The sequence below is a fragment of the Thermomicrobium sp. CFH 73360 genome (assembly GCF_023806465.1).
In the GTDB taxonomy this organism is placed as follows: domain Bacteria; phylum Chloroflexota; class Chloroflexia; order Thermomicrobiales; family Thermomicrobiaceae; genus Thermomicrobium.
In genome coordinates, this window is the sequence record NZ_JAMSLS010000002.1 from 403,701 (window position 1) to 634,386 (window position 230,686).

205 protein-coding genes, 2 tRNA genes and 3 pseudogenes (2 of these 210 only partly in view) are annotated in these 230,686 nt (G+C 61.8%); 96 read left to right on the forward strand and 114 right to left on the reverse strand.

Features of this window, described 5'->3' with window-relative positions:
- On the forward strand, positions 1-585 hold the end of the coding sequence (locus tag NET03_RS05125) for a peptide ABC transporter substrate-binding protein (RefSeq protein ID WP_252127823.1). Its footprint begins 1,260 nt before the window's first position; 585 of the gene's 1,845 nt are visible here — the last part of the coding sequence; its start codon lies beyond the left edge, outside the window; its stop codon occupies positions 583-585.
- A gap of 361 nt (positions 586-946) precedes the next feature.
- On the opposite strand, the gene NET03_RS05130 is transcribed toward NET03_RS05125, so the two are convergent.
- On the reverse strand, positions 947-1,717 hold the full coding sequence (locus NET03_RS05130; RefSeq protein WP_252127824.1) for an anti-sigma factor: 771 nt from the start codon (positions 1,715-1,717) through the stop codon (positions 947-949).
- On the reverse strand, positions 1,714-2,286 hold the full coding sequence (locus NET03_RS05135; protein ID WP_252127825.1) for a sigma-70 family RNA polymerase sigma factor: 573 nt from the start codon (positions 2,284-2,286) through the stop codon (positions 1,714-1,716). The genes NET03_RS05130 and NET03_RS05135 overlap by 4 nt, the downstream gene beginning before the upstream one ends.
- A 124-nt stretch (positions 2,287-2,410) precedes the next feature.
- On the opposite strand from NET03_RS05135, the gene NET03_RS05140 reads away from it, so the two are divergent.
- The 5 genes from NET03_RS05140 to NET03_RS05160 all read left to right on the forward strand — a co-directional run bounded on the left by NET03_RS05140 (position 2,411) and on the right by NET03_RS05160 (position 7,629).
- A complete protein-coding gene (locus NET03_RS05140) occupies positions 2,411-3,565 on the forward strand; it encodes a S1C family serine protease (RefSeq protein WP_252127826.1) in 1,155 nt (384 codons plus the stop codon).
- A 16-nt stretch (positions 3,566-3,581) separates the two neighbouring features.
- Positions 3,582-4,364: a class I SAM-dependent methyltransferase gene (locus NET03_RS05145; RefSeq protein WP_252127827.1), complete on the forward strand. Its 783-nt coding sequence runs from the start codon at positions 3,582-3,584 to the stop codon at positions 4,362-4,364.
- A gap of 13 nt (positions 4,365-4,377) precedes the next feature.
- Positions 4,378-5,238 carry an oxygenase MpaB family protein gene (locus NET03_RS05150; RefSeq protein WP_252127828.1) on the forward strand — a complete coding sequence of 287 codons (861 nt, stop codon included), beginning with the start codon at positions 4,378-4,380 and terminating at the stop codon, positions 5,236-5,238.
- Positions 5,235-6,206 carry a D-alanyl-D-alanine carboxypeptidase family protein gene (locus NET03_RS05155; protein WP_252127829.1) on the forward strand — a complete coding sequence of 324 codons (972 nt, stop codon included), beginning with the start codon at positions 5,235-5,237 and terminating at the stop codon, positions 6,204-6,206. Before NET03_RS05150 ends, NET03_RS05155 begins: the two co-directional genes overlap by 4 nt.
- A 157-nt stretch (positions 6,207-6,363) precedes the next feature.
- Positions 6,364-7,629, forward strand: a complete 1,266-nt coding sequence (locus NET03_RS05160) for an MFS transporter (protein ID WP_252127830.1) — start codon at positions 6,364-6,366, stop codon at positions 7,627-7,629.
- Here NET03_RS05160 and NET03_RS05165 read toward each other — a convergent pair.
- From NET03_RS05165 to NET03_RS05205, 9 genes are all read right to left on the reverse strand, one after another.
- Positions 7,626-8,672, reverse strand: coding sequence for a S1C family serine protease (locus tag NET03_RS05165; protein WP_252127831.1), 1,047 nt, complete (start codon positions 8,670-8,672; stop codon positions 7,626-7,628). The genes NET03_RS05160 and NET03_RS05165 overlap by 4 nt on opposite strands.
- A 22-nt stretch (positions 8,673-8,694) precedes the next feature.
- Positions 8,695-9,237 carry an ATP-binding transcription factor AbmR gene (abmR, locus tag NET03_RS05170; RefSeq protein WP_252127832.1) on the reverse strand — a complete coding sequence of 181 codons (543 nt, stop codon included), beginning with the start codon at positions 9,235-9,237 and terminating at the stop codon, positions 8,695-8,697.
- 1,089 nt (positions 9,238-10,326) lie between these two features.
- Entirely contained in the window at positions 10,327-11,760 is a 1,434-nt protein-coding gene (locus tag NET03_RS05175; RefSeq protein WP_252127833.1) for a methyl-accepting chemotaxis protein, read from the reverse strand.
- A gap of 93 nt (positions 11,761-11,853) precedes the next feature.
- Positions 11,854-13,587: a methyl-accepting chemotaxis protein gene (locus tag NET03_RS05180; RefSeq protein WP_286207146.1), complete on the reverse strand. Its 1,734-nt coding sequence runs from the start codon at positions 13,585-13,587 to the stop codon at positions 11,854-11,856.
- A 1,670-nt stretch (positions 13,588-15,257) separates the two neighbouring features.
- The gene (locus tag NET03_RS05185) at positions 15,258-16,535 is read right to left on the reverse strand and encodes an aspartate aminotransferase family protein (protein WP_252127834.1); all 1,278 of its coding nucleotides are present in this window, start codon (positions 16,533-16,535) and stop codon (positions 15,258-15,260) included.
- 45 nt (positions 16,536-16,580) lie between these two features.
- Positions 16,581-17,717 carry a M20 family metallopeptidase gene (locus NET03_RS05190; protein WP_252127835.1) on the reverse strand — a complete coding sequence of 379 codons (1,137 nt, stop codon included), beginning with the start codon at positions 17,715-17,717 and terminating at the stop codon, positions 16,581-16,583.
- Entirely contained in the window at positions 17,698-18,330 is a 633-nt protein-coding gene (locus NET03_RS05195; protein ID WP_252127836.1) for a LabA-like NYN domain-containing protein, read from the reverse strand. Before NET03_RS05195 ends, NET03_RS05190 begins: the two co-directional genes overlap by 20 nt.
- 36 nt (positions 18,331-18,366) lie before the next feature.
- Positions 18,367-19,371, reverse strand: coding sequence for an NAD(P)H-dependent amine dehydrogenase family protein (locus tag NET03_RS13775; RefSeq protein ID WP_252127837.1), 1,005 nt, complete (start codon positions 19,369-19,371; stop codon positions 18,367-18,369).
- A 36-nt stretch (positions 19,372-19,407) separates the two neighbouring features.
- Positions 19,408-19,761, reverse strand: coding sequence for a hypothetical protein (locus NET03_RS05205; protein WP_252127838.1), 354 nt, complete (start codon positions 19,759-19,761; stop codon positions 19,408-19,410).
- 460 nt (positions 19,762-20,221) lie between these two features.
- On the opposite strand from NET03_RS05205, the gene NET03_RS05210 reads away from it, so the two are divergent.
- Positions 20,222-21,229 carry an ADP-ribosylglycohydrolase family protein gene (locus NET03_RS05210; protein ID WP_252127839.1) on the forward strand — a complete coding sequence of 336 codons (1,008 nt, stop codon included), beginning with the start codon at positions 20,222-20,224 and terminating at the stop codon, positions 21,227-21,229.
- 4 nt (positions 21,230-21,233) lie between these two features.
- On the forward strand, positions 21,234-21,908 hold the full coding sequence (locus tag NET03_RS05215; RefSeq protein ID WP_252127840.1) for an HAD family hydrolase: 675 nt from the start codon (positions 21,234-21,236) through the stop codon (positions 21,906-21,908).
- A gap of 365 nt (positions 21,909-22,273) precedes the next feature.
- Here the strand turns inward: NET03_RS05215 and NET03_RS05220 are convergent, their stop codons facing one another.
- The 4 genes from NET03_RS05220 to NET03_RS05235 all read right to left on the reverse strand — a co-directional run bounded on the left by NET03_RS05220 (position 22,274) and on the right by NET03_RS05235 (position 28,183).
- The gene (locus NET03_RS05220; protein ID WP_252127841.1) at positions 22,274-23,710 is read right to left on the reverse strand and encodes an aldehyde dehydrogenase family protein; all 1,437 of its coding nucleotides are present in this window, start codon (positions 23,708-23,710) and stop codon (positions 22,274-22,276) included.
- 114 nt (positions 23,711-23,824) lie between these two features.
- A complete protein-coding gene (locus tag NET03_RS05225; RefSeq protein ID WP_252127842.1) occupies positions 23,825-25,240 on the reverse strand; it encodes an aspartate ammonia-lyase in 1,416 nt (471 codons plus the stop codon).
- A gap of 24 nt (positions 25,241-25,264) precedes the next feature.
- Positions 25,265-25,720: a NuoI/complex I 23 kDa subunit family protein gene (locus NET03_RS05230; RefSeq protein WP_252127843.1), complete on the reverse strand. Its 456-nt coding sequence runs from the start codon at positions 25,718-25,720 to the stop codon at positions 25,265-25,267.
- Positions 25,721-25,744: 24 nt separating this feature from the next.
- Positions 25,745-28,183 carry a molybdopterin-dependent oxidoreductase gene (locus NET03_RS05235; RefSeq protein WP_252127844.1) on the reverse strand — a complete coding sequence of 813 codons (2,439 nt, stop codon included), beginning with the start codon at positions 28,181-28,183 and terminating at the stop codon, positions 25,745-25,747.
- A 152-nt stretch (positions 28,184-28,335) separates the two neighbouring features.
- Here NET03_RS05235 and gatB point away from each other — a divergent pair, with 152 nt between their 5' ends.
- Positions 28,336-29,787, forward strand: coding sequence for an Asp-tRNA(Asn)/Glu-tRNA(Gln) amidotransferase subunit GatB (gatB, locus tag NET03_RS05240; protein WP_252127845.1), 1,452 nt, complete (start codon positions 28,336-28,338; stop codon positions 29,785-29,787).
- A gap of 119 nt (positions 29,788-29,906) precedes the next feature.
- Complete coding sequence (locus NET03_RS05245; protein WP_252127846.1) at positions 29,907-31,172, forward strand: Glu/Leu/Phe/Val family dehydrogenase; 1,266 nt, start codon at positions 29,907-29,909, stop codon at positions 31,170-31,172.
- 745 nt (positions 31,173-31,917) lie between these two features.
- On the opposite strand, the gene NET03_RS05250 is transcribed toward NET03_RS05245, so the two are convergent.
- Genes NET03_RS05250 through NET03_RS05265 form a run of 4 tightly spaced genes read right to left on the reverse strand, consistent with a single transcriptional unit; the run spans position 31,918 to position 34,251 of the window.
- The gene (locus NET03_RS05250; RefSeq protein WP_252127847.1) at positions 31,918-32,586 is read right to left on the reverse strand and encodes a potassium channel family protein; all 669 of its coding nucleotides are present in this window, start codon (positions 32,584-32,586) and stop codon (positions 31,918-31,920) included.
- A gap of 33 nt (positions 32,587-32,619) precedes the next feature.
- The gene (locus NET03_RS05255) at positions 32,620-33,042 is read right to left on the reverse strand and encodes a potassium channel family protein (protein ID WP_252127848.1); all 423 of its coding nucleotides are present in this window, start codon (positions 33,040-33,042) and stop codon (positions 32,620-32,622) included.
- The gene (locus NET03_RS05260; RefSeq protein ID WP_252127849.1) at positions 33,039-33,497 is read right to left on the reverse strand and encodes a universal stress protein; all 459 of its coding nucleotides are present in this window, start codon (positions 33,495-33,497) and stop codon (positions 33,039-33,041) included. Before NET03_RS05260 ends, NET03_RS05255 begins: the two co-directional genes overlap by 4 nt.
- Before the next feature lie 22 nt (positions 33,498-33,519).
- A complete protein-coding gene (locus tag NET03_RS05265) occupies positions 33,520-34,251 on the reverse strand; it encodes a metallophosphoesterase family protein (RefSeq protein ID WP_252127850.1) in 732 nt (243 codons plus the stop codon).
- Positions 34,252-34,368: 117 nt separating this feature from the next.
- Here NET03_RS05265 and NET03_RS05270 point away from each other — a divergent pair, with 117 nt between their 5' ends.
- From NET03_RS05270 to NET03_RS05290, 5 genes are all read left to right on the forward strand, one after another.
- Complete coding sequence (locus NET03_RS05270; protein ID WP_252127851.1) at positions 34,369-35,058, forward strand: hypothetical protein; 690 nt, start codon at positions 34,369-34,371, stop codon at positions 35,056-35,058.
- Between the two features lie 149 nt (positions 35,059-35,207).
- On the forward strand, positions 35,208-35,642 hold the full coding sequence (locus NET03_RS05275) for an ArsR/SmtB family transcription factor (protein ID WP_252127852.1): 435 nt from the start codon (positions 35,208-35,210) through the stop codon (positions 35,640-35,642).
- Between the two features lie 2 nt (positions 35,643-35,644).
- Positions 35,645-35,857: a hypothetical protein gene (locus tag NET03_RS05280; RefSeq protein WP_252127853.1), complete on the forward strand. Its 213-nt coding sequence runs from the start codon at positions 35,645-35,647 to the stop codon at positions 35,855-35,857.
- Positions 35,850-36,584 carry a cytochrome c biogenesis CcdA family protein gene (locus tag NET03_RS05285; RefSeq protein WP_252127854.1) on the forward strand — a complete coding sequence of 245 codons (735 nt, stop codon included), beginning with the start codon at positions 35,850-35,852 and terminating at the stop codon, positions 36,582-36,584. The genes NET03_RS05280 and NET03_RS05285 overlap by 8 nt, the downstream gene beginning before the upstream one ends.
- Before the next feature lie 15 nt (positions 36,585-36,599).
- Positions 36,600-37,460, forward strand: a complete 861-nt coding sequence (locus tag NET03_RS05290; RefSeq protein ID WP_252127855.1) for a type 1 glutamine amidotransferase family protein — start codon at positions 36,600-36,602, stop codon at positions 37,458-37,460.
- Here NET03_RS05290 and NET03_RS05295 read toward each other — a convergent pair.
- Positions 37,455-38,717 carry an MFS transporter gene (locus tag NET03_RS05295; protein ID WP_252127856.1) on the reverse strand — a complete coding sequence of 421 codons (1,263 nt, stop codon included), beginning with the start codon at positions 38,715-38,717 and terminating at the stop codon, positions 37,455-37,457. The genes NET03_RS05290 and NET03_RS05295 overlap by 6 nt on opposite strands.
- A 71-nt stretch (positions 38,718-38,788) precedes the next feature.
- Between NET03_RS05295 and NET03_RS05300 the strand changes: the two genes are divergently transcribed.
- The gene (locus tag NET03_RS05300) at positions 38,789-39,112 is read left to right on the forward strand and encodes a cupin domain-containing protein (RefSeq protein ID WP_252127857.1); all 324 of its coding nucleotides are present in this window, start codon (positions 38,789-38,791) and stop codon (positions 39,110-39,112) included.
- Here NET03_RS05300 and NET03_RS05305 read toward each other — a convergent pair.
- On the reverse strand, positions 39,104-40,330 hold the full coding sequence (locus tag NET03_RS05305) for an MFS transporter (RefSeq protein WP_252127858.1): 1,227 nt from the start codon (positions 40,328-40,330) through the stop codon (positions 39,104-39,106). The genes NET03_RS05300 and NET03_RS05305 overlap by 9 nt on opposite strands.
- A gap of 319 nt (positions 40,331-40,649) precedes the next feature.
- Between NET03_RS05305 and NET03_RS05310 the strand changes: the two genes are divergently transcribed.
- From NET03_RS05310 to NET03_RS05325, 4 genes are read left to right on the forward strand one after another with little or no spacing between them, the layout of a single operon-like run.
- The gene (locus NET03_RS05310) at positions 40,650-42,062 is read left to right on the forward strand and encodes an alpha/beta fold hydrolase (protein WP_252127859.1); all 1,413 of its coding nucleotides are present in this window, start codon (positions 40,650-40,652) and stop codon (positions 42,060-42,062) included.
- 10 nt (positions 42,063-42,072) lie between these two features.
- Positions 42,073-43,065, forward strand: coding sequence for a thiamine pyrophosphate-dependent dehydrogenase E1 component subunit alpha (locus NET03_RS05315; protein WP_252127860.1), 993 nt, complete (start codon positions 42,073-42,075; stop codon positions 43,063-43,065).
- A gap of 19 nt (positions 43,066-43,084) precedes the next feature.
- Positions 43,085-44,104, forward strand: a complete 1,020-nt coding sequence (locus NET03_RS05320; RefSeq protein ID WP_252127861.1) for an alpha-ketoacid dehydrogenase subunit beta — start codon at positions 43,085-43,087, stop codon at positions 44,102-44,104.
- The gene (locus NET03_RS05325; RefSeq protein ID WP_252127862.1) at positions 44,101-45,123 is read left to right on the forward strand and encodes an NAD(+)/NADH kinase; all 1,023 of its coding nucleotides are present in this window, start codon (positions 44,101-44,103) and stop codon (positions 45,121-45,123) included. Before NET03_RS05320 ends, NET03_RS05325 begins: the two co-directional genes overlap by 4 nt.
- On the opposite strand, the gene NET03_RS05330 is transcribed toward NET03_RS05325, so the two are convergent.
- From NET03_RS05330 to NET03_RS05355, 6 genes are all read right to left on the reverse strand, one after another.
- Positions 45,028-45,468, reverse strand: a complete 441-nt coding sequence (locus NET03_RS05330) for a DUF488 domain-containing protein (RefSeq protein WP_252127863.1) — start codon at positions 45,466-45,468, stop codon at positions 45,028-45,030. The two genes, NET03_RS05325 and NET03_RS05330, sit on opposite strands and share 96 nt — an antisense overlap.
- A gap of 4 nt (positions 45,469-45,472) precedes the next feature.
- The gene (locus NET03_RS05335) at positions 45,473-45,955 is read right to left on the reverse strand and encodes an MgtC/SapB family protein (RefSeq protein WP_252127864.1); all 483 of its coding nucleotides are present in this window, start codon (positions 45,953-45,955) and stop codon (positions 45,473-45,475) included.
- Between the two features lie 518 nt (positions 45,956-46,473).
- Entirely contained in the window at positions 46,474-46,848 is a 375-nt protein-coding gene (locus NET03_RS05340) for a hypothetical protein (protein WP_252127865.1), read from the reverse strand.
- Between the two features lie 54 nt (positions 46,849-46,902).
- A complete protein-coding gene (locus tag NET03_RS05345; RefSeq protein ID WP_252127866.1) occupies positions 46,903-47,190 on the reverse strand; it encodes a hypothetical protein in 288 nt (95 codons plus the stop codon).
- A gap of 9 nt (positions 47,191-47,199) precedes the next feature.
- Complete coding sequence (locus tag NET03_RS05350) at positions 47,200-47,850, reverse strand: hypothetical protein (protein WP_252127867.1); 651 nt, start codon at positions 47,848-47,850, stop codon at positions 47,200-47,202.
- Between the two features lie 71 nt (positions 47,851-47,921).
- Positions 47,922-48,365, reverse strand: a complete 444-nt coding sequence (locus tag NET03_RS05355) for a hypothetical protein (RefSeq protein WP_252127868.1) — start codon at positions 48,363-48,365, stop codon at positions 47,922-47,924.
- Between the two features lie 153 nt (positions 48,366-48,518).
- Here NET03_RS05355 and NET03_RS05360 point away from each other — a divergent pair, with 153 nt between their 5' ends.
- From NET03_RS05360 to NET03_RS05380, 5 genes are all read left to right on the forward strand, one after another.
- Positions 48,519-49,085: an RNA polymerase sigma factor gene (locus NET03_RS05360; protein ID WP_252127869.1), complete on the forward strand. Its 567-nt coding sequence runs from the start codon at positions 48,519-48,521 to the stop codon at positions 49,083-49,085.
- A gap of 249 nt (positions 49,086-49,334) precedes the next feature.
- Positions 49,335-50,216, forward strand: a complete 882-nt coding sequence (locus NET03_RS05365; RefSeq protein ID WP_252127870.1) for a hypothetical protein — start codon at positions 49,335-49,337, stop codon at positions 50,214-50,216.
- A 79-nt stretch (positions 50,217-50,295) separates the two neighbouring features.
- Positions 50,296-51,252 (forward strand): ABC transporter ATP-binding protein, encoded by a 957-nt coding sequence (locus tag NET03_RS05370; RefSeq protein ID WP_252127871.1) that lies wholly within the window; start codon positions 50,296-50,298, stop codon positions 51,250-51,252.
- Entirely contained in the window at positions 51,249-52,106 is an 858-nt protein-coding gene (locus NET03_RS05375; RefSeq protein ID WP_252127872.1) for an ABC transporter permease, read from the forward strand. Before NET03_RS05370 ends, NET03_RS05375 begins: the two co-directional genes overlap by 4 nt.
- A gap of 66 nt (positions 52,107-52,172) precedes the next feature.
- Positions 52,173-52,808: an MBL fold metallo-hydrolase gene (locus NET03_RS05380; protein WP_252127873.1), complete on the forward strand. Its 636-nt coding sequence runs from the start codon at positions 52,173-52,175 to the stop codon at positions 52,806-52,808.
- On the opposite strand, the gene NET03_RS05385 is transcribed toward NET03_RS05380, so the two are convergent.
- The 16 genes from NET03_RS05385 to lysW all read right to left on the reverse strand — a co-directional run bounded on the left by NET03_RS05385 (position 52,805) and on the right by lysW (position 69,498).
- Positions 52,805-54,076 (reverse strand): M16 family metallopeptidase, encoded by a 1,272-nt coding sequence (locus NET03_RS05385; RefSeq protein WP_252127874.1) that lies wholly within the window; start codon positions 54,074-54,076, stop codon positions 52,805-52,807. The two genes, NET03_RS05380 and NET03_RS05385, sit on opposite strands and share 4 nt — an antisense overlap.
- A gap of 26 nt (positions 54,077-54,102) precedes the next feature.
- The gene (locus NET03_RS05390; protein WP_252127875.1) at positions 54,103-54,582 is read right to left on the reverse strand and encodes a CinA family protein; all 480 of its coding nucleotides are present in this window, start codon (positions 54,580-54,582) and stop codon (positions 54,103-54,105) included.
- Positions 54,583-54,618: 36 nt separating this feature from the next.
- Positions 54,619-55,884 (reverse strand): MFS transporter, encoded by a 1,266-nt coding sequence (locus tag NET03_RS05395; RefSeq protein WP_252127876.1) that lies wholly within the window; start codon positions 55,882-55,884, stop codon positions 54,619-54,621.
- A gap of 93 nt (positions 55,885-55,977) precedes the next feature.
- A complete protein-coding gene (locus NET03_RS05400) occupies positions 55,978-56,829 on the reverse strand; it encodes a hypothetical protein (RefSeq protein ID WP_252127877.1) in 852 nt (283 codons plus the stop codon).
- A gap of 5 nt (positions 56,830-56,834) precedes the next feature.
- Positions 56,835-57,812, reverse strand: a complete 978-nt coding sequence (locus NET03_RS05405) for a hypothetical protein (RefSeq protein WP_252127878.1) — start codon at positions 57,810-57,812, stop codon at positions 56,835-56,837.
- Between the two features lie 38 nt (positions 57,813-57,850).
- Positions 57,851-58,594 carry a DNA-3-methyladenine glycosylase gene (locus NET03_RS05410; RefSeq protein WP_252127879.1) on the reverse strand — a complete coding sequence of 248 codons (744 nt, stop codon included), beginning with the start codon at positions 58,592-58,594 and terminating at the stop codon, positions 57,851-57,853.
- A 258-nt stretch (positions 58,595-58,852) separates the two neighbouring features.
- Positions 58,853-61,531: a valine--tRNA ligase gene (locus NET03_RS05415; protein WP_252127880.1), complete on the reverse strand. Its 2,679-nt coding sequence runs from the start codon at positions 61,529-61,531 to the stop codon at positions 58,853-58,855.
- A 904-nt stretch (positions 61,532-62,435) separates the two neighbouring features.
- Positions 62,436-62,732, reverse strand: a complete 297-nt coding sequence (locus NET03_RS05420) for a hypothetical protein (protein WP_252127881.1) — start codon at positions 62,730-62,732, stop codon at positions 62,436-62,438.
- The gene (locus NET03_RS05425) at positions 62,725-63,936 is read right to left on the reverse strand and encodes an aspartate aminotransferase family protein (RefSeq protein WP_252127882.1); all 1,212 of its coding nucleotides are present in this window, start codon (positions 63,934-63,936) and stop codon (positions 62,725-62,727) included. The genes NET03_RS05420 and NET03_RS05425 overlap by 8 nt, the downstream gene beginning before the upstream one ends.
- Complete coding sequence (locus NET03_RS05430; RefSeq protein ID WP_252128140.1) at positions 63,933-64,769, reverse strand: [LysW]-aminoadipate kinase; 837 nt, start codon at positions 64,767-64,769, stop codon at positions 63,933-63,935. The genes NET03_RS05425 and NET03_RS05430 overlap by 4 nt, the downstream gene beginning before the upstream one ends.
- Positions 64,770-64,774: 5 nt before the next feature.
- Entirely contained in the window at positions 64,775-65,428 is a 654-nt protein-coding gene (locus tag NET03_RS05435; protein ID WP_252127883.1) for a class I SAM-dependent methyltransferase, read from the reverse strand.
- 11 nt (positions 65,429-65,439) lie between these two features.
- Complete coding sequence (argC, locus tag NET03_RS05440) at positions 65,440-66,498, reverse strand: N-acetyl-gamma-glutamyl-phosphate reductase (RefSeq protein ID WP_252127884.1); 1,059 nt, start codon at positions 66,496-66,498, stop codon at positions 65,440-65,442.
- A gap of 34 nt (positions 66,499-66,532) precedes the next feature.
- Positions 66,533-67,417, reverse strand: a complete 885-nt coding sequence (gene lysX / locus NET03_RS05445; RefSeq protein WP_252127885.1) for a lysine biosynthesis protein LysX — start codon at positions 67,415-67,417, stop codon at positions 66,533-66,535.
- On the reverse strand, positions 67,414-68,508 hold the full coding sequence (locus NET03_RS05450) for a [LysW]-lysine hydrolase (RefSeq protein ID WP_252127886.1): 1,095 nt from the start codon (positions 68,506-68,508) through the stop codon (positions 67,414-67,416). The genes lysX and NET03_RS05450 overlap by 4 nt, the downstream gene beginning before the upstream one ends.
- A 1-nt stretch (position 68,509) precedes the next feature.
- Positions 68,510-69,340: an ATP-grasp domain-containing protein gene (locus NET03_RS05455; protein ID WP_503008059.1), complete on the reverse strand. Its 831-nt coding sequence runs from the start codon at positions 69,338-69,340 to the stop codon at positions 68,510-68,512.
- A gap of 2 nt (positions 69,341-69,342) precedes the next feature.
- Positions 69,343-69,498, reverse strand: coding sequence for a lysine biosynthesis protein LysW (gene lysW / locus NET03_RS05460; protein WP_252127888.1), 156 nt, complete (start codon positions 69,496-69,498; stop codon positions 69,343-69,345).
- A gap of 1,186 nt (positions 69,499-70,684) precedes the next feature.
- Here lysW and NET03_RS05465 point away from each other — a divergent pair.
- The gene (locus NET03_RS05465; RefSeq protein WP_252127889.1) at positions 70,685-71,353 is read left to right on the forward strand and encodes a helix-turn-helix transcriptional regulator; all 669 of its coding nucleotides are present in this window, start codon (positions 70,685-70,687) and stop codon (positions 71,351-71,353) included.
- A 132-nt stretch (positions 71,354-71,485) separates the two neighbouring features.
- Here the strand turns inward: NET03_RS05465 and NET03_RS05470 are convergent, their stop codons facing one another.
- Together NET03_RS05470 and NET03_RS05475 are read right to left on the reverse strand one after the other, a co-directional pair.
- Complete coding sequence (locus NET03_RS05470; protein ID WP_252127890.1) at positions 71,486-73,597, reverse strand: heavy metal translocating P-type ATPase; 2,112 nt, start codon at positions 73,595-73,597, stop codon at positions 71,486-71,488.
- Positions 73,572-73,952: an ArsR/SmtB family transcription factor gene (locus NET03_RS05475; protein WP_252127891.1), complete on the reverse strand. Its 381-nt coding sequence runs from the start codon at positions 73,950-73,952 to the stop codon at positions 73,572-73,574. Before NET03_RS05475 ends, NET03_RS05470 begins: the two co-directional genes overlap by 26 nt.
- A gap of 304 nt (positions 73,953-74,256) precedes the next feature.
- Here NET03_RS05475 and metG point away from each other — a divergent pair, with 304 nt between their 5' ends.
- Positions 74,257-76,011, forward strand: coding sequence for a methionine--tRNA ligase (gene metG / locus NET03_RS05480; RefSeq protein WP_252127892.1), 1,755 nt, complete (start codon positions 74,257-74,259; stop codon positions 76,009-76,011).
- A 334-nt stretch (positions 76,012-76,345) separates the two neighbouring features.
- Here the strand turns inward: metG and NET03_RS05485 are convergent, their stop codons facing one another.
- Complete coding sequence (locus tag NET03_RS05485) at positions 76,346-78,601, reverse strand: transglycosylase SLT domain-containing protein (protein ID WP_252127893.1); 2,256 nt, start codon at positions 78,599-78,601, stop codon at positions 76,346-76,348.
- Positions 78,602-79,018: 417 nt separating this feature from the next.
- Here NET03_RS05485 and NET03_RS05490 point away from each other — a divergent pair, with 417 nt between their 5' ends.
- The 5 genes from NET03_RS05490 (at position 79,019) to NET03_RS05510 (ending at position 82,065) form a co-directional block, all read left to right on the forward strand.
- A complete protein-coding gene (locus tag NET03_RS05490) occupies positions 79,019-79,291 on the forward strand; it encodes an SHOCT domain-containing protein (RefSeq protein WP_252127894.1) in 273 nt (90 codons plus the stop codon).
- An 84-nt stretch (positions 79,292-79,375) separates the two neighbouring features.
- Positions 79,376-79,657, forward strand: a complete 282-nt coding sequence (locus tag NET03_RS05495) for an SHOCT domain-containing protein (RefSeq protein WP_252127895.1) — start codon at positions 79,376-79,378, stop codon at positions 79,655-79,657.
- Positions 79,654-80,130, forward strand: coding sequence for a c-type cytochrome (locus NET03_RS05500; protein ID WP_252127896.1), 477 nt, complete (start codon positions 79,654-79,656; stop codon positions 80,128-80,130). The genes NET03_RS05495 and NET03_RS05500 overlap by 4 nt, the downstream gene beginning before the upstream one ends.
- A gap of 75 nt (positions 80,131-80,205) precedes the next feature.
- Positions 80,206-80,997 (forward strand): dolichyl-phosphate beta-glucosyltransferase, encoded by a 792-nt coding sequence (locus NET03_RS05505; protein ID WP_252127897.1) that lies wholly within the window; start codon positions 80,206-80,208, stop codon positions 80,995-80,997.
- Between the two features lie 39 nt (positions 80,998-81,036).
- Positions 81,037-82,065, forward strand: a complete 1,029-nt coding sequence (locus NET03_RS05510) for a WD40/YVTN/BNR-like repeat-containing protein (protein WP_252127898.1) — start codon at positions 81,037-81,039, stop codon at positions 82,063-82,065.
- A gap of 295 nt (positions 82,066-82,360) precedes the next feature.
- Here NET03_RS05510 and NET03_RS05515 read toward each other — a convergent pair whose 3' ends face one another.
- On the reverse strand, positions 82,361-83,557 hold the full coding sequence (locus NET03_RS05515) for a multidrug effflux MFS transporter (protein WP_252127899.1): 1,197 nt from the start codon (positions 83,555-83,557) through the stop codon (positions 82,361-82,363).
- A gap of 516 nt (positions 83,558-84,073) precedes the next feature.
- On the opposite strand from NET03_RS05515, the gene NET03_RS05520 reads away from it, so the two are divergent.
- The 3 genes from NET03_RS05520 to NET03_RS05530 all read left to right on the forward strand — a co-directional run bounded on the left by NET03_RS05520 (position 84,074) and on the right by NET03_RS05530 (position 85,935).
- Positions 84,074-85,282: a DUF4352 domain-containing protein gene (locus NET03_RS05520; RefSeq protein WP_252127900.1), complete on the forward strand. Its 1,209-nt coding sequence runs from the start codon at positions 84,074-84,076 to the stop codon at positions 85,280-85,282.
- 62 nt (positions 85,283-85,344) lie between these two features.
- Positions 85,345-85,689 (forward strand): hypothetical protein, encoded by a 345-nt coding sequence (locus tag NET03_RS05525; protein ID WP_252127901.1) that lies wholly within the window; start codon positions 85,345-85,347, stop codon positions 85,687-85,689.
- Positions 85,690-85,731: 42 nt separating this feature from the next.
- A complete protein-coding gene (locus NET03_RS05530; RefSeq protein ID WP_252127902.1) occupies positions 85,732-85,935 on the forward strand; it encodes a hypothetical protein in 204 nt (67 codons plus the stop codon).
- Here NET03_RS05530 and NET03_RS05535 read toward each other — a convergent pair.
- On the reverse strand, positions 85,932-86,969 hold the full coding sequence (locus NET03_RS05535) for a helix-turn-helix transcriptional regulator (protein WP_252127903.1): 1,038 nt from the start codon (positions 86,967-86,969) through the stop codon (positions 85,932-85,934). The genes NET03_RS05530 and NET03_RS05535 overlap by 4 nt on opposite strands.
- A 137-nt stretch (positions 86,970-87,106) precedes the next feature.
- On the opposite strand from NET03_RS05535, the gene NET03_RS05540 reads away from it, so the two are divergent.
- From NET03_RS05540 to NET03_RS05550, 3 genes are read left to right on the forward strand one after another with little or no spacing between them, the layout of a single operon-like run.
- Entirely contained in the window at positions 87,107-87,865 is a 759-nt protein-coding gene (locus NET03_RS05540; RefSeq protein ID WP_252127904.1) for a WecB/TagA/CpsF family glycosyltransferase, read from the forward strand.
- A gap of 10 nt (positions 87,866-87,875) precedes the next feature.
- Positions 87,876-88,427, forward strand: coding sequence for a B-box zinc finger protein (locus tag NET03_RS05545; RefSeq protein ID WP_252127905.1), 552 nt, complete (start codon positions 87,876-87,878; stop codon positions 88,425-88,427).
- Positions 88,424-89,431 carry a bifunctional heptose 7-phosphate kinase/heptose 1-phosphate adenyltransferase gene (locus NET03_RS05550; protein WP_252127906.1) on the forward strand — a complete coding sequence of 336 codons (1,008 nt, stop codon included), beginning with the start codon at positions 88,424-88,426 and terminating at the stop codon, positions 89,429-89,431. The genes NET03_RS05545 and NET03_RS05550 overlap by 4 nt, the downstream gene beginning before the upstream one ends.
- A gap of 25 nt (positions 89,432-89,456) precedes the next feature.
- Here NET03_RS05550 and NET03_RS05555 read toward each other — a convergent pair whose 3' ends face one another.
- From NET03_RS05555 to NET03_RS05565, 3 genes are all read right to left on the reverse strand, one after another.
- Entirely contained in the window at positions 89,457-91,277 is a 1,821-nt protein-coding gene (locus tag NET03_RS05555) for an ABC transporter ATP-binding protein (RefSeq protein ID WP_252127907.1), read from the reverse strand.
- A gap of 164 nt (positions 91,278-91,441) precedes the next feature.
- The gene (locus NET03_RS05560; RefSeq protein WP_252127908.1) at positions 91,442-91,627 is read right to left on the reverse strand and encodes a hypothetical protein; all 186 of its coding nucleotides are present in this window, start codon (positions 91,625-91,627) and stop codon (positions 91,442-91,444) included.
- A 67-nt stretch (positions 91,628-91,694) separates the two neighbouring features.
- Positions 91,695-92,657, reverse strand: coding sequence for an LLM class flavin-dependent oxidoreductase (locus tag NET03_RS05565; RefSeq protein ID WP_252127909.1), 963 nt, complete (start codon positions 92,655-92,657; stop codon positions 91,695-91,697).
- A 172-nt stretch (positions 92,658-92,829) separates the two neighbouring features.
- Here NET03_RS05565 and NET03_RS05570 point away from each other — a divergent pair, with 172 nt between their 5' ends.
- Together NET03_RS05570 and uvrB are read left to right on the forward strand one after the other, a co-directional pair.
- Positions 92,830-93,936 carry a class II histone deacetylase gene (locus NET03_RS05570; RefSeq protein WP_252127910.1) on the forward strand — a complete coding sequence of 369 codons (1,107 nt, stop codon included), beginning with the start codon at positions 92,830-92,832 and terminating at the stop codon, positions 93,934-93,936.
- A gap of 107 nt (positions 93,937-94,043) precedes the next feature.
- Complete coding sequence (uvrB, locus tag NET03_RS05575) at positions 94,044-96,050, forward strand: excinuclease ABC subunit UvrB (RefSeq protein ID WP_252127911.1); 2,007 nt, start codon at positions 94,044-94,046, stop codon at positions 96,048-96,050.
- A gap of 372 nt (positions 96,051-96,422) precedes the next feature.
- Here uvrB and NET03_RS05580 read toward each other — a convergent pair whose 3' ends face one another.
- Both NET03_RS05580 and NET03_RS05585 read right to left on the reverse strand, forming a co-directional pair.
- Positions 96,423-97,106 (reverse strand): response regulator, encoded by a 684-nt coding sequence (locus NET03_RS05580; protein ID WP_252127912.1) that lies wholly within the window; start codon positions 97,104-97,106, stop codon positions 96,423-96,425.
- Positions 97,084-98,505 (reverse strand): GAF domain-containing sensor histidine kinase, encoded by a 1,422-nt coding sequence (locus NET03_RS05585; protein ID WP_252127913.1) that lies wholly within the window; start codon positions 98,503-98,505, stop codon positions 97,084-97,086. Before NET03_RS05585 ends, NET03_RS05580 begins: the two co-directional genes overlap by 23 nt.
- A gap of 344 nt (positions 98,506-98,849) precedes the next feature.
- Between NET03_RS05585 and erpA the strand changes: the two genes are divergently transcribed.
- On the forward strand, positions 98,850-99,233 hold the full coding sequence (erpA, locus tag NET03_RS05590; RefSeq protein WP_252127914.1) for an iron-sulfur cluster insertion protein ErpA: 384 nt from the start codon (positions 98,850-98,852) through the stop codon (positions 99,231-99,233).
- An 87-nt stretch (positions 99,234-99,320) separates the two neighbouring features.
- Positions 99,321-99,406: transfer RNA gene (locus tag NET03_RS05595), tRNA-Leu, on the forward strand.
- 534 nt (positions 99,407-99,940) lie between these two features.
- Here the strand turns inward: NET03_RS05595 and dnaK are convergent.
- From dnaK to prfB, 5 genes are all read right to left on the reverse strand, one after another.
- The gene (dnaK, locus tag NET03_RS05600) at positions 99,941-101,845 is read right to left on the reverse strand and encodes a molecular chaperone DnaK (RefSeq protein WP_252127915.1); all 1,905 of its coding nucleotides are present in this window, start codon (positions 101,843-101,845) and stop codon (positions 99,941-99,943) included.
- Between the two features lie 2 nt (positions 101,846-101,847).
- Complete coding sequence (locus NET03_RS05605) at positions 101,848-102,492, reverse strand: nucleotide exchange factor GrpE (RefSeq protein ID WP_252127916.1); 645 nt, start codon at positions 102,490-102,492, stop codon at positions 101,848-101,850.
- Positions 102,489-103,538, reverse strand: a complete 1,050-nt coding sequence (hrcA, locus tag NET03_RS05610) for a heat-inducible transcriptional repressor HrcA (RefSeq protein WP_252127917.1) — start codon at positions 103,536-103,538, stop codon at positions 102,489-102,491. The genes NET03_RS05605 and hrcA overlap by 4 nt, the downstream gene beginning before the upstream one ends.
- Positions 103,539-104,048: 510 nt before the next feature.
- Positions 104,049-105,218, reverse strand: coding sequence for a peptidase MA family metallohydrolase (locus NET03_RS05615; RefSeq protein WP_252127918.1), 1,170 nt, complete (start codon positions 105,216-105,218; stop codon positions 104,049-104,051).
- Between the two features lie 4 nt (positions 105,219-105,222).
- Positions 105,223-106,348, reverse strand: a protein-coding gene (prfB, locus tag NET03_RS05620; protein WP_252127919.1) for a peptide chain release factor 2 whose coding sequence is annotated in 2 segments (ribosomal slippage) — positions 105,223-106,278 and positions 106,280-106,348 — 1,125 coding nt in all. Because the reading frame shifts where the segments join, the coding sequence is not laid out codon by codon here.
- A 188-nt stretch (positions 106,349-106,536) separates the two neighbouring features.
- Between prfB and NET03_RS05625 the strand changes: the two genes are divergently transcribed.
- On the forward strand, positions 106,537-106,977 hold the full coding sequence (locus tag NET03_RS05625) for an RrF2 family transcriptional regulator (protein WP_252127920.1): 441 nt from the start codon (positions 106,537-106,539) through the stop codon (positions 106,975-106,977).
- Between the two features lie 37 nt (positions 106,978-107,014).
- Positions 107,015-108,187, forward strand: coding sequence for a cysteine desulfurase family protein (locus NET03_RS05630; protein WP_252127921.1), 1,173 nt, complete (start codon positions 107,015-107,017; stop codon positions 108,185-108,187).
- On the opposite strand, the gene scpB is transcribed toward NET03_RS05630, so the two are convergent.
- The 8 genes from scpB to NET03_RS05670 form a co-directional block, all read right to left on the reverse strand.
- Positions 108,184-108,723: an SMC-Scp complex subunit ScpB gene (gene scpB, locus NET03_RS05635; protein WP_252127922.1), complete on the reverse strand. Its 540-nt coding sequence runs from the start codon at positions 108,721-108,723 to the stop codon at positions 108,184-108,186. The two genes, NET03_RS05630 and scpB, sit on opposite strands and share 4 nt — an antisense overlap.
- Positions 108,716-109,384 carry a segregation and condensation protein A gene (locus tag NET03_RS05640; RefSeq protein ID WP_252127923.1) on the reverse strand — a complete coding sequence of 223 codons (669 nt, stop codon included), beginning with the start codon at positions 109,382-109,384 and terminating at the stop codon, positions 108,716-108,718. The genes scpB and NET03_RS05640 overlap by 8 nt, the downstream gene beginning before the upstream one ends.
- Before the next feature lie 57 nt (positions 109,385-109,441).
- On the reverse strand, positions 109,442-110,086 hold the full coding sequence (locus tag NET03_RS05645) for a site-2 protease family protein (RefSeq protein WP_252127924.1): 645 nt from the start codon (positions 110,084-110,086) through the stop codon (positions 109,442-109,444).
- A 6-nt stretch (positions 110,087-110,092) separates the two neighbouring features.
- Positions 110,093-111,127, reverse strand: coding sequence for an ABC transporter ATP-binding protein (locus tag NET03_RS05650; protein WP_286207153.1), 1,035 nt, complete (start codon positions 111,125-111,127; stop codon positions 110,093-110,095).
- On the reverse strand, positions 111,117-112,142 hold the full coding sequence (locus NET03_RS05655) for an ABC transporter ATP-binding protein (RefSeq protein ID WP_252127925.1): 1,026 nt from the start codon (positions 112,140-112,142) through the stop codon (positions 111,117-111,119). The genes NET03_RS05650 and NET03_RS05655 overlap by 11 nt, the downstream gene beginning before the upstream one ends.
- 298 nt (positions 112,143-112,440) lie before the next feature.
- Complete coding sequence (locus NET03_RS05660) at positions 112,441-114,183, reverse strand: ABC transporter substrate-binding protein (protein WP_252127926.1); 1,743 nt, start codon at positions 114,181-114,183, stop codon at positions 112,441-112,443.
- 76 nt (positions 114,184-114,259) lie between these two features.
- Positions 114,260-115,210 (reverse strand): branched-chain amino acid transaminase, encoded by a 951-nt coding sequence (locus NET03_RS05665; RefSeq protein ID WP_252127927.1) that lies wholly within the window; start codon positions 115,208-115,210, stop codon positions 114,260-114,262.
- A 36-nt stretch (positions 115,211-115,246) separates the two neighbouring features.
- Positions 115,247-116,014 (reverse strand): HpcH/HpaI aldolase family protein, encoded by a 768-nt coding sequence (locus NET03_RS05670; protein ID WP_252127928.1) that lies wholly within the window; start codon positions 116,012-116,014, stop codon positions 115,247-115,249.
- Between the two features lie 147 nt (positions 116,015-116,161).
- On the opposite strand from NET03_RS05670, the gene NET03_RS05675 reads away from it, so the two are divergent.
- From NET03_RS05675 to tatC, 9 genes are all read left to right on the forward strand, one after another.
- Positions 116,162-116,686, forward strand: coding sequence for a YceD family protein (locus NET03_RS05675; protein ID WP_252127929.1), 525 nt, complete (start codon positions 116,162-116,164; stop codon positions 116,684-116,686).
- Between the two features lie 97 nt (positions 116,687-116,783).
- On the forward strand, positions 116,784-116,993 hold the full coding sequence (rpmF, locus tag NET03_RS05680; RefSeq protein ID WP_252127930.1) for a 50S ribosomal protein L32: 210 nt from the start codon (positions 116,784-116,786) through the stop codon (positions 116,991-116,993).
- A gap of 30 nt (positions 116,994-117,023) precedes the next feature.
- Positions 117,024-118,031, forward strand: a complete 1,008-nt coding sequence (locus NET03_RS05685) for a beta-ketoacyl-ACP synthase III (protein ID WP_252127931.1) — start codon at positions 117,024-117,026, stop codon at positions 118,029-118,031.
- 3 nt (positions 118,032-118,034) lie between these two features.
- On the forward strand, positions 118,035-118,967 hold the full coding sequence (fabD, locus tag NET03_RS05690; RefSeq protein ID WP_252127932.1) for an ACP S-malonyltransferase: 933 nt from the start codon (positions 118,035-118,037) through the stop codon (positions 118,965-118,967).
- Positions 118,967-119,722 (forward strand): 3-oxoacyl-[acyl-carrier-protein] reductase, encoded by a 756-nt coding sequence (gene fabG / locus NET03_RS05695; RefSeq protein WP_252127933.1) that lies wholly within the window; start codon positions 118,967-118,969, stop codon positions 119,720-119,722. The genes fabD and fabG overlap by 1 nt, the downstream gene beginning before the upstream one ends.
- A 6-nt stretch (positions 119,723-119,728) precedes the next feature.
- The gene (gene accC / locus NET03_RS05700; protein WP_252127934.1) at positions 119,729-121,081 is read left to right on the forward strand and encodes an acetyl-CoA carboxylase biotin carboxylase subunit; all 1,353 of its coding nucleotides are present in this window, start codon (positions 119,729-119,731) and stop codon (positions 121,079-121,081) included.
- A gap of 165 nt (positions 121,082-121,246) precedes the next feature.
- A complete protein-coding gene (gene nusB, locus NET03_RS05705; RefSeq protein ID WP_252127935.1) occupies positions 121,247-121,672 on the forward strand; it encodes a transcription antitermination factor NusB in 426 nt (141 codons plus the stop codon).
- Between the two features lie 990 nt (positions 121,673-122,662).
- Entirely contained in the window at positions 122,663-122,941 is a 279-nt protein-coding gene (acpP, locus tag NET03_RS05710; protein WP_252127936.1) for an acyl carrier protein, read from the forward strand.
- A gap of 111 nt (positions 122,942-123,052) precedes the next feature.
- The gene (gene tatC / locus NET03_RS05715) at positions 123,053-123,829 is read left to right on the forward strand and encodes a twin-arginine translocase subunit TatC (RefSeq protein WP_252127937.1); all 777 of its coding nucleotides are present in this window, start codon (positions 123,053-123,055) and stop codon (positions 123,827-123,829) included.
- A gap of 4 nt (positions 123,830-123,833) precedes the next feature.
- Here tatC and NET03_RS05720 read toward each other — a convergent pair whose 3' ends face one another.
- Positions 123,834-125,600, reverse strand: coding sequence for an Rqc2 family fibronectin-binding protein (locus tag NET03_RS05720; RefSeq protein WP_252127938.1), 1,767 nt, complete (start codon positions 125,598-125,600; stop codon positions 123,834-123,836).
- Positions 125,601-125,667: 67 nt separating this feature from the next.
- Here NET03_RS05720 and NET03_RS05725 point away from each other — a divergent pair, with 67 nt between their 5' ends.
- Positions 125,668-126,366, forward strand: coding sequence for a guanylate kinase (locus tag NET03_RS05725; protein ID WP_252127939.1), 699 nt, complete (start codon positions 125,668-125,670; stop codon positions 126,364-126,366).
- 4 nt (positions 126,367-126,370) lie between these two features.
- Here NET03_RS05725 and def read toward each other — a convergent pair whose 3' ends face one another.
- From def to NET03_RS05740, 3 genes are read right to left on the reverse strand one after another with little or no spacing between them, the layout of a single operon-like run.
- Complete coding sequence (gene def / locus NET03_RS05730) at positions 126,371-126,901, reverse strand: peptide deformylase (protein ID WP_252127940.1); 531 nt, start codon at positions 126,899-126,901, stop codon at positions 126,371-126,373.
- Positions 126,902-126,946: 45 nt separating this feature from the next.
- A complete protein-coding gene (gene priA, locus NET03_RS05735; protein ID WP_252127941.1) occupies positions 126,947-129,382 on the reverse strand; it encodes a replication restart helicase PriA in 2,436 nt (811 codons plus the stop codon).
- Complete coding sequence (locus NET03_RS05740; protein WP_252127942.1) at positions 129,379-130,398, reverse strand: D-cysteine desulfhydrase family protein; 1,020 nt, start codon at positions 130,396-130,398, stop codon at positions 129,379-129,381. The genes priA and NET03_RS05740 overlap by 4 nt, the downstream gene beginning before the upstream one ends.
- A 103-nt stretch (positions 130,399-130,501) precedes the next feature.
- On the opposite strand from NET03_RS05740, the gene NET03_RS05745 reads away from it, so the two are divergent.
- Positions 130,502-131,881: an aspartate aminotransferase family protein gene (locus NET03_RS05745; RefSeq protein WP_252127943.1), complete on the forward strand. Its 1,380-nt coding sequence runs from the start codon at positions 130,502-130,504 to the stop codon at positions 131,879-131,881.
- A gap of 12 nt (positions 131,882-131,893) precedes the next feature.
- On the opposite strand, the gene NET03_RS05750 is transcribed toward NET03_RS05745, so the two are convergent.
- The 9 genes from NET03_RS05750 to dprA all read right to left on the reverse strand — a co-directional run bounded on the left by NET03_RS05750 (position 131,894) and on the right by dprA (position 143,741).
- Complete coding sequence (locus NET03_RS05750; RefSeq protein WP_252127944.1) at positions 131,894-132,856, reverse strand: branched-chain amino acid transaminase; 963 nt, start codon at positions 132,854-132,856, stop codon at positions 131,894-131,896.
- 861 nt (positions 132,857-133,717) lie between these two features.
- On the reverse strand, positions 133,718-135,496 hold the full coding sequence (locus NET03_RS05755) for a peptide ABC transporter substrate-binding protein (protein WP_252127945.1): 1,779 nt from the start codon (positions 135,494-135,496) through the stop codon (positions 133,718-133,720).
- Between the two features lie 21 nt (positions 135,497-135,517).
- Positions 135,518-136,495 (reverse strand): ROK family protein, encoded by a 978-nt coding sequence (locus NET03_RS05760; protein ID WP_252127946.1) that lies wholly within the window; start codon positions 136,493-136,495, stop codon positions 135,518-135,520.
- 20 nt (positions 136,496-136,515) lie between these two features.
- On the reverse strand, positions 136,516-137,226 hold the full coding sequence (locus NET03_RS05765; RefSeq protein WP_252127947.1) for a glycosyltransferase family 2 protein: 711 nt from the start codon (positions 137,224-137,226) through the stop codon (positions 136,516-136,518).
- A gap of 16 nt (positions 137,227-137,242) precedes the next feature.
- Positions 137,243-138,667: an ATP-dependent protease ATPase subunit HslU gene (gene hslU, locus NET03_RS05770; RefSeq protein WP_252127948.1), complete on the reverse strand. Its 1,425-nt coding sequence runs from the start codon at positions 138,665-138,667 to the stop codon at positions 137,243-137,245.
- Positions 138,645-139,238, reverse strand: coding sequence for an ATP-dependent protease subunit HslV (gene hslV, locus NET03_RS05775; protein ID WP_252127949.1), 594 nt, complete (start codon positions 139,236-139,238; stop codon positions 138,645-138,647). The genes hslU and hslV overlap by 23 nt, the downstream gene beginning before the upstream one ends.
- Positions 139,239-139,292: 54 nt before the next feature.
- Positions 139,293-141,521 carry a type I DNA topoisomerase gene (topA, locus tag NET03_RS05780; protein ID WP_252127950.1) on the reverse strand — a complete coding sequence of 743 codons (2,229 nt, stop codon included), beginning with the start codon at positions 141,519-141,521 and terminating at the stop codon, positions 139,293-139,295.
- Positions 141,522-141,567: 46 nt separating this feature from the next.
- Complete coding sequence (locus NET03_RS05785; protein ID WP_252127951.1) at positions 141,568-142,641, reverse strand: mannose-1-phosphate guanylyltransferase; 1,074 nt, start codon at positions 142,639-142,641, stop codon at positions 141,568-141,570.
- Complete coding sequence (gene dprA / locus NET03_RS05790) at positions 142,638-143,741, reverse strand: DNA-processing protein DprA (protein ID WP_252127952.1); 1,104 nt, start codon at positions 143,739-143,741, stop codon at positions 142,638-142,640. Before dprA ends, NET03_RS05785 begins: the two co-directional genes overlap by 4 nt.
- Positions 143,742-143,845: 104 nt before the next feature.
- Here dprA and NET03_RS05795 point away from each other — a divergent pair, with 104 nt between their 5' ends.
- From NET03_RS05795 to NET03_RS05810, 4 genes are all read left to right on the forward strand, one after another.
- Positions 143,846-144,568 (forward strand): response regulator transcription factor, encoded by a 723-nt coding sequence (locus NET03_RS05795; protein ID WP_252127953.1) that lies wholly within the window; start codon positions 143,846-143,848, stop codon positions 144,566-144,568.
- Between the two features lie 66 nt (positions 144,569-144,634).
- Positions 144,635-145,900: a sensor histidine kinase gene (locus NET03_RS05800; protein ID WP_252127954.1), complete on the forward strand. Its 1,266-nt coding sequence runs from the start codon at positions 144,635-144,637 to the stop codon at positions 145,898-145,900.
- Between the two features lie 353 nt (positions 145,901-146,253).
- Positions 146,254-148,749: a hypothetical protein gene (locus NET03_RS05805; protein ID WP_252127955.1), complete on the forward strand. Its 2,496-nt coding sequence runs from the start codon at positions 146,254-146,256 to the stop codon at positions 148,747-148,749.
- A 152-nt stretch (positions 148,750-148,901) separates the two neighbouring features.
- Positions 148,902-149,264 carry an SPW repeat domain-containing protein gene (locus NET03_RS05810; RefSeq protein WP_252127956.1) on the forward strand — a complete coding sequence of 121 codons (363 nt, stop codon included), beginning with the start codon at positions 148,902-148,904 and terminating at the stop codon, positions 149,262-149,264.
- Positions 149,265-149,449: 185 nt separating this feature from the next.
- Here the strand turns inward: NET03_RS05810 and NET03_RS05815 are convergent, their stop codons facing one another.
- Together NET03_RS05815 and NET03_RS05820 are read right to left on the reverse strand one after the other, a co-directional pair.
- Positions 149,450-150,748, reverse strand: coding sequence for a DUF1015 family protein (locus tag NET03_RS05815; RefSeq protein ID WP_252127957.1), 1,299 nt, complete (start codon positions 150,746-150,748; stop codon positions 149,450-149,452).
- 20 nt (positions 150,749-150,768) lie between these two features.
- Positions 150,769-151,161 carry a hypothetical protein gene (locus NET03_RS05820; protein ID WP_252127958.1) on the reverse strand — a complete coding sequence of 131 codons (393 nt, stop codon included), beginning with the start codon at positions 151,159-151,161 and terminating at the stop codon, positions 150,769-150,771.
- A 177-nt stretch (positions 151,162-151,338) separates the two neighbouring features.
- On the opposite strand from NET03_RS05820, the gene NET03_RS05825 reads away from it, so the two are divergent.
- Positions 151,339-151,896 carry an RNA polymerase sigma factor gene (locus NET03_RS05825; RefSeq protein ID WP_252127959.1) on the forward strand — a complete coding sequence of 186 codons (558 nt, stop codon included), beginning with the start codon at positions 151,339-151,341 and terminating at the stop codon, positions 151,894-151,896.
- Positions 151,877-153,505 (forward strand): TolB-like translocation protein, encoded by a 1,629-nt coding sequence (locus NET03_RS05830; protein WP_252127960.1) that lies wholly within the window; start codon positions 151,877-151,879, stop codon positions 153,503-153,505. The genes NET03_RS05825 and NET03_RS05830 overlap by 20 nt, the downstream gene beginning before the upstream one ends.
- Here NET03_RS05830 and NET03_RS05835 read toward each other — a convergent pair.
- The 4 genes from NET03_RS05835 to NET03_RS05850 form a co-directional block, all read right to left on the reverse strand.
- Positions 153,502-154,638, reverse strand: coding sequence for a glycosyltransferase (locus NET03_RS05835; protein ID WP_252127961.1), 1,137 nt, complete (start codon positions 154,636-154,638; stop codon positions 153,502-153,504). The two genes, NET03_RS05830 and NET03_RS05835, sit on opposite strands and share 4 nt — an antisense overlap.
- A gap of 10 nt (positions 154,639-154,648) precedes the next feature.
- Positions 154,649-156,427: a glycosyltransferase gene (locus NET03_RS05840; protein WP_252127962.1), complete on the reverse strand. Its 1,779-nt coding sequence runs from the start codon at positions 156,425-156,427 to the stop codon at positions 154,649-154,651.
- Positions 156,414-157,352, reverse strand: a complete 939-nt coding sequence (locus tag NET03_RS05845) for a glycosyltransferase family 2 protein (protein WP_252127963.1) — start codon at positions 157,350-157,352, stop codon at positions 156,414-156,416. Before NET03_RS05845 ends, NET03_RS05840 begins: the two co-directional genes overlap by 14 nt.
- A 159-nt stretch (positions 157,353-157,511) precedes the next feature.
- Positions 157,512-161,345, reverse strand: a complete 3,834-nt coding sequence (locus tag NET03_RS05850; protein WP_252127964.1) for a PAS domain-containing protein — start codon at positions 161,343-161,345, stop codon at positions 157,512-157,514.
- A gap of 864 nt (positions 161,346-162,209) precedes the next feature.
- Between NET03_RS05850 and NET03_RS05855 the strand changes: the two genes are divergently transcribed.
- Together NET03_RS05855 and NET03_RS05860 are read left to right on the forward strand one after the other, a co-directional pair.
- Positions 162,210-162,890, forward strand: coding sequence for an endonuclease III domain-containing protein (locus NET03_RS05855; protein WP_252127965.1), 681 nt, complete (start codon positions 162,210-162,212; stop codon positions 162,888-162,890).
- An 84-nt stretch (positions 162,891-162,974) separates the two neighbouring features.
- Positions 162,975-163,541: a nitroreductase family protein gene (locus NET03_RS05860; RefSeq protein ID WP_252127966.1), complete on the forward strand. Its 567-nt coding sequence runs from the start codon at positions 162,975-162,977 to the stop codon at positions 163,539-163,541.
- A gap of 162 nt (positions 163,542-163,703) precedes the next feature.
- Here the strand turns inward: NET03_RS05860 and NET03_RS05865 are convergent, their stop codons facing one another.
- A complete protein-coding gene (locus NET03_RS05865; RefSeq protein ID WP_252127967.1) occupies positions 163,704-164,906 on the reverse strand; it encodes a class I SAM-dependent methyltransferase in 1,203 nt (400 codons plus the stop codon).
- 125 nt (positions 164,907-165,031) lie between these two features.
- On the opposite strand from NET03_RS05865, the gene NET03_RS05870 reads away from it, so the two are divergent.
- From NET03_RS05870 to NET03_RS05890, 5 genes are all read left to right on the forward strand, one after another.
- Positions 165,032-165,682, forward strand: a complete 651-nt coding sequence (locus NET03_RS05870) for a TrmH family RNA methyltransferase (protein WP_252127968.1) — start codon at positions 165,032-165,034, stop codon at positions 165,680-165,682.
- Positions 165,683-166,254: 572 nt separating this feature from the next.
- Positions 166,255-166,806, forward strand: coding sequence for a hypothetical protein (locus NET03_RS05875; RefSeq protein ID WP_252127969.1), 552 nt, complete (start codon positions 166,255-166,257; stop codon positions 166,804-166,806).
- Positions 166,803-167,735, forward strand: a complete 933-nt coding sequence (locus tag NET03_RS05880) for an ABC transporter ATP-binding protein (protein WP_252127970.1) — start codon at positions 166,803-166,805, stop codon at positions 167,733-167,735. The genes NET03_RS05875 and NET03_RS05880 overlap by 4 nt, the downstream gene beginning before the upstream one ends.
- Positions 167,732-168,541: an ABC transporter permease subunit gene (locus tag NET03_RS05885; protein WP_252127971.1), complete on the forward strand. Its 810-nt coding sequence runs from the start codon at positions 167,732-167,734 to the stop codon at positions 168,539-168,541. Before NET03_RS05880 ends, NET03_RS05885 begins: the two co-directional genes overlap by 4 nt.
- A 63-nt stretch (positions 168,542-168,604) precedes the next feature.
- The gene (locus NET03_RS05890) at positions 168,605-169,144 is read left to right on the forward strand and encodes a type 1 glutamine amidotransferase domain-containing protein (protein WP_252127972.1); all 540 of its coding nucleotides are present in this window, start codon (positions 168,605-168,607) and stop codon (positions 169,142-169,144) included.
- 42 nt (positions 169,145-169,186) lie between these two features.
- Here NET03_RS05890 and pyrF read toward each other — a convergent pair whose 3' ends face one another.
- Positions 169,187-170,035 carry an orotidine-5'-phosphate decarboxylase gene (pyrF, locus tag NET03_RS05895; RefSeq protein ID WP_252127973.1) on the reverse strand — a complete coding sequence of 283 codons (849 nt, stop codon included), beginning with the start codon at positions 170,033-170,035 and terminating at the stop codon, positions 169,187-169,189.
- Positions 170,036-170,112: 77 nt separating this feature from the next.
- On the opposite strand from pyrF, the gene NET03_RS05900 reads away from it, so the two are divergent.
- Positions 170,113-172,782, forward strand: a complete 2,670-nt coding sequence (locus tag NET03_RS05900) for a WD40 repeat domain-containing protein (protein ID WP_252127974.1) — start codon at positions 170,113-170,115, stop codon at positions 172,780-172,782.
- Here NET03_RS05900 and NET03_RS13780 read toward each other — a convergent pair.
- From NET03_RS13780 to NET03_RS05920, 4 genes are read right to left on the reverse strand one after another with little or no spacing between them, the layout of a single operon-like run.
- Positions 172,766-174,382: a sensor histidine kinase gene (locus tag NET03_RS13780; RefSeq protein WP_252127975.1), complete on the reverse strand. Its 1,617-nt coding sequence runs from the start codon at positions 174,380-174,382 to the stop codon at positions 172,766-172,768. The two genes, NET03_RS05900 and NET03_RS13780, sit on opposite strands and share 17 nt — an antisense overlap.
- On the reverse strand, positions 174,379-175,089 hold the full coding sequence (locus NET03_RS05910; RefSeq protein WP_252127976.1) for a response regulator transcription factor: 711 nt from the start codon (positions 175,087-175,089) through the stop codon (positions 174,379-174,381). Before NET03_RS05910 ends, NET03_RS13780 begins: the two co-directional genes overlap by 4 nt.
- A 43-nt stretch (positions 175,090-175,132) precedes the next feature.
- Positions 175,133-175,972: a DUF2705 family protein gene (locus NET03_RS05915; protein WP_252127977.1), complete on the reverse strand. Its 840-nt coding sequence runs from the start codon at positions 175,970-175,972 to the stop codon at positions 175,133-175,135.
- Complete coding sequence (locus tag NET03_RS05920; protein ID WP_252127978.1) at positions 175,969-176,985, reverse strand: ABC transporter ATP-binding protein; 1,017 nt, start codon at positions 176,983-176,985, stop codon at positions 175,969-175,971. The genes NET03_RS05915 and NET03_RS05920 overlap by 4 nt, the downstream gene beginning before the upstream one ends.
- 420 nt (positions 176,986-177,405) lie before the next feature.
- Between NET03_RS05920 and NET03_RS05925 the strand changes: the two genes are divergently transcribed.
- The 3 genes from NET03_RS05925 to NET03_RS05935 all read left to right on the forward strand — a co-directional run bounded on the left by NET03_RS05925 (position 177,406) and on the right by NET03_RS05935 (position 183,040).
- Complete coding sequence (locus NET03_RS05925; RefSeq protein WP_252127979.1) at positions 177,406-178,422, forward strand: threonine ammonia-lyase; 1,017 nt, start codon at positions 177,406-177,408, stop codon at positions 178,420-178,422.
- The gene (locus tag NET03_RS05930; protein WP_252127980.1) at positions 178,419-180,536 is read left to right on the forward strand and encodes a tetratricopeptide repeat protein; all 2,118 of its coding nucleotides are present in this window, start codon (positions 178,419-178,421) and stop codon (positions 180,534-180,536) included. The genes NET03_RS05925 and NET03_RS05930 overlap by 4 nt, the downstream gene beginning before the upstream one ends.
- A 179-nt stretch (positions 180,537-180,715) precedes the next feature.
- On the forward strand, positions 180,716-183,040 hold the full coding sequence (locus tag NET03_RS05935; protein WP_252127981.1) for a hypothetical protein: 2,325 nt from the start codon (positions 180,716-180,718) through the stop codon (positions 183,038-183,040).
- Here the strand turns inward: NET03_RS05935 and NET03_RS05940 are convergent, their stop codons facing one another.
- From NET03_RS05940 to NET03_RS05960, 5 genes are read right to left on the reverse strand one after another with little or no spacing between them, the layout of a single operon-like run.
- Positions 183,041-183,697 carry a hypothetical protein gene (locus NET03_RS05940; RefSeq protein WP_252127982.1) on the reverse strand — a complete coding sequence of 219 codons (657 nt, stop codon included), beginning with the start codon at positions 183,695-183,697 and terminating at the stop codon, positions 183,041-183,043.
- A complete protein-coding gene (holB, locus tag NET03_RS05945) occupies positions 183,694-184,740 on the reverse strand; it encodes a DNA polymerase III subunit delta' (RefSeq protein ID WP_252127983.1) in 1,047 nt (348 codons plus the stop codon). Before holB ends, NET03_RS05940 begins: the two co-directional genes overlap by 4 nt.
- Entirely contained in the window at positions 184,737-185,495 is a 759-nt protein-coding gene (locus NET03_RS05950; protein WP_252127984.1) for a nuclease-related domain-containing protein, read from the reverse strand. Before NET03_RS05950 ends, holB begins: the two co-directional genes overlap by 4 nt.
- Positions 185,496-185,542: 47 nt before the next feature.
- Complete coding sequence (locus NET03_RS05955; RefSeq protein ID WP_252127985.1) at positions 185,543-186,409, reverse strand: mechanosensitive ion channel family protein; 867 nt, start codon at positions 186,407-186,409, stop codon at positions 185,543-185,545.
- A 49-nt stretch (positions 186,410-186,458) separates the two neighbouring features.
- Positions 186,459-187,283 (reverse strand): hypothetical protein, encoded by an 825-nt coding sequence (locus tag NET03_RS05960; RefSeq protein WP_252127986.1) that lies wholly within the window; start codon positions 187,281-187,283, stop codon positions 186,459-186,461.
- A gap of 572 nt (positions 187,284-187,855) precedes the next feature.
- On the opposite strand from NET03_RS05960, the gene NET03_RS05965 reads away from it, so the two are divergent.
- From NET03_RS05965 to moaD, 9 genes are all read left to right on the forward strand, one after another.
- Positions 187,856-188,443, forward strand: coding sequence for a protoglobin domain-containing protein (locus tag NET03_RS05965; RefSeq protein WP_252127987.1), 588 nt, complete (start codon positions 187,856-187,858; stop codon positions 188,441-188,443).
- Between the two features lie 1,044 nt (positions 188,444-189,487).
- Positions 189,488-190,891, forward strand: coding sequence for an ROK family transcriptional regulator (locus NET03_RS05970; protein WP_252127988.1), 1,404 nt, complete (start codon positions 189,488-189,490; stop codon positions 190,889-190,891).
- A 67-nt stretch (positions 190,892-190,958) separates the two neighbouring features.
- Entirely contained in the window at positions 190,959-192,290 is a 1,332-nt protein-coding gene (locus NET03_RS05975) for an ABC transporter substrate-binding protein (protein ID WP_503008061.1), read from the forward strand.
- A gap of 44 nt (positions 192,291-192,334) precedes the next feature.
- Entirely contained in the window at positions 192,335-193,354 is a 1,020-nt protein-coding gene (locus tag NET03_RS05980; protein WP_252127990.1) for a carbohydrate ABC transporter permease, read from the forward strand.
- A complete protein-coding gene (locus NET03_RS05985) occupies positions 193,351-194,196 on the forward strand; it encodes a carbohydrate ABC transporter permease (protein ID WP_252127991.1) in 846 nt (281 codons plus the stop codon). The genes NET03_RS05980 and NET03_RS05985 overlap by 4 nt, the downstream gene beginning before the upstream one ends.
- A gap of 390 nt (positions 194,197-194,586) precedes the next feature.
- The gene (locus tag NET03_RS05990) at positions 194,587-195,231 is read left to right on the forward strand and encodes a MarR family winged helix-turn-helix transcriptional regulator (protein WP_252127992.1); all 645 of its coding nucleotides are present in this window, start codon (positions 194,587-194,589) and stop codon (positions 195,229-195,231) included.
- Positions 195,232-195,605: 374 nt separating this feature from the next.
- Positions 195,606-195,681: transfer RNA gene (locus NET03_RS05995), tRNA-Arg, on the forward strand.
- 90 nt (positions 195,682-195,771) lie between these two features.
- Complete coding sequence (locus NET03_RS06000) at positions 195,772-195,981, forward strand: hypothetical protein (RefSeq protein WP_252127993.1); 210 nt, start codon at positions 195,772-195,774, stop codon at positions 195,979-195,981.
- A gap of 8 nt (positions 195,982-195,989) precedes the next feature.
- A complete protein-coding gene (gene moaD / locus NET03_RS06005; protein WP_252127994.1) occupies positions 195,990-196,703 on the forward strand; it encodes a molybdopterin converting factor subunit 1 in 714 nt (237 codons plus the stop codon).
- A gap of 6 nt (positions 196,704-196,709) precedes the next feature.
- On the opposite strand, the gene NET03_RS06010 is transcribed toward moaD, so the two are convergent.
- Positions 196,710-197,936: a molybdopterin molybdotransferase MoeA gene (locus NET03_RS06010; protein ID WP_252127995.1), complete on the reverse strand. Its 1,227-nt coding sequence runs from the start codon at positions 197,934-197,936 to the stop codon at positions 196,710-196,712.
- A 1,046-nt stretch (positions 197,937-198,982) separates the two neighbouring features.
- Between NET03_RS06010 and NET03_RS06015 the strand changes: the two genes are divergently transcribed.
- The gene (locus NET03_RS06015) at positions 198,983-201,151 is read left to right on the forward strand and encodes a RelA/SpoT family protein (protein WP_353655786.1); all 2,169 of its coding nucleotides are present in this window, start codon (positions 198,983-198,985) and stop codon (positions 201,149-201,151) included.
- Positions 201,152-201,158: 7 nt separating this feature from the next.
- Here the strand turns inward: NET03_RS06015 and obgE are convergent, their stop codons facing one another.
- The 4 genes and pseudogenes from obgE to lysA all read right to left on the reverse strand — a co-directional run bounded on the left by obgE (position 201,159) and on the right by lysA (position 205,583).
- On the reverse strand, positions 201,159-202,562 hold the full coding sequence (obgE, locus tag NET03_RS06020; protein ID WP_353655787.1) for a GTPase ObgE: 1,404 nt from the start codon (positions 202,560-202,562) through the stop codon (positions 201,159-201,161).
- A 61-nt stretch (positions 202,563-202,623) separates the two neighbouring features.
- Positions 202,624-203,349 (reverse strand): annotated as a pseudogene (gene rpoD, locus NET03_RS13785) (RNA polymerase sigma factor RpoD); the annotation flags it as partial.
- A 405-nt stretch (positions 203,350-203,754) separates the two neighbouring features.
- Positions 203,755-204,105, reverse strand: a pseudogene (locus tag NET03_RS13790) (sigma-70 factor domain-containing protein); the annotation flags it as partial.
- Positions 204,106-204,215: 110 nt separating this feature from the next.
- Complete coding sequence (gene lysA, locus NET03_RS06030; RefSeq protein ID WP_252127998.1) at positions 204,216-205,583, reverse strand: diaminopimelate decarboxylase; 1,368 nt, start codon at positions 205,581-205,583, stop codon at positions 204,216-204,218.
- A gap of 103 nt (positions 205,584-205,686) precedes the next feature.
- On the opposite strand from lysA, the gene NET03_RS06035 reads away from it, so the two are divergent.
- The 4 genes from NET03_RS06035 (at position 205,687) to NET03_RS06050 (ending at position 210,771) form a co-directional block, all read left to right on the forward strand.
- The gene (locus NET03_RS06035; RefSeq protein WP_252127999.1) at positions 205,687-207,594 is read left to right on the forward strand and encodes an ABC-F family ATP-binding cassette domain-containing protein; all 1,908 of its coding nucleotides are present in this window, start codon (positions 205,687-205,689) and stop codon (positions 207,592-207,594) included.
- A gap of 2 nt (positions 207,595-207,596) precedes the next feature.
- Positions 207,597-208,343 carry a dephospho-CoA kinase gene (gene coaE, locus NET03_RS06040; RefSeq protein ID WP_252128000.1) on the forward strand — a complete coding sequence of 249 codons (747 nt, stop codon included), beginning with the start codon at positions 207,597-207,599 and terminating at the stop codon, positions 208,341-208,343.
- The gene (locus NET03_RS06045; RefSeq protein ID WP_252128001.1) at positions 208,288-209,478 is read left to right on the forward strand and encodes a dipeptidase; all 1,191 of its coding nucleotides are present in this window, start codon (positions 208,288-208,290) and stop codon (positions 209,476-209,478) included. Before coaE ends, NET03_RS06045 begins: the two co-directional genes overlap by 56 nt.
- 123 nt (positions 209,479-209,601) lie before the next feature.
- Positions 209,602-210,771, forward strand: a complete 1,170-nt coding sequence (locus NET03_RS06050; protein WP_252128002.1) for a M50 family metallopeptidase — start codon at positions 209,602-209,604, stop codon at positions 210,769-210,771.
- A gap of 1 nt (position 210,772) precedes the next feature.
- On the opposite strand, the gene NET03_RS06055 is transcribed toward NET03_RS06050, so the two are convergent.
- From NET03_RS06055 to rny, 10 genes are all read right to left on the reverse strand, one after another.
- Positions 210,773-211,876: a hypothetical protein gene (locus NET03_RS06055; protein WP_252128003.1), complete on the reverse strand. Its 1,104-nt coding sequence runs from the start codon at positions 211,874-211,876 to the stop codon at positions 210,773-210,775.
- Entirely contained in the window at positions 211,873-213,540 is a 1,668-nt protein-coding gene (locus NET03_RS06060; RefSeq protein ID WP_252128004.1) for a hypothetical protein, read from the reverse strand. The genes NET03_RS06055 and NET03_RS06060 overlap by 4 nt, the downstream gene beginning before the upstream one ends.
- Before the next feature lie 18 nt (positions 213,541-213,558).
- The gene (locus NET03_RS06065) at positions 213,559-214,224 is read right to left on the reverse strand and encodes a zinc ribbon domain-containing protein (protein WP_252128005.1); all 666 of its coding nucleotides are present in this window, start codon (positions 214,222-214,224) and stop codon (positions 213,559-213,561) included.
- A 31-nt stretch (positions 214,225-214,255) separates the two neighbouring features.
- On the reverse strand, positions 214,256-214,720 hold the full coding sequence (gene dtd, locus NET03_RS06070) for a D-aminoacyl-tRNA deacylase (RefSeq protein ID WP_252128142.1): 465 nt from the start codon (positions 214,718-214,720) through the stop codon (positions 214,256-214,258).
- Positions 214,721-214,736: 16 nt separating this feature from the next.
- Entirely contained in the window at positions 214,737-215,237 is a 501-nt protein-coding gene (ispF, locus tag NET03_RS06075; protein ID WP_252128006.1) for a 2-C-methyl-D-erythritol 2,4-cyclodiphosphate synthase, read from the reverse strand.
- Positions 215,234-215,923 carry a 2-C-methyl-D-erythritol 4-phosphate cytidylyltransferase gene (gene ispD / locus NET03_RS06080; RefSeq protein ID WP_252128007.1) on the reverse strand — a complete coding sequence of 230 codons (690 nt, stop codon included), beginning with the start codon at positions 215,921-215,923 and terminating at the stop codon, positions 215,234-215,236. The genes ispF and ispD overlap by 4 nt, the downstream gene beginning before the upstream one ends.
- Positions 215,920-217,056 (reverse strand): PIN/TRAM domain-containing protein, encoded by a 1,137-nt coding sequence (locus NET03_RS06085; RefSeq protein ID WP_252128008.1) that lies wholly within the window; start codon positions 217,054-217,056, stop codon positions 215,920-215,922. The genes ispD and NET03_RS06085 overlap by 4 nt, the downstream gene beginning before the upstream one ends.
- A gap of 38 nt (positions 217,057-217,094) precedes the next feature.
- Positions 217,095-217,949 (reverse strand): PHP domain-containing protein, encoded by an 855-nt coding sequence (locus NET03_RS06090; RefSeq protein WP_286207157.1) that lies wholly within the window; start codon positions 217,947-217,949, stop codon positions 217,095-217,097.
- A gap of 51 nt (positions 217,950-218,000) precedes the next feature.
- The gene (locus tag NET03_RS06095) at positions 218,001-218,390 is read right to left on the reverse strand and encodes a stage V sporulation protein S (protein WP_286207158.1); all 390 of its coding nucleotides are present in this window, start codon (positions 218,388-218,390) and stop codon (positions 218,001-218,003) included.
- 525 nt (positions 218,391-218,915) lie between these two features.
- Positions 218,916-220,448: a ribonuclease Y gene (gene rny, locus NET03_RS06100; protein WP_252128010.1), complete on the reverse strand. Its 1,533-nt coding sequence runs from the start codon at positions 220,446-220,448 to the stop codon at positions 218,916-218,918.
- 446 nt (positions 220,449-220,894) lie between these two features.
- Here rny and NET03_RS06105 point away from each other — a divergent pair, with 446 nt between their 5' ends.
- The 6 genes and pseudogenes from NET03_RS06105 (at position 220,895) to NET03_RS06135 (ending at position 225,185) form a co-directional block, all read left to right on the forward strand.
- Positions 220,895-221,362 (forward strand): hypothetical protein, encoded by a 468-nt coding sequence (locus tag NET03_RS06105; RefSeq protein ID WP_252128011.1) that lies wholly within the window; start codon positions 220,895-220,897, stop codon positions 221,360-221,362.
- Complete coding sequence (locus tag NET03_RS06110; protein ID WP_252128012.1) at positions 221,349-222,200, forward strand: ABC transporter substrate-binding protein; 852 nt, start codon at positions 221,349-221,351, stop codon at positions 222,198-222,200. The genes NET03_RS06105 and NET03_RS06110 overlap by 14 nt, the downstream gene beginning before the upstream one ends.
- A gap of 82 nt (positions 222,201-222,282) precedes the next feature.
- Complete coding sequence (locus NET03_RS06115) at positions 222,283-222,609, forward strand: periplasmic substrate-binding domain-containing protein (RefSeq protein ID WP_252128013.1); 327 nt, start codon at positions 222,283-222,285, stop codon at positions 222,607-222,609.
- 37 nt (positions 222,610-222,646) lie between these two features.
- Complete coding sequence (locus NET03_RS06120; RefSeq protein ID WP_252128014.1) at positions 222,647-223,663, forward strand: ABC transporter permease; 1,017 nt, start codon at positions 222,647-222,649, stop codon at positions 223,661-223,663.
- A gap of 42 nt (positions 223,664-223,705) precedes the next feature.
- Positions 223,706-224,568 (forward strand): annotated as a pseudogene (locus NET03_RS13895) (ABC transporter permease).
- A 284-nt stretch (positions 224,569-224,852) separates the two neighbouring features.
- Complete coding sequence (locus tag NET03_RS06135; protein ID WP_252128016.1) at positions 224,853-225,185, forward strand: DUF5808 domain-containing protein; 333 nt, start codon at positions 224,853-224,855, stop codon at positions 225,183-225,185.
- Here the strand turns inward: NET03_RS06135 and NET03_RS06140 are convergent.
- Together NET03_RS06140 and NET03_RS06145 are read right to left on the reverse strand one after the other, a co-directional pair.
- A complete protein-coding gene (locus NET03_RS06140) occupies positions 225,142-226,452 on the reverse strand; it encodes an MFS transporter (protein WP_252128017.1) in 1,311 nt (436 codons plus the stop codon). The two genes, NET03_RS06135 and NET03_RS06140, sit on opposite strands and share 44 nt — an antisense overlap.
- Positions 226,449-226,676, reverse strand: a complete 228-nt coding sequence (locus NET03_RS06145) for a DUF951 domain-containing protein (protein WP_252128018.1) — start codon at positions 226,674-226,676, stop codon at positions 226,449-226,451. The genes NET03_RS06140 and NET03_RS06145 overlap by 4 nt, the downstream gene beginning before the upstream one ends.
- A 72-nt stretch (positions 226,677-226,748) precedes the next feature.
- On the opposite strand from NET03_RS06145, the gene NET03_RS06150 reads away from it, so the two are divergent.
- The 3 genes from NET03_RS06150 to NET03_RS06160 are packed head-to-tail and all read left to right on the forward strand — an operon-like array spanning position 226,749 to position 230,015.
- Positions 226,749-227,405 (forward strand): hypothetical protein, encoded by a 657-nt coding sequence (locus NET03_RS06150; RefSeq protein WP_252128019.1) that lies wholly within the window; start codon positions 226,749-226,751, stop codon positions 227,403-227,405.
- Entirely contained in the window at positions 227,341-228,885 is a 1,545-nt protein-coding gene (locus NET03_RS13795) for a hydantoinase/oxoprolinase N-terminal domain-containing protein (RefSeq protein ID WP_252128020.1), read from the forward strand. Before NET03_RS06150 ends, NET03_RS13795 begins: the two co-directional genes overlap by 65 nt.
- Positions 228,886-228,887: 2 nt before the next feature.
- Complete coding sequence (locus NET03_RS06160; RefSeq protein ID WP_252128021.1) at positions 228,888-230,015, forward strand: S-methyl thiohydantoin desulfurase family protein; 1,128 nt, start codon at positions 228,888-228,890, stop codon at positions 230,013-230,015.
- Here the strand turns inward: NET03_RS06160 and NET03_RS06165 are convergent.
- Positions 230,009-230,263: a YggT family protein gene (locus NET03_RS06165; protein ID WP_252128022.1), complete on the reverse strand. Its 255-nt coding sequence runs from the start codon at positions 230,261-230,263 to the stop codon at positions 230,009-230,011. The two genes, NET03_RS06160 and NET03_RS06165, sit on opposite strands and share 7 nt — an antisense overlap.
- 191 nt (positions 230,264-230,454) lie before the next feature.
- Here NET03_RS06165 and NET03_RS06170 point away from each other — a divergent pair, with 191 nt between their 5' ends.
- Positions 230,455-230,686, forward strand: partial view of a phosphoglycerate dehydrogenase gene (locus NET03_RS06170; protein ID WP_252128023.1) — the beginning only. Its footprint extends 743 nt past the window's final position; only the first 232 of its 975 coding nucleotides appear in the window; it begins with the start codon at positions 230,455-230,457; its stop codon lies beyond the right edge, outside the window.

The following is a 230,686-nucleotide window of genomic DNA, read 5'->3' on the forward strand; positions in this document are numbered from 1 at the left end:
ACAGAGTACAACCCCGATAAGGCACGCCAGTGGCTCAAAGGAACGCCCTACGAGGGCGGGAAGAACTGGCCGAAGGGCCTGACACTTACTCACCGCGAAGAGGGCGACGCTCCGAAAGCTGCTGCGGCTGCCATCATCCAAATGCTCAAGGAAGTGCTCGGCATGGAACTCGAGCACATCGTCGGTGAACCACGCGAGACCTACGAACGGATGTGGAAGCACGAGATCCCGCTCATGTGGGTCCGTTGGTACATTGACTACCCTGATCCCGCCAACACCCTCTTCCAGGTCTGGTACTCCAAAGCCCCGACCGGTCACCGCCACAGCTGGGCGAACGACGAGTTCGACCGGCTCGTGCTCCAAGCCAACGGAGAACAAGATCCTCAGAAGCGGTACCAGCTCTATTACCAGGCCCAACTGATCCAGCTTGAGGACGCCGCGGCAATCTATGTGTACAATCCTTGGAACTACGGACTCATGAAGCCTTGGGTCACAAACCTTCCGCGTAATCGGAACGGTGACTTTACCCCGGAGTGGAACATCTTCATCCGGCATTACGATTACTACAAGATCCTCAAGCACTAAGCACGCTGCATCAGAACGAGGTTGTCCCCTTATCCCGTGATTGGGATAAGGGGACAGTCGTCTTCTTCCGAGCCACACATCTGTCTCGTACTGCAGCACGGGAGTAGTGAGAAACGAGGCAGCATGCCAGAGCCCCCTCAGCAATTCACGACAGACCGACAACTTAACGAGGGAAGATGAGACGCTCACGACAAGCTCCGTCGATACCGCGTGGCGTTCTTCCTGCGAAACGACCACCAGGCGACTCCCCAAAGAGCGAAGTGACAGCGCCAGCAGTGCGATCCGCAGTGCTAGTCTACCAAATCAATCTCAGGAAAACCGAGGGAGAAAGCTGGCTCAAGAAGGCTTCTCCACCTCGCAGTCAGCCCTGCCCAGCCTCCAGCCGCGGGCGAGCGATCCCGTCATAAATCGCCCACGCCTCCCAGTCCCATGCGCATCCCGCGATTCGTTCGCCAGTCGGTTGCCCGCTCCCTTCTGGTCCTGGCTCGACAGTGATCCCCATCCCTTGGTATGTCGTCCAGGGATCCCGCGCGTGGATCACAAGGAGCGCTCTCCCTTGAAAGTCTGGAAGGAATACCCCCGCACTATCTCGCCCGCCATCGGACCGGATGAGCCATACCTGGTAGACGTGCCCCTTATCGGGACGTGGGAGTTCCTCAAGCACCACCAAGCCGGTTCGCCCCTCCCGATCCAAGTACACGCGCCCCACCCGGGCTGGCATGTCGGCTCGTTCGCCCTCCATCGCTGTCGACCAGTCCGCAGCTGCCAAGACCGCCGCGATACTTGCTTGTCGTGCTGCGAGCTCGTTGACCTGCCGGTCAGCTCGAGTGATCGCGAGCAGGAGTGCGAAGACAAGCAACACTGCCGCCGCTGCAAGCAGTCCACGCGCCCATGCCAACCGCCAGCGCTGGCGCCCCTCAAACGCAGCGGCGGCGAGGACGCGGGCACGCAGCGCCGGAGAGGGCTCGACTTGTGGCACCGCCGTCCCAAGCCAACCGAGTGCCTCTTCAATCCGAAGGAGCTCTGCCCGGCAGCGTTCACATCCTTCAAGATGTCGGGCAACACGTGCTGCCGTCTCGGGATCGAGTTCCCCGAGGGCATACTCCACGAGTTCCTGCTCATGTTCCGTCACCGCGTGTCCGTCCATAGCTCCCGGTCCCCCGCCAATGCTGCCGCGAGACGCTGCAGTGCCGTCCGAACCCGCGTCTTCACTGTTCCGAGCGGCACCCCCAATCGCTCGGCGATCTCCCGCTGCGTTAACCCTTCAAAGTACGCAAGCTCAATCACTTGTCGCAGACCGCTGTCCAGCTCAGCGAGCACCTGCCGAACACGGGCTACTGCCTCGTTCTGGAGCGCAGTGTCGTCGGGATCATTCTGGTTGGTGACATGCGTCGTCATCTCAAGGCGCCAGCTGAGTTGCCGCTCGCGAGTCCGCCGGCGTAGGACATCGATGGCACGATTCCGAGCCGAGCGAAGCAACCACGGACCAAATGGACCGCGTGCCGCATCATACAGCTGCGGGTACTGCCACACGTGGAAGAACAACTCTTGCGTCACCTCTTCGGCTGCTCCCGGATCGTGGAGGATACTCAACGCAAGTGAGTAGACCGACCGCGCATATCGGTCGTAGAGCACTTCCAACGCCGCTCGGTCCCGACTACGAACGCGCGCGACCAGTTCTGCGTCGCTCGCTTCACTCACGTCGGTGTCCATCCAGCCTGCCCGTTCGCCGTATCCGGCTCGACGTCTCTATCATACGCACTGCTCGGGGCGTAGGATTGACCTGCGAACCGGCCCGTGGTGCTGGGGGAGGGAGGACGAACCGATGCGTCGCAGCATGATCGGAGCGATTGCGGTGATCGCATTCCTCGCTGGCTGGATCGCCGGGAGCGGGTGTCTTCGTGTCCGGATCGCTGCGAGCCCCACACAGTCAGCCCGCATCATAGCGACAGCGGCACCCACTCCGAGCACTGCACCGATCACCCTCGGCTCCACACCATCGCGCAGTCCGTCAGTGATCCCTCCCGCGCCAGCTCCAGGCAGTGACTTCGCAACTGCGATCGAAAGTGTCGCGGCTCAGGTGACGCCAGCTGTCGTCTACGTCGCTACCCGAGCCATCGTGCCCAGCCTGTTTGGCTTCGGCCAGATCCAACAAGGTGTAGGATCCGGCGTCATCTTCGATCCACGTGGCTACATCCTCACCAATGACCACGTCATCGCCGGAGCACAAGAAATCCTCGTCGTGCTTGGTGATGGGCGCCAGTTTACCGGCCATGTGATCGGCCGCTCGCCCGTCAACGACATCGCAGTGGTGAAGATCGACGGGGACAATCTCCCCGTCGCATCACTGGGCGACAGCGACCAGCTTCGAGTCGGCCAGTGGGTTGTCGCGATTGGCAACGCGCTCGGCCTCGAGGGCGGACCAACAGTGACTGCAGGTGTCGTCAGTGCGCTGAGCCGTACCATCACACCCGGTCCAGGGGAGCCCGCGATCGGGCCACTCATTCAGACTGACGCCGCCATTAATCCGGGGAACTCAGGCGGACCTCTTGTGAATCTTGCAGGAGAAGTCGTCGGCATCAATAGCGCCAAGATTCAGACAGCGGAAGGAATTGGATTCGCCATCCCAATCAACAAGGCCAAGGAGATCGTGCAACAGCTGCTCGAAGCCCGTCCGCGAGCCTATCTCGGTATCACCTCTGTCTCCGTGACCCCGGCACTCGCCGCTGCCTACGGACTCCCCGTCAGTCGCGGTGTCCTCGTGGTCGACGTGGAAGCAGGTGGACCAGCAGATCAGGCCGGCATCCAGCCAGGGGACATCATCGTCGGCTTCGACAACCGGACAATCACGAACGCCAACGATCTGCAAGCAGCCCTTGGTACGCACCAGCCGGGCGACCAGGTCACAGTGACTGTTCATCGTGGGGGCCGTGAAGAGCGCCTCACCGTCACGCTCGGGGTTGCTCCAGTTGTCCAATAAGGGAAGGGACACCGCCATGGCGAGCCAGAGCGATCTTCTCTTCCACCGCCTTGTGCGTGACTTCGGACGTCCTGCCCCAACTGATCTAGCGCGCCGCCAGCTTCTGGATTCGCTTGCCCAGCGGAAGCTTCTCACAACTGGAACCAGCGTCCTCACCCTCCTTGCCTCCCCGGAAATCATCGCTGAGCTCGCAGCGCGCGGTGCGAGCGTGACTGCTGTCGAGCCGCACGAAGAGTTGCTCGAGCAGGCACGCCGTCGCTTAACGGGGACGACCGCGACCGTGCATTGGGTACGCCGCGATCCGCATCGCCTCCCATTTCGCCGGGCCTTTGATCTCATCCTCAGCATAGGCCTCGTCCTTGGAACCAGCGGGAACGAGGTCGAGGATCAGGAGTTCCTCCGTTCACTGGCTGCTGCGCTACGTCCTGGTGGGACGCTCGTTCTCGAACTTCCCAATCGTGACCTTCTGGTGCGCGAGTTCGTGGAGCGGTTTTGGGCCGAACTGGACGGGCTGCGCGTCCTCATTCGTCAAGACTGGGATGTTCCCATGGGAACAGTACGTCTGGATTGGCATTTCGTGTGGCCACACGGCACTGTTGAAACGCGCCAGGTTGCCCTGCGTCTCTATTGTGCCGCCGAACTTGCTGCCCGTTGCCGCGACGCCGGCTTGACGATGCTCGAATGGTGGGGAGACGACAATGCGACTCCATACGGGCTCTGGGCACCGCGCTTGTTGCTCGTCGCACGCCTTGGCAGCGAGCCTACCGAGCCACTTGTCGTCGGCAGCGAACGAGGCTAGGGAGCTCCTGAGCATGCGATCCACCACTCGACCGCTCGTCCAGATCGTCAACGCTGAGCGGATCGTTGTCCTCGGGTGGGGTCGAGCGATCCTTGCACAGTTGGCTCATCCCCTTGTCGCAGCTGGTGTCGCCGACCACTCGACCTTCGCTCGAGACACGTGGTCTGCATTCCGGCGATTCCAGGCCACTGTACGAGCGATGCGCGCATTCACCTTCGGCCCACCTGAAGCAGCACGTGAAGCAGCCCGGCGCATCGCGCGGAAACATGATCAGGTGCAGGGCATGCTCCGCGAGCCCCTCGCTCGATTTCCGGCCGGTACTCGTTACTCGGCTCACGATCCCGAACTGCTAACCTGGGTTCATGTGACAACGATCGAGGCAACGCTCGTCGCCTACGAGCGTTTCGTCGCACCACTCACACCTGCACAGCGCGATCAGTACTGCCAGGAAGCAACAGCAATGGCACAGTGGCTCGGTATCCCGCCCGACACTTTTCCCGACTCCTGGCAAGCACTGCAGGAAATCATGACCCAAGCACGGCAGGACGGCATCGTTACCGTGACCCCGCTTGCAAAAGCGTTGGCGGACCGTGTCCTCGACCCACCACGTCCGTGGTGGCTCACCCCAGCGGCTCGTTCCTGGCGCTGGTTGACGGTCGGCTTGCTGCCCGACTGGCTCCGCCAGGCATACGGGCTGTCCTGGTCAGCAGGCGACGAGCATTGCTTCAACCGCTTCTGCGCCTTCCTCCGGCGCCTGTGGCGCCATCTGCCGAACCTCATTCGCCAGTGGCCAGAAGCCCGTGCTGGTTTGCCGCTCCCCACACCTCCTGAATATCGCTCAGAGTCGACAGCGAACGCGAGGGTCAGCTCGTGACGGCAGTGTTTGGGCTCCTGCGTCGGTTTGGTCTCGCCTTTCTGCTCCTGACACTTAGTGTCACGATCGCCGGGCTCACGCTTACCCGTTACGCTTCATTGGGGACAACCCTCCCCACACCCACAGTTGGCAGGACACCGTCACCGGTACCCACACCGACACCATCACCGACGCCCACCCCGTTTCCACCCCCGCTTACTGCGCGTGTCACCCTCGTCATCGATCTCACTGGCGACCGTGTCTTACTCGACCAGCAGAGTGAGCTCCCGCTCCCACCGGCGAGCACACTCAAGCTCCTCACCGCCCTCACCGTGCGGGAGCTCTTGCATCCTGAGGAGATCGTGACGGTTCAGTCGGAGGATGAGGTCGACCCGACGATGGAATCAACCATGGGGCTTGCCGCAGGCGATACCATCACTGTCCACGACCTGCTCATCGGCCTTCTCTTGCCATCTGGGAACGACGCGGCGCGTGCCCTCGCCCGTGTTGCCGGTGAGCGCCTGGCAACCCCCAGCGAGCTCCCACCACGCGAGCGTTTTCTTGCCAGGATGCAAGCGAAGGCAGCGGAACTTGGGCTCGAACAGACAATTGTGCGAACGCCGGACGGGGACGACGTACCGGGACAGGTGGCAAGCGCACGGGATTTGGCCCGGCTCGCACATGCCGTGTTGGCTGATTCCGAGCTTGCCACCATTGTCGCGATGCGCGAAGCGCACGTTCGCGTGGGTGGCCCCAACGCCCGCATTCTCAAACTCACCAACACCAACGAACTCCTTGGGCATCTCGGGGTGATCGGGGTCAAGACGGGCACCTCGCCCGCTGCAGGCCAATGCCTCGTTGCCGCCTGGCGGACGTTCGATGAGCGGCTTTATCTTGCCGTCATCCTTGGTAGTCAGGATCGCTATAGCGATCTACGCGCACTCATCGCCTGGGTGACTGCTGCGACTGGCAGCGCGCCTAACCCTTGAAGAGACCCCACCGCCACTCCCAGACCTCACGACTCGAGAGGATCAACTGCGTTGGCGAGAGCACTCCCCCTGGTGTCTGTTACCATTGTGCGCCGGCACGAGTGGCTCGCCCGCTGAGCCTCTTTTTCCTCAAGAGACGTCAGTGTAGGAGTGCCCTGTGTCACGCAATATCCCTACAATACCCACTACCCAGCGAACGTTTTTGACTCGTCTGCGTGACTCGCTGAACGAGAGTGCATTAGCTGTCCCGGCTTATCGCCGCTTCTGGCTCAGTATGCTCATTTCGAATGTCGGCAGTTGGCTTCAGCTCGTCGCCCAAGGGTGGCTGATCCTTGCACTGACGAATTCCCCGCTCTATCTCGGGTTCTATGGGCTCCTCCGTTCCGTTCCAACGCTGACCATCACCCTCATCGGCGGCGCGATTGCCGACCGCATTGATCGGCGCAAGATCCTGCTCGTCACGCAGTCGTCTGCAGCAGCACTCGCGTTCCTCCTCGGTTTTCTCGATCTCACCGGATTGGTTCGCCCCTGGCAGATCCTCGCTATTGCCTTCGCCACTGCGACAGTCATGGCGTTCGATAACCCAGCCCGACAAGCGATGGTGCCAGGCCTTGTTGGGCATGAACGCGTTCCCTCCGCAGTCGGTCTGAATTCGGCTGGGTGGAATGCAGCTGCTGTTCTCGGGCCCTCGCTTGCTGGCATGCTCGTTGCCGCTGCGGGTACTGGCTGGGCCTTTGTGTTGAACGGGCTGAGCTACCTCCCAGTCATTTGGGCAGTCTGGACCTTGCAACCAGCACGCCCGAGCGGGACAACGAGCACACCTCTGCTTGCCCATGTGGCAATCGGCATCCACGCAGCGCAGCGAGACCGTCGTCTGCTCGGACTGCTGACGCTCCTTGCAGTCCCCACGTTCCTCGGCCGCCCGTACTTGCAGCTGATGCCAGTCTTCGCAAGTGATGTCCTCCACACCAGTGCAGCTGGCTACGGGGCGCTGATGGGAATCAACGGGGCAGGAGCATTAGCCGGTGCATTACTCGTCGGGCGAGTAAGCAAGTATCCAAAACGCGGGCAGCTCCTCTTCTTCGTGAATATTGCCTTCGCCACAACGCTGATTGCCTTTGCGGCTTCGCACCAACCCGTCCTCTCCGCCGTGCTCCTCTTCGCGGTTGGCGCCAGCCAGACGCTCCTCATGGCACTCACGAACACACTCCTCCAGCTGATCGTGCCAGACGAGTTCCGTGGACGTGTCATGGCGCTCTACACGCTGATCCCGATGGGCTTCATGCCGCTCGGTACGATGGCACTGGGCAGTATCGGGGACGTGCTCGGTGTTCCCTTTACGGTCGCAGTGGCGGCCGGTCTTGCACTCGGCTTCACGTTCGCCGGTCGCCGCCTTTTCCCCGAAGTCTATCGGCTCCCTTAAACCTCCCGGTTCGGCTCAGCGGCGAGTTCTGCACGCAGCGTCAACAGACGTCCCTGACGGATCACCCCGAGCACCACCGAACTCCCAAGCGGTGTACGACTCAGCATCCGCTGCAGATCAGCTGGGGAACGCAGCGGCACACCGTCCAGGCTGACAATCATGTCGCCCGGCCGCAAGCCAGCTCGCTCCGCCGGGCTACCGGCAATCACCTGGAGCACGGCGACGCCAGCCGCCTGGGACGCTCCTCGTTCCGGAACAAAACGGCCCGGCACAGTGCGCAGTTCACCGACGATGCCTAACCAGGCACGCTGCACGCGTCCTCCGCGCAAGAGTTGCCCAACCACCCACTGCGCCGTGTTGGCCGGAACCGCGAAGCTCAACCCCTGCGCCCCTGCCACAATCGCAGTATTGACACCAATCACCTTCCCACGCGTATCGACCAGTGGGCCACCAGAGTTCCCCGGGTTGAGCGGCGCATCAGTCTGAATGACGTTCTCAATGACACGCCCATCCGGACCACGCAACGAACGCCCCAGCGCTGAGACCACTCCGGTGACGACGCTCGCCTGCAACCCCAATGGGTTACCGATGGCGATGACGAGCTGACCAACCTGTAGGCGATCAGAGTCGCCGAGCTCAGCCACCGGCAAATCATTGGCGTGGACACGCACCACGGCAAGATCCGTAGCAGGGTCTTCGCCGACCAGTTGCGCAGGGAGTTCACTCCCATCCGCGAGCGTCACCGCGATGCGACGTGCACGGTGGACGACATGGCTGTTGGTGACAATATACCCGTCCGGCGCAATCACGAACCCCGAGCCCGCACCAGGCACCTCTGCCGAGCGGCGAGGAGCGCCGAAGGTGCGCATGACCTGCACACCAACAACTGCTGGTGCTACCCGTTGTACGACGCGGACGACAGCCTGCGAGAAAGCATCGAGCAACGTCTCTGGCTCAGCTGCCTCGACGCGGTTCGTCGCGTTCGCAATTGGCTCGTGCTCGTCACCACGGATGGGATAGATTGTGAACGGCTGTCGCAGCATGATCTGTTTCCTCCTGTTTGAATCACGGCTCTCGTTTGGTTGATTCCGCCCCTGGGCCAGATTGGCGAAGTTCCTGCACCCGTATCAGTGCCTGCCGGAGCTCCTCCAGCCAGTCCGCCTCGTGTCTCCCGACCAACCGAACACACCAGGCCAGCGCCTCGCTACGGCTCCGCGCCACGCCTGCTTCGACGAGCGTGTCCAACACCTGCCGCTCGGCAAGCCGCAGTCGCGTCATCACCGGGACACTGAGGACCGTGAAGAGTTGCTGGACAGGTCCACACGTCGCTCCCCAGGAGACTTTCCGGCCAAACCGATACTCGGCCTCGCTGGCGATACGCATACGCTGCCCACGTGTCTCTTCGCGGAAGCGCTGGATACGCGCGACGCAGGCTGCATGACGCTCTTCCTGGCTTGCTCCCTCAGGAAGGACCGGCTCAGGAAGTCGACCGATAACGAGAATCTCGTCACGGTCGTACGTAATCTCTGGTGGCTCGACAAACCAGCCCTCAGGCAAGCGACCCACAAACCAGGCCAGAAGTTCTGCGGCAAACGGATCCCTTTTCATCAGAAAGCTCCCTTCTGTCGATTGCGACAATTACAGTATTACACAAGCCAAGCCGATCAACAACCCTAAGACACCAGCCGCCGATCACGCAGCCGTTGATACGGTTCTGCACTCGGCGTGTGGTATTCCCGCACGACGGAACTCTTCTGCTGAGCAGCGTGGGTGGTCAGACCTTCAGAGCGTTGTCGATCTCCGTTCAGCTGGGACACGTTCACGAGAGCGCTCGTCACTGCAGCAGACCGCTGACCAGTCTGCTCACGGAGTCGGAATGTCATCAGAAGGTACCGCTGACGGTCTCGTAGCCTGCCCGTAGCGTCACCTCTTGTACCACCACCCGGCTCCCAGCCTCCGTGAGGCCATCTTGGTATCCACGCTGAGCGTCGCCAGAGCTCGAGACTTGCCTGACGGATACCACGGGTTCGCGCTGTACCGTGCGCAGGATCAGACGGCCTCAGAGACTCTGCACAACGCAGATCCCAAGCAGGGGGTAGATCAGTCCTGCCTCAGGCAATCTCCTCTAGCAACTGGCCGTGTTCGCTCGGTAGGATGCTGCCGTGGGTACTGCACGTGCCACCCCGATCCCAGACCGCCCGCTGCCCACCCCCGCAACAGGAACAAAAGGAAGTAGAAGCGACGAGCGAGCGTGCACCGCCGTGAATGTGCACTCGGCACCCTAAACCGAGCTCCTCACTGTCCAAGCGGAGCAGCCGATCCGCATGCCATGCCGTGTATCAGTTCACGAAGAAAATATCCCACGAGGCAAACGACCGATGGAGGAGCGCAATGTCTTGTGTCTGCAGACTCCTGAGACAGCATGTCCCGCGCCTGTACGCGCCATCGGATGTAGTGGGACCACTGTTACGTACTGCCGGGCCGAACTCTCGAGCCAGCTGGTGCGATACATTTCCCCTACACAGAACTGCCGGATGCAAGACCTCGACCCGCGAGCGCATCTCCGCTGACGACCCCAGGCATCTGGTTGCATTACCGACTTGTGACGCCGGTGGACGTGATAAATCGTGCCCCGACGAAAGACATGCCGCTTACAAGTGGCCGATACCGGAGCTTCCAAAATCCCGCGAAACTCGTTCACACGGTCCGCAAAGAGTCCAGGAGTTGCACGATTTCGCCCGAGATGCGACGAACCTCTTCCACAAGTTCGCGCGCCCGCTCGCGGTCACCTCGATTCCAGGCACGTACTGCCTCGGCAGCTGTCTGGTGCAAACGCTGGTGCGGCGCTTCCAGCGAACGGAAAATGTTCGACGTGCCGTACCGCTCGCGACCACGTCCGTAGTACCAGCGCCCAAGCCGGCAGGCTGTCCAGTCTGCGACTTGCTCAGGCTGCAGTTGCTCGCGCCCGTGCAGCATCGCCAACAGGCGCTGGACCCAGAGCAAGTGATCAGCCTTTGCCACCAGCACCAGCTGCGTATCGGTCAGCGGCAGCATCGTCTGCGCCACCAGTTCCCGCATCGTCCGGAGGCGCTGCATCTGGTCAAGGACACCCACCGTGAGTTCACCTGCCCGATCCCCCACACGTTCAGCAACGGCAGCCACCTGCGCTACATTCCGCGCTAGTTGCCCGACCGCCTGCGCCTGTTCCTCCGCTGCGGAGGCAATCTCCTGCAGCGGCGCCACGATTGCATCGACGGCCTTACGAATCGCTGTCAATGCCTCTTGTCCACCGGCCGCAACTGCCGCCCCGCTTTCAACTTGATCAGCCACGATGCCCATCGCCTCACCAACGCGTTGCATCCCCTCAGAGAGGGCCTGCACCTGGTTACGGATGCCGGAGACCGCCTCTTGTGTCGAAACTGCAAGTCGCCGAACCTCCTCGGCGACAACCGCGAACCCGCGGCCATGCTCTCCTGCTCGTGCTGCCTCGATTGCCGCGTTGAGCGCGAGAAGATTCGTCTGCTTGGCAATCGTGGCAATAGTCCCGAGAACCTGCGTGATGGGGCCAACTGCTTTCGACAAGTCCTCGATCCGCTGCTGGAGCTCCGAGACAGAGCGAGTCACACTTGCAAGTGACTGCAGAGCTTCGGTGACTCGCGCGATTCCGGCCTCGGCACGCTCCGCTGCACCACGCGCCGCCTCCGAGACCTGGCCGACGCTCCCCGAGACGACCTCCACCGAGGTCGCAAGTTCCCGCGCTACCTGAGCTGCCTCTACCGCTTGCTCTTGCTGTTCCCGGAAGGCACGGAGAAACTCGTCGGCTGCTCGGACCGGCACGAGCCCCTCCGCCACCGCACCTGAGGCAGCAAGCAGGAGGTCGATAATCCGCTCTCGCCAAGTCGCGACCACCGGTTCCCACACTGGACGGATCTCTGGAGGCAGTTGTCGAACCACCTGCTCTGCCTCAACAAGGTCGCCACGCGCCAGGGCATCGGCGAGCGCACGAAGTGCACCGAGCCAGGTCGGCTGTGAGTCCTGGTCGGCGATCTCCAGAGCCACCCCTTCCCTGACTGCACGACCGCTTCCTTTCGTCACACGCAAGTCCGCCTCAAGTGTGCTTCGCTCCGTCATCGTACCCTCCCGGTCGTCACAGTCACCGATCCCCGGACCGTCCTACTCGGGAATCTTCGGCGCGGTGACCAGAAAACTTGAGACGGCGTTGCCTTACGCCTCTTCCTTCCATCCAACGAGAGCTGCTCCCCAGCGCTGTCCCTTCACAAAGAGCGGAACGGTAATGACCGTCATCACCTCGCCCGTATCGCGAGCATAGGTCTGGACGAGGAACTGTTCGCGTTGGCGCGGTGATTCGCGAAGATCGCACCCAGCCTCGAGAAACTGCCGTCTCGTGGCCATGTTGGGGAGGCGCTCCGCAGTTGCCCCGAGCCCGACCCGTGCTCCCCGAACGAGTACTCGTTGATCCCAGAAGAATCGCTTAACACGGTTTCCCACAAGATCACGCTCTGGTATGCCGGTCCAGTCCTTGCAAAACGCCCGGTTATGCATCGGCGCATAGGTGTTGAGATCGATCGGCAACGCGAAGACAAGTCGCGGCTCTTTTCGCAGCACCGCCTCCATCTCCTCAGAAAGCGCAAGATCCACCACCGCGTCATAGGCAGTCGCGTACTTTGGTGGCTGAAACCCCTCCGGCGGCACGCGACTCACGTCGAAAAGTCGTGCCAGCGAGCGGATCGCAGGGCCTTTGATTTCCGTATACCGGAGTTCGAGGACATCTTCCAAACTCACGCGCCCCTCGTCGATCGCTCGTTCGAAGACACGCTGACACCGCTCGGCAAGCTCGCGGCACAACGCAAGCGCACGATGGAAGGTCGCGCCGGTATCAACTTTGGCGAGATGCTCATACGCTGCTTGTGTCCCTTGCGAAAGGACAAACGTCTCCTCAGCGACGTGCCGTGTTTCGCGCTCGATTGCGCCGACACTCCCTGTCGCCTGCTCGAGTGCACGCGTTGCGCTCTCTAACGCAGCCGTCTGTTGTTGGACTGCCGAGGCAATTGCGTCGATCGCCTGAGCCGCCTCGCTAGCGAGGACACTTGTCTCACGGAGGACACCCGCCAGTTCGGCAGTCACCCGATCTGCGCCCTCGACCAGTTCCAGGCTCCGTGCCAACGCGATCCGGGCCGGATCCAGCTGCGCTGCAACCGCATCGGTCAGCGTGCGAATCTCTCGCGTCTGGGTCGCCGTATGTTCAGCCAGCTTACGCACCTCCTCCGCAACGACCGCGAAGCCACGCCCGTGTTCCCCCGCTCGTGCCGCCTCAATTGCCGCGTTGAGTGCCAGAAGATTCGTCTGCTTTGCAATACCAGCAATAAGCTCGCTGACATGCGTGATCGCTGCCACCTGCTCCAACAGCACCTGAAGACGATCGGCAACCTCCTGCATCTGCTGACGAAGCGCTGCGACGTGGGCCTCCGCGTCTTTGCTTGCCCGCAGACCCTTTGCTGTTCGCTGATCGACTTCGCGCGCAGCAGCAGTGGCCTGCCCGGCCGCATGCGCGATCTCCTCTACACCACTGTGCACGTCGCGGAGTGCTCGCGTCACTGACTCCATACTCTGCCGCGCCTGATCGATCTCTCGTGTCACCTGCTGGACACGGAGCGCGCTCCGCGCCACACCGACCGCGGAGCGTCGCACGACCGTTTCAAGTGCCCCCATAGTCGCCCGCAGGTCAGCACGAAGGTGCTCGAGCGCACGCTCCATGTGACGCGCTTCTGGTTCATCCGATGTGAAGGAGATCGGTCGCGCCACTGCGGCAATTCCAGCCTCGAAGATTGCTCGCAGAGTTTCCAAAACTGAGCGAGATGCCTGCTGCCGCGCGGGCCGATCTCCGAGGGCCAGCACCTCGCGATCATCGGTCAGTCGATGTCGCACTTCTTGCTCCATCCTCTCAATCCTCCGTGTCCTTCATCCCAGCTACACAGATCTAGTGATGCATATCGGTTACATCGGCACAGTCCGAGAGAGTGACAAGGTCCTCAGGTGATTTCGTAACAGATACACGATAACCCTGTCCGTCCCACGAGCTGCCCACCAAGTCTTGGTACTGCGGCCATCATCTGGAACGTTGGGCGAGAGGAGTGATCAAAATACTCCCAAATCGGTCATGCGCTATATGAGCAACTCTCAAAGAATGAACAACCTAAGTTCACAACCAACAAGTGTCCAATATTCTTGGATTTATCACAGTAGCTCGTTCCACCAAGTACGTAGACCTAGAGTATTCTCTACCGCGGATCGGCATATGCAGTCGCAGAGACAAAGTGACACCTGGTCGGGAGACCTCTTGCACGCAGTGCTCGAAAGACGCCCCGGATAGTGTGACTCGACTGTGGAAAGTGAGACACACCGCAGCGAAGGCCAAACGACCACGTCCCCGTGTATCGACGACCCCCTAGTTCAGGGGAGAGGGAGCGGAGGGTGTTGGGTGAGCACGTAAGTGTGGCTCGGGATCCTCTTCCTCGCACTCGTTGTCATTTGGATTGTGGAACTCTACCGGGTCGCCCGCGCAGGACCCACACGGTCCTTGAGCGAGGTGTGAGCGACCCCGACGAGGGGTCACGCGCCACTGCACGCCAGTGTGCTCACTCCGGTGCTGGTCAGAGGCGCTTGGAGTGAGCGCCGCAGACAGGCTCTCTCGACACTAGTCGCACCGGTGACTCCCAGTATCCGCATTGACCGATCCAACCGAACCAGATGCGTCTGCACGTCCCGACTCTGCCAGGCCACCAGGATATATCCTGCAGGAAACGCCATCGTAAGACATACCGTCAGCAGCGTTACCCGGCGCTTCAGAATAGTCCGTACATCCTGACTGCACCACCGGTGCCAGTTCTGTGACGTTCCAGCTATTCGTAAACATCGCAGGAGGCACCTGCTCCAGACTCAGGCAGGTCAGTCACTGCTGGGAGTTCTCACGCGCCAGTCGCTCCACCATCTCTTCCCGGGTCGTCGAACACAAACCCGAAACGAGAAGGGAACCTCTTCCCACTTGAGCCGCCCAGTTACGCGCATTGATCGCTTCCCCATTGGGGTGTCCTGAGGCGCCCACGCCCGGCACGTCGACGCCAAATGTTCCGCGACGTTGTACGGAGTGGAAGGAGCTACTTTTCTCATGACCATGCCGGTTTGCACTCGACAGAACAAGAGTGGTATACTGTCTGCTGGCGGGCGGGGAGCACCCCCGCTGCCCGACCCGCACCCCAATCCCTTCCCTTCCCTTGGCGCGCGGAGCGCTCCGTCCCCCGGTGCTCCGCGCGTTTTTTCGCCCGAGTCTACTCGCGTCATGTGGGGCTGAACTGGAGCGGTTCCGCGCCACCTGGTGGACCAGTCAGCACACTGCTGTGGACAGCCGCCGACCAAAGTGCTTCTGACTGTGCTTCTCCCAGGACTCTCCGGAATCCACACAAGCAAATCGATCACATTATTGTTCAGGATAGTTAGCGACTCAACAGAGGCTATGAACTCAGAGGGGCCGACAGCACTGAGCCGTCAGCCCCTTGGATAACTCGACACAGAAATGTGCCGAACCCTCACTGCTACGCCAGCCGTTCTGTTTATTCCGCTGCTTTCAGTGCCTCGGCAAAGACATCTAAGAAAGCGTCCGCCTGCTCTTGGGTGATGATCAATGGCGGAATGACGCGGATCACCTGGTCGTGCTCGCCAGCGGTAATGAGTAACGTCCGGAGTTCTTGCGCCCGCTGCACGACGCGCTTGACTGCCTCGCCGTTGGGGGAACGATCTGGTTTGACCAGTTCCACACCGATCATCAGCCCCAGGCCACGAACCTCCCCGATGACTGGGAACTCCTGCTGCATCTCGCGCAGCTGTGCCATGAGGTAACTCCCGATACGGGCGGCGTTCTCTGGCAGCTTTTCGTCGCGCATCACTTCGAAGGTTGCCACGCCAGCTGCACATGCCACCGCGTTCCCCCCGTAAGTCCCGCCGTGCGCACCCGGCTCCCAACGATCCATCAGCTCACGGTTCGCCACCACCGCAGCGAGCGGTAACCCTGAGGCAATCCCCTTGGCCAACGTGACAATGTCCGGCACGATCTCAAAGTGCTCGAAGGCCCACATCCGGCCAGTACGGCCGACCCCGGTCTGAATCTCGTCCACGATGAGCAGGATGCCGTAGCGGTCGCAGATGGCGCGCAAGTTCTGGAGGAATCGTTTGGGCGGCAGGATGTAACCACCTTCGCCGAGCATCGGCTCGACGATGATCGCGGCAACGTCGTCCGGCATGACCATCGTCTGGAAAAGCCGCTCTAGCTCGGCAATGCAGACAAGATCAACGTCCTCTGGCGGCACATTGTAGGGATTCCGAAACGGATACGGATACGGTGCGTAGTAGATCGAGGGGACGAGTGGCTCATAGTGACCACGCACCTTGACCCGCGAACTCGTCAGCGCCATGGCGAGATGCGTGCGCCCATGGAAGGCACCGCGGAAGGCGATGACTGCTGGACGGCCGGTTGCGACCTTTGCCAGCTTGACCGCCCCCTCCACAGCTTCCGCGCCTGAGTTGGTGAAGAAGACCTGGTTGAGTTTCGGCGGAAGCGTCGCAGTGATAAGTTGGGAGAGGCGAAGCATCGGCTCGTGAATGAGGATATTCGCCTGGGCGTGGATGATCTTTCCCGCCTGCTCACGGATTGCCGCCACAACGCGCGGATGACAGTGCCCGGTATTGACGACAGCGATGCCAGAGGTGAAGTCCATCCAGCGCTCGCCATTCACGTCCCACACATAGAGCCCCTCGGCCCGATCCACGACGACCGAGGAGTACCGAGCGAGCACCCTCGGGAGAATCTGCAGTGGATCAACGTGCAGCTGCATGGTCACCTGTCCTTCCTGTTGTACCCCATCCGTCCCATGCCCTACTCAGAGGTGATGCAGGAGCGCTGTGAGGAGCGCGGTGCGTTCAATCAACCCTGAAAGGCTGATCTGTTCGTGCTCAGCGTGCGCCCCGTCACCCGGACAACCCAGTCCATCCAGGGTCGAAATGCCGAGCGCCGCGGTGAAGTTCCCGTCACTTGCTCCACCGGTTGCCGCTTCGGTCAACTCGAGTCCGACCTGACGACCGATCGCCCGGGCCCTCTCGAAGGCGGCGACAATTACCGGCGTCCTCTCCATCGGTGGTCGATTCATGCCACCCTCGACCGTGACGCTCGTTCCTGGAAGCCATGGACGTGCACCAAGCACAGCCGCACAGACCCGGTCGGCCTCGTCTTGCGTCGTCACACGTACGTCAACGTACGCCCAAGCCTCTGCGGCCACCACATTGCTCCGTGTTCCACCACCAACTACCCCGACATTCACCGTGGTGCCGCGTGCCAGATCATTCAAGCTATGCAAAGAGTGGATTTGATTCGCCAACTCCTGAATCGCACTGATCCCGCGCTCGGGATCCGCTCCCGCATGTGCCGCCCGACCGGTGATCCGGAGCGTAAAGATGCCAACCCCCTTGCGTGCTGTCTTGAGTGCACCACCTGGCGCCGGTGGCTCCAGACAGAGAACGAACGCGCTTCGTTGCGCTTCCGCCTCGATCAGCGGCCGTGACACCGGACTCCCGACCTCTTCCTCGGTATTGATGAGCCACCGGATCGGACGGTGCGCCAGACCACGCTCTCGCAGCCAACGCATTGCCTCGAGGAACATCGCAACGCTCGCCTTCATGTCGTAAATGCCTGGACCGAAGGCGAGATCTCCTTCAATGCGAAATGGCCGTCTGGCCAGTGTCCCCACCGGCCAGACGGTATCGACGTGCGTCAGGACAAGCAACGGTTCGGCCGCTGCATCGCTCGTGCCCTGCCAGCTCGCAATCGTCAGGTCACCGTAGTCTCGTTGCGGATACGCTTCAATCGTCGCCTCAAGTCCGCGCGCCCGCTCGCGCACGTAACCAACGAGTCGATCGACAGCGGCTTTATCGGTACTCGGCGACTCCAGCTCGACCAAGGAGCGGAGGTCGGCCAGCAACGCGTCGCGGCGCGTGGCGAACTCAGCGATCGAGATCGTCATCAGCGAACTCCCGCTCCTCCCAGGCCGCCTCCGAGTCCGACTCCGGCCGAGTGCGCCACTGTTCACCCACGCGATTCGTTCCGCCACTCTCCGGTCGTCCTTGAGTCGGCGGGCGCGGCTGGCTGAAGTGGCGCAGATTTGCCTCCAGGTCGACGTAGTAGTCAGCGAGCTCCATCAGTTCTACCGCCGTGTTCCGCGGGGCAGAAGCGATCTCCACCCGCCGACCGAGCCGCTGCACCGTCTCCACCAGGTAGCAGTAGTCACCGTCTCCGGTCACCAGCACAACGACATCGACATGCGGTGTCTGGAGCAGGACATCAACCGCAAGCTCCAAGTCAAGATCCCCGCGCAGGGTGCCATCGCCGGCCCGCCGCAACGTCCGGGTCACGACGCGGAAGCCGTTCCGGCGCAGCCAGGTGAGGAAGGGAACGGCACTCGACTCCTCACTGGCGAGGGTCACATAGGCGTAGGCGCAGGCCAAGCGCCGTCCCGCAACCAGGAACTCGAGCAGACGCGAGTAGTCAATGCGCACGCCGAGGTCTCGCGCGACGAAGTAGAGGTTCGACATATCGAAAAAGACCGCTACTCGATCCGTCTGGTTCGGCAAGATCATACAAACCTCCTCGCTACTACCGAAAGACCGCCAACATCAATCCCGAGCCGTGATAAGAGGGAGATCAGCCATGGTGACCAGGCCAGGGGCATGCTCCACCACGCGAGGCACTGCGTTGAGTGCAATCGCGGTCGTCGCCCGATCACCCTGAAGACCCCCAGGAATTACGAGTTCCAGCGGCGTCGGTCCCTCCAGCCGCACGCGATCGTAAGCCGGATCGGCATCAAGGTACATGCGCAGGTGCAGCGTGATGCGTTCCTCGCCAGCAACGAAACCCCGGCCGAGCTGATCGACACCACACACGCGTCCCGGTTCCACCGTGAAGTACTGTGTCACGATCCGCCGCTCAGCCAGCACCGGTTCTATCCGCTCCTCGTAGTGCTCGATTGTCCAGCCCAGACCAGCTGCGAGGAGATATGCCGACTCCCGCAAGCCAACGTGCCGCACCGTCCCCGCGGCCACGAGTTCCTGGAACTCCTCAACCGTCTTGCCAGAGCCGATTTTCTCCTGGAGTGGTCTTCGGCGCGTCGAGGCGTTTTGAATCCGCTCGACGCGAACAGCCGTCACTGCCTGCGCGACACCGCTCAAGAAGAGCGGAAGGGTATCCATGACATAGCCAGGATTGACGCCCGTTCCGAGGACTGTCACCCCATGCTCCCGGGCGAGCGCATCAAGCCGAGCCGCAAGTTCAGGATGGCCCGCGGTGGGAAACGCGAGTTCTTCGCACGTCGAGACAACATTGCAGCCCAGACGCACCGCCAGCTCCAACTGGGGAAACACGCGGTCGAGGTACGACCCTGTCGCGTGGAGAACACAGTCTGGACGCGTCTCTGCCAGGACTGCTTCGGCATCCTCCCGGACGACCACGCCAACTGGCTGCCCCAGCCCGATCAGCTCCCCCGCATCACGTCCGACCAAGGTCGGATCAATATCGATGACCCCGACCAACTCGCATGAGCGACGCTCGAGCACGAGCCGTACCAATTCCTGTCCAATGGGCCCCAGCCCAAACTGCACAACGCGATACACGCGCCCGCTCACGCTCCTCTCTCCCTTCCGGCTCCCCGGGCCGGCGTCTCAGGACTGTCCCGGCTTGCGGCGCTCGCGTTCCTTGAGCTCGCGGTAGTACTTCTTTGGCTTCGGTAACGGTCGCTCTTCTTGCTGGGCTCGTGCTGCGGCCGCCTGTGCCGCCTGCTGCGTCAGTTGCTCCTCCAGGACTGCCAGGTCGTCATAAATCACGACGTTGCTGTTCGCCTCGGGAGTCCGCATCAGCCGCCGCACGAGCTCCAGTAACGACCGCACCTGAGCCTGCTCACCGCCTGCTCGCTCCGCCGTCGCCAGCACGCGATCCACGAGCGCGAGTGTTTCCGGTCGTGCGCGGTTCTCCACCAGTCGCTGGCGGATGCGTTGGAGCGCATCAGTCAAATACATCCGCCACTCCTTCCTTCTCTCGGGCACACTGCGAGCCCGATCCGCATTCAGCGTACATCGGCAACTCCGCCGCGGCCACAGCGTCACACCCGCGCCGCCCCGAGTATCCGGCAACGGCCGCACGAACGCAAGAGTTGCTCCGCTCGAAACGACTGTACGGGATGAGGATGCCGAACCCGCCCATCTCTACAAACGGCTCTCCCGAGAAGACTCGCGCCTGCCCTTCGGAGTGAGCGCTAACTCTGCTCATTCGAGCAAGATGCTCGTCTGGGGGAGAGCAAAGCGTTCCTCTGCCCGCATGTGAGCGTGAGTCGTCACATTGTTGTGAGAGACCACGCGTCTGACTGCTACTCTGCTTACGGCAGGACGATCACTCCACGCGAACGCGCTGATTCTCGGCACACAGTCCTCGTCACGTGTTTCACTTATAAAGGGGAAGGATACGAAGGAGACGTGCACAGTGCAGGAACGTGAGCGAGCCGACCTTCTCGACCAGTTCACTGGATGCTTACTTGGACTAGCAATCGGCGACGCACTTGGCGCGCCGGTAAGCGGCTGGACACGCGAGGCGATTGCAGCACGCTACCATTGGCTGGATCAGTTCGTCCCACTTCTCACAGAGGATGGCACGATCATTATTCGAGCCGGCGAGTTCACCGACGAGACGGAGCTCGCACTTTGCCTTGTTGAGAGTGTCATTAGTGCACGTGGCTATCTTGATGTTGCTGCAGCGGGCTACCGCTTTCTGCGTCTGCTCGATGGGCCAACAGCCCGTTTCCTCGACGAGCCGACACGACGGGCCCTTACTGCAGCCGCGGAGCACGGGGACTTCCAGCGTGGTGTCGCTGGCCCGGGTACTGCGACCGGCAGTGCTGCTGCTCGGGTCGCGCCGATTGGCCTTCTGCACGCCCTCTCTCGCTTCAACCCCGACCTCCTTGTCCGCGATGTGCTCCGGTCCACGCTTATTACCCATGCTGAGCCAGAAGTCATCAACGGCGCACTAGCCGTGGCCTATGCCATCCTCTTGCTCGTCCAAGGCACGACACCTCCCGATGTCCTCCTCGACGAAGTGGCCCGCTTCATCGACGAGGACGCCGTGGCCCAACGGCTCCGCCAGGCTGCGTTACATCCTGTACCAGCAGATGATGACGAGCTTATCCGTACACTTGCGGCGCTGGGAACATCTGCTGCTGTCGATGAGGTCGTCGCGACCGCCTTTGCCTCGTTCGCCGCCGCACACGATGATTTCGCCCGTGCAGTGACACTCGCGATCAACATTGGCGGGGCGACCGACACACGCGGTGCAATCACTGGCGCGTTGGCTGGCGCGTACCTCGGTGCTTCCCGACTCCCATCCGCACTCGTCGAAGAGCTTGAGGGCCGTCCTTCTCTCCTTCTGGCCGCCCGTGGTCTCTTCCAGGCCGCCCAGCAGCGTGCCGGACGCTTCGTCCGGCTGCTCGTCCGGTGAACCAATGCGGCAAGACCAGCGACTCGCGGCCATCATTTTCGATCTTGACGGTGTTCTGGTCGACTCAGAATCCCTTCAACTTGCCGCCTGGGAGCGGTACGTTGCTCGTTTCGGCCGCACGCTTCCCACCGACCTCCTCCCTCGGCTTTTTGGCCGACGTCTGATCGATACGGCCCGGATCATCGTCGAGACATTGGGATTACCGGTCGACTCGCTGCAAGCCGCTCGGGAGCGCGATGAACTCTTCCTCATGAGCGTTCACGGAAACGTCCAGCCAATGCCGGGAGCGCTCGAGCTGATCGCAGAACTCCATGCCCGCGCCGTTCCATTGGGCTTGGCGACAAGCGGTCATCGGCAGTACGTCACCCTCGTGCTCGGTGAACTCGGACTCGCTGACGTGTTTGCAGCTGTTGCGACCGGCGACGATGTCATCCACGGCAAGCCGGCTCCCGACTGTTACCGGCTGGCTGCCTCGCGACTCGCATGTCCACCGGAACGCTGTTTTGCGATCGAGGATGCGCCGCTTGGTGTCATGGCCGCACGGGCGGCTGGCCTCCGCTGCATTGCCGTACCCAACGCTCACACCCGCGAACTCGGCGGCTTCGACGCTGCCGACGCACTCCTGCCCAGCCTTGGCGCTGTGTTGCCGTGGTTGGAACGTAACGGGTGGCTGGGGTGAGCTTAAGTCGTGCGAGCGTCCCACGAGACTGGTTTTGCCGGCTGCAGCCCCGGACGCTGACCAATCCGACTTTCACACTGGCGGGACAGTGTGCACCGGTACCCCCTGTCAGCGTCACACCGCGTGACCAGGCTGCCCAGACATGCCTGAGTGACTCCGACGAGCACTGGACCGACGCGTGGCAGTGCACAGAGTCACGGATCCTCCAACGAGGCTCGGCATCAGGTGACCCACATGACCGATCTGGCAAAGACGCGCATTTCGTTCAGCACCATGAATGAAACAACAGGCCCCATACCGCCTGCGACAATACGGGTATGGGGCCCAACCGCAAAGGCATTGCAGCCCGACGGAAACCTGGGTCTTTACGACAACTCCGGGACTCGATTGAATACCACAAGGCGCAACTCTGTCATATCTTCAATCGCATACCGGAGACCTTCACGGCTGAGGCCAGAATCCTTGACGCCACCATACGGCATATGGTCGATGCGGAACGTCGGGATGTCGTTGATGATCACCCCACCGACTTCCAGAACCTCGAAGGCCCGCAGCGCGTGTTCAAGGCTGCCGGTGAAGACACCCGCCTGGAGGCCGTACACCGAATCGTTCACCGCCGCGAGCGCCTGCTCGAAGTCGTCAAAGGGGAAGAGGACGACAAGCGGTGCGAATGCCTCTCGACTGCAGACCGGATGCCACGGTGGTGCATCGACGAGTACCGTTGGCTGGAAGAATCGCCCTTCGGCCTTTCCCCCCACCAGCACCTTCGCTCCCTCGGCGACCGCCGAGTCGACCCAGTCCTGGGTTCGGCGCGCAGCCTTCTCGTCGATCATTGGGCCAAGGTCGGTCGTCTCATCCAATGGGTCGCCCAACTTGATCTTCCTCACTTCTTCGACGAAACGCTCGACGAACTCGTCCCACCGTGATCGGTGAACGAAGACGCGCTGCACCGAAATGCAGACCTGGCCAGCGTAGGCAAAGGCGCCGACGCGGATACGGGGAATCGCCACATCCATATTGGCCGTGCGGTCAACGATGACACCCGCATTTCCGCCGAGCTCGAGGACGACCTTCTTCTTCCCGGCTCGCGCCTTCAGATCCCAGCCCACGTCTGGCGACCCCGTGAAAGTCAGCAACTTGAAACGCTCGTCAGTCACCAGCCGGTCGCCGACGACGCGATCCATTGGCATGATGCTGACTGCTCCCTTGGGGACGCCGGCTTCGTCCAGAAGTTCGGCGAAAGTGAGCATCGTGAGCGGGTCACGGCTGGGCGGCTTCAGGACGATTGTGTTTCCAGAGGCAAGCGCTGGAGCAATCTTGTGCAGCGCCAGATTGAGCGGGAAATTGAAGGGCGAGATGCCAGCGATCGGGCCAATCGGGAAGCGCCGCGTGAAGCCGAATCGTCCTTGGCTGTACGCCATCAGGTCGAGCGGGATCACCTCTCCACCGATCCGCTTCGCTTCCTCCGCCGCGGTCGTCAGCGTGAAAATCCCACGCTGCACTTCTACTCGCGCATCGCGGATCGGTTTCCCAGCCTCCTGGGCAATCAAGCGGGCGAACTCCTCCTGCCGCCGGCGGAGCCCATCGGCGAGGCGCAAGAGGATTTCGGCCCGCTCGTAGCTCTGGAGCCGCCGTGTGACCTCGAAGGCTCGCTGCGCTGCCGTTACCGCGTCCTCGAAGTCCTGGTTGGTCGCGGTAGAGGTCACGCCCACAAGCTCATCGTTGTACGGATTGCGGATTTCCACCCGGTTCGGTGAAGTCCGCCACTCACCAGCGCAGTAAAACGGGTATTCGCGTGCCATTGCAGTACTCCTCCCATGCCGAGACGACTACAGTCAGCCGATCCGGACACGACGCAAACGTACGGCGAGCCTCGATCGGCCGGACGACGCTCACTGTACCCGACATCCACCCGTTCAGCACTGGTTCGCGTCCGGATCCAGCGGGAGCGCCATCTTGACCGGATCCAAGATCTCCTCGGCCTCCTCCGGTGAAAGCACACCCTCTTCGACGACCACCTCGCGGACAGTCCTCCCTGTCTGCCAAGCCTTCTTGGCAATCTCGGCTGCCTTCAGGTAGCCAATCCGCGGCGTCAGGATCGTCGCCAGCGCAATGCTGCCGTGGGCCAGCTCCGCTAACCGCGCTTCGTTCGCCTGGATCCCTTCGATGCAGCGTGTGCGGAAGACCTCGAGCGCGTTGGTCAAAATATCGGTCGCCCAGAGCAAGTTATAGACGATCAGCGGTGTCCAGACGTTGAGGTCGAGCTGTCCGGAGAGGACGCCCAGCGAGACCGCATGGTCATAGCCCACCACCTGGAAGGCAACCATATTGACCATCTCGGCGATTGACGGGTTCACCTTACCCGGCATGATCGATGATCCTGGTTGCACTGGCGGGAGGATGATCTCGCCCAGCCCTGCCCGCGGCCCCGAGCCGAGCAGCCGGATATCGCTGGCAATGCGAATCACTTCCAGCGCCGCATTGCGGAGAGCACCCGAGAGATGCGCGAAGTCAGCATGGCTCTGAGTGATCTCGAACGTGTTGCGCGCTGGCCGGAGCGGAAACCCCGTAATTCGACTTAGCTCCTCCGCGACCTGCATCCGGTATCCGGGGAAAGCGTTGATTCCCGTCCCAAGCGCAGTCGCTCCAAGGTTGATCTCTGTCAGCGCCAGTCGCGCTTCTGCGATCCGATCGGCCGCCCGGCGCAGCGCCGCACCATAGCCAGTGAACTCGTCACCGAGCCGGATCGGTACGGCGTCCTGAAGATGGGTACGCCCCGTTTTCGTCAGATTGCCGAATTCCTGCGCTTTCTGGCAGAAGGCGTCGGCAAGTCGGTGAAACGCCTCGATCAGCTTGGGAGTGGCACGCAGCAGTGCCAGCCGTCCCGCGGTCGGAATAACGTCGTTCGATGACTGTCCGAGGTTGACGTGGTCGTTCGGATGCACCGGCCGGTACTCACCACGCCGCCCGCCGAGAATCTCGTTCGCACGATTGGCAATGACCTCGTTGGTGTTCATGTTGTGCGACGTGCCGGCACCAGCCTGATAGGGATCGACGACGAAGTGCTCATGCCACAACCCGTCAATGATCTCCTGCGCCGCCTGTTCGATTGCCCGCGCTTGCTCATCGGTGAGCCGCCCGGCTCGGTGATTGACGCGTGCGGCCGCGAGCTTCACCTGTGCCGTCGCGACGATCAAGTCAGGATGCGGACGAAGGCCGCTAATTGGAAAGTTGCGGACCGCTCGCGCCGTCTGGGCTCCATAGAGCGCGTCCGCCGGGACCTCCACCTCACCGAGTGAATCGCGTTCGAGACGCACCGTTCCCACGACCATCGTTCCTGCCCCCTGTCCAGGTCCTCACCGTGCCTCACCGAGCCCGCCATCTGCTTCCCACCAACTCGGCCGCTGTGAGCCGATTGCGGCGAGCTCCGTCTTCACGTAGATCAATCCCTCGCGATCGAGCACCGACTGCTCGTATTCACCGCTCATGGTGATGGCATCGACCGGACAGACCTGCGCACAGAGCCCACAGAACATGCAACGACCTGCACGCAGGATGAATTCCCCAAGTTCACGATCACCCTCTTCTGAGGGCACAACGTGCATTTCCAAGCAACTCGTCGGGCAGATCCGCGCACAGAGCCCGCAGGCGACGCAAAGCGCCTCCCCAGTCTCCGGGTCAGAGCGCAAAGCCGGGAGCCCCCGGAAGCGCGGTGCCTGCTCCCGCTTCTGCTCCGGATACTGGATCGTCACCGGCCGCTGGAAGAAGTGTCGCAGAGTCACCAGAAAACCGCGAATGTCCTGTAAGACCATCGGTGCCTCCTTGCACGCGCATTGTTAGAGCGCGTGGAACCGAAGCCGGCCTGCGAGCGGTGGAGCATCAACACGCAGCCAGGCCTCACTTACGGCAAGACCTTGCCCAAGCCAGACCGCCCAGCCGCCGCCCGGCACGTTCTGACCAAGTCGGAGCACTTGGCGCGAGGGCACACCGCTCGGCATAACCGGCCAGGCGAGTGGTCCACGCTCTAGCCGTGGGAAGGTCATGCCTCGGTACAGGGGAACCGCTCGGACCAGCTCTTGGAAGACGTGCACGGCGTGCCGCCCCTGCCACCGGTAACCGAGTCGGCGTGCCAGTTCCTGAACCAACTGCCAACTCGGTCGCGCGTCGCCCGGCGGATCAACCGCCCGGCGCAAGCGCTGCACCGCTCGTTCGGCGTTCGTCATGGTCCCGTCTTGCTCCATGAACATCGCCACTGGCAGCACCACCTGCGCTCGCTCGACCAACGGGCTCCGGAAGCAGTCTTCGACGATCAGGACATCGAGCCGTTCGAGCGCCGCCAGGAGTCGCTCATCGATCGGCTGGGCAAACGGGTGGCTTCCTCCCGCGACGTAGAGTGCACGCACGGTTCCACGCTCGATCGCCTCGACGAGTTCGTCGAACGTAAGCCCCGGTTCACTGGGAAGTTCGGCTTTTCCGGTGCCGTTGCCACCTGTGTCGGCCCAGAGCGCTGCGAGTTCCGCTCGCGCGTCCGCGTCAGTCACCAGACGATAACCCGGCAGCCAGTTCGGGTGGCAACCAACGTCCAGCGCCCCCTGGGCGTTCGCGGGCCCACGGAAAGCGACAACACCACTCCCGGCACGTCCGAGGTTCCCGGTCAGGAGCGCCAAGTCGTTGGCCCGTAGCGCCGCGGAGAAGACATCGCCCTGTACGGCGTGGGCAAGCGTCTGCTGGATCTGGCTCGGCGGATACGGCGATGGCCCAGTACCTCGGCCGCCAGTCGCATAGAGCACTGCGGCCCGCTCGAGCGCCGCGAGGCTCACGCCAGCTCTCTCCGCTGCGGCAGCAGGATCGACGGTATCGAGCGAGGCCAGGAACCCCGCAAGCCCTTCAGCCTGCTCGATCGGCGAAGCAAGACCCCGGTCACGGATGACACGCGCCATTGCAGCAAGGACGAGCGCCTCCGTCCCAGGATGAATGCGCAGCCAGACATCTGCGCGATGGAAGAGCGGGAACTCGTCTGAGCTCACCACCACCAGTGCCGTCTCGCGGTACTGCTTGGCCCAGGAATGCCAATAACTGGCGACCGGTGCAGTCCGGCCGATGTTTGGCCCGACGATGAGAAGACAACCGGTATCGGTGAAGACCTCCTGCACCGAGTTTGTACTGGCGGGGAGGCCGAACGACGCAGCAAGTGCCGCATCCACGGCCCGCTGGGCCGGGGTCGCGAGCCGCTCGACGTTCGGAGAACCCATCACTTGCCGGGCGAAACGCTGAAGAAGATAGAGTTCCTCGTTTGTCCGATCAGGTGCAGCCAGTAAGGCGAACGCCGCGCCACGATATGGCCGCAGGAGCTCAGCAGCGCGATCGAGTGCATCCTCCAACGCAACCGGCACCAACTCATCATCCTGGCGGACGAAGGCAGTCTCCAGCCGAGCCGGATGCTGCACCTGCTCGTAGCTCCACTTGCCACGAACACAGGTATAGCCGTAGTTCACCCCGCGTTCCCAGAGGTGGGTGATCCGTCGCACCAGTCCACGGTTATGCTCGACATTCAGCGTGCAACCAACGTCGCAGAAACCACAGATCGTCTCTGTCGCATCGAGCTCCCAAGGGTGATGTGCGAAGCGCCGGTCGGTGAGTGCCCCAACCGGGCAAACTGCGATGCACATCCCGCATGAGGTACACGTCGTCTGCTCGAGATCGACGTCCCAGGCACTACCGATCTCGCCCTCCAGGCCACGCCGTAACACCTCGATTGCCGTCACACCGATCATCTCGTCGCAGACGCGCGTACAGCGGGCGCAGAGGATGCAGCGCTCCCATTTGTAGTCGATATACTGGCTAAGATGCTTGTACGGACGTGCCAGTTTGGGACGACGAAATGGGTTCTCGTACACATTGTGCGAGTAGGTGTTGTCCTGGAGGTAGCATTCCCCTGACTTATCACAGGTTGGGCAGTCCAGTGCGTGATCGATGAGGTACAGCTGAAGCACGAATCGCCGTGCCGCCTCACAGGCCGGTGATTTGGTCGCAACCTCCATGCCGTCTCGCACTTGTGCGGCACACGACTCGACAAGCCCTCCCCGCCGACCCAAGATCTCAACGGTGCAGATGCGGCAAGACCCCCAGGGCCGGAGCAGCGGCTGATAACAGAGATTTGGCACCTCGATGCCGACCATGCGGCAGGCCTCGAGGATCGTCAGGCCTTCGGGGACCGTATACTGCTGGCCATCAATGGTGACTGTAACGAGGCGCGTTTCCGTCGTTGCCGTCATTCAGTACGTCCCCTTTCGGGAACCGGAACACGGACACGCGTGGTCCGTTCCAGACCACACCTGGCCTGATCTTACCACGTGTTCTCCAAGCTACAGCTGAGCGGCGAGCGTGGGATGCTATACTCGCCACCGAGAGCGGGACGGAGGTTCCTGTGGAGCTGGAAACGGTCATCGGGCTGGAGGTGCACGCCCAGCTCTTGACCCGGTCGAAGATGTTCTGCGGCTGCTCAGCAGACTACGCTGGAGCTCCGCCGAATACCCACGTCTGTCCGGTCTGCCTCGGTTTACCTGGCTCACTTCCGGTTATCAACCGGCGTGCCGTGGAGATGACTGTGATGACCGGACTCGCCTTGGGGTGCCGCATCCCACCATACAGCAAGTTCGACCGCAAGAACTACATGTATCCGGATCTTCCCAAGGGCTATCAGATTTCCCAGTACGACCTCCCGCTCTGTGTTGACGGGATGCTGGAGTTCCTGGTCAATGGCGAACGCCGCCGCGTGCGGATCCGGCGGGTCCATCTTGAGGAGGACACCGCGCGCCTGGTCCATCGCACTGTCGCTGGTGAGAGCTACAGCCTGATCGATATGAACCGCTCCGGTGTTCCGCTCATCGAGATTGTGACGGAGCCGGACTTGCGCTCGCCAGAGGAGGCACGGCTCTTCCTGATGGCGCTGCGCCAGGTGCTCCGCTACCTCGGCGTCTCTACGGGGAATATGGAAGAGGGAGCGTTCCGTTGCGACGCCAACATCTCACAGCGGACGCGCGACGGTGGGCAACAGTGGCCAAAGAGCGAAATCAAGAACCTCAATAGCTTCCGTTCGGTCGAACGCGCGCTGGCCTATGAGGAAGAGCGCCAGCGTGCCGCGATCCGCCGCGGCGAGCAGCTCGTGCAGGAGACACGCGGCTGGCTGGAAGACCAAGAGATGACCATCACCCAACGAGCCAAGGAATACCCAGACGACTACCGGTACTTTCCCGAACCAGACCTTCCGCCGATCTTCTTGACTGAGGACGATCTGGCGCGCATTCGGGCAGCCATGCCCGAGCTCCCGGTGGCTCGCTGGGAGCGCTTCCAGACCGAATACGGACTTGGGCCACAAGAGGCGGCGCTCCTCACCGAAGAGCGAGCGATCGCTGACTACTTTGAGGCGTGCGTCGCCGGCGACCGCACGCGAGCGCGCGAGATCGCGAATTGGATCACCGGCGAGCTGTTCGCGCTGCTGCGCGAGCGTGGCCGCAGCATCTCCGAGGTCGGAGTGCAACCACGTCAGCTGCGACAGCTCATCGACCTGGTTCGGCGCGGAACCATCAGCATGCTCACCGCCAAGGAACTCCTGGTGGCGGTCAGCGAGACGGGAATCGACCCGGAGGTGCTCGTTGCCGAGCGCGGGCTCGCCCAAATCAGCGACGAAGCACAACTTCGCCAAGTGGTCGAGCGCGTGTTGGCCGAGAACCCAAAGGCGGTCGCCGATTATCGCAAGGGGAAGACGGCTGCAATCGGCTTCCTCCTCGGCCAGGTCAATCGCGCACTCGGGGGACGCGCCAACCCGGCTGTCGCTCGCCAAATCTTGGAGGAAGCGCTCCGGCAACCGGTCGAGTGACCCCGCTCGCCCCGCACCCCAATCGGCGGTGACGCAAACCGTGTGGCCGCAATTCGTGCAAGGCCGCACGGCATCAGGAACGCTTGAACGCTGGATGCCGATGATTCTGGGGGCGAAGGATGGCGATTGCAGCACCACAGCAGAGCTTGTACGACATTGCGGTCGAGCAGTTTGAACAGGCTGCTGATCTCATTGGCCTCGAAGACGAACTCCGCCAGATTCTGAGAACCTGCAAACGCGAACTGATCGTCAATTTTCCCGTCGAGATGGATGACGGATCGGTCAAGGTCTTCACAGGTTACCGCGTTCACCACAACCTGGCCGCTGGACCAGCCAAGGGCGGTATCCGCTACCACCCGAACGTGACGCTCGACGAGGTCAAAGCCCTCGCCATGTGGATGACCTGGAAATGCGCCATTATGGGGCTCCCCTTCGGTGGGGGCAAAGGCGGTGTGCGCGTTGATCCAAAACTTCTTTCGCCTGGCGAACTCCAAAATCTCACCCGGCGCTATACCACCGAGATCTCAATCCTCCTCGGACCGCACCAGGATATTCCGGCCCCAGACGTGAACACGAATCCCCAGATCATGGCTTGGATCATGGATACCTACAGTATGCATCGACATAGCGGAGTTGGTGTCCCCGCCGTCGTCACCGGTAAACCCACGTTACTCGGTGGCTCCGCCGGTCGCCTCGAGGCAACCGGTCGTGGTGTCGTCTTCGCGATCGAAGAGGCGGCCAAGACTTCTAACATCGACCTGACAGAGGCCCGCGTGGTCATCCAGGGATTCGGCAACGCTGGATCGACTGCCGCCCGGTTGCTCGACGAACTTGGGAGCCGGGTGGTCGCGGTCTCTGATTCCCGTGGGGGAATCTACAATCCGCGAGGTCTCGATATCCCCGCTGTCATCGCCTATAAGCAGCAGACCGGTTCTGTCGTCGGCTTTCCGGAAGCCGAGATGATTACGAACGAGCAACTCCTGGAACTCCCCTGCGACATCCTCATTCCTGCTGCGCTCGAAGAGCAGATCACCGAGCACAACGCGCCGCGCATCCAGGCCCGACTCATCGCGGAAGCGGCAAACGGACCGACGACACCAGAAGCAGATCGCATCTTGTTCGACCGTGGGGTGATTGTTCTCCCCGATATCTATGCCAATGCCGGAGGTGTCACGGTTTCCTACTTCGAGTGGGTCCAAGGTCTCCAGCACTTCTATTGGACCGAGGAGGAGGTAAACAGCCGTCTGCGCACCATCATGACACGCGCCTTCCAGGCAATCCATGCCACAGCTGAGCGTTACCGCGTGCAACTGCGCACCGCAGCACTGGTACTCGCTGTTCAGCGGGTCGCGGAGATCACACGGCTGCGCGGCATCTACCCGTAAACCGAGGACCTCAGGTGGGAACGTGAATGGAGGCCGGTTCTCCCTTGCACTCCGCTGAGCCGGCCTCCGTTTGCGTTTCGCTGGCTCCTAAGCTGTGGTGGCGGAAAAACGATCGCCTGTGCCATTAAGGTAAACCGACGAGCGGCTCGGAGTAACAACATCTGACCTGAACGAGACGGGCGCTCCCTGAAAAGTACCCGACCGTTCGATCCGGAACGGCTCCGCCACAACACCAGCGAGAAGGCTGCTATGCAACGCGCCTGTGCTCTCCGCGGAGACTCGTGAGGCCCTGCAGATCGCGCCTCGCGATCCCGGCCGGTAAAACGGACGAAAACTTGGTCCGCAACACCTTGCCCCCTACACAGTGCACTGTCCCTCGTTGCGCCCACTGTTACGCCATACCTCTTCGGTCCATCCTACCGGGGAGACGACAGCACCACTGATGAAAAGGTGATCCACGTTGAGGAGGTGGTAAGGAACTCCATCACTCACGTCTCCCACTGTACCAGTATTGCATCTTGCCAAAACCGGAGAATCACGCCTCCTTACAAGTGACAGTGTAAGCTCAGGGTGACACCAACAAAATGCCAATGTGGTCGGGCAAAGCGTCTGTCCTTCGTTCTCTACAAAGGAGGCGCACAGGCAACATGCCGCGCGGAGAAAAAAATGCTCACGCTTTGTCGAGGCACCAAGGATCGTCCTGAGTCACGAGGCCTGCGTTCAATCGGGGCCCGAGCGGATCCACCTACCGCGTTGCCGGAACGCACAGGAGTTCGCGGAGCTCCGCCTCACGCTGTTGCTTGGTGACAATGATCAGTTCGTCACCCGGCTCAATCATCGTCTGCCCCGTGGGGATAATAAGTTCACCCCGGCGGAGAATCGCGGTGATGATCGACTCCGGCGGAAGCGGCAGCTGCCAGATCGGCTGATGCACAACCGGCGACTCGGCAGCAACCTTGGCCTCGACGATGGCGAGATCCGCGTGGCGTAAAGCCAAGAGATGCACGAAGGGTCGCTCGGGGATCTGTTGCTCGATCAGACTCAGGATGACGTTCGTCTGGCTCACCGTGACGTCGATCCCTAACCGGCGGAACAGCTCTTCGTTCTTCGGATTGTTCACCCGCGCGATCGTCCGTCGGACACCAAAACGCTCCCGAGCGACCTGACAGATAACGAGGTTATCCTCGTCGTCTCCGGTGACGGCAATGACCACGTCGGCCCGCCCGGCACCAGCCGCTGCGAGCGTCGCTACCTCGGCCCCGTCCCCCTGCATGACGATGGCACCGAACCGGTCACGGTAGAGCTGTACTTTCACTGGGTTCTTCTCGATAAGGAAGACTTCATACCCTTCATTCACCAGAGTCTTCGTCAAGTAGTAACCGACTTTGCCTCCGCCGACGACGATGATGTACATGTGTTCTGCTCCTCACTCGGCTGCCCGGCGGACTCAACTCGGCTCGGTGGGAACCACGTGATCGCGTACCGCGTGCTCAATCATCTCCGCGACCGTACGGGTCGGACAGATCACGGTGAGGCCGAGCTCGCGGTAGATCTCCGCCCGGTCCGGGTCATAAATGCGGAGAATCACCTTCGGAACGCGATAGATCACTTGAGCAATCTGGGCAGCCATAATATTCGTATTGTCATTCTCCGTTACGGCAATGAAGACATCCGCCTGCTGGATCCCCGCGTTGCGGAGCACATCCTCGTCAATCCCAGTACCGAGGACAAGCTGACCACGGAACCCTGACGGAAGGCGCCGGAAAGCGGTCTGCCGCTGGTCAACGACCGACACGTGATGCCCCTCCTCGGCGAAGTCGTTGGCAAGCTTGGCACCAACACGACCGCAACCAATGATGATGATCTTCACGACGGTGCCCCACCCTGGTCAGCGACGCGGACGACGACCACGTCGCACGGTGCATTGTCAAGGATATACGGAAGCGTCTCTCCTTGTGTGAGCACTCCCAGGTTCCAACGGCTCCGCGTCGCCATGATAATCGCATCGGCCGCTCGCTCGATCGCCTCGTCGACGATTGCCGCACCAGCCACCCGCGCTTGGAGGAGTTCGGTCATCACCCGCTTCCACTTGCCACGCGCGACGCGCTGCGCATACTCCGCTGCACGCTCCAAGATCGCGGTGCCACGCTCAATCTGTTCGGGGAGCTCCACATCGAGGGCAAAGCGCTGTGGTACCTCGACGACGTAGACCAGAATCAGCGTGGTATCACTACCAGCGCAGATGGCTGCTGCGAGGTCGATCGCCCGCTCATCATCGAGCGATCCACTCACTGGGACGACCACGCGGCGATAGGACCGCGCCACACTCTTCCTCCGAACGCTCGAGTCAGTATCCGAGCGCCAGGCGTTCGATCAGCAGCTGGGGAAGTCCGGCAGCCGCCATCTCGGCCTGTACCGCTGCGATATTGTACGGTACACGCCGGAAGGTCAGCTGCCCCCGCCCTGGCTCCCAAATCATGAACGCCGCCCGCGGATCACCATCACGCGGCTGCCCCACAGAACCTGGATTGACAAGAAACCGCCCTGCGTGAACAGTGACCACATCCCCGTCACCCGGACGAGACGGCGGCTCACCCTTGCGTGCTGCTTCTTCGCTGAGTACGAACGGAATGTGCGTGTGTCCAAAGAAGCAGAGACGCGTCCGGAGGAGATCGAAGTTCGCCCGTGCTTGCTCACTCGTGAAGACGTATTCCCAAACTGGTGCGCGCAGACTCCCGTGTACGAGCGTTACCTCATCGAGCACGAGCTTCTCGGGTAGGCTCTCGAGAAACGCTCGGTGCTCCGGTGCCAACTGGAGCATCGTCCAGCGCAAGGCGTAGCGCGCAACCGGGTTAAATCCCTCGAGCGGTACCCGTCCCAGACACGCTGCATCGTGGTTTCCGAGTACCGTGGTCGGACCAGCCCGCTCACGTATCCACTCGACGCACTCACGCGGCCGTGGCCCGTACCCCACCACGTCGCCCAAGCACCAGATACGGTCGACCGGTCCTGCCGCCGCGAAGACCGCCTCCAGCGCAGCCATATTGCCATGGATATCCGCAATCACGAGGATCCGCATCGCCTGCCTCCTGTCGAGCGTAACCAATTCCGCTGCATCCGGCGAACGGCTTCTGTCACGTTCGCTCCGAGTGGTACTATGGAACTCGTCGGGGCCGCCGGGGAAGGAGGGACATCGATGGTTCAGGCAGGAAACGACTGGAAGCTGTGGGGAGCGCTCGCCGGCGGAACAGCGCTGGGACTCGGGGCATGGCTCATCGTCCGCCGTCGCCAGCGCCGGACACTCCGCCAGCGGCTGGCTGAGGAATTCGACCTCGAATCCGCGCTCGGATCACTCCGGGAAGCAGTCCAGGACGTGCGCGAGCGACTTCCGATCCACGACGGGGAGATCGCCCGCTCCTTTTGGCGCAAGCGATTGCGACCACTGGTGCGGCAAACAGCGCGAACACTTCCGGAACAAGCTCGCCGCGCCCAGGCTGTCTTGCAAGCTGAGCGAGCGGCTGTCGAAAAGCTCCAGCGGAACGTCCTACCGGCGACCGAACAAGCCGCCCGGGAAGCGCTCCGCACTGCCGAGCACGCCATCGAACAAGCGGCAGCGCGCGCCCGTGCGATGCCTGAGCGGCTCGCCGCCAAGCGTCCACGCCCGGCTCGTCCAAGCCTCTTCGCGCGCCTGCGTCGTGCCGCACAAGAGAGCGCAGCGCTCGGCTTCTGGCTTGGCGCAGCTGGAGCACTTGTCTATTTCGGGCTGCTCCGCCCGGATCAGCGGGAGCAAGTTCGGCGCGGCTTGAGTTCGCTCGCGACGCAGCTCCGCGAGCTCTGGGCCGACTTCTCGTTCAGCCAGGAGCCGCTGGCCGAGTTCACGGAGTGACTCGCGCGTCTGATCGCCACTCATTGCTGTAGGATGGAGGGCTCGACGGGCAGCCACCACACGGTGACTGTCCGTTTCTCCTCTCTACCATTGTGCAATGGAGATCTTCTTCGCGTGGAACCAGTACACTTCTTCGGGGGTGAGCGAGCATGGCAGACCAGGTCGAAGCACTGCGGCTGGCTGACCGAAAGCATCCGCGGACTCTGCCCGTCCGCAGCCGTCGGATGGACGCGCCTTCTGAGCCAGGAGAGGTCCCCCCGACGATTCTCGCCCGTTTTCTCCACGCGCTTTCCGATCCGACTCGCCTCCGCATCCTCGATCTCCTGATACGTGAGCGAGAACTGCACGTCAGCGCGTTAGTCGAACGACTCGCGCAGCCACAAGGACGCGTCTCTGCGCACTTGACCTGTTTGCGCACTTGTGGGCTGGTACGCGTCCGCCGTGAGGGGAAGTTTCGCTTCTACGCCATCACCGACCAACGTATCCCTGCTCTGCTCGCCCTGGCGCGTGAACTCGCGCGCCCACGTGAAGCGGCAATCGCCAATTGTGCATACGCGGAACATCATGATCTCATGGGGGGTTGAGCGTGCGCGAGTTCTTCCTGGCTCCATGCCGTATCGGTTGGTTACTTGTTACGGTCGTGTTGGTAGCTTATGGCATCACTACCGGCCAGTGGACGGTACTCCTCGCCGCTGCGGCACCAGCTGCTGGTGCCTTCATCGCCTGGTTCGCTGGGCGGCGAATGCCTGCCTGTTCTCTCCCGGACACACCACAGGGTAAGGGAACGAGCCGTGACTGAGTTCCAGGTATGGGTCGCAAGCTGGCTCTCAGCAATCGCAAGTTGGTTACCGTTTGGTTATGCCTTCGGTGCTGGGATGCTGGCTGCCGTGAACCCTTGTGGGTTTGCGATGCTCCCTGCCTACCTGGCACTTTACCTTGGTACAGGAGAGGACAACTCCACCCGCATCGTGCCACGGCTGGCGCGAGCGGCGTTGGTCGGGAGCAGTGTGTCGTTCGGCTTCACGACGCTCTTTGTCCTGGCGGGACTCATCGTGTCGCTCGGCGGCACATTTCTCTTTCCGATCATGCCATGGGTCGGCATCAGTATTGGCATCCTTCTCGTCGCTCTTGGAGCTGCGCTGTTCCTTGGTCGCGTGACAACTCCAATGTTCTTTGAGCGCCTCGCGGACCGCATCGGACATCGCGACGAGCGGTCAGTGCGGAGTTTCTATTTGTTTGGGCTCGCCTACGGATTGGCCTCGCTGAGCTGTACGCTCCCCGTCTTCATGGTTGCGGCCGGGAGCGCACTGCTCAGCGGGAACGTCCTCCGAGGTACGCTTCAACTTGCCAGCTACAGCCTCGGTATGGCAAGTGTGATTGTCGCATTGACCTTTGCGCTCGCCTTTCTCCGCCTTGGTCTTCTCCGCGGACTGCGCCGCGTTGTTCCTTATGTCCAAACGGCTACTGCCGCCTTGCTCGTGTTCGCCGGGACGACCATTGTCCTCTACTGGTGGTCATATCGCTAAGTGGCGGAAGGCAGGATGGACCAAGCAGGGGCCTTATCTGGGAGAGAAATCGTATCACCGGGCACCCTGGCGTTGATTGGTTCTGGGGAGACCTCTCGCTCTGGCCGACAGGCTTTCGCAGCACTGTTCGCTTCCCTCTCCCCTCCCGTCCACGTCGCGATCCTCGAGACCCCCGCAGGATTCCAGCCAAATGCCGCACTGGTTGCTCGGAAGCTGGGCGACTTCCTGCGCGAGCATTTGCCGGAATACCGCACCGACGTTCGCTTCGTACCGGCGCGCCGTCGTGGCAGTGTCTACGACCCTGATGCACCGCTCGTCGCCGAACCGCTCGCATGGGCGGACTGTATCGTCGCTGGTCCTGGCAGTCCCACCTATATGATTCGCCAACTTGCCGGGACACTCACCTGGCAACTCATCGTCACACGTTGGCGAACCGGTGCACGGCTCGCCTTCGCAAGTGCCGCCGCGATTGCTGTAAGCCGCTTCGCTCTCCCGGTGTACGAAATCTACAAAGCCGGCGCTGACCTCCACTGGAGCGAGGGGCTCGATTTGCTCGGCCCCCTTGGGTATCAGCTGGCGATCGTCCCGCACTGGAATAACCGCGAGGGAGGCGAAGAGCTGGACACGAGTCGATGCTTCATGGGGCAAGAGCGCTTCGCTGCTTTGTGGCGTCTCCTCCCACCTGAGGTGGCCGTGCTCGGCCTTGACGAGCACACCACGTGTCTCCTCGACTTCGCGTCCGGGAGCGCCCGCGTTCTCGGTGTGGGCTCCGTGACGATCCTCGCCCAGGGTACTGAGCGACGGATCGAGCGTGGCCAGTCCTTCCCACTCGCGTGGCTGAAGACAGAGTCACTCATCCGATCCGCCGACTCATGAACTTCGTGGAGTGGCACCTCTCCGGCCCCGATAGGTCTCCGGAGCGGCAAGCCAAAAAAGAAACCCAAGACTCACGATTCCCACGGCCGTCGCAACCAGCGTTACGCGGATTCCAACCAACCCTGCCGCCACCCCAAGCAGTGTCGGACCGATGACATACCCGAGCTCGGAAAGCATTCGGTAGGCGCTCATCGCTGCTGCGGTCATGCCCGGAGGCACAACATCAGCCGCATATGCAGCCGGAGCTCCACCCCCAATCCCACTGGCCATTGCCCAGACGACACAGGCGACGAGGAACCAGAGATAACTCGGCGCGAAAGCGAAACCGACCAACCCGAAACCGCTGAAGAGCGTGGCGGGAGCAATGACGACCTTCCGCCCAAACAGATCAACGAGGACGCCGGCCGGATAGGCCATCAGCAACGACACAACACTCACCGCGGCAAGCCCGAGACCAATTTGGGCTGGTGCAAGCCCAATTTCACGCTCGGCATGTAACGGTACCAGCGTGAAGAGCGCTCCCGTCCGGGCGAAGAAGGTCCCGAAGGTGACGACACCAATCAGCAACAATGGACGATGGCGCAGCACTGCGACGAATTGCCGTCCAAAGACGAACTCCCCCTCTCGCCCCGTTGACTTGGCTCCTGCTTGCCGGGTTTCTGGCAGCCGCCAGAATGCCAAGACCCCCACTACCACGCCGACGATCGCATAGACCCAGAATGGCAGACGAAGTCCCCCGTACTGCGCCAGGATTCCACCCGGTATTGGACCGAATCCGACGCCGAAGAGGAAGACTGCTTGATAGATTGCCATTGTCCGGCCACGCGTTGCCGGCTCCGTGATATCGGCGAGCACGATCTGTCCACTGGTCAGGACCATCGAGGCGCCGCTCCCAGCGACGAACCGGCCAGCGAGGAATACTGGGTAGTTTGGTGCGATCGCGCAGATCGCGTTCCCGAGGGCCGTCAGCATCCCGCCGAAAAACAGCGACCAGCGTCGTCCCGAACGGTCCGCCACCCAACCTGCTGGCGCAGAGGAGGTAAAGCGAGCGAGCCCATAGACGGCAATGGCAAGTCCAATGAGTGCCTCCGGAACGCCATACGCCTGAGCGTAGAGAGGGACGATGGGCACAATACTCCCAAAACCAAGTTGGTTGATCCCAACAATCGCAGAAATCCAGACAAGCACGCGCTGTCTTCGGTACCATGAGGAAACGAAGCGGAGCGTGGCAGGGGTGCGACGCGTGATCACACCCATCATGCGCTCCCTTTCGCCATCCGTTGGTGCGCAGTATCTCGGCAGCACTTCTGTGATTTGGGAGATGTGGGATGAGTGAAAACGTCCGTGTGACACGCTGGCAGGGGAAGACGCCCCCAAGCGAGGCTGAACTGCTCGCTGCCCTCGCCGCCGAGGGACTCACCGCCTACCGCTGGTCGAATGGTCCTGGTGATCGCTATGCACCGCACATCCATAACTATCACAAGGTCCTCTATGTCGTCTCGGGTTCCGTTACCTTCCAACTCCATCCTGGCGAGTCGATCACACTTGACCCAGGCGACCGCCTCGACCTTCCTGCTGGGACAGTCCACAGCGCCGTCGTCGGTCCAGAGGGTGTGGTTTGCCTTGAGGGTCATCGCCCGGCCTTATCCTGATACCGGACGAGTTCGCCCAATGTGTGCCGGTACCAGCAATGCGAACGGTACGCCAGCCAGTGAGGCACCGACGGTTAGCCAGAATGCCCGCTCGATCCCAATCGCGTCCGCGACCGCCCCGAAGGCGAGTGCGAGCACGCTCTGTGCGACGAAACTTGTCGCCAGCGTGAAGCCTGAAAGTGGGCCGCGCGCCTCTGGAGCAATGTCATTCGCGAGCGCCAGGGTCACCGATCGAGGTGGGGTGGCAAATACCCCGATGATGACGAGCAACGGGAGCATCAGCCAGCTCCCGTCCTCGATTGCAAGATACAGCGCCAATAAGGGTGCAGTACCAAGCGAGGAGAGGAGCAAGGCCCCCCGCCGTCCGACCCAGTCGGAAAGCGAGCCACCCACCAGCCCACCGATGATTCCGCTCGCGTAAAACGCCGAAAGCGCGAGCCCTCCATACCACTCACTCCGTCCGCGCTGCAGCAGGTATTCGACCAGGAAGAAGCTCGGCGGTGTCACTGCTGCGGTATTCGCTACGACCGAACCTAAAAGACCGATGAACGGTCGTCGCCGATCGCGTAGCAAGGCACGCAGCCGGACGCTTCCGGCATATCGCCGCGCAATGGCGTCGCTTGCTTCGGTGCGGAGCCGCAGGTAAAGCGTGAGCGATGCTGCAAGCCCGACAACCATGACGATCGGCATTCCGTCAAGCGTGAAGTGGGCTATGACAGCGGTGAGGATCAGCGGCGCAACCGTACGGGCGAGCTCGCCACCAGCCATAAAGATGGCCATGGCCCGGCCGAGTCGCTGCCCACCAAACTCACCGACCAGCGCCACCGCCGGGGCATGGAACGCCGCTGAGGCGAGTCCCGAGACGAGCAGCAGGAGCAGAACGAGGGAGAAGTGCGGTGCAATGCCGACTGATGAGAGCGCGAGCGCGGCAACTCCCGGAGTGAGCACCACAAACCACCGGCGGCTCGTTCGATCCGCGACATAGCCAAGAAACGGCTGGATAATCGAGGGCAACTGCTGAGCAGGAACCATCGCGCTCGCCCAGAAGAGCGAGACACCGAGCTTGGCCTGGATCGCAGGGACAAGAACGCCAAGAAAGGAAGGGTACAGATCGTGAGCAAAGTGCGCCCACGACATTAACGCGACCCCGCCCGCATCCCAGAAGGTGCGCTTTTCTGCCGCCTGCGCCCGAGCGACCGCTGCTGGCTCTCCTGCCATTGCCTTACTCCCGTATCCTCGTTCGTCCGGTGCCGGACGACCCCCGCCAGTATAGTCCTCGACTTCCGAGACAGGGCAGTCTCGTCCGACTCTCTGCAACAGCTTGCCGCTGACCGTGTGTCGCTGTTGCGTCCCGCGATCTCCCCGAGGAGGCCGAGTTCGCCGCAATCCGCTTCCCGCTGTCGCCTCACTCTGTCTCCACCCTCTGCTACTCCTGTTTCGCGGCGAGCCTCATCGTCTCCCCTTGATACCGTCTAGTGGATCCTCTACACTGTCGATAGGGTTTCCTGGTGACCAGTGCACCGAACGGATAGTCTGAATGGCTACTGTGCTCGTCATTCCGAAGCTCGGTTTGACGATGACAGAGGGACGAGTCGGCCGGTGGCTCAAACAACCTGGTGAGCCGGTTCAGGCAGGCGAGCCAGTACTTGAGGTGGAGACCGAGAAACTGACTGTGGAAGTCGAAGCACCTGCCTCTGGTATTCTCGCCCACATCCTTGCCGAAGAGGGCGTTGTCCTGCCTGTCACCACACCCGTCGCGGTGATTGCCGAGCCGGGAGAAGCAGTCGACCTCGCATCGCTTTTGCCGGCCACCTCCGGAGCGGCCGTGACACCAGTGATGGCCGCTGGCTCGACTATGCAGAAACAAGCTCGTGCGCAGGGCCCCACACCAACTGGAGAAATCCGGGCAACGCCGGCTGCACGAAAACTGGCACGCGATCACGGCATCGACCTTGCTCGCGTCCGCGGCACGGGCCCGGGTGGGCGCATCACGGCCGAGGACGTCGAGCACTATTTGGCCTCACAGAGCACCGCCTGGCCACGCGGTGAACCGGTGCACTTCTGGAGCGATGGCCTGACGCTGGCAGGAGAGCTGTTCGTGCCGCTCGGTGCAGATGCTGCCCTGCCGGGCGTCGTCCTCTGCACCGGAATCCAGGGGATCAAGGAACTCGGCATGCCACTCCTGGCCCAGGCGCTCGCTGATGCTGGGTATGCTGCACTCATTTTCGACTACCGCGGCTTTGGTGCGAGCGAGGGACCACGGGGGCGGTTGTTACCACAGGAACGGATTCGGGACGCCCGCGCTGCGCTTACCTTTCTTGAGACCCATCCGATAATCGATCGCACGCGGCTTGCCATCCTCGGCCTGAGCCTCGGCGGCGCTCACGCCCTCTCGCTTGCCGCCATCGATGACCGTGTGCAGGCCTGCATCGCAATCGCTCCAGTGACGAATGGATGGCGCTGGCTGCGGAGTCTCCGCGCAGAGTGGCAGTGGCGCGTCTTCTTGGAAGAACTTGCAACCGATCGTCGCGAACGCGTGCGGAGTGGAACTTCCCGCCGCGTTCGGCTTTCGATCGTCATGCCTCCTGATCCGGAGACAGATGTGACACTGCGTGAACTCGGCAAGCGTTATCCGGAGTTCGCTATCGATCCGGAGATCACACTCGAGTCGGCTGAAGCGCTCCTTGAGTACGCGCCCGAACGCGAAATCGCTGAGATCGCACCGCGCCCCGTCCTCCTCATTCACGGTGTCCAAGATGTCTTGGTAGCCCCTGACGAGTCGCGCGCAGCGTACGCGCGGGCTGGCGATCCGAAACGCCTGACCCTAGTGGAGGGAATGGGGCATTTCAACTGGCTGAACCCGCAGCATGCGGTGTTCTGCCGCGTCATTAACGAAGTGACAGGGTGGCTCCGCCAGTGGCTCCTTGGAGACGGGTCGCGAGTAGGGTAGGAGGTGCCTTATGGAGATCCCGCGTGAACGGCTGCGTTGGATCTACGAGCGAATGGCGCTCATCCGCGCCTTCGAGGATCGGGTTGCTCAGGAGTTTGCAGCTGGGAAACTCCCGGGCTTCGTCCATCTCTACGCAGGCGAGGAGGCGATCGCTGTTGGGGTCTGCGCCCACCTGACGGACCGGGACTACATCACGAGCACGCATCGTGGTCATGGGCACTGCATTGCTAAAGGGGTGGACGTGAAGGCGATGATGGCCGAACTCTTCGGCAAGGCGACCGGCGTCTGCAAGGGGAAGGGCGGCTCGATGCACATCGCCGACGTCGACAAGGGGATGCTTGGTGCGAACGGCATTGTCGGGGGTGGACCACCAATCGCCTGTGGTGCGGGGCTCATGGCGAAGACGCTGGGTACTGACCAAGTCGCGGTCTGCTTCTTCGGCGACGGCGCAGCGGAACAGGGAACGACGCACGAGGCGATGAACCTGGCCGCGATCTGGAAGCTTCCCGTCGTCTTTGTCTGCGAGAATAACCTCTACGCCGAATCCACCCCCTGGACATACCACTGTGCTGCGCCGGACATCGCCTCACGAGCTGCCGCATACGACATGCCGGGTATCTTGGTCGACGGCACGGATGTCTTTGCAGTCTATGAAGCAGCAGGAGAAGCGATCGCCCGTGCTCGGCGCGGAGAGGGACCGACACTGCTGGAGTGCCGGGCGTTCCGCTACTACGGGCACTTCCAAGGAGATGCGGTCTCGTATCGCACGCCTGAGGAGGAGGCAGCCTACCGGCAACGTGATCCGATCCAGCGCTTCCGACAAACCGTACTGAGCCAAGGGCTGCTCAGTGAGGACGAACTCGATGCAATCGACACCACGGTGCAGCACGAGATCAACGAGGCGGTACGATTCGCCGAGTCAAGTCCCTTGCCACCGCCTGAGGACTGTCTGACAGACGTCTACGTCAGCTATCCAGTCGAGCAGCTCGCTTTCCGGCACTGACGAGAGGAGGAACTCGACCATGGTCGTGGCAACACGCGTCCTCAGTTATCGTCAGGCGATCAACGAAGCGTTGCGGCTCGAAATGCGCCGCGATCCGACCGTCATCCTGATGGGCGAGGACGTCGCCGGTGGGGCAACCGTCCAGCATATCGAACAGGAAGGAGCCTGGGGTGGCCCCCTCGGCGTCACGAAGAGTCTCGTGAGCGAGTTCGGTCGACAGCGCGTCCTTGATACCCCGATCAGCGAGGCCGCCTTCATCGGGGCGGCGGTGGGCGCAGCAGTGACAGGCCTGCGGCCAGTCGCCGAGCTGATGTTCGTCGACTTTTTCGGTGTCTGCATGGATCAGATCTTCAATCAGGGCGCAAAGTTGCGCTACATGTTTGGCGGGAAGGCCAAGGTACCTATGGTCATCCGCACCATGATCGGCGCAGGTTTCGGTGCTGCTGGACAGCACTCGGGATGCCACTATTCAGTCTTTGCCCACATGCCTGGTCTCAAGGCAGTTGCACCCGCCACACCCTATGACGCAAAGGGGCTCCTCATTGCCGCCATCCGCGACGATGATCCGGTCATGTTTTTCGAGCACAAGATGCTGTACGACATGACGGGTGAGGTACCCGAGGGCGACTACGTGATTCCGATCGGTAAGGCAGATATCAAGCGCCAGGGGAATGACGTCACGATCGTCGCGATCTCCCGGATGGTGCATATCGCACTCGAGGCTGCCAAGCGGCTCAGCGCCGACGGGATCGAAGCTGAAGTCGTCGATCTCCGCTCGCTCTCACCGCTCGACGAGGACGCTGTGCTCAGTTCACTTGCCAAGACCCGACGCTTGGTCGTCGTCGACGAGGATAATCCTCGCTGCTCAGTCGCTGCGGACATCGCCGCGCTTGCAGTCGACAAGGGCTTCGATTATCTCGACGCCCCGGTGAAACTCGTCACGGCGCCACATACGCCGGTTCCCTTTAGCCCCAGTCTGGAGCAGTACTACATCCCCACTCCGGAACGGGTGATTGCGGCCGTACGGGAGATCGTGTGAGCGGGAACCACCGAGCAGCTGATGATGCCCCGGGGGTGGTCGGCATCATCGCCAATCCTGCAGCCGGCAAGGACGTCCGGCGGCTCGTCGCACTTGCCTCGACGTTCGACAACCAAGAGAAGGTCCGGATTGCCCGCCGGGCGCTTGCCGGCCTGGCCGCCACAGGTGTGCGCCGTGTCTATTACCTTCCGGACTCGTTTGGAATCGTCACGCGAGCGGCTGAGAGTAACCGCTTCAACCTCGACCTGGAGCCGATTCCCGTGCCATGCACCTTCACGGCAAGCGACTCTGAGCAAGCAGCAAGGTGGCTCGCCGAGCACGGTGCGGCTTGCATTCTGACGCTTGGTGGTGACGGAACGAACCGCGTGGTCGCACGCGGCTGCCGGGAAGTCCCGCTCGTACCGATCGCCACCGGCACGAACAATGTCTTTCCCTATCTGGTGGATGGCACAATCGCAGGTCTCGCGGCAGGACTGCTCGCGACAGGGCAGCTGGACGATACGTGCCTAGAGCAACGACCACGCCTCGAGGTTTGGATCGATGGGACATTGGTGGACATCGCGCTCATCGATGTGGCCGTGTCGCGTGAGCGCTTTCTCGGCACACGCGCGATCTGGGATCCCAACACCATCGATCAAATCATCGTCTCGCGTGTGATCCCCGGCGTCATCGGCTTGGCGGCCGTGGCAGCGGCACTCTCTCCAAACCCTGCGCCAACTGGAGCATTTGTGGAGCTCGGACAAGGTTCCATTTGCGTGACCGTCCCGCTGGCTCCTGGTCTGGTGACAAGAGTGCCAATCCGCGCCTGGTCCCCGCTGGAACTTGGTGCCGAGATCATCCTCGGGCAACGCCCCTGCACACTGGCCCTGGACGGCGAGCGGGAGCTCCGTATCGAGCACAGCCACCACGTCGTGGTGCGCCTGTCAGGGAGTGGTCCGCTCGTCCTCGACCCACGCCTCGCGTTGCGTGAAGCCGCCCGACGTGGCTGTTTCCTCAGTCCTTTCACCAGCGCTGTGTAAGTGTTTCTCAAGGAACGCACGGAGCACAACCGCACTGTTGTGTACCCGATCCCGCGCGCTGTAGAGCAGCGTGATCGGTCCACGCTGTGCAGCGGCCAGCAAGGGTTCCCAGGCCTGCGGATGGGCGAGAAGCTCCTCCCGATAACGCTGTTGGAACTCTGGCCACTTGGCCAAATCGTGGCCAAACCACCGCCGCAAGGCATCGCTCGGGGCTACCTCGCGCAGCCAAGCGGTGATCACTACGTCCTCCCGGCGCATCCCACGCGGCCACAGTTGTTCAACGAGATACCGTTCGCCGTCACTCGGCTTGACAGGATCGTAGACTCGCTTGAGCTGGATAGTCACGGCACTACTCCTCCGAGAGCTCGTCAATCGGCCGCTCACGAAGACGCTCGGGAATCCGCAGGTACCGCTCCAGCCGACGCACCAGAACAATCGTCGCGACGGCAAGAAGCGTACCCAGGATACCAATCAAGTAATAGCCGGCCCCGACCAGCATGCCAATCGCTGCTGCAACCCAGATCCCAGCAGCGGTCGTCAGCCCGTAGACACGATCACGCGAACGCAGGATCATCCCACCCCCGAGAAACCCCACCCCGGTCACGATCGTCGACCCAATGCGACTCGGATCGATGAGGATTCCTACAGTCGGCTGGGAGAACTGCTGCATGAGGAGCATGGCGCAGACCATGAAGAGCGCCGAGCCCTCAGCAACAAGCATGTGCGTCCGGATTCCGGCCGGTTTGGCACTCAGCTCCCGTTCAAAGCCGAGCAAGCCACCAAGCAGGAGTGCGATGATGAGGCGAACAGTCGCTTCGGTCTCGCTAAGCATCCATCTCTCCTGTCTGATGCGAGCGTCGCTCCGCGTCTCTGAGCCAGCGCCCGCCGGAACACGCTGTCACCAACCCGTGGTGCAGGAGTCTACTCCTCCCATGAGAAGGCGACCAACCCGGAAAACCCGGCCGATGTCGATGGCCTCGGTGCATTGCCCGTCCGCTCCGAGCGCACATGAGCAACCGGGGAAGAACTTCCATCCGAGCGTTGGGAGAATTCCCCGTCTTCTCGGCTGAGAACTGGAGGGCCAGGAGTAAGAGACCGACTTTCACTACCCACTGCCCAATTTTGCGCCGAGGTAAGTGCCAGGAAAGACGCGTGGGCCGAAAGTCCTGGTCAGACGTTCCTACCCCCTTGAGAAAGGGCGCGCCCTTGGAAATCTCTCGCGCTTCGTCGATTGTGATCACGCGTGCAGCGTTCCACTGCGCTGCCCAGGGCTTTGCGTGCACCCCGCAGTGCAGTGGCAGCGTCGACTAGGTACCCAGTCAACACTGGACGCCAAAGACAAGGACAATGCTAACGGTGCGTCAACGTGCGGAGAAGCGCGCGCAACGCCGCAACACGGCCATAGGTTCGGATGATCGGCCGCGCTACCGTTTCCCCGACAAACTCGACCGTCCCTTTCGCCTTCGTCATCGTCTCGGTCGCTGCTGCCAGGAGCGGGATGAGGTGATCGCGAATGAGGAGGCCGAGCCAAATCGCTACCCCCACGAGCACTCCAAGCAACAGGACAACAAGCACCGTCGTCAACGCGAGGAAGATCACCGCAATGTCACGGACACGTTCAAGCGGCGACTGCTCCGGGCCTCCCAGGAGATACAGGACGACGAAAAGAAGGATAAAAAGCGCGAGTAACCCGCCGACGATAAGCCATATCCAGCCGCGCCGCATCCTCTACCCCTTCCCTTCCGGTCGCTCCGGCTCTTGCGTGCCGCGACCATCACTTCACCGTTGCGGTCGCTCCGTTGGCGTCGTAAACAGCCACAAGAGCGTGAGGACGAACAACGCACTGAGTGCGCCCTCCACCAGAGGGATAGTACCGAGTCGGTAGAACGCTCGGCCGAGAAGCCCGCTCGCGATGACACCTCCAAGAAAGCCGATCACGCCGCCGAGCCAATAGACCGGCAGCTGCCAGAGCCGCCGACCAAACAGCGCGTGCCAGCCTAACCCCAGCATGCTACCGAGCAAGCTCGCAATGAGCAAGCCTGCTGGTATCCCCTCACTCTCCAGCATTGGCCCCGCTCATGAAGTGATCTGCACCCAGAACAGATACACAGCTCTCGGTGTCTTATCCGGTCGCGGATTCTTGGGATGCTGAGGCCACTCCACCTCGACCTGGACAAAGTACGCACCGGAAGCGAGGTCAGGGACTGTCCAGTCGAAGGCCGCACCGTGCTGCGTTGGCTCTGCCGTCAGAGCCGGATCAGTCTTCAGCACGAACCCCTTCGGCGCATCTGGGTCAGGAGCAATTTTGTCGTAGTTCCCCTCCTGGGGATACACGGCAAGCTTCACGCTTTGCGGTGGCCGGTCCTCACCGAAGGTGAAGTGGAGTTCCTCACCCACCTTCACAGCTAAAGGCTGCTCACTTGGTAAGACAAGGCCTGGTGCAGTGGTCTCACCAGCAAAACCGGAATCGAGAACCCAGAAGAACGGCCCAAGCGTTGCCGTTTGCTCACCGTTCGCCGCACGCACCCTGAGATCCGGTGGCTTGAGAACAATCCGCCCAGGAGTCACCGTCACTACAGCGGTTGGCACAGGGGTGGCTTCCTCCGTGGCCACCTGCGTCGGGACGATACTTGCCGGAGTCGACGTCGGTGTCCCGCCACTCGGTCGACACGCAATGGCAACGAACGAGACCAGCGTGAGTCCAATCAACAGTCTTCGCAACCGCATTGTTCCCGTCCCCTTCACCGTTACGACGGCAGAGCAACCTGTGTCCACCGCCAGCGCCGACTCTACCACAGTCAACAGGCACCTCTCGCTGTCACACCAGCCCATCCAACCGGTGTTCTCAGGAGATGGAGCAGGGTCAGTTGACCCTGCTCCGAGGGACGGCCGGAGGTGAAGGCATTCGCATGAGTCGGAGCTGCAAAGGAAGGAGGTGCCGCCAGAATGAAGAGGTCAATGCATCGGACGATAGTGATCACGATTGTGCTCCTGACTTTGGCGTTCGTCACCACTGCTGCCTGCCGCGGTGGCGGCGCGGCTACTCCAACACCAACCCACGCAGCGACCCCGGCTGCAGCGCCACGCACACCTGCAGCCTCGCCCGCTACGACTCCGCACACCACACCAGCCGTCACACCAGCCAGGACACCGACAACACCGGCACGCACACCAACCGCGACGCCAGCGCGGACACCAGCGGCAACTCCAGCTGCCTCACCTGCCGGGACGCCGCGTGCCACACCGAGCCCGGCTCGTCCTCCACTTGCTACTCCGACGCCATGAGGTAGGGAAAAATTCCCGAGCGACCTCCGGTCCGTTCTGGCCGCTGGGGTAAGGTGTCACACAAAGAGCCCCAGCGGTGTTTTTCTCTAGATGTGCCCAGTGGGGTGTTGATGGCGGTGCCACGCGTGACGAGTCTGCACGATGAAGATCTCCTCGAGGCAATCCGCCGAGGACAGGAGGAGGCTTTCACTGCCCTCTACGAGCGCTATCGGCCCCTCGTTTTGCGCATCGCACTTCGTATCGTCGGAAACGCCGAAGACGCAGAAGATATCTGCCAAGAGGTCTTTGTTCGCCTGTTCCAGCAACCGCCAGCATTGGAGGGACCACAGGCACTTCGGCTCTGGCTGGCCCGCGTGACGACGAATACCGCACTCAACGTTCTCCGAAGTCGACGCCGTGCGCAGTTCCACTGGGCCCGCTGGCTCCGCCTGGAGTGGCTGCACCGACAACGGCGGGACGAAGGGTACGAGCGCGCCGAAACCGCAGCGCTCGTGCGAGCTGTACTCGACCAGCTTTCGGATCGCGATCGTGCACTCCTCGCACTGCGCGCAAGCGGCCTCAACTACGAGGAAATCGCCACAACGCTCGGGATTCGTCCAAGTTCGCTCGGCACCTTGCTGGCACGCGCCGAACGCCGCTTCCGGGAGAGGTACGAGGCACTCACGCGTATGGACTAGCATTCGAGAGGAGGTGAGGCAGTGCGACTATGGCGAAGGCAGTGCCCGTCCGAAGGGCGGTTGCGTCGTTACCTTGATGTTCCGGATGATCCATTCATCCACACGCACTTGGAGAACTGCGCCACCTGCCAGAGCCGGCTTGCCCGCCTGCGGGCAAATGCCGACTTCGCTGCGCGGGCCCTCATTGCGCTGGAGAGCGCAGCCAGCACCCCGCGTGTGTTATCGTCACAACCGCGAAAGGAGATCCCTATGCGTCGCCTGCGTGCCCCGGCTCTCGCGCTCGCCGTCACAACGACCATCGCCCTCGTTGTCTGGCTCGCCCCTGTCGGTGCTTTAGCCGACCAACTCGTCCAACGCTTCCGGGTCCAACAGTTCGCTGCAATCACCATTCCAGCCGACACGGTGCAAGTCCTGGCTACTCAGCTCGAGGCAATTCCCGAAGAAAACCGCGCGACTTTCCGGGAACAGTTCGCCCAAGCATTGCAGGTCACACCACAGGAGCATATCGAAGGCGTTCGTGAAGTGAGTTCTCTTGAGGACGTAGCTCTCCATCTCGGCCGGAGACCACTTCTGCCAAGTGAGCTCCCATCCACGTTCTCCGAGATTCAGCCACGCTATCTCATCGGTGATCCGCGCCGGACGGAGACGACCATCGACGTGGCGCGCGTCCAGCAGGCACTGGGAGCGATCGGGCTCCGCTTTGCGAGCCTCCCCGATCCCTCTGTGACACCAACGGTCACCGTCGCCGTTGATATTCCCGCAAGTGCTGCCCAGGTGTGGCAGACCAGCGACGAGCATGCACTCGTTGTGGCGGAGCTCGAGAGCCCGGTGCTTGAACTTCCAGCCGAAATTGACCCGGAGCTCCTTCGCGAAGACCTGCTGATGCTCCCCGGACTTCCGCCTGACGTCGTCGCCCAGATCCGCTCCGTGCGCGACTGGCGACAGACGCTCATCATCCCCCTCCCGGAGGGCGCAACCTCGCGGTCAATCTCGCTACGCGGCTCGACTGGGCTCCTGATCGAATCACCGGATGGGGCAGCGGTCCTCTGGCAAGAACGTGGCATCCTTCATGTTGTTGGAGGGCATGTGAGTGCGAATGAGGCGGTCACAGTGGCACGCTCACTCCGCTAAGCCAACGATCGCTCGAGGGAGACGGGGCGAGCAGTGACTGCTGCTCGCCCCGCGCGGCTGTAGCACGGGAAGCGAAGCCGTGAGCAACAACACTGTTCCACAACACGGCGACTGGGCAATCGAGACGAATGGTCTACGGAAAGTTTTTGGTGACCGTGTCGCTGTCGCAGACCTCTCGCTTACCGTCGGGTATGGTGAGGTCTTTGGGTTCCTCGGTCCGAATGGCGCAGGCAAGACAACCGCCGTCAAGATGTTGGTCGGGCTGATCCGGCCCACTGCCGGCAGCGGCCTGGTACTCGGGCGACCACTCGGTGATCATCATGCCCGTCGGCAGATCGGTTACTTACCGGAACTCTTCCGTTTCCATGATTGGCTGACCGGTGAGGAGCTGCTTGATCTCCACGGCCAGCTCTACGGACTCAGTCGTGCTGAGCGCCGACGCCGCATTCCTGAAGTTTTGGAACTCGTTGGACTGGCTGAGGCAGCGCGCCGTCGGGTACGCACCTACTCCAAAGGGATGCAGCAACGGATCGGGATTGCCCAAGCGCTGCTTGGCTCACCCCGGCTAGTCATTCTGGATGAGCCAACATCGGCACTCGACCCACTTGGGCGCCGCGACGTGCGTGACCTGATTCGCCGCCTGCGGGCTGACGGTGTGACCGTCTTCCTGAATTCGCACCTTTTGAGCGAGGTAGAGGCCATCTGCGACCGGATTGCCATTGTCAACCGCGGTCGTGTCATTGCTCTCGGGCCGATGTCCTCACTTTTAGCCGGCGAACTGGTCGTCGAGTTCCGACTTGGTGCTCTACCAGATGGCACACTCGCTGCACTGGAGCGCGTCATCCAAATCGATGCCGTGCAGCACGGTGAACGCCCTGTGCTCGTCGCCCGAGCCACCGACGAGACAGCAGTTGCACAGGCGGTTGATCTCTTGGTCCGTGCTGGCGTTCCGGTCTATGGGGTCATACCAGAGCGTCGCTCTCTCGAGGATCTCTTCGTCCAACTCGTGAACGAGGAACGGTCGGAGCCACAATGAAAGCCCTCGTCATCGCGCAGCTGACATTCCGGGAGGGACTGCGAAAGAAGCTTGTCCTTGGTGTCGTCCTCTTGAGCCTCGTCTTCGCGGCGCTCTACGTTTGGGGCTTCCACCTCTTTGTGCAAGACTGGCGTGCGATGGAAGCCCACCGACAGGCACAAGGTGCAACCACCATACTTCCCTATGAGGTCTTCGCCAGCGCGATGGTGCTCCTCGGACTCTGGACCGTCAACTTTCTCGCCGGTGTCATGACCATCTTCGCCGCGGTTGGCACGATTGCGAGCGAGATCGAACAGGGAACACTCCATGCGATTGTCCCGAAGCCGATCCGCCGCTGGGAAATTGTGCTCGGCAAGTGGCTTGGCTATGCCGGGATGCTGGCAATGTACATCGGTGTCATGGTCGCAATTGTCACCACGACAGCTCACTTCATTGGTGACTACCAGCCACCAAACATCCTCCAGGCCTATGGCCTTATCCTGCTCGTTGCGTTGATGTTGTTAAGCCTCACGATGCTCGGCAGCACCCTCTTTTCGACCGTTGCCAACGGTGTCATTGTCTTCATGCTGTATGGCATGGCCATCACTGGAGGACTCGTGGAACAGATCGGCACTGCGCTTGATAACGACGTCCTCGTACGCATCGGCGTGATCGTCTCGATCCTCGTCCCCAGCGACAGCATGTGGCGGCTCGCGAGTTATCTTGTCCAGCCACGCATTGCGGTCAATTTCTTGGGGCCGAACCCGTTCGGGACGACGGTACCACCGAGCTCGCTCGCTGTCTGGTACAGCGTCGGATACATGGTCGTTCTCTTGCTGCTCGCCATGGCTCGCTTCCAGCGACGCGATCTTTAGTCCTATGTCTGCGGCATACTGACGAACGTCGACGCGGGATGTAGCGCCGCGCGAACGGGAGGGGATATGGACATCGAGATTGTCACGCTTCCTTGTGGACCGTTGGAGACGAATGCCTACCTCATTGTGGATGGGGACCGTGCGCTCCTCATCGACGCGCCGCCCGAGTCGTTCCTGGCTGTACTTGATGAACTCGAGCGACGACACGCCCGGCTGGAGCGGATCGTCATTACGCACACGCACTGGGATCACATCGTGGATGCTGCCAAACTGCGACGTGAGACCGGTGCGCCAATCGCTGCGCACCCAGAAGCCGTCCCGCGCCTCGAACAGCCCCGCTCGCTCCTGACGCCCTTACCGTTCGCCATCGAGCCAGCACCGCCAGATGAACTCCTGGACGACGGAGACACGCTTTCCTTTGGCCCCCTGCACTTCCAGATCATCCACACACCAGGGCACACACCAGAACAAATTTCTCTCTACGAGTCCACTCGTCGCTGGTTTTTCGGGGGTGACACACTCTTCCCTGGCGGGTACGGACGGGTTGACCTGCCGGGTTCAAGCATGGAGCAAACTGTCCAAACCTTACGCCGTCTGCTTCAGCTTCCGGACGAGGTGATTGTCTTCCCCGGCCACGGTCCGACGACGACGATCGGCCATGAACGACCGTGGATCGAGCAACTGGTCAGCCAGTGGCGCTAATCGCCACGTGCTGCCGTGAGGAGCGGCTCAGGATCGTCAAACGGGCCGATGACCGCGAGCGCGAACCGGTCAGGACGGAAGAGTTCCTGCGCCAGTGCCTGGATTTCTTCGCTTGTCACCGCACGGATACGCGCAATGACCTCTTCTGGCGTCAGCACCTCGCCAAAGACGAGCTCCTGCCCGCCGATCCAGCTTGCCACCGCGCGGCTATCTTCAAGACCCATGACAATCCGACCGACACGCAGCTCCTTCATCCGCTCAAGTTCCTCTGTCGGCACCGGCTCACGCACCAGCTTTTCCAACTCGTTACGCACCGCCCGAAGTGCTCGCTCCGCCCGCTCCACGTCTGTGCCGGTATACACCACACCCTGTCCCACGTCAGCGTACTCGCGCAGATACCCGTAGACTTCATAGGCTAGGCCCTGCCGTTCACGGATCTCCTTGAAGAGCCGGGAACTCATGCCTGAACTCAAGACCGCATCGAGCATTCCCTGAACAAAGCGTCGCTCGTCGGTGTAAGGCAACGCTGGCCAGGCTACGCAGAGATGTGCCTGCTCGGTCGGCCGATCGAGTAGCTGGACGCAGGGGCGTGCATCCGCAAGCCGCGCCGGATGTGAGTCAGCAGGTGGCCCAGGCTTAAGGTCACCAAAATACTGCTCGACCAGCTCGACAACCTGCTCGTGGACGAGGTCACCAGCTGCCGCAACGACCAGCCGATCCGCACGGTAATGCTCGTGGAGATAAGCGATCAATTCATCACGCGTGATCGCCTCGACTGTCTCCTCCGAACCAATGATTGGCCGCCCCAACGGGTGGCCGTTCCAGAGCGCCTGGTCGACGAGATCGTGGATGTAATCGTCCGGTGTATCACGGATCCCGTGGATTTCTTCGACGATAACGTGCCGCTCCTTCTCGAGTTCGACCGGATCGAAGAGTGAGTGTCGCAGCATATCGGCGAGAACATCGAATGCCAGCCCTACGTGGGCGCTCGGCACCTTCACCCAGTAATCAGTCGATTCGCGACCAGTCGAGGCGTTCATGATACCGCCGACCCCTTCGATCGCCTCACTAATCAGAACTGGATCGGGGCGGCGCTCCGTTCCTTTGAAGAGCATGTGCTCCAAGAAGTGCGAGATCCCCGCAAGATAAGCACTCTCGTACCGTGAGCCAACACGCACATAAATGATGATCGTCGCCGAACGGACGTGAGGCATTCGGCTCGTGACGATGCGGATCCCGTTCGCAAGTTGTGTCTTCTCGTGCTCCATTCTTCACACTCGTTTCCTGGCTTTGGTCACTCACCGGTAACGCGGAGCAGGAGGTGCAGTGCTGCCTCAGCCGCCTGCGCGATATTCTCCCAGCGGTCTCCCGTAAACCGGTACTCTTCTACCACTATTCCGTCTGGGCCATCGCAGGCAATGTAGACTAGTCCGACCGGCTTCGTCGGCGTGCCCCCACCTGGTCCGGCGATCCCCGTCGTCGCCACAGCATACTCGGTCTTGAGGAGTGCACGCACACCGCGCGCCATCGCCTCAGCGCATTCGGAGCTCACCGCGCCCACGGTACGAAGGATCTCCTCAGGAACACCCAGTACGTCCCGTTTCACGGCATTGCTGTAGGCGATGATTCCACCAATGTAGTACTCGCTGCTGCCGGGAACAGAGGTTACCAGATGGCCGATCAGACCACCCGTACAAGATTCCGCCGTCGCAAGCGTGTGTCCCCGCCGGGTGAATACCTCGTAAACTCTCCGTGCGAGCAGATGTTCCGGCACGTCTCCCCTCCAGAGCGCGAAAAGCAAGTATACCGCTCAACTCGACGGCTCGAGGGTCAGTTCATCAAGCCGATTAGCGAGCCAGATCGACGGCAACAGCATCGCCATGATCGTTGCGAGGACAAGTGCACTCCCAACCAAGGAAAAGGCTCGAGCAGCGCCCACCCAGTCTCCGATCCAACCGCCGATACCGTTCGCTGCAATCAGCACGGTGAAGAGCACCGTCGAGCGTAGCGCGAAGATCCGGCCCATAAGGTGCGCCGGCGTCGCCCGCTGCACGATCGTCACGCTCGGTATAAGAAACAGCATGTTGCCGAGGCCCGTCAAAGCAGTCAAGCCGACCCCGAGCCAAAGGGGCGGCTCCAGTCCGAGGCCAAAGAGACCAACACCCATGACCACGAGTCCGCCCAGCACCAGTGAGCCAAGGCGGCGCGCATTCAGCGCCCCCATGAGCATCGCCCCCGCGACACTCCCGACGCCGATTCCGAAGTTCAACATGCTGTACGCCACTTCGCCACGCTCGGGGCGGGCATAGGCATACCCCACGAGGAGGGGCATCGCCATCCCAATCGCTACCGCGCCCAGCGTGACGATTGCCGTATTTGCCCGGACAAGTCTGTTGCCGACCAAAAAGCGAATCCCCTGGAAGAGATCACTCCAGACTGTTTGCACGCTCGCCGCCTCCAACCGCTCGTGACGGGGAAGGCGGAGCGGCCAAAGTACGGCAGCCGAGCAGAGGTATCCCAGCGCTGCAACGGCAAACGCCCCAATCAGCCCCTGTTCCGCCCCGAACGCCGCTACAAGTCCCCCGACGAGCAGTCCAGCGAGCGGATACCCTCCGATATCGCCAAGACTCTCCGCAAGCGAAGACAGCGAGTTCGCTGTCGTCAACTGCCCACCTCGAACCACGGAGGGAATCGCCGCCATCTTCGCCGGACGGTGCAGGATTGCTGCCGCATTGATGAGGAAAAGCAATGGATAGATGCTGAGAACCCAGGTCCAACTCGCAAGTGGCAACGCGAGGACAAGCGGGACACGCAGCAGATCGGAGGCAATCATCACCACGCGCCGGTCAAACCGATCAACAATCACCCCAGCCAGCGGCCCTAGCAGGAGATCAGGCAGTCCTGAGGCTAAAAAAGCCAAACCAGCAACCGTCATTGAACCGGTCAGCTGGTAGACCAGTGCAGCCAGCGCGACCCGATGAATCCGGTCACCAATGGTCGCAAAGAGATCGGAGCTCCAAAGCGCTGCGAAGCGCCGGTTCCCTACCAGCAACCGCAGCGGCTCCCGCCACTGCACCCCATCCCCTCCCTTGGTGACAGCACCGCGTCATCCTATAGGAAAGTCGTACTGGAGTATAACCGGCCAAACATGACTTGTGGCGATCCGCCGTCAGGATTCGTCCGGAGGTCGGACGCCTTTGAGCTCCAGCGCACGAATATCCGCCTCAACCTCCGCCAGCTGCCGCTGGACGACCGGAAGCCGGTCACGTGTCCGCTGCCAGTCGCGGTAGACTTCGTCGCGCTCTTGTCGAAAACGGTTCCGCTCAAGGAGGAGCTGCTGTCTCTGCCAGTCACGTGCAGTGCAGGTCGGACAGCGTCCACGCACGTCGCGCCAGCCCCCACATCGCTCACACGGGCGCGCAAGATCGGCGAGTGTCAGCGGCACCCAGACCACACCCTCGCGGCGTGCGGCCGCGAGCGCATCCATCGCCAGCAGTTCCAAGCTCGCGGCGAGGGTCTCGAGGAGTTCCTCACACGGACGACCGTACCCGACTTCCGCCAGGAGCGCTGCCACATCCCCTTCCACCCGTCGGAGCCGCGCTGGTGCAATCTGATGTCCACGCTCTGCCCAATCAACTTCCTCCACCCAACGGAAGGTCATCCCATTGATCTCAAGCAGAACGGTCGCTGGTTGCGCGTCGGCATCGACTGTCACCGTCACAGCAACTGCTGGCAGTGCTGGTTCTGGAGCTTGCGCAGAGTTCACTTCAAGCTGCCTGAGTTCTGCCTCTACCTCAGCCAGCGCAGCTTCCAGCTCGCGGATCCGCTGTGCCCAACGGTTTTCTGGTAAGAGGGCTTGCTCCGCCTGCGCCAGGTCATACTGGAGTGCCGCGCGGCGCTCCAAGAGGCGCACGAGCCGCCGGCGCTCCGCTTCGCGCACGTAGGACGAGGCTGAGTCCACTGCCTCTCCTGCCTCACCCGTGTTTTCCGGCTTCCGCTGCAAGAAACGTTTCCAGGACATCGTGATCACCTGCCATCGAGTTCGAGCGCATCGGTCGCGGTCTGAAGCCGTCGTAGAAGCTCAACCAACGGCGACGGACGAACAAACAGCGTGTCTTCTCTGAGAACTGCGCGCCAGGTCGCCCGTGGGGTTGGTGGCTCGCCAGTCAAGGCAACAGCCTTCACCACATTGGCACGCTCGTCGACCCAAGCCCGCAACAACCGCTGTCTACCATCACGCTGCCAGCGCAGTTCGAGGAGAGGCTTCCCGTCAGCCACCTCGCACCGGACGATGAGCGGTGAGTCCTCTGCGCCAAGATGTTCCGCTGCCTCGGCGAGTTGCCGCCATGCCAGGCCTCGCTGGTCGGCCTCATCGAGTCGCCAAGGGATGCCAATGCGCTCGGAAACACGCCAGCGCAACCAGCGACTTCGCCAGAGGGCTACACCGGTCAGAAGCAGTCCCCCATGCACGATGCCAAGCCATAGCGGATAGGGCCACTGTGCGCTATAGAGCTGCATCCAGTCACCGTACAATCCACTCACCAGGTCGAGCGCAGGATAAAAGACAAGAGTCGTCGCCACGATCAACCCACCACTCGCGAGGCAAACAACACTGACCGGCCGATGCACCCTCACGAACAGCCCGATCGCGAGCATTGCGAGGGCGAGCACCAGACTAACCACGTTCCCACTCAGCGCGATCCAGAAGTGGCCGGCCGGACTTGTTACATCGCTATACTCTACCCAACCAAGGAACAGAAGATAGCCAAATCCGGTCACCCGACCGCCCGCCAGCCAGACCGCGACCATGTGTCCGACCTCGTGGAGTAGCACTCCAAGCGGAACAACCAGAAACAGCGCAATTTCGACAAGGAGTGAGCGTTGTGCCGAGCTGAGCGGTTCAGCAAAGAGAAATTGCCGCCCACGCCAGGCCCGCACGAGTGCCCGCAGCGAGAGTGCGGCCATTGCCAGACTGACGAGCTGCAGCGTCGAAAACGTTGGCATCGGGTGATCCACCTTACCGGAGGATACTCTGCATCACCTCAGTCTACTGTACAGCCACGGTCACTGCGCGACCCTGAGACACAGGGATGACCAGGAATGAGGAAGCGCCACAGCAACGACGTCCCGCGGCGAATGCCGATACGCGTCGTACAGGTGACCTCGGCAACCTGCCGGCCCGGTTGGATCCAGAGAGGTGGCCCATCAAGCGGAAGACCGTTGTGCGCCAGTGTGATCCCAAAAGCGATCGCCAGCGCACCAGGACCACTTGCCAGGCGCACCGGAGCGAGCTCCCGAGCGGTGCGACGCTGACGCAGCCGTCGTGCTCGCATTGTCTCGAGTCCGACGAGCGGTGCAGCCGCGCGGAGCAGCACGGCACCAGCTTGGCTCTCCGGTTCCGTCACGACGTTGCAGCAGGGATACATGCCGTAAGCGCGGTACACGTAGGCATGTCCCGGTGGTCCCCACATCACCCGTACCGGCCCGTTCCGATAGCGCGCCGCATGCGACGCCGGATCCTCTGGCCCACCGTAGGCCTCAACTTCTACCAATTCCCCCGCCACAAGTTCCCCTTCAACAACGCTGACCAGGATCGCCCCAAGGAGTTCCCGAGCAACCTCGACCGCCGGCCGCGCGTACCACTCCCGCGGTAAGGCGAGCGCAGGGTCGAGCTGAAGCGACGCGAGTATATTGGTTCGCTGGCTCATGATAGCCCCCAGTGCCTTCGACTCCGGCTCCGCGGGCGAGCGAGCCTCGCCACCTCGTTCCCGGAGGATAGTCTCCATCACTGTCCCCGCGCCCCCGGAGTACCGCTCAATTCGTCTTCCTCGTGGTAGAGCAGCGACGGTCAGACTTCGGCGAACCGATGAAGCGGACGGCTGGCGGCAGCCGACCGGTGCACCCAGAACGGACAGGCCGCCAGAGTGCACGTCAAGCGAGAGCACGCTCAGCTGACCACCAGTCCTGGAGCAGGCGCACTGGCGACCGCCGGTGGAGAGGGGACGATGACAAAGCCCCGCAACCGTTGCGTTCTCGCTGGCGGCTCAGGCCAACTCCTCAAGCCGCGCCTGGAGAAGGCGTACACGCTCCTCGTTCTCGGCAAGTTTGGCACGATGCCGTTCCACGACGTGCGCCGGAGCGCGGGTCACGAACTGCTCATTCGCCAGAAGCGTGCGCGTCCGTTCGAATTCAGCGAGGAGCTCTTCCAGTTCGCGCTGCAGCCGTTGTCGCTCCGCCTCAATGTCCAGCATACCGCGCAACGGCAGGTAGATCACTGCATCGTCCACAATCAGCGAGACGACTTGACGCGGTGCCTCGAGAAGTTCGTCGACATATTCGAGTCCATCGCTGGCAATCCGCGCCAAGAAGCGGAACACGCCTTCGCTGTCCTGGAACGTCCGCCGGTGCGAGCCAGGGAAGATGATTGCCTGGATCCAGCGGGCCGGCTCCACCCCAGCCTCGGCCCGCGCATTGCGCACCGCCCGGATTGCTTCCATCAGGAAGGCAAACTCCTGCTCTGCCTCGTCGTCCATCTGCGTCGTATCTGGCTGGGGCCAGGGAGCGACCATAATGCTCTCGCCAGCGTGCGGTAGTCGTTGCCACAGTTCCTCGGTGAGAAACGGCATGAACGGGTGGAGCAATCGCAGTGCCCGCTCCAGGACAAAGGCCAGGGTCTGCCGCGCGGCCTGCGCGCTTGTACCGCCCACGTTGATCGCCACTTTGCTCGCCTCAATGTACCAGTCACAGAACTCGGACCAGAGGAAGTCGTAGAGCGTATGGCCGGCCTCGTGGAACTGATACCGCTCCATGAGGTCAGTCACCGTTTCAGTGACACGTTGCAGTCGGCTCAGGATCCAGCGGTCGGCCAAGCTGGCCGACTCTCGCGCCGGAGGCAGCACACTCCCGTCTTGCGCGCAGTCGATCGTCCCGCCGGCAAGTGCACGTAGCGTGTAGCGGGTGGCATTCCAGATCTTATTCGCGAAGTTGCGGCTCGCCTCGACCCGGCTTAGGCTAAGCTTCATATCGGTACCGGGGCCAGCCATCGTCACCAGCGTAAAGCGCAACGCATCCGCGCCGTACTGCTGCGTCACCTCAGTCGGGTCGATCACGTTCCCTTTCGTCTTGCTCATCCGCTGACCGCGCTCGTCGCGCACCGTGCCATGCAAATAGACGGTATAGAACGGCACCTCACCCATGAATTCAAGGCCAAGGAAGACCATGCGCGCGACCCAGAAGAACAGGATGTCGTACCCCGTCTCCATCACCGAGCCGGGATAGAAGTACTGCAGATCCTCGGTCTCGTCCGGCCACCCGAGCGTGCTAAACGGCCACAGTCCGCTTGAGAACCAGGTATCCAGCACATCTGGATCTTGCTCGATGCGCGTACTCCCGCAGTGCTCACAGCGATCGATCGTCTCCTCGGCCGTCACGGTCAACTGCTCGCAGTCCTGGCAGTACCAGACCGGTATGCGGTGTCCCCACCAGAGCTGCCGCGAGATACACCAGTCGCGCACGTTTTCCAGCCAGTGAAGATAGACGGCACGGAAGCGCTCGGGGATAAACTGGAGCGTTCCATTGCGGGCCACCTCGATTGCGGGCTGGGCAAGCGGAGCCATGCGCACGAACCATTGCTTGCTGATTAGTGGCTCGACCACTGTTCCACAACGCTGACAGTGGCCGAGGCTGTAACGATGTGGCTCCGTCCGCACGAGGTAGCCTTGTCGATCGAGTTCCTCGACAACGCGACGCCGTGCTTCCTGGATGGTCAGCCCCGCAAACGGCCCAGCCGCCTCGTTCAAGGTGCCGTCCGGATTCAGGATGTTGACCGGCGGCAGTTTGTGCCGCTGGGCGATCTCAAAGTCGGTGAAATCGTGGGCTGGTGTCACCTTCACCGCCCCGGTGCCAAAAGCCGGATCAACCGCTTCGTCAGCGACGATTTGCAGTCGCCGCCCCAGCAGGGGCAAGATCGCGGTCTTCCCCACAAGGTGCCGGTAGCGCTCGTCGTCCGGGTGGACAGCCACACCAGTATCGCCGAGCATCGTCTCCGGTCGTGTCGTCGCCACGACCAGTGACTCGTCACTTCCTTCCACCGGGTACCGCAGGTAATAGAGCGTCCCTTCCAACTCCTCGTGGTCAACCTCAAGGTCTGACAGCGCAGTCATACAGCGCGGGCACCAGTTGATGAGGCGCTCACCACGATAAATCAGCCCTTTGTCATAAAGCCGCTTGAAGGCCGTCCGCACTGCCCGTGACGGGCCAGGATCCATCGTGAAGCGGAAGCGTGTCCAATCGCAGGAGGCACCAAGGATCCGCAGCTGCTCGCGAATGCGGCCGCGGTAGCGGTTCATCCAATCCCAGACACGCTCCAGGAACTTCTCCCGCCCCAGATCGTGCCGAGTCAGCCTCTCCTTGAGGAGCTCCCGTTCAACGACCCACTGCCCAGCGATCCCCGCATGATCCGCCCCGGGCAGCCAGAGCGTCGGGTAGCCCTGCATGCGCCGCCAACGGATCATTAAGTCCTCGATCGCGACGAAGAGCGCGTGTCCCATATGGAGCTCGCCGGTGACGTTCGGCGGCGGCATGATGATGACGAACGGCTTGCGACTCCAGTCGATCGTCGGCGTGAAGTACCCCTGTCGCTCCCACCAGTCGTACCAGCGCGCCTCCACCGCCTGCGGCTGGTAGGTCGGGGCAAGTTCGTCGGAGCGCGCCACGTGCGTCATCGAGTCCCACCTCCACGTCGAGTGTCGCGATCGAGAACCAGATTACCCTCAAGCAGCACTCACTACTCACGAGCGGCCAATCGACGCGTGCCGTACTCGTCGGAAGGAGCACCCTTCCATCGGACGGCCTCTCCCGGCAAGCGTACCGACCGCCAGCGCACAACGTCAACGAGCCACGCGACACAGCGCATGGGCGCCTTTCCAAACCGTTCCCGATGCCCAGGCTCACCCTGGCGTGAAAACCGGCCACACCCACGACGCGATGGCCGACTCTTGAACACTGCGTCCTCTCGCCCCCATCTCGTTCCCGGTCTATTGTCGCGCCTCCGGCATCCTGACAAGGCAGCGAGCACCAGGACCCGGGAGCCAAGCGCTGCCCGGCGATTGACTGCCCACACTATCGAAACAGGAAAGGGAGCTTGAGCGTTGACCCCTCCCTGGCCTCTTCCTCCTCGCACCACGCTCGCTCACCAGCTCTTCAGCCGCTCGACGCGGCGATCGCTCGGCCGGCTCTCAAGCATGCAGCCAATGTGGGGCAGGGGGCATCTCCGCGCATAGGCTCCGTGTGACATCACCGATGCGCTCGAGTGCGATGCGTGGCGCCTCTCAGGGTACGCCTCACGTCCGCGTCCCGCTATCCAGCCACATTGTCGGAGATATTACGTCCGGCTCAACTCCTGCACCCTGGCGGGAAAAGCGAGGAACGCTGGTTCTTCGGCGGTAACGCCTCCCGTTGTCCCTCGTTTCCTACCCTTGAGGGAACCCGGCCAATTCAGCCCAGGTCGGCGATCCGTACCCGGGTTCACCCAGCGTTCATTCTCCACCCTCGCCACTTTTCCGCACGCTGCCACGATTGCACGCTGGCTCGGACGAGCAGGGCAGCTCCTGTCCCGGAGCACGCCCTTCACTCCTCCAGCTCGACCGATGCCGCGGGGACACGCTGGGCCAGCTGTTCTTGGAGGGCACTGAGCAATCGCTGCTCGGTCTCCAGGACGTGATCAGTGACCTCACGGAGGCGGCGTGTCAAGCGCGCCGAAAGGGTTAGTGCCCTCGCCGCAAGACGCAGCGCCTCGCCGGTCGTCAGATCCTCGCGTGCCGCTTGCGCGAGCAGCTCGGCCATTCGTTCTTCGTAGGTCGTCACCATCACACCGAAACTGCGCAGGATGACGCGCGTCGTCTCGCTCGATCGCTGCTCAGTCACGCTCGCCTCCTCCACCTGATCCGGCGCGCAGCGCCTCCAGCGCCTCGCTGATCCGTACCACTGCAAAATCAATGTCTTCACGGGTCAGGATCAAGGGCGGCAGGAGCCGCACCACCGTCGTGCCAGCAGGGAGCGCTAGCACTCCGCGCTCTTGCATCGCCTTGAGAACGGGCGTCGCACGCGTCTTCAGATCAACACCGAGCATCAGTCCGAGTCCGCGCACCTCGCGCACGAGTGGGTGACGCAAGGCGAGCAGCTGCTGACGGAAATAGGCACCAAGCTCCTTGGCAGCAGGGATCAGGTGGTCATCTTCGAGGGTCTGAAGCGTTGCCAGTCCAGCCGCACAGGCAAGCGGGTTCCCTCCGAAGGTGCTCCCATGGACACCAGGAGGCAACGCCAGCGCCACATCTTCTGTCAGGAGTGTCGCGCCAATCGGGACACCATTGGCCAACCCTTTGGCCACACAGAGGAGGTCCGGTGAAACTCCTGCGTGCTGGCAAGCAAACCAGGCACCGGTGCGGAACGCCGTCTGCACCTCGTCAAAAATAAGGAGTGCACCGCGATCTCGCGTGATCCGCCGCGCCGCCTCCAGGAAACTCGGATCAGCTGGATAAATTCCTGCCTCGCCTTGCACCGGCTCGAGAATCACCGCTGCCGTCTCCTGGTCGACGGCGGTCTCCAGCGCCACGGCGTCGCCGTAGGGGACATGCGTCACTTCCGGCAATACAGCGAGGAACGGTTGGCGATATTTCGGCTCCCCTGTCGCCGCTAGCGCTCCGAGCGTCCGACCGTGGTAGCCGCGCCGTGCCGCCACGATCTTGCGGCGCCCGGTTACTGCCCAGGCGAACTTCAGCGCTGCCTCCACTGCCTCCGCGCCGGAGTTACTCAAGAACACGCGCACTAATCCATGAGGGGCGAGAGACAATAGCTTTTCCAGGAATGCCGCCCGCACGTCCGAGGCGAATGACTGGTGACAGCTCAAGAGTCTCCCCGCCTGCGCGACGATCGCAGCAGTGACACGAGGATGGGCATGCCCCAGGAGATTGACCCCGTAGTTGCTCATCAGGTCGAGATACCGCTGCCCGTCACTATCATAGAGCCACACCCCTTCGCCACGCACTAACGCGATACCGCGCTTGGCATACAGCGGTGGCTGGAGCATCTCGTCGAGCTGGACGATCGTTGCCGTCGATCGCGCCGTCATGGTCGCACCTCGACCCGGCTCCCGGCGATCAGCACTGTCCCCGCGCCGGCAAGTGCCCGCTGGATAGGCTGTGGCACACGTGCATCAGCAAACACCACTCGGCCGATCCCGGCCTGCACCGCCTTGCACCCTGCCTCCACCTTCTTCTTCATTCGCCCCTGTGCCGCCGTCATCGCCGCCTCGACACTCGCCGGATCGTCTACATCAATGGCGGAAATCAGCGAGTCCGGATCACGCACGTCCCGCAGGAGGCCAGGTGTATTCGAGAGGATGACCAGCGCATCAGCCCGCAGTGCAATCGCAAGCTGCATTGCCAGCTTGTCGCCGTCCACATTGATCGCCTCGCCCTGGTCGCTCACCGCCGGGGGTGTGAGTACAGGCAGATACCCATGGTCGAGCAGGAGCTCCAAGAGCTGCGTATCAACTCGTTCGATACTTCCCGCATAGTCTCCCCGCAGCACCTTCGGTTTCCCATTTTCGATCGCCCGCAGCGTGTCTTTGCGTGGACCGCTGGCGATGCGTCCGTCCATCGCTGTCAACCCGACTGCGTTAACGCCACGCTGCAGCAGTCCCTCGACGAGCCGCTTATTGACCAGACCGGCATAGACCATCAACATCAGATCCATCGTCTCGCGGTCGGTAAACCGGCTGACCTGACCAGTCGAGGACATCACGAGGCGTGGCTCCCGTCCAAGCCGTCGCGTCCACTCGTCAAGTGTCGCGTTTGCCCCGTGGATGAAGATGATCTGTGTCTCATGCCAGAGCGCTGCCAGATCGTCCAGCGTCAGTGCCGGATCGATTCCTGCGCTCCCTCCCAGCTTCACGACCAACATCTTTGTCACGTCGCTCCTTTCTCCCTCGTCCTCCCACTCGGCTTTTCCCAGACTGTGGTATGCCCCAAGAGCCAGCGCCGCTGAGCGATGAGTCGGAGACCCACCCGCTCAGCTAGTTCGCGCACCCGCCGATACCGCACGTAGTGCGGGTCCCCCATTGTCTCGACGATTGCGAGGCGCCCACCCGGTCGCAGCACCGTCGCCAACTCTTGTACTGTCGCCGCCGGGTCGGCTGTTTCGCCAAGCACATGGACAAGGAGCGCCCGGTCGTACGTATCCTGCTCCAGCGCTGCCAACGTGCCCCGCCCGAGTTCCACCAGCAGCGGCAGCACGTTGGTCAGTCCGCGCTTTTCCGCCTGTTGCTGCACCAATTCGAGCATCCGCGGCTGCATGTCAAGTGCGGTGATTGAACCGCTTGGTCCGACACGCTCGGCCAAGGGGATCGTCAGTCGCCCCGGCCCCGCGCCAGCGTCGAGTACCCGCATGCCCGGCTGCAACTCCAGCAAGGCAGTCAGCTCCGCTGCCTGGGCAAACGAGCGCACCCCCGGCAGTGTCAAGAACCAGGCGAGCCGCGCGGAAAAGGGCCGTCGGCGAGCAAGCTTCCAGCCGAGCGCGAGACCTACCGCGAGCAGAGGGGAAATGACCCAGCGACGTCGCACCACGCGACTCCTCACAACGGGTGCAGCCCCGGAAACTCGAGGGCCAATGTCTCGGGAAAGCCAAGCCGGATGTTCATCGCCTGGACCGCTTGTCCTGCTGCGCCCTTCATAAGGTTGTCAATTGCCGACATCACCACGAGCCGCTGCCGGCCACCCGGGAGTTCGTCCAGTTCCCAGCCGATATCACAGTAGTTCGAGCCAGCCAGGATCTTCGGTTCCGGATACCGGTGGATTCCGCTTGCCTCCTTGACCAGACGGATGAATGGTTCCTGGCCGTAGGCTGCGCGATAGACCTGCCAGAGATCACGGTCGGTGAGTGGTCGATTGGGGAAGACATGGGCCGTCGCCAAGATCCCCCGCACCGCTTCAACGCTCGTGACCGAGAGGCCAAGCGACGGCGTCCGTCCACAGACCGTGAGTTCCTGCAGAACCTCAGCGGTGTGCCGGTGGCCGCCCGGCTTAAAGGGACGGATCACCCCACTCCGCTCTGGGTGGTGGCTTGCTGGCCCAGCCTCACCACCAGCCCCGGAGGAGCCCACCTTACACTCAACGGTCACTGGCATGTCCAGGTCGACGAATCCCGCGCGGAAGAGCGGGGCAAGCCCAAGAATCACTGCCGTTGAGTTGCAGCCTGGGGAGGCGATGTACCGCGCTGTCCTGATTTCCTCACGGTGGAGCTCTGGAAGTCCATAGACAACCTGGCCAAGCAACTCCGGCCGAGGATGCGACCAGTGGTACCATGTCTCATAAGCAGCCGGGTCCCGTAAGCGAAAATCTGCAGAAAGGTCGATAACAACCGGCGCAAGTTCGAGCAGCCGGTCCACAATCGGAGCCGTCTCCCCGTGCGGCAAGCAGGCGAAGAGCACCTCGACCGGCTCGAGCGCCTCGGGCGGGACAAATTTCAAGGTTGTGCGCTTGCGGAGGTTCGGGTGCACCGTATGCACGAACTTTCCGGCTCGCGACCGCGAGGTGACGTGCTTTACCTCGACTTCCGGATGATGAAGCAACAAGCGCAAGAGCTCCCCACCCGTGTAGCCTGAGCCTCCGAGGATCGCGACGGTCACTGCCATCCAGGTACCACCTCTCCCTCCCGTGGTCTTTCCATCAGTGGCTCAACGCCATCGCGGGCGACGCTCCCTGCGTCGCCCGCGCCAGCACATAATCGGCGATGAGTCCCGCCACGTCGACATGGGTCGTGCGCATCAACCCCTTAAACTCAACACCGCCGTTGACTTCCAGGACTTCGAGCCCATCCGCCGTCTCGACGAGATCGACACCCGCGATCTCCAACCCGATTGTGTGTACAGCCCGCAATGCGAGTTCGGCTAGCTGCGGTGTCACTGGACAGGGATGAGAGACTGCCCCACGTGCCACATTCGTCACCCAGTGCTCAGCAACACGGTATGATGCCGCAACCACCTGGTTGCCGACGACGAAGACACGCACGTCGCGCCCCGGCTTATCGACATATTCCTGGAGATAGAAGACGCCATGGTGGAAGGAGCCGAGCACCCGCTTGTGCTGCAACACCTCACGCGCTGCGGCAGGAGAATTGACACGGGCAAGCAGTCGTCCCCAAGAGCCAGTCACCGGCTTAATGACCGCTGGATATCCCAGCTGCTCGAGGGCCGCAAGAGCACTCTCCACATCGAAGGCGACGAGCGTGCGGAGCGTGGGCACACCAGCTGCTGCCAGGAGCCGCGTCGTCAGCACCTTATCATCGGCGATGGCAGTCGCCTGGCTCCGGTTGACCGTGGGGATTCCGGCAGACTCGAAGAGGCGCAGGGCTACCTGCCCACGGCTGTGCGCCATGCACCGGTCAAGGACAAGATCGACCTGCGGCCAGCTGTGTTGGTTCGTAAGATCAAACACGAGCTGGCGGTCATAAAGCCGCACGACCTCTGCGCCTCGCTCAGCCAATGCACGCAGGAGGAGTTTCTCCTCTTCTCGGACATGCGAGAGTAGCACCCCGATCCGCGGCGTACTCACGACTCGTCCCCCCATCGCCCACCCACGATTTGTGCCGCGATCCGCTCAATCGCCCGCTGGAGCACGGCGATACCGCGCAAGAACTCGTCGATCGCGATGTGCTCGTTCGGCGTATGGTCCAGCCGGGAGTCGCCCGGACCATAGGCGACGATTGGACAGCCCCAAGCCGGACCGACGATATTCATGTCTGACGTTCCCGTTTTTACCTTCAGTTTCGGCTCACCTCCGAGCTCACGGATCGCTGAGAGAAACGCTGAGACCAATGGTGAGCGCTTATCGACTCGAAAGCCTGCCGCGTTGACTGTCACCACGACCTCCCCAGCACCGGCAAGTCGCTGCGCCACTGCGACCGCCCGTTCTGGCGGGAAGTCCGGCGGCAAGCGGAGGTTGGCCCGCAACCAGGCCTGTTCGGTCAGTCCGTCTCCATTGGTGACGATGCTGAGCAAGGTCGGTGTGACGCAATCGAAGGCACGCGTCCGTCCAGCATTCTGCTCGTCACACCAGCTGACGAGAGCATTCCAAAAGGCAACCGCGTCTTCCGCTGCCGTCGTGCTTGGTCCGGCAGCATGCGCTGACGGTCGAACGATCCGATACTCAATCGCTACTGACCCTTTGTAACCGAGTACAACGCCGTCCCAGCCGCTCGGCTCACCGATGATCACCGCATCCGGACGCGAGTGATGTTCGACGAGCCAATTCGCACCACGCGAACTCATCACTTCTTCCTCCACCGCCCCAACGACAGTAAGGCGGATCCCCGGAGGAAGCGCCGCTCGGGCACCGGCCAGCACAAACGCCGCAAGCGGTCCCTTGGCATCGACTGCGCCACGGCCATAGAGCAACCCGTCCATCTGCCGCACCGGAATCCGACCTGGCACAGTATCGATGTGCCCAAGCAACATCAGCTCACGTGAACCAGATCCACGGACCCCGACCGCGTTCCCCGCTTCGTCCGGTGCTGCCTGGTAGCCGAGCTCCGTCATGCGAGTGCACAACCACTCGACGGCCGCCGCTTCTTGGCCCGAAAGACTCGGGATACGGAGGAACGCTTCGAGGAAGGCAGCAGCTTCGACGGCGAGCTCGGTCGTCATCTCATTCCCTCGTCCCTGGAGTTGCTTGCTGAACCTGTTCCATCACGAACGCGACAATCCGCTCCGCGATCGGCACTCCTTGCTCGGCCAGCTCGCGGAACTGCAAAAGATTTTCGGCAGAGAGGACGATCGGCTGACCGTCCCGTTCCACGACGTCAAGAACGTAAACGCCGCTGCCGAGTCGTCCAACAAGCGCACTCGCCAGCGGCTCCCAACGTTCTCGCTCCTCGAGCGTTAGCGGCATGTCGCCGCCCCGTCCTTGCAGAATCGCAAGGAGCTCTGTCCCAACGATCACCATCCGCCGTACTGCACCCGGCTCAGCGACCGCCTGCTGGACCAGCACTGCTCGCTCCTCGCCGAGCACCCGGCGATGCTCAACCAGCGCCTCAGCAGCATCCGGATCCTCGACAAACGCGATCGGCATCATCGGGTCCACCGTCAGCGATTTCAGGTACACCGGATATCCCAGTGACGCGATCGCGCGGAAGGTTGCCGCCTCACCGAAGGCAACGATTGTTGGTGGCGTTGGGATCCCAGCCACGACAAGATGCCGGAGGAACGCCAGGCGATCCGCCAACAGCCGCGTCGTCGCCGGGCGGTTTACGACTACCGCGCCACGCGCTGCCAGCAGCGCAGCAAGCGCAGCCGACTCCGGGGTTGCCTGTTCTCGGTCAAGTGCGATGGCCGGCAACTCCACCCCATCGTCCTGCAAGGGAATGGCGACTTCATTGGGATCGTACAACCGGGCCTCCCAGCCCACGGCCGCAAACGCCTGCTGGAGCAGGCGCTCCTCAACCCGCAGTCGCTCGGCGAGCAGCGCGAGCGTGGCCATCGTCACTCGCCCCAGTCCTCTTCCTCAGCCGGTGCAAGGCCTAGCTCGAGTGGATCGACCGAGAGGACTTCGAGATCGGCTCCGCACTCCGGGCAGGAGACAATTTCCCCCACCTCGACGTCCGTCAGACCGAGATTGGCACCACACTCTGGGCACATCGTGGGTCACTCCCTCCACTCCAGACAACGTTCCGACAAAACGAATCGGCGGTGAGCTTGTGGGCTCACCGCCGCTCCGGCTCTACGCTAACGCGTCAGGTCAACAGGACCGTCCGCGGGCGCTTCCGGTTGCGGCAGGAGCCCCCAGGCACCTGGGGGCGGGGATAGGTGCGGGGGTAGCCAGGACAGCATAGCCCCTGGCGCTCACTGCCCCAGGTTTCTCTGCCGTCCGGTTCATTCTCTCAATACCCCGTCCCATCGTCCGTCCCCGGCCTCCTGCCGCAACGGGACTTGCAGGTAGACTCTAGCACATCGGGTATGGTGAGCGCAAGAGGGATTTGTAGCGAGCAAATTTCTTCCTGCTAAGGCCGACGCGCTGCACAGCAATGGAAGACCGAGCTTTGCCTTGATCCGGTCGACGGAACCCCTCCTGAACTCGCAACGCCTGGCGCAGTGAAAGAAGGAACACTCGCCTTCATTTGGACTCGAACTATCCGCTGTCTCTCCTGTGCATTTCCTAACGCGGGCCAATGCCATGCACAGATACCCCTACTCCGCCACCAGCATTCTGCTCGCTGCTGGCTCCCCAGCCGGATAGGTAAACCTCAGAGGCGACAACAACTCATGCCCATTGCCTTGACCCTGTTTGGGGAACCCCTCCGTGCGGCCGACCACAATCTGGCCAGCCGCGTTGAGGGCGCTCATGGAACGCCGCGAAAAGCCCGGCGAGATTCCTTGGATGATCCACTCCGTGTTACTGAACTTGGTCGCAGAGGCGCGATTGACACCACCGGGATGAAAGGCGGAGACCATTGCGCCATAATACCCCCGTTGGGCCTCCGCGCAATGGCTGACACCACGGATACGTTTCGTCATTTCCTTCAGCGAAGATATCCCGTTGTGAATAGCCATGGCAAGCAGCGTATGAGCTTCTGCTGAATCGCGCACTTGTCATCGATCTCGTGCGAACAGATCTCCGCGAATGATCATCCAGCTTCCCGCGTTGGAACACCTCACCTCGAGCCTTCTCCCCTTTCACTCGCTCAATCTGCCGTTAGAGCTCTTCCTGCGCACGAAGCGAGAAGTGACACAACGATACCTAGGCCCAACACCAATAGAGTCAGAGATTTTCTCATTTCCATTCCTTTCCTGTTCTGCTATCCTAGGAAACAAAGGAGGTAGAGCGATGCGCCAAGCAACAATCACCCCCGACCGACCCTCGACCCGGGAGCAACTGCTTACACTGCTGAAAAAGAGCGAGGGTCTCACCGCTGATCAGCTCGCCCGGATGCTCGGGATTACCTCCATGGCCGTCCGCAAGCACCTCACCGCGCTCGAGCGTGACGGGCTTGTCACGACTTCCCTCCAGCGACGCAAGATCGGTCGGCCAGCTCGTCTCTACCGCTTGAGTCCCCAGGCCGATGCGCTGTTCCCGCAACAATACGACGCGATGCTCACCGAAGTCTTGCGTGACCTGGCAGCGCTGGATGGCCCCGCCAAGGTCGACCTTCTGCTGCGCCGTCGCGTTGAGCGTGTTGGTCAGACGCTCGCTCGGGAACTCGAGGGCACGCCCACGCTCCGTGAGCGCGTCCGCAAGCTCGCCGAAACGCTCGATGGGTTTGGCTACTATACGACCTGGGAGCAGCTCGACAGCGAGACGTTCCGGCTTTGCCAGTATCACTGCCCGATCCGCCAGGTCGCAGCCAATTTCCCAACCACCTGTGACGCCGAGGTCGAACTCTATCGGGCGCTCCTGCGCGCTGACATTGAGCGACGCTGCCATCTTGCCTCTGGCGATCCCTGCTGTTCCTATCTGATCCGCGCTCCGCAGACAGCAGCCGTCGGAGCATCTTGAGTCGTCTACGACAGTGGGATCGTTCCGAGGAGCGCGAGGCTCAGCGCCAAGACTGCACAACTCAGAAGACCAAAGAGGATCCCCAGCAGTGCCGCGGTACGAAACCGTGGTTGCTGGCCTTTCCTTTCCTCGCTACCGCTTCGGCTCATTCGCTCCCCCGAAACCTAATCGCGCACTGTTGCCAAGGATGAAAACATCCGGCACCACTTGCGCTGTCGCCGCCAAGGTCGGCGGCAGGATACCCAAGGCTGCCAGGCTGAGTCCGGCCAGATTGTAGAATGCCGTACCTGCAAGATTTACCCAGGCTGTGCTCAGCGCGCGCCGCGCCCAACGGATCACTTCTGGCACGAGCATCCAGTCCTCACGCAGTAACACCACGTTTGCCGTTTCGGCTGCCAGCGCCGTACCAAGCCGTCCCATCGCAATACCCACGTCGGCCTGGGCTAGCGCCGGCGCATCATTGATTCCGTCACCAATCATCGCGACAATCCGACCAGCCTCCTGGTATGCCCGCACGACCGCCAGCTTGTCCTCGGGTAGCAATCGCGCCCGCCAACGAATGCCAAGCGGACCGGCGAGTGCCGCAGCCGCCTGCTCATGGTCACCGGTGATCAGCTCGATGTCCCGTATGCCGAGTCGCCGCAGTTCGGCAATCGACTCGGCTACACCCGGTCGGAGTTCGTCAGCGAATGCCAGCACACCGAGGCGCTCCCCCTCCCATTCGACCACCACGACCGTCTTGCCCTGCGCCCGAAGCTGCGCGACCGGCTGCCAGTCCGCCTCGTCGGGCGAAGGCGCGCGAACACGCACCGTTGCACCGCTGATCCGCGCTGTCACACCGACGCCGGGATCAAAGGAGAACGATTCTGGTGCAGCGAGCCCAAGCCCTCGCTCGCGCGCGGCCGCGCGGATCGCCTCAGCAAGGGGATGTTCGGCGTAGCGCTCGGCCGTCGCAGCAAGTCTCAGGAATTCGTTCTCGCCGACACGCCCGTCCGCCACAACGACGTCGGTCACCACTGGACGACCCAGTGTGAGTGTCCCTGTCTTGTCCAAGAGCACCACGTCAACCCGCGCGAGTCGTTCAATCACCGCACCACCCTTGATCAGTACCCCCCGGCGTGCTGCACGTCCAATCGTTGCGACCAGTGCCATCGGCGTCGCGAGTGCGAACGCACACGAGCACGCGACAACAAGCACCGCCGCCACCGCCAGTGGATCGCGGCGGAGGAGCAACGTCAGCACCGCAACACCAGCGACAACCGGGAGATACCATCCAGAGAAACGATCGGCAACGCGCTGCAGACGCCCCGGATTTGCTTCTGCCGCCTCGACGAGCCGCACAATCCGCGCGAACGCCGAGTCCGATGCTGGCGCTGTCGCCTGCAATCGCAGATACCCACTCCGGACAACGGTCGCAGCGTAGACGTGCTCTCCCGCACCGACTGCGCGCGGGAGCGGCTCGCCCGTCAACGCCGCCTCGTCGACCAGCGCTGTTCCTTCGATCACCGTTCCGTCCACAGGCACCGCCTCACCGGAACGGACGACGACAACGTCCCCCGGCACGACACTTCCAGCCGGAATTTCCATCTCCTGGCCGTTCCGCTCGACACGGGCACGCTGGGGTGCCAAAGCCGCGAGTTCACGTAGTGCTCGTCCTGCCTCACTTCCAGTACTCTCCTCCAAAACAGCACCAAGGCGCATGAATACCACGACAATCGCCGCTGCCGCCCATGCACCGACCGCTATCGCGGCAAGCGCGCCAAGGGTCATCAGCGTGTGCGCAGTCACCCGTCGTTGCAGCACGGCACGTGCTACGTCACGGAAGACCGGCCAACCACCAGCGACAATGCCGGCGAGCCAGAGCGGCCAGGGAATCCACGAGTTTAAGCGATCCACAAAACCGGCTAACTCCGCCGCCACGACTGCGAGCACTACCGCAACAGCCACTGCGCTTATGACGAGCACGCGCCGCCAGGCACGATCCACCACTCCCGTCTCCTCGCCGACCGGGTAACCAGTCTCAGCCAGAACCCGCTCGACGGTCGCACGATCGACGCGTGATGGATCGACCACGACCGCAACCTTCCGTGCCAGCGGGAACGCTTCGACCTCGAGCACTCCCGGAACCCTCTGCAACGCTTGCTCCACGTGTCGCGCGCACTCGGCGCAGTCAACCCCCTCCACCGGCAGGACGAGCGTCGTCCCGTCGGCACGTTTCTCAGTCGATAGACGTTGCTCGTCCATCGTCCACCCCCACTGCGTCGCTTTGCCAGACAGCGGGCTCATAGCGCGGACATGCCGCAACGCCCCAGGCCGTTTCCGCGAGTACGTCTTCAGCAAGTCCCAGCAGGACGGCAATCCGCTCATCACTCAGGCTGTAGCGGACAAACTGTGCCGCCCGCTCCCGACTCACCAGCCCACAGTCCCGAAGACACCGCAAGTGATTCGACACGTTGGTCAGCGTCAGTCCGGTGCGTTCGGCGAGCTCGCCAACGGTACATGGCCCACGGCGCAGCACTTCCAGGATGGCCAAGCGACTCGGATCGGCAAAGCCACGGAATAACTTGGCTTTCAGCTCGAGAGCTCGACGGTCTACCATGCTGCCTCCAGCACTTCAGCAAATTGTGAAGTACAGACTACCGTTTGTAAGCGATGCCCGTCAAGTAGTCAGGTCGATGAGATGCTCGCGGGCCAGACAGGAACCGCCGTTGTAGACGGTACGTTCTGTGTTCAAGGACCGGGCCACTTCTCGCCGCCGCGGCTCAGTCGCAGACCTGGGGGAGAGTCCGGGTCAGTCGGCCACAAGCGCAGTCAGATTCAACGCAGCAATCCAGCGGAGGCCGATTTGTTTTAATCGGAAGGTGAGATGAGCGGTCCGGACGAGCGAGCAGGAGCAACAGACGATGTCTGAAACGATCGGTGTCTTTGTCGCGTGGCCGTACGCGAATGGTGATCTCCATCTCGGTCATGTGGCTGGCGTCTATATTCCCGCCGATACCTTTGCCCGCTATCATCGCCTTCGCGGCAATCGCGTACTCATGGTCAGCGGGAGCGATGCCCACGGGACACCGATCACCGTGGCCGCTGAGCGCGAAGGCGTCACCCCAGAGGACATCTTCAAGCGCTATCACCGACGCTTTCTTGAGACCTATCAACAACTCGGAATCTCTTTCGATCTCTTCACCCATACGCATACACAGAACCACTTCCGCGTCTCCCAGGACATCTTCCGCACACTCTATGAGCGTGGATACATCTTTACCCAGACGCAGATCCAGCTCTACTGCGAATACGACCGCCGCTTCCTTCCTGACCGCTATGTGGAGGGTACCTGTCCCTACTGTGGGTACCCGAACGCCCGCGGCGACCAGTGCGACAACTGCGGGCGCACTCTCGATGCTATTGAACTCATCGACCCACGGTGTCGCCTCTGCGGCCGGCGTCCCGTCCCTCGGGAGACGGAGCACTTCTTCTTCGACCTACCGGCGTTCACTGATCGCCTGCTCGCCTATCTCGACCGGCAGACACACTGGCGCCCCAACGTCCAGCACTTTGTCCGGAACTTCATCCAGGACGGCCTCAAGCCGCGGCCAGTCTCCCGCGACCTCGAGTGGGGGATCCCTCTCCCAATTCCCGGATACGAGCAGAAGGTGATGTACGTCTGGTTCGAGGCGGTGATCGGCTACCTCTCGGCCAGTATTGAGTGGGCGCTCGCCGAAAATCGACCAGGGGCCTGGGAGACGTGGTGGCGTGATCCAGCCGCTCGCGGGTACTACTTCATTGGGAAGGACAACATTCCTTTCCATGCCATCATCTGGCCTGCCGAGCTCATGGGCTACGATGAGACCCTCAACGTGCCGTACGATATTCCTGCCAATGAATTCCTCAACCTCGAGGGTCAGCAATTCTCGACCAGCCGCAACTGGGCAATCTGGGTACCTGATTTCCTCTCTCGCTACGCGCCTGATCCGCTCCGCGACTACCTCACCAGCATTGCCCCTGAGTCGCGTGACAGCGAGTTCACCTGGCAAGGTTTCCTGGAGCGAAACAACAACGAGCTTCTCGCAACGTGGGGGAACTTGGTTCACCGTATCCTGACCTTCGTCCACACCCGTTTCGCGGGACGTGTGCCGGAGCCACGTGAGTTCGACGGTCGTGATCGTCTCCTGCTCGACCAGATCGCGACCGGCTTTCAGCGTGTCGGGGAACTCTACGAACGAGTAGAACTGAAGGCAGCCCAGCGTGAGGCGATGGCGCTGGCGAGGGAAGTGAATCGCTACCTCGACGAGAAAGCGCCGTGGTTCCAGATCCGCGAGGATCGGCAGGCTGCCGCCACAACGCTCTTCGTCGCCTTGCGAGCCATCGACTCTCTCAAGCTGCTTCTGGCTCCGATCCTTCCCTTCTCAAGCGAGCAACTCCACCACATGCTCGGCTACACTGAACCGCTCTTCGGCGAATTGGTCATCGAACCAGGACCAGAGACCGGCGGACATGAAGTGCTCCGCTATCGACCAGCCCCCAGTGAGGGACGTAACCGCTGGGTGCCGAGCACCTTAGAAACGGGGCGACCATTACCGCCTCCCCAGCCGCTCTATCAGAAGCTGGACGAAGGAATTGTCGAGCAGGAGCGACAACGCCTTCTTGCGCAGTCTCGCTAGCACAACACTGCTCCTTGTACCTCGCTACGGGAGCAGGTGTCACGGGCCCTGCGGAGCGCGGCTTGCTTGAGCAAGCGCGTCGCTGGCTCCTGATGGCTGGGTTCACCGTGAGTCTCTGTAAGCCCTCTGGGGCTGAAATGTGCGGACCACAGGGCGGTGGACTTTCCATCAGTGACGATGGGGTCGAGGAGGGCAGTTTGTGACCCCATGACATGGACAGATTTCATGGCCAACGCGTTGCAGGCTGGCCCACCTCGATCTCTCGGCGAAGGTGGTGCCCCGCTGCCCAACAGTGATCGGATCTTCCGGTTCCAGAGAAGCCGCCGATCCCCCGTCATTCCATACGGTAGAGCTCTTGGTAGGCACGGTACCCGGCGTAGACTCGCTGGACGTAGGCGTACGTCTCGCGATAAGGGATCCGCTCGGCAAAGAGATCAGGGTCGTTTGTCGGCCGTTCGCGCAGCCACTGTTGCACTGCACCAGCTCCTGCGTTGTAGCTGGCGAGCGCAAGAAAGAGTTGCCCTTGGAACTGCTCGAGACGACGTGCAAGTTCGGCAGCCCCCAACAAGATGCTTGTCGCCGGATGGAACAAGTCGTCTGGAGTCCAGCGCATCAGACCGAGTTCCCGGGCAAGTGTTGCACCGGTATCCGGCATCACTTGCGTAAGTCCACGTGCCCCGACCGGTGAAACCGCCGTTGGTTCGAACGCGCTCTCTTGACGGATCAAGGCAGCCAGCAACAGGGGATCGACGCCGAATCGGGCCGTTATCGGAACAAGCAACTCAGGATACGGTACCGGAGCGAGTAGTGGAGCGACGACAGTCTGTGGCACCTCCCTGACAGTGGCAAGACGCAGCCCAATCCGATACGCATACGCCGCCTCGCCGCGCCGCAAGAGTTCCCATCCGAAGACCGCGAGCGCAATGGGATCGGCACGGAGCTCATCGGCGGCGACATCAACCTCCCAGCCGGCCGCCTCGCGCTCACCGAGATCGAACAGAAGCAACGCGCGTCGCGCCGCACCGCTTGCCTGGACACGCTGCGCTGCGGTTTCGGTCGTCGCGTCGAGGCTCGCCAGCCACGTGGTTAATGAGCGATCGTCCGGCACCAGGGAACCGACCTGCCCTGGTGCCTTTGCGACCGGTAACTCACCACGCAGGAGCTCGCGTGCTCGCTGACCGTAGAAGTTTTGAGGTTCGCTCAGCAGCACCTGCTGCCATGCCTGTTGCGCGCCGGCAAGGTCACCGCGCGCTGCAAGTGCCTTGCCGTACCAGAAACTGGCACGCACATCGCCACCTGCGGCAAGCCCCTCCCAGAGTGCGCCGGCGCCCGCCGTGTCGCCACGTCCGTAGGCCAGGAGACCGAGTCTGAACTGGGCCTCGCGTGCAGCCGAACTTCCCGGATACTGCGCAAGCACGCGTCGGTAAAGTTCCTCAGCACCAGCCTCGTTGTTCCACTCGACAAGCGTTCCCGCTGTGACAAGCGCATCGGGTGTGCGGCCATCCTGCGGATATCGCTCGCCCATCGCCACCAACTCCTGAACACCAGTCACGAGGTCTCCGCTCCGCACCCGCGCGATGGCCCGCTGGTACCAGGCATCGGCACGCGTCGGGTCAGTATCGAGAATGGCTGAATAGGCAGCGATTGCATTCCCGTAGCGTCCGGTGGCGAATGCAATCGCGGCACGGCGCTCAGCGGAGACAGTGCTGCCCGCTCCCAGGGCATCCAGTTCATCGAGTGCTTGCGCGGCTGCAGTACTCTCCGGTGCTGTTTCAATGGCCATGAGGAGATCGGTCTGTGCTGCCGGCACGTCCCCAAGTTCGCGCGCCGCGCGGGCGCGTTGGAGAAGAAGCGTCGCGCGGTAACTCGGAATCGTCGCAAGCTCCAAGAGGCGGGTTACCGCCTCACGGACAGCGAGAAAGTCACCGCGTTGCTCTGCACGCGCCTTCCGCCACTCCAGCGCAGCCACAGCCAGTCGCCTGATCGGTGCGGTTGTCACAATCTGGTCAACCAGCTGTTCTGCTTCCGCCTCTCGTCCGGTACCAGCTAAGAGATCCAGTGTACGGTACTCAAGATACGGCGCAAGTTCCGGAAGGAGGTGAGCCGCGACGCGGAGTTGCTCGGACGCCTGCTCGCGCTCCCCAAGCGTGGCTAAGGCGCGGGCAGCGATGACCGCTGCTATTCCTGCTGGGCGCTGATCCGGTGCCCGCTGTGCTGCTTCAACAGCAAGTTCCAGTGCCACCTGTGCGTCCCCACGCTCGAGTGTCGCCCGCGCCAGGAGGAGCCGTGCTTCCAGCCGTTGCGCCGGATCAGGAGCTCCGAGAGCACCGGCCAAGAGTTGAGCCGCTTCGGCCGGTGAACCAGATGCCAGCAGTCGCCGTGCCTGCTCGAGCGCCAGAGCTGGGTCGGTCGGTACGGGCAGGGCTTGGGCTGCTGGCGTTCGCACCAGGTCTGCGGCGGCGTGTTCGCCAGGAGGTGTTGCACCGGGAACCACCGCAGGAACCGGCGCCTGCCAGCTCGCAGTGAATGCGACAAGGAGCACAGCCAGTAGGAGCGAGGCATGCAGGAGTCCGCGCCCTTGACCTGTCACACTCCCTCCCGCCGAGTACTGCGAACCGCCACTGTGAGGATACCGCTGGCAACCCTCATCCCCGGGAATTGAGCGTGGGACTTCACCCCGGCGAGCACGAATCAGGTTTTCTTCCAAAGTCCCCGTTGCAGGGGGCGTACACGAGAGCAACAGTCCAGCGTGCTTCAGCCAGGCGCCATTCCGCCAAAAGTGTTGTTGGCGAACCAAGAACAGGACATGAGACGTGGTGCTCGGCGCTGTTCGACCACCCTTACCTGGTGTGGTGCAATGTACCCCCCTTGCAGTGCAGGAGAACCGAGCCGTCCCCCCCGCCGCCGCACATATCGTCGACAATCATGGTCTTACGTGAGCCAAGGAGAATCTGTTTACACAGTGTTTACGCAGCCGATCCTATTCTCATTTCGGGAGGAGGATACTATGGAATGGCGAGTATGTTGGCATGGTCCGTTTCATGCAGGTGCACTCCGCGATTTGGTTTGGATTCTCGATTTGATTGGGATCCTGTCCTGGCTTGCTCTTCTCATAGCGGTCGTATTGCTGGTAGTGTGGTTAGCACGCCGGATCGGTAGCGAGCCCATCGGCACACCAAGCAAGAGAGCTCGCGACATACTCGACGAGCGCTACGCCCGTGGTGAAATTACCCGTGAGCAATATCTCGAGATGCGCCGTGATCTGGAACACAGCGGATAAGAGCAAAAAATTTCCGAAATTGTAACGCCTTTGAGATACCCGGATGGGGTATACTCGACAATAGGTGACGAGAGGAGGGAGACGATGATGCCCTGTCCATGGTGTGGCCCGTGGGGTAGCGGCATGATGTGGGGTTGGGGCAACTGGTGGTGGGGGCTCATCATGATGATCTTCTGGTTGCTCATCCTCATTGGTATTGTGCTCTTGGTCGTCTGGGCGATCCGACAAATCGTCCATCGGGAGGGAACGCCTGCGGGCACGAGCCGGGCACTCGAAATCTTGCAGGAGCGATATGCGCGAGGGGAGATCACCCGCGAGCAGTACGAGCAGATACGGCGTGACCTTCTCGGTGGAGCAAGCGGATGAGCCGAAATCTGCTTGTGCTGGCCATTTTATTGCTTCTGGTCGGCACGCTCGGTCTCGGGATCATTGGCGCTCTCGCAAGCCGACAAATCAGCCGCGGTTTCAGTCCCGAGGAACGTGGACGCTGGATCTACTCGACGGCCACTGATCCAGATTCCGGAGCGCCGATTCCCTATAGCGGCGGCATGATGATGCCCATGGCGTGCGCAGACTGCCACGGCATCGATGGCCGCGGCCTCCGCACACCGATGTTTGTGAGCCCGGATATCCGCTACCGCAACTTGACCGATCCCCAGGGTATGATCGAGCCCAACGGCAGTCGTGGACGCACGTACCACTCCGATGAGGAGATTCGCCGGGCAATCACTGAGGGGATCGGTCCTGATGGCGAGCCTTTGTCCTGGCCGATGCCGCGCTGGCAGCTGACTGATCAGCAGTTCCGTGATCTCTTGGCGTATTTGAAGGCACTGCCGTAATCCGTTCTCATGCCGACACGAGCGACGTATGCTGGCTTGCTACAATGCAGCCGACGAGCCAGCGCGGAGTCTGCGATGACCGTTGAACTCAGCGTGATTATCCCAGCCTACAACGAGGAACTGCGTTTGCCGCAGACACTTGCGGCAGCGCAGGCCTATCTCAGCCAACAACCATGGAGCTGGGAGCTTCTCGTCGCTGATGATGGAAGCGATGACGCAACGCCGGAACTCGTCCGCCTCTGGAGCCAACAGGATCCGCGCATCCGACTTCTGCGCCTCCCGCACCGCGGCAAGGCTGCCGCCGTGCGGAGCGGCGTTCTCTCCTCGGTAGGCACCTATGTTCTCTTTATGGATGCTGACCTTTCGACCCCCATTGAGTACGTCGAGCAAGCCTTAGCGTTGCTCCGCGAGGGCTGGGACGTGGTGATCGGGTCCCGCGAAGGCGCACTCGCCCGCCGCATCGGTGAACCCTGGCATCGCCACGCAATGGGTCGCGTGTACAACTGGCTTGTGCAGCTCCTGCTCCTGCCAGGTATCGATGACACTCAGTGCGGCTTCAAGGGGTTCCGCCGAGAGGTCGCGGTGGACTTGTTCCACCGGTCCTTGCTCTATCGAGACACTCGACATCCCCCGCGCGGACCGCGCGTCACCGGCTTCGACGTGGAACTCCTCTTTATTGCCCGGAGGCGCGGATATCGCATAGCCGTGCTGCCAGTCACCTGGCGACACGTGGAGGGCTCCAAAGTCCGTCCAGCCATCGATGCCCTCCTCATGCTCCGCGACGTCATCGCCGTGCGCCTGCACGCATGGCGCGGTGCCTACGACGGTGTGGCATTCCCGGTCGAGGAGCGGATTCCTGGTGACTGATTCCGCGCGCCGACGGTGAGTGTCCAGGGGAGACCAAACATGCAAACGCTCTACGCGACGACCGGTGACAATGTCATTCTGCTCCGGGAGACTACGCGCGGCTGGACAGTCGAACCACTCCTCCATGGGGTGGGCGCTCAGTGCCTTGCAGTCGATCCGATCGATCCCCAGTACCTTCTCGTTGGTACCTTCGATGAGGGAGCTTTCCTCTCTGCAGACGGCGGACAATCCTGGAGACGCGCCGAAGGTCTTCCGGCGAGCCGCGTCCTCTCGGTGGCAATCAGTCCATCATGGCGTGTAGGCGGGCGCGGCGTGCTCTTCGCTGGATGCGAGCCAAGCGCACTCTACTGGAGCGAAGACGGTGGGCGACATTGGCATGAAGCGAGCGCGCTACGGCAACTACCCAGCGCACCGACCTGGTCGTTCCCACCACGCCCCTGGACCTCACACGTCCGCTCGATCGCGCTTTCTCCATGCGATCCTGGTTTGGTTCTGGTCGGGATCGAGCTCGGTGGCGTCCTGCGCAGTACCGATGGCGGCATAACGTGGGCTGACCAGCGTCCAGGTTGTTATCTCGACTGCCATGCACTTCTCCTCCATCCCGCCATGCCGGGGCTTGTCTTCGAGGCAGCCGGCGGTGGCGTGGCACGGAGCGAGAATGCCGGAGACACCTGGCATACGGTGGACGAGGGGCTCGATTGCCGCTACGTCTGGGCAGTGGCAAGTCCGCCGGACGATCCAACGACTTGGTTCGTCTCCGCCGCACCAGGACCGCGAGAAGCGCACGGTCCTGGACCTCACCGAGGAGCGATGCCCAACCGAGGTGGGGCTGCGCAGGCACGGATCTACCGGCGCCAGGAGACAAACCCATGGGAACCGATCGCAGGTTATCCCGAGCCACTTTCTTCGATGCCCTATGCGCTGGTTATCCCACCGACCGAGCCACGTACGCTCTACGCCGGTTTCCGCGACGGTCAGCTCTGGCGCGGGACTGAGCTTGGAAGTGCGTGGCAAAAGCTGGACATCCAGCTCGACACCATTTTCACCCTCGTTCCTGTTCCTGCATGAAGAACTCACACCCCAAAACATAGGATCTTTGAGCAAGTATGAGATCGTTCACTTGTGGATCAAGTCGAGGATTGCCACCACCGTTCCATTGTTTCTCTCAGGGGGCCGCGGCGCACCAAACTGCCTCGCCCTTTGGCGCCCTCTCACACGGCAACCAGGGACAGGCTCTCCGGACAAGCTGACACGCAGTCACGAGACAGGGAGGCACTTGCCCCTCATCCTGTTCTCCTCACTCGGCAGACGATCGGCGTGGGCGCCGGACCGACAGCTCGCAGGCGGATCGGGTAGGCACATTTCAGGCTCTTGGCACACGGCTGCGGGTCCAACCGAGTCGCCAGACCCACGCCAGGACGAGAAGATTGGTTCCGCTCAGCAACCATAAGCCAAGAGCAAAGCGTTGCGGATCCCCGGCACTGAGCTGGCCGATTGTCGTGCCGAAAAGGAAGGCAAGTGCAGTGCTCCCAAAGCCAACCAGACTGCTGGCAAATCCGGCGATGCCCCCGAGCGGTTCGAGCGCCGCGCTGTTTGCATTGGGGAAGATAAGGGCGATGGAGAAGAACATCAAGAGCACCCCCAGCCAGAAGAGTAAAAAGGAGCTCTTGAGAAGACTGACGGAGAGGAGATAGGTTGTCGCGGCGCAGAGCAGTCCGAGAGCAGCGGGAAGCACACGCCGCAACCCCAGGCGAGTAATCAGCGACCCATTTAGCAGCGTGCCCACCACCTGTGCCGCGCCACCAGCCGCAAAGGCCACTGCAAACGCCTCGTTGGAGAGGCCGAAGTGCGTCTTGACGATTTGGGCAGCACTCGCCAAGTAGGCTTGCAAGACACCATAGCTGAGCCCCAGGATGAGCGTGAAGGCGACACTCGTGCGGGTCGTCCAGAAAGCCCTTGCTGCCCGCCACAGATGAGCCGGATTTTGCACAGTACGCCGCTCTGGGGGCAAGGTATCCGGGAGTCGAAGGAGCAACCAAGTGAGTAAGACCCCCGCTAAGATCCCCATGAAGCCAAATGGTGCGTGCCATCCCCACCGCAACAGCGCCACGCCGATCGCCGGAGCAAAAAGTGGAGAAGCTAAGAGCACCATGAAGGCAAAGGAGAGGATTCGAGCCATCGCCTCTCCATGAAGCGTGTCGCGCACCAATGCTGTGCCGGTCGCTCGCAACCCTGAAGCAAAGGCTCCTTGCACGAAGCGCAAGACGAGTAAGAGACCGAAACTTGGGACAAAGAGCATCAGCAACACTGCCAAACCATATCCCAGAGCAGAGACAAGCAGTGGCACACGACGCCCGATCTGGTCACTCAGCGGGCCAAAGAAGAGTTGCCCTACGGCAAAGCCCAAGAAGTACATGTTGATGACCAGTTCGGTCCGGGTGTCCGAGATACCAAACCATGTCGCCATGTCGTGCAATGCAGGAAGCATAATGTCGATGGCGAAGGCACTCATAGCCATCATAAGGCCGAGCAGCGCGGTCAGCTCCCAGGTAGCGAGCACTCTGGTCTCCGTACGAGTCGTTGCCGACGCGGCCGCCTTTTCGCTGTTTCCCACCCGCTCCCCCTCTCTCATTCGGCCGAGTATTCGATTCGATATCACCCGGCCGATCATCCGAGTTTAGTACGAAATATCACATGTCGGCGAACAGCCTGTTCCGCACTCCCTTGGTTGCCAATCCTGCTACGGTGCGAGAAGGATTGTCACGCAGTCGTGCATCTCCCTCGCAGGAGGAGTGAGCGCCCGAGTGCCGCTCCGCGCCCTCCGCGCCACACGGCACGCGTCAGCCTCTGCAACCGACGAAGATCATGGAATCCCTAAGTACCAACGGACAGGATTGTCAGACCTGGGGGAGCACTCAACCCGCTACCGCAGACGAGACACAAGAAGGTCCTGAACCACCGTGCCAAATCGTCACGAAAGCCCGAGACCACGGGAACCCCTCTATTCCCGTCCTGTGCTCACACTGGAACACGAAGGGCCCTTCGAATCTGACACAAGATTGAGGAGGTGTCTATCATGCGACGCTTCATGAAGGTACTTCTCATCGGAGCCGGTGGGCTTCTTGCGGTCTGCATCCTGCTTGCGGTCCTGATCCAAGGCGGGGGGAGTGAGAAGCCCACACCGGCGCAGGTGGCCGGTGCTACGACACCGACAGCAGCACCGGCAGCTGGGACTGTAACGCCGCAACTGCACGAGCTGACAGCGACTACTCCACCGCAAGCCGCTCAGGAGCCGACCGCTGCACCACAAGCAACGCCGACGCTGCCCTGGGGTACAAGCAAGGAAGATGTCCACGCAACGCTGGTTGAAGGCCAGACGGCTGAACTCACCGATGGGAAGGAGGTGTACCGTCTTACCCTCGAAAAGATCGTCGATGGTGCTGCTTCAACAAATCCGTTCCAGCAACCAAAGGAGGGAAACCGGTACCTCTTGTTCTCAATTCTCATCGAGAATGCCGGAACGCGCTCCCATCTCATCTCAGCGAGCAACTTCCAACTCCGCACGGTAGCTGGTTTCGACTATGAACCGGTTTTCGCGCCGGTTGGCTTCACTGAAGGAGACGCCCTCTCCCAGGAAATTGGCCCAGGCGGGAAGGCACGCGGGATTGTTGTCTTCGAGCTCCCCACGGATCAGCAGCCGCTTTTCCTGAAGTTCGACCCGAACCCAATTACCTCGGCCGAGCTCTATTTCGATGCGCCGAACGCGCTGGAACTCGTCCAGTCTGGAGCCACAAGCCAACCAGTCGCCGCGGCACCAGAGGGTACTCCAGGCGATCAGGCCGGCAAGAGTTGGGGAACGAGTAAGAACGATCGGCACGTCCCGCTCGTCGCTGGACAGAGCGGCGCGATCGCCGATGGGAAACAGGTCTACCGTATCACACTTTTAGCCATTGTTGATGGTGCTACGTCCAGCAATATGTTCGTTCAGCCAAAGGAGGGACACAAGTTCTGGCTCGTCCAGGTGCAGTTCGAGAACGCGGGAACGAGCTCGACCATCCTCACATCCACAGAGTGGGCACTCCGGACACAAGATGGGTTCGACTACGAGCCAGAGATCATGGCAACGGGCTTCGCAGAGGGAGAAATCCTGAGTGGTGAGGTGGGGCCTGGGGGCAGAAAGCAAGGAATCGTCGTCTTCCAGATCCCACAAGATGCCCAGCCACTCTTCCTGAAATTCGACCCGAACCCGTTTACGAGTGCCGAACTGTACTTCGACGCGCAGTGACGACGTCTGTGGGGTGGGAGTTGACTCCCACCCCTTGAAATGGTGGGAAAGGACAAAACATCATGCGGATCGCAGCGCTCGTCTTTGGGATTCTCGGCGGTGTCGTCGGGCTCGTCGCAGCTATTTTCGCACTAGGCATTGGGGGCTTTGCTGCGGCGTTTGGCGCAGAGGGAGCTGGCACGGTTGTCGGTGGAGGATTGGCAGCTGTCGTGCTTGCTGCGCTCGGCATTGTTGGGGGTGCGCTTGCCCTCGGCCGCCCAGGTGCCGGTGCCGTACTTCAGCTCATCGCCGGCCTGGCCGGTCTATTGGCGGTTGGGCTCTTCTGGATTCCTTCCGCGATCCTCTTTGGGATCGGCGCACTGACTGCTGCACTCGGGAGACGGAGCGGTCGCGCTCGTACTACGTGACACACAACCCTCGACAAGGAATCAGAGAATGGAGGAACCACGATGCGACGCCGAAGGAAACGCTCGTATCCCGCTCACCGCGTGTTCGTGACACGGCGCTCTCGTTCCTCGAGCGTACCGGAGGAGCAGCAAAACGAACGCCAGTGCAAGGGCAAGGCGAAGGAAAGCTGGCTAGAGGAGGCAGGTGACGAGTATCCGAACCGGATCATCCGTGAGCGTTGCGACGAACTCCGCGCAGCGGACTAACGTGCTACCTCCGCCACTCCGGGTTGCACAGCCTCACGCACGCCATACTTCCGCAGGATACCGCGTGCGTGTGCAAGGACCTGCTCACGGAGCGACTCTGGACGAATCACCGTGACCTCGACGCCATAGTACAGCACCCAGCGAACGAAGTCCGGTGTGATGGGCAGACGGACACGGAAGCGTACGCGTCCATCGGGAAGTTGCTCGACCTGCTGCGTCGGATGCCACTCTTCCTCGGCAACCCACGGTGCTGCCGTCTCCGAGAACTCGAGTTCGACTTCTTCGGCCGGAACGTCACGTGCCTCGAACATCCCCCAACTCGCCGCCAAGAAGTCTTGGAGTGAAAACTCGGGGCGAATCTGAAACGGAACCCGCGTCATCCACAGGTTCTCGATCCGATCGACCTTCAGCGTGCGGATCGCACGACGGAGATGACACCACCCAATGACATACCAGGAGCGTCCAAAGGGGACAACACAGTACGGATCGAACCGTCGCTCCACCCGCTCCCCACCACGGGACGCGGTGCGATAGCTGATCTCGACCGTATACTGGAGTGCCATCGCCTCAAAGAGCAGACGCAGACGAGTCGCTCGACGCTCGTCCGTCTTGCTCGGCTGACGCACGCGCGCCGTCTTCCCCAGGAGTTCACGCACCCGATCCGGGAGGATCGCACGCAACCGAGCGAGTGCCGCACTGAGCTCCTGCCCAGAGACCCCAGGAACAAAGTGCCCTGCCTCGGCAGCCAACAGCAACGCCAGTGCCTGTGCCAGGTCAAGCTGGAGTGAGGGGAGCCGCGGCACCGATGCCAGGTAATAGCCTTGACCGCTCGGATCACGCTCAATTGCGAGCTCTAAACGCTCACGGAGGAGCTGCAGATCCTTCGTAACCTGACGTTCTGTCACTCCATACCGCTCGGCTAACGCTGCCCGGTTATACTGACGCGGGTACTGGCCAAGTAAGAGCACCATGTCAACCAGCCGAGCAACTCGGTCGCCTTCTCCGTGGCGTTCTAACCGTGCCCCGCGTGGCATTGTTCCTCCATCCTTTCGGTCGATGCCCACAGTATAGCGATTGACCAGTCATCAGCACTATCCCATCAACGGTATCCTTCCTGTGGAACAGGAGTGATGCCGCACGCTGCAGGAGACACCATCCAGCGAGGGTAGCGGTGACCTCATCACGACCACACCGTATCCGGATTCTTGGGCTCCCCCTCGACGATGTGACACTCGCCGAGGCTGTCATTCTGGTCAAAAGCTGGTGCGCTGTCGCCGACACACTCCAGCAGATTGTGACGCTCAACCCGGAAATGGTCATGGCAGCGCGCCGCAACACTGCCTTCCGAGCCGTCATCGAGGGCGCCGCGCTGGTAACCGCCGATGGCGTGGGCCTGATCGCCGCCGCCAGGTTGCGTGGGACACCACTCCGCGGCCGGGTGACCGGTGTCGATCTCGTCGAGGCGCTGGCCACCGCCGGGCTGCGCCTTTTTCTCTTGGGTGCGGCTCCGGGAGTAGCTGAGCGGGCCGCATGCGTTCTTGAGCAGCGCTTCGGAGCGACTGTCGTCGGCACCTGGGCTGGATCACCGCGTCCGGAAGACGCTTCTCATGCACTCGCGCGGATCGCGGCAGCCCGTCCCCAGGTGCTTTGCGTCGCCTATGGCGCCCCGGCGCAAGACCTTTGGATTGCGCGCTATCAAAACGAGCTCACGCGCGCAGGCGTGCGTGTCGCGCTCGGTGTGGGAGGGACGTTCGACTACCTAGCTGGTGTCGTTCCACGCCCCCCAGAGGTGATTCGCCGTCTCGGGCTCGAGTGGTTGTATCGTTTGATCCGGCAGCCGTGGCGCTGGCGTCGCCAGCTGGTGCTCCCCTACTTCGCCGCGCTGGCCTCGCTGGAGGCGATCCGTGCTCGGCTTGGCCCGGTAACGTGAAGGAGGAGCAGTGTTCGCAGCGCTCGACGAGCAGCAGTGCCCACGCCACCCGACGATCTCGACGCGACTCCGCTGCAGCAAGTGCGGTACCCCAATCTGTCCTCGCTGCATGGTTGAAACACCGGTTGGCTTTCGCTGCCCCTCCTGCGCCGGACTCTCCGGCCTCGCCTGGAGCGACGTGCCGACGAGGCTCCTTCTCCGCGCGGGACTCGCCGGACTTCTCGTCGCTGTCACGGTGGGCTGGCTGTGGAGCCGTGCACCAGCCTGGCAATTCTATCTCGCTTTGCTTCTTGGGTTCGGTGTGGCCGAGGCAATAGCCTGGGCAGCTCGAGCCCAGCGCGGGGTCGCCCTGCAAATACTGGGGATGATCTGCGTTGCCCTTGGGCTTCTTCTCTCGCGTCTCTTCCTCCTTGGGCGAGCTGGCCTGAGCCTCGCTGAACTCGTGACGCATCTCGGTGAGACCCGTCTGTGGGCGCTTCTTCAGCTCCGGCCACTTCCTGACCTTTTGTTCGTGGCTCTTGCGTTGCTGATTCCGTTCGTGCGCTTCCGGGTGCGACGATGATGACACCGCAGCACGACTATCGGCGGATCCTCGACACAATTCCGCAGAAGCGCTTCCTGGTGATCGGTGATTTGTATCTGGATCGCTACATCTTCGGTGAGCCTGTCCGCATCTCGCGGGAAGCGCCGGTGCTCGTCCTGGAAGAACGCAACATTGAGCACCGTCCCGGTGGTGGAGCAGCGCCCGGTCTTGCCCTCGCCGCACTTGGCGCACATGTCCAACAACTCGGTATCATCGGTGACGATCCGGAAGGTGCTCTCCTCCGCCAGCTGCTGACCGAGCGCGGAGTCGAGACGAACGGCATTCTGGTTGATCCGAGCCGACCGACGACGGTAAAGACGCGCGTCGTTGCTATCGGCCCCTACAATGTGCTGCCGCAACAGCTCGTCCGCGTCGATCGGCAAGTTCGTCATCCACTCGACGGTCACTTAGAGGCGCAACTTGCTGACCTCATCGGACAAAGAGCGGCGAACGTGGACGCCATTGTGCTTTCCGACTACCAGAGCGGTGCACTCACCCCACGCGTCATTGCTGCGGCGCTCGCCAGCGGGAAACTCTCAGCCGTCGACTCGCAAGGTCGGCTCGACGCCTTCCGCGGAGCGACAGTCGTGAAGTGCAACCGTGCCGAGGCGGAGCGCTTCCTCGGCCGCTCGCTTGCCTCGCGTGCTGCGCGAGCGACCGAACTCACCGCGCTCTGGCAAGCGCTCCAGTGTCGTGCCCTCGTGGTTACCCTTGGTGGCGAGGGTGCTGCACTGGTGACTGCAGCCGGCTATTGGGAACTCCCGCCGCCAGCAGTCCGTGCCGTCTTTGACGTCACCGGAGCGGGGGACACCGTTCTTGCTGTCCTCGCAGCCGCTTTGTCCGTCGGAGCCGATGCGGTGGCTGCGCTTACGCTGGCACAGCTGGCGGCAAGCATCGTCATCGGCAAGTTCGGCAACGCACAAGCGAATCGTGAGGAACTCCAGGCAACACTCGATGCCTATGCGCCACTGACCGATCAGTGACCGGCGCGCGACTCACCTCCCCAGCTCATGCCGCTGGCTCGACGGCAAACTGCAATCGGTACAAGCGTGCGTAGAGTCCTCCCTGTGCCAAGAGTTCCTGGTGTGTTCCCTGCTCGACGATCCGGCCCCCATCCAACACCAGGATCCGATCGGCGGCAAGCACGGTCGAGAGCCGGTGCGCAATGACGAGCGTCGTGCGCCCGCGCATGAGCGTGGCCAGCGCCTCTTGGACAAGGCGTTCCGAGGCCGAGTCGAGCGAAGACGTCGCCTCGTCGAGCACCAGCACGGGTGGATCAACGAGCAGGAGCCGAGCGAGGGCCAGCCGCTGCTTTTCCCCGCCCGAAAGCCGGTAACCACGCTCACCGACCACCGTCTGGTATCCCTCTGGAAGTTCCAAGATCCGGTCATGGATCTGCGCGGCACGTGCCGCAGCCTGGAGCTCCGTGTCAGTCGCCTCCGGCCGTGCATAGCGAAGATTGGCCGCCACTGTGTCGTGGAAAAGGTACGGATCCTGTGTCACCATCCCGATCGTCCGCGCGAGCGTCTCCAATGAGAGATCACGCACGTCATAGCCATCGAGTGTGATCCGACCCCGTGTCGGATCGAAGAGTCGGGCGATGAGATACGTGATCGTCGTCTTCCCTGCGCCACTCGGGCCGACGAGCGCGACGAGTTCTCCTGGTTCGATGCGGAAGGAAACACCAGCAAGTGCCCAGTAGCGGATCGTTGCTCGCTCGCTCGGCTCCGGTATCCCAAGCAATCCATCATTGGGGGGTAACTCGGTGAGGTAGGTGAACCAGACGTCCTCAAAGGCAATTGAGCCGCGTGGTCGCTCGAGACGGACGGCATCTGGACGCTCCACTATCTCGATCGGACGATCGAGCAGCTGGTAGACACGCTCGAAGCTTACGAGGGAGGTCGCCAGGTCAACGTGCGTGTTCAAGAGGGCAGTCACCGGGCCGTACAACCGCACCAGATAGACAGTGAAGGCGACAAGCTCACCGGTGCTCATACTTCCTTGGATCGCGAGGAAGCCTCCCGCGCCAAAGACAAGCGCTGTGCCCACCGCCGCGCCAAGACCGTACAGCAGCATAAGCCAGCGCCCGGCAACCGCCAACTGCACCCCGATGTCCCGAACCGCCGCTGCGCGAGCCCGAAACCGTTCTAGCTCGTCCTGCTGGCGGCCGAACAGCTTCACCAAGAGGACTCCGCTCACCCCAAGCGTCTCCGTGAGCTGGGCCGTCATCGCGGCATTCCGCTCCATTTGTGCGCGCGTGAGTTGGCGCAGCATCCGCCCGAATCGACGCAAGGGCACGAGGAGCAGGGGAAACACGAGGAACGCAAGCAGCGTGAGCCGCCAGTCCATCGCCAGCATGGCCACAAGTGACACGATCACCAGTGCGACATTGCTGACAAGCGTTGTCACTGTATTCGTCACCGCACGCTGTGCTCCCACAACGTCATTCGTCAGACGGGACACAAGTTCGCCCGCCTTGACACTCGTGAAGAAGCGAAAACCTTGGCGCAAAAGGTGCTCATACAGTGCACTGCGCAGGTCGTAAATGATTCCCTCGCCGACACGTGCACTCAGTTGCCGCTGCCCAACACCGATGAGCCCAGAGAGGAGCGGCAGAAGGATCATGCCGAGACTTAACAGCACGAGGAGCTGCACATTCCCGGCATGACTCGCCGTGGGGAGCGCCTGGTCGATTGCGAACCGAAGAAGCTGAATTTGGAGCGCATCGAGGATGGCACTAACCAGGATCGCCGCAACCATCACGATGATCGGCCAACGGTACGGCAGCGCCGAGCGGAGGACACGCCCGAGGACGGCACGATCGATCACTGGACGCCCGTCTAACTCAGCACTGCGCCAATGACTAGACCAGATGGGGGGAGGAAGACCAAGCATGACCCACCCCGCGTTCGGTCACGGCATCGCTGGAAAACGACGAAAGCCGGCTGAGGTCCCCCAGCCGGCCAACACGCCAGACGCGTGCACCCGTGCTGTCACCCGAAGAGGCCGACGAGGATCATCACCACCGCCATGACGACGATCACCGCAATCGCGACCCACCCGATCATCGCCAGACGCGGCAGCCCCAAACGACGTGCTCGCACCGCCCCAGGAACGCTCCAGAGCGCTGCGAACAGCGCCAGAATCCCCATCGACACCATTGCTGGGTTGTCCGCCATGACCGTGCTCCCCTCCCGTCCGCGGCCACAACGCTACGCTTATCGTACCGCAGCGTGTGCATGCGCGTCACTCGCTCCAGCCGAAGCGCCGGTCGAGTGCAGCAAGCACACTGGCGAGGGCTGCCTCTTCCGCCAAATGGTCGTTCACCGGAATCAGCATAGTCAGGAGTTCATCGATCTCGCTCTCCAGCAGACGCGCCAGCCGCTCACCGACCGCGTCTTGATCTCCCCAGACGACAAGGTGCTCCAGCAACGCGTCGCTTGGCACACTATTCTCGAGTGGGAAACCAGCCGTGGCGAACATTTCGGCATAGAACGGCATGCGACCGTAGAGACCGACGACCGGTCGCGCCTTCTCGCGCATCGTGCCGACGTCAGTCGTCATCACCACGGGCACGTGCACCACGAGGCGCGGCCGGCGACTGCGCCCAGCTGCCTGCGCTCCCGCCTCGAGTGCCGGCACAGCCTGCTGGTGGATGTAGTGTGGGGGGCACATCCAGGAGAGCACGCCATCCGCAATCTCACCGGCCAAGTGAAACGCCTTCGGCCGTAACGCCGACGTGTAGATCGGAACAGGCGCCTTCTCGGGAAGCCGTTGTCGGACACGGAAGAATTCGCCCTGGAAATCGACCTGCCCCTCCCATAACAACGCCCGGACGATCGTGACATATTCGCGGAGATGCGAGAGTGGACGAACCATCGGGATACCAAGTGACCCCTCGATGATCGGCCGATGGCTCGGACCAAGTCCAAGGCGCACACGTCCGGGCGCTAACTGATGCACCGCAAGTGTCTGTTGTGCCGTTACGAAGGGATGTCTCGGGTAGGTCGGAATAATCCCTGTGCCCAGCACAATCCGCTCCGACTGCACCGCTGCTGCCGCGTAGACAGTGAGCGCATCGATCGTCCGACCACCAGTCACTGTCCAGAGAGCTGGGACACCGGCAGCCTCCAGACGACGGACCGCTGATAACGCTCCAACAGCACTGCTTCGATCAGGCTGATCAATCCCGACACGCGGCCAGGCCATGCTCCAGCGCCTCCTTCCCCGCTTGCGGATCCTCACGCACGTTCTGCCCGCGCCAGTCTAACATGTGCGCTGTGGTGTGGGCGCCAGTGCAGGGATTGCCCGTGCCTTCTCGTTCGGTCATCATCAGAAGCGAGAGGCAGTTACAACCGACAAAACAAGGAGCACAAAAGACATGCGGACAGCGTACTGCTATGACGAGCGATTTCTCCAGCACGAGACTGGCCTCGACGGGCACCGTCTGCCCGACGGTGCCATTCTTGAGCCGATTGAGCACCCATCCAGCGCACGGATCATCCGGCGTACCGCACAGCTCATCGCCAGTTCGGGCCTGCTCACGGACGCACTCATCGTTCCCGCCCGTCCGGCAACAGAGGCTGAACTCACTGCGTATCACACCCCGGAATACATTGCTCATGTCCAGCGCGTCACTGCTGAGGGTGGTGGCTGGCTCGACCCCGAGACCCCGGTCGCCCCTGGCTCGTGGGATGCTGCGCTGCTGGCGGCTGGGGCAGCCATCGAACTCACCAACGCCGTCCTGGACGACCACGCACGTCATGCGTTCGGACTTCTCCGCCCTCCGGGACACCACGCGATGCGGGCACAAGGCATGGGCTTCTGCGTCTTCAACAACGTGGTGATCGCGGTGCGCCATGCCCAGCGCCGAGGTATCCAGCGCGTCATGGTACTCGACTGGGACGTCCATCACGGGAACGGCACGCAGGACGCCTTTTGGGACGACCCATCAGTCTTGTTCGTCTCGCTCCATCAAGAGAACTGGTATCCAGAGGGATGGGGCGCGGTCGACCATGTCGGTGGCCCGGGTGCAGAGGGAACAACCGTCAACATCCCACTCCCACCCGGCACTGGAAACCGGGGTTATCTCCTCGCGCTGGAGCGTGTTGTCCTACCAATCGCCCGGGAGTTCCGTCCCGAGATGGTCTTCGTCTCGGCTGGGCAGGACGCGAGCATGGATGACCCGCTGGGACGCATGCTGGTCACGATGAGTGGGTACCGACGGATGAGTGAGCTGGTTCGAGAACTTGCCGAGTCAGTCTGCGGTGGACGGCTGGTTGTCCTGATGGAGGGTGGGTACTCGCTCCGCTACGTCCCGTACTGCACCCTGGCAATCCTCGAGGGCATCATGGGGCAGCAGAGTGGCATCCCTGATCCCCACGAGGGGACAAGTGAATTGGCACAAGCCGAGCGAGAGTTCCGCCCTGACCAAGAGTCAGCCATCGAGACAGCACGGCAGGTACTCAGCCGTTATTGGGACCTGTAAACAACCGAGCACACTCGGCCACAGCGAAACGCGAGCACATCCAGCAGCCCGAGAGCCCGACGGGGTATACTCGGTCGCTGCACGACGCGCTGTCGGGACAAGAGAGCATGTCAGAGTTTCGACTCGTTACGCCATTTCAACCGACCGGAGATCAGCCCCAGGCGATCGAGAAGCTCGTCGAAGGGTTGAAGCGTAGCTACCGGCATCAAACGCTGCTCGGCGTGACTGGCAGCGGGAAGACGTTCACCATGGCCAGCGTCATCGCTGCCGTGCAACGCCCAACGCTTGTGCTTGCACCGAACAAGACACTTGCTGCGCAGCTCTATGCCGAGTTCCGGGAGTTCTTTCCCCACAACGCCGTCGAGTATTTCGTCAGCTATTACGACTACTATCAGCCCGAGGCCTACGTACCCCAGACCGATACCTACATCGAAAAGGAGACCGAAATCAACGACGAGATCGACCGGCTCCGCCTGGCAGCAACGCGCGCTGTCCGCACCCGCCGCGACGTCGTTATTGTCGCAAGTGTCTCCTGCATCTATGGCATTGGCTCGCCGGAAGAGTGGGACAAAGCGATCTTGGCACTTCGGCGTGGCCAGACGGTGCGCCGCGACCGGATTCTTCGCCATCTCGTTGACCTCCAATACGACCGGAACGACGTGACCCTCGTCCGCGGCACGTTCCGAGCACGCGGTGACGTGATCGAGGTCTTCCCGGCTTACGAGGAGTTCGCCGTCCGCATCGAGCTCTGGGGCGATGAGGTAGAGCGGATCCTCGAGTTCGATCCCTTAACCGGTGAAGTTCTGGCAACGCGCGAACTCATCGAGATCTTCCCTGCGAAGCACTGGGTCACCAGCGGCGAGCGACTTGAGGCAGCGATCCGCAGCATTGAGGCAGAGCTTGAGGAACGACTGGCCGAGTTCCGCGCCCAGGGCAAGCTGCTCGAGGCGCAACGCCTCGAGCAACGAACGCGCTATGACATCGAGATGTTGCGAGAGGTCGGCTATTGCAGCGGCATCGAAAATTACTCGCGTCACCTTTCTGGTCGTAAGCCAGGTGAGCCCCCCTGGACACTTCTTGACTACTTCCCCCAAGACTTCCTCATGTTCATCGATGAGTCGCATCTCGCAATCCCGCAGGTGCGCGGCATGTACCACGGTGATCGCTCACGCAAGGACGTCTTAATCGAGTACGGTTTTCGGCTCCCCTCGGCACGCGACAACCGCCCGCTGACCTTTGAGGAGTTCCTCGAGCGGATCAACCAAGTCATCTATGTCTCAGCAACCCCAGGTCCCTGGGAACTCCAAGTCAGCGAGCAAGTCGTGGAACAGGTCATCCGACCGACTGGCCTGCTCGACCCGGAGATCAGTGTCCGTCCGACAAAAGGACAAATCGACGATCTCCTCCACGAGATCCGCCAGCGTGTCGCCCGCGGTGAGCGCGCGCTCGTGACGACGCTCACCAAGAAGATGGCCGAGGATCTTGCTGATTATCTCAAGGAGATCGGCATCCGAACCCACTATCTCCACAGCGAAATCGACACCATCGAACGGGTTGAAATCCTGCGCGACTTGCGTCTCGGGGTCTACGACGTGGTCGTTGGCATCAACTTGTTGCGCGAAGGGCTGGATTTACCCGAAGTCTCGCTGGTCGCTATCCTCGATGCCGACAAGGAAGGGTATCTACGCTCTGAAAGCGCACTGATCCAGATGATCGGGCGTGCCGCACGGCACGTGAACGGCTTCGTCATCATGTACGCAGACACCGTGACCGAGTCGATGCGACGTGCGATCGAGGAAACCTATCGGCGCCGCAAGATTCAGATCGAGTACAACGAGCGGCATGGCATCCAACCGCGCAGTATCGTCAAGCAGGTCCGGGACCTCACCGATCGGATCCGACAAGCAGCGGAAGAACGCGCACCGTACTATGCCGAGCCGACAGCACCGCATGCGGGTGTCCTGGGCGAGCTATCCCCTGACGAACTTGCACGCCTCATTCGTGACCTCGAGCGACAGATGAAGGAAGCCGCCAAGCAGCTTGAGTTCGAGAAGGCGGCTCTTCTGCGCGATCAGATCTTCGAGTTGCGCCGGCTCCAGGAAGTTCTTCGCTGAGCTACTGGGACACGACGGCGCAGAAGGAGCCGTGCATCACCCACCGTGATCAGCCACAGGCTGCACGCTGCGCAATCGAATCCCTGACCTCTCGCCGGTTGCTCGCACCTGCAGCGCGTCCAGCGAACCATGGTCATGGGCGGACATATGCAGCGTCGTGACGACGTGTTCACCCGTGAGAACGGTTTCGTTGCCGGATCTCTTCCGGAATGCCTGCGCTGGAGCTCGAAGAGGCGAATGCACTCGGAGCATACTGCGTGCCCCGGCTTGTGGCGCCTCGAGAAAAACAGCCCACACAGCAGGGGCCGCATCGCCTCCCCGGGCGCAAGAGGGAAACCGCTCCCGAGTACGCCAGACATGAGTCTCCATGCATCAGAAATGCGCTGCGTTCACACGTTCATCGGGCGGGTCATCGTTCGGACGCGCACGGACGAGCCCGGTCCGCAAGGCATAGGCAATCACCTGCGCACGGTTCTCAAGGTGGAGCTTCGCCATGATATTTCGAAGATGATACTTCACCGTATTTTCGCTAATAAAGAGTCGATCAGCGAGTTCTCGGTTCGAAGTGATGCCCTGCACGAGTAGCTCGAGGATGTCACGTTCCCGCTCGGTCAGCGAGAACTCCTCACGTCGTCTCGACTCGCCGCGACTCAGCTCTTGCAAGACACGTCGAGCCAAATGCGGGGTCAGCACCGGTTGGCCTGATTGCACCGCTTCAAGAGCCCGGAAGAACTCCTCGGTCTCCAGATTCTTCAAAAGATACCCATATGCACCGGACTTGATCGCCTCGAAGAGATCAGCCTCGTCATCAGAGGCCGTGAGAATAACAACTTTGACCTCCGGCAGCTCAGTCGTCAGAATACGCGTCGCGCTGAGTCCATCGACCTCCGGCATCGTCAAATCCATAAGGACGATATCCGGTCGCAATTGCCGAGTGAGTTCCACCGCCTCGCGGCCATTCCCAGCCTCACCGACAACGGTGACTCCGCGGGCCTCTAAGAGACTCCGCAAACCATCGCGGAACAAGGCGTGATCATCGACAATCAAGACGCGCATGCTCTCCCCCGTCAACCCCAGCGGGCACGATCCCAAGTGGAATGGTCGCTTCGATGCTCGTCCCATTCCCAGGCCGAGAACTGATTGTCAAGGAACCGCCGACAGCCTCAGCCCGCTCACGCATCGTCGCAAGACCGAAACGCGGGAAATTCGCACGTTCCAGCGCGGTCGGATCAAAGCCGACACCATTGTCCTCGACCCTGACCTGGAGCACACTGTCGACTCGCGTCATCGTCACCGTAACGTGCGTCGCCCGTGCATGCTTCCGCACGTTCGCAAGCGCCTCTTGAACGATGCGCAAGAGCTGGAGCTCTGCCATCGGTTGCAGTCCACGCAGGACCTCGTCGGAAGGCTCAACAACCAGCGTCGCGGCGATCCCACTCTGATCCTGCCAGCGCTCAAGATACGTCCGGAGTGTCTCTAACAGCGTTCGGTTTGGCGCGAGACCCGTCCGCAGACCCAGGATCGCCTCTCGCACGTCCGCGTACGCGTCCCGCGCTGCCTGTTCGAGCTGCCGGAGGTGTCGCTCCGCATCGGCAAGCCGCTCTGGTTGACGGAGCAACTCGCGCAGCGCCGACGCCTTGGTGATCACATACCCAAGCACTTGCGCCAGGCTGTCATGCATCTCCCGCGCGATCCGTTCACGCTCCGCAGTGACAGCAAGACTTGTTAGACGTCGGTGCAAGTGCGCATTTGTGATCACTAGTGCCGCCTGGGTGGCAAACCGCTCAAGTCGAGAGCGATCCTGCTCATCGAACGGGCAACCATCCTCGCGATCAGCGAGGTAAAGACCACCGACGATTCCTTCACCCGAACGGATTGGCACACCCAGCAAACTTCGCATCACCACATGATCGCGCGGATACCGTCGCTCGCCTGGATACCGCTCGAGATCGGCGATGCAAAGCGTCCGTCCCTCGCACAGCACTTGATCGAGAATCCCGTGACTACTCGTCTCCTCGATCTCACACGCTGCAGTACGGGGATAGCCTGAGGTGAACAACGTTCGTAGACCGTGGTCATCCCGGAGAATGAGCAATCCGTACCGTGCACCGACCAAGCGACGCGCTTGGTCGACAACACGCTGCAAAACGACCGACAAATCGAGATCGGCGGTTATGGCAAGTCCGGCTTCGTGGAGCGCCACCAACTCAGCATGCTGAGCGAGGAGCTGTCGGTGTAACTGGCCAACCAACCGAAAGATCCAGTCCGCAAACCCGGCCACGCCGAGCACCGCAAGTGTTCCGGTCAAGACCCAGGTCCACGTCACCCCGAAGATCGGCACCAGTCCATGCCCGAGGATGACGAGCGCTGCGAGGAAGCCGAGGGGCAGGACTATCCCGAGCCGCTTGAGTCGGCGGAGTGATCGATTGAGTGTCCTCTCCAGCTGACCGGACATCAATATCCTCGATATGCCTCGCATTCCTACGAATTGAGGATAGCAGGTTTAGGATTCCCGTGACCGCAAGCTTGCTGTCCCTCCACTGATCAGGCGTGGGCACCTCGTTGCGTTGGCCCGCTGGTCGCGTTCCGCTTCCCTGCTCGCCAACGCCACATCGATATCGGCGGCGTACTGTTGGTTGCCACACGACACCTCTGCGGTCCGACGCGTGGCCATTGATGAACGCTCTGCGATAGTAGCCTCGCCAGCACGCTACACTTCTCCTTGACAACTGGGCAGCGTAGGGTAAGATCAAAAACAGGACGGTTGTGAAATCGCGCGGCGAAAGTGGAGTGAGGACGATGCAGCAGACAACGCTCATCACGATGACGTCTGAGGCGGTGCGCCGCTTGAAGGAGTTTATGGAAGAGCAGGGGATGCCAGACGCGTATCTCCGCGTTTTTGTCGCGCCCGGTGGCTGCTCCGGCCTGCAGTACGGGATGGCGCTCGAGGAATCCGCGGAGGAAGACGACTTCACCTTCGAAATCGAAGGTGTTCGCGTGATTGTTGATCCTTTTAGCGCCAGCTATCTGGAAGGCGCCGAGATCGACTATGTGAACAGCTTGATGGGCGGCGGATTCACTGTCCACAACCCAAACGCCGTCGCCACCTGTGCTTGTGGTCACAGCTTCGATGCCGGTGGCAACGCGGGCACGGCACAAGGCTGCGGCTGTGGCGGCTGGTGACCCCCTCCGCAAGACTGCTGAAAGGGCAACCGACACGGCAGCCATCAAGCGTGGCTGCCGTTATACTATCTGTGGGCACTGCCCTTCGGGGGAATGCCGGAACTGGCAGACGGGCGTGACTTAGGATCACGTGCCGAAGAGGCGTGTGGGTTCGAGTCCCACTTCCCCCACCACAAGAAAGAAGCTCAGTTCTGGCGCACAGCGCTGAGCAACGGGCACACAGCTTTGGCTCGGTACCAGGGCGCTTCCGCGCACGTTGTAGTGTTGCTCACTTTCAACGCCTGAGGACAGAGCACGGCAAACCCTGCCTACGCTGGAGTGACAGTCGATGCACGCGTCACTCCTCGTCCGTGCCGCGCACGCATCTTTCATCCTCATTCGTTACAGCACACCTGTCCGGCGGCTGCAGTGTTCCACATGGCGCCGCTTCGGATGCGTCCCCTTAGCCGAGTCAAGAGAACTCTCCGCTCACCAATCGAGACGGCGATAACAGATACGAACTGAACAGCGTTAATGACGCGCGCCGTCCGACGATCGCCATGCAGATCGGGGGGCGGGCTCGCAAAACGTCGGCTGGACGGCCCATTCGCACTCTCGAGCAGAAACGAGCAAGAAGAACGTGGATTCTTGCGGCATTGCAAAGATGAGCGAGCCGACCGGTGCATACACCGGTCGGCTCATCCCGTGTTGCGCAGGTGAGCACCGCCTTACACCTCGCGGTACTCCCCCTCGACCGTCTCTTCGCCCGTGGCGCCACCAGCCCGCCCACCGCCGTCCCGCCCGGTGCTGGTGGTCGTCGCACCAGCCTGCTCGTACATGCGGGCGCCAACCTGCGAGAGCGTGCGCGCCAACTCGTCATAGGCCGGGCGGAGCCGCGCCGTATTCATCGGATCCCGCTCGATGATCTCGCGGGCCACCTGCATCTTGTTCTCCAGGTCGAGCTTGAGGTCGGACGGAATCCGATCGGAGAACTCACGCAGCGTCTTCTCCGCCTGGTAGAGCAGCGCCTCGGCCTGATTGCGGAGCTCGATCGCCTCCCGCTTGCGGCGATCTTCCTCCGCATGCGCTTCGGCCTCGCGGATCATGCGCTGGATCTCTTCTTCGGTCAGACCAGTGGATGCCGTGATCGTGATCTTCTGCTCACGCCCAGTCGCCAGGTCCCGTGCCGAGACGGTGAGGATGCCGTTCGCGTCGATGTCGAACGTCACCTCGATCTTCGGTACGCCGCGCGGCGCCGGTGGGATACCGTCCAGGATGAAGCGACCGAGCGTCTTGTTGTCCGCAGCCATTGGCCGTTCACCCTGCACCACGTGAATCTCGACCTGCGTCTGGTTATCAGACGCCGTGGTGAAGATCTGGCTCTTCCGCGTCGGGATCGTCGTGTTGCGCGGGATGATCGGCGTCGCGACGCCACCGAGTGTCTCGATTGCCAGGGTTAGCGGCGTCACGTCCAGGAGCAGAACTTCCTTCACCTCACCGGCGAGCACGCCTGCCTGAATTGCCGCACCGATGGCCACAACTTCGTCCGGATTGATCCCCTTGTGCGGCTCCTTGCCGAAGAACTCCTGCACCTTCCGCTGAATAAGCGGCATCCGGGTCTGGCCACCGACAAGCACCACCTCGTCAACCTCCCGTGGCGACAGCCCCGCATCCTTGAGCGCCTGCTCCATCGGCGGGATCGTCTTCTCCACCAGGTCAGCGACGAGCTGCTCCAGCTTCGAGCGGGTGAGTGTCTTCACCAGGTGCTTGGGCCCGGTCGCGTCGGCCGTGATGAACGGCAGGTTAATCTCCGTTTGCTGGACACTGGAGAGCTCAATCTTCGCCTTCTCTGCCGCCTCCTTCAAGCGCTGCAGCGCCATGCGGTCGTTGCGGAGATCGATCCCGGTCTCCCGCTTGAACTCGTCGCAGAGCCAATCGATGATCCGCTGGTCGAAGTCGTCCCCGCCCAGGTGCGTATCACCATTGGTCGCCAGAACCTGGAAGACCCCCTCTGAGATATCGAGGATGGAGATATCGTAAGTCCCGCCACCCAGGTCGTAGACTGCGACTTTTTCCTCGCCCTTCTTATCGAGCCCGTATGCCAGCGCCGAGGCTGTCGGCTCGTTGATGATCCGCAGCACCTCCAGCCCCGCGATCCGACCGGCGTCCTTGGTTGCGTTGCGCTGGCTGTCGTCGAAGTAGGCTGGAACGGTGATGACCGCCTTATCGACTGGCTCGCCCAGGTACGCCTCGGCGTCCTGCTTCAGCTTCTGCAGGATCATGGCCGAGATCTCCTGTGGCGTGTACCAGCGGTCACCCATCTTGACCTCAACACCGCCGTTCTGGGCACGGCGCACCTGGTATGGCACCAGCTTGATCGTCCGCTGCACTTCTGGGTCATCAAACCGCCGACCCATGAAGCGCTTGATCGAGTAAATCGTGTTCTCCGGGTTAGTGATCGCCTGTCGCTTGGCGAAGCGACCGACCAACCGCTCACCGCTCGCGGTCACCGCGACCACCGACGGCGTGAGTCGTTCTCCCTCCGCATTGGGGATCACGACCGGTTCGCCACCCTCGATGACCGCCATCACCGAGTTCGTCGTACCAAGGTCGATTCCGATGACGCGTCCCATGGTTACTCCTCACCTCGCTTTCGCTCGTTCGTTGGTGTCTCGCTTTCCGGTGCGGTCCCCCGACGCTCAACCCGTACGAGCGCAGGGCGCAGAACACGTCCACGCAGGCGATAACCGCGCCGGATTTCTTCGATGACGACGTGATGCGGCCCTTCGCCGCTCACCGCAACGGCCTCATGTTCCTCCGGTGTGAAGGGCTTCCCAACCACCTCGATCGGCGCAACACCCTCGCTTTCTAGGACGGCCCAGAGCTTCCGCTCAATCAGGAGCAGCCCCTGCACCCATGGACTGTCCTTCGCCTCTTCTGGCAAGTGAGCGATCGCCAGGTGGAAGTCATCCAGCACCGGCAGGAGCTTCCGAATAAGTTCCATATGCGCTAGGTGCTTGAACTCCTCCAGCTCTTGTTCGACCCGGCGCTTGTAGTTCAGGAATTCAGCTCTGGCTCGTCGCGCCTGATCGAGATACTCCTCAGCGAGCTGCTTAAGGTGCTCGTTCTCCAGACGCAACGCCTCGAGCTCATCAGTGGGAACCGGCGGTGGTTGGATCTCTTCCGGCGTCGCAATCTCGCTTGGCACCGGAACCGGCTCTTCCACTGAATGTGCCCCCCCTGCCTGCTCGACGTGTTCTGGCTGCTCGTTCACTGTCATCGCACTCCCTCCCACTCCGGCTCACCGGAGAGTTCGCCCATCAACTCGGAGATGACCGAGGATAAGAAACGAACCGCCGCGATCGCCCGCGCGTAGGCCATCCGTTGTGGTCCGAGGACTCCCAGCCAGCCCGTGACGTCTGCTCCCGAGCGATAGGACGAAAGGACAAGGCTGAAAGGCCGGAGTTCGCGCAAAGCCAGATCCGAACCGATCAGCACCCGAACACCTTCACTCGGGTCAAGCCGAGGCAGCAGCCAGGTCAATAGCATGCCGCCTCGCAGCACCTCGAGCAGCACGTGCGCGAGCTGGGCCTGAGCGAACTCTGGTTGCCGGACGACGTATTCTAAGCCTTCCGCGTAGAGTTCCGAACGCTGTTGCTGTTCGATGAAGCGCAGCGCCTCCGCAATGCGACGCAATACCAGCGCTGCCAGCGGTTCGGCACCACTTGCCCGCCGCTCGATCGCCTGACGATCCAGCCAGCGCAGCTCTGGGTTCAGCACGCGACTCAGCGCGCTCAATCGCTCTTGCTCGAGCGGTTCAGCGAGATCGAGCAGCGACTGGTGAATCGCTCCTGACTGCGTCACCAGGACGAGCAGCACGACACGCGGGCGCAGGCTAATCAACTCGAAATGCCGCAACCGCTCCACGCGCGCCCGCGGTGGCGTCACCAGCCCGACGTTTCCGCTCGTATCCGCCAGGACCGAGGCAGCCAACTTGAGCCAACTCGGCACCTGCTGCTCCACCTGCCGGAACTGGTGCCGAATCGTGAGCTGCTCTTCCGGCGTGAGCTCGCCTTCCTCCATGAGATACTGCACGTAGAAGCGCAGTCCGTGCTCGGTCGGCACCCGTCCGGCTGACGTATGTGGCTGCCTCAGGAAGTCGAGCGCCTCGAGCACGCTCATGTCGTTCCGGACAGTCGCTGGGCTCACGCCTAAGGAAACCCGCTCCAGCAACGCCTTCGAACCAACCGCTCGCCCGGAGCGAAGGTACTCCTCCACCACGTGACGCAAGATTTGGCGCTGTCGCTCTGTCAACTGCACGCTCATCGTATCCCCGTGCTTAGCACTCGTCCTCCTCGAGTGCTAGCCTACGGCAAGGATAGGCCTTGCTACAGCTCATGTCAAGGTTCTGGTGAACCACAGGAATCTCACACGCATCGCTCGCTGCCAAAGACGACGGCACTATCACTGCGCACTTCCATCGAGCGACGCGCCGCGGCATGGACGAGGCTCTTGGTGGATAAGCCGGACGGGAAGGTGACGCGTGCCGTGCCTCGAAAGGCCACAGCAGCTGCACGAAGAGACACTGCGCAAGCCCACCCGCCATCGGACGCGGCGCGAGTCTGCCGCATGAGCCAGCGCGGCAAGGATGGTATCGCTCTCGAGAAGCCTTCTCCCACTCATAACCGCCAGAAGCCGTACCCCTCGACCAGGATGAACAGCATGCTACTCGCTCTCCCTCGTCTGCGAAACGTTACTCGCCCTCCTCTCCCACGCACCAGGAAGAGCACGAGCCGCATCAGGAGTGGCCATCCGAACGCAGAGTCGCTTGGGGTATCACCAGCTTCCCCGACTACCACGCCAGAGCGCGACAACCGCTGCCAGTGCAGCTACGCCCAGGACAATAGCCGCTGCCGCCCGGCTCCCTTGCTGCGTGGCGGCACGTTCGGCGAGCCACGCTTTCCACGATTGATCGAGCTCATCGACGCCGAGTCCAAGGCTCCGCTCCAGTGCTTCGTCGTCCGTCACCCCCTCGCGATAGGCAGCGAGGAGACGCGCAACTCCCTCCTCGCCGTACGTCGCGACAAGGTATTCCACGACGCTCCGGCTCGCTGCGTAGCCGAGAAGTGCCGTTTCTGGATCGGCGCCGAAACCGGAGCCAAGTGCCCGCAGGGAAGGGAGCTTACCCGAGCGACGAGCTTGCTCGAGCACTGCATCCAAGCGCGGATCATCCGCCATCTGATACCTAGTCGCCAGTCCTTCATCGAGCCAGGCTGGTGGGGTCGTGAACGGATTGTCAGTCGCCCGCGCGATGACGAGATGAAGAACCTCGTGGCTTAAGATGCGCGCAAGTTCCTCCTCTGCCCCGATCCCAGGCGCAATGCCAGCCAAGACGAGCCAGTACTCGGGAAGTGCGAGACCCCCGATCCACTCCTCGCTCTGCAGCGGTAAGGCACTCCGGAGTGCCTCCGGAGAAGGGTACAGGAGCACACGAACTGGCCTCTCCAGCTCGACCCCAAACCGTTGGCTGAAGTCAGTGATCGAGCCAGTGGTGATCGTCAGCGCCTGCTCAAGATACCGTTCATCGGTAACAGCACTGTAGAGCTCCACCGGACCACTCACGCGCTGCACCCACTGGTACCGATCGTCCAGATAGCGCAACGTGCGAGCAGGCGAGTCAACCCAACTCCCGTCGGCGAATACCACGCGCCAGCGATAGGTAAGGTCGATTCCCGGCGGGAGATAGTTCACGCGCATATCGCGCTCATAGCGTACAGAGAGCGCTGGAGCAGGCGTGATGTGTGGCCGGGCGACGAAGGTTACGGCACCGAGCAGAGGGCGATAACGGAGTTCGACCCGTTGGATGGGCTGAGTCGCCTGGACCTCGAGGGTAAAAACAATGCGCTCGGGAAAGTCGACGGCCGCAGCGAGGTCGTGGAACTGGACACTCGCTGCGGCCTGAGTCGGCTGCACCGGGAAGACTGTGAGCACGAGCAACGCGAGCACGAGCTTAGTTGCCGCTCGCGTTACCTGTTTCCTCGCTCTCGGCAGCCTGCTGGTGCAGGTATGCCTCGATGAACGAATCGATTTCACCTTCCAGTACCGCCTGGATATTCGGCGTGCTGACCTCCGTCCGGTGGTCGGTAACCATTGTATACGGGTGCAGCACATAGGATCGGATGCGATTACCCCAGCCTGTAACAACCGGCTTCCCCTTGAGGCGGGCTTGCTCCTCCTGACGCTGACGGATCTTCAGCTCGAGAAGGCGCGCCTTCAGAATTTTCATCGCCGTCTCGCGGTTCTGGATCTGCGATCGCTCGTTCTGACATGTCACGACAATACCAGTCGGCAGGTGTGTGATACGCACCGCAGACTCCGTCTTGTTGACATGCTGCCCACCGTGGCCAGAGGCACGGAAGGTATCGATCCGGATGTCCTCGTCGCGAATCTCAACGTCATCGTCCTCTTCGACGAGCGGCAAGACCTCCACGAGGGCAAACGACGTATGGCGCCGGTGCGCAGCATCGAAGGGCGACAGGCGCACCAGTCGGTGCGTCCCAGCCTCACCTTTCAAGTACCCATACGCGTATGGCCCGCGCACCTCGACCGTCGCGCTCTTGATCCCGGCCTCTTCCCCTTCAAGCAGGTCAACAACCTCTGCGGCGAATCCGGCCCGCTGCGCCCAACGAAGGTACATCCGCAAGAGCATCTCTGCCCAGTCCTGGGCGTCCACGCCACCAGTACCGGCATGGATTGCGAGGATAGCGTCATGTCCATCATACTGGCCGTTCAAGAGCAGACGAAGTTCAAGCTGCCGGACGCGCTCTGCAAGCTCCGCGGCCTCACGTTCGACTTCGCTCGCCAGCTCGAGATCTTCGCTGGCAAGGGGACGGAACTCCAGGAGCTCGCGCGCTTGCTGTGAGAGCGTCTCCCATTCCGTAACCAGTTCACGCAGCTGACTCAGACGACGCAGAAGCTGCTGTGCACGCGGCGGATCCTGCCAGAGTTCGGGATCGGCAGTCTCGTGCTCAAGCTGTTCGATCTGCTGGCGCTTGCCGGGCAGGTCAAAGACGCACCCCAATTCGGTCAAGTCGCTCGACCAGCTCTTCCAAATCGATAAGCATCGGCTGTACCATCGTCCACCACCTCCCACGGAAAAAGCGGCTGACCCTGCGGTCAGCCTCCGCTACAGTATAGCAGAAACACCTTCCAGTTGACGAATCCCGATCGCTGCGGTAAGGTAAAGGCGCGGGGCGAGAATGATTCTCAGCTGCGAGCAAGTTGCAGATCGTCCCCGCCTTTCGCCAGCGATAGGACACGAACCATGAAGGTCTCAACGCGCGGTGAGTACGGGCTCCGAGCGATGGTCTCGCTGGCACGGATGTACGGGCGCGGGCCAATGCCTTTGAGTGTGATCGCACAAGACTCGGCTGTCCCACTCGCATACCTCGAGCAGCTGATGCTGCCGCTGCGCCGAGCGGGACTGGTTATCTCCACTCGCGGCGCACATGGTGGCTATCAGCTCGCAAGACCACCGGAACAGGTGAAAGTGGGCGAGATCTACCGGGTCATGGAAGGACCAATCGCACCGATGGACTGCGTCCGCGAGGACGCCGACGAGGACACGTGCCCAATGATCGATGGCTGTGCCACCCGAGTCGTCTGGCTGAAGCTCCGCGATAGCATCATCGAGGTACTCGATTCGACTACCCTTGCGGATCTCATCGCCCAAGCGCCACGGCCGCGTGCCGAGCAGCCGGCGTGACCCGCTCGCTCGGTCGTCTTGCACGACGGAGGAACGAGTGAATCGAACGGAGATCTATCTCGACCACGCTGCGACGACGCCGGTCGATCCACGCGTGCTCGAGGCGATGTTGCCGTATTTCAGCGACCGCTACGGCAATCCCTCGAGCATCTATGCGCTTGGCCGTGAGGCGCGCGCAGCGCTTGACCAGGCGCGTGCCCGAATCTCGCGGCTCCTCAACTGCCAGGCACGCGAAATTATCTTCACGAGCGGAGGAACTGAAAGCGACAATCTCGCCCTCAAGGGCGTCGCATTCTGGCATCTTCTGCATGGGCGTGGACGCCATATCGTCACGACAGCATTCGAGCACCACGCGGTGCTCCACAGCGCCGAGTATTTGGAGCGATTCGGCTTTGAGGTCACCTACGTCCGACCAGACCGGCACGGGATTGTTCACCCGGAGTTCATCGAGGCAGCGTTGCGACCAGATACGATCCTCGTCTCGGTCATGTATGCCAACAACGAAATCGGCACCATCCAGCCGATCGCTGAGATCGCCCGGCTGTGTCGGGAACGCGGCATTACCTTCCACACTGACGCGGTGCAAGCTGCCGGCACCCTGCCGCTGGATGTTGAGGCACTGGGAGTTGATCTTCTTTCTGTGAGTGCGCACAAGTTCTACGGGCCGAAGGGGGTTGGGTTCCTCTATGTCCGCACCGGAACACCAATCCTCTGGCAACAGCATGGTGGTGCGCAGGAGAGCAACCGGCGAGCCGGTACCGAGAACGTCCCCGGCATCGTTGGGATGGCACGTGCCCTTGAACTGGCATCCGAGGAGCTCGAAGAACGAAACGCGCACATCCTGGCGCTACGCGAGCAACTCATTGATGGCATCCTGAGCCGAATTCCCGGTGCACAGCTCAACGGCCATCGGGAGCAGCGCCTTTCGAACAATGTCAACGTGACCTTTGAGGGTGTTGACGGGGAAACTTTGCTCCTCAACCTCGACCTGCATGGAATCGCCGCCTCCTCCGGTTCCGCTTGCACCACCGGCTCGACCGAACCGAGTCATGTCTTGCTTGCGATTGGGCTCACACCAGAGCAGGCGCGGAGCAGTGTCCGCCTAACCCTCGGCAAGGACAACACAGCCAGCGAGATCGAACGCACACTCGACGTCCTCGAGGAGACAGTCACTCACCTACGCAAGCTTGCCCGAACTCGCGCTCGTTAATGTGTGCTCTGTTTGGCCAGGAGGAGTTCACGGAGTTCAGCCGGCAGCGGCGGCAAGGCGGCCAGATTGGCAAGGCCGAACCGTTCAAGAAAGAATGTCGTCGTCCCATACTCGACCGGTTGGCCAGGCCCTGATCGCCGTCCGATCGGCTCGGCCAGTCCGTGCGCGAGCAAGGTTTGGAGCGCTGTGCTGCAGTCAACACCGCGGATCGCCTCGATCTCGGCACGTGTCACCGGCTGAAGATAGGCAATGATGGCGAGCGTCTCGAGTGCAGCTGCTGAGAGGCGACTTGACTCATTCCCGAGGAAGCGAGTGATCAGCGGCCCGACTTCTGGGAGCGTCGCAAGTTGCACCTGATCCCCATGCCGGAGGAGGATGAGCCCAATAGTCCGTGCACGGCGCTCGAGTTCTCCAAGGAGTGGCTCCAATTCCTCTGGCGTAATCTCCAAGAGTGCAGCCAGCCGCTCGCGCGCCACTGGCCCACCCGCCGCAAAGAGCACTGCACCAAGCGCGGCGATCCGATCACGCTCAACCATTCGGCGCGCGCTCCTTCCGCCATACCCAAATCTCGCCGAACGGCTCACGTTGCTCGAGCTCGACAAGTCGCCGGCGGACGAGCGTCAAAAGCGCCAACACGCCAACAACGACCTCGCTTCGCGTCGGTCGTTCACCAAGCAGTGTGCGGAAGGCGCAACGTCCCACGAGGCGTGCCCGCAATCGTTCGATCATTGTCGTCAGTGAGACTACCGCTCTCCAGCGCACTGTGGCGACAGGGCGCTGCCGTCGCACCCAGCGCTGCAAGGCTTGCAGAAGTTTTTCAGGGCATCCTTCAGGAACAGCTGCCCGCACACGGGGCTGCGGCGGACGAGACCAGGAACGGAGGCCTGCTTCATCGCGCGCCCGTAGCCAGTTCGCGACCTCACGGAATACCTGGTACCGCTGGAGATCCCGAACCAGCGGGTCCTCCACATCCTCCGGCGAGTCCGGTCGAGGCAAGAGTGCGCGTGCCTTCAGTGCAGCCAGGCGACTTGCAACGACCAAGAAATCAGCGAGCAATTCCGGCTGTGCCTCTTCAAGCGGTTCCAACGCCGCGAGGAACTGTTCCGTCACCGCACGAAGTGAGACCGTGGTAATGGGAAGCTGCCGTGCTTCGACCAGTTGGAGTAAGAGATCAAGCGGTCCGGAAAACTCTCCCACGGTGACGGGTACGTTGCGCAGGCAAGTGGAGAGGACTATTGCGCGCATGTCCACGGCCTAGAGCGGCGATTCTCCAACGATCAGGCGAAAGAGGAGACGATAGACCGGCACATACATCGCCGCGAGAATGCTTCCACCCAGGCTACCAAACACGATCAGTACAAGGAGAATCCCTACTCCGTACCGCTCCAGCGGTGCTAAGACCGGGTACCAGAACGCCGGCAAGATCCCGAGGAGGATCTTGAGCCCATCCAATGGCGGGATCGGGATCAAGTTAAAGGCAGCGAGTAGGAGATTCACGAGCACGAGTCGTTGGACGAATGTTGTCACCACCTCAGGAGCAGCCGGTAGTCCAAGCCGGTACGGCAGCGCAAAAGCAAGTGCCACGATCACATTCGAGAGGGGGCCGGCCAACGCAGTGAGTGCCATCCCCCGGTGCCCCCAGCGGAGCCGGTTTGGATTCACCGGCACCGGCCTCCCCCAGCCAATCCCGAAGCCTAAGAAGACAATCATAAGGAGGCCAATCGACCCGATCGGGTCAAGGTGTGCGAGAGGGTTCAGTGTCACCCGGCCGAGCCGCGCAGCTGTATCGTCACCCAGTCGCAGCGCCGTCCAGGCATGCGCGAACTCGTGGATCGTTATGGCAACCACGAAGGCGAGGAGCGTGGCCAGAATGGTTTCCGCATCGAATCGTCCAAGCACGGCAGGTTACGGCGTGCAGCCGGGATAGAGGTGGCAGGCCACATAGTGCCCGCCGCCCTGATCGACGAAACGCGGCTCGACCTTGGCACACACATCCATCGCGTATGGGCAACGCGTGTGGAAGCGGCAACCAGCCGGTGGGTTGATCGGACTGGGCACATCCCCCGTCAGGATGATCCGTTCGCGCTTCTTCTCAATCTTCGGATCGGGGATTGGCACGGCACTCAAGAGTGCCTTCGTGTAGGGATGGAGCGGATCATCGTACAGTGCGTTGCGATCGGCCAGCTCAACAATCTTGCCGAGATACATCACAGCCACACGGTCAGAGATGTGGCGCACCACACTGAGGTCGTGCGCGATGAAGAGGTAAGTCAAGTGGAACTTCTCTTGGAGTTCCTCCAGGAGATTGATGATCTGAGCCTGAATCGAAACATCGAGTGCGGACACCGGCTCGTCAGCGACAATGAATTCCGGGTTTGCCGCGAGCGCGCGGGCGATTCCGATCCGCTGCCGCTGCCCGCCAGAGAACTCGTGCGGATAGCGGTTGGCAAAGTACGGGTTGAGACCGACAACCTCAAGGAGTTCCTGCACCCGCTGGTTCCGCTGTTCCTTGGGCACCAGCTTGTGAATCTGCATGGGCTCCGCGATGATACTCCCAACCGTCATACGTGGGTTCAGCGATGCATAGGGATCCTGGAAGATCATCTGCATATGCCGCCGCATCTTGCGCATCTCACCCGGCGGCAGCTTCGTGAGATCGACCCCGTTGAAGAGCACCTGTCCAGCGGTCGGCTTATAGAGCTGCAGGATCGCCCGCCCGGTCGTGCTCTTCCCACAACCGCTCTCACCCACGAGACCAAGGGTCTCGCCCCGGTAGATCCGGAAAGAGATATCGTCAACCGCTTTCACCCAGCCCACACGCCGTTGCAAGATGATGCCCCGGGTAAGCGGGAAATACATCTTGAGGTTACGGACGTCGAGCAGCACTTCCCGCTGCTGCGGACCAGTCGTCGTCGTTGCTGGCCGGAGTTCAGTTGCCATCGTCAGCCCTCACCTCTCCATAGCGCCGTGGGCCGGCGAGCGAGACCTCGTCCCAGTACCAGCAGGCAGAACGGTGAACCGGATTCACCTCGAAAAGTGGGGGATTCTTCTCACTGCACTTTTCACGCGCAAAGTCGCACCTGGGGACGAACGGACACATGTCTGGCAAGTCAATCAGATCCGGCGGGAGCCCGCGGATCGGATTGAGCCGCTCCTTCCGCGGCGCATCGAGACGCGGGATAGAGTTCAGCAGCCCGACGGTATAGGGGTGCTTCGGATTCTCGAACAGCTCCTCAGTCGGCGCTGTCTCCACGATATGCCCCGCGTACATCACGTGGATCCGGTCGGTCATTCCCGCGACCACCCCAAGATCATGGGTAATGAGGATCAGCGCCGTGTTGTGCTCCCGCTGGAGGGTTCGGATAAGGTCGAGGATCTGCGCCTGAATCGTCACGTCGAGCGCTGTCGTCGGCTCGTCGGCGATCAGGAGCGAGGGGTTGCAAGAAAGTGCCATCGCGATCATCACTCGTTGGCGCATCCCACCGGAGAACTGATGCGGGTACTGATCGACCCGTTGCTCGGCGTTCGGGATCCCAACCATCTTCAGAAGCTCGATGGCCCGCTGTCGCGCTTGCTGCTTGCTCATCCCAAGATGGAGCTCGAGCGCCTCACTGATCTGCCGGTTGATCGTCAGCACCGGATTGAGCGATGTCATTGGATCCTGGAAGATCATCGCGATCTTCCGGCCACGGATCGAGCGAACCTCATCGTCGCTCATTTTCAAGATATCGTCACCCTCGAACAAGATCTCGCCGCTGACAATCTTCCCCGGTGGGCTTGGGATGAGCCGCATGATCGAGAGCGCGGTAATACTCTTCCCGCACCCACTCTCACCCACCAACCCAAGCGTCTCTCCCGGCATCAAATGGAAGGAGACCCCATCGACCGCCTTCACGACACCATCTTGCGTAAAGAACTGGGTGCGGAGATCACGCACCTCGAGCAGCGGTTCCATTGCGCCTCCTTCATCCCCTTCGCCCGCTGGTCGACCACATGCTGGGATCCCGCTCTCCGCGGCTACGCGCTCAGTCTAGCGGCTTTGCTCGACACCGTCAACCGGCCCCGTACAACTCGGCTCTCACTCATCGTCAGGCTCGATTCTCGACTGATCAACGAGTTTCACCCTCGTTCACCGGCCACCCGAGTGTCGTCCACATGATCCTCCTCGCCGCCGCGGTGTCCACCCGGTGACATCGGAGATGTGACGTTCCAGATGGGGACGGCCTCGAGCGCGGGGCCACCATCTTTCTGAGTCACTCCTTGCCCGCCCGCACCTGCCACTGCTCAACCCCAGCTCGAGTCCGCACGACGAGCGCATTCATCGCTGGTACCTGAAGCCGTTCGGACCGCACCACAATCACGTCGGGGAAGGCGATCGGGAACACTGGGAGGTCGCTGAGGACCTGCTGCTCGATCGCCCGGTAGAGCTCAATGCGCCGTGCCCGGTCGGTCGTCCCTACCGCCTCGACCAAGAGACGATCGACATCTGGGTTCAGGTAGTGACCGAAGTTGAGTCCGTCGAAAAAGGAGTCACTCGACCAGACCGAGGACTGGTCCGGATCAACGTCCCAGAGCACACCAATAAGCAGGGCGTCAAAGTCCCGCTCCTGCGTCGCCCGACGGCGCACCTCGCCCCAGGACGCCAAGTCGAGCTGGACATCAACCCCGAGCGCACGCCACTGTTGTTGCAAGAGCTCCGCGACGGCACGCCGGCTCGGATCGCTCCCCGTCGCCAAGAGCCTGAACTGCAGGCGTTGCCCTTGGCGGACACGCACGCCATCGTCCCCCAAGACCCAGCCGGCCTCCTCCAGCAAGCGCTGTGCTTCCGCTGGGTCATACGGATAGCGCACTGACGGCTCACCGACAGCCCAGGACGCTGGCGGCTGGAAGGTCTCCGCAACACGAGCCCACTCACCCCACACTTTCTCGACGATCGCCGCCCGGTCGATTCCAAGGAGCAGCGCCTTGCGAACACGGAGATCGGTGAACAGCTTGCTCTTGGCTGGATCAAGCTGCAGCGCGACGAGCACGAGCTCATAGCCCGGATAGCGCTCGACGGTAACCCCGTCGAGCGCCGGAAGCTGTCTGACCTGAGCCGGGTCAAGCGTCGCCCAATCAATCGTCCCGTCCTGCAAGCCACGCGCGAGTTCATCCAGTGTACTGACAACACGGTAGGTATAGTGGGGAATGGTCAGTGCACCTCGGTAATAGTCCGGGTTGGCACGGAAGGTGAGCGAAACACCGCGCAGCCATTGGGTGAGAATAAATGGTCCCGTTCCCACCGCGGAAGAGAGCCCAAAGGGGTCGGTCACCAGCTGCTGCGGGAGCACCGTCCCGAGCACATGCTCGGGAACAATTCCAATCGTCGCAAGGGTAGACAAGAAAGAGGCATCAGGGCGAATCAGCGTGATCTGCACCGTCTGGCTGTCGATGATGTCCACCGATTTGACGCGCTCGGCGAGCCGCGAATAGCGAGGCGAGCGGACGTCAGGATCAAGGAGCCGTGTATAGGTAAATGCAACGTCGCTTGCGGTGAAGAGTTGGCCATCATGCCAGCGGACATTCTCGCGGAGGTGGAACGTGTAGGTCGTCCCGTCATCACTGACGTCCCAGGACGTGGCAAGCGCTGGCACTGGCTCACCGCTGGTGGGATCGAGTGAAACCAAACCGTCGAAGACGAGGCGGCTGAGAGCATCGGAGAGCGGATCAGCGACGAACAGTGGATTGAGTGTGCGTGGCTCCTCAAACCCCGCCTCGACGATCCCACGCTCGACCGAGGGGCTAGTCGCTGGTATTGCCGGTATCACCACCCGCGGGGAAGGGCTCTGTGCTGCGCTGCCAGGCATTTCCGGAGCTGCTGTCACCACTGGCGCAGAAGCAGCAGGGGTCGATGGAACAACCGCTGGTGTCGCGACCTCCGTCGCTGGGGCACGACGGCAGGCGTACACGACCACGAGTACAAGAAGGATCCAAAGAACAGACGAACGCCGACGCACTCCTCGCTCCTGGCACCGCCATGCAGCTCCCAGCCCGGCATACGTTAGCTGGGCCGGTCAAGGGTACCACGGGCGCTTACCGTGCCTCCGCCTCCCGCGCAACGGTTACCCGCGTCAGGTAGTGCCGGTACGGCGTGTCTTCACCGCGTACCACCGAGAGGTAGAGCTGCTGGAGGCGCGCCGTGATCGGGCCAATCTGCCCAGTTCCCACCGTCCGACCATCGATATTCCCGATCGGCGAGATCTGCACTCCTGTCCCACAGAGGAACGCCTCGTCGCAGATGTAGAGCTCACTGCGGTCAATCTCCCGCACCTCGACTGGAATACCGAGGTCGTGAGCAAACTCGATGATCGTGCGGCGTGTAATGCCCTCCAGGATATCCGCCGTGACCGGTGTTGTGATCAATGTCCCATTGCGGACGATGAAGAGGTTCGCAGCGCTTCCCTCAGCCACCTTCCCATGGTGGTTGAGCATGATCGCATCGTCAAACCCGCACTCCATCGCTTGGTCCTTGGCGAAGGCCGAGTTCACGTAGGCACCACAGACTTTGGCACGGCTCGGGATCACAACATCGACCGTCCGCAGCCAGGAACTCGTCATGAGTCGGATCGGATGGGTTATTGGAAGATACTCCTGCATCGGGAGCATGTAGATTGCGAGCTCGTCACGCACCCCTTTGAGCTTCGGTCCAATCTCCAGATCCGCCTTGTAGACAAAGGGGCGGATATACACGTCGGTCCGCGGCGCATTCTGCCGCACCAATTCGACGATCAAACTACCCAGCTGCTCAGCATCATAGGGGAGCTCAGCCCGCAAGAGGCGTGCCGATTGCAGGAGCCGCCTCGTGTGGTCAGAAAGCCGGAAGATATTGATCGTCTGCCCGTCTCGATCAAGATAACCCCGCACCCCGGCGAAGACACCGGTACCGTACTGCAGCGCGTGTGTCGCGATACTGACCTTTGCCTCCTGGATCGGCACAAAGCGTCCTTCAAAGAAGGCGATCGGAAACAGTTCGGTGCCAGCCATCGCTCGATCCTCCATTCACATCCACGACCTTACCTGTCACTGTCTCTTCGCTGCAACCGCACCGAGCAGGCCGCGTGCTCCTGCGGTGAGCAGCGCGGTCGTATTTGCCGCCAACATGAGAAAACCGCGCTCTCGTTGCCGTTGCGCCAATTCCGGTGTCGGCGCCGTTGTGCCCAGCGGTATGCGCCCGGCGACACGCCGCACAATGTCGTCGATCACCACCTGCACCTCAGGATGGAGCGGCTGCCCAGGATACCCCATCGACTGAGCCAGATCATTCGGCCCCACGAACAGCACATCGATCCCCGGAATCGCCAAGTACTCTTCCAGTCGTTCGACCGCCGCGATATTTTCGATCTGCACGATGACCAACGTCTCCGCGTTCGCCTCCTGCACATACTCGCTGAGCGGTTTAGTGAGCCCGAACTCTGCTGCTCGCACCCCCGCAACTCCACGCCGCCCATTCGGGTGGTAGCGACAGGCCTCGACGACTGCAACTGCTTCCTCGGGCGTGTTGACCTGCGGAACCATAACACCTGCAGCGCCCAGATCCAGATAGCGCAAAATTACCTGCCGGTGACCGAACGGCACGCGGACGATGGGCGTCGCACCAGCCACCTCAGCCGCCAGCACCATGTGGTACGCTGACTCCTCGGTGATACGGCCGTGCTCGGCGTCGATCAGGACAAAGTCGAAACCGAGATATCCGCAGATCTCCGCTAACTCTGGAGATGGGTAAGGAATGAAGCAGCCCACGACGACTTCGCCTGCTCGGAGGCGCCGCTTGACTCGATTCTCGCGCATCCGCACGCTCCCCACGTCCCAGCCAGCCCGCGCGGGCATTCTACCGCGGGAAGCGCCGTCGGCGATAGGGCAGTTTGTCGACCAGGATGGCACAGGTTACACTTAGGGAGTTGCGCACCCCCAGGAGCGCAGCCGGAGGACAGCCCCATGCGCACGAGACACCTCGAGAATGACACGATTATCAATGTCGCTCAGCTCCTCAAGGCCCCTGTCGGCACCGAACGGTTCTTCACTGTCCATCTTGATCGCTTGACGCTTGACAGCGATCTTGAGGCTCGCGATGTCAACGCTTCGGTCCGTCTGTTGCGCACTTCGAGCGGCATCTTGGCGACTGGCGAACTCCACGTGTCAGCCCATCTCACCTGTGTCCGCTGCCTCACCGAGTTCGACAGTCGGTACAGCGAAACCTTCGAGGCTGAGTACTGGCCGACGATCGACGTCTTGACCGGATTGCCACTTCCACCGCCCGAGGACGAGGATATTTTCACGATTGATCAGAATCACCATCTTGATCTTCACGAACTGCTTCGGCAGTTCGCGATCCTCGCCCTCCCGTCCTATCCGGTCTGCGGTCCACAGTGTCCAGGGCCGGAATCGCTCTGGCGGCAGGAGGAAGAGATCGTCGACGCTCGGCTGGCCGTTCTCCAAGCGCTCCTTGACGAACGGTCTTGACTATGCGACAACTACTTCTCAGCATGGAGTAGCCTCCGGCTGGAGGCCAGAGTGGTCTGTGTGACGCAAACGACGAACTGTTGAAAGGATTCCTCTGATGGGCGCTGTCCCGAAGCATAAAGTGAGCAAGCGACGGCAGGGCTTCCGTACGGCACATCAGTACATCGAGGTCCCGCCCTTGACGACCTGCCCGAATTGTGGACAGAAGCACCGCACACACTATGTCTGCCCGCATTGCGGCCACTACCGTGGTCGCCTCGTCCTCGACGTCCGTCGGCAGAAACGGCAGCGGCGCCCCGAGGCGTAACGGTCGTGAGATCAGGCAGGGGACGTCGCCATGGTGCAGCGTGCCGCGATCACCGGATGGGGAGCCTACGTCCCAGCTCGCGTACTCACAAATGCTGATCTTGAGCGGATGGTCGCGACGTCCGACGAGTGGATTGTGACGCGCACTGGTATCCGTGAGCGCCGTATCGCAAGTCCCGAAGAGACGACGCTCTCCATGGCGACGGAAGCAGCCCGACAAGCAGTGGCGACGGCTGGTCTTGATCCTGCCCAACTCGATCTGGTCATCGTCGCAACGACGACTCCCGACTACCTGATGCCCGCGACCGCGTCACTCCTCCAGGCTGCCATCGGTGCATCCCGAGCCGGTGCGTTCGACCTGGTGGCAGCCTGTTCCGGCTTCGTCTACGCCTTGAGCGTCGGTGCGCAGTTCATTATGGCCGGCACGGCCCGCGCCGTCCTTGTGGTCGGCGTCGACGCTTTGACGCGTTGGCTCGACTTCACTGACCGCTCAACATGTGTCCTCTTTGGTGACGGGGCAGGGGCGGTCGTCCTGGAAGCCAGTACCGAAGACGAAGGGGTCCTCTCAACTGTCCTGGGGTCGGACGGCAGCGGTGCAATGCACTTGTATCTCGATGGCTTTCCCGAACTCCTCCTTGCTAACGGCTCGCTTCCCCCAAAGCGTCCAGTCATGCGGATGGACGGGCGAGAGGTCTTCCGCTTTTCGGTGCGCATCATTGGTGAAGCAGCAGCCGAGGCGGTCGCCCGCGCTGGACTCACGCTTGACGAGGTGGATCTCCTGATCCCGCACCAAGCGAACCTGCGCATCATCGATGCGGCCGTCAAGCGCCTTGGTCTACCGTGGGAAAAGGTCTGGGTCAATCTCGATCGTTACGGCAACACTTCTGCTGCTTCGGTACCACTCGGAATTGCTGAAGCTGCCAAACAGGGGGTCCTTCGGCCCGGGATGAACGTTGTCCTTGTCGCCTTCGGGGCAGGGCTCGCCTGGGCTGCCAGCGTCGTCCGCTGGGGTGCTCGTGGTGTCCAACGTGGGGGATGAGGCATGGGACACGCGTGGGTCTTCCCTGGGCAAGGATCCCAGTCGGTCGGCATGGGCCGCGAACTCGCAGAGTGCGAGCCGCTTGCGCGCACTGTCTTCGAGGAAATGGACGCCGTCCTCGGATTCCCCCTCTCGCGTATCGTCTTTGAGGGGCCCGAAGAAGAACTCGTCGCCACACGCAATCAGCAACCTGCTCTCCTCGCCACGTGCATCGCCTATCTCCGTGTCCTCGAGGCACGAGGCGAGCTCCCTGAACCGACTGTCGTTGCTGGACATTCGCTGGGCGAGTACACCGCGCTCGTCGCGGTCGGTAGCCTCGAACTTGCTGACGCACTGCGGATCGTCCGACGACGCGGTGAACTCATGGAGATGTACGGTGAAGGCGGCATGCTGGCCGTGATCGGGCTCGAGCGCGAACGACTCGCAGCAATCGCTGCCGAAGCTGGTGTGGAACTGGCCAACGAGAACGCCCCCAACCAGCTGACGCTGAGCGGGCGAAACGAGGCGCTCGACTACGCTGCAAACCTGGCCCGGGCAGCTGGCGCCAAGCGCGTTGTTCACCTCCCGGTCAATGCAGCCTTTCATTCCTCGCTCATGCGGCCAGTCGCCGAGGCGCTGGCACGTGACCTAGCGACCGTTCCGATCCGTCCGCCACGCGCCCCGCTGATTGCCTGCTCTGACGCACGCATTTTGGCCGATCCAGAAGAGCTTCGGCGCGAACTCGTTGTCCAGATCCCTACACCGGTCCGATGGGTAGACGTTGTGCGCCGAGCAACGGATCTTGGCATCAGGACATTTTGGGAAATCGGCCCTGGTCAGGTGCTCAGTGGACTGATTCGGCGCATTGCACCTGAGGCCACAACCTATACGGCCGAACAACTCGTCCAGAATCGAGCGCGCTCAGTAGCCAGCGTCGACCACACGAAGGGGGACTGATGGAGACGACCAGCGAGCGCGGAGCCGCGATCGTCACTGGCGCTGTCCGCGGCATCGGCCGCGCGACCGCGCTGCGGTTGGCACGCGACGGGTTTAAGGTCGTCGTGAACTACCGCGGCGAGGGAGAGCTGGCCAATGCCCTGGTCGAGGAGATCACGGCCGCCGGAGGTACAGCAATGGCCTACCGGGCGGACGTCACCGATCCCGAGCAGGTTGGCGCGATGATCCAGGCAGCCATCGATCAGTTCGGTCGACTCGATGCCCTCGTCAACAATGCCGGGATTACGCGCGATACGCTCCTGCTGCGTATGCGCGATGAGGACTGGCACGCCGTATTGGAGACGAACCTTACGAGCGTCTTCTACTGCTGTCGCGCTGCGCTGCGACCGATGCTGCGCCAGCGCTACGGTCGGATCGTCAACGTCTCCTCTGTCGTCGGACTCGTTGGGAACGTGGGGCAGGCCAACTATGCCGCCGCGAAGGCAGGTATCATCGGCTTCACCAAGGCGCTCGCCCGTGAGGTGGCGAGTCGTGGGATCACGGCCAACGTGGTCGCCCCAGGCTTCATTCAGACTCGCTTGACCGAAGTCTTGCCCACCGAACTCCAGCAGAAGATTCTGGAACAGATCCCCGTCGGCTATTACGGAACGCCGGAAGACGTCGCCGAGGCGATTGCGTTCCTCGTCTCGCCCGCGGCACGCTACATCACTGGCGCTGTCCTCGCCGTCGACGGTGGACTCTTCATGGCCTCGTGAGCAGCGATGATTCGGAAGGTCCTCATCGCGAATCGCGGCGAGATCGCCCTCCGTGTTCTGCGCGCGTGTCGGGAACTCGGTATCCCGGCCGTCGTCGCGTACTCCGAAGCTGATCGTGATTCGCTGCCGGTACAACTCGCCGACGAGGCGATCTGCATCGGCCCTGCTCCTGCTGAACGAAGCTACAACCACATTCCGACTATCATCAGCGCAGCAGTGGTGACCGGCTGTGATGCCATTCACCCCGGTTACGGCTTCCTCGCCGAGAATGCGCTCTTGGCAGAAATTTGCGAAGAGTGCGGGATTACTTTTATAGGACCGCGCCCGGCAACACTCCGCGCACTGGGCGATAAGGCGGAGGCACGGCGCGTGATGCAGCGCGCGGGTCTCCCGATTGTTCCGGGCAGTGAGGAACCGGTGCGCGATGCGAGTGAAGCACGGCGGATCGCACGGCGCCTCGGCTATCCACTGCTTGTCAAAGCAGCGGCCGGTGGTGGTGGCCGCGGCATGCGGATCGTACGGGATGAGCGGGAACTCGTGACTGCGCTTTCGGTTGCTCAGCGAGAGGCCCAGGCGGCCTTTGGTGATCCATCAGTCTACCTCGAGCGCTATCTGGAACAGCCGCGGCACATTGAGGTGCAGATCTTGGCCGACCAGCACGGCAACGTCTACGCCATCGGCGAGCGTGACTGCTCCATTCAGCGGCGCTACCAGAAGCTCATCGAAGAGGCGCCCGCGCCAGCACTCCCCTCAAAAGTACGAAAGGCGCTCCACGAGGCAGCCGTCCGCGGAGCACGGGCTGTCGGATACGTGGGGGCGGGAACCTTTGAGTTTCTCCTCGACCGAGAGGGGCTCTTTTACTTTACCGAGGCCAACGCCCGAATCCAGGTCGAGCATCCGGTGACCGAGGTTGTTACCGGCCTCGACCTCGTTCAGTGGCAGCTTGCTCTCGCCGCGGGAGAACGCTTGGAACTCCACGAGCGTGACCTCGAACCGCGCGGTCACGCCATCGAAGTTCGTATTACTGCCGAAGATGCCGAGCGCGACTTCTCCCCGCGTGCCGGGCGCATCGAGCACCTGGTCTGGCCGGGTGGGCCGGGCATCCGAGTCGATTCGCACGTCTACGCCGGGTACGTCGTTCCTCCCCACTACGACTCGCTCCTTGGCAAGATCATTGCCTGGGGTATCGACCGCTCGCAGGCGATTGAACGACTCGACCGTGCGCTGCGCGAGACAATTGTTCGTGGTGTTCCGACTCCGATCCCTGTCTTACGCCGCGTCCTCCACCATCCTGATTTCCGCGCTGTACGGCACAGTACGACTTTCCTGACCGAGCTCCTCTCCGGTCAGCGTCCCTGAGCAGGGGTACAATCGAAACGCAGGGCCGCGCATCGCCCTGAGGGATCGAGGACGGCTCTGCTCGCTGTGTCGATTCGTCCCCCACAGCTCGCGTACTCACCGCGACCACGCCGACGGTGACAACGAGCGTCCGGCAGACAGCGAGGGGGCCGGGAGGAACCAATAATGACGCTCAGTCGCATCCGACGCCAGGCACGTATTCTGGCGCTCCAGATTCTCTACGAGGTCGACGTCGCCGGACACCGGCTGGAGGACGTCCTCGAACGTTACCAGAGCGATCCCCAGTACCCCCAGCCGGTGCGCCGCTACGCCGAGCGGCTGGTGACCGGCGTCTGGGCCGACCGGGAGCGGATCGACCGGATGATCGGTGAGGCAGCACCTGCCTTCCCGGTCGAGCAGCTCCCGCCGGTCGACCGGAATATCTTGCGTATCGCGATCTACGAGCTCCTGCACGAGGCAGACGTGCCGCTCAAGGCAGCGATCAACGAGGCAGTCGAGATCGCCAAGCAGTATGGGGGAGAGAGTTCCAGTCGCTTTGTCAACGGTGTGCTGGGAACCATTGCCGCCAACCTCGCATCGTCGGGAGGCTAAACGCGGTCAGCACTGCGGTTGATTGAACTCGCCACTGGGAGCTGGTGTGCGTCCTAAAACGGGTGCACCTCCTGTATCGGAGCTGGCCACCGACTCATGCTTCTCGTTCTCGTTGAACAAGATCGCGGGCGCAAAGTCGAGGACACGAGACTCATCTACGACCTCAGGTTGCGCCCTCAGATGGCCCTACAGCACTCTCTATCTTTTTGCAGTGCTTGCCAGCCTCGTGCTTGCTGGACATCGCGCCTGCTTCCAGCGACGCCGTGCGGTACAGTACGGGAGTTCGCTCGGCCGCCGTGGAACCTTGGGCCCCATGCAGTCGGCAACTCGTCCCGAGCCCTGCACCGTCCCAATCTGCCCTCCAGGCCGGGCCACCATACCTTGCCCCAGGCGGAAGGCATTTTGCCGCCATTCCTCCTTTCCTGAGCCCCTCATTGTGCTTCGTGGCCGGCGAACAAGAGACGCGTAATGCACAGCAACCGGGACATCGCTCCCGCTGTCAGGCAGCTGAACCCCGCATCCGAGTGGGTGAGAGCATCATCCTCTTCCACCTGCAGTAGAGAAGCGTAGACGGAATAGATGCTCGGCACACTCCGCGTTCCGACGCTCGATGGCTGACGACACCATATCAGCTCGTAACATCGCCGTGGAGTCGCCCCGGCGTTCCCCTGACTAGGGCCGAAGGAACGTAGGCAACGTAAAGTCGCACTGTCTCCTACTGATCATCGATTGATTACTGCTCCGAGACGTCGACAAGACTGCGCAGACGGTCGCATCTGCAGGGCACATCACGAAACGTGATGTATTTGAGGAAAGGCGGAGAGTATCGATAATACGGGCTTTCGGCTCAGAGCGCTCTCCATGAGACTTCAGTCAACCAGCAAGGATGCCATTGCGAGGTACAGGTAACGTCGGTGCTTCCTCTCCGGTTACCGCTTGCAGAAGCAGCCTCGCTCAGTCATACTACCGGAGAAAGTGGGACGCCCTCGGATGCAGGATCCGTTCGCTGGGGAGGTGGTTCGCGTGTCCTCGTCGATTCTGGAGCGGGTACAGGCCGTCGTCGCCGAGCAGTTGGGTGTTGATCCAAGCGAGGTGACGCTGGACGCCGAGTTCGTCAAAGACCTCAACGCTGACTCGCTTGATCTCGTCGAGCTGATCATGCAGCTTGAGGAGGAGTTCGGCATCGAGATCTCTGACGAAGAGGCGGCCAATATCGTCACCGTGCGTGACGCGATCAATTTCATTGAGGAGCACCTCAACAAGCAGTAAGGTGAGACCGACGGAGCTGTAACACGGAGCGGGCGCGGGACTCGTCGTTCCCGCGCCCGTCTGTTACGCTTGTTGACGAGATAAAGCGCACCTTGGAGCTGCGGGGAGACCATGGTTAGCATTCTCGATCGCGTCCGCGGGCAGTCGGCACCGCAACCGAACGAGCCCGAACCAGAGCCGGAAGAGTTCTACAAGGAGATGACCCTCCAGGAGCACCTGGAGGAGTTGCGGCAGCGTCTGATCTTTTCTCTTCTTGCTGTTGCCGTTGGGTTCGTCATCGGGCTTGCCTTAGCCTTCCCGACTATGCGGCTGATTGTCCGCATGTCTGGGATCGAGCGCCTCTATGCTATCACCCCCACTGAGTCGTTCATCACCTACACGAAGGTTGCCCTGTATCTCGGCATCGGCTTCGCGATGCCGGTGATTGTCTACCAAATCGTGCGCTTTCTCGCTCCTGGACTCACGCGCAAGGAGCGGCGGTATCTCTTCCGTGCGCTCCCCTTCGTTTCGGTCATGTTCGTCTCAGGTGTCGCTTTTGCTTTCTTTGTCCTCGTACCCCGCGCACTGACTTTTCTCTCCCACTTTGGTGGAAGTGTCTTCGAGGCCCAATTCCGTGCTGAAGAAGTACTCTCCTTCTACATGACGCTTTTGCTCTGGGTCGGTATCGTCTTCGAGCTGCCGATCGTCATCTTCATCCTGGCGAAGCTCAACATCGTCACTGCCAAGCGCTTGGCATCGCTTCGCAAGTTTGCAGTTCTCGTCATCGCGACTGCCGCAGCGATGATCACCCCGACACCCGACCCCTTCAACATGTTCCTGGTCGCAGCACCGATGTATCTACTGTACGAGTTGGGCGTCTTGCTTGCCCGATTCGCCAAGCCGGTATAGTGGCTCACCCCTCCAGCAGACCGAGTTCTTCGGGGCTGCGCGGGCGCACGTGAAGCGTCCGCTCGTTGCGATAACGCACCAGTCCTGGGGCTGCTCCAGGGATACGCCGCACGTCACGCCGTCGCGTCACGTCGACCGCAACGTGCGTTCCCTCACGCCCCTCGCTGTACCAAGCTGCGAGCGCCGCCGCTCGCTCCAGCACCTGCGGATCTTCGGAACCTGCCCATTGGATGATGACATGCGCCCCAGCCAGGCCGCGCGCGTGTAGCCAGGTGTCGTCCGGACGAGCAACCGAGAATGTGATCCAATCGTTTTCCCTCGCATTTCGTCCGACCACGATTCGGTCGCCGCGCAACGTGCGCCAGATGCGGAGCTTGCGCTGTGTGCTGCGCTTCGGTGCACGGATTGCACTCGCTCCCCCTTCGGCAAAACCGAGCTCTTGCCGCAGCACCTCGAGCGTCTCAGCCGAATCCGCAACGATCGCCAACGCTTCGAGCTGCCGCAAGAATTCGAGTTCTAAGCGGGTCGCTTCCAGTCGCGCCGGAACCTGCTCGGCAGCGGCCTTCGCCTTCCGGTAGCGCTCGAAGTAGGTCTGTGCATTCTCGATAGGGGACCGCGCTGGGTCAAGTGGGATCTGGAGATCGTCAACCACAAGTTCGCGTTGGCCCGGAACAAGTTCTCCAAGGGCCGCGAGAATCGCCTCACCCATTCGCCGCCACTGGTCTGCTTCGGCCGCACGGGCCTGCTCCTGCTCGAGCGCGCGGAGACGCGCCTCGACGCGTAGGCGCTCACGCTCGATGGCCTCAAGGAGCTTCCTTCGCCGTTGGGCGTACCGATCGCTCGCGAACTCTTCCGCCTGGGGACGCTCGGCAAAGAAACGTTCGATTGCAAGTGAGATGGTGGGGAACGTCTCCACCTCCAGCCCCTGGAGATACTGCAGTCGCACAGCAGCGAAGGCAACCGGCACACCTCCGCTCCGGTAGAGCGTCGGCTCGAAGCACCGGGATTCCAGCGGCTCAAGGACGCTCGCCACAGCAGTGGCCAAGCGCTCGGGCAGCGTCGTATCGGCTCGGGCCTCGGCCACGGTCAGTGTGGAGACCCCGGTGGCACGGAAAACCGCCTCCCGGGCCATCTGAGGACTGAAGCCAGCCAGGTGCTGGACAAGCACGGCTGGGAGCTCTGTATCCGGACGGACTTCCATGAGGAGCGATGCCACCGCCTCTGGTGTGAGACGCCGCGGGTCACGCTTCAGTTGCGGTGGTGGTTCCTGGTAGGGACGGCCGGGCAAGACTGGCCGAGCCGCGCTCATCGTCAGCGTGACGCGCTTCAGCGCATCGAGGATGCGCCCATCGGCACCGACCAGAATTGCGTTGCTGTGGCGGCCCATCAGCTCAATCACGAGCTCGGTCTCGACTGGGACACGCTCCACACTCGTGCGGCGTTCTTCCACGAGCACGGTCGCGAAGCGGAGCCGTAAGATCCGCTCCAGCGGCACTTGCTCAACCGCTTCCAGGCGCGCACCACGGACGTATTTGCGCAACAACAGCAGGAACGGCGTGACCTGTTCCGGGTCTCCTGCGGGAACCATACGCGAGAGGAAGAGACGCGGTTCTTGTGGACTTACGTCAATAACCACCCCCCAGCGCTGACCCGCGTAGAGCTCTAGTGCTACCCCGAGCGGTGCCGTCTGCACAACCTTTTGGACTCGCCCACGAACCAGCGTGCGACGTAGTTCGTCGGTCAGTGCAGCGATCGTTAGGATATCGAACACATTCGTGCCTCCGCATTCTGCTCCGACAGTCAGCGAAAACTATGGCACAATCACCGTGAGCGACCAGGTGGTCGCGACAGGGTGGGAGCGGACGGCACGGGAGGTCGCGTCAGTGGCGGACGACCTCGGATTCAATACGCAGGCTGACGAACTTCTCGACGAACTCAGGCAGCGCGTCCGTCCCAAATTGATCGTCATCTCCGGTCCATCGGGCGTTGGTAAGGATACGGTCATCGAGCGGATGCGCCAGGCGTATCCTGACTTTTATTTCGCCGTCACTGCGACGACACGTCCACGACGTCCCGGCGAGATCGACGGCGTGCACTACATCTTTATGAACCGCGAGGAGTTCCTCGCGGCCCGCGAGCGCGGGGAGTTCCTCGAATCGGCCGAAGTGTACGGCCATCTCTACGGCGTCCCGAAAGAGCGGGTGCGGCGGGCACTGCGGAGCGGCAAGACCGTCGTCGTCAAGGTCGACGTCCAGGGCGCCGCCTCGATCCGCCGGATCATTCCGCAAGCGATCCTGATCTTCCTCGCCCCGCCCTCAATGGCCGAACTGATGCAGCGCTTGCGTGCTCGCAAGACCGATGACCCGGCGACCCTGATGGAGCGGATCGCAACCGCCTCGCGTGAACTCGCCCAGGTCTACGAGTTCGACTACGTCGTCTTTAACGAGACAGACCAACTCGACCAGACACTGGCGACGATCGACGCCATCCTCATCGCCGAACAGAGCCGCGTCCACCAGGCCGAAATCGTCCTCTAGCAGCTCAAGAGGCAGCAGCCGTCACCGATTCCTCTTCTTCCTCGTCCGGGATGTACCGGAGCGTCGACCGATCCTCGATCCGGTCGATGAAGAGGATCCCATCCAGATGGTCAATCTCGTGCTGAAGCACCCGTGCCAAAAGCCCGCTGCCCTTGATCCGCACTTCGCGACCGTCAAGATCCAGGGCTTTCACGGTTACGTGCATGAAGCGCGGCACCTCACCGTACCAACCAGGAATACTCAGGCAGCCCTCAAGCCCGACTTGCCGGCCGCTCGCGCGCACGATCTCCGGATTGATCAGTGTGAGCTCGACCCCCGGATCTCCTTCCTCAACGTAGTCCGGAGGGATGGAAACAACGATAATCCGGCGCAGCACACCGATCTGGGGCGCCGCCAGCCCGAGTCCGCGTGCCGCCCGCACTGTGTCCCAGAGATCCTGCGCCAGTCGCCGTACCTCGTCGTCAACCGTTCTCATCCGTAGCGACTTCTGCCGGAGCCGTGGATCGCCTTCGGTGATGATTGTTCGCACTGCCATACGTTCCCGTTTCCTCACACCTCACTGTGAAGAAAGTATAGCCGCTCAGAGCAAGCTGACCGGATCAACGTCGACAATCCAGCCACCGTGCAGGGAAACTCCAGCAACGACCCGCGGGCCATCCGCTCCGCGGATCAAGAGCTGCCACTGGTAGAAACCGCGAATCCGACTCACAAAGGCGGGCGTCGGCCCAAGGACTTCAATGTCCTGCGCAGCGCACCGTCGCGCCTCCGCGCGCAGGCGTTCGGCGACCTCTTCAGCAGCCAGCCGCCCTGCTACCTCGTCGCGGTGGCGAAGGAGGAGTCGCACCAGCCGTCGGAACGGCGGATAACCGTGTCGTTCCCGGAAGGCGAGCTCCTCCTCATAAAAGGCCTCGTAGTCCTGTCGGCTCGCTGCGCGGATCGCGTAGTGCTCCGGCGTGTAGGACTGGATAATGACATACCCACGCGGAAGATGGCGACCAGCTCGACCAGCCACCTGCGTAAGAAGCTGGAATGCTCGTTCAGCTGACCTATAGTCCGGGAGATAAATGGCACTATCAGCGTGGACGATCCCAACCACAGTCACCGCTGGGAAGTCGAACCCCTTCGCGATCATCTGGGTGCCAACAATAACGTCGACCTCGCGCCGCAGCACAGCCTGCAGCAGTCGCTGCGGGTCGGCACCTTGGCGGACCACATCTTGATCCCAGCGGAGTACCCGTGCGGTGGGAAAGTGTTGCCGCACTTCCCGCTCAATTCGCTGCGTCCCTGCCCCATAGTAGCCAAGTGTCGGTCGCCCACAAGCCGGACACGTTGCGCTTGGTAGACGCCGGAGATCACAGCGGTGGCAGATGAGCTGGCGCCGATCGGCATGGAACACCAGCGGCACATCACAGAGCGGACAACTCTCCACGTGCCCACACGAGCGACATTGGACAAGCGTCGCCAGTCCCCGCCGGTTCATGAGGAGGAGCACCTGTTCACCGCTCCGCAACGCCTCGGCAATCGCCCGTAAGAGCGCCCGACTGAAAAGACCCGGATTGCCGAGTTGATGCTCGAGTCGCATGTCGACGACTGCAACCCGCGGCAGGGCAAGGCGTACTCGCTCCACCTGCCCCTGCCGACCAAGTACCGCGGGACCAACCCGTTCCCGCAGACGCACAAGACGCAGCCGATTACTTGCGGCCTGGTACATCGTCACCACGTCTGGTGTTGCGCTTCCCAACACGAGCAGCGCGCGAGTGAGTTCAGCGAGCCGCTGCGCCACTGCTCGCGCGTGGTAACGTGGCGCCGGCTCTTGCTGCTTGTAGGCCGCTTCGTGCTCTTCATCCACGACAATCAGCCCGACATCGCGTAGCGGCGCAAAGAGCGCTGAACGGGGACCAACAACGACATCGGCTCGCCCTTCTCGGATCGCTTCCCAGCTCGCCACCCGGTCCGCCTCGCGCAAGCCGCTGTGCAGGAGCACCGTCCGACCAGGAAACCGTGCCGCAACCCGCTGGACGACCTGGGTTGCTAGCGCAATTTCCGGCACTAGCACGATCGCTTGCCGGCCACGTCGGAGGCACTCACCGATCGCCCGCAAATAGAGTTCTGTCTTCCCGCTGCCGGTCACGCCATGCAGGAGCACTGCCTGAGGAGGATCGCAGTCGAACGCCGCTCGGATCTCTTCCCAGGCACGCTGCTGTTCGGACGTGAGCGTCAGTGGTCGGTCCACCTCGTCGCTCATGGGTGCCAGCGCACTGCGGGGGAACTCGACCACTTCGATCACTCCGCGCCTGACCAATGCACGCACCATCGCTGGCGACAGCCCAAGTCGTCGCAGCTGTGCCTGGGGCAACAAAGCCCCCTCGTGTTCCGCTTGCCAGCGCACGATCGCTTCGTAGGCTGCACGCATGGACTTATCCAACAAGGCCGGGGCGGGACGGACGCGCAGGAACCGCTCGTGGGCAACACGCTGCACTGGTCGCACAACTGGGATCCGCTCGATCGTCCCTGCCTCGATCGCTCGTTCGACAACGTGCGCCAGCGATCGTCCGAGCGCGCGCCGCGCCTGCTCGAGGGTCAGCGGTCCTCGTCGAGCCAGGAGATCGAGTAGCTGCCGGTGTACGGGTGAGGTGCGCCCAGCCGGAACGATCCCGGTCGGCCGTAGCACGTACTCGACCCGCTGGGTCAGCCTCGGCGGCAGGAAAAGCGCGACCGCCTCCCAGAGCGTGCAGAGCGTCTCCTTGGCTAGCCACTCGGCGAGTGCCCACTGCGCCGGCGTCAGGGCGTACGCCGGTTCGACAACGCCCACGAGTGGGCGAACAGTGAACGGGGGACACTCATTGTGGAGCCGAGCCACGACGCCAAGCTGGACAGTGTCCCGCAGCGGCACCCATACTGCCTGGTAGAGCTGGGTCTGCTCAACCAGGCCGGGTGGGACGAGGTAGGTGAGTACCGGGCGGCGCTCCCCCGGTTCCAACTCAAGGACGACGTCGGCGTACAGCTCCTTGCTCACTGTGCTCCCGTCGGCCCACTAAGGAGGACTGTTGCCAGGTGGTCGGCTTGAGCAAAAAGGGCTGGACTTCCGCCAGTGTGAAGAAAGACGAGTGTTTCACCCGGAGTAACCTCTCCGCGACGGACTTGCCCGACCAGCCCTGCCATCGCCTTGCCAGTGTACACGGGATCCAGCACAAGCCCCTCGGTTCGTGCCGCAACAAGAATCGCTTCCAGCGTCTCGGAGCTCGGCACACCGTAGCCCGGCCCAACCGAGCGGTCGTCGACGACGATCTCCTCCGGCACGATCCTGACGTCGAGACCAAGGAGCGCCGCGGTCTCGCTGGCAAGCGTGGTAACCCGCTCACGGATCGCCAGCGCATCGTCTTCGACTGCCACACCGACGACATGAAAGGGCGAACCGAGGAGCTTGGCACCCAGCGCGAGCCCCGCGTGCGTCCCACCCGACGTCGAGGTCGCAAGATACACCCGTGATGCCTGGATCCCCCGCTCGACCAGCTGTTCAGCGAGCTCCAGCGCAGCGCGCACGTAGGCTGCCGCACCAACCGGGGTCGAGCCACCCGTAGGAATAACGTATGGTCGCTCATGACGCTGCTCAAGCTCATGAGCCAGGCGTTCGAGCACTGCTCGGCGCGCGGGACGCTCAGCGACCAGATGCACCTCAGCACCAAAGAGATAGTCAAGCAAAAGGTTTCCCTGCAGAGGCGGATCAGGTTCCAAACTGTTCAGAACCAAGAGACAGCGCAGGCCAGCCCGTGCCGCAGCCGCAGCAGTCTGCCGACAGTGGTTAGACTGTGCTGGCCCCTCAGTCAGGACGACAGTCGCTCCACGGGCTCGTGCATCGCCGATGAGGTACTCCAGCTTCCGTGTCTTGTTCCCGCCGAGCGCGAGTCCTGTGAGGTCGTCACGTTTGACAAGGACACGCACATCCCCGAGGACTCTGCTCAGGCTTGGTGCTTCCTCGAGCGGCGTGGGAAGTTGAGCGAGCGGGAAACGTGGCAGTGCAGCAAGACGCATCCATTCACCTCCTCTTTCTGGTGATCGCCTCGCTTGGAAAGACGAGCCAGCGTGGCCGATAATCGCCTGCGGTGAGCCGAGAGCGCTTGAAGGAGGCAGGACGATGGCTCGGCGGACACTGACGATTGAAGAAGAGTATCGCGCCAAGCACCCCACCTCACAGGCCCGCTACGAACGGGCTCTCCGCGACTTCCCCAGCGGCGTCACCCATGACGTCCGCTACCAGAAACCGTTCCCCCTCTATGTCGCGCACGCAAGCGGCTCCCGCAAGTGGGACGTCGACGGGAACGAGTTGATCGACTACACCATGGGGCATGGTGCGCTCCTCCTCGGTCACGCTCATCCCGCGATTGTGGAAGCCGTCCAGGAGCAGATTCGCCGTGGTACCCACTATGGTGCCGGTCATGACCTCGAACTCGAGTGGGCTGAGCGGATTCGCCTGCTCAAGCCCTCCTGCGAGCGGGTCAAGTTCACCGCCTCCGGCACTGAAGCAACCCTCCTTGCGCTCCGGCTCGCCCGCGCCTACACCGGTCGGGAGAAGATCCTCAAGTTTGCTGGGCACTTCCACGGATGGCAGGATTACGCCTTACCCGGCGAAAAGCCACCCTTCACGGAGACAGCGATCCCGGGAGTTCCACGGGCCGTCCTCGACACGGTCGTCGTTGCTCCGGTCAACGATCTCGACTTCGTCGAGCGCCGATTGGCCGAGAAAGACATCGCTGCTGTGATCCTGGAGCCGAGCGGTGCCTCCTGGGCCTCGATCCCTCTTCCGGAAGGCTTCCTGCATCGGCTGCGTGAAGTCACCGAGCGCACCGGGACACTCCTCATCTTCGATGAGGTCATCACTGGGTTCCGCTGGTCGCCAGGCGGAGTGCAAGGCCTCCTCGGCATCCGCCCCGACCTCACGACGATGGCGAAGATCGTCGCCGGAGGGCTACCAGGCGGTGCTGTCGGTGGCCGTGCCGATATCATGGCACTGCTCGAGTTCCGTGACGATCCAGAGTGGAATCGGCGACGCGTTGCGCACCCAGGGACGTTCAACGCGAACCCGCTGTCGGCAGCTGCCGGTTGTGCCTGCCTCCAGTTCGTCGCAGACCCAGCCGTTCAACGGCACGCCGATGCCATGGCGGCACGCCTCCGCCGTGGCATGAACCAGGTACTTGTCACCCATGGCATTCCGGGCTTCGTGTGGGGCGAAAGCTCTGTCTTCCACATCGCGCTCGGCCATACCTGCACCAACCAGCGCGGAGAGGACATCCGCATGCCGGAGGGGGTCTCTCCGATCGTGCTCAAGACCGGAATGTCACCGGCGCTCGCCACGACGCTCTACCAGGCGATGGTCAACGAGGGCATTGACCTCTTTCACGGTGGCGGGCTCCTCAGCGTCGCCCATACGCCCGACGATATTGACCGGACGGTCGAGGCATTCGAGCGCGCCGTCCTCCGCATGCGCGACGAGGGTTGGTTCAACTACACGTTGTGAGGAGCCCACTCCTCAGCCACTCGTCCGGCGTGCCATTGCGAGCTGCGCGAGCCCGACTGGCGTCCGCCAGTCGGGCCGGCGCGGATCGATTCCACGCACGATATCGTGGTAGAGTCGCTCCAACGCGCGCGTCACCGCCCCTGGTTTGCCATCGCCGATCACATAGTGATCGATTTCGCCCACGACCGTGATCTCAGCCGCCGTCCCACAAAGGAAGACTTCTTCGGCGATGTAAAGCTCAGTGCGGTCGACCGGTCGTTCCTCAATGGTGAGCCCAAGTTCCTCACGGGCAAGCCGCAAGAGTGCATCACGAGTGATGCTTTCCAAAATACTCTGGGTAATATCAGGGGTGATCAGCTTCCCGTCGCGGACCAGCATGATGCAGGCCCCTGGCGCCTCAGCTACTTTCCCCTCCGTATTGAGAAGAATCGCCTGGTCATATCCGTCTAGAACCGCCTCCATCGCAGCTAACTGCCCATTGCGGTAGTTCGAAATGTTCTTCACTCGCGGGGGCATCACGTCGTCACTGATCCGTCGCCAGGAGCTGACCTTGGCACGAACGACTTTCCCAGAAAGCAGATGCGAGGGCATCGGACGTGTCGTGATGTACAGACCTGACTCTTCAGAGAACCCGCTCAGTGTCTTCGGCCCGGCTGCTCGATAGGCAACTGGCTGAATGTATGTGTCCTCGCAACACTCGTTCGCTCGCAGAAGCTGCAGGATCGCCTCACTCAGCTCACCAATGCTCCAGCGCCGTGCGAGCCGTACCAGGCGCATCGAACGAAGCAGACGCTCCAAATGCTCGCGGAGCCGAAACACATACGCTTCGCCCGTCTCGGCATTCCAGTACGCACGGATTCCCTCGAAGACCGCACCGACTGTCGACCAGCCAAGTTCCGTCACATGGACGGTCGCCTCTTCCCACTGCATCTGCCGACCATTCCACCAGAGGAAGCGGGGATGGATCTCACTCACTGCATCCTCCTCTTCCGAACCTCAATCGCCCAAAAGTCAACGTAACTGCGCTCCGTGACACTCCTTCGCGCAGGATCGTCGGCCATCATAGCATGGGCAGAAGGCCATCAGGAGGGTGGAATCCTTGCAGTCTGGTAAGATCGAGCCACCATTCCACCACGCGGTAGACGGAAATCGATGAGCACGCTCCTGAGAAGCTCACGACCGTCACTGTCCCAGGTGGGTTGCTCATTCCCCTCACGCTCGGAGAGGGGGCATGCCTCACGCATCGTTTGCCGGGACGATGCATCACCCAGGCCCCGGAGGAGAGTGACACACGACGTTCACCGGCTCAGGGAGCGAAAAATTGGTGGATGGAGATCCGGTAGCGGCAGTCCTTGTTCACAGCACCATCCTCGGAAGGATAGCCGCCTTATCTAAGGCGTGTGGCACAAACAGCCACCACCCACCTTTCCTCGCCGAAAGAGAGACTCGCTACTCGCCTCTGCCCGTTACTCTCTGACACTTGATCCTCTCGGCATTGTGGTCACGACGACACACCGCTGATCAACCGTCGAGAAGACGGCACCTTGGCCACAGGCGAGCACCTACTCAGAGTCCTCTTGAGATCCGCCAGTACACCGTTCGATCAGGGAAACGGAATCTTCCGGGCCATAGATGTGTGACCGTCGCTTGGCGGGAGAACTCAAAGGGGCACGCGAGATCCAGCATGTTGTGGGCCGCTATCGATGTCCGTCGCATCGCGTTCGGCGACGCTGTTGCTCCCTCCACAGCAGAGATGGCCTTGCAAGGACGACTGTATCCGCATGGGAGCGAAGAGCGATCCGGCCCGAATGGACTAGCAGACCACACCAAAATCAGCTAGCTTGAGTGTTGACGGACCACGACGTTACTCAGGAAACGACTGAAGAGTGCGCCAGGACCGACCAGCATCCCGTCTCGCGCACGCGGCAAGCTCACCACCCATGGCTGGACGAGAAAGCTCGCAGTAGGATGAACGACAGGAATCACAACACTGTCCCCTTGAATCACGAACTCACACTGCCGGTAAGCACCAAGCCGCCGCGAGAGTTCCGTCTCACCGCGGGCCAGCGCGAAGAATCGCTCCAGTTCATCGCTCGACCAGCGCAGTCCCTGTAGCGCCTTCCGCTCACGGGAGAAGAGCCACTCATAGAGCGCCGCACCGTCGGGAAACGGTAACGGCCAGCGCCACCAGAGGAGCTGAAAGGTTCCGTCATTGACCGCGCGCATCCACGCCTGCCCCTCCAGGCGCTCGAGCTCCACTCCAACGCCTAAATTCGCCGCGAGTTGAGCAACGACGTCCTGCAGAACGGCCTCTTCCACGGGTGAACTTGACGGGGGAGCGGTGAACCGGAGCACAGGCGCTTCACGTTCACGGAGCGGGCCCCATCTTTGCCAGGCCTCGAGCGGTGCAAAGCGGTGCATTTCCTGCAGGCTAGCGTCCTGTACAAACCCCGGCACCCCTGGTGGGACAAGCGTCACAGCTGGCTCGACTGCGCCGTAGAGAAGCTGACGGAGTCGCTCTCGATCAATTGCTCGGCTGAGCGTCCGGCGGAACTCCACTTGGTCCAACGGAGGGACGTCAGGTTGCACGACCAGGAACCAGGTCTCCGGCAAGATACTTCGTTGCAGCCGTTCGAGTAGGCTTTCGTCGCTCGTGACCTCCGGTAAGAACTCCTGCGGAACGGCTGCAAAATCCACTCGCCCCTGAAAGAAGGGGAGGAGCGGCTCGTTGGGCTGTGCCACCATGACCATACAGCTGTCGAGAGCGAGGGCAGAACGGTTCCAGTAGTATGGATTCGGCGAAAGCACGTACCCCGAACCACGCTCCCACGAGATGAGCCAAAACGGACCATTGGAGACGCAGCGACCAGCCTCAGTCCAGCTGTTCCCCCAACGTTCGACAGACGGACGATGTGCGGGGAGAAACCGAGGGGTGCCGAGAATCCACAGGAAGTAGCCAGCGGGACGTTCCAACTCTACCTCAAGTGTCCAGTCATCCAGAGCGTGGACGGCGAGTGCCTCCGGGGGCAGCAGGCCCTGGCGCACAGCGCGTGCGTTGCCGACGACATCAAGGAACTCCGCCTGCGGCGCGGGTTGCGCCGGATCCAGCATGCGTTGCCAGGACCAGACGAAGTCTGATGCCCGCACTGGATCGCCATTCGACCAGCCAGCGCTCATGCGTCGGAGTGTGAACACCCAGCGCGTGCCATCGGCTGAGATGTCCCAACGTTCTGCCCAGTCTGGTCGCACGTCATAATCTGGCGTCAAACGGACGAGTCCAGCAAAGAGCTCCGGTTCCCCGCCACAAGCGGGATCGGCGTTGAAGTCATGACTCCGTGGTTCGTTGAGTTGCAGACGGACGAAGATCCGAGCGGACGGCGGCGTTGATGTCGCACGTGGTGTCGGTGTCAGACGGGGTGTCGGCGTCAACACCGCGGTCGGGACTGGTGTCGGACGAGTTGACGGTGTTGGCGTCACCGCAGGAAGGGTGGTTGGAGTCGGAACTGGCTCGTTCCGACGACAGGTGGCGAGCAGCAGACCGGTGCCAAACAGAGCGAGCTGGCGCCGGGTCAGCCGCAGCGAAGGCCATCGCGTATTGGTGGGCCGGTCGCCCACGAAGCTCGTCCTCCCGATGGCTCAGGGCAGGCGAATCTCCGCGCCTGCCCCCTCGCCAGCGAGGAAGGCACGGGCTGCGGCGCCGTAGAGTCCGGTATCGTCCCCAAGCGCCGAGCGCCGCACCTCCACATGTTCAGCGATATAGTGGATCGCATAGACCGGCAACCAACGGCGGAGGGGCTCCAGCAGGAGATCACCAGCTCGCGCCACCCCACCGCCAATGACGATCAGCTGCGGATTGAACACATTCACCAGTCCGGCTAGCCCAGCGGCAAGCGCTCGGGCTGCACCTTCGAGGATCGCGCGCGCTCCTGCATCACCGTGCTGCGCAGCCTCGACCACATGCGCCGCCGTCACTGGCCCATCGCCAGCCAGCTCTCGGAGGAACTCCGAGCGGCCGGAGCTGATCAGGGCTTCGCCATCGCGCGCCAGCGCCCACCCACCGATGTACGCCTCGATACAACCAACGCCGCCACAGTGACAGCGAGGGCCATTGGGATCGACCGGCACATGCCCAACCTCGGTGCCAAGTCCATGGACCCCTTCGACCAGCTGACCGTGCGAGATGATTCCGCCTCCGACCCCCGTCCCCAGCATGATGTGGATCAGGTGACGGCATCCTTTGGCAGCACCGAACAGTGCCTCACCCAGCGCCGCACCATTTCCATCGTTCCCGAGCACGACCCGCCGCCCAAGTCGCTCTTCCAGCAACTGCCGCAACGGTACGTGCTGCCAACCCACCAGGTTCGGCGCGAACAACACCACACCGCTCGCTGGCTCCAGCGGCCCGGGGGCAACCACCCCTACTGGCACCGAGCGCTCGACTCCCGCCTCTCGTGCGACTTGGTCGACCAACCGCACAATTCGCTCCACGACCGCGAGAACTCCGTCACGCGCCCCGGTCGGAGTCATGTGATGATGGACGAGTGTCCCATCACGATGGACCAGCGCTGCGCGCAGGTTTGTCGCGCCAAAGTCGACTGCGATGACCGCGTCCATGCAGTCCTCCGCCCCGCTACTCAGTCGAACAGCCGGTAGCGGACGAGGGTCGCCAACACAGTCAGGCCGTCACGCCAGGTGATCTTCTTCCCTTCCCAATACTCGCGACCATTGTAGGAGATCGGCACTTCGTAGATTCGATAACCGCGCTTGAGGATCTGGGCCGTGATCTCCGGGTCGAACCCCCAGCGGTCGCTGCGCAGCCGGAGCTGCCGGGCTACCTCGGCGGTGAAGACTTTATATCCTGTCTCCATATCGGTCAGTGTAGTGTCGTAGAGCACGTTCGCGACGAAGGTCAGGAACCGGTTCCCGACCCAGTGCCAGAAGTACATCGCCTTGTGCTCCCCGAGGAAACGCGATCCATACACCACCTGGCTACGCCCCTCCACGATCGGGCGGAGAAGCTGCGGATAGTCGCGTGGATCGTATTCCAAATCGGCGTCCTGAACGATCAGGACATCACCTGTTGCAGCTTGGAGGGCCGAGCGGATCGCTGCACCTTTTCCGCGATTGACCGGATGGAGGATGAGGATCAGGTCGCGCGAGTGTGCCGCTTCTTCTTGCAAGTACTCGCGTGTGCCGTCGGTTGAGCCATCGTCGACCACCACCAACTCGCGCTCGTAGGGGAGCTCCACCGCCCGAACGCGCCGCAGAACTTCCCCGATCGTCCGCACCTCGTTGTACACCGGGATCAAGACCGAGAGGCGACGGATCGACCGGGGCGCACTCATTGCGTCCTCCACTTCTTTAGAGGATGAATTTGCTCAGGTCCTCATCCGCGACGATCTGGCCGACGCGCTGTCGCACAGACTCGGCATCAATTCGTACCGTCTGACCGGCCAGCTCCGGTGCCCGGAAACTCAGGTCCTCGATGACCTTCTCCATGATCGTCGCCAGACGCCGGGCACCAATGTCCTCCGCTCGGCTATTGACCAGGGCAGCAAGCCGGGCAATCTCGCGCAGTCCGTCGTCCGTGAACTCGAGTTCCACCCCCTCGACCCGGAGGAGTTCGCGGTATTGCCGCGTGAGGGCATTCTCCGGAACCGTGAGGATGCAGTAGAGGTCATTCTCTGTCAAGCGGCGGAGCTCAACCCGAATGGGAAACCGTCCCTGGAGCTCCGGGATCAGGTCCGACGGGCTCGCATTGTGGAAGGCACCGGCGGCGATGAACAGAATGTGGTCAGTGCGCACTGGCCCGTACCGTGTCATGACCACCGATCCCTCCACAATTGGCAAGAGATCTCGCTGCACCCCCTCGCCCGAGACATCCGGCCCGTATTCACCGTCCTTGGTGATCAACTTGTCGATCTCATCAATGAAGACGATCCCACTCTCCTCGGCCCGCTTGATCGCCGCCTCGACAACCGCATCGAAGTCGACCAGCCGTTGTGCTTCCTGCTGCGTCAGGATGCGACGCGCTTCGCGGATCGAGACACGTCGCGTCCGGCGTCGTGTCTGGAGCGACTCGAGGAGTTCCGCGACCGTGTCTTGGAATTCGTCGAGATCGACCCCACCATTCTCCGCGTACGGCGTGACGAAGAGATCGAACTCCGTCTCGAGGTCGAGCTCGATGGTTTCGTCTTCGAGTCCATCGCGGGCAAGCAGATCAAGCAAGCGCCGCCGCTCGCGAGCCATCCGCCGCTCGCGCTTGCGCCGCTCCTCCGGAGGCTCGCTTTGGCTGTCGGATTCGTCTTCGTGCCCATTCCGCTTCGCGCGCCGCCGTTCGCGCTGTTCGACGAGCAGATCGACGAGCCGCTGCAGAGCAGCCCGCGAGGCTTCCTCACGAACCGCCTCCAGGCGCTCGCCATGGAGCATGCTGATGCTCACTTCGACAAGCTCGCGGATGATCGACTCCACATCACGCCCAACGTAACCAACCTCGGTGAACTTCGTCGCCTCTACCTTGACAAACGGTGCATCGACCAGCTTGGCGACCCGCCGGGCGATCTCGGTCTTGCCGACACCAGTCGGACCTATCATCAGAATGTTCTTCGGCACAATGTCGCGCCGGAGTTCCTCCGGCAGCTGCTGCCAGCGCCAGCGGTTGCGAATCGCGATCGCAACTGCGCGCTTGGCCTCCTCCTGGCCCACGATGTACCGATCAAGCTCGGCGACAATCTCGGCTGGTGTCAATGGAATAGTGCCCCGTTCAGGGCGAACGATCGATGTCATCAACGTGTTCATCAGCCTCACGCTCTGGTGGTGCGGTGAGAAGAGTCACCGCGTGATTGGTATAGACACAGAGGTCGGCGGCCACCTCCATCGCCGCGCGCGCAATCTCCGCCGCGCTCATTCGCGTGTGTCGCAATAAGGCACGGGCTGCAGCCGCAGCGTAGGGCCCACCTGTCCCAATCGCGGCGATTCCGTCGTCCGGTTCGATCACATCACCGTCACCCGAGATCATTAGGAGCTGGCGGGGATCAGCCACGAGCAGCTGGGCCTCCAGCCGCCGCAGGTAGCGGTCTGCCCGCCATTCTTTTGCCAGCTCCACTGCGGCACGGCGGAGATCCCCATCACAAGCACGGAGGTGCTGTTCGAACTTCTCAAACAGCGTCAATGCGTCCGCGACTGCACCGGCGAATCCCGCGAGCACTTGCCCACCAGCGAGGGCACGAATCTTCCGTGCGTGGCGCTTGAGCACCACGTCACCTGCCGTCACTTGGCCATCTCCGGCGACGGCAACCTGTCCATCCCGGAGGACACCCAGGATGGTCGTCCCGTGCCAGACTTCGCCCTCGCGCACGCTCCGTGCCTCCCGCGGCCGGGGTGGCCGTCAACCCTTCAAGTATACCCCCACTCACGCCTCAACCGGTGCCGCTGCTTCGGCTGGTTGGTAGCTACACGAGTTGCAGCGGATTGTCTCCTGCCCACGCCGCATGGTCACCACCAGCACGCCACCGCACTGCGGACACCGCTCACCAGTGGGGCGTTCCCAGCTCACAAAGCTGCAGTCCGGGTAACGGCTACAGCCGTAAAACGTGCGGCCCTTCTTACTGCGACGAACGACGATCTCTCCCTCACCACACTGCGGACACTGTACCCCGACCTTCTCAAGTAGTGGCCGCTTGTTCTTGCACTCCGGGAAGCCAGAGCAGGATAGAAAACGGCCGAATCGGCTCTCCTTAATCACCATCGGCCGTCCACACAGTTCACATATCTCGTCAGTCGGTTCACCGGCAACACGCACCCGTTCCATCGTGCGCTCCGCCTCTTCCACCTGACGATGGAACGGCTCGTAAAACTGCCGCACCACCGGCACCCACTGCCGCTCTCCAGAGGCGATCTCGTCCAGCTCCTCCTCCAGACGAGAGGTGAACCCGATATCGACCACGTCGGGGAAGTGCTGCACTAAGAGATCGGTGACAAGGATCCCCAACTCGGTCGGCACGAGTTTGCGGTCTTCGACAACGACGTAGCGTCGCTGTTTGAGCGTCTCGATCGTCGGCGCATAGGTACTTGGCCGCCCGATCCCGAGTTCCTCGAGCGTCTTGACGAGTGTCGCTTCGGTATACCGCGGCGGCGGTTGCGTAAAGTGCTGCTCCGGTCGCACTGTGAGTAACTGCAGTACCTCTCTCTCGCGGAGCGGTGGCAACGGCCGCTGGTCAAGTTCGTCGCTCTCCTCTTCGTCCCGCCCCTCACGGTAAACCGCGAGGAAGCCTGGGAAGCGGATGACCGAGCCACTTGCACGGAGGAGATAGGGCGCGTCCGCTGCACCCAACTCCGGTCCAGCACCGATTTCGACCGTCACCGTGTCGTAGACCGCGTTCGCCATCTGGCTGGCGATGAAGCGCTCCCAGATGAGCCGGTAGAGCTGGTACTGCTGCGGCGTGAGATACGGCCGCACTGACTCCGGATCGCGTGCTGGGTCGGTCGGGCGGATTGCCTCGTGCGCCTCTTGCGCACCCTTTGCCTTCTTGGTGTAGACCGGCGGCCGCTCGGGCAAAAACTCCCTGCCCCAGCGTGCCGCGATCACCTCGCGTGCCCGCTGTTGTGCTGAAGCAGCAACCTGTGTCGAGTCGGTGCGCATGTAGGTGATGAGACCGACGCTGCCCGCTGGCCCGAGCTCCACCCCTTCGTAGAGCTGCTGGGCCAACTGCATCGTCAGGCTCACCGGGAAGCGCAACTTACGACCTGCCTCCTGCTGGAGCGTGCTAGTGATGAAAGGCGGCGCAGGGCGTCGCTGCTTCTGCCGCTCCTTCACCGAGACGACCCAGTAGTGCGCCTTCTCCAGCTCGCGCGCTACCGCTCGAGCCACCTCTTCATTGGGAAGTTCCGGCTTCTCACCGCGCACTCGGGCTAGCACGGCAGTAAAGCTCGAGGACTCATGACGCCCGTTCGCTTGAGGCAACAGATCGACCTCGATCGTCCAGTATTCCTGTGGGACAAATGCTTGAATCTCACGCTCACGCTCCACGATGAGCCGCAGAGCGACCGACTGGACACGCCCAGCCGAGAGTCCACTCTTCACCTTGCGCCAGAGAAGCGGACTGATCTCATATCCGACCAGCCGATCGAGCACACGCCGCGCCTGCTGCGCATTGACCAGCCGCATGTCGATCCCACGCGGATGCGCCAGCGCCTCGCGGATCGCCTCTTCGGTGATTTCGTGGAACACGATGCGCCGAATCGGCTTGCCGTGTGCCTGTATCGCCTCGATCAGATGCCAGGCAATTGCCTCCCCTTCACGATCAGGGTCGGTGGCCAGGATTAACTCCCGAGAGCGTTGGACACTCTCCCGGAGTTCTTTGACAACTGGCAACTTCTCCTTGAGGATCGTGTAGGTTGGCTGGAAGTCCTGCGCAACATCGACGCCGAGCTTGCTCTTCGGCAAGTCACGCACGTGCCCCATCGAGGCCTTGACAGCGAACTCTGGCCCAAGGAACCGGCTAATAGTTCGCGCCTTGGCCGGCGACTCAACGATGACCAGCGTCTTACCATCGACACGTGTCGCCCGATCTGCGCTGCGTGCTGCTGGCTTTGTCGCCTGCCCCTTCTTCGTTGTCTTCCGTGTCGTCTTGGTCGCCATTGTCCCCCTCTGAGATTGTTCGGCAGCCAGGATACTCACTGTGAGATCACAAGAGATCGTGCCGCCCGAGTTGTTCGAGTTGACGCACAATCTCCCGCACCTCTTGTGCACGAGAGCGATGCGCGACAAGCAGCACGTCGTCGGTGTCGACGACCACCAGGTCCTCGACGCCCAGCGTCACCACCAATCGACGGCCGCCATAAATGAGCGTAGCACGCGTGTCCAGTCCAAGGTGCTCACAACCAAGCACGACCGAATCATCAGCGTCATCTGCAAGGAGTTCCGCGAGGCCGTGCCAGTCACCGAGATCGGCCCACCCGAACTCGGCCGGCACAACCGCCACCTCGCTCGCGCGCTCCATGATGCCATGGTCAATCGTTACCTCGGGTACAGTCGGCCAGAGTTCCTCAAGGCACCGCTGTCCCTCTGGTGTGCCCCAGCACGCCGCAATCGCAGCAAGCGGAGCATGCACGTCCGGAAGCAGCTCTCGCAGCGCTTCGAGGAACACATCTACCCGCCACAGGAACATGCTCGCGTTCCAACAGTACTCACCCGACCGGACATACGCTTCAGCTGTCTTCCGGTCCGGTTTTTCCTTAAACTGGCTCACGCGGTGGACAGTCAAATCCTCTGCCGTGAAGAGCGGCTCGCCGATGCGGATGTATCCGTACCCGGTCTCCGGATAGCGGGCCGGAACACCAATGGTCACCAGGTAGCCCTCGCTCGCGGCTCGCAGCCCAGCACGCACCGCACGCCGGAAAGCCTCCGGTTCGGCGACAAAATGGTCGGCCGCGAAGGAGCCCATGAGCGCCTGCGGTGCATGCCGCGCCACGAGGAACGCCGCCAATCCGATAGCTGGTCCGGTACCGCGCGGCACAGGCTCGGCGATCACCCGCTCGGCCGGGAGCTCGCAGAGCTGCTCGCGGACTGCCGCCGCATGCGTCGCTCCCGTCACGACGAAACAGTGTTGCGGGGCAACGAGCGGCCGCAAACGCTCCCACGTTGCCTGTAACATCGACTGCGGCCCAGGAAGTGGCAAGAGAAACTTCGGCCGGTTCCGTCGACTCGCCGGCCACAGACGTGTCCCGCTCCCGCCGGCTGGAATGACCGCCCACATCATCGCTTTCCCCCTCCCGCCAGTACGGACCCAGTGAGCGCATAGTGTTGAGCCCCCAGATCCGTCACGAGTCCTTCAAGCTGCAGCTCCAGCAACAAGGCACTCAGCTGGGCGATCCCAAGCCCGAGCTCAGCTGCCAACTCATCGATATGCTTTGCTTCCCTTCCGAGCGCCGCCATGACTGGCCGGGCCGCTTCGGGAACACGCGCGGCAATCGGCAAGGCCATTTGTCGTGTCTCGAGCTGCAGATCCTCCAGTACGTCCCGCGCAGTCCCGACCGGCGTTGCTCCCTCGCGGAGCAGCCGCAGGATGCCGGACGTTCCAGCCGAGAAGATTGGTCCAGGGACGGCGTAGACCGCACGGTTCTGATCGAGCGCGAAGTTGGCCGTGATCAATGCCCCACTGCGCGCTGGTGCTTCCACAACGACCACGCCAAGCGACAAACCACTGATGATCCGGTTGCGCACGGGGAAGTTCCCCGCGTGCGGCGGCGTGCCCGGCAAGAACTCTGTCACCAGCGCCCCCTGCTCGACAATTCGCTGGGCCAGCCCTCGATGTCCGGCCGGATAGACAACATCAATTCCCGTCCCTAACACTGCAATCGTTCGTCCCCCTGCCTCAAGCGTCGCTTCGTGCGCAGCCCGGTCAATTCCCCGCGCCAGCCCGCTCACCACGGTCACCCCAGCCTGCGCAAACTCCGCAGCAAACGCTCGCGCCACCTGAACGCCGTAGTTCGAGGCCTCACGCGTCCCAACCAGCGCAACTGCGCGCAGATCACGTGGCTCGAGTGTGCCGCGGACAAAGAGCGCCAGCGGTGGGCTGGCGATTTCACGCAGGAGCGGCGGATACTCTTCATCTGGATAGATAAGTACCTGAGCACCGGCCTGAGCTGCCTGTTTTAGCACCTTCTCTGGTAAGCCGCTCCGACGAGCTGCGAGTAACCGCGCGAGTGGCCCCTCGGGAAGACCAAGCGCGCGCAGCTCTGCCTCGGGTGCCTGCCACGCTGCCAGCGCGCTGCCGTACTGCTCGAGCAGGCGCTCGAGCCTCCGTAGACTCACTCCCTCGATGGCATGAAACCCGATCCAGGCTGTCCGTTCGTCCACCGCGCCCCTCCGGACGTGTGTCGAATCCTACCAGTAGCCAGATTGCCGCGTCGACGCCGGAAGTTGCTCTTCCCTTGGTACACTTCTGTTCCGGGAGGAATAGCGTGACACGTATCTTGCTCGTCGAAGACGACGAGACGCTCCAGGTGGCTGTCCGTTACAACCTTGAGCGAGCTGGCTATGAGGTCACCGTCGCAGGGGACGGTGAGACCGCGCTCGAGACTGCGAGCACGCTCCGTCCCGATGCGGTCATTCTCGATATCATGCTGCCGGGCCTCGACGGGTTTGAGGTCTGCCGGCGCCTGCGGGCACAAAGCGCGGTACCCATCCTTATCCTCACCGCGCGTGACGACGAGTTCAATCGTGTTCTCGGGCTTGAACTCGGAGCGGACGACTATCTCACTAAACCATTCTCCATGCGCGAGCTCGTGGCCCGGGTGAAGGCACTCCTGCGACGACGCGAACTCCTCGCTCGGGAGCTGGCAGGCGAACCCTCTGCCAGCGACGTGCTGACGCTTGGTCCACTCCGGATCGACTTTGCCGCTCGCCGAGTGTGGCGAGAGACCCGCGAGGTAACACTCAAGCCTCGGGAGTTCGAGCTCTTGGCATACCTGGCGCGTCACCGCGACCGAGTCTGCCGCTCGGAGGAACTCCTTCGCGCTGTCTGGGGCTATGAAACGTTCGGCGACTATCGAACGCTCGCAGTTCACATCCATGGACTCCGCGAGAAGCTCGAGGATGATCCACGTCACCCACGCCTCATCGAAACGGTACGGGGGGTAGGGTACCGACTCACCACAAGCCACCTCAAGCCAAGCCGATGCTAACGATGTCACGATCTCGTCACCACATTCGCTCCGGAATCAGTTACGCTTCCCGATAGGTACAGAGCGATGCTGACCGTCCTGCTCGCAACAATCATCGGTTTGCTGGTCGGTGCCGTCCTCGCCCGGCTCTGGCAGCGACGGGTGCTCCGAGCACGGCTTGAGGCGGCTCTTCGTGCGTTGCGTCTCCGTCACCCGACCGCAACGCCGTTGCAGCGCCCTCTGCTGGGCGAGGATCCTCTCGCATCACTCCTCACACAGCTGGATGAGGCACTCCATGGACTCGAACAGATGCTAGAGCAAGCGCGCGCTCGCCAGACACAACTTGCCGCACTTTTCGATCATCTGAACGATGGCGTGGTCCTTGTCGATCCGGAAGGAAGCGTTGTCGGACTGAATCGGGCCGCCCGTAGCCTGCTTGCTGGCAGTCGGGATGGCGCAATCGGTCGACCATATGCAGAAGTTCTGCGTGACTACGAACTGAACGAACTGGTCAGCCAAGCGCTCCGTGAGCAGTCGCCGCCACCCGGCCGCTTTGTGGAACTCGGCCGACCCCGGCGTACTGTCCAGGCACAGGCTTCCGTCCTCCACGGCGCTGACCGTCCCCTGGTCACACTGGTTCTTCGTGATATCACGGAACTCCGCCGCACCGAGACAATTCGACGTGACTTCGTCGCCAACGTCTCCCATGATCTGCGCACGCCGCTCGCCGCGCTGCAGGCGCTGGTTGACACGCTGCTCGACGGAGCACTCGCTGACCGGGAAGTGGCTGAGGACTTCTTGCGACGGATTGCGACCGAGGTTGAACACCTGACGCGTCTGGTGAACCAGCTGCTGGAATTGACCAAAGCCGAGAGTGGCCAACTGCAACTTGCTCGGGTACCAACTGACCTCGCCGAGTTGGCACGCGCGACGCTTCGACGGTTCGAGCCTCGTGCCACAGCGAAGGCGATTGCCCTCGACCTCCACGCCCCACCTGATCTCCCACTTGTCTCGTGCGATCCTGACCGCATTGGGCAAGTGTTCTCGAACCTCTTGGACAACGCGCTCAAGTTCACGCCGGAGGGCGGCCGCATCACTGTCGAGCTCTCGCGCCAGGAGAACGAGCTCGCCGTCCGTGTTCGGGATACTGGCCCAGGAATTCCCATCGAAGAACTTGATCGCATCTTCGAGCGTTTCTTTAAGGGCGACCGTGCACGGACAAGTGCTGGAAGTGGGCTTGGACTTGCTATTGTGAAGCATCTGGTGCAGCTCCACGGTGGACGCGTTTGGGCCGAAAGCCCACAGGGCGGCGGCGCGGTGGTCGGCTTCACCTTGCCACTCAACACACCGTGAGATCGTCACGAGATTGTCACATCTAAGGCGACATCCACACTATCCTAGTAAGCGAAACCAGTTGAATACCCACGCGCAGCCCCGTACTCCTCCTCACGACCGGGCGGTGCCGAGCCCCCACCGGTACCGCCCGCTTCTATCTCGACCCTCGGCACGTCAACCTGACCGTCAGCCCGTGAAACCGTGGGGCTCTTCCGTGCGTCATATTGTCGGAGACAAGGCCACTGTGGTACGGCCTACCAGGCAGAGTCAACGTGCATGGCTACCGTACGAGCGGAAGAGTGTCAGTCTGACATCGATCGGCTAGACTGAGAACGATGCCGAAACGGTCGGACGAACGGAAGGAGGTCACGATGCAAACCGGACGACGACCGTCGAGGCTAAGGCGGGTACTGCTCGCCTGGGTGCTCGCAACCAGCAGCCTTGTTGCGGGAATTCCCATCATGCAGGCTGCCAGCCCACTCAGCGAGCAGCAGTCACGGGTCACATTTGCTGCTGTCTACAATGGCGAGACGTTACCGGGGAACGTCGGGCCGATCTGGAGCACCGTTGTGGTGCAGAACCTGGAGGCACTGCCGATTGAGATTCGACTGCGCAACCAGCGGGTCGGCGGAACGATCCGTGGCCCGTTCACGCTCGCGCCACGTGCCACCCGCGCATTTACGGCTGCGGAACTCGGAGGACTCGGACTGGTGCCCTCCGGTGGCAGCGCTGGCCTGGTGATCGAGGCGTCCTTCCCCGACACAAGCCAAGCAATTCTCACTGAACTCGGCATCTGCACGATCATCTGTAGCCCAGCAATCGCCGCTATTGAGAAGCACGGCGGGCCCATGGCACTCGGGAACGATCTCCGCACCTCGAGCACCTTCCAGAGCGTCTCCAGTACGACCGGCATCCGTGACGATGACTGGGAAGCTGCAAGCCTGGGACGCACCTGGGTGCTTCCGGTTGTCCAGACCAACAACGGCTGGAACACCATCATTAAGGTCGCCAATCTTCGCAACCAGCAAAACCAGGTAACGATCACCCTGCAGCGTTCGCGCGGCGTGGCGGTTGGCAACCCCACCTATACGCTGACCCAGCCCCTGAATGCTGGCCAGACCTGGACGATCGATCTTTCTGGCGTTGTACCCGCTGAATGGGTCGGGGCTGCCTTCATCGACGCTCAGCTCGCCGGGGTTGCGGTCGTTGCTGAACGCTACAAGCCGAGCTGGCGCATGCTGTTGACGAATGAAGGAGTGCCACGCACGACGGCGACAACCCGTTACGCTCCGATCGTCTTCCGCGACTACAACAACTGGAATACAGGCATCACACTGGTCAACCTGGACAGGAACAACACGAATACGCTGACGCTGACCTATTACGACCGGAACGGGATCGCCCAGGTCGTACCACCGGAACTGGCTGTCATCACGTTGCAACCTAATGAGAGTGCGTTCATCTACCGACCGGACATCGCGGTAGTCCCCAGTCTTGACCCCGCGCGGGTCAACGCGGTCGTGATCAACGGCCAGCGACCCTTTGCCGCAGCTGTGGATGAGGTGAAGTATCTTGCCGGGCCGGGCCAGGGGCAGGCGATGAGCTACATCGCGCCCTCCGCTCCGGACTTAGCCGGCACGAAGCAGAGCTGGTCAGCGGCCGAGACACAGGCACGCACAGCCGGACAGGTCACGGGCCGAGCCTGGTTCACGCACACGCTCGCGCTCCCGCTCTTCCAGGTCGGCGATGCCACCGGCCAGGGTGACATAAGCGGTTTTACGCTCTTCAACCCGACGGGTCGGCAGCAGCTTGCCAATGTGCAGCTCCTGGGCACAAATGGAACCCCAGTCACACCGAGCCAGGTCGGGACAAGCGAGAACCCGGTGCTGGTCGCGGTACCGGCTGGTGGCTACACGGTGATTTACCCATACGCAACCGATTTCGGCACAACCTTCACCGGCGCACCGCGGAACTTCACAGGCATGGCCCTGGTCGGCGTGACCGACGGCGCCGGCAGCGGGACCGGTTTCCTGGTGGGAGTTTCCAATGTCGTCAACTATCAAGTGCAGGGCGATGGCTCCGGTGTCTTCGTCCTGACGCCTACTCGCCACCCTGCCCTGACTCTGACCAACTTCCAGCTTGTCCTGCAACCCAGCACCACCTTGGCGACGGTCGGCGAGAATGTCCCGTTTATCGCCACGTTGACCAGCGGTGGTACTCCACTCCCCAGTCGCACTCTGGCCTTCCGCGTGAGCAACGAGGGCACACCAACGCTCACGCCAACAACCGCAACGACCGACGGGAACGGTCAGGTGACGGTGACCCTCTCAAACAGCCAAGCGGTCACGAATACGCTGACCGTCTGGTGGGACCTGAACGGCAATGGCCAGCAGGACGCCACTGAACCGTCTGATACGAGCCAGATCACCTGGGTCCCGTTGGGACAGCTCTCCGGCCAGCTGTCAATCACGCGCAACAACAACCCAATTACGACCGTTCCGGCAGGAGACCTAGCCGGCAACAGCACGGTCACGGTGCAGGTGACATGTGACCTCTCTCCGAACACACCGACCGGCGTCCCGATTCTCCTGGAGTTCACGACCACCGACCACAATACTGGGCCGAACAATGTCCAACCGCGAGCCCGCTGGGCGAGCCAGCCGACACCGGCCGCCTCAGGTATCACTAGTCTCATAACTGGTAGCGGGAATGCCGCTTCGGCGAACCTGATTTTGGTGGACGGTGACGCGGACGCCGTCGGCAACGACGGGTTCACGATCGCCTGCTACCTGGACTATGGCCTGACAGGGGTGAAGGAGCCGACTGACCCGCTGCTCGCGACGTCCACCATCACTGTGGTGCCATAGCAACGTCGCATCGCGAGAGGAGAACCTGCCCCCAGGGTACCGCCCTTGGGGCGGGTTGCTTTTTAGAGCCGCTTGGCTACAATCGGCCAGGAGCACCACGTGGGCTCGTGCGCTAGGACGTGACAGGTGGGAAGGGAGAGGAGACAGGAGAGATGGCTACTGCGCAGCGCCAAACGTCAGCCTTCTGGGACTACGTCGCCGCCTTCGTCATGGTCATTGGCCTGTGGCTGGCCGCATCCCCCTACGTCATCCCCGATGCTTGGCTCTACGATGTCACGCGTCTCAGCGCCACTTTCTTCGGCGGCTGCATTGTCATGTTCGCTATCGCTGAACTCGCGCTCTCACCCGGACTCCGGTGGGTTGGTCTTGCGAATGTGCCGATCGGTCTCTGGATCGCGGCCGCACCGTTTGTGAGCGGTGAGACGGCCGTCGGAGCCATGGTCGCCAGTATGGTAGTCTCCGGTCTTGTCGTTGCCGTCCTCAGCCTGGCGAGCGTTTTTCTCGGCCGACGGTAAACCGCCCAGACACCCGCTTTCGTGTCCTGCGAGCCGCCGCAGTTGATTGCGGCGGCCGCATCGTCTCAGGACGGGCTACCGGAGAGCAGCCCTCTCGACCGCCAGCGATGCGTATCTCGTCCAACCGGCAATGCGAAGGACGTCTGCGACGAGCTCCGTCTGAAGTGCCGTGCCACGGCACTCTGTCAACTCAGCGTGAGCGAATCAGCAAGGTCGAAGAACACGAGACCTTGCGGCAATTTGGGGAAGAAATACGTTGTCTTGGGCGGGAGTAGCTGGCCACGTTCCGCCCAAGCAAGGACCGTCTTCAACGGTGTTGGTCGAAGCAGGATTGCAAGAGCCGCCCGTCCCGATCGCACCGCAAGTGCCGCTTCGACGACATCCGGCGTGTACTCAACCACCTGTTCGAGCTCAGCCTGATCGAACGCACAGACGTGCCGAAGGACAAGCGTGTCAACAAGCAGGGCATCAGGCTTCGCAACGTCATCCCCCGGCAGCACGACTTCAAGGCTTTCCTCAGCATGGACAACGAGTGCGTGCGGCACAACCCGAGCAGCAAGCGTCTCGGTGGCGCGAATCAGCATGTCCGGACTCGGAGCTCGGATTACCTGCACAATCTTCGCATGGTCCACCAGGTGGCTGCGGATCGCATCCCAGTCACAGGGAAGCCAGCGCAGTAGCCGGTGGATCGGCCGGACAACAAGTGCAGGGTCAGCGGCATCCACCACATGGACTGGTACCCACGCAGCGGGATGACTGCTCGAGCCTGCAGGAACGTATCGCTGGGCATAGCGTTTCGCTGCCTCGAGGCGATGATGCCCATCGGCAACAACCAGCGGACGCGAGGCGATCAGTGCGGCCAGTTCAGCAGCCTGACTCCCATGGACAGCCCAGAGCGTGTGCCATTCCCCAGAGCGTTCGATTCGCCACAGAGGACGCTCCTGCGCAGTGATCGCCTCAAGCATCTGGCGCAAGGTCCCTTCTCCGTCCCAAATGGCATAGACCGCACCAGCGTGCACCTGCACCGCCTCGAGCTGTCGCTCTCGTCGCTCGACCAGCTCCTGCGTTGTTCCTTCATGCGGGAGGAGACGAGCTCCACGGTGCGGGTCGAGCGAGGCAGCGAGGAAAACGCCGAATCGTTCACGGGGTTGCCCCTCAAACACAAAGCGGTGTGCATAGACATAACAGGCCGGCGCCGCATCTGGCTGGACGATCCCTTGAGCGCGCCAGGCGCGAAACACGCGTGCGGCCGTCTGGAACGAGCGGCCATCCGGATCCGGGACCTCCAGGTGCAAGCAGTGGTGCGGGTGTTGCGCAGCCAGTGCTGCAGCCTGCTCGGCTGTCGGCACGTCGTCGGCCGGGCCAAGGACGGCAGCAAGATCACCAACGTGCTCCGCGACGTAGCGGAGTGCGCGAAACGGGCGGAGCGGTGGCGATACCGTCGCCCGATCGTCCACGCGATCTGCTTGCGGCTCCGCGGTCACGGCCGTACCATCATCGTGGTTCAGGAGCGCTGAGTCTGCAGGTTGGTCAGCTGAGCAAGGACCGGCTCGTCGTCCTCTTCCGCCCCGAGCAACACCAAGACAACCGCCTCAGGGGCGGGTTCTGTCTCGGCGAGTGCCTCTTCAGGAGAAGGCACATAGCGGTCGTCACTCCACTGACCGGGTCGTTCAGGATGGTAGGTCTCGACAAGCCAGGTGCGAGAGACGATGGCGTTGCTCCCGAGCTTGCGCCGCGCCCGCTCCTGATAGCGGTCGATCCGACCATCCGGATGCAGGACGAACAGCTCGACGACCCGTCGCCCCTCGTGGCGCCCACGATGCAGGATCTGCTGTCCGGTTACCTCGTCCAGCTCCCGCGCTGGCTGACCACGTTCTGTCTTCAGAAAGTACCGCACGGTCTCTCCTCCTGGCGCTGGCCTTGACTGCAGCGTCACACGAAGGGTCGCTGCAGAACACAAGTGTACCGCGTCGTCTCGCGGATGCCGGCACCAAGTTCTCTGTCCTCTCCAGGACTCCTGAGACGTTATCCGGTGTGAGGAGGTGCCACACTCGGGTCAGGCGGGGAGGTGACGATGTTGACCGAAACCGACAAACAGCCAGCAGAACTGGAGGACGAGGCAGTCCTCCTCGCTGCTGCCAGAGAAGACCCGAACGCCTTCGCCGAGCTCTATCTCCGCTACCTTGGACCGGTCTACCGCTATCTCCTCGCTTGGACGGGCTCCCCGGCCGATGCCGAGGACCTTGCCCAAGAAACATTCCTCAGAGCCTATCGGACACTTGACACCTACCGCCCGCGCGGGTCACCTTTCCTGTTCTGGCTTCTCCGGATCGCACGGAACGTGGCCATCGACGCGAGTCGTCGTCGGACGGTCGAGCGAGCCAGGAACTCCGCCATCCGTCCACTACTGTCACTGAGCCACGAACACTTTGATGATCGGCTCCTCTTGGAGCAACTCCTGCGTCAGCTGACGCCGGGAAAGCAGGAGCTGCTCGCGCTCCGCTTCGCAGCAGGACTCTCCACGAGGGGGATTGCCCGACTCCTCGGGAAGCGGGAAGGCGCCGTCCGCAAACAGTTGTTCCGGATCATCCGAGAACTCCGGGAGGCCTACGATGCAGCGACCACCGAATGACGAACGTGCACACCACATTGCTGACTTCCTTCCACCGGACGCTGATCTCAAGGAACGGATGCTTGTGGCAAAGTTGCATCGCCTGCTGGGTGCAACAGAGCCTCCACCGACGCTCTCGGTTCGCATCCGGACGCTCGCACAAAGTATGGCACGCCAGTCCCCCCACCGGAAGGGCATCCAGGCACACCGTTTGCACGTCCTCCAGCCTATGCCGTCCCCTTCGACAGCGTCAGCGCCCATCCCTTCGCGGCGCAATCCGCTCCGTGTTATCGCTGGCACACTCGCGGCCTTGCTCGTCGTCGGACTCTTGGCCATGACCTACCTCATGGTGCTTTCTACGCTGGACAACCAGCATCGGAACTCGCCGGGTGAGAGTGGACTTCCAGCATCGCAACCGTCGAGCGGCGGGTCCCCTGCCATCGGCCGACTCGCTCTCGCACTCGGCAATCGCATCGTGGTCGATGGAGCCGTGTGGATCGAGGACGGCGGAGTGAGTAGCCCGTCCTGGTCCTCGTCTGGACGCTGGCTCGCCTACCGAAAGGATTCACGCGAGGGAACGACCATTGTCATTCGCGACACACAAAGCGATCGCCGCACCGAGTTCGGCGTCGTAGCCAGCACCCCACCTGTCCCCTCAGCAGGGGCACTGCCCCCTGAACCACTGTTCGCCTGGTCACCAGTGGCGGACCTGCTGCTCCTTCGTTCAGTCAATGGTGGACTCTTTCTGCACGATCCAGTGGGGACAGGTCCCGATACTCCAGTCGCCCACGGTCCCGTCGAGTCGTTTGCTTGGGCGCCGGACGGGCGGCAAATCGCCCTCGTCCGCTCCCGCAGTGCGACCAGTGTCCCGGAGGGCGAGCTCGTTCTCCTCTCCTTGGAGGACTACCAGGAGCGCACTGTCTATCAAGCGAAGGGAACCACCCTCCACATCGCCGCTTGGTGGCCTGACGGTCAAGGGCTCCTCATCTGGGAGCTCCCGCTCGCCTCGATGAGCCTCGCTACCGATGGCGCCCCGCTCCGCTCGGTCGACCTCGCAACCGGTACCGTTGCGACCCTCGCGACGATGCAACCGGAGCACAGCCTCCTCACCTGGGGGCCACCGACGGCCGAGTCTCCAACGGTGTTCCTCATCGCGGGTGAGGGGCGCGAGTACTGGAGCTCCACCAAAGCGCTGCTTCGCTGTGCTGTCCGCCTCGCTCAATGCACACCGGTCGAACTACCTCGAGCCGACGTCGTCCCCGTTTCCCTGAGTTGGTCCCCTAACACGGGACGGCTGGTATTGGTCGTAGCACCGGCTCTGGAACCCGCGTCCTGGGCGACGTGGGTCGCTGCGCATCAGCTTCTCATCCTGGATGCCGAAGGCACGCCATCCGACCCAGTACCGCACGAGCTGCAGGATGGAGTCCTGCAGGCAGCGTGGGCTACGCCAGACACCCTCCTCGTCCTCCAGGCGTTGCCCGAGGGCCACCTCCGTCTCACCAAGTTCGATACCGGGAACGGGAAGCTGCACGCGCTTGCCGATCTCACCGGTTACGGCCCCGAGACGCCGATAGACGGTCACGGTGCCCCGGCGCTCCGGCTGAAATGGATAGCCGCTTGGCACGCCTAACGTCCTTCGGTCAGTAGGGTACGGTAGAGGGCATCGTGGGCAGCAGCGATGTCATGCCAGGAAAAGCTGCGCGTGATGTCACGCGCCGCGCGTCGCAGGCGCTCGCGCACCACAGCGTCGCTCAGCAACTCGGAGAGCGCCTGTGCCAGGGCTCTCGGATTGTCCGGTGGAACAAGTCGTAGGTGCTCGCCATCGCGGAGCGGTGCGAGGACGGTCGGATCGCGCGGCTGCGTGGAAATGACAGCGGCACCACACGCCAGGGCGGCGACGAGCGTCCCGTTGCGCAGACTCGCGCCGTGGCGGAACGGGAGGACAACCACATCGACGGCCGCCAAAAGATCGGCCACCTCCTGCGCCGGGCGATAGCCGAGGTCAACGATCGGCCCTGAGCCCGCCACCCCGAGTGACCTCGCTCCCGCGTCCCGCGCCCCGTGCACATCTGGCTGCGCTCCGCCGATTAGCAGCAGCACGGGACGCGGTTCAGGTAACGCTTCGAGTGCTACCAGTAAGGTCTCCAGGCCCTTCTCCGGATGGCGGAAGCCGAAGAAGGCAACGAGCGCACGGCCCGCCGGTAGGCCGAGTCCCGCCCGCACCGCCGTCGGGTCGCGAGGCTCCGGTAGGTTCGAGCCGATTGGGATCCGGACAAGTCGCTCCGGCCTTACCCCCCAGCGGCGAAGCTCCCACTCGTCCTCCCGATTGGTCGTGACAACCCGAGCAGAGGTTCGGGCCAAGATCCGCAATGATGCTCGACGGAGCAAACTGGCTTTGGGGAACAGGTAGGGGGCACGCAGATCGTGGAATGTGGTGACGACCGGCAGCGGACGCGCCAAGACGGGCAGGAGCACGATCCGCCCCTGGAGATCAAACGCCCCCGCCTGGTACTGGAGATGCACGACGCCGTGCCACCCGCTCTCCCGGAGGGAGCGCAGCACACTCCAGAGTGGACGTCCCCATCCCGCAAGCTGCCAGCGCACGAGCGGTCCATCCGGTGCTGGCCCCGGGAGACGCCGCGTCGCGACCTCGACCGTCCAGCCCGTCGCGGACAGTGCGCACCCGAGCTGCCAGGTATAGTCGCCAACGCCGCCCCGAAGCGGCGGATACTCCCCGGTGACAAAGAGCACGCGTCTAGCCATCACGAACCGCTCACCCCTGCCGGGCAAGGAGGCGCACCACCTGGGGACGCAGGAGGGAACGGAGTACGCACCAATCACGCACAAGACGCCGCCAGCGAAGCGCTCGCTTGTGCCCAATCAGCCACTTGGCACCCTCGCGGCCCAGGCGCAGGACATAGGTCAGGAGCAGAAAAGCCCGCAAGAGCTCTGCAGCGAGCGGCCCATAGAGGATATGGTAGAGCTGCACTTTCGCCGTATCAAAGGCGATCTGACGGAACGCTGACTCCGGCTCACTCGAGGCGCCCTCACTATGGACAACCTCAGCATCCGGTAGATAGTACACGCGCCAGCCAGCACGACGGAGTCGCCAGAACCACTCGACCTCTTCCGAGTACAGGAAGAACCGTTCATCCAAGAGCCCAACGGTCGCTAGCGCCTCTCTCCGTATTGCCAGGCACGCTCCGACGAGCCAATCGACTTCTTGCAACTCGTCGTCGCTTCGATCCGCCACATAGTACTGCCGAAGTACTCGGTTGTTCCGCCAATAGTCCTGGATAAGCGTGCTCTCAAGAAATCCGGTCAGTAGCGTCGGAAAACGTCGCCGTGACGGTTGTGTTCGTCCGTCCGGATAGCGCAAGCGTGGTCCAACCGCCCCGACTGTCGGGTGTCTCGCCAGGAAGCGCACGAGCCGTCCGAGCGCGTCGCCAACCGGTCGCGCATCCGGATTCAGCAGGACAATGACCCGCCCGCGTGCTTGCCGCATTCCTTGGTTTGCTGCAGCGGCGAATCCCTGGTTCACCTCGTTCACAATCAAGCGCACCCAGGGGTACCGCTCGGCCACAAGCGCGGCTGTGTCATCGGGCGAGGCGTTGTCGATGACAATCACCTCACCAATGAGATCGCACGCCTCAAGGCTTGCACGAACGGCATCTAAGCACCCTGGTAGGTAGTCGCGACTCCGGTAACTGACAACAACCACCGAAACGTCGAGTGTGGGGCTTTGCGCGAGTTCAGCAACCCGCCGACGCTCCTGTATCACACGCCGGCGCCACCCACGCGCCACGAGCACCCAGGTGACGAATGTCGTGACCGCCATCGTGCTTGCGAGGAACAGCCCATCGAGCCGATCACGATACCCACGCAAGACGACAAAGCGTCGCCAGAACTCGCGAAGTGGCTGGCCGACGAACGTCCGGCGGCGTGGGCGCTTCCCTTGTGCCATCAGCGAACGCGCTGCAAGGTGGGCATAGCGCAGTTGTTTCTGCACGAACTCACGCCGCGAGTCATAGTTGAGGTGCACAAGAGGAGCTGTGAGGCGGCCAGCGTTCCCCTCAAGCTCGACGACCTCGTGGACGGCGATGTCCGCTCGATACCGTGCCCGACCAACCCGCAGCAGCCGGAGGTGCTCGTCCGGCCACCATCCACCACCACGAATCCACTTTCCCCACATCCAGTTCTGTGTCGGAATCCAGAAACCAGCTACCGAGTCATCAACAGTGGTCAGGGCAAGGCGGATTTCCCTCGCCAGTTCCGGGCTGACCCGTTCGTCGGCATCGACAAAGAGCACCCAGGGTTCACGAGCCAGCTCGAGCGCGGCATTCCGTTGCGATGGGAAGTCGACAAAGCGCCGCGTCACGACCTCGGCACCGGCCGCTCGTGCGATCTCGACCGTCCGATCGGTCGAGCCGGAGTCGACAACAAGGAGCTGACGCCCGAGGCCACGCACGCTCTCCAGGCAACCGGGGAGATGCCGCTCCTCATTCAACGTCAAGATGATGACCGTGAGGCACAGTGGATCAGACTGACTCATCGCAGCACGGTGTGTGGCGATAGATCGCAGCAACCTGGCGCAAAAGTCGCGCGCGTCCGGCCAACTCTGCACGGCCAATCAACCGCGCACGGAGAGCCGCCCAGCCGGCAGCAAGTTCAGCAAGCCAGGCCAAGCGACGCACGAAAGTCGGCCCATGCCATCGGCAAAAGTAACGTGCACGGCTGCGGTGCAACTGCAGAAAACTCGCTTCTGATACCTGGCGGGTACTCCCGCCAGCATGGTGCACAACAAGTGCAGCCGGCGCTGTGAGGATGGTCCAACCAGCCGCGCGGATTCGACGGCACCAGTCGATCTCTTCACTGTAGTAGAAATATCCCTCGTCGAGTCCACCTACCTTTTCGACCACTTCCCGCCGCACCAGCATGCAAGCCCCGAGTGGATGATCAATAGCAAATGGTGTTAAGCCATCGCCGGGGCCAAAGCGGCCGTTCAGGCGTGAGCCTATGAGTCGTGGATGAATAGGGAAGAAGTCTAGGAGATTCTGCACGTACCCCGGAAACCGGTACCCCGCCGACTGCAAAGATCCATCAGAGTTCAGTAAACACGCTCCGACGAGCCCAACATGCGGTGCGGCATGAAGCGCCCGCCACAGCCAGGTAATGGCGCCGGGAAGAACCTCGGTGTCCGGATTGAGGAGCAAGATCGCCCGGCCGCGGCTCCGCGCGAAACCGATATTGTTCGCTGCCGCGAAGCCACGGTTCTCCCCGAGCGCAATCAGCTGGACAAAGGGGAAGCGCTCGGCGACAAGTTCTACTGTTCCATCGCTGGAGCCGTTATCGACCACAATTACCTCGCTTTTCAGGCCGCTCTCTTTGAGCTCCGCCTGGAGGCTCTCAAGACACGCTGGTAACAGCCCTCGAACGTTCCAGGTGACGATGACGACGGAAAGATCGTGCTCGTCCACGCGTCCCGTCCTCCCGGCACAATCCTAGCTTCCCTGACGCCGGCAGACGAAGGATCCCTCAAATGGCAAGAGCGGAAGCAAGAGGTCACTTGGCCCCAGCCGGGCCACTGTGGAGTCCTTGGGAGGATAAAGTGCCTGCCCATGCCCCAGCAACGGCCATCATACCGTGACGAATGCAACGTGCCCCTTCCCGGCACGCTTCGCCGTGTAGAGGGCTTGGTCAGCCGCAAGGAGCAGCTGTCCACTCGTGGGATAGCGAGGGCCAAAAGCCATGGCCGCTCCAATTGAAAGCCGGACAGTGAGTGCCAGTTCATCAACCGTAATCGGTGCCTTAAACGCCGCGAGGAGTCGTTCCGCTACGGAGTGCACACTTTCCTCCGACGTCACCTGCTCGAGGAGCACGGTGAACTCGTCTCCTGCAAACCGGGCCACAGTATCACCGGCGCGGACATGCTCACGAAGACGCTGCGCAACGACAACAAGCACTTGATCTCCGACTCCATGTCCCCAGGTATCGTTGATCGCCTTGAACTCATCAAGATCGATGAAGAGCACCGCAATTCCACCCCCATCACGACTGATCCGTGAGAGCGCGTGCTCCAGTCGGTCGAGAAAGAGGAGCCGGTTCGGCACACCAGTCAGCGGATCGTGTAACGCGCGATAGCGAAGCTGGTCAGACTCACGCCAACGTTCGAGCGCCAGAGCGGCCAAGTCGGCAGCAACCTTGAGAAGCGCGAGATCCTCAGGTGGGAACTCCCCCGCCTCCGAGCGATACATTGAGGCCACCCCGATGATCCGTCCCTCTCCACTTTGGATCGGAGCCGCAGCACAGGAACGCACACCGATCGCCTGTGCGAGCCCGTGAAAGCGCTCGGACCGTGGGTCCCTGAGGATATCAGTACAGACAGCCAGTTCCTTCCGAATGGCTGCCTGCCCACAGCAGCCAGCCTGATCACTGACCGGCAGGCCCTGGAGCGCTTCATGATAGGCCGCCGGCATACTGGGTGCAGCCGCATCTTGGAACCGTCCATCCTCATCAATGAGGACGATCGTCCAGCGCGTCTCCGGAACGATCGCCTCGAGTTGGCGGCAAAGTGTTTCCAAAACCTCCGGCAACGGCGCTCCGTCGACGATAAGGCGCAGGATCGCTGATTGTGCACTGACGAATGACTCAGCACGCTTTCGCTCAGTCACGTCCAGCAAGAGGCCATGCCAGAACAGCGGAGCCCCCTGGGCGTCACGGAGCAACACCTCCCGGTTTTCCAACCAGACCCATCGACCGTCCTTGCGCTGAAACCGGTAAGTCACCTGGAACGGTTCACCTGTCTCGTCCGTTCGACGAGCCTCAGCCGCGACCACCGGCTGATCGTCTGGATGGATTCGGCTGAACCACAGGCCCGGCCGTTCTGCAAACTCCCGGGGAGCGAATCCTGTGATCTCCTCAATTCTTCGACTGAGGAACGTAATTGGGTAATGGAGTCCCCCGTCTGGGAGGATGACTGGTATTGCAGCCGAGACCATGACGGCTGCGGGAATCTGCTCAACCAAGGTGCGGTACCGTTCTTCGGCCGCACGAAGCTCATCTTCGATTCGCTTGCGGGCAGTCAAATCGATGAAGACCGCTTGACGTGCCTGAATCGTTCCGTCTGGGCCATGAATCCCACGGAACTCATGCCAGAGCCAGACGACACGACCGTCCTTCCGAACGAAGCGATACTCTAACTGGACCGGTTCGTCCTGTGCTTCAGCACGGCTTATTGCTTCCAGAACTCGTGTCCGGTCATCCCTGAAAATGCCGCGAGCCCACACCCCAAGCGTTCGCCACTCCTCCGGTGTGTAGCCAGTCAGGTCTTCAATCTGCGGGCTGACATAGAGCGTCTCATACCCAGGAAGCCCGTCTGGAAGAACGACTCGGTTGGGGGCGACGAGCACAACAGCCGCCGGCAACTGCTCAACCAGCGTCCGATAGCGCTCTTCAGCCAGCCGCAGTGCTTCTTCTGCCTGACGACGAGCCGTAATATCAATTAAGAGGATATGCCGATAACCGATTGCTCCGTCCATCGTCCGAACCACATGTGACTGACTCCAAATCCAGACCAGCGCTCCGTCCTTGCGTATGAGCCGGTACTCGATACTGAGTGGTGTGTCGTGCGCGTCCGCTTCACGAATGACACGTTGCACCCACTCCCGGTCATCAGGATGGAGACGAGCGAAGAAAAGCTCGGTACTCCACTCTTCCGGGCGATATCCTGTCAACCGCTCGATCCCTGGGCTGACATAGAGATAGTTCGTCTGCGTATCTGTCTGGAAGAGGGTGCGGAGCAACACCGCGCCCGGAAGCTGCTCAACCAGAACGCGGTACCGCTCCTCAGCCAGGCGAAGTCGCTCGAGCAGTTCTTTTTCTTTGGTCACATCAAGCATCATTAAGAAGAGGTACCGCGGTGTACCGTCCGGTCCAGTGACGAGCGAGCCTTCCTCACGGAGCCAGACGACCCGGCCATCTTTGCGCAGAAAGCGGTACTCAATCGGTTCACTCGGCCCCCGCTTCGGCCAGTCCTCGATCGACTGGAGAACACGTGTCCGATCGTCAGGATGGACACCTCGAAACCAGACACCTAATTCACTCCACTCTTCTGGCGTATAGCCGGTGAAATCAACCACCCGAGGGCTACAGTACAACGTTCGCCAACCCAGCGTGCCATCCGAAAGCCGCACCGGCTCCGGCTCAATGATTGTCACTGCGCCGGGATGCTGCTCCGCCAAAAGGCGAAAAAGTTCCTCGCTCTGTCTCCGTGCTTCTTCCGCCTCCTTCTCCTCAGTGACATCAATCAAGAGGGACTGCCAGAAACCACGCTCCTCGTTCTCCCACTCCAGCAGACGAGCGAGGTGACGAATCCAGATGACACGACCATCAGCCCGGCTGAAGCGATACTCCACGCTAACCTCACGCTGCTCAAAGAGAGAGCAGGTCATCCGCTCCAAGAGCTGCTGAGCATCCTCGGGATGCACGTGTTGGATCCAGAAACCGGGTCGTTTCCACTCCGTGATCGGATAGCCCGTAAGGTGCTCAAGCTGCGGACTGGCATAGATGAGCTCAAAGGCTGGTGTTCCATCCGGTAGCCAGGTCGGCTGCGCGCGTGAGACCAGGAGAGCTCCCGGAAGCTGCTCGACGAGTGCCCGGTACCGTGACTCCGCAGTACGGAGCGCCTCCTCCATCTGTTTCTGCGGTGTCACATCTACAATGACCCCTTGCCAGGCTACCGGACAACCTGCTGCGTCCCGAAGTAAGAGAGCATGCTCTCGTACCCACACCACACGGCCATCTCGACGGATTAACCGATAATCGAGCGCAAATGGTTCTCCCGTTTCGTCCGTCTGAAGGGTCTCCCGTTGTACCCGCTCCCGATCCTCAGGATGGATCAGTGACACATAGAGGGCGAGATTCGTCCGAAACGCCTCAGCAGGGTATCCCGTGAGCCCCTCGATGGCATCATTCACATACTGCCAACGATATGCCGGCATTCCGTCCGGAAGCAGGATCGGCTCCGGATCGACGGCGTAGATGACGGCCGGGATCACTTGCAGCAATGCTTGAAGACGCGACTGCAGCTCAAGACGCTGGAACTCCGCCTCTTTCCGGTCCGTGACATCCAGGAGCACACCATGCAGGAACACTGCTTCTCTTTCCCACTGCACCCGGCCCCAATCCTGGACCCAGACGACCCGCCCATCGCGCCGGATCATGCGGTACTCCAGCATGAATTCCCCGCGGGTCGCCACTGCACGTCTCACCTCGGCGAGGACACGCTCGCGGTCCTCCGGATGCAGCCGCCGCTCCCACATACCAGGTTCCTGTAGCCACTCAGTAGGTGGGTACCCCAGCAGCTGCTCAATGCGCGGACTAACATAGCGCGCAACTCCGGTCCCCTCGAGTGGCACGCGATACACCACAACAGGTAACTGATCCCAAAGACCATGGAAGTCCTGACTCATGGTATCTCCACTCTCACTTCACGTTGCCTCAAAGACGTCGCCACTCCCGGAGTCAGGTCTACTCCGCACATCGGAGCCAGGAAGCGACGTCGCAATGAGTCTCTGGTACGCGACCGGTTAGGCAAATGATCCTCATCAGAACATCTCATCACTGATCCAGACCCCGTCCCAGAATGCTGGAACCCGCTTTCGTGACAAGATACCAGGAGTCTTCGTCCTCCCTCCTCGCCAGCAGATGAGCAGGACATTTATTCCTCGGAGGGAGGTCTCAAGCAACCTTCCGCTGCGCCATCTGAGACCCACACAGAGAAGTGACGATTGCAAGAGCTCCTGTCCCTCGAAGGGCACCCACGACAGGGTGATGATCGGATTTCCAGGAGTTGAGACCTGTCGCCTTTCCACCCCGCATTGGAACGAGAGGACACTCCCACAGGGGCACTAGCCCTGTCGCCTCAAGCGACGGACCAATAGCGCATTACAGCGACACCCGAGCGGTGTTCCGAGGGGAGCTCGCCAAGAGAACCGGCGGTGCCCCTCTGAACAAGACCGTGAGGCGATCCAGGCATGGCAAGGTGGCATGGTGAGCTCTGCACACATACCCCTGCACGAACTGGCATCAAGTATAGTCGAGTAGGCTCCCTCGTGGCACTCCGACAGCAGGAGGCCTGGCATCACTGCGCAGTCCTAACCTGCTCTGTAAACCAACTGATGCGGAGCCTTCCATGGCGAAAAGATGAGGCTGCGGGGAAGAAGCGCTCACGAGTGGTTCGAGTGGAGACGGGAGCCAAGGGGCCTAAGCCCACACTTCTGACAAAACTCCATCGTTGTGCTGTTGTGCGGTATGGAAACGGAGCCCATCGTACGATGAGCGAGGTGCGCAGGGATACCCACGCATTTGCTCTCCAAGATGCCCTGGATCGCGTCCGCAGCGTTGTCCAGGCACTGCCGCCAGCCGCTTTATTCCAGCTGGCGGAAGAGGGTTACCGCTCACCGTTCGAACTGCTGGTCGCCTGCATGATTTCGGTTCGGACACGCGACGAAGTCACCGTACCGACAGCGCGCCGTCTCTTTGCGCACGCCCGCACACCTCAGGAATTCGCCGCCCTTGACCCGAACGAACTCGCACGTTTGCTCCGGCCAGCCACCTTCGCTGAGGTGAAGGCACAGAACCTCAAGGTCATCACGCGCCGGCTCCTCGTCGAGCAGAACGGCACGCTCCTGTGCAACGAGGAATTCCTCCGCTCACTCCCCGGGGTCGGGCCGAAATGCACGAATCTTGTCCTCGGCATCGCGTGTGGTATCCCGCGAGTCGCTGTCGACGTCCACGTGCACCGTATTGTGAACCGCTGGGGCTACGTGCGCACGCGCACGCCGGAGCAGACCATGTTGGCTCTCGAACAAAAACTCCCACAGCAGTATTGGGTTGAGCTGAATCGCTTGCTTGTCCCCTTTGGGAAGCATGTCTGCACCGGTATCGCCCCACGTTGCTCGACCTGTGTGCTCGCCGATCTGTGTCCGCGTCTCGGGGTAACACATCACCGTTAAGCGACTCTTTGACTGCTGACGAAAGGTGATGCGCGCGGCATGATGGTGGCTAGGCGAGGAGTAGAACAGGAGGCTACACGCACCATGGCAGCTGTCAGCGAGGTTCAGGCAATTCTAGAGCAGATCCGCAAAGTCCGGCAGATTCGCCAGTATCGGCCTGAGCCAGTTCCTGAGGATATCGTCCAACAGCTCTTGGAAATCGCTCGCTGGACGGGCAGTTCACGGAACACGCAACCGTGGCATTTCATCGTTGTCGACGACCGAGAGATTCTCCGGCAGCTGAGTCAGTTGCGGCCTCCAATTCACTGGCTCGCTGGCGCACCACTGGGCATTGCCATCGTCTTGAACGGCCAAAGTGAGATCAGCGAGGCTTATGACGAAGGGCGCGTTACCGAGCGGCTCCTCATCGCCGCGAAGCTTCTCGGTCTCGGCGGTGGCGTTGCCTGGTACGGTGACGAGGCACAGGAAGCCGAGGCCAAGCGGATCCTCGGTATCCCGCCAGAGCGGACAGCCCGCTCTCTTGTCGCCATCGGCTATCCGCTTTCGGCACGTGATCCCCGACCGACCCCAGTCAGTAGAGGGCGGAAGCCGCTCACCGAGTTAGTCAGTGCAAACCGATACGGCCGACCTTGGCCGAGAGCGAAGAGTTGATAACGCGCGTCCCCGCTGTCGCACTGCTGACATCTCCAAGACGGGATAATGGTTTTCCTTCTTGATCACCGCTCCTCGCTGTCGTGACACTGGCGATGAACCCAACGATGCAGCAGCCACTGAAAGGAATCGGGACCTTCTCTCCTACTGAGAGGAAAGCCGTTAAGAGGAACCGTGCGTGCCCTGCCCATTGGACCGTTGCTGCTGCCCCGGCCCTTGGACGGCAAGAGGTACACCGGTCATCAACCGGGGGCGGAACCCGGTGGGGAGCGCATCCTTGGGAACACGCTTGCCGAGCAACATGACGCGGAAACGTCCCATACCGGCTGGGTCCAGCAAGTGCAGTGCTGCCGCGCGCGCTGCCAAATACCGTTCAGCCGTCATTCCCGGCTCAGCCTGAAGCTGGACCAGGAGTTCACCGAGCCCAGCTTGCGCCAGGAACTCGGCCTGCGTCGTAAGCCCAAGGACGGTGAAGCCCTGTTCCTGGGCAGCAAGCCCAAGCATGGTGAAATCGACATGCGCAGTGATGTCTTGCTCTCCCGGAGCATGCAGCGGGTCATCACCAACACGATGGCGGAAGTACGTGCGAACAGTCCCTTGCGGAAATCGCACCGGATCATACCGCTCCGGTGCAGGATAGCCATAGTCAAGGACAAGGACGTACCCGCGAGCCAGAACACGAGCCATGTCTGCCAGCCAGTCAACCATCGCAAGGCAGAGTTCCGCCGTCTGCCCCTCTCGAAGGTGGACACCGAGCCGTTCCAGCCAATGAGCAAGCGCCGCTGTGGAGGGCGGGCCGATTACCTCGACAAAACGCTCGCCGTTCCAGTCGACAAAGAGTTCCCAGAGTTGGTCTTCGCGCCAACACACCCGGTGAACCGGCAATGCGTCCACGACTTCATTGGCGAGGACAACTCCAGTCACCGCATCACGTTCGTCGAGTGCAAGGAGCGATGCATAATCACTGTCCACTAGCCGGTCAACGAGTGCATTGAATGCTACTCGACTCACCTCGACCGGCCGATAGCGCAGTCGCTCCAGGAAGTCAGGTGCAGTGCGTGCCAGATACTCGAAGAGCGAGAGCGCCAGCGTTCCCGTTCCGGGGCCATACTCGATGAGCGTGAAGAGCGCAGGCCGATCGAGGAGGTCCCAGAGTTCCCATAGTTGGCGTGCAATGACCCACCCGAAGATGGGATGCGCTTCCGGCGCCGTGAGGTAATCACCGCTGCGCCCAACTCGGACAGCCGTCGCGTAGTAGCCATATTCCGCATCGTAGAGCGCAAGGTCCATAAAACGCGCGAAAGTGAGGGGACCAGTGCGCTCGATCTCTTCACGGATCCGTTGGACTAGAGTTTCTTGCGGCATCGCGCTCCCTCACTCTCCTCCCAGTCTAGCCGACTCTGCCAGCGTTGCCCGTTAGTGCGAGCAGGACCTGCGCCTAGCGCCCTCCTGCCCGATCGAAACCCGCTGCGTAGAATGGGGGTGGGGTAATGATGGAACGGAAGGGACGACCGATCACCGAACGACGGTTGCAGCGGATGCGTGAGGTGCTGGCGCGCCGCCAGCCCGACCTCACCGTCGTCCTCGAAAATGTCCACGACCCGCACAATGTCAGTGCGGTTCTCCGCTCTTGTGACGCGGTGGGACTACTGACCGTCCATCTCGTCTATACGATCGAGGAATTCCCCGAACTCTCAGAGAACGTCTCGGGGAGCGCGTTGAAGTGGTTGGACCTCGTCTTTCACCCGACGATCGCGGAGTGCTATCGCGCTCTTCGTGCGCAAGGCTTTACGATCTATGCAACGTATCTTGACGACCCAACTCGCAGCTTCGACCTCTATGACCTCGACCTTACCAAGCCAGTTGCACTCGTTTTCGGCAACGAGCAGCGGGGCGTCTCAGAGGAAGCGGTTGGGCTCGCCGACGGCAACTTTGTTATCCCGATGATGGGCATGGTACGCAGCCTCAACATCTCAGTTGCCTGCGCTGTCTCGCTCTACGAAGCACTGCGCCAGCGGCGACTCGCCGGCCACTATGAGCAGCCGAAGCTGAGCGAGGCCGAACGGACAGCCCGCCTGCGGCGCTGGCTCGAACACGAGGGCCGCATAGTGCCACCTGAGGTCTTGCACGAGCAGCCGTGAACGGCCATACCAAGACACGGGTGCGGATACACGTCGGGTGGTATTCCTCGTAGCACTGGCCACAGCATTGTTCACTCCAGGCGCTTGGATCGACCCGCACTGATCGACCGACTGCTGCGCACTCTCTCCTCCCCGGACTGAGACGGAGGAACAGGCCTTCCCAATGGCGACCGTGACGCGCACCAGGCTTTTCCTGCTCGGCACCCTCCGAGCTTCTGGCTCAACGCAGCCAGCCGAGGGGTCCCACTCCAGCGGCCATACCTCTTCTCGCTGCGGTTCGCCTGCCCTCCAGCGAGGCTCGGTCTTCAAGGGACGGATGGCACCACGACTCACCTCGTTTGGATGCCAATTCCAGCGTGGAACAGGATTGTGTGGGAAACGCAGATACTGCACGATATGACCGAACGGATGCTTTTTGGCTCAAGCATCACCTTGTGCTGTTACCGAAGGAAGGGTCCTTGAAACTACCAAGCGCTTCGGGTTTGACACGAGAACCAAGGATGACGCTGCCCGTGAAGCTGGCGTGGCGAAGGGCACCGTCTATCACTTCTGGCAGAGAAACGGGGTCCCTTTTGAAGTCTCTACCGTTTCGAGAACTCCAAGCCGCAAACAAGGATTTTCCGAGTCGCATCGAGCCTGATCCAGCTGGCGGAACCATCGGCCGTCTCCTCTCTCACGGGTTTGCCGCGACCGACGATCGCCTCTTCCTCCGCGCACTGGTGACGACTGACAGCCGGGTGCCTGGGACCTCTCTTCAGCAGCGTAGTCCGGAACTCTCACGGTGGCAATTCCGACTTGACCAGCAACTTGTCGAGGAACTCCAAGGAGCGGGCGTCCTCCGGCGTGACCTTGATCCACATCTCCTGACCTATCTCTTCACCGTGATCTCGCTCGGGCTTCGCACAGCAGCGGAGGTCGTTGCACCCGAGTTCGCACCGCCGACAGCCTCGCTCCCTTCTACCCTCGCCGACATAACCCAGCGAGCCTTTGCTTCCGACGGCGGTGGCGACTCCGAGCGCGGGAAAGAGGCCCTGCGTCACTTCATCACTGCGCTCAACTTGAGTCTCGCGAATCACGAACGACAGACTCGGACTGGGTCCGCTTCGGAAGGAGAGAAATCATGACGACCGCACCACCGATCGCCGTCGAACAGCTCACGCGGAACTATGACAGCCAGCGCGGGGTGATCGACTTGACGTTTACCGTGCAACCGGGCGAAATTTTCGGCTTTCTTGGGCCAAACGGCGCCGGTAAGACCACCACTATCCGCGTCCTGATGGGTTTCCTGCGTCCGACGAGTGGCCGTGCCCGCGTCTTCGGGCTCGACTGCTGGACCGAGTCGACGGAGATTAAGAAGCAGGTCGGCTATGTTCCCGGTGATGTCCGCCTCTGGGAGAACATGACCGGTGTGCAGTTTCTTGACTTCCTCGGTGCGTTCCACCAGTACATCGATCCAGCATGGCGTCGCAAGCTCCTTGAACGGTTTCGGGTCGAATTGGATAAGCGGATCAAACACCTGTCACGCGGGAATCGCCAGAAACTCGCCCTCGTACAGGCATTCCTGCACGATCCACCGCTCCTGATCCTCGACGAGCCAACGAGCGGGCTCGACCCACTGATGCAACACGAGTTCCTAACCTTTCTTCGCGAAGAGCGCGACCGGGGAAAGACGATTTTTCTCTCGTCTCACCAGCTGTCAGAAGTGGAGCGCGTCGCTGACCGTGTCGGCATCATCCGAGAAGGACGGTTAGTTGCTGTCCTGACGGTTGAGGAGTTGAAACGCCGGCGGACACGGCCGATGGAACTCATCTTCGCACAACCGGTGGATCCGCAGCACTTCGCCGACCTACCGGGTGTCCGTGTGCTGTCGGTGCACGATGAAGGACGGCGCATTGAACTCGGAGTACAGAATGAACTCCCGGCGCTCCTGCGACGCCTCGCTGACCTCCCGGTCAGCGATATGATCTATGCACCACCTGACCTCGAGAGCGTGTTCCTCACCTATTACCAAGCGGAGACGATTCCACCGGCACAGGAGGAGGCAGCATCATGAGCTGGCCAATGATCGCGAAGACACTCCGCGAGCTCCGCTGGACCTCGTTCTGGTACGCACTGGGGCTCGTGATCTACATTGTCTTTCTGTCATCCTTCTACCCGACCTTGGAGCGACAACGGGAGCAGTTCGAGCAGCTGTTCCGGCAGTATCCCGAGTTCCTCTTCCGCGTCTTTGGTATCGATCCCGAGCGGGCGATGATGACCAGCTTCGCTGGCTTTATGCATGCTGAGACGTTTGGCTTCATTTGGCCAGCAACTGCCCTGATCTTCGTTGTCTTAAGTGGAGCAGCAGTTGTCGCCCAAGAGATCGAACGCGGCACTGCAGAATTCTGGCTCTCTGTTCCGGTGAGCCGTGCCCGCCTCTTACTCAGCAAGCAGGTGGCACTCCTCACCAGCATTCTGTTTGTTGTCCTTCCCAGTATAGCGGCGCTCGCGCTCAGCGCTCAGGCCTTTGGCGGTGAGCTGACCGCACGCGGACTCGTCCAGCTAACCATCGCGCTGGCGTGCTTTCTCGTGTCCTTCGCCGGACTGGCAACACTCGCCTCAGCGGTCACAAGTGAGCGATCGAAAGCGGCTGGACTCGTGGGCGGTGTCATCCTGCTCATGTATCTGGCGTGGGTTGTCGCCGGGCTGACCGCGGACGTACGCTGGTTACGGTATCTCTCCCTCTTCACTGCGTATGACCCGCTGACAGCGATGCTGGGCGAACTCCCTTGGTACAAGCCGGCACTTCATCTCATCGTCGGGCTGGGAACGGGCAGCGGTGCACTCGTCGTCTTCTCGCGACGCGATATCGTCTCGTGACCTCACCGAGTTATCCATGGCACACTTGAAGGAAACGGCACGGTACAGGAAGAGGGGGATCCCATGGCGGAACTCACTGGCAAGCGGGTTGCGATGCTCCTCGCCAAAGATTTTGAGGATAGCGAGGCAACCGATCCCAAGCAGTACCTGGAGGCACGTGGTGCCGAAGTCGTCATCATCGGGCTCGACCATGAACCGATCACCGGCAAGAAGGGGACAGTTCTCAAGCCGGACAAAACGATCGACGAAGTCACGGTCGAGGAGTTCGACGCGCTCGTCATTCCCGGCGGTGGCTCGCCGGAGAATTTGCGGATCGACGATCGTGCAGTTGCCTTCACTCGCCGCTTCGTTGAGAGCGGCAAGCCGGTCGCTGCCATTTGCCACGGACCGCAGCTTCTCATCTCCGCAGACGTGCTGCGTGGTCGCACCGTCACCTGTGTCAAGAAGATTCGTGACGACGTGAAGAATGCCGGCGCGATCTATGTGGACGAAGCGGTGGTGATCGACGGCAACCTGATCACCTCACGTGTTCCTGCCGACCTTCCGCTGTTCGATGAGGCGATCGTCAAGGCGTTGGCGAGTGTCCCGGTACAAGGCCAGTAGCCATTATTTTCACTGGCGACGAAAGCAAGACGGCCGGTCTCGTCAAGAGCCGGCCGTCTCCTGTCGCTGCAACGTGCTACGCACAAGTTCGATCGCGTCGCGCAGCCTTTGCGCTGTTGCGCGCGCTGCCTCTGCAAAGTCTCGCCCGGAACTTGCGTAAAGGACAGACCGCGAAACGGCCACAATGAGCGGCCCGGTGCCTTCAGCCAGTCCAGCACGAACCGCCTCCTCGAGATCACCACCTTGCGCACCGACACCTGGCGCGAGAATCGGGAGCTCCGGACACCGTTGCCGAACGAGAGCGAGATCCACCGGATAGGTCGCTCCCACCACGAGGCCCAGGTTGCCGCAGCGCTCGTTCCATTCCCGAACGCGATCAGCAAGCCACAGAAAGAGCGGTTCGCCAGATGCTCCCACTGGCACGTCTTGCAGCTCTGTTGCACCCGGGTTGGAGGTACGGATGAGGACAAACACTCCACGCTCGCGGGCAGCCAGAAACGGTTCCAGCGCCTCACTGCCAAGATAGGGATGAACTGTTACTGCATCAAACCCCAGGGTTTCAAAGACAGCCTGCGCATACGCCGCCGCCGTACTCGCAATATCGCCGAGCTTGGCATCGAGGATGATGGGAATATCCGGTGGAACAAGGTGCCGTAGTTCGGCGAGTGCAGCAATTCCTGCGGCGCCATGCGCAAGGTAAAAGGCAAGATTGGGCTTGTAAGCACACACGAGATCCGCTGTCGCCTCAATGATCGCCCGGTTGAAGGCGACGATACCTTCAGGATCGCGCGCCACCCCCTCTGGAAATCGCTCCAGATCCGGGTCAAGCCCGATGCACAGCAGCGACCGGTTCTTTTCGATCGCCCGCGCAAGCCGCTTGCGGAAGGTCACTGCCGGACCCCTCTCCTTCATCGCACCATAGAATAACAAGCGCAACAGCCTGTCGCGTGCGCATGAAGGTATTTCCAGTGTCCCGGACAACTGAACTCTCTGCCATCTTGCAGCAGCTTTTCCCACCACGCTTAGCGGGGTGGGTCAGCGCCCCGGCCACGCAGGATTCGCCGGACAAATATCTCCCTGCCGTCTGGCGGCGGGCACTTCTTGCGCTGGTCATTAGCCGGCTCTTGGCATTGTCTCCCCGTCCCGACCCCACTTCTCTGTTCCTCGCCCTCCACGTCTGTGGCGCATCCTTTGACGAACTCGCGCGTATCGCAGGCCTCGAGCCGGCACAGTTGGCGACGCTTCTGCTGAACGCTCGAGCTCGCCTTGCCGACCAGTGGGTACCGCCATGCTCTGAGGGAGCAGAACTCGTGGCACGTTGGCGCGAACTCGAGCGCGACCGAGATCGACGTCTGCGCCTTGCGCTCCATGCACAGTACTGCACCACGTGCCGCGCAGCGCTTGCCGCAAGCCAACAGGCGGATTTGCGCCTTCTTTCGTCCCCATCGACGGGTCGTCCACGCTGCTCATCGCACGGAGCGCGGATCGGGTGCCTTGGGCGGGTGACGGTTCTTCTTCTCACGCTCACTCTCGTCCTGGGGCTTTGGCAAGGGACATTGTCCCGTCCCGAAGCAGTGCCAGCCACAGACCTTCCAGCAGTGCGCACCGGGCCATTGCTCTGGCTGGGATCGGCAGGGCCGTACAGTGTGCTCTTCGATTTGGCCGCGCGCGCCTGGCTCCCGTCCGGTACTCGCCTTCCGGCCGACACCGGAGCATTCCGTCTCCTCAGCCCGAATGGCCAACTGATCGCCGCCTGGACTCCGGATCCGCCCCGCGAGCCGCGCTGGCTGGATATCTTGCAACTCAATGGGGCACGCCTTGCTCGTTGGCGCTGGGATGGCCCGACAACGCGCCGTTTTCTCGCTTGGCTAGACGCTGAAACAATTCTGGTGCGTGAAACCCCAACACGCTTGGCCTTCGAGCGTGAGGCCGAGTATTTTGAGCGGCTCGAGCGCGACTCTCGCCTCCTGACCATCGATGTCAGCAGTGGGAAAGAGACAACGCTCGTCCAGGGACTTGTGATCGATGCTGTTCCCGCACCGGCTGGCAGAGGCCTCACACTCATCCGTGCCAGCGCCCCCTTCGGCCCCGGAGCAACCAGCCAGACGATCGACCTTGCTTTGGTTGGAGCTGGACGCACAGTGACGGTAGTCGCACAGGTGGATGGGTATATCGGAGGCCAGGGTGATCGCCCATTGTGGTTCCCGGATAGTTCAGCCGTTGTCCTGGCACGTCGACCTCCGGGCGAACTCGCGCGACTCCCCACCGCGACCGAGTTGATCATGGTCCATCTTGACGGTCGCATGACGGTACTGGTTCCCAGTCGGGCAGGGATCGCTCTCCGACCGTTGGCCATTGCGCCAGATTGTTCCCGGCTCCTCTACCTGGCAGCAGCTTCTGGTCAACACGAACAGGGGACGGTATGGGAACTTGTCCTCGCGACCGGACAACGACGCCTGCTTCTCGACCTGAACCGCCTGAGTGGGTCAATGGCAGCACTTTGGCTCGGCGATGACCCAATCCTTGTCGTGGCGCGGACGCTTAGTTCGCCCCACACGGCTTCGCCCGAGATTGAGTTCACTGAGATCTACCAGCTTGGAAAAGGAGGCACTGAGCTGCTCGCCTCGCTCCCGGGGCGTTGGGGATTCGACGCGGCCGGACGTCCCCTCCTAAGCCTCCTGGCTCGAGCACCTGATACCAACCGCGAGCAGCTGCGTCCACCGCGTGGCCAGCTCGCTGAGGGGCACCTCGAACTCGCCCCAGGAGGCTACTGGCTTTTGGCGCCAACTGAACTGGGCAAACTGGCACTGTGGGACACCGGCAGTGGCATTCGCTTGACCGAGTCATGGCCACTGCGCGACGCAGCATGGCATCCCGCCGGGATTGCATTCTTTGCCATTGACTCGGATCAGCAACTCCGGGTCGTTGCACGCTCCCTTGATGGCCTCTGGCAACCGGAAACGTTCGTCCTGAGCGGTCTCCCGTCACAGCGCATCCTTTGGGTAACGATTGCCCCGAACGGTCGGCTGGCTGGACTTAGCCAAGGGAGTGACGGAGAACTGATCCTGTGGGCAGCATTTCCGCCCGAGGCGACTATCCTCCGCAGCTGGCGTAGCGAGGAAGTTGCTGGAGCACCGTGCACTGCCTGGCGCACCGCGGATACGCTGATTCTCGCCACACCACTGGCAAGTGGACACGTGTCACTCGAGTTGCTCAGCATTGACAATGCGAGATCGTTCGAGACCACCCGGCTCACGCGCCTTCGCCCTTTCCTTGGTCAAGGCGAGAGAAGCTGCACCCTCGCACTCGACCCGACAGGCCAAAATCTTGCCATTCGGATCCAGCGGGGAAAGACTGATGCTGTCCTGCTTCTTCACCTCAAGAGACTAGATGAGGCCTTGCTCCTCGCCAGTGGCCCCACGAGCGCAGGCCTCGTCTGGTCACCCGACGGTACCATGCTCGCTTATGGACTCAATTCCACGCTCACAGCTGTTGACGGCAGAGGTAGCGAACTCCTCCGCGTACCCGTTGGCCGTCTTGCCGACCTCGCCTGGCTCGACGAGCGGACTCTCTGGGTGCTGCAAGCCAAGAACAACACCTGGAACGTCGTGGAAGTACCGGTCACTTCCCCGGAATAGTCAGTGCAGCAGATGAATCCCTTGTTGCGACCGGTAACCGAAACGACACAGTTGTTCCTTCACCACGTTGGCTTTCTATCCAAATTTCACCGCCCTGCATCTCGAGGAGTTGTTTGGCAACAGCGAGCCCGAGGCCGCTGCCACGAGCTGGATCGCTGCTTGGCTGGTAGCGGGTGAAAGGGTGTGCCAGGATCTCAGCTGGTACTCCGCATCCGCTGTCGGTAATCCGTACCACGACGTGCGCACCTTCCCGACGGGCCGTCAGGCGGATGACACCGCCCTCGGGTGTGTGACGGAGCGCATTGTGAAGAAGATTGAGGACAATCTGGCGAACGCGCAGCGGATCGCCTTGCAGTGGTGGACACCCTGGCTCGACGTCGAGTGACAAGGCAATGCGGCCAGCACGGCGTGCCAGCGGCCGTAACGTTTCGACCACATCGGCAAGGATGTCTTCCACGCTGATGGGTTGTAAGAACAGTGGAAGTCCTCGTTCTTCGAGGCGTGCCAGAGTGAAGAGATCGTCAACTAGCCGACTGAGTGTGTCCGTCTCAGCGAGAATACGCTCCAAACCGTCTCGCATGGAAGCGTCACGCGGTTGGGCGCGTTCGAGGAGCGCCTCGGCATGCGCACGAATCAGTGTCAACGGCGTGCGTAGGTCGTGCGTCACATTGGCAAAAAAAGCCCGTCGCTGCCCTTCGAGCCGCTCAAGCGCAATAGCCAGCAGATTAAACCGCTCGGCCACGTGGCCAAGTTCATCACGTGTCAGAACTGCGACGCGTCGGTCGAGCTCACCGCGGACAATGGCATCAGTCGCAGCCTCCAGTTCTCGCAACTGTCGTGTCATACGCCTTGTCAGCAGAAGACTGGCCGGGAGAGAGACGAGGACGGCCGGGATTGCTGCCGTCACAAGGAAATCGCCAATCACAAGACCCAGGCCGAGAACAAGTGTCACAAGCGCTGCTAGCCCCGACGACGGGGCAGTGGCAAGGGGCTGGGTCCGCAATCCAACTGCACCGAGGAGCATTCCCGTGGAATCCCGAATAGGATACGCGCTGACCAGAACCGTTCCGTCCGCTGCTGGTCGGATAAGGGGACCACCTTCAGCAAGATCCTGCGAACCGGCAAGTGCGGCTTGAAATGCTTCCCGCCACTCTGGTAATGGCAAGGTCTCTAATTGATCTCCCACTTGAAGCTCCGGCACGCCGGCTACACTCAGAACGGTGCCGTTCACACTCAGAACCACGATACCGGTGTGCTCGTTCAGCGAGCCACCAAGAGGACCGCTGCCTGGTACCGCTCCACTACCAAGATCCCGAAGTAACAGAGTGAGGGAATTTGGTGAATCGGTCTCCTGTGGAAGATGCGGTGGCAGCAACTGCGCAAGCAGGCGTGTACTCTGGGCAAAGTCGGGGTCATAGCGCACAGTTTGACCGAGCAGAATGTCATCCCCGTGGAGGACGATCGCCCGGATGGCATAGGCACAGATCACAAGTGTCAACGTCAGGAGAGCGACGGCCACGTGCGCGAGCATGAGCTTCCAGCTCAGCCGGCTGTCCAGGATCGTCCAGGGACGACGAATTGCGCATGAACTCCCTGTCACCGCTCGCCCTCCCGACGCTCGAAGCGGTATCCCACGCCCCAGTAGGCAACGAGGCGATCTGCCGGGGACCCCGGACCACCGAGCTTTTTTCGGATGCGCGCAATGTGGGCATCAACGGTGCGCTCACCCCCGGCAAAGTCGGGGCCCCACACACGGTCAAGCAGATATTCCCGGCTGAAGACCCGCCCGGGATTGGCAGCAAGGAACCAGAGCAGCGCAAATTCACGAGCCGTAAGGTGAACCCGCCTCCCCTGACTCCACACCTCCCGTGTTGCCGGATCGATGACGAGATCTGAGAGGCGGATTGGCCGCTCCAGGCACTCGGTCTGACTCACCTGGGCAACGATTTCCAGACGACGCAAGAGTGCTCGGACACGTGCAACAAGTTCGCGGAGAGAAAACGGCTTCACCACGTAATCGTCAGCGCCGAGCTCAAGGCCCAACACGCGGTCGAACTCGGTACCGCGCGCCGTCAGGATAAGCACCGGTACGAGCAACTCACGACGTAGGGCACGCAGCACGTCAAGCCCGTCTATCCCAGGTAGTCTGAGGTCAAGAATGATCAGATCAGGATTCTCCTGGCGCGCAAGGAGAAGCCCACTCGGCCCATCGAAAGCGAGAAGAACATGGTGACCAGCCTGCTCCAGGGCCTCACGAATCAGCGCAGCCAGCTTGACTTCGTCTTCAACAAGGAGAATCCGTGCCACCGCTCCTGCTCCACAGGATGATCCTGAAGGATACAGAAAACATTTATGCGTTTGCGCGCACTTCGATATCCCGTCGTCCGAACCACCAAAGAGTGAGGCTACCGAGCAGAATCGTCCAGGCCAGAACCACTGGTATCGCCTCCTGAAAGGACGGGCTGCCAGGTTGCGGTGCGCCCGAAAAGATCGGAGCCCGTACAATCGCCTGTGCGTTCCAGAGATAGAAGAAGCGTGGGATTGCAGCCCACCAGCCGCCGAGTCCCTGCAACACAGCAGCCAAGACCCCCTCACTCAGGGACAATCCGATCGTCAGACCGACCGCGACAGCTTGTGAGCGTGTCACCACGACGACCGTCATGGCGAGAACGATTGGCGCGATCAAGGCCCCCACACTCCGCAAAGGAAGCACAACGAGCTCCAGTTGCCAGTGCTCTGCCGAGGGCATCTGGAAAACCGGCTGATGAAGCACAGCAGAAACGATCGCCGCGGCGATGATCGGCACGCTCGCGGTCACAAACACAAAGATCGCAGCGCCAGCCCACAGAACCAGAAACTTTGCGAGGAGCGCCTGCCACCGCGATAATCCGGTAGGCAACACCAAGCGCCATGTCCCCCAGCTGAATTCGTTGGCAATGAAGGTCGCAGCAACGATAGCCAGGAACGTTTCACCCAATCCAGCCGCGAGCATGAAACCTTGGAGGTAGGCTCCGGGCAGTGCCAACTGTCGCGTGACTTCCTCCTGCACGTGGGGCGCACCCCGCTCCATGAGATAGAGCATGAAGCCAACCCAGAGACAACTGAGCACTATGCCCAAGACGAGGATGACCCGATACATCCGCAGGCGCCAGAGCTTCAGCCATTCCGCGTGGACTGCATGCCACATCATTTTTCTTGTCCCTTCACGAGACGCCACCACCCCAGCCTGCCCCGACGCAGCGCGTGGTTCCCGGACCTCTTTCCTGAACGACTTGTCGTTTCTAAGAAGAGTCGCTCCAGTGTCTGACTGTGCCGAGAGAGCTCCAGAACAGGAATCTGTTCGGTGAGCAACAGTTGGGCAAACTCCTCCTCGCAGGTACTCGGTACGGCGAGGTGCAGCACGTTTCCATCCTCGGCAAGGAGCCGCAGCCACGGGGTCATGGCACAGAGGGCCCGCACCCGTTCGGGAACAGGAGTTCGGAGGACCACCGCGTGATCGCCAGCTAACAGCGTATCAATGGCTCCCTGAGCAACGACACGACCACGATCAAGGATCAACACATGACTGCAGACTTGTTGTACCTCGGCTAAAGCATGGCTGCAGAGCAGGATCGTCTGACCATTCGCGGCGAGTCCACGAATCAGCTCACGCACCTCGACGATTCCGTGGGGATCGAGGCCGTTGGTCGGTTCGTCCAAGATCAAGAGGAGCGGACGATGCAAAACCGCCGCTGCAATGGCCAGACGTTGACGCATACCAAGCGAATAGGTTCCCACACGCTGCTCGGCACGCTCAGCCAACCCCACCAGTTCCAGAACCTCCGTAATCCGCATTTCCGGAACGTTGCGCAAAAGCGCCAGAATGCGCAGATTTTCCCGACCGGTGAGATACGGGTAGAACGTCGGAGATTCGACCAGAGCCCCGACATGCCGCAACGCTTCACGCGCATCCTGACGTGCATCAATACCAGCAATCCGGATCTGGCCGGCATCAGGGTGGACCAGTCCGAGGATCGTGCAGATGATGGTGGTCTTCCCGGCACCATTCGGGCCCAGCATCCCAAGGACGTGGCCCTGTTCCAAGGAAAACGAGACATCAGCAACTGCCAGGAACGATCCATAGCGTTTTGTTACTCCTCGGACCTCAAGGACAGCGCGCTGCGCCGTGCCCTGCAGCGCTACCGGCGTTTCGCGTGAGCGCATCGTTTCTCCTCTCCTTCCTGACCACGCGCCTGCCAGGCAACGCCAGCGTACCCATCGACCATGACAGAACGATGACCGAATAGTGCCGATTTGAAGACAGGAACCAGTGAACGACATCCTGCTCCCCACTACGCGAGCACATCACCAGTTGCAGCACCTGGTGCCCTGTTGCGAACCCCATTCTGGACAGAACCAGAGATTACTGCTCTCACTCAGTCGCCCGACTCGAATGGACCCCTGAGACTGGCCACAGCGGTAGCCAACGCCGGGTCCAGTGACAGGCCACCCCAGCTGGTGGCAGACTCTGGGACAACGGGTCCTCCCCTGGAGAGGGCGGACCGGGTGATAGACAACGTGTCGGGGGCGTCGTACGCTGGAATGGTGCACGGGGTCAGGCTGGCTGAGGTGAGGGGTCGACAGGTGCGTGAGGCGGGTGAGGGCCGTCGACTAGAACCACCGACGTTTCAAGACATTCTGCGGGCCAGAGCCGTTGTCCACCGGTACCTTCCGGCGACGCCGCTTCTCCCGGCGCCACTCTTAAGTGAGCGACTCGGCTGCCAGATCTACCTAAAGTGCGAACAGATGCAGCCGATTGGTGCTTTCAAGGTACGCGGTGGTGTTTACCTGATGAGTCGACTCTCGGAGGAGGAACGCGCGCGAGGTGTTGTCACAGCCTCAACGGGAAATCACGGGCAATCGATTGCCTATGCAGCGCGCCTCTTCGGTGTCCGTGCCATCATCTATGCGCCGGAGGGTGCGAATCCGCTGAAAGTGGCAGCAATGCGCCGCTTGGGCGCAGAGGTTGTCCTTACTGGACGAGACTTCGATGAAGCCCGTCTTGCCTGCGAAGCCCATGCGGCAGCCGAAGGACTCCGGTACATCCATTCGGCCAACGAGCCGGATCTTATCGCTGGAGTGGGAACATACGCACTCGAGATCATTGAAGCATTGCCGGACGTCGAGGTCGTGATCGTTCCCATCGGCGCTGGGAGCGGTGTCTGCGGAACTGGAATCGTCATGAAAACGGTTGATCCAGCGCTTCGCGTCATTGGTGTCCAGGCAGCTGGCATGCCGGTGGTCTACGAATCGTGGCGACAGGGCAAGCTCCTGGAACTCCGTGACGGGTATACGTTCGCTGAGGGGATCGCGACGCGCGTTGCCTTTGAGCTCCCGCTGCGGATCATCCGCGAGCGAGTCGACGACATCGTGCTGGTCTCCGACGAGGAGATAGCTCGCTCCATGGTGGAACTCCTGGAAGCTGGACGAGTAGTCGCCGAAGGCGCCGGCGCAGCAGCACTGGCAGCAGCCTACCGCCTACGCGATCAATTGCGGGGGAAGAATGTCGTTCTTGTGGTAAGTGGCGGGAACGTGACGCTCGAAACCTTGCGCTGGGCGTTCGACGTCTTTGCGGTATCGAACTCCGAGGTGAGCGAATGAGCGTCTTTGAACATTTCGGCCGCTGGCTGCGCCGAAGGCAGGGAATCGAACGCAACCCCTTGTACCGTATCGCGACTGATGTCCTGGAGGGACGGATCACGGTCGAACAGGCCTATGCGGCGGCAGAGCAGCCCAGTACAGTCGCCCGATTGGCCGATGGTGATCTCTGGGAAGTGCTGGACGAGGCAGGACGAGCAGCAGTTGATCATCCAGAGCATGCCCTCCTGCTGAGCAGACTCGTCATTCTTGCTGCACGCCAGAAAGGATTCGACCGTGTCCTTATGGAAGCGAATCTGCGTGCAGCCGATATCCTCGCGGAGTACGAAGGGCCAAGTGACGAGGAAGAGCGACAACGCGAGCAGGAGCTCCATCTCCAAGAAGCGCTGCGTGCAGCCCGTCGCATCGCGAACGCGGCTGGCCAACGGCGAGCCTTGGCCCGACTGGCACGGCTCGCCCGGATGCGCGGCGAACGCGATCGTGCGCGAGAACTCTTGATGCGCCAGTTGGAGTCAGGTAGCGAGAACACCGATACGCTGGAAGACGTCGAGACCGCACTGATGCTCGGCGATCTTGCCCGCCAGGAAGGGAACTTGGCAGCGGCGCGGGAGTTCTACAACCGTGCCAGTCGGAGCGCACGTCGCGTCGGCCATTATGCGGGCATGGTCGACGCGCTGCTGCGGCAAGTGACGATCTTGCGCGAACTCGGCGATCTGGACGCCACCTATGCGCTGTTGCAGCAGGCACAGGAAGCTGCTGAACGGATGATTGATCATCGACTCCAGGCCGAAATCGCAATCCAGATCGGTGCGATCCTGGCGGAACAACGACGGCTTACCCAGGCGCGGACCGCTCTTTTGGCTGCGCTCGAGCGGGCACGGACAGCGGCAGACCTCGCACTGGAAAGCAGGAGTCTGATCGGGCTAGCACAGATCGAGCGGCAGGCGGGGAAGTTCCGTGACGCAGCCGACCATCTTCATCAACTGGCCAATCTCGAACTCCGACTGGGAAACCACCGTGCTGCAATCCGCGCCCTGCTTGATGCCGCAGAACTTGCCCTCGAAGGGCAACAGGCGCAGCGCGCGCTCCAGTTCCTGCAGCTCGCACAGCAACAGTGCGAGGCCATGGAGGACACCACGCTCCGCCAGCGACTGCTGGGGCTCTCCGGTTTGGCTCATGCCGCCCTCGACCATCGCGGTGAAGCGCTCGAGTACCTCTCCCGAGCCTTTCGCTTGGCACAGCAGCGGGGCGACGTAGCCGAGCAGGCACGCTGGCTCCTCGGCACGGGCGAGGTGCTGCTCGAGTTTGGTGAACTCCAAGACGCGATCACGGTCGCAAAGCATGTTGCCACCTTCGTCAAGGCAACCGAAGACCCGCGGATGGAAGCACAGCTCGCCGTCCTCCAAGGCTCCATCGCACTGGCACGAGGGCTGCGTCGCGAGGCAGAGCAGTACCTGCTCCACGCCTGCGAGCGGGCAGAACAGGCACGTGACTTCCTCACCCACGAGCGAGCCCTGCTACTTCTGGCCGAACTGCAACTCCAAGAGGCGGATCCGCACGGTGCCATCGGTTATCTCCGACAAGCGCTCGATGTTGCGACCGCGACGGGGAACGACGAACTGCGTACGCGCCTCCACGGGAGAATTGCACGCCTTTATCAGTCACTCCACTACTTCCGCGAGGCAGAAGAACACTACCGAGCGGCTGCGACCATTGCGAAGGAGATCGAGTCGCTGCCGTTGCAGGCACGCGCGCTCCGTGGGCTTGCCGCTGTGCTTGACGCATCCGGTCGAGTCGAGGAAGCCCTCGCCACGTATCGTGGAGCACTGGCACTGTTTGAGCAACTGGGGGATCGACGCGCCACATTGGCACTGCACTACAACGCAGCGCTCTTGCTCCTTGATCAGGGCAACGACGGCGAAGCACGGTATCATCTCCGACTGGCGTACGAACTTGCCCTGGCCTTGGGTGATGAAGAGCTGGCGGCAAGCCTGCGTGAGCTGCTGGGACCGGAGCTGAGACGCTCGCCTGCCGCAAGCGAACCAGCTGACGAACTCCTCAGCGAGTCTCCACTCCTCCCGTCTCGTCACGAAGAACTCCCGCGCGACATCCCTTAGAAGCCGCGTACGAACGCGTGTTCCTCTAGACGTACGTACACTCTGTGTGCTAGACTGCCCCTTGCCAGGCAGGCACGGCAGGAGTGCAGGCCGGTGGGAAGTGCGGAGGAGGATCCACCGCGCTGCTCTCTGATTGTGTCCAGCGGTTGACCTCGGAAACTGGCGAGAGGAGCACGAGGATGGCGCACGTCATCGAGCGGAGCGCGCGCCTTGCCCGCGCAAGCGCATCTCCCTACGTTGCACTCCAATATGCAGCCGACACGACGACCAGTGGGCTGCGTGCCTTCGCAGTCGTCGTGGAACCGATCGACCCCTTACCCAGTAGTCCAGACGTCGCCCGCCGCGTTATCGCGTTACTCCAGCACGCATTCTGGCAACTCGGAACACACACCTCACTCGAAGAGGCGAGTGAGGCACTCACGGAAGCGTATCTCCGGGCGAATCACTGGCTCATTACCCTCAACAGCGGCCGTCCCGCTAGTCAATGGCACCGGTTCGGGGCGACGTGCGCCATCCTCAGTGCTCACGATCTCATCCTGGCTCAAGTGCCACCGAGCAGCGCAATTGTGACACAGGATGGTGACTTGTACATGTTCCCGCCCCGGGAGAGCGAGCCGGCACGCTTTGCCTCTGCGCTTGGGAGCGCTCGCCAACTGCAACCGGCCCTCTACTACACCCGTGCCGCACCTGGTGACCTCCTCCTGCTTACCACCAGCCGCTACGGCGCTCGCTTGCTGGACAACCACAGCCACGAGCTGCCGAACGCAATGCCTGGTCGAATCTTCGAGTGGTTCGAAGAGCTTGCCATTGATGAAGGAGACTCGGAACAGGTCCCCGCAGTGATCTTACGCGTCCCTGAACAACCCCGCTTCAGCGCTCAGCCAGTTCGACGTCTCAGCGAACTCTTGCGCCTTCTTCTCCCCGAGAACACCGGGCAGGACGAGCGTACCGGAGGCACCCAAGACAGGAGGGGAGTTGACGCCACGCCGTGGGACGAGCAGACTAAGGGAGCACGGGAGGAGCGGGCGGATCAGAACGCCAGCCTGTCTGACGCGTCAATCCCGCTCGATGAGGCGAGACCGCCAGCTTCTGACCGTCAGGCAGAAGAGACAACGGTCGGCGAACGGGATGAACCGGAGCCGTACCGGGTGGCTTCCAGGCGTGGGGGGCGAACCCTGATCGAGCTCGTTGCTGGGCTCGCGATCGCAACCGTCACTGGGCTGCTGGGAATCTGGCAGCTCGTTGCACGTCGGCGTCGCCCACTTCTCCCGCAGGACGATGGCACGTTCGGGCTGCCCCGCTTAGAACGCCACGAAGACCGCATTCGGCTTCCTGATCTCACTCCAGTCCGGCGTCAGCTGCCGCGACTCCCCGCCAGCCGTCTCACAGGACTGATCGCCATCGGCCTCCTTGGCGCACTCACCACGACACTCGTCGTCTCCGTTCAGTCGGGACGAAACGCCGAGCGGAGGCAGGAATTCGCTCAGCTGTACCAGTCAGCGGTCGCTGAGCGACAGCTCGCCGAGCAGGCGACCGATTCCACGATCGCCCGCGCTTACTTGGCAACCGCGTCACAACGGCTCGAGCGCGCTGCGGCGCTCGGACTTGAGCCCGAACTCCTTGCGCAAGAACGCGCAGCGATCGAACGAACGCTCGATAGTCTCCTCCGCGTGGAGCGCCTTTCGGCCAGCGCGGTCCAAGTCCTCGGATCCGTGCCTGCAGCTCCAGAAGGTGTGCACCCACGCCTCTTCTTTGGTAACGGCCAGCTCTATCTCCTGACTGACGCGCTTTACCGTCTCGATGCGGGCGGGACACGCCTCGTGCGCTTGCTCGGCCCTGGTGATATCGTGGACGGAGTGACTGTTGGGCCACTCGTCGGTGCAGCTTGGGCCGATGGTGCTCCAGTCGCATTCGACGGCAAGGTCGCATACCTCTTCGATCCCACAGCCGCGCGCTGGAGCGCACTCCCGGTTGGGACTTTTGGCGCACCGTACCAGAACGTGGCCGCGCTTGGCACCTTCACTGGCAACCTCTACTTGCTTCAACCACAGAATGGGCAGATCCTCCGCTTCCTGAACGGTGCCTATGCCAACCTCCCCGAAGACTGGACGGGGGGACAAGCAGCTGACCAGTTGCGCAACGCTGTCGACTTTGAGATTGATGGTCGCATTCATGTGCTTCTCACCGACGGTACAGTGCTCACCTTCTATCGCGGTGCGTTGGAAGCAACTGTGACACCCCGCGTTGAGCCAGCAGTGACCGATGCGGTCGCGCTCTCTCAGCAGCCCGACCGACCCTACCGCTATGTTGGAACACGCAGTGGTCGGATCTTACGCCTCCACACTGACGGCACGCTTGTCCAGCAGTTCGTCAGCGGGTCAGGCGTGCCATCACTTGATGGCTTGCGTGATCTGACCGTCGATGACGTGCAGGGACTGGCATATGTCCTGACGGATCGCGGGTTATTTCTCGTCCGTCTCCCCGCACCACCGGCTGGATCCTAATCAGTCACCGCGCTCGCTGATGCGCAGTTCTTCAAGAGATAGCCGCACCGTCTCGTCTCCCACCTGGACGAGCACGGTGCGGTTCCGCGTCTGGACCGAAACAACAGTTCCACTGCCCTGAGCTGTCTCAACACGCGTGCCAATGCGCGGAAAACCACCAGGCAAGGAAGGACTACCTGTACGAAGTCGCACCAGTGCTTGCTCTGCCAAGTCGCCACCACCTCGTGGGCGACCGAGTCCACCGTAGGAAGACTGGACCGTGACAGCGACAAGGCGAACTGGTTGCCGAAGAAGCTCGCTGAGTGCTCGCTCCTCCTCGGGCATCTGGGCATTCGGCAGCCCGCTGACCTCGAGCACAATACCACCGAAGAGGGACGGTCGCACACCGACGATGGTGCGAGAAACATTCCCGTGTAGCACGCATGCCGCAGCGAATGCACGCTCCCAGAGCTCCGGGATCTGCGTCAGCTCTTCCCCACTGAGTGGCCGAGCGGTGATGCCCGGCAGGGTCTCACAGCCATAGCACCGTGACTCATCCGCGAGGATCCACGCCACCTCCTCGCCCAGTGGGCCGGGAACCGCAATCCAACCGGCACCCTCAGGAACCAGAGCCAGTTCAAGCCGCGCCGATCCGAGTCTCCGAATAGCCACTTTCACGAGTTCCCCTCCGACCAGGTCATCGCCGCGACATCGAGGGCGAGTCGTGCCTGCACATTGACCTCGAGATCGGCCAGCGCTTGTAGGGTAGCGCGGAGCCCCCGAGCCGTTCCAGCAAGACCTTTCCGCCGCGCAAGTTCCTGCAGCGCAGCACGTGCTTCTTCATACACGATCGGCGCATTCAGATCCGCTGCCAGCCAGAGCGCATCCCGCCAGAGCTCGACGGCCAGCCGAAGCGTGTCCTCGACGACTGCTCGACGTCCACGTCGATATTGCTCCGCTAAGCGCCGAGCAAAGCCCAGCGCTGCGAGCGGCTCATTCAGCGCTGCAAGCACTTCTGCAACCTGCTTTTCGCGGCGTGTCAACGCGGCATTGTCACTCGCCATGCGTAGCGCCTCGGCGATCCGGCCACGCGTTGCACGCGCCAGCCGCACAGCGCGCTCTGGGGCAATACCACTTTCCTGCAGCACCTGCTGGACGAGAGTAAGCGGGAGCGGATTGAGTGTCAGCACGTGGCATCGGGAGCGGATCGTCTCCGGCATTGACTGGAGATCCTCGGCAATGAGGAGCAACACCGCGTAGGGTGGAGGCTCTTCGAGCGTCTTGAGAAGCGCATCCGCGGCGTCACGCGACAGTCGCTCAGCATCATCGACGATTGCAATGCGCCAGGCACCTTCGAGTGGGCGGAGTGCCAGACTTGCACGGAGCTCACGGATCTGGTCAATCGAGAGGAGTTTCGCCTCCTCTCGCCCCTGTTCCAGACTGACCCGTGTGACATCCGGGTGCACCCGCCGCAGAACGCGGTCGCACGAGCGGCAGCGTCCGCAGGGGCGCATCTCCGGCACCGCTTCACAGAGCAGTGCTTGGGCGAAAGCATACGCCAGCGTTGTCCGCCCAATTCCAGCAGGGCCGGTCAAGAGGTAGGCATGATGCACGTGGCCACGCTGGATGGCCCGTGCCAAATACGAGATCACCCGTTCGTGGCCGATCACCGGCCAACGCGGTTGAGGCTCGAAGACCGTTGCGATGCCCTGGTCGCTCACTTCGCTTTCGCCGGTTGACGTGTTGGCAGTGAGACTGGTCCCTCGACCTCCTCACCCTGCGCGAGAGCCGTCACGATCTCATCGATGTCGCCCTGGCTCAAGCGCCGCTCACTGCCATAGGCACGGATCGCATCGAAGAGCTCCTTGCGCGTGACGACACTGACCGGCGATTCAAGAACCTCAAGCTGTGCCTGGTCGTTCAGGAAGACGATCAGCCCCTCGACAAGATCAGCACCAGGAAGATCACGCTGGGCAAGGAACCTTTGCAACGCTTCCACCTGGCGTTGACACTCAACGGTTGGATTCCCAAGCGGCGGGCCACCAAAGGTCAGGAGGCGGATGAGGAACCGGTCGAGCCGTCGCCACCGTGTTCCCTTCACCACGATCCGTCCCGCCAGTTCTCGCGTCGTGATGTTGAGGATCCCACCGGGCCAGATGAGGACATGCTCCGGCCGCCACCCTTCGGGGACGTCCGGATAATGAACCAGCGTATAGCGATCGTTCAACCGTCGCAGCGTGGAATCGAGAAGTTCGTCCGGACGCGGCCGACGATTCCACTTTGCCCACTGCTGCATACCCGCGTTGAAGAAGAGAAAGCCAGTAATGAGTGCGGCATAGGCAAGATAGATATAGAGAAGCTGCTGCAAGAAAGTCAGCGCAATGGAACCCAGCAAACCAGCAAGGCCGAGCGCGATCATCAGTCGTGCGGCGCGCTGCCGCTTCTTCAGATATCCAACATTCCGCACAACGCGCATTCAAAGCCCCCGCTCAGCACTTGCTGATGGTCAGTCTAGCACGTGGTTCAAGACGGTGGCGGCTCATCTTCATGACGCGGCTGGATGATGGTGACTGTTCGCGGATACGGTGCACTCACACCCGCCTCACGCAACGCAACCAGGATGCGCCGCCGGAGCTCGCGCGCGACCCGCCACTGTTCGAGGGGTCGTGTTTTGACCGCAAGACGAACTGTCGCCTGTTGCGGTCCGATCGCTTCGACGCCAAAGACCTCGCCCGGCTCAAGCACAAGCGGGCCAAGTTCCGGATCGCTGGGCAAATTGGCAAGTAATGACTGCAGAACCGCGACAACCCGGTCAACGTCTTCTTCCGGCGTCAAGGCAACGTCGATAACTGCTCTTGCCCAATCACGTGAGAGATTCTGAACAATACGGATCTCGCCATTCGGAATGACAACGTACGCGCCGTCGAGTGTGCGCAAGGCCGTGTAACGGAGCGTTAGCGCCTCGACCTGGCCACTCAGATTGTTCACCGTAATCACGTCTCCGACATGAAATTGGTCCTCCAGGACGATGAAGATGCCACCGATGATGTCACGGATCAATGTTTGCGCGCCCAAACCGATCGCAAGGCCAGCGACCCCAGCGCTCGCAAGGAGTGGACCGATCGGTACCCCGTAGAGCGCGAGAACTGTCAATCCGGTCAGCAAGAGAATCGTGAGCCGGACAGCTGACTCGGCGAGCGTGGTCAAGGTGCGCACGCGGGTCGCAAGTTCCCGCGTGGTAAGCCGTTGTGCCTGCAGCAATCGCGCCACACCGCGGTGGATAGTGAGCCGGGCCAACCGCAACACAAGCCACGCGATGATGAGAACGAGAATCGCCAGGATGGTCGGCTCGACGAGGAGAACAAGTCGTTCAGTCAGACGCTCGAACACTCGGCCCAATCCTCTCCGCCAGGACCCCTCCCACGAGCGCGTTCACCTCCTACCCCTCGGTGATCCAGCGCGCGACCGCTTGCTCCCAGCCGTGGAGCATCCCATCTGCAATGAGCAGGATCCCCTGAGAAAGCGCCGTCTCCACAGCATCACCAGGGCGTAGGACGGCGATCGCCGGAAGCACTGACCCAAGGACATCGCCGAGCACCATTGCCGTGGCACTAGCCCGAGCAAGTAGCGCCTCGTCCGCTTCTGGAGCAACCAAGACGAGAATCCAGAGCTGAATCGGAATCTGCGCGTGCCGGAGGGTTCCAGTCACCACCAAGTCAGCCGCCAGCCAGAAGTCGACGGCACTCTCCGGAAGCTGGGCCGCGAGCTCGTCATAGAAGAGTCCTGGCACACCCCAGCGGAGTGATGTGAGAGAGCGGCAAAAGAGCGACGGCAGGCGATGCTCAAGGTCTTGCCGGAAGCTAGCAAGGAGCAACCGTTCCTGCTCACGGACAAGCTGGCGGAGCAAGACACCAAACCCACCCAGCTGACCAGCAAGTTGATCCAGCTGCGGGCCTGCTCGTTGAAACTGTTCGACAAGACCCTTGATCGCCTGCTTCATCGCATCATCGACGTCGGTCATCCGCTCAAGTTGTATCGAGAGCGCAATGAGAGCATCATTCACGCGAGCCTGGGCATTCGTCATGTCACGCAGCAGGGAACCGACCTGGCGCAGCGCCTCGGAAACGACGTGCAGCTGGTCCGTTGTATCGCGTTGGACCCGAATCAAGTCTCGGAGCTGGTTCACGGTCAGGCGATGCAACGACACGATGTCCTGCATTGCTTGTTCAACTGCATCCCGAGATGACTGAGGTTCTGGAGTCACATTCGTCTCACCTTCGTCCACCATCCGATTCGCGAAGGATCATAACACCGGCCTCACTGGGGAGACCGGGCAACGGGCGACCAATCACACACCGAGAGGATCTCTCCGTGTTCATAGAGACCTATCGGTACTCTACCAAATAGACACTCAGATACACAGCCGAGGACGAAGATAAGTCGCACAGTGTAAGGCTATCTGCTCCTCAGAGTGGAATCACAGGCGCAAAGAAGTCCGCTCGTTTTGGGGAGGGCAGAAATGATCCGGGTCGCCTTGCCCAAAGTACACGAGCGTCAGAGAAGAGCCTTGGTCATCACACCCCGAAGACCACAAGCGGATGGCCCCCTCACAGCCCGGCGACCTCTCGCAGGGGTTGCGCCACAAGCACGGTAGCAGGCCGAAAGCAAGAAACCAACGCCTCGCCCCCATCCTTTGGATGGTCAGCAGAAGCCTGGTAGGCCGAGCCAGATGAAAGGCCACCCGCAACGTGCCCCTTGACACCGCTCCCCGATCGCTCTATCATGTCAATATCCGACATATGTACTCGTAGGTGTACACGAACAGGAGGTACACAGATGGCTACTCAGGCAATCCCTGGCTATCGCTACGGCGACCCGTCGCTTCCTCGCGCCCCGTACACCGAGACGGATCTGAAGCCGCTCCTGCAAACCTTGCTCTTGACTGACGAGGACATCGCCGCACTGCGACGCGCCGGCGAGATTCTTGCGCCCCATATTGAGGAACTCCTTGACGTCTGGTATGGCTTTGTCGGCAGCCACGATTTTCTGCTCCAATACTTCTCCACGTCCCAAGGGCCACAGAGCGATTACTTGGCTCGGGTGCGCCAGCGTTTCGGTCAGTGGGTACTCGATACCTGTCGTGCCGAGTTCGACCAGCGCTGGCTCGACTACGCCTACGAGATTGGTCGCCGTCACTTTGACAAGAAGAATCAGACGGATGGCGTTGAAGGTGCACCACCCTTTATCCATTTCCGCTATATGCTCGCGCTCGTCTATCCGATCTATGCCACTGTTCGACCGTTCCTCGAGCGCGGCGAAAACGATCCTGCGATGATTGAACGGATGCACCAGGCCTGGCTCAAGGCCGTCCTGCTCCAAGTGATTCTTTGGACCTATCCCTGGGTGAAGGAGGGGACCTGGTGAGCGGTCACTGACCCGCTCGACCTGCGTCGCCAGAAGAGACCTCTCATCAGGAGGCTCGGGCAGGATCGGACGCCCAAGCGCCTCATGAGTTCTGCGCGCCCCTTCAGGCGGATCCCGGAGTGGTTCGCCTCGCGCGGATCCCGTTGCCGGGGAGCTGTGCTGTACTAGCACACCTCCCCGGACCTTGTGTTGCAAGGGCGACTGGCAGAAGACTGTGCAATTGATTGCGGGGGGACGTTCGAGGAGGCGCAAGCAGCTTGAAGAACCAAGGAATCATGCATGGGCCAAAGGAACCAACAAGAAAAACGACCCCGACGAGCCGTTCGCGTCCCGGCGCGTGTCCGCCAGTCTCAAATTCACCCCCTTCCCGGCTCGCGCCGGTCCGGCTGGTGAACAGCCCTGGTGCTCGCTGTCGCGAGCAACTCCGACAGGTGGCTATCGGAGCCGGAACGAGCGACCCGATTCCTCGGGTGCTCTCGCGACGGTCCGACGAGAACTCGTCGGGATCGCATCTGTAGAATACCCCAATTGTGCCCTGCTGTCAACCCCTCGATGGCAAACTTGCTACTTATGCTGACCGGGGTCCTCACGTCGCAACCTAGTCTCATTGCACTCGCCCGCGCATAATGCGTAAGCCTTTCCGGCAACCGGCCATTCCAGTCTGAAGATCCGACAGTGTCTTCACCACGCTGGCGCAGTCTCGTTCCACCCTTGTCGTCAGCCGCCATCCCTCTAGGACTGGCTTGCCCCGGTTATCTGCTGCGGCCAGATACGATTGGCGTAGGCTCATCGGCAGGGGTACCAATCTCCACCATCCCCAATTGGAAAAATTGGAAACCGGCTTCTGTGAGCGGACGAGAGATACGGAAAGTCCGGCGCCCACGCCACGTTGTCGAGGCACCTCCTGTATGGAACCTACTTGACACGCGGGGAGGCCGGTACTACGATCGCAATTAGTATGGAATCCCAGCAAACTAATTCAGTCGAGAGCTGTGAAACACGGATAGGGATATGAACGAGACTCGGGTCGTAGATCAGAGGCTCATGCGACAACTGAACCTCTCGCTGGTCCTCAATGCTTTGCGGTTGACCTCTCCGCTGTCGCGCGCCAAGCTCGCCCACGCCACCGGGCTGAACAAGGCTACCGTTTCCAGTCTGGTGGAAGAACTGATCGACACCGGCTTCGTCTCAGAGCTCGGCCCCGAACGCACCGGGCGCACAGGCCGTCCAGAAATCCTGCTCGAACTGGATCGACGAGCAGGAGGGATCATAGGAGCCGAGATAGGGGTTGACTTCATCTCCGTTGTTATCGCCAACTTTGCTGCCGAGATCATTTGGCGACACTTCGAGCGGACTGTTCCCGCGACGAGCGAGACACGGGTGCTCAATCGCCTCCTTGAGACCGTCCGCCAGGGAATTCGTGAAACGCAGGGCCAGTACGATCGCATTCTTGGGCTCGCGCTCGGCGTGCCGGGACTCGTCGACGTGTTCTCTGGCACCCTCTTGTTCGCCCCGAACCTTCACTGGCACGAGGTACCGCTCCAGTCACTGCTCGAAGCCGAGTTCGAATTTCCGATCTATGTCCACAACGAGGCCAACCTTGCCGCACTCGGTGAAAGTTTCTTCGGTGCAGCACGTGATGTACGGAGCCTACTCTATATGAGTTCTGGAGTCGGCCTCGGCGGCGGGATCGTCCTCGATGGCCAGCTTGTTGCGGGCGCCGCTGGGCTGGCTGGTGAAATCGGCCACATGACATTGGTGCTTGATGGCCCACCGTGTAACTGCGGAAATCGCGGTTGCTGGGAGACGCTCGTCAGCCAGGAAGCAGTCTTCCAGCGAGTGCGAGCAGCCATCGAGAGTGGAGAATGCTCACAGCTCGAGGATCTGACACACGGCGATCTTACACGACTAACTATCCCACTCGTTGTACAAGCCGCCAGGCGCGGTGACCGCGTGGCTTTGGCCGCGCTGGAGGAAACGGCCTTCTATCTCGGAGTCGGCATCGCGAACCTGGTTAACGCGCTTAACCCAGAAGCAGTTGTCTTCGGCGGCGTGCTCAGTCTTGCAAGTGACTTTTTGATGCCAACCATCCAGCGCATCATCCAGGAACGCGCGCTGCGCTGGCTTGCCAGACCTCTCCGACTGCTTGTCGCGACACACGGTTTTGATGCGTGCGTGATGGGCGGTATCGCGCTGGTCTACCAGCATGTCCTCAGCCGGCCATTCCGTGCCACTCGCGCGTCAACACAGAACTCTCGACAGACTCTGGCCAGTCCCCAGAGATTCAGGGACCCGAGTACACCGGCGCCTCGGCATGTTGGTGCGGCCTCAACGGGGGGAGGTGAGACACGCGATGAACCACAGGCGACCACGACGAGCATGCGGGGCACTTGCCAGACCCCGCATGAGATCACGGCGCTCGCCGTCGTGAAGCGGGATCATGGTTGAACCACAGAGGAGGGAAATCATGACTTCGACAGGTCGGGAACACGGTCGAGAGATGACGCGGCGGGAAATGCTCCGGCGTTTTTTGGCACTGGGCCTTGCACTTCCAGGAGGCACAGCCTTGTTGGCTGCCTGCGCTGGCGGACAACAACCCACCCCCACTACCGCAGCTCCAACGCAGCCACCCGCGGGGCAGGCCAGTCCGACCGCCCCGACCACAGGACAAGCTGAGGACAAGCTCGAGATCTTCAGCTGGTGGACGAATCCGGGTGAGGCTGACGGACTCAAAGCACTCTTCGACCTTTTCAGCCAGCGCCGGCCAGGAGTGGAAATTATTAACGCAACGGTTGCTGGAGGTGCCGGGACCAACGCCAAAGCGGTCCTCGTCACCCGAATGCAGGGAGGGAACCCACCGGACAGCTTCCAAGTGCATGCGGGGCAAGAGCTTATCGGCACGTGGGTCGTCGCTGGCAAGATGGAGCCGATCAATGATCTGTTCGAGCAAGAGGGATGGAACAAAGTTATGCCGAAGACCTTGCTCGATCAGATTTCCCACGAAGGGAAGTTCTATTCTGTTCCCGTGAACATTCACCGGTCAAATATGCTTTGGTACAACAAACGCATTTTCGAGGCAAATAATCTCCAGCCGCCGAAGACCGTCGACGAGTTCTATCAGGTCGCCGAGAAGCTGAAGTCAGCCGGTGTGACGCCACTTTCGGTCGGTGGTAAGGATAAGTTCGAAGTTCCACACCTCTTTGAGAGCGTATTGCTCGCGGTGTTTGGTCCGGAGGACTATCCAAAGCTGTTCGGCGATCCTGGTATGTGGGAAAGCGATGCCCGCATCCAGGAAGCAATCGACATGCTCGATCAGTTCTTAAGCTACGCCAATGAGGATCGGGCTGCGCTGAGCTGGGCCGATGCTGCTCAACGCGTCATCGATGGCAGCGCTGCCATGACGATCATGGGTGACTGGGCTTACGGTTACTTCATCAACAAGGGCGCACAGCCGGGCCAGGTCTTCGGCTGGGTACCAGCACCAGGGACAGACGGTAGTTTCCTGTGGCTCAGTGATAGTTTCGGCTTGCCGGTCGGTGCTCCGCATCGTAACAACGCCATTGAATGGCTGAAGGTCTGTGGGTCACGCGAAGGGCAGGACGCGTTCAATCCAAAGAAAGGCTCCATCCCTGCGCGCACCGATGCAGACAAGAGCAAGTACGACGAATACCTGCGCTACTCGATCGAGCGGTTTGCGCAAGACAAGCTAGCACCGAGCGTTGTCCACGGTGCTGCCGCAAACGAGGCCTATATGACCGCGTACAACAACGCCCTTAATGTCTTTTCGGCGAGCCGCGACAAGGATCAGCTGAAGGGCATGCTCATCGAGGCCGCTAAAGAACTCTAGTGAAAACTTGCGAATATCACACAAGGACACCGTGGGGGCGGTCGATGACCGGAAAAGTGATCGAAGAAGCGAGGCCGAGACCGGGCGTTGCCACGCGGCCGATGGCGGCCCGGAGTCGATACCGTTTGGTCGAACGGCTGATCCCGATACTCATGATCACACCCTCGATCATTGCGATCGCTGTGTTCGTGTACGGGTTCATCGGTTGGACAACTGTGGTTTCTGTTAGCCGATGGCAAGGGATCGTACCCGATCTTAGCTTCGCCGGTTTCCGAAATTACGCTGCCCTTCTAACCTCCTATCGGTTTCAGAGCGACATCCGGAACACGATCGTCTTCACGGTGTTCTTCCTGATCGGTTCGCTTTCCATCGGACTCCTCCTTGCGGTATTGCTGGATTCGAAGGTGCGCGGGGAGTCGTTCTTCCGGACGGTTTACCTCTTTCCGATGGCGCTCTCGTTCGTCGTTACCGGAACAGTCTGGCAGTGGCTCTTCACCCCAGGAGCTCCCGGACAGCCAACCGGCCTGAACCTGCTGTTTGAGCAGATCGGGCTACCCGTCTTCCAAACCTGGAGTACTGTTTCTCACGTCTGGCCTGGAGGCGGGTGGAAACCCGAGTGGCTTCGCGTTCCCTTTGGAGTTCCTTTGGCCATGATCCCCGTGATTATCGCCGCGATTTGGCAAATGTCCGGCTTCACCATGGCAATGTATCTCGCTGGGCTACGAGCGATCCCTGACGAACTCCGCGAAGCCGCGCGTGTGGATGGAGCCAGCGAATGGCAGGTCTTTCGCTGGATCACCTTTCCGCTCCTCCAGCCAGTGACGCTCAGCGCTGTGATCGTCCTCGGCCATATCTCACTCAAAATCTTTGACTTGATCATGACGCAGACTGGTGGCGGTCCAGGCTTCGCCACCGATGTGCCGGGTATCTTCATGTACGAAACAACATTCAAGAGCAATAAGTACGCGGAGGGAGCAGCAGTAGCGATCGTGATGTTACTCATGGTGTCTGTGCTTATCGTGCCGTACTTGATCTGGCGGCTGCGAACGGAGACCGAACGATGAGCATCCGTGCTCCCCGTGCACCTCGTTTTCACCCGACACGCTTGATCATCTACAGCGTGATGATCGCCTTTGCGGCCTTCTACCTTCTCCCTGTCTACCTCATGCTCATCACTGGCATGAAGAGCTTCGCGGAAGTCAACATCAGTCGCATGTGGGATCTCCCATCGGGGCTACGCTTCGATAGTTTCCTCGCCGCGTGGCAAACGCTCAAACCGAGCTTCCTTAACAGTATCAAGATGGTCGTTCCGGCAACAGTACTTTCCAGCCTGCTCGGCTCAATGAACGGCTACGTGCTGGCCAAATGGAAATTTCGCGGATCGGATACGCTCTTCACCGCGATTCTTTTCGGCATGTTCATTCCCTACCAGAGCATCCTGATCCCGCTCGTGCTCACGCTGCAGCGTATGGGGCTATACGGATCAATCCCCGGATTGATTCTCACGCACGTCGTCTATGGCATCCCTATCACCACACTCATTTTCCGCAACTATTACGCCGCAATACCGACGGAACTCCTTGAAGCAGCGAAGGTCGATGGTGCGGGATTTTTTGGGATCTATCGACGTGTCATCCTGCCGCTTTCAGCTACTGGGTTCGTCGTCGTCGCTATTTGGCAGTTCACCTCTATCTGGAACGAGTTCCTCTTCGGCCTGGTCATCACCAACTCACCACAGCAGCGCCCGGTGACAGTCGCGCTCCAGAATATCGCTGGGAGCCAGTACACGATGTGGAATGTCCAGATGGCCGGAGCCCTTCTGGTGGCGTTGCCGACATTGCTCGTCTACATCCTGCTCGGACGATATTTCCTACGGGGTCTGCTAGCCGGATCGCTCAAAGGCTAGCAACCATCCCCAAAGTTACATCACCTCGGGCACCGAGCGTCACACTGCAGTGCTACGCCAGGCATGGCGGGGCCAGGCTGGGGCCACCGATCGAGGTCTCGATAGGCTCGGAGGCAGCCAGTGCGCCACTGTGCTCATCGTCCCAGGCCGAAGTATCCTCTCCATCGCCACAGCTGTATGTCTGACACAAGGAGCTGCGCTCGTACTCCGAAAGTGAACCGGTCAGCGGCGTTGCCTCTGGTGGAAAATACCTCCGCTCTTCGCTCGGCGCAATTCGCGTCACTTCAGAATGAGCCGCGTCGGCAAACGACTGAACGCATGCTATACTCACCGTGCGGATATGCGAGCCAGAGTCCAGTGGTCCTTGTTGTGGAGAGTGAGCCGTATACGATGACTCTGTTTGATCCCGAACTCCGTCAGCGGTCCCGCGCTGCGCGGGTCGCCATGGCATTACTCCGCTTGAGCCATGCAGTCAAAGCCATCTCTTCCGACGAAGTGAAAGGACTCGGGTTGACGCCGATGCAGGCGCAGGCGCTGCTCTGGGTCCGCTATACCAAGCCGTTCCTGGCATCGGTTGGGCGGCTCGCCCAAGCGCTGGGTGTGACCCACGTCACGGCGATTGGGGTGATCGATGCACTCGAGCGTGAGGGATTACTCACGCGCGAAACGAGCCACCACGACCGCCGCGTGACGCTGCTTCGTGTGACCCCCGCTGGTGAGGAGGTTGTCCAACGCTTGGAACGGTTCGGCCACACGCTCGAAGAAGCCCTTGCGGGGATGGGCGAGCACGAACTCGCGACGCTCGAGCATGGGTTGGGAGCGGTCGTCTGGAGCTTACGAGCAGCCGGACTGCTTCAGGTGGCCGAAGCTTGCCGCGGCTGCATGTATTTCCGTGAGAATGTGGCTCCGGGAACCAGTGAACCGCACCGCTGTGACCTTATCGAGCGGTTCTTAAGTGAGCAAGAGGCACGCCTGGCGTGTCCGGACTATCACCCGGAACACCCACAGGGACTCTTATCGTTAGCCGCTGAGTGATGGCTGCTTGAGGCAACGCAGGCAAGTCTCCCGAGAGCGCTGAGACATCCCCATAGCGATCCTCGCTCCCACCGGCTCTCAGACGCCAGCTCAAGCGCTGCTCCTGCCGAACTGGCAGGTGTTCGGTGCATAGCTCGCAGAGGCGTCATGAGTGAGATGCAACATTTTCTGTCCTCAGAGCATGACGAGTGGCAGTGAAGGTCCTCTATCTTCGGAACAGGTTTTCTGCACGACCTTTGATTCCCTCGAGCGCAAAGCACACGGGGGTCAGGAATCACAGTGGCCATCTCGGGCGGAATACCAATGAACGCCGCATGATTTGCCGCCTTCACACCAGCTGCGGTACTATCGTGACGTGCATGGTGGAGCGCGATGCCCCCGTAGTTCAGTGGATAGAACGGCGGCCTTCTAAGCCGCATGTCGCAGGTTCGAATCCTGCCGGGGGTGCCATCTCGCTCTTTCCACGCCAGCGGGAGTACCCCGCCCTCCGGTAAGGAGAGCGCTCGTGGCCGGACACTGGCGAAAAGAGTGAGGACAGATATGCGCCAGCGCGCCAATCAGCTTTGGCTCTTCTCCTTTCTCCTCGGTACGCTGCTCGTGGTGAGCCATGCACTCCTCACTCGCGTGCTGGGTGTCACGCTCTCTGATTTTGCGGCGAACATCATGGGGGGAGTAGGCCTCGGCCTGCTCATTGTGAGCTTACTCACGCAACTTCGGTTCCCGCGCCGCCAGCGCAAACGACAGGAGTGAGGACGAAGATGCGCGTCACCGTTCGCTACTTTGCAGTCGTCCGTGAGGTTCTCGGGCAAGACCATGAAGAGCATGAACTCCCAGAAGGGACCACGGTTGGCCAATTCCTGGACAACCTGATCACGCGTCAGCCGATTCTCGAGGGCTTGCGTCGCTCCATGTTAGTCATGGTCAACCGGCGTTATGCCAAACCAGACCAGCTCCTCTCCGACGGGGACGAAGTCGCGCTCATCCCACCGGTCTCAGGAGGAAGTACTCCCTTCTCCGTTGGCCCTGAACCACTCGACCCAGTCGCTATTGAGCGCCTTGTGGCCGACCCGCGAGCCGGGGCGATCGTGACGTTTGTCGGAACAGTCCGCGACCATGCGCGCGGCAAACGCGTGCGTTACTTGGAATACGAGGCCTATGCGGAGGCAGCGATAGACACGTTCGCCGAGATCGCCGCAGAGATCCGGCAACGCTGGGACGTGCTCGGGATCGCCATCGCACATCGGACCGGGCGTCTAGAGATCGGAGAAGCGAGCGTCGTTATCGCCGTGTCCAGCGCGCACCGAGCCGAGGCGTTTGAAGCGTGCCGATACGCCATCGAGCGCCTCAAGCAGATTGCGCCGATTTGGAAAAAGGAAGTGTATGACGACGGCGAGGTCTGGATTGGTAGTGAGGCGCTCTACCAGGAACTCTTCGGACGACGCACGAGCGAGCCAGCGCCCCCAGCACAATGACGGCAGTCAGGCCCGTTGACCGCGAACCGGACCGCGCAGAATCGCCTGCAGCCGCTCACCCGCGCGGTATGGTGTCGCCCGAGGTGGTACGACGAGGTAGGCGTTCGCACCCACGGCGGAGAGCAACCGCGCTGACGATTGCGGACCAGTATTGCGGGCTCGGAGCGTCCCGTCGGAGTCACACCAGACAATTGCCCGCTGGTACTCGATTCGATCACCCGATTCGACATCATGCTCAAGCACGACCGTGACCGGCTCCACCTCGACCGGCTGCTGGCCAGTCATTGCCCGGAGCGCTGTCGCGACGAAAATCTCGAACCCAACCAACGCCGAGACCGGATTGCCGGGCAAGCCAAACAGCAACGTGGAGCCTGCTGTGACGAAATGGAACGGCTTGCCTGGTTTCATGAAGAGGCGTTCGATGTGCACCGTCCCGAGTGTTCGCAAAGCTGCACTGATGAGATCCCGCTCACCCACCGAGACTCCACCTGAGGTGATCACCACGTCACTTTCCGCAATCCGCTCTCGGAGCAACTCGGTCAGTCGCTCGACGTCATCTGGTCCACGCCCAGCCCAGATAACCTCGGCACCGGCCCGCTCAGCAGCTGCAACCAGCATGAACCGGTTCGAGTCGCGGATCTGCCCTGGACCAAGCGGTGCGTCGGGCTCGACGAGCTCGTCACCCGTGCTCAGGACTGAGACACGCGGTCGGCGCGAGACAGTCACGCGGGCGAAACCGAGGCTTGCCAACAACCCGATCTCAGCTGGGCCAAGCACTGTACCCGCCGGAATGACCAGGTCACCACACCGAATGTCCACCCCAACCGGGCGAACATTCTCGCCTGGCCGAACCTCATCACGCCGAATTACGATATGGTCGTCCACCACTTCCACATCTTCTACCGGAACGACAGCATTCGCGCCAGCGGGGAGCGGCGCTCCGGTGGTGATACGGACGGCGGTACCCGGCGTGACGACGACGTCGGTGACATGTCCAGCGTACTGCTCGCCAATCACCTCCCGCCAGGGAGAGGTGTCATCGTGGATCACAGCGTAACCGTCCATCGTCGCGGCAGGGAACGGCGGGTGATCCTCTGGCGCAATGACCGGCTCAGCGAGCACTCGCCCAACCGCCTGCATCAACATCACAGTTTCCGTCGGCAAACGCTGCACATGCGCCAGAATGATGTCGAGGGCCTCTCGCGGGGTCAGCATTCGGCTCGTCTGCTGCATACTGTGCTCCTCGGACCATCACTATCTCCACGAAAGCAACTCAATCCTACACCGGCATCGCGCAATGCGGTGAGAAATGTCACGCGCACACTCGGTGTTTCGTCCCTTGACACGGGGGAAACGAGGCGTCACGCCCGGAGAAGGCGGATAGCGACAAAAATTTGCAAGAGGCCTGTTGGAGCATTGATCATCCTGCAAGCCCGCCTCCAGTCACCAAGCATCGGTGAGCCCTGTGTTCGTCTCCTCTCCATGTGCACACCACGCATGTGATGAATCGCGGCTCTCCCGCCGGCCAGGTGCGGAGACGCCGCACCTCCTCCGCCCTCAACAGTGCCCGACAACGTGATCCGGTGATCTGGGAGTTCCCAACAACTGCCAAGCAAGGTGTACAGAGGAAGAATCGCCTGACTACACACAACGTCGTTGTCCGGACCGCTGCGGGGGCACGAGGAGGACCAAATGTGGTTCCACACTCTGCTTGGTCCAACGGCTATCACAATGCGCCCCTGCCCGATTGCTTCTCGCAGCTCAGACCCCCCTGAACCGTGCAATGACCTCGAGCAGAGGAACGGAACTCCGCATCGTGAGCCCACTCGGACAACGCCGTGATTCCTGAACATCACCGAGGGATAAGCTCCGATATGCAGGGGCCAAAATCTGCCGACCGAGCAGAAGAGACGGAGGCAGAGGAGACGCCTGAGCTCTTTCCGCAACCCTCCCTCCTGCTTCCATGCAGATCCGGGAAATCTGCCGAATGACCGCAACGAGACTGCAGCTCGACCGTTTTCATGTGCCCCCGAATAACGACCGTGCGCGCAGCCACGTATGGCCGATCCGGCCATGGAACACATACCTGCTCACCGGGCGATTGCAATTGGCGATGGCTGCTCCGTATCATAAAAGATGAAACTCAAATCCTCTCGCCACCCTCGCGATCGAGTGTTCGGGGCATGATGGCAAGCGCTGTACCCCGCGAGAGCGGACACCATACCGAATCGAATCAGGAACCGACCGTTACGACGGCCGGCGATGTACCCACATGGGAGATGATCGCTCCTGAGTTTCAGAAGCGGCTGCAGGGTTCTGATCTCGAACTCGTCCGCCGCGCATTCGAGTATGCCCGAGCAGCACACGCGGGAGTGCGACGTCGTTCCGGGGAGCCGTACCTTTGCCATCCGATTGCTGTCGCGCTGATCCTCGCCGATATGCAACTTGACCAGGAAACGATCGCTGCGGCGCTCCTCCATGACGTTTTGGAGGACACTGACGTCACACTGGAGCAGCTGCGCGAGACGTTCGGGCCACGGGTGGCGCGTCTCGTTGACGGCGTCACCAAGCTGGGCAAGATTCGCTGGAGCCCGGAGACGGAGCCGGTCAGTCTTGAGCGTGAGAAGACACGACAAGCCGAGAGCTTGCGTAAGATGCTGCTGGCTATGGCGGAGGATGTCGGCGTCGTTCTCATCAAATTGGCCGATCGGCTCCACAATATGCAGACTCTCGAGCACTTGCCACCTGAGAAGCAGCGGCGCATCGCTCGGGAGACAATGGATATTTATGCGCCGCTCGCCAACCGGCTCGGCATTGGTCAGCTCAAGGCTGAACTTGAAGACCTTGCCTTCAAATACCTCGAACCGCAGACCTACGAGGCGATTGCCAAAGCGCTGGAGTCACGCGGGCATGACCGCGAGCGCTATCTCCAGCAGGTGATTGAGCAAGTCAAGCACGCACTGGCTGAGGCAGGCATTCAGGCAGTCGTCACCGGGCGGGAGAAGCACATTGCATCGATCGCGCGGAAGATGCGCCAGAAGCAGCGCAACTTCGACGAGATCTATGATGTCCTGGGAATCCGTGTCATTGTCGACGAACAACGCGACTGCTACGCGGCGCTCGGTGTCATTCACGGCATGTGGCACCCGATCCCTGGCGAATTCGATGACTACATCGCGACACCAAAGGAGAATCTCTACCGCTCGCTGCACACCGCGGTGATCGGGCCGAACGGTATCCCCTTGGAAGTCCAGATCCGTACTCACGAGATGCATCGCGAGGCTGAATACGGAATCGCTGCCCACTGGCGGTACAAGGAGCAGATCCGACCGGACAGTGGTGACCGTTCCATCGAGGCGAAGATCGCCTGGTTCCGCCAGATCCTCGAGTGGCGAGACGAACTCCTGGATGCTCAAGAGTTTGTCGATTCGGTCAAGCAGGACCTCTTGCCGGAGATGATCTACGTCTTCACGCCGAAGGGAGACGTGGTCGAGCTCCCGGCCGGTGCAACACCAGTCGACTTTGCCTACCGCATCCACACCGAGGTTGGACACCAGTGCGTTGGCGCCAAGGTCAATGGGCAGATTGTGCCACTGAACTACAAGCTCCAGAATGGCCAGGTGGTGCAGATCATCACCTCCAAGGCACGTACTGGCCCCAGCCGTGACTGGCTCATTCCGAGCAATGGTTATGTTACGACGGCTTCGGCCCGCGAGAAGATCCGTCAGTGGTTCCGCAAGCAGGAGCGGGAGGAGAACATCGCCCACGGCCGGCATCTCCTGGAACAGGAGCTCCGCCGGCTTGGCGTCGAGATGAAACCGGAGGATGTCCTTAAGCTCTTCCCGCGCTATCAGAAGCTGGAAGACTTCCTCGCCGCCATCGGTTATGGAGCGATCACACCGCAACAACTCGCGGCGCGCATCGCCGAGCACGAGGATCAACGCGTCCGTACGACATCTGCACCCGCTGCTGCGAGCACGCCACCACCGCTTCAGGTGACGGGTTTGCGCGACCTTCTGACCCGCCTCGCCAACTGCTGCAAACCCGTCTATGGAGATCCAATTGTTGGGTTTATCACACGCGGGCGAGGCATCACCGTCCACCGTGCCGACTGTCCGAATATTCTGCACACAACTGAGCCGGAGCGGATCATTCCCGTCAGCTGGGGTGAGACGCCGCAACAACACCCTGTCACGATCCGCATCGAGGCGTGGGATCGTGTCGGGCTCCTGCGCGACGTCACAACGCTTGTAGCAGATGAAGGGCTCAACGCGCTCTCCGTCCTCACGAATGTCCATGACGACCGGACGGTGACCATCCTCATGACGCTTGAGATCGCCAGTGTCCAGCAGCTCAGCCGCGTGCTGCAGAAGCTCGAGTCGATCAAGGACGTCTATGACGTCCGTCGAGTGACCGGCGGGGAAACAACGGCACCGGCACTCCGCTGAATCGGGCTCACTGTTCCCCGATTTCTTCCTCTGGCTCTTCGAGTAACCCCGCACGCTTCAGCAATCGCTCGCGTTTCGTGAGGCGCCGCCGTGGAGGTGTCCGCTCGGCCTCGACCAGCTCCGGCTCCCAGACAAGCTCGCGGCCAGCGACCTCGACGACGTCTCCCGGTTGGATGCCGAGCGCGATCAAGCGGCGCGAAATACCCCAACGCGCCAGCAGGCGTTGGTAGCGCTCGGCAGCCTCTGGATTCGAAAAGTCTGTCATCAACGTGAGGCGCTCGATCTTCGGCCCACGGAGTGCAAAACGGTGGGGTGCGAGACGTATTGCCTCCCAGCGTTCCTGCGAGCGATCCAGGGTGTAGACGCGGTGTGTCCGCACCGGCGGAACAATCCGCTCCGGACGAGGGATCTGCTGCAGCCGCTCCCACGCTGCTCGAACGAGTTCTCCTACCCCCTGTCCAGTCGCCGCTGAGATCGGATAGACGGCATACCCAAGGTCCTGGAGTACCGTCGAGAGACGCGGCCAGTTGGCTTGTGCCTCCGGGAGATCCATCTTGTTCACCGCCACAAGCTGGGGCTTGCCGGCGAGGGCTGCCGAATAGGCAGCCAGCTCAGCGTTGACAGTGTGAAAGTCCTCCAGCGGGTCACGCCCCTCAAGCCCGCCAGAACCGTCAAGGACATGAATGAGTAAACGCGTGCGCTCGACGTGACGGAGGAACTCCAGGCCGAGTCCGGCACCACGCGACGCACCAGCAATCAGGCCAGGCAAGTCCGCAAGGACGAAGGAGCCACCATTGCCCCCTGGCACGCTCACCACCCCAAGCATCGGCTCAAGCGTCGTGAAGGGATAGTCAGCAATCTTCGGCCGTGCCGCACTCACGGCTGCAAGCAGTGTCGATTTCCCAGCGTTTGGGAGTCCGATAAGGCCAACATCCGCGAGCAGTTTCAGCTCGAGACGCAACCAGCGTTCCTCGCCCGGTTCACCTTTTTCGGCAAAACGCGGAACTTGGCGGCTCGGGGTTGCGAAGTGCTGATTTCCCCGGCCGCCAAGCCCACCTCGCGCGACGAGGAGCACCTCCCCCGGTTCGACAAGATCACCAAGCACCTCACCCGTCGCCTCGTCGATCACCACTGTCCCCGGCGGTACGTCGATGTACAGGTCTGCCCCGTCACGTCCGCTCCTGTTGTTCCCTTGACCCGGTTGGCCGTCCGCAGCACGAAAGTGCTGCTGGTAGCTGAAGGGAAGCAACGTGTTGAGCGAGGGATCAACCCGCAGGTAGACATTCCCCCCACGTCCACCATCGCCACCGTCCGGGCCGCCACGCGGGACGTATTTCTCGCGATGGAAGCTCACTGCTCCGTTTCCACCATTGCCAGCTTTGACAAAGATTTTGGCCTGGTCGTAGAACATGACGCCTCCTGCCCGGGCAAGCCGAGCCACTTCAAGCGTCGTCATTCGCCACTGGTGCAGCTCACTCGAGAAAGTCGCGGAGTGCACGCGCCCGCAGCGGATGACGCAATTTCCGCAGCGCTTTGGCCTCGATCTGGCGCACTCGCTCGCGCGTCACGCCGAAGGTGCGCCCCACTTCTTCCAGTGTATATGTTTGCCCGTCTTCCAAGCCGAAGCGCATCGCCAGCACTCGCCGCTCCCGCTCAGTCAACGTCGCAAGGAGCGCCTGCACGTGCTCGCGTAAGAGCGACATCGCCGCCGCATCGAGCGGCGCTACTGTCCGCTCATCCTCCAGAAACTCGCCCAGTGTACTCTCCGCTTCTTGACCAACCGGCATTTCCAGCGAGACCGGCTCCTGTGCGGCCTGCAAGAGTTCGCGCACGCGCTCCACCGGCATATTCGCTGCTGCCGCGAGCTCCGCCGTCGTCGGTTCTCGGCCGAGCTCTTGGGTGAGTTGCCGTGCGATCCGCCCCAAGCGATTGACAGTATCCACCAGGTGGACAGGCAGGCGGATCGTACGCGCCTGATCGGCGAGCGCACGAGTGATCGACTGCCGGATCCACCACGTGGCATAGGTCGAGAACTTGAACCCTTTATGCGTCTGGAACTTTTCCACTGCACGAATCAGACCGAGGTTGCCTTCTTGGATCAAGTCCAGGAGTGTCAGCCCACGCCCAACATAGCGCTTGGCGATGCTGACCACGAGCCGGAGGTTCGCCTCCGTCAGCTTGCGACGGGCCTCTTCCCCTTCGCGCTGAACTCGCCGCCAGTGTGTGGCCAGCACATCCGACGTCAAGCCAAGCTGCGCCAGCGGCGGTTCGGGTGGTAACGCTTGCTCGCACGGATCACTCCACTGTCGGAGCGGCTCAGGGAAGAGTGCGAACTCAAGCCGTCGCTGTCGCAACTCTTCCTCGATTGCTTCGAGATTCGCCCCAAAACGCTCCAGCGCTTGGCGTAGGATGGTTGGTGAAATAGCGCTGAACGGCAAAATGGCGCTCAGGATCGCACAACGCGAGTGTCGCTCCAAGCCAAGCCCCTCGGCAAAGGCCTCGACCAGCGGCCATCCCGTGCGGAACCGTTCCCACACGCCCCGCACGATCGCCACCGGATCCTCACCATATGCGCGCCGCACCTCCGCGAGATATTCACCAGCTTCAACAGCCTGTCCCAGCTGCACTTCTTGCTCGGCCGTCAGCAGCGGAACGCGTCCAATTTCCGCGAGGTAGAGCCGAACCGGATCCTCAACTAGGAGATCGGGGTCCGTCTCTTCGCCGGCATCCCAGACACTGAGCGCTCCATCGACCGCATGACCCTCCTCGAGTGGCACAACGATCCCCTCTGCGACCAACTCAGCGAGGATCGTCTCGGCAGCGTCTGGGCCAAGTGCATCGATCAGTGCGGTCAGCTGCTCCCGCGAGAGCCACCCTTGTGCTCGCGCAGCCGAGAGGATTGCCATGACATCGACCGGCACCAGAAGGTCAGTTGACTCGTTCGTCTTCATCATCACATCACGGGACCGCTTGGGTCTTCCGCGCCGTTCCGCCTTAGTCACCGCGCGCACTCCTCACGGTCGATGAGGCACCCAATCGCTACTCGTGCGGCAGCCCAGTGATACTACGGACATGGCGAGAATTCAATGCCCGTCACCTTCGGGGCAGCGACCATTTCGCGCGCGATAAGGTCGGTGAGCGTCTCTCGCCGCTGCCAGAGCATGACTCGCCCATCCTCCACTGCCACCACCGCTGGCCGACGCGCCAAGTTGTAGTTACTCGCCATCGCCAAGCAGTACGCCCCCGCGACGGGCACGATGACGAGATCACCACGTTGGGGAGTGGGAAGCCAGGCCTCCCAGACAAGCACATCGCCCGACTCGCAATACTTCCCCACTACCGTCACTTGTTCTGCGGAACGCTCTGTGAACCTTCCAGGAAGCACCACGTAACGTGCCCCATATAGCGCCGGGCGAATGTTGTCCGCCATCCCGCCATCCACCGCCACATAGGTGCGAACTCCTGGGATGCGTTTGACCGCCCCCACCCGATACAGCGCAAGGCCTGCACGTGCTACTAGCGAACGTCCAGGCTCAAGGTAAAGCCGTGGGAGCGGAAGATTCCACGCACGTGCTGCCGCTTGTACCCATTCCGCCAGCATCGCGGCTGCCTGGGTAAGATCAAGCATGGGGTCGTCAGGGGTGTAGGGGACACCAAGCCCCCCACCCGGCGAGAACTCTCTTGGGACGACTCCATACCGGTCACGCATTCGCGCGGCAAAAGCGAACGCCCGCTCGATTGCTTCTCGGTACGGGGCGAGATCAAAGATTTGTGACCCAATGTGCAGGTGGTAGCCAAGAAGCCGGAGTGCCGAGCACGACTGGCAGAAGGACACAGCCCGCTCGGCATCGCCCGTTTCGATTGGAAATCCGAACTTCGAGTCCAGCTGTCCGGTCCGTCGGTACGCATGCGTGTCGTGGGGCTCCACACCGGGATTGAGGCGAAGCCAGACTGCAGCAGTCTTGCCCTCGGCTGTCGCAATCGCCGCGAGGAGCTCCAACTCGTCGCGGTTATCGACGACCAACCGTCCCACACCAATGCGGAGTGCGAGTTCCAGCTCTGACTCGAGTTTATTGTTTCCGTGAAATACCAGTCTTTCGCCCGGAACCCCTGCGTAATGGGCCATGAAAAGCTCGCCATCCGAGACACAGTCAATCCCGAGTCCCTCCTGCGCGAGCAATTGGAAGAGTGCCACTGAGGCATACGCCTTCGCCGCATAGATGAGCGACGCTTCACCAGAATACTGAGCCAGCCCTCGTCGAAAGGCAGCACAGGCAGCCCGAATCGTAGCAACGTCGTAGATATACAGCGGCGTGCCAAATTCGCTAGCGAGCTCGGCCAGGGGACGACCACCTACCGAGAGCTGGCCGTTGGCATCCATTCTTGCCGTATCCGGCAAGACCCGCACCAGTTCGGTGTCGAACTTGCGCATCCTCCGTCCTTCGCGCCACAGTGGGCACGGCGGTGAGTATAGTTGGCAAATCAGAGGCGCGCCAAGAGAAACAGCGCGTCAACGGCAAGGAAGTTCCTGAACAATGCCTGAGACAATTCTGACTGTCGACAACGTGAGCAAACACTATGGGGCAGACGAGCTGTTCCGGGACGTACGCTTCCATTTGCTCGAGCGCGATCGCGTCGCCCTTGTCGGTCCGAACGGTGCGGGGAAGAGCACGCTCCTCCGTATTGTCGCAGGCCTGGAGCAACCCGACAGCGGCCGGATCATCGCCCAGCGCGGACTCCGTATTGGGTACTTACCACAAGAACCAGCGGTACCGAGCGGTCGTAGTGTCCTCGAGGCAGCGCTCGATGCCCTTTCACAGGTTCGTGCCCTCGGGGAGGAACTCGCCTCCCTTGCAGCGACCCTTGCGACCGTGCACGACCCGGCTGAGCAAGCTCGTCTGTTGACCACTTACGAGCGTGTCAGCACACGCTTCGAGGCCGCGGGAGGGTACGACCTCGATGTTCGCACCCGGCAGGTACTTGCCGGCCTCGGCTTTCGCGACGAGGAACTTCTCCAGCCAGTTGAACAGCTCAGCGGTGGTCAACGGACGCGGCTTGCGCTCGCCCGTGCCTTACTTGCTGACCCAGATCTCTTGCTCCTCGACGAGCCGACCAATCACCTTGATCTTGAAGCGCTCAGTTGGCTCGAGCGCTTCCTGCAGCGATTCCGCGGCACCGTCTTGGTGGTTGCACATGACCGCTATTTCCTTGATCAGGTCACGACGCGGACACTGGAATTGCATTTCGGTCGCCTCGAGGAGTATCCAGGGAATTACTCTCAGTATCTCGTGCTCCGGGCACAACGCTTTGCAGAACGGCTCGCCGCCTATGAAGCGCAGCAGGAGTACATCCGGAAGGAAGAAGCCTTTATTCAGCGCTACCGCGCTGGCCAGCGCGCCCGTGAGGCTCGCGGTCGAGCAACCAAACTGAGTCGACTCGAGCGCCTCGAACGCCCGCGCGACATCGAACGCGTTCAACTCGGGCTGAAACAGGGTGGGCAGAGCGGGCGAACAATCCTTACGACGACTCCCCTTGTGATCGGTTACCCCAGCCGCGAGCTCTTTCGGACTCCTGAGCTCGTTGTCCAGCGCGGGGAGCGTATCGCAATCATCGGCCCGAACGGAGTCGGCAAGACGACGTTGCTTCGCACGCTGCTCGGCCAACTTCCTCCACGTGCCGGGACGATCCGCTTCGGCCAAGGTGTCAAGCTTGCCTACCTTGCGCAAGAGCCGCGTTTCGACGAAGAGCAAACCGTCCTCGAGACACTTCTGCGCCGGCATGCCCTGAGCGAACGTGAGGCCAGGAACTTCGCTGCGCGCTTCCTCTTCGAGGGCGATGCGGTGTTCAAGCCGGTCAGCGCACTGAGCGGGGGTGAACGGCGACGTCTTGCACTTGCGCTGTTGGCACTCGAACGGGCCAATGTTCTCCTCCTCGACGAGCCAACGAATCATCTGGATCTCCCAAGCCGCGAAGCGCTCGAGGCCGTGCTGGCTGACTTCGAGGGCACGATCCTTTTTGTCTCGCACGACCGCTATCTCATTGATCGCCTCGCGACGACCGTCTGGGCCATCGAGGGCGACGAACTCCTTGTCTCATTTGGCAATTTCACTGAGTACCAGCGTCGCCGCACGTCCAATCGCCCGGAACCACCTCGCACAACAACGCTCGACCATGGACGCAGCGCCCCTCCACGCGTAGCATCCCGCCGCTCACCGCGTCAAGTCGAGCGTGCACTCGCCCAGGTAGAGCAGATGATCGAGGAACTGGAGGAACGAGCTCAGCAACTCGCCGAGGACCTTGACGAAGCCACCGCGCGTCAGAACGTTGAGGCAATCATCGAACTTGGTGCAGCGTACGAGACCGTGATGCGAGAACTGGAACAGGCCTACGCGCGCTGGGAGATGCTCCAAGAAGAACTCGCGGGGTTGCGCGTTGGAGACTGAAGGTGCGGCGCCCATATGTGATCGGACTTACCGGGAACATCGCTTGCGGGAAGTCGCTCGTCCTGCGAGAACTTGCTGCATTGGGAGCTGAAACAATCGATGCCGACCAGGTCGCCCGCGAAGTAACGACTCCTGGCAGCCCTGTCCTTACAGCGATTGCCCAGACGTTCGGACAAGGCGTACTCCGTCCTGATGGCACGCTTGACCGGCGTGCACTGGGCGCAATCGTCTTCCGCGACCCTGAGGCGCTCCGACGCCTGGAAGCAATCACCCATCCAGTTATCATCGCTGAGATTCGCCGTCGAGTGGCCAAAAGCAACCGCCCGGTCGTCGTTATCGACGCAATCAAACTGTTTGAATCGAGTCTGGCCAGCGAATGCGATGAAGTGTGGGTGGTGACGTGCCGACCGGACCAGCAGTTGGCACGCTTGATGGCTCGTGACGCGTTGAGCGAAGAGGAAGCCCTGGCCAGGATCCAAGCCCAACCCCCGCAAGAAGAGAAGGTCGCCCACGCAGATCGCATCATCGATAATAGCGGGTCGATTGAGGCGACTCGACAGCAAGTGCAAACGCTCTGGCGCGAAGTGCTCGCGAAGATCGGTGCGACGAGCAGTCCGATGCTTGCTTATTCTTCTCCTTCCTCCTACACTGCCAACACACGTCACGAAGGAGAGGGTGGGGAAGGCACGCGGGATGCGGACACGCAAACCAACATTGACGCCGGCGGAGGCACGAGCTCTTCACGCTGAGGCACTGGTCATCGATTCGCAGCAACCTCCGATCACAACTGGAGCCCTCTTCACCCCGCGCATGCGTCAGCTCGTCGCGGAATATGCACGGATGGGTCGTACCCGAGCGGAAGTCCAACCACTCCTCGAAGCAATGGTCGTGCGGGAACTTCGGGAGTCACCCGAGGCACGCCGCGCCTATCTTGATCTCTGGGAGCGCTCCGGCGTCACCGTTGCCTGTGGTACCTTCTCCGGCCCAGGTCCGATCAGCCAGGCTTTCGAGCAAGCCGTACGGCGCATCAGCCAGGTTCATGCCATTGTCGACATCCTTGACGAGCACTTGGTCCTTGTCCGCGAGGCAGCTGACATCGAACGAGCGCACCATCAACGGAAACACGGAATCGTGATTGACTTTCAGGATACGCTCGCCTTCGGTGACGATCTTGACCGTATCGAGCTGTTTCATCATCTCGGCCTGCGAATGGTGCAGTTAACCTACAACTTGCAGAACCTTGTCGGTGACGGCTGCACCGAACGGTACCAAGGCGGTTTGACAACGTTCGGGCTGGAAGTGGTCCACCGCCTCAACGAGCTCCGCATCTTGATCGACATCAGTCATTGCAGCGAACAGGTGGGCTGGGACGCACTTGCTGTCTCGACGGCACCGGTCGTCGTGTCACACTCTGCCGCTAAGGCACTTTCCGATCATCCCCGCACGAAATCGGATGAGTTGGCACGAGCAGTTGCCGAACGTGGGGGATACTTCGGCGTCGTTGTTGTACCAGGCTTTATCAGTCGGCGCCCCCATGCCACGCTGGAAGACTTCGTTCGGCACGTTGAGCACCTTGTGAACGTCTGCGGGATCGACCACGTTGGCATCGGCACGGACAAGATTGGCCCACCGAGTTCCCGCACTGGTTCGCTGATCGAGTTTCCGCCCGAAATGCCAGCTGCTCCACCGGGCACATTCGACTGGACGGGATTCCGCCCGGAGGAACATCGCCTGACGCCGGACTTCCGCCTCGAGGGATACGAGACATTCGCCGATTGGCCGAACCTGACGGTCGCTCTGGCGCAGGCCGGTTTCACAGAAGAAGAGCTGCGGAAACTCCTTGGGCTCAACTTCCTGCGCGTCTTCCGTGATGTCGTTGGCTGAATTGTTTCCGTCCGATGATAGGATTGCTGCGAGTGGAAGAGCACGAACCGATGAGTCGTTCCGCGCGGTACCTGCTTCTTCAGCTTGCCCCATGTGCTTGACGCACAAAGACGGAGGTTGATCGTGGAGGCATCAATTCGTCTCGGCCATATCCGAGGGATTGAAATTGGTGTCCATTATAGCTGGCTTCTCGTCTTTGCACTGCTCACCTATTCGCTCGCTGTCGGCATCTTCCCGAACTGGTATCCCGGTTGGGAACCAGGGACCTACTGGGCGATAGGAGCGCTTTCGAGCTTGCTCCTCTTTGCATCGGTTTTAGCCCATGAACTCGGACATTCGCTGGTCGCACAGGCACGCGGCGTTCCGGTAGTGAGCATCGTGTTATTCATCTTTGGTGGTGTTGCCCAGCTGGCGGACGAGGCACGCCGGGCGAGGGATGAGTTTCTGATCGCCGTGGCTGGTCCCGCCGTAAGTGTGGTCATCGGGGTCATCTCTATCGTACTCTGGCCGTTCGTTGATGATTTCAATCAGCCACTCGGAGCCGTCTTGGAGTATCTCGGCTGGGCCAATCTCATCCTTGTCGCCTTTAACTCGATCCCTGCATATCCGCTTGACGGCGGCCGTGTGCTCCGCGCGCTTCTCTGGGGCACAATGCGCAACGTCCTGCGTGCCACTCGCATCGCAGCTGGGATCGGCGTCGCCATCGGGTTCCTGTTCATGGCCGGTGGACTCTTCCTCGTCTTCCGGTCGCCACTCTCTGGCATCTGGCTCATCGCGATCGGCTGGTTTTTGCAGAATGCTGCCCAGCAGTCTTACCAGCAGCTCATGATCCGACGCTTCTTTGAGGGGGTGCGCGTTGGCCAACTGATGGAGCCGGAGCCACCGACCATCAGCCCTGACCTCACAGTCGACGAGCTGGTGGACGCGCTGCTCGTCCACAACGTCCGTTGCTTTCCGGTCGTGGAGAACGGTCGCCTTGTTGGCATTGTGACACTCACCGACGTGCGCCATGTCCCACGGCACGAATGGGCAAGCCATCGTGTGCGTGATCTCATGACGCCACGGGAGCGCCTAATCACCGCTTCACCAGACGATGATCTCGAGCGTGTGCTGCGTCTCATGGCCGGGCACGAGATCCACCAGATTCCCGTCGTCGAGGATGGTCGACTGCTCGGGATTTTGACACGCAACGCCTTGCTACGTTTCCTACAGCTGCGGCAAGAACTGGCACGAACCCCGGACGAAGTCGCGGCGATCTACGCACAGCAACGCAGAGAACGACGCGTCTCCTAAGTCACGGTGCTTCGAGCGGATCGACAAGATCGACCGGCACAGTCTCAACACGCCCGTCGCGCTCGACAAGGACTGCCTCAAAGGCAAGCCCTTCAAGACACCGTGCGAGGAACGGGAGGCTGCGCACGTGCGCGATACCGGGTCCAGCTGGAATCCGGAGGTGGACAGGCATCCCGACGGAGAGCGGAACCGGTTGCAGCGACCGTCCATGGAGTCCACGCGAAGGGGTGAAACAAACCGGTCGATCGAGACCGATACTTTCACCATGGAGCAGCGCAGCCCAGCGTCCAGTGCGCTCACGGAGCGCCTCGAAGAACGGGTCAGCGAGCGCAATCCGACCGAAGCCCTCCATGACCAGGATGCCAAACGGCAAAGGCCAGTCCCCACGGAAACCTGTCAGTACCCGACGCACCTGGGCAAGATCTCTGAAGAAAGGTTCGAGCGCACTCACGGAGAGGCTCCCGACGATGACACCAGCTGCGCCGATGTCCAGCAATCGGCGCAGGACTGCACTGCTCACCGTCATCCCCGCAACAACGACCGTACCACGACAGCGCTCGTCAAACTCGTCGATCGGCAATTCCCGGTCCGGGCGATCAGCCAGGACCATGAGCGGGCCGGCAGATTCTGGCCCGAGGAGCACAGTACCTGCGACGAGATCCCCGACGGCACGGATCTCGACTGCTCCTTCAGTAATTCGGATCACCTCGCCAGCAACCAGCGCCGGCACGGGCCGACGCGGTGCTTCGGCAACGACGACAAGTGTCCCAGTCTGTTCGTCCAGCGTGGCAAGCCGCCCCGCAATTGGGCTCGACACTTGAAGGGACCGAAGTCCCCGCCGGCGGGCTGCGACGACCTCACCCGCTTCGACCCGCTCACCGAGCGCTCGCACCAGATAACGAGCAACCTCCCCTGGGGCGACTCCGAGTTCCACCGCAAGAGCGATGCGGGCCGCCCGGCTGACACCCGTTGCAGCGGTGGCGATGATGGTCTCCGGCTCGACGAGTTGAGACGCCGCCACGCGCACCTCAGGTGCGACGAGCAGGCGTCGGACGACGCACTCGACATCCTCCGCGATGACCGGCGCGAATGCAAACGTGGTCACTCTGCCCCTCCCGACAAACCAAGGTCCGCGAGCCACGAGCGGAGGCGACGCATGCGCGCCGCGGGATCACTTGGCAACCGTAACGGACGCCCTCTTGCATCGATCACGACACCAAGACGCGCCCAGCCGAGCGCCGCGTCACCCGTGAACTGCAGCGCAACGCCCGCCTCGAGCCCCCCGATCCGGACACCCGACTCCAGTTCCACAGAGAGTTCCGCAAATGTCCCTGGAGAGAATGGGAGGACGTGCACACTTCCCCATGGAACGCTGAAACGCTGGACGATCTCACCAGTCCGCAGTTCACCACGCACGGCGATGGCGCCCTCGACGCCATCACCTGTGAGAACAAGCACATGCGCGAGCGGCAAGAGCGCATCGCGTTCCAATACCCTCGCCGCATAACCAGGGTGGAACTCCGCAATCGCTCCACCTGCGGCGAGGAGATCCGCTTCATCCAGCGCAATACTCACAAGGCCGCTCACCGGCACCGGCTCAATTCCATCGAGGGCACACAGCACCGCGAGTGCCGGCGGAAGCGTCGCGAACCAGGGTCCGAGTGCAATGAGCGTCAAGTCCTCTCGAACATCCTGCTGCTCGATCTCGCCTGCGACCACACGCAAGAGCGCTCGGACAAAGGCAGCAGCAAGAAACTGGTCACGTTCGTTGAGAATGACGGGATACGGTGAGAGCACTCGATTAGCCAGCCAATCGAGAAGCTCATCGTCACCGATCGACCAAGGGAGCCACCGCTGGATGCTCTCGGAGCCGAGCTCCGCCAATCCGAGCGCCTGGTGACCGAGATCCTGCTCCGCGCGATGGATTGTTGCAAGACCCTCCGCGCGGGCCCACAGCACAGTGGCCCCCTGCTCCAGATCCACTAGGACCAGTCGCTGCTCTGCTCGACGAACCAAGAACGCTGCTGCTCGCTCCAGCGCTGTCAACCGATCGACCAGTTGCTCCGAGAACGTGCCCTCAAGCTCGCTGCGCAGCGCTTCCACAGCTTGCGCGCGGAGTTCGGCGGAGAGCGCACGCACGACTTCGGCTGGTGCATACTCCCCGGGATCGACTCCCATAAGCTCAAGCTGCTCGCCGAGTGCGGCTGCGACGTGTTGCTGAATCGCCTCTGGCGCAACGACGATTCCGAGGCGAGGCCGCCACTCGTCACCGATGGCACTCGTTACCGCGGCAAAGGCGGTCCGCCAAACAGCGTCATCCGCTAAGCCAGCTAAGAGGAGCAGGTCCGGTCGCTGCTCATTCAGCTTCTGGGCAAGCACTGTCGGGCTCGTCGTCTCATCAACGACGAGCTGGGACACTCGTACGGGAGAGGCACGCGCTGCAGTCGCAGCCAACTCGGCAGCGAAGTTCTGGCCTCCGAGCGCAACGAGCACGACCGTTGGCCGTGACAGAGGTAGTCCGACCGAAATCCAAGCGTCGGCCCCATCTCCAAGCACACTCCGGGCACTGATCGGCCTTCCACTATCGAGAACAGATCGGCCAAGTCGTCGTTCGATTACCTCGAGCGCGGGGATGACCGATCGTCCTACCACGCTGGCGCTCGCCACGAGACGCGGTTCTCCTTCGACACGATCAGTCACGATCGCCCGTGTTGTTGCCCCGTTCAGCGAGAGGACGATCGCGCTCCGCACCGGCTCTGCGTCTCCCATCGCTCCTCCGCGCCTTCGCTAGCGACTCAGCCACAAGATGTAGACAGCAACGCCGATCAAGACCGCCAGCGCCACCACCAACGCCAACCGTGCTGCTCGTCGCCCGGCTGCAGACTCGCTCGCCGCTGCCGCTGGAGCGTTGGCCAATTCCGCGCGGATAGCTGGAAGCGAGAGTAGCGGCAATGGGGCAAAGACGGTCGGAGCCACCGCCTCGACGTCCGATAGGCGAGTCCACACGGGCGAAACTGGCGGGACCACCACTCTCTCCTGCCCCACCGGCTCAGCAGCCACGGGAAGCGATTCGCCCGGTTCACGCAGCCAGTCGGGAAGCTCCGCCTCACTCAGCCATTCCAGTTCTCCGCCAGGCGCGCTCGGCTCATCGCCCCGCAACCACTCCGGTAATGCAGCATCGGAGAGCGCGCCAGCTATTGTTGTGCCCTCTTGGAGACCGCCCAGCGCAGAGAGATCAAGCGGAAGCACAGCACCACAGCGCCGGCAATACGTGTCATCTGGGGCACGTGGTGCTCCGCAGCTCGGACAAGTGCTCGTACTAGCCACCTCCCCGCTCAGCACAGCGCCACACACCGGACACACATCACGATCTTCGGCGATGTGCTGACCACACTGCGGGCAATACACGATGAACCTCCGCTCGCGCAGTGCATTCTGCGCGCAGTGTAGCATTGTCCCTTCGGATTCGAGTACCCCAGAAGTCCTATTCCCCAGTATCCCCCCGGAGCTCTGCGCTGTCGAGCCAGATCGTCACCGGACCATCATTGACCAACGCCACGTCCATGTGAGCCCCGAAGACACCAGTCTCTACCGGTAGGCTGAGCGACCGGAGTGCCTCTGCAAAGGCTTCGACGAGTGGACGAGCCTCATCCGGCGGAGCTGCCTCGATGAAGCTCGGACGACGTCCCTTACGAACGTCGGCATACAGCGTGAACTGTGAGACGACGAGCACACCCCCTCCGATCTCGAGCACTGAGCGGTTCATCTTACCGGCCTCGTCCTCGAAGATACGCAGGTGCGCCACTTTGCGAGCCATCCACTCGGCCGTCGCCTGATCGTCACCACGCCGCACGCCAACGAGCAGAAGCAAGCCCGGGCCGATCGCTCCGACGACTTGGCCGTCCACCGTCACACTCGCTTGACTCACACGCTGGACGAGGACGCGCACTGTTCCATCCCCCTCCTCAATCCGCATCACTTTGGGCACCATGCTCCGATTCGAGCGTCGCTACAGCAAGGGCAGCGATCCCCTCGCCACGCCCGATGAAACCGAGCCGCTCATTCGTTGTCGCCTTCAGATTCACCTGTGTAGTGGTGATCGCCAGCGCTTCGGCGATCCGCTCGCGCATCCGCTCACGGAACGGTGCAATCCGTGGGTACTCCGCAACAAGCGTGGCATCAACGTACGCGATACGCCATCCGGCCTCCTGGACGAGGCGGCGAATGTGACGAAGCAGTTCCAAGCTAGAGACATTTCGCCACCGCTCATCCTCGGGAGGAAAATGCGTTCCCAGATCCCCGAGACCAGCCGCTCCGAGCACAGCGTCGCCGATCGCGTGTGCCAGAACGTCAGCATCAGAATGTCCAGCCAGACCAACCGTTCCAGGAATTTCCACACCACCGAGCACGAGTCGACGCCCGGTGACGAGGGGGTGAACATCGTACCCCAAGCCGACGCGGATCATTCCCTTCTCCTTCGAGCGAGCAAAAACTCTGCAATCGTCACATCGAGTGGCGTCGTCAGCTTGATGTTCTCTGGATCACCAGGGAAGATGTAAACTGGAAAACCCGCACGCTCGAGAAGCGTTGCTTCATCGGTCACCGTGGCCAAACTTGCACCAACCCGACGGTAGGTCTCACGCAGCCAATCGAGACGGAACACCTGGGGGGTTTGTGCGGCCACGAGCGTCGAACGATCCGGCGTTGTGACAACTCGCCCATCCACTGAAACCTGCTTGATCGTATCGACGACCGGTACAGCAGCAACCACCGCTCCGTGCCGGTGTGCCATCGCGATCGCACGCCGGACGAGCTCCGAAGTAAGGAGCGGTCGCGCTGCGTCGTGGATCAGGACAAGCTGGACCGACGGACTAAGACACTCGACCCCCGCTCGTACCGAGAGTGCCCGTTCGGCTCCCCCTAACGTGACACGCACCGGTATCCGGAGTTCCGACACCTGGCACAGTGACTCGATTGCTGCAGCATTGGCCTCGCTGGCGACGACAACGATTTCATCGATCTGCGCCGAGCGCGCGAGTGCCCCGAGAACCCACGCGAGTGCTGGTCGACCGGCGAGCGGGAGGAGCGCCTTATCGCGTCCACCAAGTCGTTGTCCACTGCCAGCGGCAGGAATCACTGCCCCGCACGTCATGGTGTCTCGCCTCGCTGCACAAGTTGGCCGAAGACGAGCCGACCGCTCGCCGTCTGTAGCGTGCGAGTCACTTCGACGAGCACCTCGCGGCCGATAAAGGACTCTGCACGCTCAACGACCACAAGTGTGCCGTCCTCCAGGTACCCGATCGCCTGCTCCGGTTCCCGCCCTGGACCGACGAGAAGGAGCGTCAGCTGGTCACCCACATGCACTGGACTCCGAAGCGCTTCAGCCAGCTGGTGTGGATTGAGCACGATAAGCCCGCGCACTCGCGCCACATCGGCGAGACGCTGGTCACACGTCACGAGGCGGCCACCGAGCTCACTGCAGCGCGCCACAACGGCTTCGTCAGTGGGACGTGCTGGCTGAAAAGCGGACAGCACTTCGAGCCCAGCTCCAAGGTCCTCGCGGAGCCGGCGAAGAACCTCCAGTCCACGTCGGCCGCGTGCTCGCCGGGTACTCTCACGACTTTCAGCGATGCGATGGAGCTCCTGCAGTACCTCCTTAGGCACGTAGACTGTGCCCTCGAAGAATCCTGTCTGGAGAAGCGCTCGGATGCGCCCATCGATGAGCGCACTCGTGTCCAGTACCAAGGCTGGCTCACCCGGGCGCGACGCTCGCCCAACGAGCGAGAGGATCTCCGTCCGCTTGCTGTGCCCGACAAGTGTTCCAATCAGCGTCGCCAGCAGCGCGATGGCAGGCGGGACGAGTTGCCCAGCTGGACGCGGCAACAGGGCCAAGGGCCACGCAAGCAAGAGACCAAGCAGCGCACCCAAAAATGCGCCGAGACCGCCTGCGATGAGTGCATCGAGGGTGAGCGTACGCAACCGCAGAAGAATTGCGTCGACGAGGTCAAAGACGACATACGGGGTCGTCAGGAATCCCAGCGCCGCGAGCACTGCAGCGAGGAACAGCTGTGAAGCCCCGACGAGTTCTGGCCGTGCAGCCAGCACACCACCGAACGACCAGCCGACCAGTGCACCGACGAACAGGCCACTATAGCGTAACAGCCGCCCGATCGGCGCGTTCGCTCGCTCAGCTCGCGCCCGGCGTCGATCGACTGGCGGATGTTCTATCGTGCCCTCAGTCGAAGCTGTCTGCGCGGCGTCTTGGGGAGGCTTCAGTGCTACCATGTCGCCGCATCCATTCGCCGGCCGTGTCGCTCGCGCTCTCACTGCTCAGGCAGTGTAGCAGGTCGCTCGTAATGCCGAGCACGCGTTTCAAGCGCCGCGACGATTTCGAGTGGTACCTCAACGCTTCCCAACTCGCGGCCAGCACGAAATGCGGGGCCGTGGTAATCGCTCCCTCCTGTTGGGATGAGATCCCACCGTCGAGCCAGTTCGACCAGTTCACGCTGGATCTCCGGCGGATATTCCGCGTACCACGCCTCAAGACCAGCCAGCCCGGCTGGCACCAACTCAGCGAGCACCGATTCGAGGTCATCGACGCTGAGCGGGTGCGCCAGAACCGGTACACCACCGGCTGCGAAGATGATTTCGACCGCCTGACGAGGAGATGGATAGCTGCGCGGGACATACGCCGGACGATTGCGGCCCAAGTATCGGTCGAACGCCTCGTCAATGGACGAGACATAGCCATGGGTGAGAAGCAACCGTGCAGCGTGCGCCCGGGTGATCGTCCCGCCCTGAGCAACCGTTTCCAGATCCTCGAGCGTGAACGGGAAGCCGAGCCTACGGAGTTGCTCTACGATGCGCGCGGCGCGCTCTCGCCGCGCCTCGACCAACCGCTCGAGATGAGCACGGAGCACTGGCTGTTGTGGATCGATGAAGTATCCCAACACGTGGACTTCACCAGCCTCGACTGCGGTACTCAGCTCGATTCCCGGGACAACCGTGACACCGAGCTGAGCAGCAACCGTCTGTGCTGGCGCAAGACCAGCAACGGTGTCGTGATCAGTGATGCCAAGCACGCGAAGGCCGCGCGCTGCCGCCAACTGGACGAGCTCCTCAGGTGAAAGGAGCCCGTCGGACGCATTCGTGTGGGTGTGGAGATCGACTGTACCCATGCACAAGATAGAGAGACTGCCCCCGGTGCCCTCGCCGGGGGCAGTCCTCGTTCAGCGCGGTTCGACAATCAGCCGGATCGCTGTGCGATCCTCGTTCCCGATCGTGACCGTAATGAATGAGGGGAGACACACGGCATCAATACCCGACTCGGCGAGGTAATCGCGGGCGATCGCCACCGCCTTGATCGCCTGATTGGCCGCACCAGCACCGATGGCCTGGACCTCAGCCCGCCCAACTTCCCGAACGACACCTGCGATCGCGCCAGCGACTGCGCTCGGGCGAGAGCGCGCTGACACCTTGAGCACCTCGCTCCGCCGCTTCTGACCACCCGCTTGACCGCCGGACCGGGGAGACTCCTGATAACCCTCCTCAGGAGGGAAACTCGCCTCTGTACCGATTTTGATCTCACGCAAATCGAGTTTACTGAAGAAGCGCTCCATTCTGACTCCTCCGATGGATGTGGGTCACTCTGCCACGCTTGTCGCTCAGCCCGACTCCATTTCCGAGCAGCGCGTCCGATCCTCTACGCGGTCCCCCCACTCCTCTCCAGGATGACTTCCCTATCCCCATACACCGACTTGCCGTCGCGACGGGCCAGCCATGAGGCTGCAGCCGCGTGTAGGCGTACCACACCGAGACGAGCGCGTCAATAGACACAAGAGGCAGCCCTTTGCACTGTTCGCTCGATGCGAGCGTGTGAGCTGCACCGTCCCGACACTGGATATCACGTCCGCAGTGCTGTCGGCGATCATCGTAGGGTGACCAGCCAGCATCACTGCCTGTCCGTGCGGTTCAGCAGACGAGAAGAGTCGCTCAGGCCACCAGCATTCTGGGAACGGCTGTAATCCTACTACTGAATCGCGAAGCCTGACTTCGGGAGTATCGACTGTGAAGCGTGTCGATCTCCCCCGCGAGGACATCAAGCAAAACAGCCGGCACCCGCGTGGATGCCGGCTGTGTCGCGGTTAGCGGGCATAATCGATCGCCCGCGTCTCACGAATGACAGTAACTTTGATCTGTCCCGGGTAATCGAGTGTCTCCTGGATCTTCTTGACCACGTCGCGGGCAAGCCGCAACGCACCGTAGTCGTCAATCTGGTCCGGCCTGACGAGAATACGTACTTCGCGCCCGGCCTGGATTGCGTACGCCTTTTGGACGCCGGGGAAGGATGTCGCGACGCTCTCGAGCGCTTCAAGACGCTTGATGTAGGCTTCGAGCATCTCACGCCGCGCTCCTGGCCGAGCACCACTGATCGCGTCGGCAGCCGCGACGATAAATGCTTCGATCGTCTTGGGCTCTTCCTCACCGTGATGTGCCGCAATCGCGTGCACAATCTTGGCCGACCGACCGAGGCGTCGCGCGATGTCTGCGCCGATCAACGCATGCGGCCCCTCGACCTCGTGGTCGACGGCCTTGCCGATATCGTGCAGGAGCCCGGCTGTCTTGGCGACATTGACGTCCGCACCGAGCTCGGCAGCGAGTGCACCAGCGATGAGCGCAACCTCGATCGAATGCTGGAGTACGTTCTGCCCGTAACTCGTGCGGAAGCGAAGTCGACCCAGCAGGCGGATGAGATCCGGGTGCAGGCCCTGCACCCCAGCCTCGAGTGCTGCCCGTTCCCCCTCTTCCCAGATGATCTGCTCGACCTCTTGGCGCGTCTTCTCGACCACCTCTTCGATCCGCGCGGGGTGAATTCGCCCGTCTTGGATGAGCTTCAACAGTGCCCGACGAGCGATCTCGCGCCGCACTGGATCGAAGGATGAAAGTGTGACAGCCTCTGGTGTATCGTCGACGATAAGATCAACACCCGTCGCCTGCTCGAGCGCTCGGATATTCCGTCCTTCACGCCCGATAATACGACCCTTCATGTCGTCGCTCGGAAGCGGGACGACGGTTACCGTGGCCTCGGCGACGTATTCGGACGCGATCCGTTGAATGGCTGTCGCCAGAATCATGCGGGCACGCTGTTGCGCCTCCTCGCGCACCTGCTGCTCGAGTTCGCGGACCTGACGGTTGAGCAGTTCGCGTGCCTCCTCGGTCGCCTGCTGGATCACAAGCTGCCGCGCTTCCTCCAGTGTCATCTGCGCCACGCGTTGGAGCTCGGCCTGCCGTTCCTGCTCCAACCGGGCGATCTCCTCGAGGCGCTCCTCGATCTCCTTCTCTCGCGCCTGGATCTTGCGTTCACGCTTTTCAAGATTCTCCAGGCGCCGGTCCAGCTGTTCCTCCTTGGCCTGAAGCCGCCGCTCCAGACGCTCGACTTGTTGGCGTCGCAGCTGATATTCCTGCTCCAGTTCCTCGCGCAGCTTCAGCGCGGCATCCTTCGCCTCCAGGAGGATCTCTCTCTGCCGCGCCTCAGCCTCTTCCAGCAGTCGCCGGACCTCGTCTCCCGTTGCGCGCAGGCGCGAGCGTGCTGCCCGCTGTAAGTACAGGTAGGTTCCGAACATCACCACGATCGCTGTGACGACGACCGCGGCGACGACCATCAGCATGGTCTCCATCTCCGCGCCTCTCCTCAATGCATCGTTTGGTAACGTACAAGGTCGTCACGCAATGAAGCGAACGACCAATAACTGGCGGGGAATTGCCCGCCTCTAAGGATACCCCTCACCAGCCGCTCACGCCAAACGTGCGGCCGAGCACTGCTGCCCTGTGAAGCGGAGCTCAGAGGCTCACATGAATTCGCCATAACCACAGCCCCATCCTCGCATCTCGTGGTGGGCATGGTCTGCTCAGCCCGTGCTCAACACCGCCAGCGGTAGAGCACCGATGGAAGAACTGCAGCTGCTTGGAGCCCGTACTGCTCTCCCCGGCAGCGCTCAGTAGAGCAACGGTACATTAGCCCGGCAAGCGGGTAGACCACCAGACGCGAATCCCCTTAACAAGACACGACATCACAGATCAGACTTCGTTGAGCGATCTGGTCAGCAACGTGAGGAGGGGGGTTATGTCCGCCGAGCGTTCTGCCTGGCTCACTTGCGCGATGCAACATCGCCGCTTTCTCCGTCTCGCGAGCTTGGGAGCCGGACTTCTCGGGGCCGGCCTCCTTGGGGCATGCGCCCGTTCAGCGGAGACTCCGCCTGCGGCAACGCCGACTACTGCCCCTGCTCCTGGTCAGACCCTGGCTCCTGCGGCCTCTCCAACCCCAGTGACAGCCGCGACCGGCGGGGCGTTTGTCATCGCACGGCTCACCGATACGATCACGCTTGATCCATCGCGCCAGTACGAATTGACTTCGCCCATCGTGATGGGCGCTTGCTATGAACGCTTAGTGACCATTCAAGCGCGGGATATCCGCACTATCCATCCCCACTTGGCTGAAAAGTTCGACATCACACAAGACGTTACAACATACACTTTCACTCTCCGCGAGGGGGGTACGCTTTGCCTCTGGGAATCAATTGACTTCCGCTGACGTCGTCTTCAGTTTCAACCGTCTGCGCGAACTGAAGGACAACCCCTCCTGGTTGGCCGATATTATTCAGGCAATGGAAACCCCAGACGCCCGAACGGTCCGCATCAGACTCACTGAGCCGAATGCCGTCTTCCTCGCCATGCTCGTTTCCCCAAACTTCTCGATCCTCGATTCAACCGTTGTCAAGCAACAGGGTGGTACCGACCAACCCGGCGCAGACAAGGTAACAGAGTGGCTGAACCAGAACTCGGCTGGTTCCGGTCCCTTCGTGCTCAAGGGCTGGGTCAATGAACAAGAGATTGTTATGGTGCGTAATCCGAACTACTGGGGGCAGCCGGCAGCGCTCGAACGGGTGATTATCCGGCACATCCCTGATCCGACGACTCAGCGACAGCTTCTGGAAAGTGGTGACGTCGACGCGGCACACAACCTCGATGCCGATCTCATCGCCGAACTCGCGCAGGCTGGCACGACACAGATTGTCCGCGGCGATACGCTCGACACCGAGTACTTCGCGATGCACACCAGTCCCGAGATAGGGAAAGAGCTTGCCGACAAGCGCGTGCGGCAGGCTATCGCCTACGCAATCGACTATGACGGGATCATCCAGCAGATTCTCCGAGGTGCTGCTGTCCGTCCGCCCTCAGTCATTCCGAGCGGCCTGTTGGGTGTCACCGAGGCCGAGGACGCACGGTATCAGACCAATGTGGAGCGCGCTCGGCAACTCTTTGGGGGAAGCGGGTTTAGCGAACGGCTTCGACCTCACCCTGACCTTCTCCAGCGGCGGCACAGAGGTCGGGGGTGTCTCATCCGAAGTTCTAGCGAGCAAGATTGCTGACGATCTGCGGAAGGTTGGAATCCGCGTCACTCTTGATCCACGCGCACCGGATGTCCGACTCGCCGACTATCGGGCAGGCAAGTTGCAGTGCACGATTTCTGGCTGGACGCCGGACTTCCTCGACCCGCACGGCTGGGCAATCCCCTTCGGGGTTCCTGGCGAAGCCGCGGCGAAGCGTGTGGCATACACCAACCCACAAGTCGCCGACCTCTTCCAGCGAGCTGCCCGCACCGCTGATCCACAAGAGCGTGCTCGACTCTACGCGCAGGGGCAACGACTGCTCAACGAGGACGCGCCGTTCCTCTGCCTCTATCAGCCCAAGGCACAGATCGCCGTCGGCAAAAACGTGCACGGCTATGTGTTCGATCCGGTGATCGGGGTTGACCTGAGCAAAGTACGAAAGAGCTGAGCCGCCGCCCGGAGCGATTCATCGGGAGCAGTGGACTGTGCTCGGGCAGTTCGTTTTCCGGCGTTTTCTCTTGACAATCCCTTTGCTCTTCGGGATCACCCTCGTGACCTTTACGGTCTCTCACCTCATTCCGGCTGACCCGCTTATGGCGATCTTGCCTGAGCGTGCCGCCAGCGATCCGGAGACCGTCCGCATGTATCGGGAGCAGTGGGGACTCGACCGATCACTCCCGGAACAGTCTCTGTTCTATCTTCGCAATCTCCTGCGAGGCGACCTTGGAGAGTCGTATACGAGCCGCCGACCGGTCACGCAGGAGCTCCGGCAACGTTTCCCAGCGACGGTGGAACTTGCCCTCGCTGCGATGCTCTTTGCTGTCACTTCCGGCTTGACACTCGGAATCCTTTCCGCACTCTGGTACGAGCGCTGGATCGATCATCTGGCGAGAATTGTCTCGCTCGTTGGTGTGTCACTTCCGGTCTTCTGGCTTGGGCTCTTGGCCCTACAACTCTTCTATGCCAACCTCCGCCTCCTCCCTGGTCCCGGTCGCATCGACCCTCGCCTCACTGCTCCACCGTTCCGCACCGGCTTTTACACCATTGACAGCCTACTCGCGGGAGACCTGTCGCTCTTTCTGAACGTCCTCGCTCATTTGGTCTTGCCCGGTATGGTCCTTGGGAGTTATGCTATGGGGATCATCGCGCGCATGACCCGCTCGGCCCTGCTCGACGTACTCGGAGCAGACTACATCCGGACCGCCCGTGCCAAGGGACTCAGGGAACATCGTGTTATCCTCATCCATGCCCTGCGCAATGCACTGATTCCGACGGTCACGGTTATTGGCCTCACTTTCGGCAGTCTTTTGGCTGGCGTCGTATTGACCGAAACGAGCTTCGCTTGGCCAGGAATTGGACGCTACGCCGTGGACGCCGCTATGAAACTTGATCTTCCAGCCGTGATGGGGGTGACACTACTCATTGCAGTCGTTTATGTGATCGTGAACTTTGTGACCGACGTCCTCTACGGCATCCTCGACACCCGGATCCGGGTAAGCTGAGGGAGTTGCCGCGTGCTCACGGGCGTGCGCACAGCGGAACGGTTGGGTACTCGCTCGCGCTGGTGGGATCGGCCGGCTTGGCAGGCGTTCCGCGCTCTCTGGCAACGACCAAGCGCGTTGGTGGGGCTTGCCATTTTGCTCTTCTGGATCGGCGTTGCCCTGACGGTCACATTCCTCGTGCCGTTCCATCCCCTGGCCACTGACGTGAGTGCGCGGCTTCAGTCGCCAAGCCTGACGCATTGGTTCGGAACCGACGACCTCGGCCGCGATATTTTTCGGCGCACCCTCTATGGTGCCCGCATCTCACTCCCGGCAGGCTTCCTCACTGTCCTCGGAGCACTCGTTATCGGTTGTCTCGTCGGTGCGATCGCTGGCTACGCAGGAGCTGGATCGATGCCATCCTTATGCGCATCGCCGACATGGTGCTTGCCTTCCCCTCGATCGTCTTGGCAATGGCGATTGCTGCTGCGCTTGGTCCGGGTTTGAAGAATGCATTGATCGCAATCGTGATCGTCCTGTGGCCGGAGTACGCGCGGCTCATGCGTGCACAGGTCTTGGCTGTGAAGGCACAGGAGTAAGTGACCGCTGCCGAAGCACTTGGCATGAGCAGGCTTCGCTTACTGCTCATTCACATCCTCCCCAACACCCAGGCCCCCCTGGTAGTCAAAGCAACACTCGACGTCGGTGCAGCCATTGTCCTCACAGCAGGACTCTCCTTTATCGGCCTTGGTGCTGTCCCTCCCGCGCCAGAATGGAGTGCAATGATCCGCGAGGGGCAACGTCGTTTCAGCCAGTGGTGGCTCCCAACGTTCCCTGGGCTTGCGATCTTTAGCGTCGTGATGGCACTCAACTTCCTCGGTGATGGACTCCGAGATGTACTCGATCCGCGGCGTCGCCGACGCTGAGCGATCTCCAGCCACGACGGTACGAGACGTGCGCAGAGGCTCCCTTTCCTTCGCAAGGGGTCTGGACTGAGCCGGGAATGCTCACTCCTGATTTGAGGAACGGAAGAGAACACGTACCGAGTCAGCGCCGCCTCTGAGGGTAACCGCATGGGTGCAAGGGATGAGAAGACCGCACTTCGGTCAAAACCTCGATCGGGGAGCGTGCAACCGAAAGAACATGTGTAATCATTTCCAGCTGTGGTCGTTGCCCCAGCATGGAGTGACTGGCAGAAGGGGGGAAATCTATGCGGTGTGTTGTTGCACGACTTGCCAAATGGATCGCCTTGGGACTGATCGGCGCAGCGCTCTACGACCAGCTTCGCCGCGCTCCGGCTGAGCGCACGTGGATGGGGCAGATCGGACCCGTTCCGTATGACTTCCGCCTTCCCTCTCTTGAACGCCTGCGTGCGAGTCTCTGGAACCCTGACGACCCAAGAATCATCACCTCGATGCCGTGGGGAATCGGCTGGTCAGTCAATCTCGCGCGGGCTTGGCTCCGCCTTTCCCCACTCGTCGAGCAGGCGCGCCGACGACTTACGACCGCGCTCGGCGGGCAAGGAGCTGCCACGCACCAGTGAGCGTCAGCACAACGCCAAGTCCGAGGAGAACAGTTGTCACCCCGAATGCATCCGCTAGCGCACCAGCCCCGAAAACTGGGAGAAACGCGACGCTGTTGGAAACGGTGAAAAAGACCGCGAAGATTCGTCCGCGTGCTTGCTCCGGCGCTTCCGCCTGGAGCAGTGTCTGCGCCGGTGCACGGACAAGCCCATCCGCAAGACCGAGGAGCGCTGCAACGGTCACCGCACCAATGAGTTCTGCAATACCACGTCCCAACGCATCGGGAAGTTCAGCGAGAGCCACAAGCAATAAACCACCACCGACGAGTGCAATATCCGCCGTGCGCTCAATCCCCAACCAGCGGGTGACGCGGTCCACGATGAGCGTCCCGAACACCACCCCAAGTCCAGCTGGCAAGACGAGATAGGCAATATCTTCCTTGGCCAATTCGAGCACCAGCGTCACATACCCCGGCCCGAGCGCTGCGACGACGAGATACGTCGCGGTAGCAACCGCCAAATACCCGATCGCCTTGCGCAGGACCCGGTGTCCAGCAGCAAGCCGCACCCCTTCCACCATCTCATTCCAGACCTGCACGACCAGTGCCCCCGTATTGAGCACCAGGCGACGGTTCACCGCTACACGTGGAAGGAGGATGGAAAGCGCTGTGCTCACGGCGAAGAACACGACGGTTGCCCCGAGCACAGCCCGGACCCCAACCAGCTTGACCAAGAGCGGCCCAGCGATTGCAAACCCCGCCAGCTGCGATGCGGTGAACGTGAGGTTGAAAAGCGCATTTGCCCGGACAAGCCGCCCACTTGGAACCACGCTCGGTAGCATCGACCAGAGTGCCGGGCCGAAGAATTGTCCGACAGTACCTGAGGCGAAGGCGAGAGCGTAGACCACAAGCAGCGCTGCTAGCGGGGCCCAGCGCGCCTCGATGAAGAGCAAACCGATGACCGCAAGCCCTCTGAGCGCGTTCGTAGTGATCAACACACTTCGTCGATCAAAGCGATCGGCCACAACACCTGAGAGTGGACTCACCAGTACGGCAGGCAACGAAAAGCTCAGCACTGCAAGACCGACTGCAGTATTGGTAGGAAGCGGTGCTCCGCGCTCGAGAATGCCTTGCACCAGGACCAGCAAGGCGAAATTTACCGCGTTCTGTGACGTCTGCGACAGCGTCTGGACAAGCCAGAGCAGCACGAACGGTCGATGACGGAGGAGACTACGCTCTCGTGTAACAGTCTCTTCGGGAAGTGGCTCAAGCGTTTCAAGACGACTCATCGCGCGGCCGTGGGGGGGAGCACAAGCGGCGGCTTCTCCGAGCGAGTCACGATCGTTTTGAGCCGCCGGCGAAACTCGTGGCGTGGCAACAAGACACGCCGCCCGCAACCGAGGCAGCGGAGACCAATATCTGCCCCGACCCGAACGACGACCCAGTCGGTCGAGCCACAGGGATGCTGCTTGCGCAAGCGCACAACGTCGTCGACCTGGACGTCGAGCGTCATCAGTCCCTCCTGGGAGCGAGTATAGCTGGTCACTCAGAAGGGAATGGGGAGTGCTAGACTGCGGCAGGGGTGATGCGCGTGCGTGCCCTTGGCAAGCTTAGTTTGATGCTGAGCTGGCTTGTCGCGGTGATGCTGGCGTGGAGCATCGTCTTCTGGCTCGTCGTATGCCAAAACGTTGGTGGACTGCAGGATTTCTGGGCAGCAGAGCGTTTGCTCGCGTACGGAGCATTTCTCATCGCACCAGCCCTGACCTTTGCTCCACTGGGTCGCCTCGTCCGTGTGCCGTTCTTGGGGATCGAAGCCATCGCTGGCTGGTCAACCAGCCTTTTTGTCTGGACGTTCATTGACCCGGAGCGAGTGAGAGGGCCGCTCGCGATGCTCGTCGTGCTGCTTCCGCTCCTCGTTAGTGTCTCGTCCATCTTCACCCTGCTCAGTGCTGCGGTAGAACTCCGCTTGGCAGCTCGCCGCGCCATTCTCCCAGATCCCCTTCGGGCACGCCGACGGGGGTACGTGCTTGGCCTTTTCTCCGTCGGCTGCCTCTTGCTCCACTCGCTGGGAGCACTCACGGCGATTAACGTGGGGTTGCTCGCGCTCATTGCGCTCCTGGTTGAACTCTTGGCCATGACCTGGTTCGCCCCGGTACGAGAGATAGGAGACGAAAGCAGTGGCTCGACTCGGGATCGACGTCGGCGGAACGAATACGGACGCGGTGCTCCTCGACCGCGGTGAGGTTATCGCATGGGCGAAACACCCGACGACTCCTGACGTTAGCAGCGGCATCTTTGCTGCGGTCCGGGACGTCCTTGCACACGCACCACTGGCACCACGTGAGATCAGTGCCGTCATGTTGGGCACCACACATTTCACGAACGCTGTTGTCCAGCGTCGTGACCTTGCCCACATCGCGGTCATCCGCCTTGGACTGCCCGCAACCACCTCGATCCCGCCACTTGAGGACTGGCCCGACGACTTGCGTGAAACGGTTGCTGAACTCGCGGTAATCCTCCCAGGGGGTCATCAGTTTGATGGACGGGAAATCGCCCCACTCGATTGGCAGGCCCTTGAGCAGCTCGCTCGAGAGTTACGACGACGGGGAGTCGACACAGCAGCAGTCACCGCTGTCTTTTCGCCTGCTGTCCCGAAGCACGAGGACGCCGTTGCAGAGTTCCTCACCGCGCACGTCCCGGGGCTTCGCGTCACCCGTTCGCGGGAAATCGGTCGGATCGGCCTGCTTGAACGGGAGAATGCTGCTGCACTCAATGCAGCGCTCGTTCCGCTCGCAGAACAGACAGTCCGCGCCTTTCAGCAGGCACTAAGCGAGCTTGGTCTCGAGGCTCCACTGTACCTGAGCCAGAATGACGGGACACTCATGACAGCCGAGTTCGCAGCTCGCTATCCGGTACTTACTTTCGCTTCTGGCCCCACCAATTCGATGCGTGGGGCGGCTGTCCTGAGCGGGCTCCGCGATGCGATTGTGCTCGACGTCGGTGGTACGACGACTGACGGTGGTGCGCTCGTCGGGGGCTTTCCGCGTGAGGCCTCATTCGCAGTCATGATCGGTGGTGTGCGAACGAACTTCCGTATGCCGGACGTCGTTTCGATTGGCCTGGGTGGTGGAAGCCTCGTGGGACCAGACGGCGCGACAGTAGGGCCACAGAGCGTCGGCTTCCGCCTCAACGAAGAGGCGCTTGTCTTTGGCGGTTCGACGCTCACCGCAAGCGACATCGCTGTCGCGGCTGGTCGCGCTCGCTTCGGCGATCCCAGCCGCATCGCGCATCTTCCTCCGAATGTCGTCCGGCGAGCACTCACGACGATCGACCAGCGACTGAGCGAGCTCATCGATAGCTTGAAGACGACACGGGCAGCAGTGCCGGTTATCGTCGTTGGCGGTGGGAGTGTCCTCGTCCCTGATCACCTGGAAGGAGCAAGCGAGGTTATTCGTCCACCACACGCTGCGGTTGCGAACGCGATCGGCGCGGCAATTGCGCAAGTGAGCGGCGAAATCGACCGGATTGTTTCTCTTGAAGGGCAAACACGTGAGGCCGCGCTCACCGCGGCTTGCGCTGATGCCCGTCGTGCCGCCATCGAGGCCGGCGCTGACCCAGGCAGTGTCACAGTCGTCGAGATCGAGGAAATACCAATCGCCTATCTCCCGTCGAACGCGGTGCGAGTCCGCGTCAAGGTTGTGGGTGATCTACGAGGAGGTTGAGTGTGGGCTGGGAGCTCACTGAAGCGCACGTAGAAGCGCTGGCCATTGGCGCTGGTATCTTGGGCACCGGTGGCGGCGGAAACCCCTACTACGGCAAGCTCTATGTCCGCAGACTGCTGCGCGAGAGACGACGCGTTTGCATCGTCGCACCGGAAGAGGTACCAGACGACGCGCTTGTTGTCTCGGTCGGGGGGATGGGTGCACCGACAATCGGGATCGAGCGGATCCACCGGGGAGACGAGCCGCTCGCAGCGCTGCGTGCTCTTGAGCAGCACCTTGGACGGAGAGCAACACATCTAGTACCAGGCGAGATCGGTGGAGCGAACGCGCTTCGCCCCCTTGCCGTTGCCGCGCTCGCTGAACTCCCGGTGATCGATGGAGACGGCATGGGGCGAGCTTTTCCGGAGCTCCAGATGGACACCTTTGCAATCTATGGCATCCCGGCCACGCCGGCCGCGCTCGCCGATATCGACCATAACCTTGTTGTCTTTCCACACCTGCGTGACGCAGTGACGTTAGAGCGGTACGCCCGTGCTGTGACGGTACAGATGGGTGGCGCAGCCGGCTTTGCCTTCCCAGCGATGAGCGGTGCAGCGCTTCGTCGCGTCGTCATTCCCTATACGATCAGCCTCGCCGTGCAGCTGGGAGAAGCGGTGTTAGCGGCACGCTCGGAACATGCCGACCCGATTGCGGCGGCCCTAGCTGTCACCGGTGGCTGCCGGCTTTTTCGCGGCAAAGTGATCGACGTGGAGCGCCGGTTGGCGGCAGGCTTTGCGCGGGGAAGCATGCGCATAGAAGGACTCGGCGATGACCGAGGGAGCGAACTCCAGATTGACTTTCAGAACGAGAACTTGATCGCCCGTCGAGACGGCCAGGTCATCGCCGCGGTACCTGACCTGATCTGCCTCGTTGACCAGGAAACCGCCGAACCGGTCACGACGGAAGTCGTCCGGTACGGCCTCCGCGTGGCCGTACTCGGCATCCCGGCACCGGCACTGCTCCGGACGCCAGAAGCACTAGCAGTTGTCGGGCCTGCTGCCTTTGGGTACGTCGATGTGGAGTACCAACCGCTGCCAGGCATCTATGGAGGAGATCGTCTCGCGGCAGAGCGCGGCGCGGCAACTCAGTAAACGGCGTTGAGCAACATCATACGCAAAAGATAAATCAAGAGCAGTGCGACCAGCGGCGAGAAATCGATGAATCCTGTTCGCGGCATGACGCGCCGGATCGGAGCAATGATTGGTTCGGTAACCTGCACCAGGATCTGCGAAATCGGCCAACGTGCCCCAGGATCAAACCAGGAGAGGATCGCACGGGCGATGATCGCGATCTGCATCACCCACAGAAAGGTGAGAAGCACGTTCAGCACAAATTCCACGGAAGACAGCCTCCAGTTCTGTACTTACAGAATGGTATCACCGCCCAGGAAAAGCGTCAATCGACATGCACACCGGTGCACTGCGGACAGCACGAGCGGGTGTGATGCTTCATTCCGATACCTCGCGTAGAATGGCGCAGGCCGTGCTGTGGCCGAATAGTCTGATGAGCGGAAAGGAGCGAGAGCGGACGATGAGCAAGGACGTGCTCGTGTTGACCTGGAAATATTTCTCCGCCCGCGAGGAGATCCAGCGCTTCCTTGCAGAACGCGGGTGCCGTTTCGTCGAGCGGGAGATTCGCTATCCGGTTGATGAAGAACAACTCTGCGAACTCGTCCGGGACATTGACGGGCTGGTGGTCGGGTTGGAGCCGGTCACTGCGCGCGTTTTGTCCTGTGCGAACCGTCTCAAGGTGATCAGCACCA

Excerpts from the sequence above, each read along its gene's own strand:
- NET03_RS05190 (WP_252127835.1), bottom strand. The coding sequence starts at position 17,717 with ATGACGATCTCGATCGCTGAGTTCGCCACGCGCCGCGACGCGTTGCTG.
- ispF (WP_252128006.1), bottom strand. The coding sequence starts at position 215,237 with ATGATCCGCGTCGGCTTGGGGTACGATGTTCACCCCCTCGTCACCGGG.
- NET03_RS05760 (WP_252127946.1), bottom strand. The coding sequence starts at position 136,495 with ATGGACGCGGTCATCGCAGTCGACTTTGGCGCGACAAACCTGCGCGCA.
- fabG (WP_252127933.1), top strand. The coding sequence starts at position 118,967 with ATGGAGACGACCAGCGAGCGCGGAGCCGCGATCGTCACTGGCGCTGTC.
- NET03_RS05655 (WP_252127925.1), bottom strand. The coding sequence starts at position 112,142 with ATGGAACCGCTGCTCGAGGTGCGTGATCTCCGCACCCAGTTCTTTACG.
- NET03_RS05850 (WP_252127964.1), bottom strand. The coding sequence starts at position 161,345 with ATGAGTCAGGACTTCCATGGTCTTTGGGATCAGTTACCTGTTGTGGTG.
- hrcA (WP_252127917.1), bottom strand. The coding sequence starts at position 103,538 with ATGAGCGTGCAGTTGACAGAGCGACAGCGCCAAATCTTGCGTCACGTG.
- fabD (WP_252127932.1), top strand. The coding sequence starts at position 118,035 with ATGGGACACGCGTGGGTCTTCCCTGGGCAAGGATCCCAGTCGGTCGGC.
- NET03_RS05840 (WP_252127962.1), bottom strand. The coding sequence starts at position 156,427 with ATGAGTCAGTCTGATCCACTGTGCCTCACGGTCATCATCTTGACGTTG.
- NET03_RS05920 (WP_252127978.1), bottom strand. The coding sequence starts at position 176,985 with ATGCGCTCACGCGAAACGCCGGTAGCGCTGCAGGGCACGGCGCAGCGC.
- NET03_RS05470 (WP_252127890.1), bottom strand. The coding sequence starts at position 73,597 with ATGGACGAGCAACGTCTATCGACTGAGAAACGTGCCGACGGGACGACG.
- obgE (WP_353655787.1), bottom strand. The coding sequence starts at position 202,562 with ATGTTCTACGACCAGGCCAAAATCTTTGTCAAAGCTGGCAATGGTGGA.
- dnaK (WP_252127915.1), bottom strand. The coding sequence starts at position 101,845 with ATGGGACGCGTCATCGGAATCGACCTTGGTACGACGAACTCGGTGATG.
- NET03_RS05425 (WP_252127882.1), bottom strand. The coding sequence starts at position 63,936 with ATGACGGCGCGATCGACGGCAACGATCGTCCAGCTCGACGAGATGCTC.
- scpB (WP_252127922.1), bottom strand. The coding sequence starts at position 108,723 with ATGGTTGAGCGTGATCGGATCGCCGCGCTTGGTGCAGTGCTCTTTGCG.
- NET03_RS05225 (WP_252127842.1), bottom strand. The coding sequence starts at position 25,240 with ATGGTCGTGGGAACGGTGCGTCTCGAACGCGATTCACTCGGTGAGGTG.
- NET03_RS05990 (WP_252127992.1), top strand. The coding sequence starts at position 194,587 with ATGACTCTGTTTGATCCCGAACTCCGTCAGCGGTCCCGCGCTGCGCGG.
- NET03_RS05405 (WP_252127878.1), bottom strand. The coding sequence starts at position 57,812 with ATGCCAACGTTTTCGACGCTGCAGCTCGTCAGTCTGGCAATGGCCGCA.
- NET03_RS06105 (WP_252128011.1), top strand. The coding sequence starts at position 220,895 with ATGTCCGCCGAGCGTTCTGCCTGGCTCACTTGCGCGATGCAACATCGC.
- accC (WP_252127934.1), top strand. The coding sequence starts at position 119,729 with ATGATTCGGAAGGTCCTCATCGCGAATCGCGGCGAGATCGCCCTCCGT.
- NET03_RS05345 (WP_252127866.1), bottom strand. The coding sequence starts at position 47,190 with ATGCTGGAGAGTGAGGGGATACCAGCAGGCTTGCTCATTGCGAGCTTG.
- ispD (WP_252128007.1), bottom strand. The coding sequence starts at position 215,923 with ATGACGTGCGGGGCAGTGATTCCTGCCGCTGGCAGTGGACAACGACTT.
- acpP (WP_252127936.1), top strand. The coding sequence starts at position 122,663 with ATGCAGGATCCGTTCGCTGGGGAGGTGGTTCGCGTGTCCTCGTCGATT.
- NET03_RS05740 (WP_252127942.1), bottom strand. The coding sequence starts at position 130,398 with ATGCGTCTTGCTGCACTGCCACGTTTCCCGCTCGCTCAACTTCCCACG.
- NET03_RS05505 (WP_252127897.1), top strand. The coding sequence starts at position 80,206 with ATGACCGTTGAACTCAGCGTGATTATCCCAGCCTACAACGAGGAACTG.
- NET03_RS06045 (WP_252128001.1), top strand. The coding sequence starts at position 208,288 with ATGCGGACACGCAAACCAACATTGACGCCGGCGGAGGCACGAGCTCTT.
- topA (WP_252127950.1), bottom strand. The coding sequence starts at position 141,521 with ATGGCGACCAAGACGACACGGAAGACAACGAAGAAGGGGCAGGCGACA.
- tatC (WP_252127937.1), top strand. The coding sequence starts at position 123,053 with ATGGTTAGCATTCTCGATCGCGTCCGCGGGCAGTCGGCACCGCAACCG.
- NET03_RS06065 (WP_252128005.1), bottom strand. The coding sequence starts at position 214,224 with ATGCTACACTGCGCGCAGAATGCACTGCGCGAGCGGAGGTTCATCGTG.
- NET03_RS05215 (WP_252127840.1), top strand. The coding sequence starts at position 21,234 with ATGCGGCAAGACCAGCGACTCGCGGCCATCATTTTCGATCTTGACGGT.
- NET03_RS05265 (WP_252127850.1), bottom strand. The coding sequence starts at position 34,251 with ATGCGGATCCTCGTGATTGCGGATATCCATGGCAATATGGCTGCGCTG.
- NET03_RS05890 (WP_252127972.1), top strand. The coding sequence starts at position 168,605 with ATGGCGGAACTCACTGGCAAGCGGGTTGCGATGCTCCTCGCCAAAGAT.
- NET03_RS05250 (WP_252127847.1), bottom strand. The coding sequence starts at position 32,586 with ATGTACATCATCGTCGTCGGCGGAGGCAAAGTCGGTTACTACTTGACG.
- NET03_RS05340 (WP_252127865.1), bottom strand. The coding sequence starts at position 46,848 with ATGCGGCGCGGCTGGATATGGCTTATCGTCGGCGGGTTACTCGCGCTT.
- NET03_RS05235 (WP_252127844.1), bottom strand. The coding sequence starts at position 28,183 with ATGACGGCAACGACGGAAACGCGCCTCGTTACAGTCACCATTGATGGC.
- NET03_RS05230 (WP_252127843.1), bottom strand. The coding sequence starts at position 25,720 with ATGGTCTTACAGGACATTCGCGGTTTTCTGGTGACTCTGCGACACTTC.
- NET03_RS05530 (WP_252127902.1), top strand. The coding sequence starts at position 85,732 with ATGCGACGCCGAAGGAAACGCTCGTATCCCGCTCACCGCGTGTTCGTG.
- hslU (WP_252127948.1), bottom strand. The coding sequence starts at position 138,667 with ATGACATCGATCGTTCGCCCTGAACGGGGCACTATTCCATTGACACCA.
- NET03_RS05450 (WP_252127886.1), bottom strand. The coding sequence starts at position 68,508 with ATGACGACCGAGCTCGCCGTCGAAGCTGCTGCCTTCCTCGAAGCGTTC.
- NET03_RS05455 (WP_503008059.1), bottom strand. The coding sequence starts at position 69,340 with ATGGCCACGCTCGCGCTGCTCGCCGAGCGACTGCGGGTTGAGGAGCGC.
- NET03_RS05335 (WP_252127864.1), bottom strand. The coding sequence starts at position 45,955 with ATGCTTAGCGAGACCGAAGCGACTGTTCGCCTCATCATCGCACTCCTG.
- NET03_RS05855 (WP_252127965.1), top strand. The coding sequence starts at position 162,210 with ATGAGCGAGGTGCGCAGGGATACCCACGCATTTGCTCTCCAAGATGCC.
- NET03_RS05315 (WP_252127860.1), top strand. The coding sequence starts at position 42,073 with ATGGAGATCCCGCGTGAACGGCTGCGTTGGATCTACGAGCGAATGGCG.
- NET03_RS05685 (WP_252127931.1), top strand. The coding sequence starts at position 117,024 with ATGGTGCAGCGTGCCGCGATCACCGGATGGGGAGCCTACGTCCCAGCT.
- NET03_RS05180 (WP_286207146.1), bottom strand. The coding sequence starts at position 13,587 with ATGGAGCAAGAAGTGCGACATCGACTGACCGATGATCGCGAGGTGCTG.
- moaD (WP_252127994.1), top strand. The coding sequence starts at position 195,990 with ATGCGCGTCACCGTTCGCTACTTTGCAGTCGTCCGTGAGGTTCTCGGG.
- NET03_RS05550 (WP_252127906.1), top strand. The coding sequence starts at position 88,424 with ATGATGACACCGCAGCACGACTATCGGCGGATCCTCGACACAATTCCG.
- NET03_RS05220 (WP_252127841.1), bottom strand. The coding sequence starts at position 23,710 with ATGGCACGCGAATACCCGTTTTACTGCGCTGGTGAGTGGCGGACTTCA.
- abmR (WP_252127832.1), bottom strand. The coding sequence starts at position 9,237 with ATGAAAAGGGATCCGTTTGCCGCAGAACTTCTGGCCTGGTTTGTGGGT.
- NET03_RS05305 (WP_252127858.1), bottom strand. The coding sequence starts at position 40,330 with ATGGCAGGAGAGCCAGCAGCGGTCGCTCGGGCGCAGGCGGCAGAAAAG.
- NET03_RS05145 (WP_252127827.1), top strand. The coding sequence starts at position 3,582 with ATGGCGAGCCAGAGCGATCTTCTCTTCCACCGCCTTGTGCGTGACTTC.
- NET03_RS05800 (WP_252127954.1), top strand. The coding sequence starts at position 144,635 with ATGCTGACCGTCCTGCTCGCAACAATCATCGGTTTGCTGGTCGGTGCC.
- NET03_RS05245 (WP_252127846.1), top strand. The coding sequence starts at position 29,907 with ATGGCGATTGCAGCACCACAGCAGAGCTTGTACGACATTGCGGTCGAG.
- NET03_RS05935 (WP_252127981.1), top strand. The coding sequence starts at position 180,716 with ATGGCGCACGTCATCGAGCGGAGCGCGCGCCTTGCCCGCGCAAGCGCA.
- NET03_RS06085 (WP_252128008.1), bottom strand. The coding sequence starts at position 217,056 with ATGGTAGCACTGAAGCCTCCCCAAGACGCCGCGCAGACAGCTTCGACT.
- NET03_RS06095 (WP_286207158.1), bottom strand. The coding sequence starts at position 218,390 with ATGGAGCGCTTCTTCAGTAAACTCGATTTGCGTGAGATCAAAATCGGT.
- NET03_RS05915 (WP_252127977.1), bottom strand. The coding sequence starts at position 175,972 with ATGATGTGGCATGCAGTCCACGCGGAATGGCTGAAGCTCTGGCGCCTG.
- NET03_RS05865 (WP_252127967.1), bottom strand. The coding sequence starts at position 164,906 with ATGCCGCAAGAAACTCTAGTCCAACGGATCCGTGAAGAGATCGAGCGC.
- NET03_RS05625 (WP_252127920.1), top strand. The coding sequence starts at position 106,537 with ATGAAGGTCTCAACGCGCGGTGAGTACGGGCTCCGAGCGATGGTCTCG.
- NET03_RS05275 (WP_252127852.1), top strand. The coding sequence starts at position 35,208 with ATGGCAGACCAGGTCGAAGCACTGCGGCTGGCTGACCGAAAGCATCCG.
- NET03_RS06060 (WP_252128004.1), bottom strand. The coding sequence starts at position 213,540 with ATGGGAGACGCAGAGCCGGTGCGGAGCGCGATCGTCCTCTCGCTGAAC.
- NET03_RS05665 (WP_252127927.1), bottom strand. The coding sequence starts at position 115,210 with ATGGCTGGCACCGAACTGTTTCCGATCGCCTTCTTTGAAGGACGCTTT.
- NET03_RS05980 (WP_252127990.1), top strand. The coding sequence starts at position 192,335 with ATGACCGGAAAAGTGATCGAAGAAGCGAGGCCGAGACCGGGCGTTGCC.
- NET03_RS05810 (WP_252127956.1), top strand. The coding sequence starts at position 148,902 with ATGGCTACTGCGCAGCGCCAAACGTCAGCCTTCTGGGACTACGTCGCC.
- NET03_RS05270 (WP_252127851.1), top strand. The coding sequence starts at position 34,369 with ATGGTTCAGGCAGGAAACGACTGGAAGCTGTGGGGAGCGCTCGCCGGC.
- NET03_RS05830 (WP_252127960.1), top strand. The coding sequence starts at position 151,877 with ATGCAGCGACCACCGAATGACGAACGTGCACACCACATTGCTGACTTC.
- NET03_RS05975 (WP_503008061.1), top strand. The coding sequence starts at position 190,959 with ATGCTCCGGCGTTTTTTGGCACTGGGCCTTGCACTTCCAGGAGGCACA.
- NET03_RS05175 (WP_252127833.1), bottom strand. The coding sequence starts at position 11,760 with ATGACGGAGCGAAGCACACTTGAGGCGGACTTGCGTGTGACGAAAGGA.
- NET03_RS05930 (WP_252127980.1), top strand. The coding sequence starts at position 178,419 with ATGAGCGTCTTTGAACATTTCGGCCGCTGGCTGCGCCGAAGGCAGGGA.
- rny (WP_252128010.1), bottom strand. The coding sequence starts at position 220,448 with ATGGAGACCATGCTGATGGTCGTCGCCGCGGTCGTCGTCACAGCGATC.
- argC (WP_252127884.1), bottom strand. The coding sequence starts at position 66,498 with ATGGCAGTGACCGTCGCGATCCTCGGAGGCTCAGGCTACACGGGTGGG.
- NET03_RS05510 (WP_252127898.1), top strand. The coding sequence starts at position 81,037 with ATGCAAACGCTCTACGCGACGACCGGTGACAATGTCATTCTGCTCCGG.
- NET03_RS05880 (WP_252127970.1), top strand. The coding sequence starts at position 166,803 with ATGACGACCGCACCACCGATCGCCGTCGAACAGCTCACGCGGAACTAT.
- NET03_RS05525 (WP_252127901.1), top strand. The coding sequence starts at position 85,345 with ATGCGGATCGCAGCGCTCGTCTTTGGGATTCTCGGCGGTGTCGTCGGG.
- NET03_RS05650 (WP_286207153.1), bottom strand. The coding sequence starts at position 111,127 with ATGGCAACTGAACTCCGGCCAGCAACGACGACGACTGGTCCGCAGCAG.
- NET03_RS05415 (WP_252127880.1), bottom strand. The coding sequence starts at position 61,531 with ATGACGCACGTGGCGCGCTCCGACGAACTTGCCCCGACCTACCAGCCG.
- NET03_RS05520 (WP_252127900.1), top strand. The coding sequence starts at position 84,074 with ATGCGACGCTTCATGAAGGTACTTCTCATCGGAGCCGGTGGGCTTCTT.
- NET03_RS05495 (WP_252127895.1), top strand. The coding sequence starts at position 79,376 with ATGATGCCCTGTCCATGGTGTGGCCCGTGGGGTAGCGGCATGATGTGG.
- NET03_RS05835 (WP_252127961.1), bottom strand. The coding sequence starts at position 154,638 with ATGGCTAGACGCGTGCTCTTTGTCACCGGGGAGTATCCGCCGCTTCGG.
- NET03_RS05360 (WP_252127869.1), top strand. The coding sequence starts at position 48,519 with ATGGCGGTGCCACGCGTGACGAGTCTGCACGATGAAGATCTCCTCGAG.
- NET03_RS05185 (WP_252127834.1), bottom strand. The coding sequence starts at position 16,535 with ATGCAGCTGCACGTTGATCCACTGCAGATTCTCCCGAGGGTGCTCGCT.
- NET03_RS05765 (WP_252127947.1), bottom strand. The coding sequence starts at position 137,226 with ATGAGTGCGCCCCGGTCGATCCGTCGCCTCTCGGTCTTGATCCCGGTG.
- NET03_RS05310 (WP_252127859.1), top strand. The coding sequence starts at position 40,650 with ATGGCTACTGTGCTCGTCATTCCGAAGCTCGGTTTGACGATGACAGAG.
- NET03_RS05465 (WP_252127889.1), top strand. The coding sequence starts at position 70,685 with ATGCGCCAAGCAACAATCACCCCCGACCGACCCTCGACCCGGGAGCAA.
- NET03_RS06145 (WP_252128018.1), bottom strand. The coding sequence starts at position 226,676 with ATGACGCTCGACGTCCAGGTCGACGACGTTGTGCGCTTGCGCAAGCAG.
- NET03_RS05205 (WP_252127838.1), bottom strand. The coding sequence starts at position 19,761 with ATGTATTTGACTGATGCGCTCCAACGCATCCGCCAGCGACTGGTGGAG.
- NET03_RS06010 (WP_252127995.1), bottom strand. The coding sequence starts at position 197,936 with ATGCAGCAGACGAGCCGAATGCTGACCCCGCGAGAGGCCCTCGACATC.
- nusB (WP_252127935.1), top strand. The coding sequence starts at position 121,247 with ATGACGCTCAGTCGCATCCGACGCCAGGCACGTATTCTGGCGCTCCAG.
- NET03_RS05580 (WP_252127912.1), bottom strand. The coding sequence starts at position 97,106 with ATGCGCGTCTTGATTGTCGATGATCACGCCTTGTTCCGCGATGGTTTG.
- NET03_RS05950 (WP_252127984.1), bottom strand. The coding sequence starts at position 185,495 with ATGCGCGTTGTGCGGAATGTTGGATATCTGAAGAAGCGGCAGCGCGCC.
- NET03_RS05410 (WP_252127879.1), bottom strand. The coding sequence starts at position 58,594 with ATGGAGACTATCCTCCGGGAACGAGGTGGCGAGGCTCGCTCGCCCGCG.
- NET03_RS05290 (WP_252127855.1), top strand. The coding sequence starts at position 36,600 with ATGGACCAAGCAGGGGCCTTATCTGGGAGAGAAATCGTATCACCGGGC.
- NET03_RS05965 (WP_252127987.1), top strand. The coding sequence starts at position 187,856 with ATGGCTACTCAGGCAATCCCTGGCTATCGCTACGGCGACCCGTCGCTT.
- NET03_RS05295 (WP_252127856.1), bottom strand. The coding sequence starts at position 38,717 with ATGGGTGTGATCACGCGTCGCACCCCTGCCACGCTCCGCTTCGTTTCC.
- NET03_RS05970 (WP_252127988.1), top strand. The coding sequence starts at position 189,488 with ATGCGACAACTGAACCTCTCGCTGGTCCTCAATGCTTTGCGGTTGACC.
- NET03_RS06140 (WP_252128017.1), bottom strand. The coding sequence starts at position 226,452 with ATGAGTCGTCTTGAAACGCTTGAGCCACTTCCCGAAGAGACTGTTACA.
- NET03_RS05670 (WP_252127928.1), bottom strand. The coding sequence starts at position 116,014 with ATGCGCGAGAATCGAGTCAAGCGGCGCCTCCGAGCAGGCGAAGTCGTC.
- NET03_RS05365 (WP_252127870.1), top strand. The coding sequence starts at position 49,335 with ATGCGTCGCCTGCGTGCCCCGGCTCTCGCGCTCGCCGTCACAACGACC.
- NET03_RS05430 (WP_252128140.1), bottom strand. The coding sequence starts at position 64,769 with ATGTTGGTCGTGAAGCTGGGAGGGAGCGCAGGAATCGATCCGGCACTG.
- NET03_RS05150 (WP_252127828.1), top strand. The coding sequence starts at position 4,378 with ATGCGATCCACCACTCGACCGCTCGTCCAGATCGTCAACGCTGAGCGG.
- erpA (WP_252127914.1), top strand. The coding sequence starts at position 98,850 with ATGCAGCAGACAACGCTCATCACGATGACGTCTGAGGCGGTGCGCCGC.
- uvrB (WP_252127911.1), top strand. The coding sequence starts at position 94,044 with ATGTCAGAGTTTCGACTCGTTACGCCATTTCAACCGACCGGAGATCAG.
- NET03_RS06015 (WP_353655786.1), top strand. The coding sequence starts at position 198,983 with ATGATCGCTCCTGAGTTTCAGAAGCGGCTGCAGGGTTCTGATCTCGAA.
- NET03_RS05140 (WP_252127826.1), top strand. The coding sequence starts at position 2,411 with ATGCGTCGCAGCATGATCGGAGCGATTGCGGTGATCGCATTCCTCGCT.
- NET03_RS05475 (WP_252127891.1), bottom strand. The coding sequence starts at position 73,952 with ATGGTAGACCGTCGAGCTCTCGAGCTGAAAGCCAAGTTATTCCGTGGC.
- NET03_RS05825 (WP_252127959.1), top strand. The coding sequence starts at position 151,339 with ATGTTGACCGAAACCGACAAACAGCCAGCAGAACTGGAGGACGAGGCA.
- def (WP_252127940.1), bottom strand. The coding sequence starts at position 126,901 with ATGGCAGTGCGAACAATCATCACCGAAGGCGATCCACGGCTCCGGCAG.
- NET03_RS05585 (WP_252127913.1), bottom strand. The coding sequence starts at position 98,505 with ATGTCCGGTCAGCTGGAGAGGACACTCAATCGATCACTCCGCCGACTC.
- NET03_RS05385 (WP_252127874.1), bottom strand. The coding sequence starts at position 54,076 with ATGGAGCACGAGAAGACACAACTTGCGAACGGGATCCGCATCGTCACG.
- NET03_RS05300 (WP_252127857.1), top strand. The coding sequence starts at position 38,789 with ATGAGTGAAAACGTCCGTGTGACACGCTGGCAGGGGAAGACGCCCCCA.
- NET03_RS05885 (WP_252127971.1), top strand. The coding sequence starts at position 167,732 with ATGAGCTGGCCAATGATCGCGAAGACACTCCGCGAGCTCCGCTGGACC.
- NET03_RS05500 (WP_252127896.1), top strand. The coding sequence starts at position 79,654 with ATGAGCCGAAATCTGCTTGTGCTGGCCATTTTATTGCTTCTGGTCGGC.
- NET03_RS05570 (WP_252127910.1), top strand. The coding sequence starts at position 92,830 with ATGCGGACAGCGTACTGCTATGACGAGCGATTTCTCCAGCACGAGACT.
- NET03_RS06090 (WP_286207157.1), bottom strand. The coding sequence starts at position 217,949 with ATGGGTACAGTCGATCTCCACACCCACACGAATGCGTCCGACGGGCTC.
- rpmF (WP_252127930.1), top strand. The coding sequence starts at position 116,784 with ATGGGCGCTGTCCCGAAGCATAAAGTGAGCAAGCGACGGCAGGGCTTC.
- NET03_RS05400 (WP_252127877.1), bottom strand. The coding sequence starts at position 56,829 with ATGTCCTGGAAACGTTTCTTGCAGCGGAAGCCGGAAAACACGGGTGAG.
- NET03_RS05675 (WP_252127929.1), top strand. The coding sequence starts at position 116,162 with ATGCGCACGAGACACCTCGAGAATGACACGATTATCAATGTCGCTCAG.
- NET03_RS05535 (WP_252127903.1), bottom strand. The coding sequence starts at position 86,969 with ATGCCACGCGGGGCACGGTTAGAACGCCACGGAGAAGGCGACCGAGTT.
- NET03_RS05870 (WP_252127968.1), top strand. The coding sequence starts at position 165,032 with ATGATGGAACGGAAGGGACGACCGATCACCGAACGACGGTTGCAGCGG.
- lysW (WP_252127888.1), bottom strand. The coding sequence starts at position 69,498 with ATGTGCCCAGAGTGTGGTGCCAATCTCGGTCTGACGGACGTCGAGGTG.
- NET03_RS05805 (WP_252127955.1), top strand. The coding sequence starts at position 146,254 with ATGCAAACCGGACGACGACCGTCGAGGCTAAGGCGGGTACTGCTCGCC.
- NET03_RS05785 (WP_252127951.1), bottom strand. The coding sequence starts at position 142,641 with ATGATGTGGGCGGTCATTCCAGCCGGCGGGAGCGGGACACGTCTGTGG.
- NET03_RS05985 (WP_252127991.1), top strand. The coding sequence starts at position 193,351 with ATGAGCATCCGTGCTCCCCGTGCACCTCGTTTTCACCCGACACGCTTG.
- NET03_RS05375 (WP_252127872.1), top strand. The coding sequence starts at position 51,249 with ATGAAAGCCCTCGTCATCGCGCAGCTGACATTCCGGGAGGGACTGCGA.
- NET03_RS05860 (WP_252127966.1), top strand. The coding sequence starts at position 162,975 with ATGGCAGCTGTCAGCGAGGTTCAGGCAATTCTAGAGCAGATCCGCAAA.
- NET03_RS05565 (WP_252127909.1), bottom strand. The coding sequence starts at position 92,657 with ATGGCCTGGCCGCGTGTCGGGATTGATCAGCCTGATCGAAGCAGTGCT.
- NET03_RS05380 (WP_252127873.1), top strand. The coding sequence starts at position 52,173 with ATGGACATCGAGATTGTCACGCTTCCTTGTGGACCGTTGGAGACGAAT.
- NET03_RS05165 (WP_252127831.1), bottom strand. The coding sequence starts at position 8,672 with ATGCTGCGACAGCCGTTCACAATCTATCCCATCCGTGGTGACGAGCAC.
- NET03_RS05350 (WP_252127867.1), bottom strand. The coding sequence starts at position 47,850 with ATGCGGTTGCGAAGACTGTTGATTGGACTCACGCTGGTCTCGTTCGTT.
- lysA (WP_252127998.1), bottom strand. The coding sequence starts at position 205,583 with ATGCGCAAGTTCGACACCGAACTGGTGCGGGTCTTGCCGGATACGGCA.
- NET03_RS06035 (WP_252127999.1), top strand. The coding sequence starts at position 205,687 with ATGCCTGAGACAATTCTGACTGTCGACAACGTGAGCAAACACTATGGG.
- NET03_RS05745 (WP_252127943.1), top strand. The coding sequence starts at position 130,502 with ATGGCTCGGCGGACACTGACGATTGAAGAAGAGTATCGCGCCAAGCAC.
- NET03_RS05605 (WP_252127916.1), bottom strand. The coding sequence starts at position 102,492 with ATGACAGTGAACGAGCAGCCAGAACACGTCGAGCAGGCAGGGGGGGCA.
- NET03_RS05560 (WP_252127908.1), bottom strand. The coding sequence starts at position 91,627 with ATGGCGGACAACCCAGCAATGGTGTCGATGGGGATTCTGGCGCTGTTC.
- NET03_RS06000 (WP_252127993.1), top strand. The coding sequence starts at position 195,772 with ATGCGCCAGCGCGCCAATCAGCTTTGGCTCTTCTCCTTTCTCCTCGGT.
- NET03_RS06150 (WP_252128019.1), top strand. The coding sequence starts at position 226,749 with ATGCGCGTGCGTGCCCTTGGCAAGCTTAGTTTGATGCTGAGCTGGCTT.
- NET03_RS05490 (WP_252127894.1), top strand. The coding sequence starts at position 79,019 with ATGGAATGGCGAGTATGTTGGCATGGTCCGTTTCATGCAGGTGCACTC.
- NET03_RS06135 (WP_252128016.1), top strand. The coding sequence starts at position 224,853 with ATGCGGTGTGTTGTTGCACGACTTGCCAAATGGATCGCCTTGGGACTG.
- NET03_RS05320 (WP_252127861.1), top strand. The coding sequence starts at position 43,085 with ATGGTCGTGGCAACACGCGTCCTCAGTTATCGTCAGGCGATCAACGAA.
- metG (WP_252127892.1), top strand. The coding sequence starts at position 74,257 with ATGTCTGAAACGATCGGTGTCTTTGTCGCGTGGCCGTACGCGAATGGT.
- NET03_RS05195 (WP_252127836.1), bottom strand. The coding sequence starts at position 18,330 with ATGATCTTGCCGAACCAGACGGATCGAGTAGCGGTCTTTTTCGATATG.